Source organism: Janthinobacterium sp. CG_23.4 (genome assembly GCF_029892305.1).
Lineage (GTDB): Bacteria > Pseudomonadota > Gammaproteobacteria > Burkholderiales > Burkholderiaceae_D > Janthinobacterium > Janthinobacterium lividum_D.
The window spans coordinates 4081414-4312099 of record NZ_JARXUX010000001.1; the positions used below are offsets into that span (position 1 = coordinate 4081414).

General features: G+C 61.1%; 202 protein-coding genes, 1 tRNA gene and 7 pseudogenes (2 of these 210 running past the window's edge). 75 read left to right on the plus strand and 135 right to left on the minus strand.

Annotation, left to right across the window (positions count from 1 at the left end; genetic code table 11):
- The 5 genes from H4V96_RS18315 to H4V96_RS18335 all read right to left on the minus strand — a co-directional run.
- A protein-coding gene (locus H4V96_RS18315; RefSeq protein ID WP_196855006.1) for a methyl-accepting chemotaxis protein crosses the window boundary here: on the minus strand, nucleotides 1-1642 show its 5' portion. 596 nt of this gene lie to the left of the window's left edge; 1642 of the gene's 2238 nt are visible here — the first part of the coding sequence; the start codon lies at nucleotides 1640-1642; the stop codon falls past the left edge of the window.
- Nucleotides 1642-2283, minus strand: a complete 642-nt coding sequence (locus tag H4V96_RS18320) for a chemotaxis protein CheW (RefSeq protein WP_196855005.1) — start codon at nucleotides 2281-2283, stop codon at nucleotides 1642-1644. Before H4V96_RS18320 ends, H4V96_RS18315 begins: the two co-directional genes overlap by 1 nt.
- Nucleotides 2284-2285: 2 nt before the next feature.
- Entirely contained in the window at nucleotides 2286-2651 is a 366-nt protein-coding gene (locus H4V96_RS18325; RefSeq protein WP_010401305.1) for a response regulator, read from the minus strand.
- Between the two features lie 35 nt (nucleotides 2652-2686).
- The gene (locus tag H4V96_RS18330; protein ID WP_010401307.1) at nucleotides 2687-3109 is read right to left on the minus strand and encodes a response regulator; all 423 of its coding nucleotides are present in this window, start codon (nucleotides 3107-3109) and stop codon (nucleotides 2687-2689) included.
- 85 nt (nucleotides 3110-3194) lie between these two features.
- Nucleotides 3195-3347: a rubredoxin gene (locus H4V96_RS18335; RefSeq protein ID WP_010401308.1), complete on the minus strand. Its 153-nt coding sequence runs from the start codon at nucleotides 3345-3347 to the stop codon at nucleotides 3195-3197.
- A gap of 96 nt (nucleotides 3348-3443) precedes the next feature.
- Between H4V96_RS18335 and H4V96_RS18340 the strand changes: the two genes are divergently transcribed.
- Together H4V96_RS18340 and hemL are read left to right on the plus strand one after the other, a co-directional pair.
- Nucleotides 3444-4301, plus strand: coding sequence for a hydroxymethylpyrimidine/phosphomethylpyrimidine kinase (locus H4V96_RS18340; protein WP_029496667.1), 858 nt, complete (start codon nucleotides 3444-3446; stop codon nucleotides 4299-4301).
- Nucleotides 4302-4363: 62 nt separating this feature from the next.
- Nucleotides 4364-5653 (plus strand): glutamate-1-semialdehyde 2,1-aminomutase, encoded by a 1290-nt coding sequence (gene hemL, locus H4V96_RS18345; protein WP_196855004.1) that lies wholly within the window; start codon nucleotides 4364-4366, stop codon nucleotides 5651-5653.
- 142 nt (nucleotides 5654-5795) lie between these two features.
- On the opposite strand, the gene corA is transcribed toward hemL, so the two are convergent.
- From corA to mpl, 8 genes are all read right to left on the minus strand, one after another.
- Nucleotides 5796-6761 carry a magnesium/cobalt transporter CorA gene (gene corA / locus H4V96_RS18350; protein ID WP_010401315.1) on the minus strand — a complete coding sequence of 322 codons (966 nt, stop codon included), beginning with the start codon at nucleotides 6759-6761 and terminating at the stop codon, nucleotides 5796-5798.
- 222 nt (nucleotides 6762-6983) lie between these two features.
- Entirely contained in the window at nucleotides 6984-7715 is a 732-nt protein-coding gene (gene mtgA, locus H4V96_RS18355; RefSeq protein WP_280721101.1) for a monofunctional biosynthetic peptidoglycan transglycosylase, read from the minus strand.
- The gene (gene aroE, locus H4V96_RS18360; protein WP_070346226.1) at nucleotides 7712-8554 is read right to left on the minus strand and encodes a shikimate dehydrogenase; all 843 of its coding nucleotides are present in this window, start codon (nucleotides 8552-8554) and stop codon (nucleotides 7712-7714) included. Before aroE ends, mtgA begins: the two co-directional genes overlap by 4 nt.
- The gene (locus H4V96_RS18365; protein ID WP_196855082.1) at nucleotides 8551-9408 is read right to left on the minus strand and encodes an energy transducer TonB; all 858 of its coding nucleotides are present in this window, start codon (nucleotides 9406-9408) and stop codon (nucleotides 8551-8553) included. Before H4V96_RS18365 ends, aroE begins: the two co-directional genes overlap by 4 nt.
- Nucleotides 9409-9539: 131 nt before the next feature.
- Nucleotides 9540-11636 (minus strand): RNB domain-containing ribonuclease, encoded by a 2097-nt coding sequence (locus tag H4V96_RS18370; protein WP_196855003.1) that lies wholly within the window; start codon nucleotides 11634-11636, stop codon nucleotides 9540-9542.
- A 2-nt stretch (nucleotides 11637-11638) separates the two neighbouring features.
- Nucleotides 11639-12253 (minus strand): chorismate lyase, encoded by a 615-nt coding sequence (locus H4V96_RS18375; RefSeq protein WP_010401323.1) that lies wholly within the window; start codon nucleotides 12251-12253, stop codon nucleotides 11639-11641.
- On the minus strand, nucleotides 12250-12834 hold the full coding sequence (locus H4V96_RS18380; RefSeq protein WP_010401325.1) for a YqiA/YcfP family alpha/beta fold hydrolase: 585 nt from the start codon (nucleotides 12832-12834) through the stop codon (nucleotides 12250-12252). The genes H4V96_RS18375 and H4V96_RS18380 overlap by 4 nt, the downstream gene beginning before the upstream one ends.
- Nucleotides 12831-14219, minus strand: a complete 1389-nt coding sequence (gene mpl, locus H4V96_RS18385) for a UDP-N-acetylmuramate:L-alanyl-gamma-D-glutamyl-meso-diaminopimelate ligase (RefSeq protein WP_196855002.1) — start codon at nucleotides 14217-14219, stop codon at nucleotides 12831-12833. The genes H4V96_RS18380 and mpl overlap by 4 nt, the downstream gene beginning before the upstream one ends.
- 113 nt (nucleotides 14220-14332) lie before the next feature.
- Between mpl and H4V96_RS18390 the strand changes: the two genes are divergently transcribed.
- The 8 genes from H4V96_RS18390 (at nucleotide 14333) to H4V96_RS18425 (ending at nucleotide 21311) form a co-directional block, all read left to right on the plus strand.
- Nucleotides 14333-14971, plus strand: coding sequence for a hypothetical protein (locus tag H4V96_RS18390; RefSeq protein WP_196855081.1), 639 nt, complete (start codon nucleotides 14333-14335; stop codon nucleotides 14969-14971).
- A 19-nt stretch (nucleotides 14972-14990) separates the two neighbouring features.
- Nucleotides 14991-15545: a TlpA disulfide reductase family protein gene (locus tag H4V96_RS18395; RefSeq protein WP_196855001.1), complete on the plus strand. Its 555-nt coding sequence runs from the start codon at nucleotides 14991-14993 to the stop codon at nucleotides 15543-15545.
- Nucleotides 15546-15627: 82 nt separating this feature from the next.
- Nucleotides 15628-16065: a type II 3-dehydroquinate dehydratase gene (aroQ, locus tag H4V96_RS18400; protein ID WP_010401332.1), complete on the plus strand. Its 438-nt coding sequence runs from the start codon at nucleotides 15628-15630 to the stop codon at nucleotides 16063-16065.
- Between the two features lie 90 nt (nucleotides 16066-16155).
- The gene (gene accB / locus H4V96_RS18405) at nucleotides 16156-16611 is read left to right on the plus strand and encodes an acetyl-CoA carboxylase biotin carboxyl carrier protein (protein WP_010401333.1); all 456 of its coding nucleotides are present in this window, start codon (nucleotides 16156-16158) and stop codon (nucleotides 16609-16611) included.
- A gap of 101 nt (nucleotides 16612-16712) precedes the next feature.
- On the plus strand, nucleotides 16713-18128 hold the full coding sequence (accC, locus tag H4V96_RS18410; protein WP_010401334.1) for an acetyl-CoA carboxylase biotin carboxylase subunit: 1416 nt from the start codon (nucleotides 16713-16715) through the stop codon (nucleotides 18126-18128).
- Nucleotides 18125-19069, plus strand: a complete 945-nt coding sequence (gene prmA / locus H4V96_RS18415) for a 50S ribosomal protein L11 methyltransferase (RefSeq protein WP_070346224.1) — start codon at nucleotides 18125-18127, stop codon at nucleotides 19067-19069. The genes accC and prmA overlap by 4 nt, the downstream gene beginning before the upstream one ends.
- 8 nt (nucleotides 19070-19077) lie before the next feature.
- Nucleotides 19078-20361: a DUF3426 domain-containing protein gene (locus tag H4V96_RS18420; protein ID WP_196855000.1), complete on the plus strand. Its 1284-nt coding sequence runs from the start codon at nucleotides 19078-19080 to the stop codon at nucleotides 20359-20361.
- A gap of 11 nt (nucleotides 20362-20372) precedes the next feature.
- Nucleotides 20373-21311 carry a carbohydrate kinase family protein gene (locus H4V96_RS18425; RefSeq protein ID WP_070346222.1) on the plus strand — a complete coding sequence of 313 codons (939 nt, stop codon included), beginning with the start codon at nucleotides 20373-20375 and terminating at the stop codon, nucleotides 21309-21311.
- A 164-nt stretch (nucleotides 21312-21475) separates the two neighbouring features.
- Here H4V96_RS18425 and H4V96_RS18430 read toward each other — a convergent pair whose 3' ends face one another.
- The 14 genes from H4V96_RS18430 to H4V96_RS18495 all read right to left on the minus strand — a co-directional run bounded on the left by H4V96_RS18430 (nucleotide 21476) and on the right by H4V96_RS18495 (nucleotide 35968).
- Nucleotides 21476-22006 carry a YggT family protein gene (locus H4V96_RS18430; protein ID WP_280721196.1) on the minus strand — a complete coding sequence of 177 codons (531 nt, stop codon included), beginning with the start codon at nucleotides 22004-22006 and terminating at the stop codon, nucleotides 21476-21478.
- 86 nt (nucleotides 22007-22092) lie between these two features.
- The gene (locus H4V96_RS18435) at nucleotides 22093-22863 is read right to left on the minus strand and encodes a histone (RefSeq protein WP_196855080.1); all 771 of its coding nucleotides are present in this window, start codon (nucleotides 22861-22863) and stop codon (nucleotides 22093-22095) included.
- Nucleotides 22864-23504: 641 nt separating this feature from the next.
- Nucleotides 23505-23924: a hypothetical protein gene (locus H4V96_RS18440; protein ID WP_196854999.1), complete on the minus strand. Its 420-nt coding sequence runs from the start codon at nucleotides 23922-23924 to the stop codon at nucleotides 23505-23507.
- 113 nt (nucleotides 23925-24037) lie between these two features.
- A complete protein-coding gene (locus H4V96_RS18445; RefSeq protein WP_010401344.1) occupies nucleotides 24038-25189 on the minus strand; it encodes a ribonucleotide-diphosphate reductase subunit beta in 1152 nt (383 codons plus the stop codon).
- Between the two features lie 174 nt (nucleotides 25190-25363).
- Nucleotides 25364-28318: a ribonucleoside-diphosphate reductase subunit alpha gene (locus H4V96_RS18450; RefSeq protein ID WP_196854998.1), complete on the minus strand. Its 2955-nt coding sequence runs from the start codon at nucleotides 28316-28318 to the stop codon at nucleotides 25364-25366.
- A gap of 382 nt (nucleotides 28319-28700) precedes the next feature.
- A complete protein-coding gene (gene ampD / locus H4V96_RS18455; protein ID WP_196855079.1) occupies nucleotides 28701-29312 on the minus strand; it encodes a 1,6-anhydro-N-acetylmuramyl-L-alanine amidase AmpD in 612 nt (203 codons plus the stop codon).
- Nucleotides 29312-30385 carry a sigma-54 dependent transcriptional regulator gene (locus H4V96_RS22510; protein ID WP_343029336.1) on the minus strand — a complete coding sequence of 358 codons (1074 nt, stop codon included), beginning with the start codon at nucleotides 30383-30385 and terminating at the stop codon, nucleotides 29312-29314. Before H4V96_RS22510 ends, ampD begins: the two co-directional genes overlap by 1 nt.
- A 112-nt stretch (nucleotides 30386-30497) precedes the next feature.
- Nucleotides 30498-30767, minus strand: coding sequence for a PP0621 family protein (locus H4V96_RS18465; RefSeq protein ID WP_196854996.1), 270 nt, complete (start codon nucleotides 30765-30767; stop codon nucleotides 30498-30500).
- Entirely contained in the window at nucleotides 30764-31567 is an 804-nt protein-coding gene (gene ccsA / locus H4V96_RS18470) for a cytochrome c biogenesis protein CcsA (protein ID WP_196854995.1), read from the minus strand. Before ccsA ends, H4V96_RS18465 begins: the two co-directional genes overlap by 4 nt.
- Before the next feature lie 408 nt (nucleotides 31568-31975).
- On the minus strand, nucleotides 31976-32920 hold the full coding sequence (locus tag H4V96_RS18475) for an ABC transporter substrate-binding protein (protein WP_280721197.1): 945 nt from the start codon (nucleotides 32918-32920) through the stop codon (nucleotides 31976-31978).
- A gap of 430 nt (nucleotides 32921-33350) precedes the next feature.
- Nucleotides 33351-33692: a DUF3325 domain-containing protein gene (locus H4V96_RS18480; RefSeq protein ID WP_010401362.1), complete on the minus strand. Its 342-nt coding sequence runs from the start codon at nucleotides 33690-33692 to the stop codon at nucleotides 33351-33353.
- Nucleotides 33689-35323 carry a PepSY-associated TM helix domain-containing protein gene (locus H4V96_RS18485; RefSeq protein ID WP_280721198.1) on the minus strand — a complete coding sequence of 545 codons (1635 nt, stop codon included), beginning with the start codon at nucleotides 35321-35323 and terminating at the stop codon, nucleotides 33689-33691. Before H4V96_RS18485 ends, H4V96_RS18480 begins: the two co-directional genes overlap by 4 nt.
- A 59-nt stretch (nucleotides 35324-35382) precedes the next feature.
- Entirely contained in the window at nucleotides 35383-35664 is a 282-nt protein-coding gene (locus H4V96_RS18490) for a hypothetical protein (RefSeq protein ID WP_010401367.1), read from the minus strand.
- 136 nt (nucleotides 35665-35800) lie between these two features.
- Nucleotides 35801-35968, minus strand: coding sequence for a hypothetical protein (locus H4V96_RS18495; RefSeq protein ID WP_157998769.1), 168 nt, complete (start codon nucleotides 35966-35968; stop codon nucleotides 35801-35803).
- Nucleotides 35969-36275: 307 nt separating this feature from the next.
- Here H4V96_RS18495 and ffh point away from each other — a divergent pair, with 307 nt between their 5' ends.
- Together ffh and H4V96_RS18505 are read left to right on the plus strand one after the other, a co-directional pair.
- On the plus strand, nucleotides 36276-37643 hold the full coding sequence (gene ffh / locus H4V96_RS18500) for a signal recognition particle protein (protein WP_010401368.1): 1368 nt from the start codon (nucleotides 36276-36278) through the stop codon (nucleotides 37641-37643).
- A gap of 355 nt (nucleotides 37644-37998) precedes the next feature.
- Nucleotides 37999-38397: an SWIB/MDM2 domain-containing protein gene (locus tag H4V96_RS18505; RefSeq protein ID WP_010401369.1), complete on the plus strand. Its 399-nt coding sequence runs from the start codon at nucleotides 37999-38001 to the stop codon at nucleotides 38395-38397.
- A gap of 164 nt (nucleotides 38398-38561) precedes the next feature.
- Here H4V96_RS18505 and H4V96_RS18510 read toward each other — a convergent pair whose 3' ends face one another.
- Nucleotides 38562-39179, minus strand: a complete 618-nt coding sequence (locus H4V96_RS18510; RefSeq protein ID WP_010401370.1) for a lytic transglycosylase domain-containing protein — start codon at nucleotides 39177-39179, stop codon at nucleotides 38562-38564.
- Nucleotides 39176-40915 carry a proline--tRNA ligase gene (locus H4V96_RS18515; protein ID WP_196854992.1) on the minus strand — a complete coding sequence of 580 codons (1740 nt, stop codon included), beginning with the start codon at nucleotides 40913-40915 and terminating at the stop codon, nucleotides 39176-39178. Before H4V96_RS18515 ends, H4V96_RS18510 begins: the two co-directional genes overlap by 4 nt.
- Before the next feature lie 204 nt (nucleotides 40916-41119).
- On the opposite strand from H4V96_RS18515, the gene H4V96_RS18520 reads away from it, so the two are divergent.
- On the plus strand, nucleotides 41120-41752 hold the full coding sequence (locus H4V96_RS18520; protein WP_196854991.1) for an RNA pyrophosphohydrolase: 633 nt from the start codon (nucleotides 41120-41122) through the stop codon (nucleotides 41750-41752).
- Between the two features lie 101 nt (nucleotides 41753-41853).
- On the opposite strand, the gene mqo is transcribed toward H4V96_RS18520, so the two are convergent.
- Complete coding sequence (mqo, locus tag H4V96_RS18525; protein WP_280721102.1) at nucleotides 41854-43452, minus strand: malate dehydrogenase (quinone); 1599 nt, start codon at nucleotides 43450-43452, stop codon at nucleotides 41854-41856.
- Nucleotides 43445-43711, minus strand: a complete 267-nt coding sequence (locus tag H4V96_RS18530; protein WP_029496672.1) for a hypothetical protein — start codon at nucleotides 43709-43711, stop codon at nucleotides 43445-43447. The genes mqo and H4V96_RS18530 overlap by 8 nt, the downstream gene beginning before the upstream one ends.
- A 209-nt stretch (nucleotides 43712-43920) precedes the next feature.
- On the opposite strand from H4V96_RS18530, the gene H4V96_RS18535 reads away from it, so the two are divergent.
- The gene (locus H4V96_RS18535) at nucleotides 43921-44343 is read left to right on the plus strand and encodes a DUF1841 family protein (protein WP_010401378.1); all 423 of its coding nucleotides are present in this window, start codon (nucleotides 43921-43923) and stop codon (nucleotides 44341-44343) included.
- A 157-nt stretch (nucleotides 44344-44500) separates the two neighbouring features.
- Here H4V96_RS18535 and H4V96_RS18540 read toward each other — a convergent pair whose 3' ends face one another.
- Together H4V96_RS18540 and H4V96_RS18545 are read right to left on the minus strand one after the other, a co-directional pair.
- Complete coding sequence (locus tag H4V96_RS18540) at nucleotides 44501-44842, minus strand: cytochrome c (protein WP_010401380.1); 342 nt, start codon at nucleotides 44840-44842, stop codon at nucleotides 44501-44503.
- Between the two features lie 11 nt (nucleotides 44843-44853).
- Nucleotides 44854-45183, minus strand: coding sequence for a cytochrome c (locus H4V96_RS18545; RefSeq protein WP_010401382.1), 330 nt, complete (start codon nucleotides 45181-45183; stop codon nucleotides 44854-44856).
- Between the two features lie 251 nt (nucleotides 45184-45434).
- Between H4V96_RS18545 and H4V96_RS18550 the strand changes: the two genes are divergently transcribed.
- The 5 genes from H4V96_RS18550 (at nucleotide 45435) to H4V96_RS18570 (ending at nucleotide 50752) form a co-directional block, all read left to right on the plus strand.
- Nucleotides 45435-46304, plus strand: a complete 870-nt coding sequence (locus H4V96_RS18550) for a MoxR family ATPase (RefSeq protein ID WP_070346218.1) — start codon at nucleotides 45435-45437, stop codon at nucleotides 46302-46304.
- A gap of 9 nt (nucleotides 46305-46313) precedes the next feature.
- The gene (locus tag H4V96_RS18555) at nucleotides 46314-46952 is read left to right on the plus strand and encodes a GNAT family protein (RefSeq protein ID WP_196854990.1); all 639 of its coding nucleotides are present in this window, start codon (nucleotides 46314-46316) and stop codon (nucleotides 46950-46952) included.
- A complete protein-coding gene (locus H4V96_RS18560) occupies nucleotides 46946-48115 on the plus strand; it encodes a VWA domain-containing protein (protein ID WP_196854989.1) in 1170 nt (389 codons plus the stop codon). Before H4V96_RS18555 ends, H4V96_RS18560 begins: the two co-directional genes overlap by 7 nt.
- A gap of 318 nt (nucleotides 48116-48433) precedes the next feature.
- A complete protein-coding gene (locus H4V96_RS18565; RefSeq protein ID WP_029496673.1) occupies nucleotides 48434-49621 on the plus strand; it encodes a cation:proton antiporter in 1188 nt (395 codons plus the stop codon).
- A complete protein-coding gene (locus H4V96_RS18570) occupies nucleotides 49622-50752 on the plus strand; it encodes a YbdK family carboxylate-amine ligase (RefSeq protein WP_196854988.1) in 1131 nt (376 codons plus the stop codon). It begins immediately after the preceding gene.
- Nucleotides 50753-50781: 29 nt separating this feature from the next.
- Here the strand turns inward: H4V96_RS18570 and H4V96_RS18575 are convergent, their stop codons facing one another.
- Nucleotides 50782-51774 (minus strand): type 1 glutamine amidotransferase, encoded by a 993-nt coding sequence (locus H4V96_RS18575; protein ID WP_280721103.1) that lies wholly within the window; start codon nucleotides 51772-51774, stop codon nucleotides 50782-50784.
- Nucleotides 51775-52104: 330 nt separating this feature from the next.
- On the opposite strand from H4V96_RS18575, the gene H4V96_RS18580 reads away from it, so the two are divergent.
- The 3 genes from H4V96_RS18580 to H4V96_RS18590 are packed head-to-tail and all read left to right on the plus strand — an operon-like array spanning nucleotide 52105 to nucleotide 53880.
- Nucleotides 52105-52332, plus strand: a complete 228-nt coding sequence (locus H4V96_RS18580) for a hypothetical protein (RefSeq protein ID WP_010401395.1) — start codon at nucleotides 52105-52107, stop codon at nucleotides 52330-52332.
- Nucleotides 52329-53360 carry a 4-hydroxy-tetrahydrodipicolinate synthase gene (gene dapA, locus H4V96_RS18585; protein WP_196854986.1) on the plus strand — a complete coding sequence of 344 codons (1032 nt, stop codon included), beginning with the start codon at nucleotides 52329-52331 and terminating at the stop codon, nucleotides 53358-53360. Before H4V96_RS18580 ends, dapA begins: the two co-directional genes overlap by 4 nt.
- Nucleotides 53338-53880, plus strand: coding sequence for a cobyrinic acid ac-diamide synthase (locus H4V96_RS18590; protein ID WP_196854985.1), 543 nt, complete (start codon nucleotides 53338-53340; stop codon nucleotides 53878-53880). Before dapA ends, H4V96_RS18590 begins: the two co-directional genes overlap by 23 nt.
- Before the next feature lie 55 nt (nucleotides 53881-53935).
- Here H4V96_RS18590 and H4V96_RS18595 read toward each other — a convergent pair whose 3' ends face one another.
- From H4V96_RS18595 to kdpF, 7 genes are all read right to left on the minus strand, one after another.
- Nucleotides 53936-54694 (minus strand): TorF family putative porin, encoded by a 759-nt coding sequence (locus H4V96_RS18595; RefSeq protein ID WP_196854984.1) that lies wholly within the window; start codon nucleotides 54692-54694, stop codon nucleotides 53936-53938.
- Between the two features lie 131 nt (nucleotides 54695-54825).
- Complete coding sequence (gene kdpE, locus H4V96_RS18600) at nucleotides 54826-55524, minus strand: two-component system response regulator KdpE (RefSeq protein WP_010401402.1); 699 nt, start codon at nucleotides 55522-55524, stop codon at nucleotides 54826-54828.
- Nucleotides 55521-58262 carry a DUF4118 domain-containing protein gene (locus tag H4V96_RS18605; protein ID WP_196854983.1) on the minus strand — a complete coding sequence of 914 codons (2742 nt, stop codon included), beginning with the start codon at nucleotides 58260-58262 and terminating at the stop codon, nucleotides 55521-55523. Before H4V96_RS18605 ends, kdpE begins: the two co-directional genes overlap by 4 nt.
- A gap of 217 nt (nucleotides 58263-58479) precedes the next feature.
- Nucleotides 58480-59055 carry a potassium-transporting ATPase subunit KdpC gene (kdpC, locus tag H4V96_RS18610; protein ID WP_010401406.1) on the minus strand — a complete coding sequence of 192 codons (576 nt, stop codon included), beginning with the start codon at nucleotides 59053-59055 and terminating at the stop codon, nucleotides 58480-58482.
- 10 nt (nucleotides 59056-59065) lie between these two features.
- Complete coding sequence (gene kdpB / locus H4V96_RS18615) at nucleotides 59066-61144, minus strand: potassium-transporting ATPase subunit KdpB (protein ID WP_010401407.1); 2079 nt, start codon at nucleotides 61142-61144, stop codon at nucleotides 59066-59068.
- A 9-nt stretch (nucleotides 61145-61153) separates the two neighbouring features.
- Complete coding sequence (gene kdpA / locus H4V96_RS18620) at nucleotides 61154-62959, minus strand: potassium-transporting ATPase subunit KdpA (RefSeq protein WP_196854982.1); 1806 nt, start codon at nucleotides 62957-62959, stop codon at nucleotides 61154-61156.
- Nucleotides 62959-63048 carry a K(+)-transporting ATPase subunit F gene (gene kdpF, locus H4V96_RS18625; protein WP_034746483.1) on the minus strand — a complete coding sequence of 30 codons (90 nt, stop codon included), beginning with the start codon at nucleotides 63046-63048 and terminating at the stop codon, nucleotides 62959-62961. The genes kdpA and kdpF overlap by 1 nt, the downstream gene beginning before the upstream one ends.
- Nucleotides 63049-63511: 463 nt before the next feature.
- Here kdpF and H4V96_RS18630 point away from each other — a divergent pair, with 463 nt between their 5' ends.
- The 4 genes and pseudogenes from H4V96_RS18630 to parC all read left to right on the plus strand — a co-directional run bounded on the left by H4V96_RS18630 (nucleotide 63512) and on the right by parC (nucleotide 68276).
- Complete coding sequence (locus H4V96_RS18630; RefSeq protein ID WP_196854981.1) at nucleotides 63512-65509, plus strand: DNA topoisomerase IV subunit B; 1998 nt, start codon at nucleotides 63512-63514, stop codon at nucleotides 65507-65509.
- Nucleotides 65509-65688 (plus strand): annotated as a pseudogene (locus H4V96_RS18635) (Hsp70 family protein); the annotation flags it as partial. The gene H4V96_RS18630 and the pseudogene H4V96_RS18635, both read left to right, overlap by 1 nt.
- Before the next feature lie 14 nt (nucleotides 65689-65702).
- Nucleotides 65703-65873, plus strand: coding sequence for a hypothetical protein (locus tag H4V96_RS18640; RefSeq protein WP_196854979.1), 171 nt, complete (start codon nucleotides 65703-65705; stop codon nucleotides 65871-65873).
- A gap of 48 nt (nucleotides 65874-65921) precedes the next feature.
- Nucleotides 65922-68276, plus strand: coding sequence for a DNA topoisomerase IV subunit A (gene parC, locus H4V96_RS18645; protein ID WP_010401411.1), 2355 nt, complete (start codon nucleotides 65922-65924; stop codon nucleotides 68274-68276).
- 591 nt (nucleotides 68277-68867) lie between these two features.
- Here the strand turns inward: parC and H4V96_RS18650 are convergent.
- The 12 genes from H4V96_RS18650 to H4V96_RS18705 all read right to left on the minus strand — a co-directional run bounded on the left by H4V96_RS18650 (nucleotide 68868) and on the right by H4V96_RS18705 (nucleotide 86651).
- Complete coding sequence (locus H4V96_RS18650) at nucleotides 68868-69215, minus strand: hypothetical protein (RefSeq protein WP_196854978.1); 348 nt, start codon at nucleotides 69213-69215, stop codon at nucleotides 68868-68870.
- 25 nt (nucleotides 69216-69240) lie between these two features.
- A complete protein-coding gene (locus tag H4V96_RS18655) occupies nucleotides 69241-71601 on the minus strand; it encodes a M43 family zinc metalloprotease (protein WP_280721104.1) in 2361 nt (786 codons plus the stop codon).
- A 165-nt stretch (nucleotides 71602-71766) separates the two neighbouring features.
- On the minus strand, nucleotides 71767-72243 hold the full coding sequence (locus H4V96_RS18660) for a hypothetical protein (protein ID WP_196854977.1): 477 nt from the start codon (nucleotides 72241-72243) through the stop codon (nucleotides 71767-71769).
- A gap of 213 nt (nucleotides 72244-72456) precedes the next feature.
- Nucleotides 72457-73686 (minus strand): acetate/propionate family kinase, encoded by a 1230-nt coding sequence (locus H4V96_RS18665; protein WP_196854976.1) that lies wholly within the window; start codon nucleotides 73684-73686, stop codon nucleotides 72457-72459.
- The gene (locus H4V96_RS18670) at nucleotides 73683-75098 is read right to left on the minus strand and encodes a bifunctional enoyl-CoA hydratase/phosphate acetyltransferase (protein WP_010401419.1); all 1416 of its coding nucleotides are present in this window, start codon (nucleotides 75096-75098) and stop codon (nucleotides 73683-73685) included. Before H4V96_RS18670 ends, H4V96_RS18665 begins: the two co-directional genes overlap by 4 nt.
- A 9-nt stretch (nucleotides 75099-75107) precedes the next feature.
- The gene (locus H4V96_RS18675; protein WP_280721199.1) at nucleotides 75108-77306 is read right to left on the minus strand and encodes a DUF3141 domain-containing protein; all 2199 of its coding nucleotides are present in this window, start codon (nucleotides 77304-77306) and stop codon (nucleotides 75108-75110) included.
- Between the two features lie 96 nt (nucleotides 77307-77402).
- Nucleotides 77403-78527: an ABC transporter permease gene (locus tag H4V96_RS18680; RefSeq protein WP_010401423.1), complete on the minus strand. Its 1125-nt coding sequence runs from the start codon at nucleotides 78525-78527 to the stop codon at nucleotides 77403-77405.
- A gap of 4 nt (nucleotides 78528-78531) precedes the next feature.
- Nucleotides 78532-81291, minus strand: a complete 2760-nt coding sequence (gene rbbA / locus H4V96_RS18685) for a ribosome-associated ATPase/putative transporter RbbA (RefSeq protein ID WP_280721200.1) — start codon at nucleotides 81289-81291, stop codon at nucleotides 78532-78534.
- Between the two features lie 2 nt (nucleotides 81292-81293).
- Nucleotides 81294-82367 (minus strand): HlyD family efflux transporter periplasmic adaptor subunit, encoded by a 1074-nt coding sequence (locus H4V96_RS18690; protein ID WP_196854972.1) that lies wholly within the window; start codon nucleotides 82365-82367, stop codon nucleotides 81294-81296.
- 31 nt (nucleotides 82368-82398) lie between these two features.
- On the minus strand, nucleotides 82399-83853 hold the full coding sequence (locus H4V96_RS18695) for an efflux transporter outer membrane subunit (protein WP_196854971.1): 1455 nt from the start codon (nucleotides 83851-83853) through the stop codon (nucleotides 82399-82401).
- 10 nt (nucleotides 83854-83863) lie between these two features.
- Nucleotides 83864-84649 (minus strand): enoyl-ACP reductase FabI, encoded by a 786-nt coding sequence (gene fabI / locus H4V96_RS18700; protein WP_196854970.1) that lies wholly within the window; start codon nucleotides 84647-84649, stop codon nucleotides 83864-83866.
- A gap of 559 nt (nucleotides 84650-85208) precedes the next feature.
- Complete coding sequence (locus H4V96_RS18705) at nucleotides 85209-86651, minus strand: IgA Peptidase M64 (RefSeq protein WP_196854969.1); 1443 nt, start codon at nucleotides 86649-86651, stop codon at nucleotides 85209-85211.
- 223 nt (nucleotides 86652-86874) lie between these two features.
- Between H4V96_RS18705 and H4V96_RS18710 the strand changes: the two genes are divergently transcribed.
- Nucleotides 86875-88140, plus strand: coding sequence for a DUF418 domain-containing protein (locus H4V96_RS18710; protein ID WP_196854968.1), 1266 nt, complete (start codon nucleotides 86875-86877; stop codon nucleotides 88138-88140).
- On the opposite strand, the gene H4V96_RS18715 is transcribed toward H4V96_RS18710, so the two are convergent.
- The 3 genes from H4V96_RS18715 to H4V96_RS18725 form a co-directional block, all read right to left on the minus strand.
- Nucleotides 88131-89384, minus strand: coding sequence for a cyanophycinase (locus H4V96_RS18715; protein ID WP_196854967.1), 1254 nt, complete (start codon nucleotides 89382-89384; stop codon nucleotides 88131-88133). The genes H4V96_RS18710 and H4V96_RS18715 overlap by 10 nt on opposite strands.
- Before the next feature lie 150 nt (nucleotides 89385-89534).
- Complete coding sequence (locus H4V96_RS18720; protein WP_196854966.1) at nucleotides 89535-92324, minus strand: TonB-dependent receptor; 2790 nt, start codon at nucleotides 92322-92324, stop codon at nucleotides 89535-89537.
- A 35-nt stretch (nucleotides 92325-92359) separates the two neighbouring features.
- On the minus strand, nucleotides 92360-93319 hold the full coding sequence (locus H4V96_RS18725) for a MurR/RpiR family transcriptional regulator (protein ID WP_196854965.1): 960 nt from the start codon (nucleotides 93317-93319) through the stop codon (nucleotides 92360-92362).
- Between the two features lie 241 nt (nucleotides 93320-93560).
- Here H4V96_RS18725 and H4V96_RS18730 point away from each other — a divergent pair, with 241 nt between their 5' ends.
- Together H4V96_RS18730 and H4V96_RS18735 are read left to right on the plus strand one after the other, a co-directional pair.
- Nucleotides 93561-94697, plus strand: coding sequence for a succinylglutamate desuccinylase/aspartoacylase family protein (locus H4V96_RS18730; RefSeq protein ID WP_196854964.1), 1137 nt, complete (start codon nucleotides 93561-93563; stop codon nucleotides 94695-94697).
- A 9-nt stretch (nucleotides 94698-94706) separates the two neighbouring features.
- Entirely contained in the window at nucleotides 94707-96095 is a 1389-nt protein-coding gene (locus tag H4V96_RS18735; protein WP_128089141.1) for a YfcC family protein, read from the plus strand.
- A gap of 115 nt (nucleotides 96096-96210) precedes the next feature.
- Here H4V96_RS18735 and H4V96_RS18740 read toward each other — a convergent pair whose 3' ends face one another.
- Nucleotides 96211-96408, minus strand: coding sequence for a hypothetical protein (locus H4V96_RS18740; protein ID WP_010401442.1), 198 nt, complete (start codon nucleotides 96406-96408; stop codon nucleotides 96211-96213).
- Between the two features lie 274 nt (nucleotides 96409-96682).
- Between H4V96_RS18740 and argH the strand changes: the two genes are divergently transcribed.
- The gene (gene argH, locus H4V96_RS18745) at nucleotides 96683-98080 is read left to right on the plus strand and encodes an argininosuccinate lyase (RefSeq protein ID WP_196854963.1); all 1398 of its coding nucleotides are present in this window, start codon (nucleotides 96683-96685) and stop codon (nucleotides 98078-98080) included.
- Nucleotides 98081-98132: 52 nt separating this feature from the next.
- Here the strand turns inward: argH and H4V96_RS18750 are convergent, their stop codons facing one another.
- Nucleotides 98133-98357 (minus strand): hypothetical protein, encoded by a 225-nt coding sequence (locus H4V96_RS18750; RefSeq protein ID WP_196855087.1) that lies wholly within the window; start codon nucleotides 98355-98357, stop codon nucleotides 98133-98135.
- A 39-nt stretch (nucleotides 98358-98396) separates the two neighbouring features.
- Between H4V96_RS18750 and H4V96_RS18755 the strand changes: the two genes are divergently transcribed.
- The gene (locus H4V96_RS18755; protein ID WP_196854962.1) at nucleotides 98397-99620 is read left to right on the plus strand and encodes a Xaa-Pro peptidase family protein; all 1224 of its coding nucleotides are present in this window, start codon (nucleotides 98397-98399) and stop codon (nucleotides 99618-99620) included.
- Here the strand turns inward: H4V96_RS18755 and H4V96_RS18760 are convergent.
- From H4V96_RS18760 to paaA, 20 genes are all read right to left on the minus strand, one after another.
- Nucleotides 99617-101197: a methyl-accepting chemotaxis protein gene (locus H4V96_RS18760; protein ID WP_196854961.1), complete on the minus strand. Its 1581-nt coding sequence runs from the start codon at nucleotides 101195-101197 to the stop codon at nucleotides 99617-99619. The two genes, H4V96_RS18755 and H4V96_RS18760, sit on opposite strands and share 4 nt — an antisense overlap.
- A 65-nt stretch (nucleotides 101198-101262) precedes the next feature.
- Entirely contained in the window at nucleotides 101263-101670 is a 408-nt protein-coding gene (locus H4V96_RS18765; protein WP_010401447.1) for a hypothetical protein, read from the minus strand.
- A gap of 10 nt (nucleotides 101671-101680) precedes the next feature.
- Nucleotides 101681-102946 (minus strand): hypothetical protein, encoded by a 1266-nt coding sequence (locus H4V96_RS18770; RefSeq protein WP_196854960.1) that lies wholly within the window; start codon nucleotides 102944-102946, stop codon nucleotides 101681-101683.
- Nucleotides 102947-103499: 553 nt separating this feature from the next.
- Nucleotides 103500-105551 (minus strand): phenylacetic acid degradation bifunctional protein PaaZ, encoded by a 2052-nt coding sequence (gene paaZ, locus H4V96_RS18775; protein ID WP_196854959.1) that lies wholly within the window; start codon nucleotides 105549-105551, stop codon nucleotides 103500-103502.
- A 95-nt stretch (nucleotides 105552-105646) separates the two neighbouring features.
- The gene (locus tag H4V96_RS18780) at nucleotides 105647-106261 is read right to left on the minus strand and encodes a phenylacetic acid degradation protein PaaY (RefSeq protein ID WP_010401454.1); all 615 of its coding nucleotides are present in this window, start codon (nucleotides 106259-106261) and stop codon (nucleotides 105647-105649) included.
- 77 nt (nucleotides 106262-106338) lie between these two features.
- On the minus strand, nucleotides 106339-107082 hold the full coding sequence (locus H4V96_RS18785) for an ABC transporter ATP-binding protein (protein ID WP_196854958.1): 744 nt from the start codon (nucleotides 107080-107082) through the stop codon (nucleotides 106339-106341).
- Nucleotides 107079-107834, minus strand: a complete 756-nt coding sequence (locus tag H4V96_RS18790) for an ABC transporter ATP-binding protein (RefSeq protein ID WP_196854957.1) — start codon at nucleotides 107832-107834, stop codon at nucleotides 107079-107081. Before H4V96_RS18790 ends, H4V96_RS18785 begins: the two co-directional genes overlap by 4 nt.
- A 1-nt stretch (nucleotide 107835) precedes the next feature.
- Nucleotides 107836-108852 (minus strand): branched-chain amino acid ABC transporter permease, encoded by a 1017-nt coding sequence (locus H4V96_RS18795; RefSeq protein ID WP_196854956.1) that lies wholly within the window; start codon nucleotides 108850-108852, stop codon nucleotides 107836-107838.
- Nucleotides 108849-109727: a branched-chain amino acid ABC transporter permease gene (locus H4V96_RS18800; protein ID WP_196854955.1), complete on the minus strand. Its 879-nt coding sequence runs from the start codon at nucleotides 109725-109727 to the stop codon at nucleotides 108849-108851. Before H4V96_RS18800 ends, H4V96_RS18795 begins: the two co-directional genes overlap by 4 nt.
- A gap of 84 nt (nucleotides 109728-109811) precedes the next feature.
- Nucleotides 109812-110963: an ABC transporter substrate-binding protein gene (locus H4V96_RS18805; RefSeq protein ID WP_010401460.1), complete on the minus strand. Its 1152-nt coding sequence runs from the start codon at nucleotides 110961-110963 to the stop codon at nucleotides 109812-109814.
- A 94-nt stretch (nucleotides 110964-111057) separates the two neighbouring features.
- Nucleotides 111058-112263 carry a 3-oxoadipyl-CoA thiolase gene (gene pcaF / locus H4V96_RS18810; protein ID WP_010401461.1) on the minus strand — a complete coding sequence of 402 codons (1206 nt, stop codon included), beginning with the start codon at nucleotides 112261-112263 and terminating at the stop codon, nucleotides 111058-111060.
- A gap of 31 nt (nucleotides 112264-112294) precedes the next feature.
- The gene (gene paaK, locus H4V96_RS18815; RefSeq protein ID WP_196855076.1) at nucleotides 112295-113623 is read right to left on the minus strand and encodes a phenylacetate--CoA ligase PaaK; all 1329 of its coding nucleotides are present in this window, start codon (nucleotides 113621-113623) and stop codon (nucleotides 112295-112297) included.
- A gap of 108 nt (nucleotides 113624-113731) precedes the next feature.
- The gene (gene paaI, locus H4V96_RS18820) at nucleotides 113732-114184 is read right to left on the minus strand and encodes a hydroxyphenylacetyl-CoA thioesterase PaaI (protein WP_196854953.1); all 453 of its coding nucleotides are present in this window, start codon (nucleotides 114182-114184) and stop codon (nucleotides 113732-113734) included.
- Nucleotides 114174-115742, minus strand: coding sequence for a 3-hydroxyacyl-CoA dehydrogenase PaaH (gene paaH / locus H4V96_RS18825; protein WP_196854952.1), 1569 nt, complete (start codon nucleotides 115740-115742; stop codon nucleotides 114174-114176). Before paaH ends, paaI begins: the two co-directional genes overlap by 11 nt.
- Nucleotide 115743: 1 nt before the next feature.
- A complete protein-coding gene (gene paaG / locus H4V96_RS18830) occupies nucleotides 115744-116535 on the minus strand; it encodes a 2-(1,2-epoxy-1,2-dihydrophenyl)acetyl-CoA isomerase PaaG (RefSeq protein ID WP_010401471.1) in 792 nt (263 codons plus the stop codon).
- Nucleotides 116536-116658: 123 nt separating this feature from the next.
- The gene (gene paaE, locus H4V96_RS18835; RefSeq protein WP_010401473.1) at nucleotides 116659-117738 is read right to left on the minus strand and encodes a 1,2-phenylacetyl-CoA epoxidase subunit PaaE; all 1080 of its coding nucleotides are present in this window, start codon (nucleotides 117736-117738) and stop codon (nucleotides 116659-116661) included.
- Nucleotides 117739-117778: 40 nt separating this feature from the next.
- Entirely contained in the window at nucleotides 117779-118318 is a 540-nt protein-coding gene (gene paaD, locus H4V96_RS18840; protein ID WP_196854951.1) for a 1,2-phenylacetyl-CoA epoxidase subunit PaaD, read from the minus strand.
- On the minus strand, nucleotides 118318-119085 hold the full coding sequence (paaC, locus tag H4V96_RS18845) for a 1,2-phenylacetyl-CoA epoxidase subunit PaaC (RefSeq protein WP_196854950.1): 768 nt from the start codon (nucleotides 119083-119085) through the stop codon (nucleotides 118318-118320). The genes paaD and paaC overlap by 1 nt, the downstream gene beginning before the upstream one ends.
- Before the next feature lie 14 nt (nucleotides 119086-119099).
- Entirely contained in the window at nucleotides 119100-119384 is a 285-nt protein-coding gene (paaB, locus tag H4V96_RS18850) for a 1,2-phenylacetyl-CoA epoxidase subunit PaaB (protein WP_010401476.1), read from the minus strand.
- Between the two features lie 30 nt (nucleotides 119385-119414).
- A complete protein-coding gene (gene paaA, locus H4V96_RS18855; protein ID WP_010401477.1) occupies nucleotides 119415-120404 on the minus strand; it encodes a 1,2-phenylacetyl-CoA epoxidase subunit PaaA in 990 nt (329 codons plus the stop codon).
- Between the two features lie 267 nt (nucleotides 120405-120671).
- Between paaA and paaX the strand changes: the two genes are divergently transcribed.
- On the plus strand, nucleotides 120672-121601 hold the full coding sequence (gene paaX / locus H4V96_RS18860; RefSeq protein WP_196854949.1) for a phenylacetic acid degradation operon negative regulatory protein PaaX: 930 nt from the start codon (nucleotides 120672-120674) through the stop codon (nucleotides 121599-121601).
- A 97-nt stretch (nucleotides 121602-121698) separates the two neighbouring features.
- Here paaX and H4V96_RS18865 read toward each other — a convergent pair whose 3' ends face one another.
- Entirely contained in the window at nucleotides 121699-121953 is a 255-nt protein-coding gene (locus H4V96_RS18865) for a hypothetical protein (RefSeq protein ID WP_196854948.1), read from the minus strand.
- 141 nt (nucleotides 121954-122094) lie between these two features.
- Between H4V96_RS18865 and H4V96_RS18870 the strand changes: the two genes are divergently transcribed.
- Nucleotides 122095-123219: a M14-type cytosolic carboxypeptidase gene (locus H4V96_RS18870; protein ID WP_010401483.1), complete on the plus strand. Its 1125-nt coding sequence runs from the start codon at nucleotides 122095-122097 to the stop codon at nucleotides 123217-123219.
- 103 nt (nucleotides 123220-123322) lie between these two features.
- On the opposite strand, the gene pmbA is transcribed toward H4V96_RS18870, so the two are convergent.
- Nucleotides 123323-124675, minus strand: a complete 1353-nt coding sequence (pmbA, locus tag H4V96_RS18875) for a metalloprotease PmbA (RefSeq protein ID WP_196854947.1) — start codon at nucleotides 124673-124675, stop codon at nucleotides 123323-123325.
- Between the two features lie 92 nt (nucleotides 124676-124767).
- Between pmbA and yjgA the strand changes: the two genes are divergently transcribed.
- The 3 genes from yjgA (at nucleotide 124768) to H4V96_RS18890 (ending at nucleotide 126784) form a co-directional block, all read left to right on the plus strand.
- The gene (yjgA, locus tag H4V96_RS18880; RefSeq protein WP_029496682.1) at nucleotides 124768-125367 is read left to right on the plus strand and encodes a ribosome biogenesis factor YjgA; all 600 of its coding nucleotides are present in this window, start codon (nucleotides 124768-124770) and stop codon (nucleotides 125365-125367) included.
- 122 nt (nucleotides 125368-125489) lie between these two features.
- Nucleotides 125490-126119, plus strand: coding sequence for a molybdopterin adenylyltransferase (mog, locus tag H4V96_RS18885; RefSeq protein ID WP_010401488.1), 630 nt, complete (start codon nucleotides 125490-125492; stop codon nucleotides 126117-126119).
- Nucleotides 126116-126784 carry an alpha/beta hydrolase gene (locus H4V96_RS18890; protein ID WP_010401489.1) on the plus strand — a complete coding sequence of 223 codons (669 nt, stop codon included), beginning with the start codon at nucleotides 126116-126118 and terminating at the stop codon, nucleotides 126782-126784. The genes mog and H4V96_RS18890 overlap by 4 nt, the downstream gene beginning before the upstream one ends.
- Nucleotides 126785-126865: 81 nt before the next feature.
- Here the strand turns inward: H4V96_RS18890 and H4V96_RS18895 are convergent, their stop codons facing one another.
- The 5 genes from H4V96_RS18895 to H4V96_RS18915 form a co-directional block, all read right to left on the minus strand.
- Nucleotides 126866-128383 carry a S1C family serine protease gene (locus tag H4V96_RS18895; protein WP_280721105.1) on the minus strand — a complete coding sequence of 506 codons (1518 nt, stop codon included), beginning with the start codon at nucleotides 128381-128383 and terminating at the stop codon, nucleotides 126866-126868.
- 94 nt (nucleotides 128384-128477) lie between these two features.
- The gene (locus H4V96_RS18900; protein ID WP_010401492.1) at nucleotides 128478-129044 is read right to left on the minus strand and encodes a hypothetical protein; all 567 of its coding nucleotides are present in this window, start codon (nucleotides 129042-129044) and stop codon (nucleotides 128478-128480) included.
- Nucleotides 129044-129892, minus strand: a complete 849-nt coding sequence (locus H4V96_RS18905) for a fumarylacetoacetate hydrolase family protein (RefSeq protein ID WP_280721106.1) — start codon at nucleotides 129890-129892, stop codon at nucleotides 129044-129046. Before H4V96_RS18905 ends, H4V96_RS18900 begins: the two co-directional genes overlap by 1 nt.
- Nucleotides 129837-131183 carry an MFS transporter gene (locus tag H4V96_RS18910; protein ID WP_280721107.1) on the minus strand — a complete coding sequence of 449 codons (1347 nt, stop codon included), beginning with the start codon at nucleotides 131181-131183 and terminating at the stop codon, nucleotides 129837-129839. The genes H4V96_RS18905 and H4V96_RS18910 overlap by 56 nt, the downstream gene beginning before the upstream one ends.
- 2 nt (nucleotides 131184-131185) lie before the next feature.
- On the minus strand, nucleotides 131186-132550 hold the full coding sequence (locus H4V96_RS18915) for a lysine 2,3-aminomutase (protein WP_280721108.1): 1365 nt from the start codon (nucleotides 132548-132550) through the stop codon (nucleotides 131186-131188).
- 283 nt (nucleotides 132551-132833) lie between these two features.
- On the opposite strand from H4V96_RS18915, the gene H4V96_RS18920 reads away from it, so the two are divergent.
- The 4 genes from H4V96_RS18920 to H4V96_RS18935 all read left to right on the plus strand — a co-directional run bounded on the left by H4V96_RS18920 (nucleotide 132834) and on the right by H4V96_RS18935 (nucleotide 137861).
- Nucleotides 132834-133292 (plus strand): cache domain-containing protein, encoded by a 459-nt coding sequence (locus H4V96_RS18920; protein WP_010401500.1) that lies wholly within the window; start codon nucleotides 132834-132836, stop codon nucleotides 133290-133292.
- A 68-nt stretch (nucleotides 133293-133360) separates the two neighbouring features.
- Entirely contained in the window at nucleotides 133361-135079 is a 1719-nt protein-coding gene (locus H4V96_RS18925) for a methyl-accepting chemotaxis protein (RefSeq protein ID WP_196854944.1), read from the plus strand.
- A gap of 605 nt (nucleotides 135080-135684) precedes the next feature.
- Entirely contained in the window at nucleotides 135685-136551 is an 867-nt protein-coding gene (locus H4V96_RS18930; protein ID WP_010401505.1) for an HDOD domain-containing protein, read from the plus strand.
- Nucleotides 136552-136652: 101 nt separating this feature from the next.
- Complete coding sequence (locus tag H4V96_RS18935; RefSeq protein WP_280721109.1) at nucleotides 136653-137861, plus strand: hypothetical protein; 1209 nt, start codon at nucleotides 136653-136655, stop codon at nucleotides 137859-137861.
- A 26-nt stretch (nucleotides 137862-137887) separates the two neighbouring features.
- Here the strand turns inward: H4V96_RS18935 and H4V96_RS18940 are convergent, their stop codons facing one another.
- The gene (locus H4V96_RS18940) at nucleotides 137888-138412 is read right to left on the minus strand and encodes a DNA-deoxyinosine glycosylase (protein ID WP_010401510.1); all 525 of its coding nucleotides are present in this window, start codon (nucleotides 138410-138412) and stop codon (nucleotides 137888-137890) included.
- A 95-nt stretch (nucleotides 138413-138507) separates the two neighbouring features.
- On the opposite strand from H4V96_RS18940, the gene H4V96_RS18945 reads away from it, so the two are divergent.
- From H4V96_RS18945 to H4V96_RS18965, 5 genes are all read left to right on the plus strand, one after another.
- On the plus strand, nucleotides 138508-138936 hold the full coding sequence (locus tag H4V96_RS18945) for an Mpo1-like protein (RefSeq protein WP_196854943.1): 429 nt from the start codon (nucleotides 138508-138510) through the stop codon (nucleotides 138934-138936).
- 150 nt (nucleotides 138937-139086) lie between these two features.
- On the plus strand, nucleotides 139087-139536 hold the full coding sequence (locus H4V96_RS18950; RefSeq protein WP_196854942.1) for a glycine zipper 2TM domain-containing protein: 450 nt from the start codon (nucleotides 139087-139089) through the stop codon (nucleotides 139534-139536).
- Nucleotides 139537-139862: 326 nt separating this feature from the next.
- Nucleotides 139863-140816 carry an EamA family transporter gene (locus H4V96_RS18955; RefSeq protein ID WP_196854941.1) on the plus strand — a complete coding sequence of 318 codons (954 nt, stop codon included), beginning with the start codon at nucleotides 139863-139865 and terminating at the stop codon, nucleotides 140814-140816.
- Entirely contained in the window at nucleotides 140813-141322 is a 510-nt protein-coding gene (locus tag H4V96_RS18960; RefSeq protein WP_010401518.1) for a GNAT family N-acetyltransferase, read from the plus strand. The genes H4V96_RS18955 and H4V96_RS18960 overlap by 4 nt, the downstream gene beginning before the upstream one ends.
- A gap of 573 nt (nucleotides 141323-141895) precedes the next feature.
- On the plus strand, nucleotides 141896-142075 hold the full coding sequence (locus H4V96_RS18965; RefSeq protein ID WP_029496687.1) for a hypothetical protein: 180 nt from the start codon (nucleotides 141896-141898) through the stop codon (nucleotides 142073-142075).
- A gap of 11 nt (nucleotides 142076-142086) precedes the next feature.
- Here the strand turns inward: H4V96_RS18965 and H4V96_RS18970 are convergent, their stop codons facing one another.
- The 8 genes from H4V96_RS18970 to H4V96_RS19005 all read right to left on the minus strand — a co-directional run bounded on the left by H4V96_RS18970 (nucleotide 142087) and on the right by H4V96_RS19005 (nucleotide 152684).
- Nucleotides 142087-143553 carry a glycine betaine ABC transporter substrate-binding protein gene (locus H4V96_RS18970; RefSeq protein WP_196855072.1) on the minus strand — a complete coding sequence of 489 codons (1467 nt, stop codon included), beginning with the start codon at nucleotides 143551-143553 and terminating at the stop codon, nucleotides 142087-142089.
- Nucleotides 143554-143598: 45 nt separating this feature from the next.
- Nucleotides 143599-144825 (minus strand): imidazolonepropionase, encoded by a 1227-nt coding sequence (gene hutI, locus H4V96_RS18975; protein ID WP_280721110.1) that lies wholly within the window; start codon nucleotides 144823-144825, stop codon nucleotides 143599-143601.
- A 12-nt stretch (nucleotides 144826-144837) separates the two neighbouring features.
- The gene (locus H4V96_RS18980) at nucleotides 144838-145413 is read right to left on the minus strand and encodes a HutD family protein (RefSeq protein WP_196854939.1); all 576 of its coding nucleotides are present in this window, start codon (nucleotides 145411-145413) and stop codon (nucleotides 144838-144840) included.
- Nucleotides 145413-146810, minus strand: coding sequence for a formimidoylglutamate deiminase (locus tag H4V96_RS18985; protein WP_196854938.1), 1398 nt, complete (start codon nucleotides 146808-146810; stop codon nucleotides 145413-145415). Before H4V96_RS18985 ends, H4V96_RS18980 begins: the two co-directional genes overlap by 1 nt.
- Nucleotides 146795-147583, minus strand: a complete 789-nt coding sequence (gene hutG, locus H4V96_RS18990) for an N-formylglutamate deformylase (protein ID WP_010401526.1) — start codon at nucleotides 147581-147583, stop codon at nucleotides 146795-146797. The genes H4V96_RS18985 and hutG overlap by 16 nt, the downstream gene beginning before the upstream one ends.
- A gap of 20 nt (nucleotides 147584-147603) precedes the next feature.
- Entirely contained in the window at nucleotides 147604-149163 is a 1560-nt protein-coding gene (gene hutH / locus H4V96_RS18995; RefSeq protein WP_196854937.1) for a histidine ammonia-lyase, read from the minus strand.
- Between the two features lie 19 nt (nucleotides 149164-149182).
- On the minus strand, nucleotides 149183-150886 hold the full coding sequence (hutU, locus tag H4V96_RS19000) for a urocanate hydratase (RefSeq protein ID WP_196854936.1): 1704 nt from the start codon (nucleotides 150884-150886) through the stop codon (nucleotides 149183-149185).
- A 124-nt stretch (nucleotides 150887-151010) separates the two neighbouring features.
- A complete protein-coding gene (locus H4V96_RS19005) occupies nucleotides 151011-152684 on the minus strand; it encodes an amidohydrolase (protein WP_196854935.1) in 1674 nt (557 codons plus the stop codon).
- 160 nt (nucleotides 152685-152844) lie between these two features.
- Here H4V96_RS19005 and H4V96_RS19010 point away from each other — a divergent pair, with 160 nt between their 5' ends.
- Entirely contained in the window at nucleotides 152845-153174 is a 330-nt protein-coding gene (locus H4V96_RS19010; RefSeq protein ID WP_196854934.1) for a hypothetical protein, read from the plus strand.
- A 69-nt stretch (nucleotides 153175-153243) separates the two neighbouring features.
- Here the strand turns inward: H4V96_RS19010 and H4V96_RS19015 are convergent, their stop codons facing one another.
- The 3 genes from H4V96_RS19015 to ada form a co-directional block, all read right to left on the minus strand.
- On the minus strand, nucleotides 153244-154929 hold the full coding sequence (locus H4V96_RS19015) for a mechanosensitive ion channel domain-containing protein (RefSeq protein WP_196854933.1): 1686 nt from the start codon (nucleotides 154927-154929) through the stop codon (nucleotides 153244-153246).
- A gap of 74 nt (nucleotides 154930-155003) precedes the next feature.
- The gene (locus tag H4V96_RS19020) at nucleotides 155004-155693 is read right to left on the minus strand and encodes a 2OG-Fe(II) oxygenase (protein WP_082260960.1); all 690 of its coding nucleotides are present in this window, start codon (nucleotides 155691-155693) and stop codon (nucleotides 155004-155006) included.
- A complete protein-coding gene (gene ada, locus H4V96_RS19025; RefSeq protein WP_196854931.1) occupies nucleotides 155690-156745 on the minus strand; it encodes a bifunctional DNA-binding transcriptional regulator/O6-methylguanine-DNA methyltransferase Ada in 1056 nt (351 codons plus the stop codon). The genes H4V96_RS19020 and ada overlap by 4 nt, the downstream gene beginning before the upstream one ends.
- Nucleotides 156746-156927: 182 nt before the next feature.
- On the opposite strand from ada, the gene hutC reads away from it, so the two are divergent.
- The 8 genes from hutC to H4V96_RS19065 all read left to right on the plus strand — a co-directional run bounded on the left by hutC (nucleotide 156928) and on the right by H4V96_RS19065 (nucleotide 167507).
- Entirely contained in the window at nucleotides 156928-157647 is a 720-nt protein-coding gene (hutC, locus tag H4V96_RS19030) for a histidine utilization repressor (RefSeq protein WP_196854930.1), read from the plus strand.
- 331 nt (nucleotides 157648-157978) lie between these two features.
- On the plus strand, nucleotides 157979-161299 hold the full coding sequence (locus H4V96_RS19035; RefSeq protein WP_196854929.1) for a PAS domain-containing hybrid sensor histidine kinase/response regulator: 3321 nt from the start codon (nucleotides 157979-157981) through the stop codon (nucleotides 161297-161299).
- A gap of 71 nt (nucleotides 161300-161370) precedes the next feature.
- Nucleotides 161371-161829, plus strand: coding sequence for a response regulator (locus H4V96_RS19040; protein WP_010401541.1), 459 nt, complete (start codon nucleotides 161371-161373; stop codon nucleotides 161827-161829).
- A gap of 303 nt (nucleotides 161830-162132) precedes the next feature.
- On the plus strand, nucleotides 162133-162459 hold the full coding sequence (gene trxA / locus H4V96_RS19045) for a thioredoxin TrxA (RefSeq protein WP_010401542.1): 327 nt from the start codon (nucleotides 162133-162135) through the stop codon (nucleotides 162457-162459).
- A 156-nt stretch (nucleotides 162460-162615) separates the two neighbouring features.
- A complete protein-coding gene (gene rho, locus H4V96_RS19050; protein WP_010401543.1) occupies nucleotides 162616-163878 on the plus strand; it encodes a transcription termination factor Rho in 1263 nt (420 codons plus the stop codon).
- Nucleotides 163879-164156: 278 nt separating this feature from the next.
- Nucleotides 164157-164426, plus strand: a complete 270-nt coding sequence (locus H4V96_RS19055; RefSeq protein WP_010401544.1) for a type B 50S ribosomal protein L31 — start codon at nucleotides 164157-164159, stop codon at nucleotides 164424-164426.
- 152 nt (nucleotides 164427-164578) lie between these two features.
- Nucleotides 164579-166303 (plus strand): glycosyl transferase, encoded by a 1725-nt coding sequence (locus H4V96_RS19060; RefSeq protein ID WP_010401546.1) that lies wholly within the window; start codon nucleotides 164579-164581, stop codon nucleotides 166301-166303.
- 193 nt (nucleotides 166304-166496) lie between these two features.
- A complete protein-coding gene (locus H4V96_RS19065) occupies nucleotides 166497-167507 on the plus strand; it encodes a choice-of-anchor A family protein (protein ID WP_196854928.1) in 1011 nt (336 codons plus the stop codon).
- A gap of 78 nt (nucleotides 167508-167585) precedes the next feature.
- Here H4V96_RS19065 and H4V96_RS19070 read toward each other — a convergent pair whose 3' ends face one another.
- The gene (locus H4V96_RS19070) at nucleotides 167586-169265 is read right to left on the minus strand and encodes an AMP-binding protein (RefSeq protein WP_010401550.1); all 1680 of its coding nucleotides are present in this window, start codon (nucleotides 169263-169265) and stop codon (nucleotides 167586-167588) included.
- Between the two features lie 145 nt (nucleotides 169266-169410).
- Between H4V96_RS19070 and H4V96_RS19075 the strand changes: the two are divergent.
- Nucleotides 169411-169947 (plus strand): annotated as a pseudogene (locus H4V96_RS19075) (DNA polymerase II); the annotation flags it as partial.
- Nucleotides 169948-169979: 32 nt separating this feature from the next.
- Here the strand turns inward: H4V96_RS19075 and H4V96_RS19080 are convergent.
- Both H4V96_RS19080 and H4V96_RS19085 read right to left on the minus strand, forming a co-directional pair.
- Nucleotides 169980-170351, minus strand: a pseudogene (locus tag H4V96_RS19080) (recombinase family protein); the annotation flags it as partial.
- Nucleotides 170352-170731: 380 nt separating this feature from the next.
- Nucleotides 170732-171715, minus strand: a pseudogene (locus H4V96_RS19085) (IS5 family transposase).
- Nucleotides 171716-171802: 87 nt separating this feature from the next.
- Between H4V96_RS19085 and H4V96_RS19090 the strand changes: the two are divergent.
- A pseudogene (locus tag H4V96_RS19090) lies at nucleotides 171803-173821 on the plus strand (Tn3 family transposase); the annotation flags it as partial.
- Nucleotides 173822-174266: 445 nt separating this feature from the next.
- Here the strand turns inward: H4V96_RS19090 and H4V96_RS19095 are convergent.
- The 5 genes from H4V96_RS19095 to H4V96_RS19115 are packed head-to-tail and all read right to left on the minus strand — an operon-like array spanning nucleotide 174267 to nucleotide 179490.
- Complete coding sequence (locus H4V96_RS19095) at nucleotides 174267-175742, minus strand: efflux transporter outer membrane subunit (protein ID WP_196854927.1); 1476 nt, start codon at nucleotides 175740-175742, stop codon at nucleotides 174267-174269.
- Nucleotides 175739-176764, minus strand: coding sequence for an HlyD family secretion protein (locus H4V96_RS19100; RefSeq protein WP_196854926.1), 1026 nt, complete (start codon nucleotides 176762-176764; stop codon nucleotides 175739-175741). The genes H4V96_RS19095 and H4V96_RS19100 overlap by 4 nt, the downstream gene beginning before the upstream one ends.
- Nucleotides 176761-177462 (minus strand): ABC transporter ATP-binding protein, encoded by a 702-nt coding sequence (locus tag H4V96_RS19105; protein ID WP_196854925.1) that lies wholly within the window; start codon nucleotides 177460-177462, stop codon nucleotides 176761-176763. The genes H4V96_RS19100 and H4V96_RS19105 overlap by 4 nt, the downstream gene beginning before the upstream one ends.
- A 46-nt stretch (nucleotides 177463-177508) precedes the next feature.
- Nucleotides 177509-178666, minus strand: coding sequence for an ABC transporter permease (locus H4V96_RS19110; protein WP_196854924.1), 1158 nt, complete (start codon nucleotides 178664-178666; stop codon nucleotides 177509-177511).
- 26 nt (nucleotides 178667-178692) lie between these two features.
- The gene (locus H4V96_RS19115) at nucleotides 178693-179490 is read right to left on the minus strand and encodes a MipA/OmpV family protein (protein ID WP_196854923.1); all 798 of its coding nucleotides are present in this window, start codon (nucleotides 179488-179490) and stop codon (nucleotides 178693-178695) included.
- A gap of 217 nt (nucleotides 179491-179707) precedes the next feature.
- Between H4V96_RS19115 and H4V96_RS19120 the strand changes: the two genes are divergently transcribed.
- The 5 genes and pseudogenes from H4V96_RS19120 to H4V96_RS19140 all read left to right on the plus strand — a co-directional run bounded on the left by H4V96_RS19120 (nucleotide 179708) and on the right by H4V96_RS19140 (nucleotide 185753).
- Entirely contained in the window at nucleotides 179708-180364 is a 657-nt protein-coding gene (locus tag H4V96_RS19120; protein WP_196854922.1) for a response regulator transcription factor, read from the plus strand.
- Nucleotides 180361-181779, plus strand: a complete 1419-nt coding sequence (locus H4V96_RS19125; protein WP_196854921.1) for an ATP-binding protein — start codon at nucleotides 180361-180363, stop codon at nucleotides 181777-181779. Before H4V96_RS19120 ends, H4V96_RS19125 begins: the two co-directional genes overlap by 4 nt.
- 202 nt (nucleotides 181780-181981) lie before the next feature.
- Nucleotides 181982-182263, plus strand: a complete 282-nt coding sequence (locus H4V96_RS19130; protein ID WP_196854920.1) for a hypothetical protein — start codon at nucleotides 181982-181984, stop codon at nucleotides 182261-182263.
- An 80-nt stretch (nucleotides 182264-182343) separates the two neighbouring features.
- Nucleotides 182344-184173 (plus strand): annotated as a pseudogene (locus H4V96_RS19135) (DNA polymerase II); the annotation flags it as partial.
- Between the two features lie 263 nt (nucleotides 184174-184436).
- Entirely contained in the window at nucleotides 184437-185753 is a 1317-nt protein-coding gene (locus H4V96_RS19140) for a hypothetical protein (protein WP_196854918.1), read from the plus strand.
- A 170-nt stretch (nucleotides 185754-185923) separates the two neighbouring features.
- Here H4V96_RS19140 and H4V96_RS19145 read toward each other — a convergent pair whose 3' ends face one another.
- Nucleotides 185924-186106 carry a hypothetical protein gene (locus tag H4V96_RS19145; RefSeq protein WP_196854917.1) on the minus strand — a complete coding sequence of 61 codons (183 nt, stop codon included), beginning with the start codon at nucleotides 186104-186106 and terminating at the stop codon, nucleotides 185924-185926.
- 46 nt (nucleotides 186107-186152) lie between these two features.
- On the opposite strand from H4V96_RS19145, the gene H4V96_RS19150 reads away from it, so the two are divergent.
- A tRNA-Leu gene (locus H4V96_RS19150) sits at nucleotides 186153-186239 on the plus strand.
- 217 nt (nucleotides 186240-186456) lie between these two features.
- On the opposite strand, the pseudogene H4V96_RS19155 reads toward H4V96_RS19150, so the two are convergent.
- Nucleotides 186457-186741, minus strand: a pseudogene (locus H4V96_RS19155) (hypothetical protein); the annotation flags it as partial.
- Between the two features lie 289 nt (nucleotides 186742-187030).
- Here H4V96_RS19155 and msuE point away from each other — a divergent pair.
- The 3 genes from msuE (at nucleotide 187031) to H4V96_RS19170 (ending at nucleotide 189858) form a co-directional block, all read left to right on the plus strand.
- Nucleotides 187031-187612: an FMN reductase gene (msuE, locus tag H4V96_RS19160; RefSeq protein ID WP_010401558.1), complete on the plus strand. Its 582-nt coding sequence runs from the start codon at nucleotides 187031-187033 to the stop codon at nucleotides 187610-187612.
- Nucleotides 187613-187819: 207 nt separating this feature from the next.
- Nucleotides 187820-188806, plus strand: a complete 987-nt coding sequence (locus tag H4V96_RS19165; protein ID WP_070346180.1) for a DUF1852 domain-containing protein — start codon at nucleotides 187820-187822, stop codon at nucleotides 188804-188806.
- A gap of 23 nt (nucleotides 188807-188829) precedes the next feature.
- Nucleotides 188830-189858 (plus strand): methionine synthase, encoded by a 1029-nt coding sequence (locus H4V96_RS19170; protein ID WP_010401562.1) that lies wholly within the window; start codon nucleotides 188830-188832, stop codon nucleotides 189856-189858.
- A gap of 164 nt (nucleotides 189859-190022) precedes the next feature.
- Here the strand turns inward: H4V96_RS19170 and H4V96_RS19175 are convergent, their stop codons facing one another.
- Complete coding sequence (locus H4V96_RS19175) at nucleotides 190023-190415, minus strand: Imm10 family immunity protein (RefSeq protein ID WP_070346179.1); 393 nt, start codon at nucleotides 190413-190415, stop codon at nucleotides 190023-190025.
- A gap of 147 nt (nucleotides 190416-190562) precedes the next feature.
- On the opposite strand from H4V96_RS19175, the gene H4V96_RS19180 reads away from it, so the two are divergent.
- Both H4V96_RS19180 and H4V96_RS19185 read left to right on the plus strand, forming a co-directional pair.
- A complete protein-coding gene (locus H4V96_RS19180; RefSeq protein WP_280721111.1) occupies nucleotides 190563-190835 on the plus strand; it encodes a hypothetical protein in 273 nt (90 codons plus the stop codon).
- A 214-nt stretch (nucleotides 190836-191049) separates the two neighbouring features.
- Nucleotides 191050-191550: a hypothetical protein gene (locus tag H4V96_RS19185; protein WP_196854916.1), complete on the plus strand. Its 501-nt coding sequence runs from the start codon at nucleotides 191050-191052 to the stop codon at nucleotides 191548-191550.
- 358 nt (nucleotides 191551-191908) lie between these two features.
- Here the strand turns inward: H4V96_RS19185 and H4V96_RS19190 are convergent, their stop codons facing one another.
- From H4V96_RS19190 to H4V96_RS19230, 9 genes are all read right to left on the minus strand, one after another.
- The gene (locus H4V96_RS19190; protein WP_029496694.1) at nucleotides 191909-194227 is read right to left on the minus strand and encodes an NADP-dependent malic enzyme; all 2319 of its coding nucleotides are present in this window, start codon (nucleotides 194225-194227) and stop codon (nucleotides 191909-191911) included.
- 244 nt (nucleotides 194228-194471) lie between these two features.
- The gene (locus tag H4V96_RS19195; RefSeq protein WP_196854915.1) at nucleotides 194472-195392 is read right to left on the minus strand and encodes a Brp/Blh family beta-carotene 15,15'-dioxygenase; all 921 of its coding nucleotides are present in this window, start codon (nucleotides 195390-195392) and stop codon (nucleotides 194472-194474) included.
- Nucleotides 195389-196600 carry a lycopene cyclase family protein gene (locus tag H4V96_RS19200; protein ID WP_196854914.1) on the minus strand — a complete coding sequence of 404 codons (1212 nt, stop codon included), beginning with the start codon at nucleotides 196598-196600 and terminating at the stop codon, nucleotides 195389-195391. The genes H4V96_RS19195 and H4V96_RS19200 overlap by 4 nt, the downstream gene beginning before the upstream one ends.
- Nucleotides 196590-197552, minus strand: a complete 963-nt coding sequence (locus tag H4V96_RS19205; RefSeq protein ID WP_196854913.1) for a phytoene/squalene synthase family protein — start codon at nucleotides 197550-197552, stop codon at nucleotides 196590-196592. Before H4V96_RS19205 ends, H4V96_RS19200 begins: the two co-directional genes overlap by 11 nt.
- The gene (gene crtI, locus H4V96_RS19210; protein ID WP_010401579.1) at nucleotides 197549-199048 is read right to left on the minus strand and encodes a phytoene desaturase family protein; all 1500 of its coding nucleotides are present in this window, start codon (nucleotides 199046-199048) and stop codon (nucleotides 197549-197551) included. The genes H4V96_RS19205 and crtI overlap by 4 nt, the downstream gene beginning before the upstream one ends.
- Before the next feature lie 11 nt (nucleotides 199049-199059).
- Complete coding sequence (locus tag H4V96_RS19215) at nucleotides 199060-199971, minus strand: polyprenyl synthetase family protein (protein WP_196854912.1); 912 nt, start codon at nucleotides 199969-199971, stop codon at nucleotides 199060-199062.
- Nucleotides 199972-200045: 74 nt separating this feature from the next.
- Nucleotides 200046-200834 carry a bacteriorhodopsin-like gene (locus tag H4V96_RS19220; protein WP_196854911.1) on the minus strand — a complete coding sequence of 263 codons (789 nt, stop codon included), beginning with the start codon at nucleotides 200832-200834 and terminating at the stop codon, nucleotides 200046-200048.
- A gap of 93 nt (nucleotides 200835-200927) precedes the next feature.
- The gene (locus H4V96_RS19225; protein WP_010401584.1) at nucleotides 200928-201170 is read right to left on the minus strand and encodes a hypothetical protein; all 243 of its coding nucleotides are present in this window, start codon (nucleotides 201168-201170) and stop codon (nucleotides 200928-200930) included.
- Between the two features lie 23 nt (nucleotides 201171-201193).
- On the minus strand, nucleotides 201194-201844 hold the full coding sequence (locus H4V96_RS19230; RefSeq protein ID WP_280721112.1) for a sigma-70 family RNA polymerase sigma factor: 651 nt from the start codon (nucleotides 201842-201844) through the stop codon (nucleotides 201194-201196).
- A 249-nt stretch (nucleotides 201845-202093) separates the two neighbouring features.
- Here H4V96_RS19230 and thiL point away from each other — a divergent pair, with 249 nt between their 5' ends.
- Nucleotides 202094-203074, plus strand: a complete 981-nt coding sequence (gene thiL, locus H4V96_RS19235; RefSeq protein WP_196854910.1) for a thiamine-phosphate kinase — start codon at nucleotides 202094-202096, stop codon at nucleotides 203072-203074.
- 42 nt (nucleotides 203075-203116) lie between these two features.
- Here thiL and H4V96_RS19240 read toward each other — a convergent pair whose 3' ends face one another.
- From H4V96_RS19240 to H4V96_RS19250, 3 genes are read right to left on the minus strand one after another with little or no spacing between them, the layout of a single operon-like run.
- Entirely contained in the window at nucleotides 203117-205693 is a 2577-nt protein-coding gene (locus H4V96_RS19240; protein ID WP_196855069.1) for an EAL domain-containing protein, read from the minus strand.
- Nucleotides 205690-207720, minus strand: a complete 2031-nt coding sequence (locus H4V96_RS19245) for an ATP-binding protein (protein ID WP_196854909.1) — start codon at nucleotides 207718-207720, stop codon at nucleotides 205690-205692. The genes H4V96_RS19240 and H4V96_RS19245 overlap by 4 nt, the downstream gene beginning before the upstream one ends.
- 2 nt (nucleotides 207721-207722) lie before the next feature.
- On the minus strand, nucleotides 207723-208340 hold the full coding sequence (locus tag H4V96_RS19250) for a YfiR family protein (protein WP_157998773.1): 618 nt from the start codon (nucleotides 208338-208340) through the stop codon (nucleotides 207723-207725).
- Nucleotides 208341-208564: 224 nt separating this feature from the next.
- Here H4V96_RS19250 and H4V96_RS19255 point away from each other — a divergent pair, with 224 nt between their 5' ends.
- The 4 genes from H4V96_RS19255 to H4V96_RS19270 all read left to right on the plus strand — a co-directional run bounded on the left by H4V96_RS19255 (nucleotide 208565) and on the right by H4V96_RS19270 (nucleotide 213290).
- Complete coding sequence (locus tag H4V96_RS19255; RefSeq protein ID WP_010401591.1) at nucleotides 208565-209047, plus strand: CinA family protein; 483 nt, start codon at nucleotides 208565-208567, stop codon at nucleotides 209045-209047.
- A gap of 245 nt (nucleotides 209048-209292) precedes the next feature.
- Nucleotides 209293-210021 (plus strand): hypothetical protein, encoded by a 729-nt coding sequence (locus H4V96_RS19260; protein ID WP_196854908.1) that lies wholly within the window; start codon nucleotides 209293-209295, stop codon nucleotides 210019-210021.
- Complete coding sequence (locus H4V96_RS19265) at nucleotides 210022-210411, plus strand: hypothetical protein (RefSeq protein ID WP_196854907.1); 390 nt, start codon at nucleotides 210022-210024, stop codon at nucleotides 210409-210411.
- Nucleotides 210412-210476: 65 nt separating this feature from the next.
- A complete protein-coding gene (locus H4V96_RS19270) occupies nucleotides 210477-213290 on the plus strand; it encodes a pitrilysin family protein (protein ID WP_196854906.1) in 2814 nt (937 codons plus the stop codon).
- Nucleotides 213291-213375: 85 nt separating this feature from the next.
- On the opposite strand, the gene H4V96_RS19275 is transcribed toward H4V96_RS19270, so the two are convergent.
- The 4 genes from H4V96_RS19275 to tcdA form a co-directional block, all read right to left on the minus strand.
- Nucleotides 213376-213777 (minus strand): DUF2809 domain-containing protein, encoded by a 402-nt coding sequence (locus tag H4V96_RS19275; protein ID WP_196854905.1) that lies wholly within the window; start codon nucleotides 213775-213777, stop codon nucleotides 213376-213378.
- A 175-nt stretch (nucleotides 213778-213952) separates the two neighbouring features.
- On the minus strand, nucleotides 213953-214885 hold the full coding sequence (cysK, locus tag H4V96_RS19280) for a cysteine synthase A (RefSeq protein ID WP_196854904.1): 933 nt from the start codon (nucleotides 214883-214885) through the stop codon (nucleotides 213953-213955).
- 96 nt (nucleotides 214886-214981) lie between these two features.
- Nucleotides 214982-215446, minus strand: coding sequence for an FKBP-type peptidyl-prolyl cis-trans isomerase (locus tag H4V96_RS19285; protein WP_010401609.1), 465 nt, complete (start codon nucleotides 215444-215446; stop codon nucleotides 214982-214984).
- A gap of 204 nt (nucleotides 215447-215650) precedes the next feature.
- Nucleotides 215651-216481, minus strand: a complete 831-nt coding sequence (gene tcdA / locus H4V96_RS19290) for a tRNA cyclic N6-threonylcarbamoyladenosine(37) synthase TcdA (protein ID WP_196854903.1) — start codon at nucleotides 216479-216481, stop codon at nucleotides 215651-215653.
- Nucleotides 216482-216622: 141 nt separating this feature from the next.
- Here tcdA and pdxH point away from each other — a divergent pair, with 141 nt between their 5' ends.
- The 3 genes from pdxH (at nucleotide 216623) to H4V96_RS19305 (ending at nucleotide 219794) form a co-directional block, all read left to right on the plus strand.
- Entirely contained in the window at nucleotides 216623-217828 is a 1206-nt protein-coding gene (pdxH, locus tag H4V96_RS19295; protein ID WP_196854902.1) for a pyridoxamine 5'-phosphate oxidase, read from the plus strand.
- Between the two features lie 125 nt (nucleotides 217829-217953).
- Nucleotides 217954-219189 carry a cyclopropane-fatty-acyl-phospholipid synthase family protein gene (locus H4V96_RS19300; protein WP_196854901.1) on the plus strand — a complete coding sequence of 412 codons (1236 nt, stop codon included), beginning with the start codon at nucleotides 217954-217956 and terminating at the stop codon, nucleotides 219187-219189.
- Nucleotides 219190-219287: 98 nt separating this feature from the next.
- Complete coding sequence (locus H4V96_RS19305) at nucleotides 219288-219794, plus strand: flavin reductase family protein (RefSeq protein ID WP_010401613.1); 507 nt, start codon at nucleotides 219288-219290, stop codon at nucleotides 219792-219794.
- Nucleotides 219795-219835: 41 nt separating this feature from the next.
- Here the strand turns inward: H4V96_RS19305 and H4V96_RS19310 are convergent, their stop codons facing one another.
- From H4V96_RS19310 to H4V96_RS19360, 11 genes are all read right to left on the minus strand, one after another.
- Nucleotides 219836-220522 carry an OmpW family outer membrane protein gene (locus H4V96_RS19310; protein ID WP_010401614.1) on the minus strand — a complete coding sequence of 229 codons (687 nt, stop codon included), beginning with the start codon at nucleotides 220520-220522 and terminating at the stop codon, nucleotides 219836-219838.
- A gap of 106 nt (nucleotides 220523-220628) precedes the next feature.
- On the minus strand, nucleotides 220629-222011 hold the full coding sequence (locus H4V96_RS19315; RefSeq protein WP_280721113.1) for an SGNH/GDSL hydrolase family protein: 1383 nt from the start codon (nucleotides 222009-222011) through the stop codon (nucleotides 220629-220631).
- Between the two features lie 242 nt (nucleotides 222012-222253).
- Nucleotides 222254-223282 (minus strand): L-threonylcarbamoyladenylate synthase, encoded by a 1029-nt coding sequence (locus H4V96_RS19320; protein ID WP_196855068.1) that lies wholly within the window; start codon nucleotides 223280-223282, stop codon nucleotides 222254-222256.
- A 2-nt stretch (nucleotides 223283-223284) separates the two neighbouring features.
- Nucleotides 223285-224481: a 5-(carboxyamino)imidazole ribonucleotide synthase gene (locus H4V96_RS19325; RefSeq protein ID WP_029496697.1), complete on the minus strand. Its 1197-nt coding sequence runs from the start codon at nucleotides 224479-224481 to the stop codon at nucleotides 223285-223287.
- A gap of 15 nt (nucleotides 224482-224496) precedes the next feature.
- A complete protein-coding gene (gene purE, locus H4V96_RS19330; protein ID WP_196854898.1) occupies nucleotides 224497-225003 on the minus strand; it encodes a 5-(carboxyamino)imidazole ribonucleotide mutase in 507 nt (168 codons plus the stop codon).
- A gap of 1 nt (nucleotide 225004) precedes the next feature.
- Nucleotides 225005-225898, minus strand: coding sequence for a phosphoribosylaminoimidazolesuccinocarboxamide synthase (locus H4V96_RS19335; protein ID WP_070346165.1), 894 nt, complete (start codon nucleotides 225896-225898; stop codon nucleotides 225005-225007).
- A 117-nt stretch (nucleotides 225899-226015) separates the two neighbouring features.
- Nucleotides 226016-227080, minus strand: coding sequence for a class II fructose-bisphosphate aldolase (gene fba, locus H4V96_RS19340; RefSeq protein ID WP_010401625.1), 1065 nt, complete (start codon nucleotides 227078-227080; stop codon nucleotides 226016-226018).
- Between the two features lie 79 nt (nucleotides 227081-227159).
- Nucleotides 227160-228608 carry a pyruvate kinase gene (pyk, locus tag H4V96_RS19345; RefSeq protein WP_196854897.1) on the minus strand — a complete coding sequence of 483 codons (1449 nt, stop codon included), beginning with the start codon at nucleotides 228606-228608 and terminating at the stop codon, nucleotides 227160-227162.
- A gap of 122 nt (nucleotides 228609-228730) precedes the next feature.
- Nucleotides 228731-229942 carry a phosphoglycerate kinase gene (locus tag H4V96_RS19350; protein ID WP_196854896.1) on the minus strand — a complete coding sequence of 404 codons (1212 nt, stop codon included), beginning with the start codon at nucleotides 229940-229942 and terminating at the stop codon, nucleotides 228731-228733.
- 77 nt (nucleotides 229943-230019) lie between these two features.
- A complete protein-coding gene (locus tag H4V96_RS19355; protein ID WP_070346163.1) occupies nucleotides 230020-230370 on the minus strand; it encodes an AzlD domain-containing protein in 351 nt (116 codons plus the stop codon).
- A protein-coding gene (locus H4V96_RS19360) for an AzlC family ABC transporter permease (protein WP_010401629.1) crosses the window boundary here: on the minus strand, nucleotides 230363-230686 show its 3' portion. It continues 411 nt past the right edge of the window; only the last 324 of its 735 coding nucleotides appear in the window; its start codon lies off the right edge, out of view; its stop codon occupies nucleotides 230363-230365. The genes H4V96_RS19355 and H4V96_RS19360 overlap by 8 nt, the downstream gene beginning before the upstream one ends.

The following is a 230686-nucleotide window of genomic DNA, read 5'->3' on the forward strand; positions in this document are numbered from 1 at the left end:
CCTTGATGGCATTTTCCACCGCCGTCGCCCCCTGCTGCGCCGCCGCCACTGACTGGCGCGCCACGTCGGCCGAGACACTGGCCGACTTCGACACGTCGGTAATCGCATTGGCCATATTGACCACCGTGGCGCTGACGCCCTGAATTTCGCGCGACTGCTGCTGCGAAGCGATCAGCAGCTTGCTGGAAATGCTTTGCGCCTGCGTCGAGGCGCGGTTGACCTGCTCGGCCGTCGCCGTCACGCGCCCCACCAGGCCACGCAATTCCTCGACCGTATAGTTGACGGAATCGGCAATGGCGCCAGTGATATCCTCCGACACGGTGGCCTGCACCGTCAGGTCGCCGTCGGCGACCTTCTGCAATTCGTTCATCAGACGCAGGATGGCTGCCTGGTTTTGCTCATTCTTGGCCTTGGCCTGTTCTTCCTTTTCCTGCGACAGCAGGCGCAAGATTTCCGCTTCCTGGCGTCGCCGCTCGGCGTCGCGGGTGCGGTTGACGGAGTCCTGCAGCAGCACGCGGCCGATGCCGGCTGCCGCGACCAGGGTCAGCAGCACGCCGCCGACCATCATCCAGAAGGCCATGTCCAGCGTTTCCTGGTTCACGTGATACATCTTCTGCAACAGCGTCAAGCGCTGGCGCAAGTCTTCGTTCTCGTTGAAGATCAGCTGTTCGGCGCTTTTGGCAGAACTGAATTTATCCAGACGGTCGAGTATCGCCGAAACCAGTTGCTGGTAAGTGTAGAAACTGGCTTTCAGCGCCAGCAGCCGGTCGCGCAATTCGGTGTCGCGCGTGGGCGCCAATTGCAGCACCACGCTGCCGTTGAGCAAGCCTTCGACGGCGCTACGGAAATAGGTCGTGTCGCGTCCCAGCGAAAATGCCGTTTCCGAGCTGATGCTGCCCGACGACAGGAACTCGCCGGCACTGCGGCTCATGCGCTGGCTCAGCATCATCAAACGGCCGACGACGGCCAGGTCACGCGCATTGCCGCCGCGCTGCACCTTGAGCGCCGCGATTTCCTCGGTCTGGGCCAGCAACGCCGGCGATAGCGCGTTCAATTGCTGCAAGGTCTTGTCAAATTCGCCGAGCTCGGTTTTCAGGCGCAAGATGGTGCTGGCCGCGCGGTCGCTGCTGGCCCACTTCTTGCGCGCGTCGGCCACTGCCGCCAACAGGGCGGCACGCGACTCGCCGATATCGCGGCCGTGATACGTCCCGCCGCGCAGCATCAGGCGGAAATCCTGGTTCAATTCATTGCGGCTTTCCTCGAGCTGGCGGAAGGCTTCAGGATTGCCTTGCACGGCATTGGGCGCAGCCTTGCCGATGCGCTGCGAATGCATCAGCGCATCGCTGGCCAGCTGCGTCTGCGCCGAGGCAATATTGCCGCTGCGCGTATTGAGGCCGACAAACAGCAAGCTGGCGGCCAGGCTCAGGGCCATCAGCGTCGACAGGATGCGCAATTGCTTTTGCAGCGGCAAACGGCCGATCAGCGGCAGCTTCAAGTCGCTGACCGGTGCCGTGGCCAGCGACTTGCGCCGTCCCAGCGCGTCGCGCAGGCGCAGCGGCAGGTCAGCGGCCGATGCCGGCGCCCCAGGCACGTGCCCGGCTTCGGGCATGCCAGCGGCCAGGATAGGAGAATTGGCGCCCATCAGCAAACATCCTTGTGGGCCGCAAGGCCAGCAAAGCCGGCATCGAGGAAGCGTTCCGCTTGCGCCAGTTGCACCAGATCCAGGCGCAGCCAATGCTGCCCTTCGCTGTCGCGCAGTGCTTGCGCCGCCCACGATGGCGCCGCGCGCGGCAGCGTGGCGGGCAAGGGCACCGATTGCATCGTGCGCAACTGGCGCAAGCCCAGTACGCGCTCGACCAGCAGTGCGCAGTTCAGGCCAAGACGGGGAGAAAACGTGATGATGCGGCAGTGATTGCCTGGCGCGCAAGCTGGTTCGCCCATGTAGCGGGCCAGGTCGACGACCCCCGTCAGGCGTCCGCGCATGGCCGCCAAGCCGAGGTACCAGTCCTGCGCCAGCGGCACGCCCTGAATCTGCACGCCGCTAGCGATGACGATTTCACCGAGCTGCGTCAAATCGAGCAGGCACGGCCGGCCACCGAGCATCACGCCCAGTTCCTTGCGCGCTGCCAGCGCACCGCTGCGCGCGGCCTGTATCCGCTCGATCAATTGCAGCTGATACTGGCGCAAGCGCCCCTGCCGCGCACCCGTCTCGCAGGATGACATGACGATAGCGGCGGCCGGCAAGGCCGTTATGGAAGCGCCATGACCTGGCATCGTTTGCATACTCAGGAAATCGCAGCGATCTTGGCCAGCAGCTCGGCTTCGACCACCGGCTTGACCAGGTAATCGCGGGCGCCTTGGCGCAAGCCCCAGATGCGGTCCGTTTCCTGGCTCTTGCTGGAACAGATAAACACCGGCACGTCCTGCAGTTCGGGATCGCGGGCAATCGCGCGCGTGATCTGGAAGCCATTCGCACCGGGCATCACCACGTCCATCAGGATCAGGTCAGGCCTGGCCTGTTTCAGTTGCGCCAACGCGTCGGCACCGTCCTGCGCCGTGACGACGGCATAACCGGCACGCACCAGCATCTCGCTCAGGTAATAGCGTTCTGTCGGCGAGTCATCGACGATCAGAATTGTGTGTATGGCCATCTGCTTCCTTGCTGCGTTGTCAATCAATAAACTACTTACTCAAAATGCCTGGCCAGGTGCAGCCGCACGGCTTCCAGCAGCGCCTCGCGCGTCAGCGGCTTGACCAGGCAAGCGCTGGCGCCTGCCATGGCGCCGCGCGCACGGTCGAACAATCCCTGCTTGGACGACAGCATCAGCACCGGCGTGGCATGAAAAGCCGCACTGGACTTGATCAGCGCACACGTGCGGTAGCCGTCCAGGCGCGGCATCACGATGTCGCACACGATCAACGCCGGCTGGCAGTCGGCGATCTTGGCCAGAGCCACGAAGCCGTCTTCCGCCACCACCACGCGATATCCTGCCTCGCGCAAGACCCTTTCGGCCGCGCTGCGGCTCGTAGCGCTGTCGTCGATCAGCAGTATTGTGACGCTGGCGCACGCGGCATCGGACGGCGCCTCGGGCAGGAAGGGACGCGTCATGTGATTATTCGACAATCTTTCATACGATAGCACAAGCGGCCGCGATACCAGCATGCGGCAGCACCATCCCCGGGGTCTGGATTAATTAAAGCGCCACCATCTCGAAATCATCCTTGCGCGCACCGCATTCGGGACAGGTCCAGTTCATCGGAACATCGGCCCAACGCGTGCCGGGCGCGATGTCTTCGTCGGGTAGGCCGGCCGCCTCGTCATAAACCCAGCCGCAAATAAGACACATCCACGTTTGGAATTGCTGCGTTGTTTCGTTGCTACTCACGTTCTGCCACCCTTCAATCAAGTAAAATGCTGAATTAGGTATCTTAATCTACCCGCCGTGCAAAACCAAACTTCTCCCCTCATATTAAGCTTCGGCGTGTCCGATCCGGTCGGCGCGATCGGCATACAGGCCGACCTGGCCACGTTTTCAGCCTTCGGCTGCCATGGCCTGTCGGTCACCACGGGCCTGTTGATCAGCGATACGGCGCGCGTGGAAGACGTGCAGGCAGTCGACCCGGACTGGGTTTCCGACCAGGCACGCGTGCTGCTGGAAGACATGTCCGTCTCGGCCATCAAGATCGGCGCGCTGGGCAGCGTGGAAAACGTCACGGCCATCGCCGAAATCGTCTCCGACTATCCGAACGTGCCGCTGATCCTCGATCCCTTCATTTCAGCCTTGCCGGAACAGGGCATGGACGACGAAGACATCCTCACTGCGGTGCGCCAGTTGTTGATCCCGCAAACGACCTTGCTGGTGCTCTCGCCGGTAGAACTGGAGCGCCTGGCCGAAACCTGGCGCGATGCCGACCCGGACGATACTTTACAGAACGATGTCGACTACTTGGTCGCCCTGGGCTGCGAATACGTGCTCGTCACCGGCATGCCGGCCAATGCCAGCAAGTCCGGCACGGCCGAAGGCAAGTTGCGCGCCAATACCCTGTTCGGCGAGGACGGCGTGGTGCGCCACGATGAATGGCAACACCTGCCGGGCATCTTCAACGGCGCCGGCAGCACCCTGTCGGCGGCGGCCACCGCCCTCTTGGCGCTGGCTGAAAACGAAGATGATGTGCCGCAGGTGATCGTGGCGGCGCAGGAATTTACTACCGGCGCGCTGGCCCACGCGCAGCGCCACGGCATGGGCAAGCTGGTGCCGAACCGGCAGTTCCAGCAGCAGCGCCAGCGCGCCAGCCAATAAATACAGCAATCAGCACAGATCAGACGACACAGACAACGATCCACTTTCAAGGCACGATTATCATGACGACGACTTCACAGAACGACATCCTGTTTGCCCGCGCACAAAAAACCACGCCAGGCGGCGTCAACTCGCCCGTGCGCGCCTTCCGCTCCGTCGGTGGCACGCCGCGCTTCATCACACGCGCCGAAGGCCCCTACTTCTGGGATGCAGACGGCAAGCGCTATATCGACTACATCGGTTCGTGGGGCCCGGCCATCGTCGGCCACGCCCATCCGGAAGTGGTCAAGGCGGTGCAAGATGCAGCCGCGCTGGGCCTGTCGTTCGGCGCACCGACCGAAGGCGAAGTACTGATGGCCGAGGAAATCACGCGCCTGGTGCCCTCCATCGAGCAAGTGCGCCTGGTATCGTCGGGCACGGAAGCGACCATGAGCGCCCTGCGCCTGGCGCGCGGCGCCACCGGACGCGACAAGATCGTCAAATTCGAAGGCTGCTACCACGGCCACGCCGATTCACTGCTGGTCAAGGCAGGCAGCGGCCTGCTCACCTTCGGCAACCCGACCTCGGCCGGCGTGCCGGAAGATTTCGTCAAGCATACGCTGGTACTCGACTATAACAACGTGGAGCAGCTGAAAGACGCCTTCGACAGCTACGGCGCGCAAATCGCCTGCGTCATCGTCGAACCCGTGGCCGGCAACATGAACCTGGTGAAAGCCACGCCGCAATTTCTGCAGGCGATGCGCGATCTGTGCACGCAGCACGGCGCCCTGCTCATTTTCGATGAGGTCATGTGCGGCTTGCGCGTGGCCCTGGGCGGCGCGCAGGAACTGTACGGCATCAAACCTGATCTCACCGCACTGGGCAAGGTGATAGGCGGCGGCCTGCCGGTGGCGGCCTTCGGTGGCAGCGCGGCGCTGATGCAGCATATGGCACCTCTGGGCGCCGTCTACCAGGCAGGTACCCTGTCGGGCAACCCGGTCGCCGTGGCGGCCGGCATGACGACCTTGAAACTGATCCAGCAGCCAGGCTTTTACGAGCGGCTGGGCGCCACCGCCAAGCGCCTGGCCGAAGGCTTGACTGCCGCCGCAAAAGACGCTGGCGTAGTCTTCTGCGCCGACTACATCGGTGGCATGTTCGGCATTTATTTCAGCGCCACGCCACCGACCAGCTATGCAGAAATGATGGCAGGCGACCGCAGCAAGTTCAATGCCTTCTTCCACGCCATGCTGGACGAAGGCGTGTACTTTGCGCCAGCCGCCTTCGAGGCCGGCTTCGTCTCGGCGCAGCATGACGATGCCGTCATCGACGCCACCATCGCCGCCGCGCGCAAGGTGTTTGCTCAATTAGCGTAAGCGCAATCAGACGGCGGCGGTGTCCGGCACCGCGGCCGTCACGCCCGTGACGCTATCTTGCAGCACCAGGCATCGGCCTGGCGCCATACCGGAGGCGCAAGCTGGCGACGCCAGGACGCAGACGCGTCGCGGCGCAGAAGACTTATTTTAGCCAGCCGCGATGGCGGAAGTACAGGAAGGGCGCGATGGCGCTGGTAATCATCAGACTCCAGGCCCATGGATAGCCGAACGACCATTCCAGTTCCGGCATCAGCTTGAAGTTCATGCCGTACACGCTGGCGATCAAGGTAGGCGGCAAGAAAGCCACGCTGGCCACCGAGAAGATCTTGATGATCTTGTTCTGGTTGATGTTGATGAAACCGACGGTGGCATCCATCAGGAAGTTGATCTTGTCAAACAGGAACGAGGTATGGCCGTCCAGCGATTCGATGTCGCGCAAAATCTGCCGCGCTTCCTCGAACTGCTCGGAATTGAGCAAGCGGCCGCGCATCAGGAAACTCACGGCGCGGCGCGTATCCATCATGTTGCGGCGGATACGCCCATTCAAGTCTTCCTCGTGCGCAATCGCGTTCAACGCTTCGGCGGCGTGCGCATCGGTAAATTCCTTTTGCAGCACACGCGTGCTGACTTCTTCCAGGTTCTGGTAGATGCCTTCGAGCACGTCAGCCGAATATTCGGCGTCGGTGGCGTACAGGTCGAGCAGCACATCCATATAGTCGGCAATCGAGCCTGGCCGCGAACGGGCGCGCATGCGCACCAGGCGGAACACGGGCAAGTCGTCCGTATGCATGGAAAACAGAATCTTGCGGGCCAGAATGAACGCCACGGTAATGACGCGCGACGGACCGTCGTCTTCTTCACGCAAGAAGTCTGTGCGCAGATGCAAGTCGCCGTTTTCCGCTTCGTAATAGCGGGCCGACGCTTCAATATCCTTGACTTCGTCTTCGCCCGGCAGGGTGACGTTGTAGATAGCCTTGACCCAGGCCCGTTCATCATCGGTGGGGTCGGTCAGGTCGACCCACACCGGTTCGGCATTTTCGAGGTCTGCGCGGCTGTCGATCGGCACCTGGTTGAGCCGGCCATTCTGTAATACAAAGACATTGATCATGCGCGCTCTCAGCCGGATGTTGGGTTATCGTGATGTGCTGGCGCTGGCGCCAAAAATGAAAACAGCGCAAGTGTACCCGCAAAGGCCTTTTCACGACCACCCCCCAGCACCGCTTTTTCACGGAAAAAGTGCGGCCTTGCAGCAAGCGTGCCGATTAAGATGCTGCGCCACAATAGTTCTAAAAATACATCATTGATTTTATGAGCACAAATCAGACCGCCATCAAGGCAGTTCGGCCGCCCCCATGCGGCGCAGGATCACGCCCGTGCGCCGGTTCAGGTAGCCCGTATCACGGTGACGGTCATAAAAGCGGGGGTTCGGCAGCATCACGGCCAGCTTCGCTCCCTGCGCCGCACTCAGACCCGCGGCACTGACGTGGTAATAGTGGCGCGCAGCCGCTTCGGCGCCGAAGATGCCGGTGCCAAATTCCACCACGTTCAAATAAATCTCGAAAATGCGCTGCTTCTCCATCAGGCTTTCCAGCATGTAGGTGATGATCAGCTCCTGGCCCTTGCGCACATAGCTGCGCGAACCGGAGAGGAACAGATTCTTCGCCAACTGTTGTGTGATAGTCGAGCCGCCCGCCACAACCTTTTGCTTTTTATTATTCTTTTCGTAGGCCTTTTGCAAAGCCTCCCAGTCTACCCCTTCATGCTCGGAGAAATTCGCATCTTCCGAAGCGATGATGGCCCGTTTCAAGTTGTTCGAGATGCGCTTGTATGGCACCCACGTCTGCTCGATCGCGGCATTCGGATTCTTGTCCTGCAAGACAGACAACTGTTCGCGCATGAAGGCCGTGCTGGACGGATTGTGGTCGACCCACCACCAGATTTGCAGGAAAAAATACAGTTGCACGACGATGAAGGCCAGCACCGGCACGATGAACAGCCACTTGATCCAGCCATAGCGGCTGCCGCTACCACCTTTGCGCGCGCCCTTCTTGCCGACGTTCACAGGCTGCCCCGCAATTGCGCCAGCAAGTGCTGCGTCTGCGGCTGCACGCCGCGCCACACGTAAAACGCTGCCGCCGCCTGCTCGACCAGCATGCCCAAACCATCGCGCACGTGCGCGCCATGCTGTGCGGCAAAGTCCATGAAGACGGTGGGCTGGGCGCCATACATCATGTCCAGCGCCAGCGTGTGGCTGCCGAAGACGTGCGCGGGCACGGGCGGCAAATCGCCCGCCAGGCTGGCCGAGGTGGCATTGATGACGATATCGAAAACACCTTCGGGCAACGCGAAGCCACCGGCACGCAGCTGCTCAGGATGACTCGCCGCATCGGCAAACTGCGCCACCAGCGCCTCGGCCGTGGCCACGCTGCGGTTGGCAATGACCAGTTCCAGCGGCGCCTGCTCCAGCAGCGGCAACACAACGCCGCGCGCCGCACCGCCCGCACCGAGCAACAGTACGCGCTTGCCGGCGATGGCCACGCCCGCATTGCGCACGATGTCGGCCACCAGGCCAGCGCCATCGGTATTGTCGCCAAGAATGGTGTCGCCATCGAAACGCAGGGTGTTGACAGCGCCTGCCGCCCTGGCGCGCGGCGTCAGTTCGCTTGCAAATGCACACGCATCGAGCTTGAATGGCACCGTCACGTTCGCGCCCTTGCCCCCTTCTTCTGCGAAGCTGCGGGCCGCCAGGGCAAAGCCATCGAGCGGCGCCAGCCGGCGTTCATAGGCCATCGCCTGGCCTGTCTGCAGGGCAAAGGCGGCGTGAATCAGCGGGGACTTGCTGTGGGCGATAGGGTTGCCAAATACACAATACTGATCAGGATGAGTCGTTTGCTTGTTCAATTGCTGCCGCCAGTCAGGTTAGCTTCCATTTTTTCTTCGCGGGTAAATTTGAAACGGGTGATGACAACCCACAGGTCATCTTTATCACTCGACAACATATTCGGGGGGAAACGGCCGAACGGCGCCGCGCGGCGCACGATGGCCAGGGCGGCAGCGTCCAGCGCGGGGTTGCCCGAGCTTTTCTCCACGCGGGCGCCACCTTCCACCTGGTAAATCGTGCCGTCCTGGAAGACGGGAATGTATACGACCAGTTCGCCATACATCTTGCGGCCATTCTTTTGCGGGAAATTCAGGGTACCGATTTCCTCGATACGCTTTTGCAAGGTCTTGTAATACATGGCATAACCAACCTCCTGCGTGCTGGGCGTAATGAAGGTCTTGCGGGGACGCTTGTTCTGGTCTTCCACGGTCTGGCTGATCTCGGCAGCCATGCGCGCGATGGCCTTGCTGCTTTCCATCAAATCCGCACCGCTGGCCAAGGGATTGGGCTTGTCCTTTTCCGTGACGGGCGCGGCGCTGTAAGGGGTAGCCTTGGCCGTCTGCGTCAGCAGTTCCTGCTGCTTCTGCTCCAACTCGGCGATGCGCCGGGCGCTGGCCTTGACGCTGTCGCCCTCATCGACCTTGCGCATGTCGGGCAAGGGCGACTTGGCGCGGCCCTTGTCGGCCTGGCCACCGCCATCGAGATTGGCTTGCGCCAGGGCCTCGGCCTGCAGCGGTTTATTGGCATGCTTGGCATTGACCAGTATCACTTCCAGGCCGGGATCCGTGGCCACCGCACGCTGCGGGGCAGGCGCGACAAAATGCATCGCCAGCAAGACGCCGTGCGCCAGCAGCGATACCGCCACGGCGATCATCAAGAAACGATACTCTCGGAAAGACTTCACGCGCAACCCAGTTCGCAACAAGCACAAAATGTGCTCAATTCTACGTCAAAGGGCGGTGCCGGCAACAGTTTTCAGCACCGCCTTGTGGCCTGACGGCGGCTTTACTTGAGCTCAGGCTCGCTGACCACGTCTTCGCTGAGCAGTTGCGCCACTTGCGCATCGGCGTCGCTGACCTGGTTCGCCGCTTCCGGCGAGGCTACGGCCGCCACGTCAGCGTCTTCGGCGTCTTCGGCGTCTTGATCACCCGCCTCTTCCTCGTAGTCGAGTGCGGCATCGGTCGCCGCATCGGGCGCGGCGGCGATTTCCAGCAGGCGCGCTTCGATGCTCAGGTCGACCTCATCCCAGCGCAGCAAGTCCAGCTTCACCTGGGCGCCGCGCGCCACCGCTGGCATGCCCGGCAGCTTGATGACCAGCGGAATGTCGACCAGACGCAGGATTTCATCTTTCAGCACGACAGCATCGACCTGACGCGCATTTTCCTGGTGCAGCCAGCGCAAGCACCAGTAGCGTTCCATGTTCGACTGGAAATCGCCATACGCCGCATACGCTGCGTCAAACGCCGAGACGATGGCGAACAGGTTGGCGTCACGCGGCTTGAACGGCGCCACCAGGGGTGCCGTCACGCCATGCTCGGCGCAGGCAATGATTTGCCATTGGTTCACCAAGTCCGTATAGCGGCGCAAGGGCGAGGTGCTCCACGCATATTGATCGACGCCCAGGCCCTGGTGCGGCGCCGCATGGGTGACCATGCGCACCTGCATCTTTGCCGCCCAGCTATTGCCGCTGCCGCCACCCTGGCTGCGATAGATGCCAGGCACGCCGTGCTCGTGCAGCATCTTGCCCCAGCTGCTGTTAGCAAAAATCATCAGTTCAGCGACGATCTTGTCGAGCGGCGCACCACGCTTGCGGCGGGCCACGGTGACGACATCGTTTTCCACATAGAAGTTGAAATCGACGCGGTTATTCTGTTCCGGCTTCAGGCCAAACGCTTCGCGTTTCTTCATGCGGCCCTGCTCCAATTGCTGCGCCCATTGCCACAGCACGGCAAAATCAGCCTTGTGCGGGTACTCGCCCTCGCCGCTGGCCAGGGTTTCTTCGTTGACCAGGTCGTCGAGCTGGTTATGCCGCAAATTGCTGGCAATCGGCACCAGCTCGGCGCGCGTCTGCGTGCTGACCACGGCCCAGTCGGCTTTCGGGTCCAGCGTCGCGTACAGCGACAGGGCCGGGCAGGTCGTGCCTTCCGCGAGCGTGAAAGCCTGCACGATTTCGTCGGGCAGCATGGTGATCTTGTCGCCCGGCATGTAGACGGTCGACATGCGCTGGCGCGCCATCTTGTCGATCACATCATCCGGGCGTATGCCCAGGCCCGGCGCGGCGATATGTATGCCCACTTTCACGGTACCATCGGGCAGCGTCTGCACGGAGAAGGCATCGTCGATCTCGGTAGTGGTCACGTCGTCGATCGAGAAGGCGGCCACGTCGGCCAGCGGCAGTTTGGCCGTCACGGCAGGCACAGGCACGCTCGGGAAGCCGGCACCCTTGGGGAAATTTTCGAAGAGGAATTTCGACAGGTGCAAGTCTTTCGGCGACGTCATGCCACCGACGGCCAGCATCAGGCGCGGCGGCGTGGTGTGCAACTCGGTGCAGGCCGCTTCCAGCGCCTTGTATTCGATGGTGTTCTTGTCGGGCTTGAACAACAGTTGCAGCACCATGGGCTGCATCGAGGCGGGCAAGCGGTTCTGTTTCAGTTCTTCCACATACGCCGCTTGCACCAGCGCCTGCTGCTTTTTCTTTTCGATGCCGGCCAATGCCGCCTTCAAGGACGCTTCCGGCGCCGCCTTGTAGCGGCCACGGCCCTTTTTGTAAAAATACACGGGTGCCGAATGCAGGGCCAGGATCAGGCCGGCCGCTTCCGGCGGCAAGGGAGCGTGGCCGAAATACTCGGTGCCCAGCTCGACAAAGCCGAACTCGTCTTCGCCCGCCACTTCCCACAGGAAATCGAGGTCGATATCCACAGCGAGGGCCTTGGCTTGCTCGAGCAGCTCGGCCGGGGCCGGCTTTTCATACTGCAGCAACACATCCTTGATCTTGACCTTGGTGCGCTTGCCGCTGGCCATTTCCACTTGATACGCCTCACCCGCTTGTGACAGGACCGTGCCGACCTTGAAATCGCCGGATTCTTCAAAAAATAGATTCATTATTATGCTTTGTTTATTAATGTGTCGGTTGCAACGGTGCGAGTGAACGATGTCAACTCTAGCACCGCCGGCAAAAATACTTCAGTTACCAGCAGCAATCCCTGGTGACGCTGATACAGGCAGCGGCGGGCAAAAAACAGCGCCTTCTCGTCGACGCCCTGCCCGTCCCGTGCCAGCGCTGCCTGCACCCGCTGCACCAGCGGGTGGCTGGCGCGCAAGCGGGCAAATTCCAGCCTGCCACGGCGCACCATGCGGTCACCGAACAGCGTCGTGCCCAGCGAGCGCTCGCCCAGCGCGGAAAACAAAGGCCAGTCCGTGGCCGTCGCCTGCATGGGCACGACGGTATGGCCAAACACGGCCGGCCTGTTATCACAACGCAACAACACTTCGCGCTCCCATACGCGGCCCGCGCGGTGTAGACCGATGATGGCGGCCTCGTCATTCAGGCAACGCGCCGTTTCCTGATGCAAACATTGCACGCGAAATGCCTGGCTGTGCGCTTTCAACTTGGCCGTCAGCGAGCCGCCAGCCGTGAGCCAGTGGCGCAAGGCGGCCGGCGCATGGACGGCGTTGACGTGCGCATGCCATTGCGCCTGGCGCAGCGAACCGGGCCTCACCGGGCGGCGTCCGCAGTGATACCGCAAAATGCCAGCACGGGTGCCAGGTAATCAGAAAATTCGCTGATGCCATGGTCGCTGCCATCGATGACGCACTGCTGCGCCCCCGGATAATGCGCCACCATGTCGCGGTAGTCGAGCACTTCATCGCCGCTGGCGGCAATCAGGAAGTAGCGTTGTGGTTGAGTAATTTCCGCTACGGCAAACGCACGCAGTTCGTCGATATACTCGCGCTTGAACTCGAATGGCTGGTCCGAATGGAACTCGGTCGTCACGCCCACATGCTGCTCCAGGTCGATCAGGGGCACGATGGCAGGATTCAGCAGCACGGCGCGGCAGCCGAGTTGCTCGGCCAGCCAGGTGGCGTAATAGCCACCCAGCGAGGAGCCGATGATCGTCAACTCGCCCGGCGCCACGTCCTTGACCAGCATCAAGGCCAGCTCGATGGCCAGCTTGGGCGAGGCCGGCAATTGCGGACATAGCCACTCTGCCTCGCGGCCCAGCGCCTGCATCTGCGCGGCCAGCAGGCGCGACTTCATCGACAGGGGCGACGAACGAAATCCGTGCAGGTACAGAATCATCGGCCCAGGGCTTCCAGCAATTTCTGGTGCACGCCGCCAAAGCCGCCGTTGCTCATGACGACGATCTGGTCGCCCGGACGGGCGCTCGCTGCCACGGCGGCGACCAGGGTATCGATATCTTCATAGACGCTGGCAATCTTGCCCAGCGGCGCCAGCGCGTCGCCCAGGCTCCAGCCCAGCGCAGCATGGCTGCCGAAACCGAAGACCAGGTCGGCATCGTTCAGGCTGCCCGGCAGCGCATCTTTCATGGCGCCCAGCTTCATGGTGTTCGAACGTGGCTCCAGCACGGCCAGGATGCGGCCGCTTTTGCCGGCGATTTGGCGTATTTTTTGACGCAGCCCGCCCACCGTGGTGGCGATGGCCGTCGGATGATGGGCGAAATCGTCATATACGGTAATGTTGTTGACCACGCCGCGCACTTCCATGCGGCGCTTGACGCTATCGAACCTGGCCAGCGCGGCGCACGCCTGGGCAATAGGCACGCCCACGTGGCGCGCGGCGGCGATGGCCGCCAGCGCATTGCTGCGGTTGTGCTTGCCCGTGAGCGCCCACGCCACATGGCCTGCCTGCTGGCCATTGAAATAGACGTCGAAACTGCCATCGCTCTGTTCTTGCAATTGCCAGTTGGCATCCTGGCCAAAACTTTCCGTTTCACTCCAGCAACCACGCGCCAGCACACGCTGCAGCGACGCTTCGTCGCCGTTGAAGACCAGGCGGCCGATGCCGGGCACGGTGCGTGCCAGATGGTGGAATTGCGTCTCGATCGCGTGCAGATCGGGGAAGATGTCGGCGTGATCATATTCCAGGTTATTCATGATGGCCGTCTTCGCGTGGTAATGCACGAACTTGCTGCGCTTGTCGAAGAAGGCCGTATCGTATTCATCGGCTTCGATGACGAAGAAGTCCGAATCGACGCTCTTGCCGTCGATCTTGCCGCTGAGGCGGGCGGAAATGCCAAAGTTCATCGGCACGCCACCGATCAGGAAACCGGGCGCGTAGCCGGCGTCTTCGAGGATCCAGGCCAGCATGGCAGACGTGGTCGTCTTGCCATGCGTGCCGGCCACGGCCAGCACCCACCGATTGCGCAAGATATGTTCGCCTATCCACTGCGGGCCGGAGACATAGGGCAAGCTGCGGTTGAGGATTTCTTCCACCAGCGCGTTGCCGCGCGAAACCACATTGCCAATCACATACAAATCCGGATTGAGCTTGGTTTGTTGCGGATCAAAACCCTGGATCAGTTCGATTCCCTGCGATTCCAGCTGGGTGCTCATCGGCGGATAGACGTTGGCATCGCAACCGGTAACTTTGTGACCAGCCTCCTTGGCCAGCACGGCCAGGCCGCCCATGAAGGTACCGCAAATGCCGAGAATATGAATATGCATGTGATCAGTGCGAAGGTGCACGCTTAGTAAGTAAGACGGTGAAATAAAAAACAGCAAGTACGCGATTTTACCTGACGCCATGACTTTTCCCGCTTCGGAGTATCATCATGCGCATGACGAACGATGCATTTGACGATAGCGCCCAGTTGCGCCTGGAAATCGCTGCCGCTGCCGCGCGCCTCGTGGCGCACGATGGCGCCGACTATGGCAGTGCCAAGCGCAAGGCGGCGCGGCAGATACTCGGCGATGCGCCGAACTTGGCCAATGTACTACCTGACAACGATATGATCGAGGCACAGGTGCGGCAATACAATGCCCTGTTCCTGGCCGACAGCCAGCCGGCGCGCCTGTTCCAGTTGCGCACGATCGCGCTGCAGGTCATGCAAGCGTTGCAACAATTTCATCCCCTGCTCAGCGGGCCCGTGCTGAACGGTACGGCTGGCCCCCACGACGAGATCTACTTGCAGCTGTTTGCCGAGAGCGCCAAAGAAATCCACATCTTCCTGTTGAATAAAAATGTCGTGCTCGACATGTCGGAAAGCCCGCATTTCAAAGGAGCGCGTTATGATGCGGTCGAGACGGCCAGTTTCTTATGGAAAAATGAGGGCGTGCACGCAGCCATGTATGAACTCGACGACATGCGCGGCGCCCTGAAAGCGAAAGCCGATGGAAAAGTGCTGCGCACCGATATCACCGGGCTGCGCAGCCTGCTGGCCGCCAGCCTCGCCGATGGCGTGCCGGCTGCCGACTAATATTGATATAGATAAAGTTATGACAAAAAAGAATTGGATCGCCTGCGCCATCGTGGCGCTGATGTTCGGCGGCATGGGTGCCTACGTCGGCTTGAGCAAGGAAAAAAAGAAAGACACGGGACCGCAGACGACAACCATCGCGCCAGGCGCGACGGGCCCCGTCAAGGAACTGTATGCGCTGTCACTGCCGGACGCGACTGGCGCCACGCAAGCCTTGTCGCAATGGAAAGGCAAGAATTTGCTGGTCAATTTTTGGGCGCCGTGGTGCCCTCCTTGCGTGGAAGAAATGCCGGAGTTATCCGAAGTACAAGGGCACTATGCGGCGAAAAACCTGCAAATCATCGGCATTGGTGTCGATTCAGCAAGTAACATTGCCACTTTTTCCAACAAAGTCAAGATCGCCTATCCGGTGTATGTTGCCGGCCTGAGCGGTACCGACTTGTCGCGTCATTTCGGCAATGCCACGGGCGGTTTGCCCTTTACGGTGCTGATCGGCGCCGATGGCGAAGTCAAAAAGACCTATCTGGGCCGCTTGAAATTTGATCAGTTACGTGCCGATCTGGATAAATTGTAAATTCGGAGCGTGCTTTTTTCTCTTGCCAATGCGTATCTTTGGCGGCAAAATGCGGAACTTTCGCTAAAACGGTCTTCCATACATGGCAAAAAACCTCCTTCTGCTCAACGGTCCCAACCTCAATTTGCTGGGAACGCGCGAGCCTGAGGTCTACGGCGCCAGCACCTTGGCCGATATCGAGCAGGCAGCAATGGCGCAAGCCATGGCCGCTGGTGCCGACCTGGTCTGCTTTCAAAGCAACCATGAAGGCGCACTGATCGACCGCATCCACGCTGCGCGAGCCGAAGGGATCGATGCCATCGTCATCAATCCGGGCGGCCTGACCCATACCAGCGTTGCCTTGCGCGATGCGCTGGCCGGGGTCGCCATACCGTTCGTGGAAGTCCATATCTCGAATATTTATCAACGCGAAACGTTTCGACATCACTCATTTCTCAGCGCGATCGCGCAGGGAACGATCTGCGGCCTGGGATTCGATGGATATCGGTTTGCCATCGACTTTGCGCTTAAAAAACGTTAATCTACGCGATCTGCACGCATTTAGCGCGGCGATAGGTTCTGGACATCACCGCATCACTCATAAAACAAACTACATTCCTAGGGGTTTTACATGGATCTACGAAAACTCAAGACCTTGATCGACCTGGTCGCCGAATCGGATATCGCAGAGCTGGAAGTGACCGAAGGCGAAAGCAAGGTTCGCATCGTCAAATCGTCGGCCATGCCGCAAAACCAGATGGTCATGATGCAGCCGCAAGGCATGCAAGCCCACTACCAGCCAGCCGCACCAGCTGCCGCGCCCGCTGCCGTCGTGGTGGCCGCCGAGCCAACGGGCTATGTGGTCAAGTCGCCCATGGTCGGCACCTTCTACCGCTCCTCCGCTCCTGGCAGCGCCGCCTATGTTGAAGTGGGCGCTACCGTCAAGGAAGGTGATACCCTGTGCATCATCGAAGCGATGAAGCTGCTCAATGAAATCGACTCCGATAAAGCCGGTGTCGTGACCCAGATCCTGGTCGAAAACGGCCAACCGGTCGAATTCGGTCAACCCTTGTTTGTGATCGGCTAAAACCCAGTCCACACGGCCGGCAACGGCCGTTTGCAGTTTTAGCCCCTCACACTTGTTGTTTCGCCGGCTCGCCGGCTCTCACAGACATACGCGAACCTACCATGTTTGAAAAAATCCTGATTGCCAACCGTGGTGAAATTGCCCTCCGTATTCAGCGCGCCTGCCGCGAAATGGGCATCAAAACGGTTGTAGTCCACTCCGAAGCCGACAAGGACGCAAAATACGTCAAGCTGGCCGACGAATCCGTTTGTATCGGCCCGGCACAGTCGTCCCTGAGCTATCTGAACATGCCCGCCATCATCAGCGCCGCTGAAGTGACGGATGCGCAAGCGATTCACCCAGGCTATGGCTTCCTGTCGGAAAATGCCGACTTTGCCGAACGCGTCGAGAAATCGGGCTTCGTCTTCATCGGCCCGCGCTCCGAATCGATCCGTTTGATGGGCGACAAAGTGTCGGCCAAGCAAACCATGATCAAGGCTGGCGTACCCTGCGTTCCCGGCTCGGAAGGCGCGTTGCCGGATGATCCAAAAGCGATCGTGCAAATTGCCCGCAAGGTCGGCTACCCGGTCATCATCAAGGCTGCCGGTGGCGGTGGCGGACGCGGCATGCGCGTGGTGCACACGGAAGCGGCCCTGATCAACGCCGTGGCGATGACCAAGACGGAAGCCGGCACGGCTTTCGGCAACCCTGAAGTGTATATGGAGAAGTACCTGGAAAATCCGCGCCACGTGGAAATCCAGATCCTTGCCGACGAACACAAGAACGCCGTCTGGCTGGGCGAGCGCGACTGCTCCATGCAGCGCCGCCACCAGAAAGTGATCGAAGAAGCGCCGGCACCGGGCATCCCACGCAAGCTGATCGAAAAAATTGGCGACCGTTGCGCCGAAGCTTGCCGCAAGATCGGCTATCGCGGCGCCGGCACGTTTGAATTCCTGTACGAAAACGGCGAGTTCTATTTCATTGAAATGAATACCCGTGTGCAAGTGGAGCATCCGGTCACCGAAATGATCACCGGCATCGATATCGTGCAAGAGCAGATCCGCATCGCCGCTGGCGAAAAACTGCGTTTCCGCCAGCGTGACGTCTTGCTGTCAGGCCACGCCATCGAGTGCCGCATCAATGCCGAAGATCCATTCAAGTTCACGCCATCGCCAGGCAAGATCGTCTCTTGGCACGCGCCGGGCGGCCCCGGCATCCGCGTCGACTCGCACGCCTATGCCGGCTACTACGTGCCACCCCACTACGACTCGATGATCGGCAAAGTGATCGCTTACGGCGCCACGCGCGAGCAAGCAATCCGCCGCATGCAGATCGCCCTGTCCGAAATGGTGGTCGAAGGCATCAGCACGAATATTGCCCTGCACCGCGAACTGATGATCGATGCGCGCTTTATCGAAGGCGGCACCAACATTCACTATCTGGAACAGAAACTGGCCGACATGCCGGACCTGGGCAAGAACCTCAATGGTGGCAGCCCCAGCATCGCCAAGAAATCTGAAATCAAGGCGGGCGCATGAGCTGGACAGAAATCGTCATAGAAATCGCGCGTGACAATGCCGAAGCCATGTCTGACGCGTTGATGGAAGCCGGCGCCCTGTCGGTCTCGGTGGAAGACGCCGATGAAGGCACGGATGCCGAGCAGCCCCTGTTTGGCGAGCCCGGCATGGAACCGAAGGAAGCGGCGTGGGAACGCAGCCGCGTGGTGGCGCTGACCGACGTCGACGCCGACCAGGCCGCAATCGTGGCTGCCGCAGCCGAAGCTATCGGCATGGCAACGGCACCAGCGTTCACCATGCGCCCCGTGGAAGAGCAGGACTGGGTGCGTCTGACCCAGTCGCAATTCGCGCCGATTCACATCGGCAAGAATATCTGGGTTGTGCCCAGCTGGCACGAGGCACCGGATCCTGCCGGCCTGATCCTGGAACTGGACCCGGGCCTGGCCTTCGGCACGGGTAGCCATCCGACCACGCGCCTGTGCATGGAGTGGCTGGAAGCGCATCCTGCCCCGGGCAAGAGCGTGCTTGACTACGGCTGCGGCTCCGGCATCCTGGCCATGGTGGCCAAGAAGCTGGGCGCGCAAACAGTGGCGGGCGTCGATATCGACCCGCAAGCGATCGAATCGGCGCGCGACAATGCCGAACGCAACCAGTGCGAGATCGAATATTTCTTGCCAGACACGTTTGCCACGTCGGCACACGCCACGGCAAAATTTGACATCGTCGTCGCCAATATTCTGTCGAGTCCATTGCAGCTGATGGCACCGATGCTCTCTGGCAGAGTTGCCGACGGTGGCGCTCTGATCCTGTCCGGCGTGCTGGCACGCCAGGTGGAAGAAGTGACGGCTGCCTACGCACCGTTCATCGCGCTGGGTGTCTGGGCCGAGCAAGATGGCTGGGTGGCCCTGCATGGCAGCCTGGGTAGCACGCAAGCGCCTGCGCCCCGCGCGGAAGGTGCATAAGCACAGCAATGGCCCTCGCCACCAAATGCCCCCATTGCAACACGATATTTCGGGTCGCCGCTGACCAATTGAAGTTGCGTGGGGGTATCGTACGCTGTGGCACGTGCAGGGAAGTCTTTGACGGCAATGCCGCGCTGGTCGATCCAGCTGCAGCATCGCCGTTCTTGACATCGGGCCCTGGCACTGCCGCCACGTTATCGGGCATAGCCCCGACCGACAACAGCTTGCCGTCCACCATGGACGACGAACCCATTTATTCTCTCGACTTCGACACCTCGTTCGACCCGTTCGGCATCTTGCCGGAAGCGGCGCAGCGCAAGGACGACGAAGACGACGACGTACACCTCGAACTGGACTTTGACATCGCTGCGCCAGACGCCGCTTTGGCTGCCGCCCCTGTCGTTGTCCCTGCTGCCGCCCCTGTCATGGACGCTGCCCCTGTCGTTGCAGCAGCCGAGCCACCCGAAGCGCCGCTGCCCCAGCCGATGGCGCCCTTCAAGCGCCGCCAGGTCGATGACGCGCCCGCCTTCGCCACCTATTTGCGCGACAGCCGCCGCGAGCCGAATCTGGAAGCGGCGCCAGCCCCGCTGGCCCAAGCATTGCCGGTGGCCGACAAAGTGAGCCTGCACAGGCCTATGCGCGTCGCGCCCGCGCCCACGCGTTTGGAACCGACCTTGGCCGAGCACGCCTTTGAACCATTGCCCGCCCCTGTTGCGCCCGAGCCAGCGATACAGGCCACAGCCACAGAAACGACCATGGCCGCAGTCGGCGACGAACCAGCCTTTGTGATCCAGGGACGGCGCCGCGAACAGAGCGGCAAGGCCTTGCGCGTGAGCATGGCCATCGCTTCGGTGCTGCTGCTGTTGCTGTTATTACTACAAATGATGAGCACCTTCCGCAATCGACTGGCGGCGCAATTCCCACAGTACAAGCCAGCTCTGGTCGCGCTGTGCAAGCTCAATGGCTGCCAAGTCGACTTGCCAGCGCAGATCGAGGCGCTGGCCATCGAACAAGGTGAATTGCAAACCATCAAGGAACAAACCTTTTCCTACGTCTCGCTGCTGCGCAACCAGGGCCGCAGCGTGCAAGCGTGGCCCCACATCGAGCTGATACTCAACGACGCCAACGACAAGCCGCTGTTGCGCCGCGTGATCGCGCCGCGCGACTATCTGCCGGCCGAGATCGACATCAGCCTGGGTTTTGCAGCGCGCTCGGAACAAACTATCAAACTGTACTTTGCATTAGACCAGCTCACGGCGTCTGGTTACCGTATCGCCATCTTTTACCCTTAAGTGACACTATCATGACAAAAACCTCGTTGATCTGCGGCTCGCTTGCCACCGACACCATCATGCAATTCCACGGCCGCTTCGGCGAATCGCTGCTGGCCGACCAATTGCACAAGGTGAACGTGTCCTTCCTCGTACCGACCATGCGCACGGAGTTCGGCGGCTGCTCGGGCAACATCGCCTACAGCCTGAAAATGCTGGGCGGCGACCCGCGCATCGTCGGCGTCATGGGCCAGGATAGCGCCGCCTACCTGGAACGTCTGCAAAAGCTGGGCATTTCCACCGCCAACATCCTGATCAAGGCCGACAGCTACAACGCGCAATGCTTCGTCACGGCCGATGCGGACAATAACCAGATCAATGCCTTCCACCCCGGTGCCATGTCGTTTGCACATGAAAACCCGATCGCCAATGCGGGCCCGGCCAAGGTCGCCATCATTTCGCCCGACGGCGACCTTGGCATGCTCAAGCACGCCGCCGATCTGGCCGAACTGGGCATCCCCTTCATGTTCGACCCAGGCCAGCAGTTGCCACGTTTCAATGGCGAACAGTTGATCGACTTCATCAACAAAGCCACGTATGTGTCGGCCAACGACTATGAAATGGAAATGTTGATGGAACGCACGGGCTTGACCCTGCCGGACATCGCCAGCCGCCTGGAGGCGCTGATCGTCACGCGCGGCGAAAAAGGTTCGGAGATTTATACGGATGGCAAGCGCATCGACATTCCTGTCGTGGTCGCCAAGGAAGTGCTGGACCCGACCGGCTGCGGCGACGCCTACCGCGCTGGCTTGCTGTTCGGCATCACTAACGACCTGGGCTGGGAAACCAGCGGCCGCCTGGCCAGCCTGCTGGGCGCCATCAAGATCGCCACGCAAGGCGCGCAAAACCATGTGTTTACACCGGCCGGCATCGCCGACCAGTTTGAAGCGGCGTTCGGTTACCGCTATTAATCCAGCGAAGCCCGAGTAAGGCTGGGGTCGGTCGCTTCGCGATCGCAATACGTCCCATTGGGACGTATTGCCCCGCCGGGTCTGACCCCATATGCACGTCGGCTTGTGCCAAAGTGCTGACGTCGGGTTACGCTACGCTAACCCGACCTACTCCACCCTCACCATCATCGCAGCACGATAATCATCCCCACCAGCACTTGCGCGATCTGCAGCAGGATCAGCGCCACCAGCAGTGACAGATCCAGGCTGCCAACGAGCGGCACCACCTTGCGGATAGGACGCAGCAGCGGCTCGTTCAGGGCGCGTACAAACGGCGCCAGCGGCGCATGCGGGTTGACCCAGCTAAAGATGGCTTCGACGATCAGCAAAGCCATGAAACCGTAGAGTATCCATTGCAGGAAGCGTTGCAGCGACTTGAGCAGTACCACGTCGACGGGAGCGCCGGAAACAAACAGGATCGAGCTGGCCAGCAGCACGATCAGGAAGGCGCCGATCAGGCTGGCCCAGTCATATCCGCCCACGCCCGGTACCACGCGGCGCAGGGGACGCACCAGCCAGTCGGACAATTGAAACGTGAATTGCGCCACCGATGAAGGGGGCCGCACGCGCACCGCCTGCATCCAGAAGCGCAGCAGCAACACGCCGCCCAGCAAGGTGGCAATGGTATCAACGATCAAGGTAAGAATAACGATCAGCACGACTAATTCTCCAAAAAAAAACCGCTGTGTGATTGAGTCACACAGCGGCGTGTTGCCTCATCCAGGCACCCGTATCGTAGCAATTACGATGGGCGAGTGCTGGTTGGGAATGGCCAGGCAGCAGCCGGTGACAATACGGTTTTTGCTACAGGTGCGATCGGTGCCGATGGCTTGGCGACAGCAACTGCCTTCTTCGGCACGGCCTTTTTAGGCGCGGCCTTCTTCGCTGCTGGCTTGGCGGGCACGGCGGCTGGTACCGCTGCGGCCGCTACTGGCGCTGCTGCTTTCGCGGCCGGCTTGACCGCTGGCTTGGCGGCGGCTTTGGCTACTGGCTTGGCCGCTACCTTGGCCGCTGGCTTGGCTGCTGCTGCGACCTTGACGGCAGGCTTCGCTGCTGCTTTGGCGACCGGCTTGGCGGCTACCTTGGCGGCGGGCTTGGCGGCAACTTTCGCTGCCGGCTTCGCTGCTACCTTGGCCGCTGGCTTGGCTGCCGCCTTTGCTGCTGGTTTAGCTGCTGGCTTCGCTGCTGCCTTGGCTGCCGGTTTGGCAGCTGGTTTCTTCGCTGCAGGCTTGGCCGCTGGCTTGGCTTTGGCTACAGGCTTGGCGACGGCTTTCTTCGCTGCAGGCTTGGCGGCCACTTTTGCTGCTGGCTTGGCTGCGACCTTCGCTGCTGGCTTGGCTGCCGCTTTCGCTACTGGCTTCGCTGCTGCCTTGACGGCCGGCTTGGCGGCTGCCTTGGCTACCACCTTGGCTACCGCCTTGGCGACGACTTTTTTCACTGCAGGCTTGGCTGCTGCCTTGGCGACCGGTTTGGCCGCTGCCTTGACTGCCGGTTTTGCTGCAGCTTTTTTCACTGCTGGCTTGGCAGCAGGTTTCGCTGCAGCTTTTGCTGCTGGCTTGGCTGCCGGCTTGGCAACGGCTTTTTTCGCCGCTGGCTTGGCCGCTGCCTTGGCAACAGGTTTCGCTGCTGGCTTGGCGGCCGGTTTTGCTGTTGCCTTGGCCGCTGGTTTCGCCGCAGCTTTTGCTACTGGCTTGGCTGCCACTTTTGCTGCAGGCTTGGCTGCAGCTTTGGCGGCTGGCTTGACTGCGGCTTTGGCAGCCGGTTTAGCGGCAACCGTCTTGGCTGCGGCTGCCGGCTTCTTCGCGGCAGGAGCAGCCTTGGCGGCTGGTTTCTTTACTTCTGATTTCTTAGCGGCTGTTGCCATTTGTCTCTCCTTCATCTGAGATGAGAAATTTAAGCTACAAGATTTAAACCCGTCCGACCCACCACAGGGATGGACCAGGCGAATTATTCATCGGCACAAACGGTCGTTTGCGCTAATGAATTCGGCACCAGCTGAACTGCTGCAACTCCTCACGTTTGCAGCACTTCAGCCATCGTCGGTGCCACCCTGCTTAATCTCGCAGCTGGTGGCAAAGTCTGAATTCGGTCATTCGTTTTCGATGCCGTGCGTTTTTTCGCTCCTCGCATCGCGCTCGCCACAACACCCATGCGTCAAATAAAAAACCGCCATGCCTGAAAAAATTCGGGCACGGCGGCAGACGAAAACGGTGTGGTTTTGTGCATATCCGTGTAAATCTGTATCCCTGTTTTGCGAGGTTTTTTCGTTACCGCGCCGGTTAAAAAACCCCGCTTCTTAACACTCGCATTTGCAATCTCATAAAGTACACGAAAACCTTGTCCATGCGCAACCGGCACGACACATTTTCGCCCGCTTTTTTGCACGATACGCGTGCTATCGCACAATCGCGCGGCAAATGCCGCCGCCAGCGTCTGCGGAAACGATTTTTCGGGGCCGATATTACGCTCATTGGCGGCATCCGAAAACCAGGCGCGAGCCTCTTCGCATCGCTGAGGCAAGCACGCATTTTTGCATCCCGTTGGAGGGGCTTTTAGCTGCCACAGCGGACGCATTTTTCGCCGCCTGCCGGTCCGAATCGGCAACCCACAAGAGTGCGCCCATGCTGGGTGCACAAAAAAAAAGCGCCGTCACGAAGACGGCGCTTTGAGCATAGACGGAAAGACGCTTATTCCCAGTTCAGCGCGCCACCGGTCTGGTACTCGGTCACGCGCGTTTCGAAGAAGTTGCGTTCCTTCTTCATGTCGATCATTTCGCTCATCCACGGGAATGGATTTTCTTCCTGCGCGAACAACTGCTCGAGGCCGATCTGTTGCGCGCGGCGGTTGGCGATGAAGCGCAAATAGCCCTTGAACATCGGTGCATTCAGACCCAGCACACCGCGCGGCATGGTGTCTTCCGCGTAAGCGTATTCCAGTTCCACAGCCTGCATGAACAGCGCTTTGATCTCTTCGCGGAAGGCGGCCGTCCACAGCAAGGGGTTTTCCATCTTGATCGTGTTGATCAAGTCGATACCGAAGTTGCAATGCATCGATTCGTCGCGCAAGATGTACTGGTACTGCTCGGCAGCACCCATCATCTTGTTTTGGCGACCCAGCGCCAGGATTTGCGTGAAGCCGACGTAGAAGAACAGGCCTTCCATCAGGCAGGCAAACACGATCAGCGATTTCAACAGCTTCTGGTCGTTTTCCACCGTGCCGGTGACAAACGCAGGGTCGGTCAGCGTATTGATAAACGGGATCAGGAATTCATCCTTGTCGCGAATCGACTTGACTTCGTTGTAGGCGTTGAAGATCTCGCTTTCATCGAGGCCCAGCGATTCGACGATGTACTGGTAGGCGTGCGTATGGATCGCTTCCTCGAACGCCTGGCGCAGCAGGTACTGGCGGCATTCCGGCGCCGTGATGTGGCGGTAGGTGCCCAGCACGATGTTGTTGGCGGCCAGCGAGTCGGCGGTAACGAAGAAGCCCAGGTTGCGCTTGACCAGGCGGCGCTCATCGTCCGTCAGGCCGTTCGGGTTTTTCCACAGCTCGATATCGCGCTGCATGTTCACTTCCTGCGGCATCCAGTGGTTAGCGCAGCCGGCCAGATATTTGTCCCATGCCCATTTATACTTGAACGGCACCAACTGGTTGACATCGGTCTTGCCGTTGATGATGCGCTTGTCATCGGCATTCACGCGAAGCGCCACTTGCTCGGCGTTCGCTTCGGACGGTTCGGCACTGGCCGACAGGTTCAATTCGGTATTTCCCAATGGCGCTTGCTGCGCCGGACGCGGCACAGCTACCGACGTGGTTTCATCATCCCAGGACAACGACATAATATGATTCCTTTCGATGCCGGCGAGCCGGCGCTCCGCAACAGGTCCGTTGAATCGGACAATACGGACATTAACAACATTGAATCAGCCCAGCAGCGCTGGGCTGACAACTTTACATTTTTTAAAAACCGTCGCTAGCGAGCACAATATCGGGTCGACTAGCGCAGCAGGTTTTTACTGGCAAGCTTCGCATTCCTCAAAGCCGTCATCACCGGGGCGCAGGTAGCAGGCTTCGCCATCGGCGTCGTCCGCTGCCGCCACGGGCGCCGCCACGGCGGCAGCAGCAGCGGCAGCCGCCACAACCGCAGCCTGGGCGCTCTGTGCGCTGGCCGACATGCCGCCATCGACTGCCACGGCATTCAGGGCACCAGTCTTGGAGGTCGATTTCTCCATGTGGGTCGCGGCGATGGTACGCAGGTAGTAAGTGGTTTTCAGGCCACGCAACCATGCCAGCTTGTAGGTTTCATCGAGTTTCTTGCCCGATGCGCCAGCCATGTAAATATTCAGCGACTGGGCCTGGTCGATCCACTTCTGGCGACGCGAAGCCGCTTCCACCAGCCAGCTTGGCGACACTTCAAAGGCAGTGGCGTAGATGTCACGCAGGTCTTGCGGGATGCGGTCGATCTTCACCAGCGAACCGTCGAAGTACTTCAGGTCGGAGATCATGACTTCATCCCACAGGTCGCGCGCCTTCAGGTCGCGCACCAGGTAGCCGTTGATCTCGGTGAATTCACCGGACAGGTTCGATTTTACATACAGGTTCTGGAACGTCGGCTCGATGCAGGCCGACACGCCAATGATGTTCGAAATTGTCGCCGTCGGGGCGATCGCCACGCAGTTCGAGTTGCGCATGCCGAACTTGGCGATGCGTTCACGCACCGGCGTCCAGTCCATGGCCGACGAGGAATCGACTTCCAGGTAGCCGCCGCGCTCTTCGGCCAGCAGTTTCACCGAGTCTTGCGGCAAGATGCCGCGGTCCCACAGCGAACCGGCATACGATTCATAGCGGCCGCGTTCTTCGGCCAGTTCTGTCGACGCCAGGTAGGCGTAGTAGCAGACTGTCTCCATCGAGGTGTCGGCGAAGCTGACGGCTGCGTCGGAGGCAAACGGGATGCGCATCATGTGCAGGCAGTCCTGGAAGCCCATGACACCCATGCCGACCGGACGATGGCGCATGTTCGAATTGCGCGCCTTCTCGACGGCGTAGTAATTGATGTCGATGACGTTGTCGAGCATGCGCATGGCGGTGCGGATGGTCTTGGCCAGCTTGACGTGATCGAGCTTGCCTTCCTTCATGTGCGCCGGCATGTTGACGGAACCGAGGTTGCAAACGGCGATTTCATCCGGACCCGTGTTAAGCGTGATTTCCGTGCACAGATTCGAGCTGTGGACGACGCCGACGTGCGACTGCGGGCTGCGGATGTTGCAAGGATCCTTGAACGTGATCCATGGGTGGCCCGTTTCAAACAGCATCGACAGCATCTTGCGCCACAGGTCCAGCGCCTGAATCTTCTTGAACGAGCGGATTTCGCCGGCGGCTGCCTTGGCTTCGTAGCCGAGATAAGCCTTTTCAAAGGCTTTGCCGACCAGGTCGTGCAAGTCTGGCGTTTCGCTTGGCGAGAACAGGGTCCACTCGCCTTTTTCCATGACGCGCTTCATGAACATGTCGGGAATCCAGTTCGACGTGTTCATGTCGTGCGTGCGGCGGCGGTCGTCGCCCGTGTTCTTGCGCAGGTCGAGGAATTCCTCGATGTCCATGTGCCAGGTTTCCAGGTAGGCGCAGACTGCGCCCTTGCGCTTGCCGCCCTGGTTGACTGCCACGGCCGTGTCGTTGACTACTTTCAGGAACGGCACCACGCCTTGCGACTTGCCGTTGGTGCCCTTGATATGGGCACCCAGGGCGCGCACTGGCGTCCAGTCGTTACCCAGGCCGCCGGCATACTTGGCCAGCAGCGCATTGTCCTTGATGGCGTCATAGATGCCTTCCAGGTCATCCGAGACGGTGCTCAGGTAACACGACGACAGCTGCGAACGCAGGGTGCCCGAGTTGAACAGGGTCGGGGTCGAGCTCATGAAGTCGAACGAGGACAGCAGGCTGTAGAACTCGATGGCGCGCGCTTCGCGGTCCGCTTCGTTCAGCGCCAGGCCCATCGCCACGCGCATGTAGAACGCTTGCGGCATTTCGATGCGCACGTCATGGATGTGCAGGAAGTAGCGGTCATACAGCGTTTGCAGGCCGATGTAGCCGAATTGCAAGTCGCGGTCGGCAACGATGGCCTTGGCCAGGCGTTCCAGGTCGAAGCTGGCGAGTACCGGGTTCAGCAGATCGTTGGCGATGCCCTTGGCGATATATTGCGGGAAGTACGTCAGGTACTCGGCAGCAGCGGCCGCTTGCGGCACTTCCTTGCCAAACACTTCCTTGCGCACCGTATGGAGCAAGATGCGGGCCGTGACCTGGCTGTAGGCCGGGTCTTTTTCCATCAGCGCGCGCGCTGCCAGGATGGCCGACTTGTGCAGCTCTTCGACAGGTACGCCGTCATACAAGTTCTTCACCGTTTCAGCCAGGATGGCGTCGGCATCGACGTGCTTTTCCAGGCCGACGCAGGCGGCGTTGATCAGGTCGCGCACTTCCTGCATGTCCAGCAGGCGACGCACGCCATTGTCTGTGACATTCAATTGCGGTGCGGAAACTTGCGCGGAAGCACCCAGCGCCTCCTTCTGCAAACGACGCTCTTCCATGTGCTTGGCACGGTACAGCACGTAGGCACGCGCCACGTCGTGCTCGCCCGAACGCATCAGCGACAGTTCTACCTGGTCTTGCACGTCTTCGATATGGAAGGTGCCGCCACCCGGATGGCGGCGCACCAGCGCGGCGACGACGCTGTCGGTCAGTTGTTCCACCAGTTCGCGGATGCGTGCCGAAGCGGCGCCCTGGCCACCGTTGACGGCAAGAAACGCCTTGGTCATGGCGATGGCGATCTTCGAAGGCTCAAATGCCACCACCGCGCCGTTGCGGCGGATGATGCGATAGTCGCCCAAGGCCGCGCCCGTACTCGCCACGCTATTGGCCGCGCCTGGCGCTGGCGATACTGGCGTTGGATGGATGGAAATATCTTGTGGTGATTGCATTAAAGCTCCCGTTGTCAGCTAAAGTCAGCCTGCAGTTTTGCTGCCGCGTATGTTGTTGAGTAGAACGCCCGATGGTCAGGCTTTCCTCAAATAATTGTTGCTAAATAGTAAATAATTCACAGCCAGAAATCATGCGCCCAACCTGTACAGCTCGGCTGGCGCTCAACATGATCAAGGGTGGTGAAACGCCAGTTCCCGCTGCCGTATCAACAAGCAGGATAGCTTTGGTAATAATTCCGGAAACGTCTGTGATGGCACTAGATATAGTCTTTAAATCCAATTTATACACTAATTGTAGTACCCATCGACAGGCGATGCAATAGTTTTCCGGCATCTGTCGGCGTAATTTTTTGTATTTCCAAACACGATTTCGGTTGACTTTTCAGGGCACGGATGGAAAGCCCAATCCCCGCGTAGTAAGCGCTAACGCAGGCTCGCCGCGCGCAGTTTCCAGCCAGCATTCTTGATAAAAATGCCAGTCGAAAAATGGTCCCGGGTCCGTCTTCCTCCCCGCTGCAATATGCTCGTGGCCACGCACCTGGGACAAGCCGTAGCGCGCCACCAGCGCCGCCGTCAGCGCTGCCAGGACATGGTATTGCCGCCGCTGGAAAGGTACATCGTCCGCACCTTCCATTTCGATACCGATGGAATAGCCATTGCACTGCGCGCGTCCTTCGAATGTGGACGCGCCAGCATGCCAGGCACGTTGATCAGCAGAAACATATTGCAACAGCGCACCATCACGCCGCACAAAAAAGTGCGCCGAGACCTGCAAGCCACGCAGGTCGGCGAAAGAAGGATGGGCATTATAATCTAGCCGGCCGGTAAACAAGTCGGACACATGCGGTCCGCCAAACTGGCCGCCCGGCAAGCTGATGTTATGGATCACCAGCAAGTCGACTTGCACGCCGTCCGGGCGCGCATCCTGGTGCGGCGAGTCATAGCGCAGTGCGCCGTCGCACCAGCCGTTTTCATCTATCGTCCATGCTGTCATCAAGCTAGCAATTCCTGTATCGTCAATTTCTGCATCCGGTAACGCAGTTGGCGCACGCTTAGCCCCAGCTGGCGCGCCGCCTGTTCGCGGTGGTAGCGCGCCTGTACCAGCGCCTGCAAGATCATGTCGCGCTCGGCCTGGCGCAAATACATGTCAAGCGGCAAGACCGGGACAACGCTGGAGAGCGCCATGCCGGGCAAGCACAGTTGCCGCTCAGACACTACCGGCGGCAATGCCGTCCGCAGCGCGGTGATGCCCGCCGAGGACGGCAAGTCCAACCCGTCGAGCGCGATCACGCCGCCATCGGCAAAGGCCGGCGCCCGTTCCAGCATATTTTCCAGTTCGCGCACATTGCCGGGAAACGCATACGCGGCCAGGGCCGCCAGTACCGGCGGCGTCAGGCTCACACCCTGGCCTGGTGCCAGACGCGCCAGAATGGCTTCACATAATACCTGCAGATCGCCGCGCCGCTCACGCAGCGATGGCAGCGCCAGTTCGATGACATTCAGGCGGTAAAACAGATCCTGGCGGAACGTGCCGGCGGCCACGCCGCGCGCCAGGCCGTGCTGGCTGGCGCACAGGATACGCACATCAATGGCTTCGTCGCTACTGCCGCCGAGCTTGCGCACGCGGCGCTCCTGCAGCACGCGCAACAGCTTCACTTGCATGGCCAGCGGCAAGTCATCGACTTCATCGAGCAGCAAACTGCCGCCGTTGGCAGCCTGGAACAATCCTTCACGCTCGTGCAGCGCGCCCGTATAGGCACCCGGCCGGCAGCCGAAGAATTCAGCTTCCATCAGCGCTTCGGGAATGGCACCACAGTTGACGGCGATAAACGGCAAGCTGGCGCGCGCTCCCTGCGCGTGGATGGCGCGTGCCGCCAGTTCCTTGCCCGTGCCCGATTCACCGCGGATGGCCACCGGCGCGCCGCAGCGTGCGATACGCCCGATCTGCGCGCGCAGCGCCTGCATGGGCAGCGAATTGCCACATAGTTGCGGCACCGATGGCAAGGCGCCAGCGGCCACCTTGCCGGCGGCGGTCGCGGACTGCGCACTGGGGCTGGGGCTGGGCATGGAAGAGCGCACCTTTCTGCAATGGCGATGGGGAACCGCTTGCTGCAGATGCTACGCCGGACAGCTGCCGGAGGACGTCACGATACCCATGCGCAATGCAGCGCGCTTGCCCTTACAGCGTGGCGTGCGCGTGGCTGCAGTAATCGTGGCCCTTGGCCTGCACATTTTCGGATGCTGGATAGTACACGCCGCAATGGGCGCAACACAGCATCAGCTCGGCATCCGGCAATTGCTGTGGCCGACCCGGCGGCGTAAATGGATTCGATTGCGGTTGCGGTTGCGGTTGCTGCGCGCGGGCGCGCTGCTGCATGCCGCGCAGCTTGCTGCGGATAGCAAACAGCACCAGAAACACCAGCGCCAGCCAGAATAAAACTCGTGTCATGCGTATCCTCGGTGTAAAACCACTTCCAGTACAAAACGGCTACCGACATAGGCCAGCAGCAAGGTGGCGAAACCGGCCAAAGTGAAGCTCAAGGCCGTCTTGCCGCGCCAGCCGCGAAAGCGGCGCCCTGCCAGCAGGGCGGCAAACAGCAGCCACGACAGCATGGTAAACACGGACTTGTGATCCCAGTTGAGCGCCTTGCCAAATAATTGTTCGGAAAACACGATGCCCGACAGCACGGTCAGGCTGAGCAGGATGAAGCCCAGGCCGATCATGCGGAACAGCAACTTTTCCATCGTCAGCAGCGCTGGCAGCTGATCCAGCGCGCTGCCGATGAAGCCACGGCTTTCGCTGCGCGTATGCAGGCGCGATTCCTGCAGCGCCATGAGCACGGCGTGAAAGGCCGCTATCGTCAAGGTGCTATAGGCCAGCACCGCCACGGCAATATGCCAACCGAAGACGGCGGACTTGCCTTCCATGCTGACCTGGCTGCCAGGAAAGACCCAGGCCAGGCCGAGGGCGATGACGGCGCTGGGCATGACCATGCGGCGCAGTCCGTCCAGGCTGAAATTACGGTTCTCTAACCAGTAGGTGCCCACCGAAACCCATAGAGCGGCCGACAGCATGGCCGAAAAGCCAAAACGCAAGGTGCCGGGCGCCATCAGGTCGAACCACAGAGTGATGGCGTGCGCCAGCCAGGCGAGCCCGGTCAGACCGGCAATGAGCCGGGCACGGGATGAGGGAAGCACCGCGCACGCCGCGTACAACAGGGCGGCGATGAAAAAGAAATAGATCTGCATAGTTTAAGTTTACACCATAGCCGACAAGCGCGATTCAAGCGACAGCCCGGATGACAGGCATTGCGCCGCCAGCCCATGCTGCAAGCCTGCCATGATATCGCGCCTGAGGCGCAACGGGGTAACACCCCTCAAGATTTCGGCAATCTTTCTTCTGATACACTTTTCCACAGTGCAGCAACGTTGCCATGATGATCAGCCTATCCTCTATGCACAAGCAGATCGTGCAAGACAATGACGGCGCATCATCACGCATCGGCACAAGAACGGCGATGCACTGACGCGTATCGATACGCTGAGCTTCAGGCAGTCCCAAAAAAGCTCGATGGGCTTTCACGCGCCAAGGGCGCTGGCCGATCAAAACACCGCCGCAACATGGCTGGCACGGCGGTGTTTGGATGGCTTCCTGATTTACTTGACATTCAGGCTCTTTTTCGCTTGCTCCAGCAAGTCCGTCTTGACCCAGTCCTTGGCCACGGGCGGCTTCGTCATGCGGCCCACGCCCGTTTTTACCATCACATCGGTGGTCACCTGGATATGTTCGGGCGAAATATCATACGAATACGGCGAATTGCTGATCGCATCGTCGAAATCATCTTTCGTGATTTGACCGCGGAACACGACTTCGCGCACATACTTTTCCGCCGTCGCCTTATTGTCAATAAAGGTCTTGGTGGCTTCGACGAAGCAGCGCATGAATTTTTCCGCCACGGGACGGCGTTCCTTGTAAAACTTTTCCGTCATCACCATGGTACGCACGGGTTCGCCGATCGGCGTGTCGTACGGTTTGATGACTTCGCTGCCAAAGCCCTTGTTGATCGCCTGCGACGATTGCGGCTCCGACTGCATCATGGCATCGATATTGCTGCCCATCAGCGCCTGGTTCAAATCAGCGTAGGCGAGGAACACCAGTTGCACATCCTTGCCCTTGGTTTCGGAATACGTCAGGCCCGCTTGCGACAGCTCGGCCAACAGCAGCACTTCCTGAATGCCGCCGCGCGTCACGCCGACGCGCTTACCCTTCAGATCCTTCACGCTGGCGATCTTTTGCCCCGTGCCCCCGACCAGGCGCGCGCCGCCCTTGGCAAAACCGGCCACCACATAGATGGGCGCACCGCTGGCGCGCCCGGAGATGGCCGCCTCGGACGCCGTCGCCCCCACGTCCAGCTCGCCCGCAATGATGGCCTGCATCACATCGAGTCCCTTGGCAAAGATATGCTCTTCGACCTTGATGCCGCACTTGGGTGCGATTTCCTTGATATACGACACGGCACCGTAATGGGCGAATTTCAAATTACCCAGGCGCACGACTTCCTGCGCCTGGGCCTGGGTAGCAACTGCGCTGAACGCCAGCATGAGGGCGGCGGCGATACCGGTCTTCAAGGTCAATTTCTTTTGCATCGAATTCTCCTGTGGTGGTTGGTGTGTGCCCGCATGGACAAACCAGCGCGTAACACTTAATGCCGTTCAGTTAGTGTGTTAGTGATGCTATTTTTAGCCCAAGAACCAGCACAGGGGTCGGACCCGGCGGGGGAATGTGCTTCAATGGAGCACATTCCGATCACGAAGTGACCGACCCCTGCTCTTTGCCTCTGGGGTTAGCGAATTTACTGGCGCTCATCAATCACGCCAAAATCCTTAACTGAACGGCATTAGCGCGTAACACTGCATTTTTATTCTGCCTAGATAGTACCGTGTGTTAGAGACAGGATAATATTTTTTACGCTGGCCAACCCGGCGCCAGGCAAGACCCAGGCCATCGTCGCGCATGCGGTGGCGCTGAACATCACGGTAGCAACGTCACCAGAGCTGCCAGCGCGGCGACGGCTGCCAGCAAGGAACTACGTAACAGCAAGCGGGGCGCATATGGCAGCAGCAGGGCCACCAGCAGCGCCCCGGCACCGATGCATCCGAGCCAGGCGACCAGGCCGACGGTGGCGCTCCAGCCGGCCACGCATGGCCAGATGGCCAGTGCCAGCAACAGTGCGCCGGTCAATTGCAGCACGCGCCGCACCTTGGGCGCCGCGTCGCGGCCCCATACCTGACCGTGATGGCGATCCATCGCCAGCGCAAGGCTGGCCATGCCCGCATACGACAGGCCCAGTGCACACAGGATAGTGTTGTTCATGACTGCCCTTGCGTAGTCACTTGCAGGCTGGACGATGGCGCAGCGCTTTCCTTGGCTGCGCTCTTGCTGACCGCCTTGCGCTTGTGGACTTTCCACGCGCCCCAGGCGGCCAGCAGGCCGAAGGCCATGCTGCCCAGTTCCACGCCGGCGCTTTCCCAGTCGCCGCGCGCCACCTGCGCCGTCAGATTGTCGCCCGTGCTCAGTACATTCAGCACCGGCAGCAGCAGGCATAGCACCGCCAGCAAGCACAACTGCTCGATCCAGGCGCGCTTTTCGGCGCGCAGACAGGCGTGCACCAACATCAGGAGCCACACGCCGAAGAAGGCGCGCACCTCCCAGCCGGCGCGCTGTTCGAGGCCGATGGGGATCAAACGGTTGGCCCACAGGAAGCCCACACAGGCAATGGCCAGGCCGGCAATCGCCGCCACGTTGAGGCACTCAATCACGCGGTACACGCGCTGCGTGCAGGCGCCGAACTCGGCGCCTGCCTTCTGGCGCCGCTTGACCAGGAACAGGATGGCACCCGTGCCCATCATGGCCGTGCCGGCCAAGCCGCAGAAAAAATACAGCCAGCGCATCGGCGTACCGCCGAAACCGACCATATGCAGGTTAGACATGACGGAGCGCGTCAAGCCCGCGCCGCCCGTGTCCGACTCGCCCGGCAAGCGCACGGCAACTTGCTCGCCCGTAGCCAGCGCATAGCAGGCACGGCCCGTATTGGCGCTCAGGCGCGTCAGCAGTTCAACGTCTTCATTCCAGCCATACATGCATACGCGCATGGAGGCGTCATTTGGATTGTCCAGCACCACGGCGCGGATTTCCTGGCCGATGGCTTGCTCGGCGCGCAGCGCGAACGATTCCAGCGCGGGAATGGCCAGCGGCTGCCCTGTCTTGACGGGTTTTCCCGCATCGTTCCAGTCGGCCAGGAAGGCTTTCTTGGCATTGTCCATGCCATATTGCACCACCACGGGGGCCGGCACATGGTCATCGCTGAAAAATGCCAGGCCCGTATAGGCGATCATGCACTGGAACGGTAACGTCAGCACCGCCACCGCATTGTGTGCGTCGAGCCAGGAACGCTGGCCCTTGGCCGGGCGAAAGGTGAAGAAATCCTTGAAGATGCGCTTGTGCGTGATGACGCCGCTTACCAGCGCCACCAGCATGATCATGCTGGTGATGCCGACGATCCACACGCCGATGCGTCCCGCGTGCAGCGCGTAGTGGAAATCGACGAAATGGTGGCCGCCGATGGTATCGCGCTGCGTTGCCGTGCGCGCCTGTTTGACGATGGCGCCCGTCAAGGGATCGAGGTCGGCCGAGCCATAGCCGCCGCTGGGCTGGAACCAGTAGGCGGACAGGCCGTGGCCCGGGCGCTGCACGGGCCAGATTTCCCACATATCCGCCTTCGGGTGCTGCTTCGCCATGAAATCGAGCGCCAGTTCCAGGCGGTGCGCGCGGTCCGTGACCTTGGGCAGCGCTGGGTCGTGCGCGTGCGATGCCTCTTCCAATGCGTGTTCAGGCGTCATCCAGTGGCCGATCGGGTCGTCGAAAACGGCCAGGGTGCCGGTCAGAAAAATGGCGAACAACAGCCAGGAAATCCACAGGCCGCTCCAGCTATGCAGCCAGGCCATGGCCTGGCGCAAACCGCCCTGCTGTGGCGTTTTGACCACCTTATCGACCTTGACGGCGCTCAAGCGGCACCTCGCGACAGCAGCAGGCCAATGCCGCCGCAGACGATGGCCGGCAGCAGCATGCCGAGCCAGGCGCGGCGCAGGTCCGGCACGGCAAAGACCCAGATCACGGCGCAGGTGTAGACGACGAAGGCGCTCAGAGTCGCTGTCAGCACAGCTTCGGCGCGCGACAGCGGCAGCACGGCCGACAGCAGCACAGCCACGCCGGACGTGAGCGCATAGCCGCCAAAGACGGCGGCAAGCACGCGCGAGAACAACAATATGTGGGCCGCTTTCATCATCGCGGTGCGACCGGTGCCATACGCCCGCTGCCGCCATCGCCGGCCAGATTGAACTGCACATCCATAAACCATGCATCCTTCATCAAGATAGGTCATTCAACAGTCAATATTGACAGTTGGTAGTTCAAGCTCAGCATCAGGTTGCGCGGCGTGCCAGCAGATTGCCGAAGACAGTCGAGCAAATGCTCTGGCCATCATGCTTGTCGAGCGCATTGCTGACGTTCAGGCGCAGTGCGGCGCCGCTGTTGAACTCCTTGCCGAGATTGGAAGGACCGCTGTCGCGCGACAGCGTGCGGCGACACATCGGTATCGGCGGCCGACATGGCATCGCTTTCCGGTCAAGCGCGGCATACATTTAAATGCAAATGAGAATTATTACTATTCTAACCGCGTCTTTGGCTTTCGTGCAATCGTGACATTGACAGAAATACCAACTAATTCAAAAGCAGACCAGGCGCCAGGCAGTGCAGCGCAGGACCGCCAGGGCCCCGCGATGGAGTAAAATGGCGCCCATCGTCCGGTTCAGAACCTCCCCCAGCAGATGCATCCATCTCCTGCCGGGTCAGGCTCTTAGCACCGCCCACTCCCAAGCTTTTCATTGCAGGTTCATGATGCTAGATAATCTCACCCAACGGCTTGCCAAAGTCGTCAAGACCATGCGCGGCGAGGCGCGCCTGACCGAAGCGAACACCGCCGACATGCTGCGCGAAGTGCGCCTGGCGCTGCTCGAAGCCGACGTCGCCCTGCCCGCCGTGCGCGAATTCATCGCCAAAGTCAAAGAAAAAGCCATGGGCGAGGATGTTATTTCCTCGCTCACGCCAGGCCAGGCCCTGGTCGGCGTGGTGCAGCGCGAGCTGGCCGCCCTGATGGGCGCCGACCTGGGACCGGAAGCGTCGCAGATCAGCTTTGCGCAGCAACCGCCCGCCATCATCCTGATGGCCGGTCTGCAAGGTGTGGGTAAAACCACCACCGTCGGCAAGCTGGCAAAATATCTGAAGGAAGAAAAGAAGAAGAAAGTGCTGACCGTTTCTGCCGACGTGTATCGTCCTGCCGCGATCGCCCAGCTGCAATCGGTCACCGCCCAGGTGGGCGCCGACTTCTTCCCCTCTTCCAGCACCGACAAGCCGGTCGATATCGCGCTCGCTGCGCTGGACTGGGCGAAAAAGCATTACCACGACGTCCTGATCATCGATACGGCAGGCCGTCTGGGTATCGACGAAGAAATGATGCGCGAAATCGCTGCCGTCCACAGCGCCGTGAAACCGATCGAAACCCTGTTTGTCGTCGACGCCATGCTGGGCCAGGACGCGATCAATACGGCGAAAGCGTTCAACGATGCACTGCCGCTGACCGGCATCGTGCTGACCAAGCTCGATGGCGATGCACGCGGCGGTGCCGCCCTGTCGGTACGCCACATTACGGGTAAGCCGATCAAGTTTGCCGGTGTCTCGGAAAAACTCGACGGCCTGGAAGCATTTGACCCGACCCGCATGGCCAACCGCATCCTGGGCATGGGCGACATCCTCGCCCTGGTGGAAGAAGCGCGCAAGGGCGTCGACAGCAAGGCTGCGGCCGACCTGGCGCAAAAGATCAAGGTCGGCGGCAAGTTCGACATGAACGACTTCAAGGCGCAACTGGGGCAAATGAAGAAAATGGGCGGCATGGCCAACCTGATGGATAAGCTGCCAGCGCAGTTCCAGCAGGCGGCAGGCGGCAAGAACATGGATCAAGCCGATAAACAGGTGCGCCGCATGTGCGGCATCATCGATTCGATGACGCCGCAGGAGCGCGCCAAGCCTGAACTGATCAAGGCTACGCGCAAGCGCCGCATCGCCGCCGGCGCCGGCGTGCAAGTGCAGGAAGTGAACCGCATGCTGACGCAATTCGAGCAAATGCAGACGATGATGAAGAAATTGTCCGGCGGCGGCATGATGAAGATGATGCGTTCCATGAAGGGCATGATGCCCGGCATGAGGTAAGGCATCAACACCCGCGTTCGCGCGGATGTTGATGGCCTTCGCGACGCCGCACCAGCATCGCTTGAGACTCAAAAAACACCGTTTCAAATAATGCCGGTTTGCATTCTCCTGCGACCGGCATCCGTTCTTCCCTCCCCCTCAATACCCCTCGCTGTAGAGTCAGCAAGCATGCCGTTTACGGGCAAAAACACGCTTCTGTGCTCCTGCGCGGTGCGCCCGGGCGACAGCATCGCCATTTAGCTGCTTTTTCCTCGTAAAAACGTGAAAAACACTTGCGTACAAGGTCAATCCACACCAATATTAGCCGTGCGATTAATTGCGCAATTTCCCATGTGTTTGTTAAGGAGGCTCGAAGATGGCAACAGCCAAAAAAACCCCAGTAGCAGCGCCAGCCAAAGCGGCCGCAGCAGCCAAGCCTGCCGCCGCCAAAAAAGCAGCACCCGCAGCCAAAGCAGCAGCTAAACCAGCAGCGGCAAAGAAAGCGGCAGCACCGGCAACACCACGCAAGCCAAACGCAGCATTCATGAAAGCAATGACGCCATCGAAAGAGCTGGCCGCCGTTGTTGGCGCAGCACCACTGCCGCGCACGGAAGTGACCAAAAAGGTATGGGATTACATCAAAAAACTCGATCTGCAAGATCCGGCCAACCGCCGCATGATCAATGCGGACGACAAGCTGAAAGCTGTTTTCAGCGGCAAAGCCCAAGTCTCCATGTTTGAAATGACGAAACTGATTTCCGATCATTTGAAATAATCAGATACCCGCCGGCCCTATCCCGAGCGAGTGCCCCGTAGCTGATTCAGCGAGCGGGGCATTTTTTTGGGGTCAGACTCTCAACACCGTTTGCTGGGGTCAGACCCTCAACACCGATAACACCGAGCTTTGCGCCAACGCTGCGGGCGGTCTGACCCCAGCCTTCATCTGAACTCCCACTGTTTCCACGCCGCCAGCACGGCATTCGGATACTCTGCCCGCCCCCGGCTGCCGTTATACCGCCCCAGCGCCAGGTACAAATCCCCGCGTTCCATATCCAGGTACATGCGCAAGATCGCGCAGCCATAGCGCAAATTCGTTTGCATGTGGAATAGCTTGCTGCGGTCACTGTCGCCGATGACGCCCGTCCAGAATGGCATGACCTGCATGTAGCCGCGTGCGCCAGCCAGCGAGACAGCATATTTGCGGTAGGCCGATTCCACCTGGATCAGGCCCAGCACCAGGGCCGGTTCCAGGCCCGCGCGGCGCGCTTCATACCATACCGTTTCCAAAAATTCCGTGCGCAGCTGCGCGTCCGGCAGCTTGCGTTGCAGGCGTTGCGACATCTGCGCCAGCCATTGCTGGTAGCGCTGCAGTTCGATGGGTGTGGCAAATTTGGGTTGCGGCGGGCGTTCGTCGCGGATCGCGTGCGACAAGGCCAGGCGGACAGAGTCGGCCAGCGCCTCCTCTTTCTGCTTGCCGGCCTGCGCCGGGAAAGCGCAGGCCAGGCCGGCGGCCAGCGCGAGCGCGCCAGCCACCTTGCTTACTGATGGACGCTTCACTGCGCCATTTTGCCCTGGATGAAGGCGACGATCTCGTCCGGTGCCACGCCCGATGCTTCGGTGTCGCGGCGGCCCTGGTATTCCAGCTTGCCTTCTTTCAAGCCACGTTCGCCGATGACGATGCGGTGTGGCACGCCGATCAATTCCCAGTCTGCAAACATGGCGCCAGGACGCAAGCCGCGATCATCAACGATAACGTCCACGCCAGCGTCTTGCAGGGCCGCGTACAGCTTCTCTGTCTCTTCCTTGACCATCTCGCTGCGGTCCATGCCCATCGGGCACAGCACCACCTCGAATGGGGCGATCGATGCCGGCCAAATGATGCCCTTGTCATCGAAGTTCTGTTCGATGGCAGCGCCCAGGATGCGCGTCACGCCGATGCCGTAGCAACCCATCTGCAGTGGCGCAGGCTTGCCATTCTCGTCGAGGAAAGTGGCTTTCATGCTTTCCGAGTACGCCGTGCCCAGCTGGAACACGTGACCCACTTCGATGCCGCGCTCAATGGCCAGCACACCCTGGCCGTCCGGAGAGGCGTCGCCGGCGACGACATTGCGCAAGTCGGCCACGATGGCTGGCTCGGCTACATCGCGACCCCAATTGGCACCCGTGTAATGGAAACCGGCGTCATTCGCACCGCAAACGAAGTCGCTCATGTGGGCGACCGTGCGGTCCGCCACCACGGTGACCGGTGCTTTGGTGCCGATCGGGCCCAGGTAGCCAGGAATGGTGCCGTACACTTCCAGGATTTCCGCTTCCGTCGAGAAACGGTGACCGGCCAGGCCGGCAACCTTGCTCACCTTGATCTCGTTCAATTCATGGTCGCCGCGCAGCAGCAGCATGAAATGCTGTTTCGTCACTTTCTCGTCCTTGCCCGTGGTTTCCACCGTCAGAGCGATGGTTTTCACGGTCTGCGACAAAGCCATGCCCAGCAGGGCCGCTACGCTTTCGCACTTGACGGTATCGGGCGTGGCCGTTTTGCTCAGTGCCTGGGTAGCGGCAGGACGCTCGCCCGCTGGCGCCAGCGCTTCAGCCGCTTCCATATTGGCGGCGAAATCGGAGGTCGGGCAATACACGAGCGCGTCTTCACCCGTGTGGGCAATAACGTGGAATTCGTGCGAACCGGAACCGCCGATGGCGCCATTGTCGGCCGCCACGGCGCGAAATTTCAGGCCGAAACGGGTGAAGATGCGCGTGTAGGCATCAAACATGACCTTGTATGACGCTTGCATGCCGGCCAGGTCGCGGTCGAAGGAATAGGCGTCCTTCATGGTGAATTCGCGGCCACGCATCAGGCCAAAACGTGGACGACGCTCGTCGCGGAACTTGGTCTGGATATGATAAAAGTTCAGCGGCAACTGGCGGTAGGACTTGATTTCCGTGCGCACGACGTCGGTGATGACTTCTTCTGATGTCGGCTGGATCGCGTATTCGCGGCCGTGGCGGTCTTTCACGCGCATCAGTTCATCGCCCATCTTGGTCCAGCGGCCCGTCTCCTGCCACAGTTCGGCTGGCTGTACCAGCGGCATCAGCAATTCGATGCCGGCGGCTTTGTTCATCTCGTCACGGATGATGGCTTCCACCTTGCGAATCACGCGCAAGCCCATCGGCATGTAAGTGTAGATGCCGGAACCGAGGCGTTTGATCATGCCTGCACGCATCATCAATTGGTGGCTGACGATTTCCGCGTCGGAAGGTGCATCTTTAAGTGTGGAAATAAAAAAACGGGAGGCGCGCATAACGGTGAATTCTTTTTAAAAAGAGAGGGTTATAATCAACCTAATTTTAAAGGATTAGCTGGCTGATGCGTCCATACTTTACACAAATGCGCTCAATTGGTGCGATTCCGGCGCTTTTCTCACCCCGAAAAGGTCACCGGCTTGCGAAGTTGTGGGTAATTACGTAAATAAGGACGCTCTGTCGCAGAAAGTTTGAGGTGCATTATGCTCGACCGTGAAGGGTTTCGGCCCAACGTCGGCATCATCCTGCTAAACGCCCAGAACGAGGTGTGGTGGGGCAAGCGGGTGCGCGAGCACTCATGGCAGTTTCCGCAAGGCGGTATCAAATATGGCGAAACACCGGAACAAGCCATGTTTCGCGAACTTGAAGAGGAAATCGGACTCAGACAGGAACACGTCAAAATTGTCGGCCGCACCCGCGACTGGCTGCGCTATGAAGTGCCAGACCACTTCATCAAGCGCGAGATTCGCGGCCACTACCGTGGCCAAAAGCAGATTTGGTTTCTGCTGAGAATGTGCGCGCGCGATAACGACGTCAATCTGCGCCTGACCGACCATCCCGAGTTCGACGCCTGGCGCTGGCATGAATACTGGGTCCCGCTCGATGTCGTCATTGAATTTAAACGCGATGTGTACCAGCGCGCCTTGCAGGAGCTGTCGCGCTTCCTGACCTGGCCCGCGCATGGCAACGCACAGCAAGCGCAGCGCCACACCTCGCGCTACCTGCGCCAGCCCCATGCACCACGGGCGCAGGATGCTGTGGCACTGGTCAAGCCTTGCGACGGCATTGCCGCCGACGGGTGCATGCCGGAGCTGCTCTTGCCGGGCAAGGCCTAGCCCAGCGCGATGAACGCACTTTCCCACGCAAAAGGGGCAGCCTGAACAGGCTGCCCCTTTTTACATTCCGGCAAAGAACTTTTTTTGCCGGTCAGACTGACTTAGTTTGCCGCCGGCGCTGGCGCAGCAGCGGGAACATCGAGCGTAATCGCTTTCAAGCCCAGGATGTCGCTGCTGTAGTGGCGGATCTTGTTGGCCAGAGCCGGGTCACTATTCAACTTTTGGCCATACGACGGCACCATTTCCACCATCTTGGCTTGCCATTCCGGTGTCGCCAGGCGGCTCTTGAATGCCGTTTGCAGCACCTTGATCATGATAGGCGGCGCGGTCGAGGCACCGGGCGAGGCACCCAGCAAGGCGACGATGCTGCCATCGGCAGCGCCGACGACTTCCGTGCCGAACTGCAGCAAACCGCCTTTGACAGGATCATCTTTGACGATCTGCACGCGCTGGCCCGCGTTTTGCAAGGTCCAGTCTTCCATCTTGGCATTCGGCAGATATTCACGCAGGGTCTTCAAACGGTCTTCCGGCGTGTTCATGACTTGCTCGACCAGATATTTCGTCAACGGAATATTGTCATAGCCGGCTTGCAGCATGGGTTTCACATTGCCCGCGCCGATAGAGGCAGGCAAGTCGATCCACGAGCCGTTCTTCAGGAACTTGGTCGAGAAAGTGGCAAACGGGCCAAACAACAGCGCTTTCTTGCCATCGATAATGCGCGTATCGAGATGCGGCACGGACATCGGTGGCGAACCGACGGATGCCTTGCCGTAGACCTTGGCCGCATGCGCCGCCACCAGTTCCGGGTTGGTCGTGACCAGCCATTGGCCACCCACCGGCACGCCACCGTAGCCCTTGGCTTCAGCAATGCCCGATTTTTCCAGCAGCGGCAGCGAACCGCCACCGGCGCCGATGAAGACGAATTTGGCGCGCATGGTCTTTTCCTTGCCGGCAGCGAGGTCTTTCACCGTCACGTTCCACACGCCATCGGCGCCGCGCTCGATGTCTTCCACCTGGTGGCGCAGATGCAGGGCCATGCCATGACTGTCCGTCAGGTATTTCACCAAGCCGCGCGTGAGGTTGCCGAAATTGACGTCGGTACCGATTTCCATGCGCGTCGCCGCCACTTTCTGGCCCTTGTCGCGCCCTTGCATGATCAACGGCGCCCATTGCTCGATCTGTGCCTGGTCTTCCGAGTACAGCATGCCCTTGAACAGGTTTTCCTTTTGCAGCGCGGCGTAGCGCTTCTTCAAAAAGGCGATATTGTCATCGCCCCAGACAAAGGCCATGTGCGGCACATTGTTGATGAAGGTCTGCGGTGCGCCCAGGTGCTTGTTGGCTACCTGATAGGCCCAGAATTGCTTGGAAATTTCAAATTGCTCGTTGATGGCAACGGCTTTTTTCGTCTCGATGCTGCCGTCGGCCGCTTCTGGCGTGTAATTGAGTTCGGCAAATGCCGAGTGGCCAGTGCCCGCGTTGTTCATCGCGTCCGAGCTTTCGGCGGCCACGGAATCGAGGCGCTCGACCATTTCCATCGTCAGCGATGGATCGAGTTCCTTGAGCATGCTGCCCAGGGTGGCGCTCATGGTGCCGGCGCCGATCAGCAGCACGTCGACCGGTTTTTCGGACGAGGCAGGAGGGGTCTTGTTACATGCCGCCAGGATCAGGCACGACATCAAAAGTAATAGCGATTTACGCATACGTAACTCCGTTTATGAATACTGAAGGATGATTCTTGCGCGCCACCGTGGCGACACCATCGCAGCTACCGGCTGATCTGACGAAAAACAGTCTGGCCTGCGGCGCGCCATGGCGGCCGAACAGCTCAATGTCGATGGTGATAGGCATGCTGCCGCGCTCCGGAATATCCCAAGAGCAATATCTGGTGGCAAAGGTGCGGGCAATGGATAGCGCGGACTGCGTTGCCGGCTGAAAAGCCGGCAATGAAATCGCCGTCATGTCCAGTGCGAATATCAAGAGTGGCGATTTTATCACCGTTATTTGGCGCCGCCAGGCCCACACGATAGTGGATAACACTTACTGCAGGGTAATAAATTGCCCCAACTATCGGGGCATGCAAGCAGGCGCCAGACGGCAAGCATCCCCGATGCCCTTTGTTTATGTACGCGGTACAATGCCGGCTACCCCTTAGCCAGACTCCTTGAGCCATGTTCAACCCCTCTTCCGACGATGTGCGACGCTTCTTTTGCGAAACATTGCGCAAGCACCGCGCCCATGAAATCCTCACGCCGATGGAAGCCATCGCGCTCGACTGGATCCTCGAACACCCCGAATATGAAGACGCCTTGAGCGACGTCGAGGCGGCACTGGCGCGCGATTACTCCGTCGAAGGCGGACAGGCTAATCCTTTCCTGCACCTGTCCATGCATCTGTCGATCACGGAGCAAGTCCAGGTCGACCAGCCGCGCGGCATTCGCCCGGCCGTGCAGCAACTCACGCAACGCCTCGATTCAGCCCATGCAGCGCAGCACGAAGTGATGGAATGCCTGGGTCAGATGATCTGGGCATCACAGCGCTCGGGCTTGCCGCCCGATACCGACGCCTACATCGACTGCGTGCGCCGCCGCTAAACCAGGCCAGCGTTGACACCCTTGCCGGTATCGCTGGCCGAGAGCAAGCGGCTCGGCCGCGCGCCAAGCGCAAGGACAGCATGCGCTTGAACACGGCTATGTTCGATCTCGGCGCGCGCGACGCCGGCTGGCTAAAAACCTGGCGCGGCGCTACAGCTCAGCGGCGCACCACCAGGGTGGTCGGCAGGCTGTGCAGGTAGGCGGCCAGGTCCTTGATGTCTTGGTTGCTCAACGGTTTCACCTGGCCCGTCATGATGGCGTTGTTGCGGCCATTGGCCTTGTCGCCGCGTTTATACGCCGTCAAAGCATGTTCCAGGTAATCCTTGTGCTGGCCCGCCAGTTTTGGATACGATGGATCGATGGGCGAGCCGTAATCCTTGCCGTGGCAGGTCGCGCAGCTGTATTTTTCAGCCAGGGCCTTGCCAGTGTTGATATTGCCGGCGGCGCCGGCGCCGAACGACACCGTGGCGCAAACGAGGGCGGCGAGTAATGTTTTCATCGGGCTAGTCCTCAGTTCGGCTTGGCTTGTTGCGCATAATATGCGGCGACATCGGCGATATCCTGCTCGGACAGGCTGCTGGCGATACCCTTCATGCTGGGATGCTTGCGCTCGCCCTTCTTGTAGGCTAACAGGGCATTTTCGATATATTTTGCCGTCTGGCCGCCGATCATCGGTACCTGGAACACCTCGGGAAAGGTCGCCTTGTAACCGGGAATGCCGTGGCAACCAATACACATCTCCACCTTGGCAGTGGCTGCCTTGGCGTTTCCTACAATGTCAGCCGCTGTGACGGCATTTGCTGTGCCGGCAAGCACGAGAAGTGCAAATATTTTTTTCATAGTGGCAATGTGAACAAAGCTAATCGGAGAAACGCCAGAGCTGGTTTTTATTGATCTTCTCTATTGTATTGACAATTAAGATTGACAATTAAGGTTAACAATTAATCTGCTGCTTGCCGATTCTAGCCAAGATATTCTTGCAAGTCCACCTATAAAACCCGCATTGTCGGCCGGCAAGCACAGGCCATCCGCGTGGCGGTGCGCCACAGTTCTGTTTATACTCAGCATTTCCCTATTTTGGCAGACCGCTCATGCAAGCAAAGCACCCCCAGCAAGGCCAACGCTTCGAAGGTTCCGACAGCTATGTCGCCACCGCCGACCTGAAACTGGCCGTGAATGCGGCGCTGACCCTGCAGCGTCCGCTGCTGATCAAGGGCGAGCCGGGCACCGGCAAGACCATGCTGGCCGAAGAAGTGGCCGCCGCGCTGAACATGCCGCTGATGCAATGGCATATCAAATCGACCACCAAGGCGCAGCAGGGCTTGTACGAATACGATGCCGTGTCGCGCCTGCGCGATTCGCAGCTGGGCGACGAGCGCGTGCGCGACATCCAGAACTATATCGTCAAGGGCGTGCTATGGCAGGCATTCACAGCGCCCGAGCCGGTGGTGCTGCTGATCGATGAAATCGACAAGGCCGACATCGAATTCCCGAACGACCTGCTGCGTGAACTGGACCGCATGGAATTCTATGTCTATGAAACGCGCGAAATGGTCACGGCGCGCCATCGCCCGCTGGTCATCATCACCTCGAACAACGAGAAGGAATTGCCGGATGCGTTTTTGCGCCGCTGCTTCTTCCATTACATCAAATTCCCGGACAAGGACACGATGGAGCAGATCGTCGCCGTCCACTACCCGCACCTGAAACAGCAATTGCTGGCGCAGGCGCTCGACACCTTCTATGCAGTGCGCGACGTGCCGGGCCTGAAGAAAAAACCGTCGACCTCGGAATTTCTCGACTGGCTCAAACTGCTGCTGGCCGAAGACATCCCCTTTGACGCGCTGCGCAGCAACGATAACAAGGCTGTCGTGCCACCGCTGCACGGTGCGCTGCTGAAAAACGAACAGGACGTGCACCTGTTCGAGCGCCTGATGTTCATGTCGCGCACCAACCGCTAAGGAGCGCCGGTGAACGACATCAGCCCGGACAAGGTCTTCGTACCGCTGGAACTGCACGGCATCGCCCTCGAAGCGCTGGCGCCGCACCACGCGCCCGGCTTGCGCGCGGCGGCCATGGATGGCGAACTGTGGAATCTGCGCGTCACCTCGGTGCCGGAACCGGAACAGGTCGACCAGTACATTTTCAAGAGCATCGAAATGCGCCCGGCGCGCTTCGCCTTTGCCGTCATCGACGTGGCCAGCGGCGAAGTGCTCGGCAGCACCAGCTACCACGACGTAGTACCCGCCATAGGCCGCCTGGAAATCGGCTACACCTGGTACGCGAAACGCTGCCAGCGCAGCCACGTCAACACCACCTGCAAATTGCTGCTGCTGGCGCACGCCTTCGACACGCTCGGCTGCGCTCTGGTGGGTTTTCGCACCGATAATTTCAACCATGCCTCGCAGGCGGCCATCGAGCGCCTGGGCGCAAAAAAAGATGGCGTGCTGCGCCACCATGCGCTGCGCCGCGACGGCACCGTGCGCGATACCGTCATGTACAGCATCACGCGCGGCGATTGGCCGGAAATAGCCGCCCATCTGCGCGACAAGCTGGCGCAGCGCCGCATCGCCGCACTACCCCGCGCGCAAGGGCAGACGCCATGCTGATCGATTTCTTCTTCACGCTCAAGGACGCGAAGATTCCTGTCTCGATCAAGGAATTTCTGACCCTGCTCGAAGCATTGCAAAAGAATATCATCGACGCCTCGATGGACGATTTCTACTATCTGTCGCGCCTGACGCTGGTCAAGGACGAAGCGCATTTCGACAAGTTCGACCGCGCATTTGCCCAATACTTCAAGGGCGTCAACGCAAGCTTCGAGACCAACGCGGCGATTCCCCTCGACTGGCTGCTCAAGCGCATGCAGCGCGAACTGTCCGAAGAGCAGAAGGCGCAGCTGGAAAAATTCGGCTACGACAAGCTGATGGACCGCCTGAACGAACTGCTGAAGGAACAGAAGGAGCGCCACGAGGGCGGCAGCAAGTGGATAGGCACGGGCGGCACGTCGCCGTTCGGCAATGGCGGCACGAATCCGGAAGGCATCCGCATCGGTGGCAAGGGCGGTAACCGCACGGCAGTGAAAGTATGGGAAGCGCGCAGCTACAAGGATTACGACAGCGAGCGCGAACTAGGCACGCGCAACATCAAGGTGGCCCTGCGCCGCCTGCGCAAATTCGCGCGCGAAGGTGCGCAAGACGAACTGGCGCTCGATGCCACCATTGCCGCCACGGCCAACAACGCGGGCTATCTGGACATCAAGATGCGGCCAGAGCGCAAGAACCGCATCAAGGTACTGATGCTGTTCGATGTGGGCGGCAGCATGGACGACCATATCGAGCGCACCGAAGAACTGTTTTCGGCGGCGAAGACGGAATTTAAGAACATGGAGTTCTTTTACTTCCATAACTGCGTCTACGACACCCTGTGGAAGAACAACCGGCGCCGCAACGCCGAGCGTTTTTCCACCTGGGACGTACTGCGCAAGTATGCGCCAGATACCAAGCTGATTTTTGTCGGCGACGCCACCATGAGTCCCTATGAAATCCTGCAGCCGGGTGGTTCGGTCGAATACAACAACGAGGAAGCGGGATCGACATGGCTGGCGCGCTTTACCCAGGCATTCCCCAAATTCATCTGGCTCAATCCCGAGTCGGAGGGCTTGTGGCAGTACCGCCAGTCGATAGGCGTGATACGCCAATTAATGAACAACCGCATGTTTCCGCTCTCGATCGACGGGCTGGAACGGGGCATGCGCCTGCTCAGCAAATAAAGAAATACGCCAAAAAATCCATGGCGGCGGACGGGCCGCCATGGCGCACACTGCAACACTGACCTACCGTGCAGGGCCTGTGCGCCGCGCTCGAGTACTATACGCTGATACCAGCCCTGCCATACCCTAACCTGCTGCATCCTGTGCGCGGCCGCCATGGCCGCGACACTGTTCGATTGCGCACATCGTGCACGCCTTCTGCTCCGGTAGAATCGGCGCATCGCTGTGCGCAAACTATGCACCATCGCTGCACCACGACATGATCGCGCCAGCCTCCATGCTGGCGCTCGGTGCCAGCGCTATTTCAAAGGAATGAGCATGCAAAGTCTGATCTCGATCGCCGCCGACCTGTCCTGGCCATTCGCCATCACCGTGGCCTGGGTGGTGGGCGAATTCGGCCACCGCTGGACTGGCCTGCCGCGCATCAGTTTTTATGGCGTCATCGGCTTCGTCCTGGCGCAAACGCAGGTCGGCATCTTGCCGCAAACGGACGCCGGTCCCATGCTGGTGCTGGCCGACGTGGCCTTCGGCCTGATCCTGTTCGAAGTCGGCTACCGCATCAACCTGCGCTGGCTAAAGAACAACCCGTGGATTGCCGTCACGGGCCTGGCAGAATCCTTGCTGACCTTTGCCGTCGTCTACTTCATCGGTATTGAATTTGGCAGCACCTCGATGACAGCGCTGCTGCTGGCGTCCTTGGCCATGTCCACCTCGCCAGCCACCATCATGCGCGTCATCAACGAAGAACGCAGCTCGGGCCAGGTGACGGAACGCATCGTCCACCTGACGGCGCTGAACTGCGTGTTGGCCGTCTTCACGTTCAACATCATCGTCGGCTTCTGGATGTTCCAGAGCGCCACCGACCTGGTCCAAGCCACTAGCAGCAGCGCCGCCGTGCTGGCCGCCTCGGTCGCCGCCGGCACCGTCTTTGGCATCGTCGTACCGGCCATGCTGCGCCGTCTGGGCAATATGGCGCAGGACGCCACCGTCGCCTTTGCACTGTCGGTGATGCTGCTCGTCGCCCTGACCTATTCCACCAGCCTGTCGCCGCTACTGGCCACCCTCACATTCGGCCTGGTAGCGCGCCACCGTCGCGTCGCCTTCAGCCAGGCGCAGCGCAATTTCGGCGCGCTGGGCGAACTGCTGACGGTGCTGCTATTCGTGTATGCCGCCTCGACCCTGGAATGGGCCAGCGTGACGGCCGGCGCGGCCCTGGCCCTGGCCGTCGTCGGCGGTCGCTTGCTGACGAAAGTCGTCGGCGTGGCTGCGTTTTCGCACGTCAGCGGCATTTCCTGGCGCAAGGGCGTGCTGACGGGAATGGCACTCACGCCCGTCTCCGTCTTCATCATCCTGCTGCTCGAACACGCGCGCCAGCAAGGCGTGAACTTCGGCGACGAATTGAACGCCCTGGCCGCCGTCACGCTGGGCCTGGAACTGGTCGGCCCGGTGCTGGTGCAGCGCGTGCTGATGCTGGCCAAAGAAACCCACGAAATCAAGGAGCGCTAAATGCCACTGGAACCCTTTGGCCAATCGGCCGCGCTGACCTTCGGCGTCGAACTCGAACTGCAACTGGTGAATCTGTCAGACTATGATTTGACGGCAGCGAGCCCCGATCTGCTGCATCTGCTGAACAAAAAACCGTTTCCCGGCAACGTTACGCCGGAAATCACCGAGAGCATGATCGAGATTAACTCTAGCGTGCACACGCATCACGGCCCCCTGCTGGCGCAGTTGCAGGAAATCCGCGACACGCTGGTCACGGCCGGCGACAAGCTCAATATCGGCATCGCGGGCGGCGGCACGCACCCGTTCCAGCAATGGTCGTCACAAAAGATCTTCTCCAAGCCGCGTTTCCAGGAAATCTCGGAACTGTACGGCTACCTGGCCAAGCAGTTCACCATCTTCGGCCAGCACGTGCACATCGGCTGCGCCTCGGGCGACGACGCCATGTTCCTGCTGCATTCACTGAACCGCTACATCCCCCACTTCATCGCCCTGTCGGCTTCCTCGCCCTACGTGCAAGGACGCGATACGCTGTTCGACTCGGCCCGCCTGAACTCCGTATTCGCCTTTCCCATGAGCGGGCGCGCACCGTTCACCCTCAGCTGGGAACAATTCTCCAACGAATATTTCGCCAAGATGGAGAACACGGGCATCATCAAGAGCATGAAGGACTTTTACTGGGATATCCGTCCCAAGCCGGAATTTGGCACTATCGAACTGCGCGTGTGCGACACGCCCCTGACGGTGGAGCGGGCCGCCGCGCTGGCCGCCTACCTGCAAGCCCTGTGCCGCTACCTGCTCGAACGCCGCGAAACCCAGCCGGTGGAAGACGATTACCTCGTGTATAACTACAACCGCTTCCAGGCTTGCCGCTTTGGCCTCGATGGTGCCATCACGCATCCGAAAACCTACGAGACGATGTCACTACGCGAAGACATCATGACCACCCTGCGCAAAATGGAACCGCACGCCGAGGCACTGGGCAGTACGCCAGCTCTGAAACACCTGTCTGAGGTGGCCAAGCAATGGAGCGACGCACAATACCTGCGCAAGCAGCACAGCCTGCAGGGCAGCGCCGAGGGCATGGTCGATGCCGCCATTCGATGTTTTCGCGGTGAGCCCATGAATTACTGACGCTGCCCAGCCTGGAAACATCGGTCGGCTCAAAACCGCGTCTCGCGCGCCGCGCGCAAAAAGTTATCGAGGATGGGCGTGCAATCGAGCAGTTCGACCCCGCCTGCCGAATGAAATTCCGGGTGCCACTGCAAGCCCATGACGAAGCGCGCCCGCTGGTAGCGGATGGCTTCGACGATATTATCGCCTTGCGAATACGCTTCCACGCTGATGTCGCGCCCCAGGTCCTTGACCGACTGGTGGTGGATGGAATTGACGAGCGCCTCGCCCGCCTTCGGGAACATGCCCGCCAGCGACGAGCCTTTCGGGAAGACGATGCTGTGGCGATGGCGGTCGTACAGGTCGTTGACGTGCGAGGTGGCGCCTTCCACGTCCGAAGCGATGTCCTGGTACAAAGTGCCGCCAAAGCCCACGTTGATGAGTTGGCAGCCGCGGCATATGCCCAGCACGGGTTTGCCCGCGTCGACAAATTCATGCAGCAATTCCAGTTCGTACAGGTCGCGCGCGCGGTCGCCGCTCCATTCGGGGCGCGTAGCCGCCTCGGAATACGTCTGCGGGGAAACGTCGGCGCCCCCCTGCAGCACCAGGCCGTCCAGGTGGCGCGCGTAGTGGCGCAAGGTGATATTGCTCGGGTGTAGCAAGCCGCTGGTATTGACCGTCGGGATCATGAACACCAGCACGTCACGCGACATGACCCACTGCGCAATCGACTCCTCCAGGTATTGGAGGTTCTTGCTGCGCAGTCCGGTGGCGCCCGGCTCGGGATGGAAAATGCGCGCCGAGATGCCAATGCGCAGGGTGCGCCGCATGAAATCGCGGCTGGCCTTGTCGCGCATGGAACGGTAGCGCGACGAGATCACCCTCCACGCCAGCGCCAGCGGCGTGTCGTTATCCTTCAGATAACGGGGCACAGCATCGTGCGCACGCTGCTCATCATCGGGCACCCTGCCGACCCGCTCGGGCCGGGCCGGCGTTGCAGGATCGGTGGCCGGAGGGTGCTGGAGATCTTTTTCGTCTGACATGGCAAGGCTGACTGAAAGCGGAGACGTTTTCAATATAAACCCCTGCCTGCCAAAGCACGATTCAAATTTGTAACAAAAGCACAGACGCGCCGCATCCACGCAACACGCGGGCAGAAAAATGCGGCCAGCGCTGCATACGGCGCGTTTACGCGCGCGGCCCCGCTTTTTAGAGAATCTTTACGCCCCCGCTGCTAATCTTGAACGTACCTCAACCACCGCTGCAAAGCTACCATGGAACCCCATTCACGCCTGCCTACGCATCAAGTCCATCAAGCCCATCAAACCCATCAAGCACTGCCCCACCGCCATCCGCGCCTGCCCACATTCCTCATGCATATCACGGTCGACAAGTCTTGCCTGGCCGAGCTGCGCCAACTGGTCGTCAAGACGTGCGGCGGCATGCTGTCATTCATGCGCATCGAGGCGATCGAGCATGCCGAACGCATGAAGGTTTGGCTGTGCGTGACGGAGCCGGCCCTGCGCCTGACCATGGATGCCGTCATGCGCCTGCTGCCGGCGGCGGAATTTGGCCGTATCAGCCAGGGGAAATCGCTATGAACCAGTATTGCTGCGAGCAGGCGATGTCTTCATCGCGCATCACCGCGCACTTCCAGGGCATCTGGGTACCGATGGTCACGCCGTTTTGCGAAGGCGAACTCGATCTAGCCGCAGCACAGCAGTTGGCCAGCGAGCTCGCTAGCAGCGGCGTCGATGGCCTGGTGGTGTGCGGCACCACGGGCGAAGCGGCCATGCTGAGCGCCGCCGAGCAGAGCATGCTGCTCGATAGCGTACTCGAAGCCGTCGGCCCCCGCTTCCCCGTCGTGATGGGTATCGGCGGCAGCGATACGCGCAGCGTCGTCGCCGCGGTGCAGCGCTATCACGACCATCCGCTGGCCGCTCTGCTGATCTCGGCACCGTCGTATGTACGCCCTTCGCAGGACGGCATCGTGCGCCACTTCCAGGCCATCGCCGACGCCACCGACCATTCCATCGTGCTATACAACGTGCCGGCCCGCACGGGGGTCAATATCGAAGCGCAGACGGCGGCACTGCTGGCGCGCGACTCGCACTTCGTCGCCATCAAGGAAGCGGGCGGCAAGCTGCAGCAATTGGCGGAACTGCTGCTTGAGACACGCCTGGACGTGCTGTGCGGCGACGACACTGTGCTGCTGGCCAGCCTTTCCATGGGCGGCCACGGCGCCATGTCGGCCGCCGCCCAGATAAGGCCGGATCTGTATGCGCAGCTGTACCACCTGGTCAAGCAGGGCCGCCACGGCGCCGCAGGCGCCCTGTTCAAGACCATGCTGCCCCTTATCCGCCTGCTGTTTTCCGAACCCAATCCTGGGCCATTGAAGGCGGCGCTGGCCATGCAAGGCAAGGTGCGCGACGAGCTGCGCCTGCCGATGACGCCGATGTCCCGCGCCGGCCAGGACAGTCTGGCCGAAGCACTCGATGCATTGATGGAACTGCCCACATGGACAGCCAGCGACAGGGACGCGCCACGCGAAGGCTGTGTGCTGCAACTGGTCTGCGCCGCCAACCTCATGCCAGCCGTGCGCCAAGATGATCATCGCCATCACGGATGAAAGCGGGGGCATCGAGAAATCCATCCTGGCCGGGCGACTAGCCGCCTCGCGCGCGCTGGCCGGACGCAAGGTATTGCTGCTCGATGCCGATCCGCGCCAGGGAGCCATGGCGCAGGCGAAAAATATGCACGACATGGCCATGCACGGCAGCCCGACGCGGCCACGCCTGATGGCGCGCGCCATCAGCGCCAAGGGCTTGCAGCCGGAGCTGGAGCACCTGGTGATCTGCTACCACGACATCGTCATCGACAGCGAAGGGCGCGACTCCATGGGTAGCCGTTCAGCCCTGATCGCCGCGCGCGTGCTGGTGGTGCCGCCGAACGGCGTCGTGGATGGTGCCGCGCAGGCTGGCCTGGCGCGCCGCATCGCGCACGCGCGCAGCGTCAATCCGGACCTGCGCGTCTTGCTGGCAACGGATACGCAAGCGGCACCCGCCCACGCCCTGGCCGCACAGATTCCACTGGCCCGCGTGGTCAGCCTGGGACAATTGTATTGCGCCGTTTTCAACCTGCCCCGCTAGCACGGCTCGAAAAAAAAGGCGGCGCATGCGCCGCCTCTCCTTTTATCTCCGTCAATTAGAACGTTTTGCCAACTGTCAGTTGCAGCGCCGTCTTGCCCATGAATTTACCATTCACCGGCGAAGCATAGGCCGACTTGTCAGCGTTCGTGCCGATCACGGCCAGCGCGCCCGTCACCACGCCGAAATCGCGCGTGATGCCCACTTTCCAGTCCGTGTAGCTGGCCGCATCATTGTTTTTGACCTTCTGGTGGCCCGCGTGCAGGTTAGCGGTCCAGCCGTTGCTCAGGTCGATATTCGCGCCGATGTCCAGATAGCCACTGTTTTTGCTGTTGACGAGGCCGAACAGATTGGAAACGGTGTGCGAATACTTGATATAGGCGGGGCCATACGACAACTGGCCGTAGACTTCCTGCGTATCGGCGTCGGCCAGGCCGGCGATGTACTTCAAGCCATTGTCCGCATAGACATACGCCAGCACGCCTACGTCATAAGTGACATCGGCCGTCAACTGGCCGCGCTTGCCCGCATACAGATCCACTTCAACGTCGCCGCTGCCGCCCGCATCCTTGGTCCATTTGATGGTGGAGGCCCAGGCGCCCGCGTACAGGCCGGTAGGATTGTTGACGTAGTCGACGCCACCCTGCAGCGCCGGCTTCAAGCGCGTCTGCGAAATGCCACGAAAACGGTAGTCGGACACGCCGGCCACGTTGAAGCTGATTTCATTGTCAGGCTTGGCTTCTTCTGCGTGAGCCAGGCTGGCCGTAAAGGCGCTGAAGGGGGTGGCTAGGGCGAGTGCAAGGAATAATTTATTCATGGTTTCTTCTTCTTCATGGGTAGTATGGGCCTTTGCCAATATGGCGCAGCTGGCCCGCCGCTGCAAAATTGTAGGTAAAGCGTCCCCCCGGCGCGCGCAGCGCCCGTTTTCCAACAGGGGAATAAAGCTGTTTAGAGAGGCAGCAGCAAGCGGTAGCCGACCGCCGTTTCCGTCAGCAGGTACTGCGGCTGGGCCGGATCGGCTTCCAACTTCTGGCGCAGATGGCCCATGTAGATGCGCAGATAGTGGCCGTTTTCACTGTTCGACGGCCCCCATACTTCGCGCAGCAGTTGCGGATTGGTGACCACCCTGCCAGCGTTCTTCACAAGCACCGACAGCAAGCGAAATTCAGTCGGCGTCATGTGCACCAGTTGCTTGTTGCGCGTCACCAGGCGGTCCTTCAGGTCAACGCGCACGTCGCCGAACTGCACCACGCCATCATCGCTGGCGGCAGGTTGACGCTGGCGGCGCAAGGTGGCGCGCACGCGGGCCAGCAACTCGCCAACGCCGAACGGCTTGGTCAGGTAATCGTCGGCACCGGCGTCCAGCGCGCGTATCTTGTCCTCTTCATCGACGCGTGCCGACAGCACGATGATGGGCACGGCCGACCATTTACGGATGTCGGCGATGAAGTCGATGCCGTCGCCGTCAGGCAGGCCCAGGTCCAGCACGATCATGTCGGGCCGGCGCGTGCCGGCATCGATCAGACCGCGCTGCATGGTGGCGGACTCGAAAATCTGCCAGCCCTCGTCTTCCAGCGCGGCGCGCACGAAGCGGCGGATTTGCGGTTCATCCTCGACCAGCAAGGCGGTGGCGGAAGGTTCGTTCATGATGGTTTTCCTGTTTCATAATCGTTGGCGTCATCGAGTTCGATCTCCGGCGGCGCAGGGGGCGTGCCCAATGGCAGGCTAAAGGCAATGGCAGCGCCCTGTCCCGGCACATGCGGCTGCGCGTGTATGCTGCCGCCGTGGGCTTCGACGATGGCACGGCAAATGGCCAGTCCCAGCCCCACGCCCGGCTTGTTCGATTCGCGCTCGCCGCGCGTGAATTTTTCAAAGATGGCCTCTTCGCGACCGGGCGGCAGGCCCGGACCATCGTCAAACACCCTCACCTGCAAGAACTGGCCGTGCAACCCGGCCGCGACAGTAATGGTGCTGCCGGGCGGCGTGTACTTGGCCGCGTTTTCCAGCAGGTTGCACAGCACGCGCTCGATCAGCACTGCGTCGTAGCGTACCAGCGGCAAATCTGGCGCCAACTGCGTCTGCACGGCATGCTGCTGTAATTGCGGGCCGCTGGCGCGCAGCGCGCTGCCCACCACCTCTTCCAACGCCTGCCATTGCAAGTTCAGGCGTACCTGCCCGCTTTCGATGCGCGCCATGTCCAGCAAGTTCGCCACCAGGGCGCTCATGCGCACGGTTTCAAACTGCAGCGAGCGCGCCATGTCCAGCTGCGCAGGCGACAACGCTGGCCTGGACAGCGCCAGCGATTCGGCCAGCCCCACCAGCGACGTCAATGGCGTACGCAAGTCGTGCGAAAGGGCCGCCAGCAGCGAATTACGCAGCCGCTCGGACTCCATCTGCAGCAGCGCGCCCTGGGCGACGTCGATATAGTGCACGCGCTCGAGCGCGATAGCGGCCAGTGCGGCAAAGGTATCGAGGTGCTGCCGCTGTTCCGGCACCAGCAGCCAGCGCCCGTGCTGGGCAGCCTCCAGCGGCAACAGCGCCAGCACGCCCCGCGTACGCATCGGCGCGATCAGCGGCAGGTAGAAAATGGGCGAAGCGGGCAAGGTATCGGTGCCCGTACCGGCTGCCTGCGCATGGTCGAAGGCCCACTGCGCGATACCCATATCGAGCGGCTCGCCGCCGTTCGGCGGCAGCAAGCTGCCCTCGTCATTGGGCAGGAGCAAGGTAGCGCGCGCACGGAAAGCGCGTTCGATGGCGCTTTTCGTGATATCGAAAATCTGCTCTGTCTGCAGCACGCCGGACAGCTCCCGCGAAAACTCGTACAGGGCACGGGCGCGTGCTTCGCGGTGCGATGCCACGCGCGCCTGGAAGCGCAGGCCGGCCGTCAGGTGGCCCGTGATCAGGCCCACGGCCAGCATCACGCCAAAAGTAATTATGTACTGAAAATCGCCCACGGCAAACGAGAAGCGCGGTGGCACGAAGATAAAATCGAAGCAAGCCACGCCCACCAGGCTGGCCAGCGCCGCCGGTCCGCGCCCCAGGCGCACAGCCACCAGCACCACCGTCAGCAGCGACAGCATGGCGATATTGGCCAGGTCCAGATAGGGTTGCAGGGGGACCGAGGCGAGGGCCGTGCCCAAGCTGACGCCGGCGGCCAATAGGTAACGCCAATGGCGCGATGACCTGCGCGGCACCTGCGCATCGTCGCCCGCCGCGCGCCGCAGCGCCGTATCGGCAGGTGGCAAGCCGACCTCGATCAAGTCAATATCGGGCGCCAGACTGGCCATGCGCACGGACGGAGGCGTATGCCACAGGCGCAGCAGCGCACCGCAGTTGGCACGGCCGACGATGACTTTCGAGATATTCGCGCTGCGCGCATACTCGACCACGGCACCGGCAATGTCAGCGGACGGCACAATAGCCGTGCGCGCCCCCAGGTCCTGCGCCAGTTTCAGCGTTTTCAGGATGCGTTCGCGCTCACGCGCCGGCAGGCGCTGCAGGCGCGGCGTTTCCACGTACAGCGCGTGCCATTCGGCATTGAGCTGGCTGGCCAGGCGCGCCGTGCTGCGGATCACGTGTTCGCCACCCACGTACGGGCCCACGCATGCGAGCAGCGCGGCGCCCGTCTTCCACACTGGATTGATGGATTTCTCGACGCGGTAAGCCTGCACGTCGTCCTGCACCCGGTCCGCCGTGCGGCGCAAAGCCAGTTCACGCAGGGCGATCAGATTACCCTTGCGGAAAAAATGCTGGGATGCCCGCTCGGCCTGCTGCGGCTGGTATACCTTGCCCTGATTCAGGCGGCGCAACAGTTCATCGGCGGGGATATCGACCAGCACCACTTCATCGGCGCGGTCGAACACCGTGTCGGGCAGGGTTTCAGCCACGCGCACGCCGGTGATGCCACCCACCACATCGTTCAGGCTTTCCAGATGCTGCACATTGACGGTCGACAGCACGTCGATACCGGCCGCCAGCAATTCCTCGACGTCCTGCCAGCGCTTCGGATGGCGCGAACCGGCCACGTTCGAATGGGCCAGTTCATCCATCAGTATCAGCGGCGGCGCGCGCAACAAGGCCGCGTCCAGGTCGAACTCGAACAGGGTCTTGCCACGGTATTCGATGGCCTTCAGGGGCAGCAGCGGCAAACCGTCCAGCTGGGCCATCGTATCCTGGCGCCCATGCGTCTCCACCACGCCCACCAGCAGATCCTGGCCATCGGCCAGCATCTTGCGGGCGGCGGCCAGCATCGCATAGGTCTTGCCGACGCCTGCCGAGGCGCCGAAGTAAATGCGCAGGCGGCCGCGCGCGGCTTTCTTTTCCTGCGCCTGCACTTGCGCCAGCAGGGCATCAGGGTCGGGGCGTTGGCTGTCGTTGGGGAGCATGTTGTATTTTAATCTTCTTGCGTAATGCTATCTTGTTATTTTGCCGTTGCGTCAAGCGGCGACGTCACCACGTAGGTCGGATTAGCGCGCAAGCGCGTAATCCGACAACATCGTTGGCTTGGCTGGTGGTGGTGTCGGCTTACGCTGCGCTAAGCCGAGCTACGCCGACCTACGCCGATCCAGGCCAACGTTTGCTGGCCTGCGTACCGTTGCCAGCTTACTTTGCCAGGGCATCAAGCGCCAGATTGAGTTCCAGCACATTCACCCGTGGCTCGCCGAAAAAGCCGATATACGCGGTTTTCTGCACCTTGGCGATGGCGTTTTCCACCTGCGCCAGCGGCACGGCGCGGACGCGGGCCACGCGCGGCGCCTGGTACAACGCTGCTGCCAGACTGATTTCCGGGTCCAGGCCGCTGCTCGACGCCGTTACCAGGTCGACCGGAATGGCGCGCGTATTGCCGGGATCTGCTTCCTTCAGGGCGGCGATGCGCGCCTTCACGGCGTCCACCAGGGCCGGATTGCTCGGTCCCAGATTCGAGCCGCCCGAACCGGCACCGTTATTTGCCATCGGCGCGGTGGCCGATGGCCGGCCCCAAAAATACTTGGGCGAGGTGAAGGACTGGCCGATCAGCATCGAGCCGACGGGGCGGCCAGCGCGCTCGACGATGCTGCCGTTGACTTCATCGTTGAAGGCCAGCTGCCCGATGCCGGCCGTGGCAAACGGATAGACGACGCCGCAGATCACGGTCAGCGCGGCAAACAGGACCAGGGCGGGACGTACGATAGTGCTCATGATGGTTCCTTTAAACTAAATTGAGAGCGGACAGCAGCATGTCGATCAGCTTGATCCCGATAAACGGCAAGATGATGCCGCCCAGGCCGTAGATCAGCAGATTGCGACGCAACAGGCTGGCCGCGCCGATGGCCCGGTATTGCACGCCCTTCAGGGCCAGCGGAATCAGCACGACGATGATCAGGGCATTGAAGATCACCGCCGACATGATGGCCGAGGCGGGGCTGGACAGGTGCATGATGTCGAGCGCCTTCAACTGCGGATAAGTGCCCACGAAGGCAGCCGGGATGATGGCGAAGTACTTGGCGATGTCGTTCGAAATCGAGAACGTCGTCAGCGAACCGCGCGTCATCAGCATCTGCTTGCCGATTTCAACGATTTCCAGCAGCTTGGTCGGATTCGAATCCAGGTCGACCATATTGCCCGCCTCTTTCGCCGCCTGCGTACCGGAATTCATGGCCACGGCGACATCGGCCTGCGCCAGCGCAGGAGCATCGTTGGTACCGTCGCCCGTCATTGCCACCAGGCGGCCTTCGGACTGGTAGCTGCGAATCAGCTTGAGCTTGTCTTCCGGCGTCGCTTCGGCCAGGAAGTCATCGACGCCCGCCTCGGCTGCAATGGCCGCTGCCGTCAGCTTGTTGTCGCCCGTGATCATGACGGTCTTGATGCCCATGCGGCGCAATTCCGCAAAACGCTCCTTGATGCCGCCCTTGACGATATCCTTCAGTTCCACGACACCCATCACGCGGCCATCGTCGACCACCACCAGCGGCGTGCTGCCACGGCGCGCAATATCATCGACAGCGCGCGATACCTCGGCCGGATACGGCTGGCCCAGCGCTTCCACATACTTTTTCATGGAGTCGGCTGCACCCTTGCGCAGCTGGCGCACTTGCTGTTCGCCAGGAATATCCACGCCACTCATGCGCGTTTGCGCCGTGAAGGGCACGAAGGTGGCGTTCAAGCTGGCCATCTCGCGTTCGCGGATGTTGAATTTCTGCTTGGCCAGCACGACGATGCTGCGTCCTTCCGGTGTTTCATCGGCCAAGGAAGCGAGTTGCGCCGCATCGGCCAACTGCTGCTCTGTCACGCCGGGAGCGGGCACAAAACTCGACGCCTGGCGGTTGCCCAGGGTGATGGTGCCCGTTTTATCGAGCAGCAGCACGTCCACGTCACCCGCCGCTTCCACCGCGCGGCCCGAGGTGGCGATCACATTGGCTTGCATCATGCGGCTCATGCCGGCCACGCCGATGGCCGACAGCAGGCCGCCGATGGTAGTCGGGATCAGGCACACCAGCAGCGCGATCAGCACGGTAATGCTGACGGGCGTGCCGCTGCCGGCTGCCGCTACGGAAAACAGCGAGTACGGCAGCAAGGTCACGGTGACGATCAGGAAGACAATCGACAGGGCGACGAGCAAAATCGTCAGGGCGATTTCATTCGGTGTCTTCTGGCGCTTGGCGCCTTCCACCATGGCGATCATGCGGTCGATGAAGGCTTCACCCGGATTGACCGAGACGCGTACCAGCAGCCAGTCCGACAGCACGCGGGTGCCGCCCGTCACGGCGGAAAAGTCGCCGCCCGATTCGCGGATCACGGGCGCCGATTCGCCCGTGATGGCACTCTCGTCGACCGAGGCCACGCCGGCCGTGACTTCGCCGTCGGCGGGAATCACGTCACCCGCCTCGACCAGCACCGTCATGCCCTTGCGCAGATCGGTTGCCGGCGTAGGCAGCCAGGAGGTGCCGTACTTCGGTGTTTGCATTTTCTTTGCCATCACCGTCTGCTTCAGGGCGCGCAAGGAGGCCGCCTGGGCCTTGCTGCGCCCTTCGGCCAGCGCTTCGGCAAAGTTTGCGAACAGCACCGTAAACCACAGCCACACGGCGACGGCGGCGATGAAACCGAACGGCGCTTCACCCTGGCCGTTGATGGCCTGGATAGCCAGCAGGGTCGTGATGATGCTGCCCACGTAGACGACAAACATCACGGGGCTGCGCCACTGCGTGCGGGGGTCGAGTTTTTTGAACGCATCGACGATGGCGGGGCCGATCAATGCGGAATCGAACAAGGTCAGGCTTGTGCGTGACATGGTAGCCTCTTATTGTGTAAAAAGTTGCAGGTGTTCGACGATCGGGCCGAGGGCCAGCGCGGGAACGTAATTGAGCACGCCAACGAGCACGACCACGCCGATCAGCAAGCCGATGAACATGGGGCCGTGGGTGGGCATGGTGCCGGCGTTGGCCGACAAGCGCTGCTTGGCTGCCAGCGAACCGGCCACTGCCAGCACGGGCACGATCACGCCGAAACGGCCGAACCACATGGCAATGGCCAGCATCACGTTGTAGAACGGTGTGTTGGCGGACAGGCCGGCAAACGCGCTGCCGTTGTTATTGGCCGCCGAGGTGAAGGCGTACAGGATTTCCGAGAAGCCATGCGCGCCTGGATTGGCGACGCCGATCTTGCCAGGTTCGACCATCACGGCGATCGCCGTACCCGTCAATACCAGGGCTGGCGTAATCAGAATGGCCAGCGAGACCATCTTCATTTCATAGGCCTGGATTTTCTTGCCCAGGTATTCAGGCGTGCGCCCTATCATCAGACCGGCGATGAAGACGGCCAGGATGGCGAACATCAGCATGCCGTACAGGCCCGTGCCCACGCCACCGAAAATCACTTCGCCAAATTGCATCAGCAGCAGTGGCACCATGCCGCCCAGCGGCATGTAAGAGTCGTGCATGGAATTGACGGCGCCGCAGGATGCCGCTGTCGTCACCGCAGCGAACAGGGTCGAGGAGCTGATGCCGAAGCGCGTTTCCTTGCCTTCCATATTGCCGCCCGATTGCAGGCTGCTCACTTGCTGGTCCACGCCCAGCGCTTGCAAGGCGGGATTGGCTTGCTGCTCGGCGCTCATCACGCCAGCCGTCATGACGACGAAGATCAAGGTCATCGCGGCCAGCACGGCCCAGCCCTGCCGCAGGTCACCCACCATGCTGCCGAATGTAAAGCACAGACCGGCGGGAATGATGAAAATGGCCAGCATCTGCAGGAAATTCGACAGCACGGTGGGATTCTCGTACGGATGCGAGGAATTGGCGTTGAAGAAGCCACCGCCATTCGTGCCCAGCAACTTGATCGATTCCTGCGACGCGACGGGGCCCATGGCGATCGTCTGCATGCTCGCTACTTGGGCTTCCATGACGGGTTTGCCGGCAGCGTCCAGCACCGGCTGGCCATCGGCAGTCATTTTCGGCGTTTCATACGCCACTTGGTCGAGCAGGGTCACTTCCTTGTAGGCGGAAAAATTCTGGATCATGCCTTCGCCCATGAAGACGACAGACAGGGCCAGCGACAGCGGCAGCAGGATGTACAGCGTGGAGCGCACCAGGTCGACCCAGAAATTGCCGATCGATTTACCCGAGCGCGAGGCAAAGCCGCGCACCAGCGCGAAGATCACGGCGATGCCGGTCGCTGCCGAAAAGAAGTTCTGGCATGCCATGCCCAGCATCTGGGTCAGGTAGCTCATGGTCTGTTCGCCGCCGTAGCCCTGCCAGTTGGTATTGGCGACGAAGCTGACGGTGGTATTGAACGAGGAATCGGGGCTGACGGCGCCCAGGCCCTGTGGATTGAGGGGCAAGAAGCCCTGCAGGCGCTGCAGGCCGTAGACGAAGACGGCGCCCACGGTGTTGAAGACGATCAGGGCGATGGCATAGCTTTTCCAGCCCATGCCCTTGTCGGCGGGCAGGCCGGACCAGCGGTACAGCAGGTTTTCCAGCTTTTGCAACCAGCCCAGGCCGCGCACGGGGCCATCGCCGGCCACCCTGGCCATGTACAAGCCGAGCGGATAGCCGGCGGCCAGCAATACGGCCAGGAAGGCCACCAGCAGCAATATCGATTGCGTCGTCATCACAGTTCCTCCGCCTTCAGCAGCGCCACCAGCAGGTACACCAACAGGCCAGCCGAGACCACGGCGCCCAGCACATAAAACGCGTTCATTTGACGCTCCCTAATTTTTCGCAGGCGACGGCAAAGCCGGCCGCTACGACGAAAAAAACGGCAATCAAGCCGAGATACACGATATCCATTCCCACCCTCATTCAGGTTTGTTTTGATGCTGTGCAGATTAGCCAAAAGGGTCTAAAAAATTTGTAAAGACTGGAGAGGTGCTTGTAAACAAGATGTAAAAACGACGGCTTTGCCGCATAAAATCCTCCACAATGGGCGTCAAACCACGCGTACGGCGCACTCTTGTTGCCCTGGAGTAGCGCTATTGCTCGCTGGACAAGATAGAATGCGCGAGCGTCCGCACAAGGACGCCATGCCTGCCGCACTGCCCTGTGCCAGTGACGCTGGACGGGATATACTGTATATTCATACAGTTATCATCGCCGCTGTCATTGCGCCCCGCAGTGCACTGGCCTGGCGTTCCAACCACTGTCTTTACTTAGCTTGAACACGTATGGCCACTAAAAAATCAGCATCCGACTACAGCGAATCATCCATCCGTGTCCTGAAAGGACTGGAACCCGTCAAGCAGCGCCCGGGGATGTACACCCGCACTGAGAATCCGCTGCACATCATTCAGGAAGTGATCGACAATGCCTCCGACGAGGCGCTGGGCGGTCATTGCACACATATCGCCGTGACGCAAAACACGGATGGCAGCATCACCGTTGAAGACAATGGCCGCGGCATTCCCGTCGGCATCCACCCGGAAGAAGGCGTGCCGACGGTGGAAATCGTGTTTACACGGCTGCACGCGGGCGGCAAGTTCGACAAGGGTTCGGGCGGCGCCTATGCGTTCTCGGGCGGCTTGCACGGCGTCGGCGTGTCCGTTACCAATGCGCTGTCGACGCGCCTGGAAATCACCGTCTGGCGCAAGGAAAGCGACGGCAACGGCCTGCATCACATGGTGTTTGCGAATGGCGACGTGATCGAACCCCTGAGTTCCCGCCCCGCCCCGCGCGACGGCAAGAAGTCGGGCACGCGCGTCACCGCCTGGCCCGACGCGAAATATTTTGATTCCCCCAATATCTCGCAAACCGAGCTGCAGCGCCTGCTGCGTTCGAAAGCCGTGCTGCTGCCCGGCGTGACCGTCACGCTCACCAACGCCAAGACGGGCGATACGCAAACCTGGCTTTACGCGGAAGGCTTGCGCGGCTACCTGACCGAATCGCTGGCGCAGGTATCGAATGGCGAAACCCTGATTCCCCTGTTTGAAGGCGCGCAGTACGCAGGCCCGGATTCGGAAGGCTTTGCCGAAGGCGAAGGCGCGGCCTGGGTCGTGGCGTGGACAGAAGAAGGCGCCATCGTGCGCGAATCGTATGTCAACCTGATTCCCACCTCGAATGGCGGCACGCACGAATCGGGCTTGCGCGACGGCCTGTTCGGCGCCGTGAAAAACTTCGTCGAAATGCACTCGCTGCTGCCAAAAGGCGTGAAGCTGCTGCCGGAAGACGTGTTTGCGCGCGCTTCCTTCGTGCTGTCGGCCAAGGTGCTGGACCCGCAATTCCAGGGCCAGATCAAGGAACGCCTGAATTCGCGCGACGCCGTACGCCTGGTCTCGACCTTCACCAAGCCGCCGCTGGAACTGTGGCTGAACCAGCACGTCGATTACGGCAAGAAGCTGGCCGATCTCGTGATCAAGCAGGCGCAGTCGCGCCAGCGTTCGCTGCAAAAGGTAGAAAAGAAAAAATCCTCGGGCGTCGCCGTCCTTCCCGGCAAGCTGACCGACTGCGAATCGTCGGACATCACGCGCAATGAACTGTTCCTCGTCGAGGGTGATTCGGCGGGCGGCTCGGCCAAGATGGGGCGCGACAAGGAATTCCAGGCCATCCTGCCGCTGCGCGGCAAGGTCTTGAACTCGTGGGAGACAGACCGCGACCGCCTGTTTGCCAATAACGAGATCCACGATATTGCAGTCGCCATCGGCGTCGATCCGCATAGCGTGGGCAGCTCGCCCGACCTGTCCGGCCTGCGCTATGGCAAGATCTGCATCCTCTCGGATGCGGACGTGGATGGCTCGCACATCCAGGTACTGCTGCTGACCCTGTTCTTCAAGCACTTCCCGGCCCTGATCAACAAAGGCCATATCTGCATCGCCCGCCCGCCCCTGTACCGGGTCGATGCACCGGCGCGCGGCAAGAAGCCAATGCAGAAAATCTATGCGCTCGACGACGGCGAACTGGTCGCCATCGAGGACAAGCTGCGCAAGGAAGGCGTAAAGCAGGGCGCCTGGTCGATCTCGCGCTTCAAGGGCCTGGGCGAAATGAACGCAGAACAGCTGTGGGAAACGACGATGAACCCGGACACGCGCCGTTTGCTGCCCGTGACGCTGGGCGAAATCGATCATATGGCTTGCGCCGCCCGCTTCAATATGTTGATGGGCAAAGGCGAAGCGGCTGGGCGCCGTGCCTGGATCGAGGAACACGGCAATGAGGCGGAGGCCGATATCTGATGATCATCGGTATCGACCTGGGCACCACCAACGGCCTGGTCGCCATCTGGCGCGACGGCAAGGCTAGCATCATCCCGAATGCGCTGGGCGAACACCTGACGCCATCGTGCGTCAGCATCGACGCTGACGGCAGCGTGCTGGTGGGCCGCGCCGCGCGCGGGCGCCTGCAGACGCACCCGCCACCTGGCCACTGGTGATCACGCCCGCGGCCACCACCTTCCTGCTCGCCAGTAAGCCCGATGGTCCGCCGCAGCTGGCCATCGTCAAGCTGAGTGTCGTACTGGCGCTGTCCGTCCTGTATTTCACCGTGCGCCATCTGTGTCTGCGGCAGCGCAGGTCCGCACAAGCGTCCGGGCTGTCATAATCAGCTCAATGAATTTAACCGCAACAACCTAACACCGAAACAAGCGCCATGTCCACACAAACCAATTTATTTGACGATACCAAGCCAGAGCCGACCCTGCCGGATGAACCGGTATTCGACGGCGAAGCGCTGACTCTCTCTACCTTCGCCGAGCGCGCCTATCTCGATTACGCCATCTCGGTGGTCAAGGGCCGCGCCCTGCCCGACGTGTGCGACGGCCAGAAACCGGTGCAGCGCCGCATCCTGTATGCGATGAATGAGCTGGGCTTGAATTCCACGGCCAAACCGCGCAAATCGGCGGCCGTGGTCGGCGACGTGCTGGGTAAATTGCATCCACACGGCGACCAGTCCGTATATGACGCGCTGGTGCGCATGGCGCAGGATTTCTCGCTGCGCTACCCGCTGATTGATGGCCAAGGCAACTTCGGCTCGCGCGATGGCGATGGCGCGGCGGCGATGCGCTACACGGAAGCGCGTTTGACGCCGATCGCCAAGCTGCTGATGGATGAAATCGGCATGGGCACGGTGGACTTCCAGCCCAACTACGACGGCTCGACGGAAGAACCGAAGCTGCTGCCAGCGCGCCTGCCGATGGTGCTGCTGAACGGCGCCTCCGGCATCGCCGTAGGCCTGGCGACGGAAATCCCGTCGCACAACCTGGCGGAAGTGGCAAAAGCGGCTGTCGCCATGATTCGCGATCCGAAGATGACGCACGCCGAGCTGATGGCCATCATTCCCGGCCCCGACTTCCCCGGCGGCGGCCAAATCATCACGCCGCCATCGCAGATCGCCGACATGTATGCGAGCGGGCGTGGCAGCATGAAAGTACGCGCGCGCTGGAAGATCGAAGAGCTGGCGCGCGGCCAGTGGCAAGCCGTCGTGACGGAACTGCCGCCCGGTACTTCGTCGCAAAAGGTGCTCGAAGAAATCGAAGAACTGACCAATCCAAAGATCAAGCTGGGCAAGAAGGCGCTGTCGCCGGACCAGGTGGCCCTGAAGGCGCTGATCCTCAATTCGCTCGACACCATCCGCGACGAATCGGGCCGCGCCGCCCCCGTGCGCCTGGTGTTCGAGCCGAAGTCGAAGAACCAGGACCAGACAGAATTCATGCTGATGCTGCTGGCACACACCTCGCTGGAATCGTCGACTTCGATCAACCTGGTGATGATAGGCGGCGATGGCCGTCCGCGCCAGAAAGGCCTGGGCGACATCCTGCGCGAGTGGATCGATTTCCGCTTCGAAACCGTCACGCGCCGCACCGGCTACAAACTGGGCAAGGTCAAGGACCGCATCCATATCCTGGAAGGACGCGAAGCGATCCTGCTCAATATCGACAAGGTGATCCAGATCATCCGCAATTCGGATGAACCGAAAGCGGCCCTGATCGACGCCTTCAAACTGTCCGAGCGCCAGGCCGACGACATCCTGGAAATCCGCTTGCGCCAACTGGCGCGCCTGGAAACGATCAAAATTCAGCAAGAGCTGGCCGAACTGCGCAAGGAAGAAAAATCCTTGCAAGACCTGCTCGACAACCCGGGCTCGATGAAACGCGCCGTCATCCGCGAAATCGAAGCGGACGCCAAACAGTTCGGCGACGCGCGCCGTACCCTGATCGAGGAAGCGCAAAAAGCAGTAGCGGAACAAAAAGTAGTCGATGAACCGGTCACCGTCATCATTTCGGAAAAAGGCTGGGTGCGCGCACGCACCGGCATCGGCCACGATGCGGCGCAGTTCACCTTCAAGGCGGGCGACACACTGCATGGCGCCTTCGAATGCCGCACGGTCGATACCTTGCTGGGCTTTGGCAACAACGGCAAGATTTACTCGGTTCCCGTCTCGGCGCTACCCAACGCGCGCGGCGATGGTGTGCCGATCACGACACTGTGCGACCTGAGCGGCGGCACGCCCGGCAATGCCGTGCGCATCCTGCATTACTTTGCGGGCAATGGCGCCACTAATTTGCTGCTGGCCTCGAGCGCCGGCTATGGCTTCATCGCCAAGGCAGGCGACATGAGCAGCCGCCTGAAAACCGGCAAGGCCTTCATCACCCTCGATGAGGGTGACCTGCCATTGGCGCCGAAAGTCATCGCTGAAGCGGCCAGCGCCCTGGCCTGTCTGACGGAAGGCGCGCGCCTGCTGGTGTTCGGCCTCGATGAAATGAAAATCCTGACCAAGGGCGGTACCGGCGTCAAGCTGATCGACCTGGACGCCAAGGACAAACTGCTGGCCGTGCAGCCTATCACCCAGCGCGGCGTGGTAGTGTCGGGCATCGGCCGGGCATCGAAACCGCAGGATGCGTCGCTCGGTGCGACCGCCCTGGCCGAGCATTTCGGCAAGCGCGCAAAGAAGGGAAAGTCGCTGGCGGCCAAGCTGAAACCGGTCTCGATGGCAGCCATCGGCTAAGCGCCATACGCCCGGTCAAAAAGACAGGTTCGCCTGCAATGCCGTTCAGTTAAGGGTTTTGGCGTGATTTATGAGCGTCAGTAAATTCGCTAACCCCAGAGGCAAGGAGCTGGGGTCGGACCCGCCGGGGGAATGTGCTTCAATGGAGCACATTCCGATCACGAAGTGACCGACCCCTGTCCTAGTTCTTGGGCTAAAAATAGCATCACTAACACACTAACTGAACGGCATTACAGGTTCGCCTGTCTTTCGTCCATCGGCGCGTAGCGGCAACAGGTAAAAGTAATTTGCAGATAGTTTTATGGATATTTTATAGACGCTGCCGCACTTTCGTTATCCCTGCAGGCATGCCATCGGCATGCCGCCTTAGACAAGAAAGCAGGCATGAACAATACAGGCGAGCTGCCATGCAGCGCTTGATCCCGGCCGAGCGGCTGGTAGCGAGTATGGCGGCCCGCGGCTTGCCGCATAAGGCATCGCCAGGGAACTGGACAAGTCGCCGGCCAACGGACGCAAGCGCTTGCATGCGATTGACGAGAAACTCGGCGTGGGCAAGCGCAGCGCGCTCGCGTACACGCTGCGCGCCTAAGCTTAACGCCGCGACAGACGCAGCACCTCAGGCGTTGCTTCGACGATGTCGATCACGTCCTGTGTCCCGACGCCATCGCCCAAGATATAACGCCCCATGCCCAGGGGCCGCAGCCGGGTAGCCGGACTGGCGCGGGGGCGGTCATCGGGGCCGGGCGACATGCTGGTCATGCTCGCCTCACCGCCTGCCATGGCCCCGGTTGCACCGCCGAATTCCAGCACCTTGCGTCCCTTGCGGCTGGGAGGAAAGACGAACGTCGCCGAGGGCCGGTACACCTCGATGCCGCCTGCATCCTCCTCGAAGGAATGCGTCCAGCTGCCGCTGGGCGAAGCCATCGTCATGCCGTGCATGATGCCCCCTGTTTAAATAATCGCATCAAAAGCACGATACTACGCCGCCCAGGTTTTCGTAGCCGCTCACGGAGGGCGACCAGGTCGTACCATGCCATGCCTTGTGCAACAGAGCGCCATTCGTGCCTGTGACAAACACGTCGAGCCGATTTGCGCCCCAGGCCGTGGCGCGCGGCCGCGAGGTGCACACGCCGCCCAGGTTTTCAAAACCCGTCAAGGATGGTGTCCAGGCAGAGCCATTCCAAGCCTTGTGGTACAGGGCGCTATCGGTGCCGATGACAAACAGGTCGAGCCGGTTGGCCGCCCACGATACGGCTTCCACCTCGCCCACGCAGATGCCGCCCAGACGCTCGTAGCCGTCGATGGAAGGTCCCCATTTCGCGCCGTCCCACCATTTATGGTACAGCGCGCCATCGGTGCCCGTGACAAACACGTCGAGCCGGTTCGATCCCCACGCCACCGCCTTCGGCGACGAGGTGCAGACGCCCCCCAGGCGCTCATAGCCCGTCAGCGACGGTCCCCAAGACGTGCCGTTCCACCACTTGTGGTACAGCGCATGGTCGGAACCGATGAGGAAAACGTCGAGGCGGTTCGGTCCCCAGGCAACCGCTTCCGGCTGTCCCAGGCAGATGCCGCCCATGGCTTCGTAGCCCGTCAAAGATGGTCCCCAGGCGGCGCCATTCCACCACTTGTGATACAGGCCGCGGTCCGTACCGACGACAAACACGTCGAGGCGGTTCGGCCCCCAGGCGACGACACGCGGGTCGCCCACGCACATGCCGCCCATGGCTTCATAGCCTGTCAGAGACGGTGCCCAGGCAGTGCCATTCCACCACTTGTGGAACAGGCCGCTGTCAGTGCCCGTGACAAACACATCGAGCCGGTTCGGCGCCCACGATACCACCTGCGGCGCACTGGCACAGATGCCGCCCTGCCCTTCGTAATCAGTCAGCGGTGGCACCCAGGCCGTGCCATTCCAGGCCTTGTGGCACAGTGCACGGTCCGTGCCTAGCACGAAGACGTCGAGGCGGTTCGCCCCCCAGGCCACGACAGGGGAGGAACTCTGGCGCGGCAGCGCGCCAGTGCCGCCCGTCCCGCTGCCGATGCTGGCACGCGGACCGTCGAGACAAGCCTGCATGCGCGCCACCTGGCCCGCCGTGAACATCAACATGGCCGTATCGTCGACATAATCCATGTAATTCATGAACATGTCGCCATTTGGTCCATTGCTACAAGAAACATGCGGGAACGAAGGCTGGCCGGTGTTCGGCCCGCCCTGGTTAGGCGTGTCGGCCACATTGTCCGTGCCCGAGCACCCCGTGCCGTCATCACCCCAGATATGGTTCAGGTTCAGCCAGTGTCCAATTTCATGCGTGGCCGTGCGTCCCAGGTGGAACGGTGGCGCTGCCGTCCCGGTCGTGCCGAAAGCCGATTGCAGTATCACCACGCCGTCGGTGGCGGCCGGGCCACCGGGGAACTGCGCGTAGCCCAGCAAGCCGCCACCCAGCTGGCACACCCAGATATTGAGGTAGGTATCGGCCGGCCAGGCATCCATGCCGCCCGCCGCCTGCGATTTGACGCCATCGTCCGCGCCAAACGATGGCAGCGTCGTCTGGCGCCGCTCGATGCCGCTGGTAGCTGCGCCCTGCGGATCGGTCGTGGCCAGCGCAAACTCCACGCGCGCGTCGGACGTCAGCGGCAGGAATGGCGCCGGCGTACCGTTGACATCCGGGTTGACGCGCCGGAAGTCACGATTGAGCACGTCGATCTGGCTGGCGATCTGCGCATCCGAAATATTCTGCGCTGCGGTATGCCACACCACGTGCACGACTACCGGTATCTGCGTCACGCCGGCACGACCGGCAATGCTGCTGTCGCCCGCATAGAGTCCGGCCTGATTTTCAATGTCGGCGCGGACATGCGCATAGGACGGATCTTCGCTCAGCAGGCGCCGGTGCACATCCATGGTGGCGCAGGTACGCACTTGCGGCGTGCCGCCGCCCTCGCCCTGTTCACCTCCCCCACCTCGACCACCTCCCCCGCCTCCCATACCTTCCATGCCACCTGCACCGCCCGCGCCATCGCCGCCGCCCCCCATGCCGCCGCCATCGCTCACGTGCATGCAACTGGCGCCGGCCATGCTCTGTGATGCCTGCTGCATGCCGCCGCCGGGCATGCTGGCGTCGGTGGCCGTGGCGCCAGCATGGACAGCGGCCTGGTCCGCATACGAGACGCCAAGGCGCGGTCCCGGCATGACATCGTCGCCGGCCGCATCAGCGTCGGCCTGAATATCACCTTCGACCGGCATGGCCTGCATGAGAGGCGCGGCGGCGCTGCCGACAGCCATGCCGGGAGTTGGTGAATTTTTCGTTTTAGCGGTACTCATGATGTCCCCCTTCGTCTATTTGCCAGTTCACTATGGCACGGCAGAAGGACGAGCATTTGCGCCAGATCAAGGCTGGCAAGCCACGCCAGAGAAAAAACGAGGACGAAAAAAAAGACAGCCGAAGCTGTCTTTGCGGTTTGCGGGACGTCACCCGCAAACAGGGAATTACTTGGCCGCGGCGGCCTTGACTTCAGCGTCGGCCTTGGCTTTGGCTTCTGCCGTCTTGGTGGCGGCGAGGGCCTTGTCGGCGTTCGCTTCGACTTTTTCCTTGGCGACCTTGACGTCGGCTTTCACGGCAGTCTTGGTGGCTTTCGCATCAGCCTTGGCGTCGGTTTTATCTGCCTTGGCTTCCATTTTCAGTTTATCTTCCGCATCGGCATTGACGACTTTATCGTGGGCCTTGGCCTTGGTTTTATTCGCCTTATGATGGGCGTCGGCTTTCTTTTCGTCGGCTTTCATTTCTGCCTTGGCGACGTTGGCATCAGCCTTGGCGTCGACTTTGGCTTGCGCAGCGGCAGCCTTGTTGACGTCTTTTTGTGCGCCAGCCTGGGCTTTCACGACGGCTTCCGTAGCCGGTGCGGTTTGAGCGAAGGCTGCGGTAGCAAACAGGGTGGCGATCAGGGCGGCGAGTAATTTGTTCATGATGAGACCTTTCAATATGGATTCGAGTTATTTTTACTAAAGGCGGGCAAGATGTGCCAAATTTGCCAGGCATCGGGCTGTTGCTGTCAGCAACCCGATGGCATGACTTCATCCTAAAGAAAAAACTAAAACCAGACTGTACGCTATCGCACTCAATACGAAATAGGTGCAATTCGGCAAATTCCCATGGGGTGCGATGGCATCGTCAGATCCTCATGCGCTGACGGCCAATATCGCATGGCGGGCGGCCACCCATTCCTCGTTAGCCGGTTCCACGCCCACCACGATGCGGCTGGCATCGGTGGAAATACGGCTGGCGTTGCGCGCATTGGCCTGCGCCTCAAGCACGGGGCCGATGAAACCGAGTTCGGCGCAGATGCGTTGGCGCAGTTCAGCGCTGTGTTCGCCGATACCGGCCGTAAACACCAGCATATCGAGCCCACCCAATACGGCCGTCAGGGCGCCGATTTCGCGCACGATGCGACGGATATACAGCGCCAGCGCGGCGCGGATGCGCTCGCCCGTAGCATCCTGCCGGTCCTGCTGCGCCAACAACACCGGCGGATCGGCCGACACGCCCGACACGCCCAGCAAGCCCGACTCGTGGTACAGCACATGCGCCACCTTTTCCAGCGACAGCTTCTCGATTTCCATCAGATAGATCACGGCACCCGGATCGAGCGAACCGCAGCGCGTGCCCATCATCAGGCCGTCGAGCGCGGAAAAGCCCATGGTCGTGGCCACGCTGTGTAAATTATCCATGGCGCACAGGCTGGCGCCGCTGCCCAGATGGGCAACGATGACCTTGCCGCGCGCGACGGGGCCGTAGCGCTGCTCCAGCACCAGCGACTGATATTCGTACGACAGGCCGTGGAAGCCATAGCGGCGCAAGCCCCGCTCCCACGCATCATAAGGCAGGGCCAGCATCTGCTCGACCTGCGGCACCGTGTGGTGGAAAGCGGTGTCGAAGCACGCCACCTGGGCAATATCGGGATGCGATTCGAGCAACACCTCGATCGCCTCCAATGCAAAAGGCTGGTGCAGCGGCGCCAGCGGAACAAAACTTTTCAGGTCCGCCAGCACGCTCAAATCGATGCGCACAGGGGCGAAATACTTGCTGCCGCCATGCACCACGCGGTGCGCCACGGCGCGCAGCGGGCGTCCCGCCAGTTGCGCCACGACTTGCGCGCGGATGGTTTCGAGGGCCGCGTGGTGCGGCTGCTCTGCATCGAGCTGCAAGGCGACTGGGGGCAGGCCAGCGGCGCGGTAAGTGGCATTTTCGCGGCCGATACCTTCGACCTTGCCGCTCCATTGCGCCTGCTGCGGCAGTACACCGCCGGCTTGCTCGAACAGGGCGAACTTGATGCTCGATGAGCCGCAATTGAGCACCAGGATCAGGGGGCCATCGGTCTGTTCTTCTACGTGCAGGACTGGCGCGTTCATGGCGGCGTACTGCGGTAATGATTAGCCAGCATCACGGCGATGGCACACGAGGCGATACGGCTGGCGCGCGAGTCGGCGCGGCTGGTGAGTATCACGGGAACCTTCGCGCCCAGCACGATGCCGGCGCTGTCCGCGTCACCCATGTATTCAAGCTGCTTGGCCAGCATATTGCCGCTTTCCAGGTCGGGCACCAGCAAGATATCGGCGCGGCCCGCCACCTCCGAGACGATGCCCTTGACGGTGGCGGCGGCAATCGACACGGCATTATCGAAGGCCAGCGGACCGTCGAGGATGGCCCCGGTGATCTGGCCACGATCAGCCATCTTGCACAGGGCGGCCGCGTCCAGGGTGGCCGGCATGTCCGCATTGACCGTTTCCACGGCGGCCAGGATGGCCACGCGTGGTCTGGCCACGCCGATCACGTGCGCCAGGTCGATGGCGTTGCGCACGATGTCGGCCTTCATGGCCAGGTTCGGCGCGATATTGATGGCCGCGTCCGTGATGATGAAAGGACGCGGATACGCAGGCGTCTGCATCAGAAAGCAGTGGCTGATGCGGCGCTTGGTGCGCAGGCCGGCGCTGGCAGCGAGCACCGCCGACATCAATTCATCCGTGTGCAGGCTGCCCTTCATCAGCGCCTCCACTTCTCCCTTGCCCGCCAGTTCGGCACCGCGCGCCGCTGCCGCATGGCTATGTTCGACGTCCTCGATGGCGATGCCGGCCAGGCTCAGGCCAGCCTCCAGCGCTACCGCTTCCAGGCGCGCGCGCGGCGCCACCAGCACGGGCGTGATCAGACCGGCCGCATAGGCGTCCAGCGCGCCCGACAAGCTCAATTCGTCGCAAGGGTGGATCACGGCCACCTTGATCGGACCCAGCGTGCGCGCATGCTCGAGCAGGCGCCGCGTGCCGTCGCCGTTATGCAGGCGCACTTCCGGCAAAGTGGCGCGCACTCTTTCGATCTGCTCGGCGGGCGCGATCACCTGCGCTTCGCCGTCGAGCACTACGGCACCATGCTGGTTGACGCAGCGGCAGGCCAGGGTCACGTGGCGGTTGCGCGGATCGAGCGTGGTGACGGTAACGCTGATGGCCAGCGTATCGCCTACGCGCACGGGCTGCAGGAATCGCAGGGTCTGGCCCGTGTAGACCGTGCCGGCGCCGGGCAGGCGCGTGCCCAGCACGGCAGAAATGAGGGCTGCGCCCCACATGCCGTGGGCGATGACGCCCTGATAGCGGCTGGAGGCGGCAAATTCGGCATCCAGATGCTGCGGGTTGTCATCGCCCGACATCACCGCGAACAGGGAGATATCGTCCATGCTCAGGGTGCGCGTGATGCTGGCAGTGTCGCCGATGGCGATCTGGTCGAAGGTGCGGTTACGCACGATATGCAAATCATCGTCTGGGGGAGTAGTCATCTTGGTCTTTTAGGCAGGGGTAGTGTTTTTGGCAGGTTTGCTTGCGGGCCTGGCCTGCGGCAAGGCCTTCGCCTGCGCCTTGGTCGCGCGCTCGAAGCGCGCCAGCATCTGCTGCAGGCTCGCTTCCTCGTCCGGCGTCGGCGCTACGGGCACTTGCAGCACTTGCTGCAGCCAGTCGGCCAGCGCGCCGATGTCGTCCGGGTCAGCGCGCGATAGCAAGACCGGCAAGGCGGCGATGGCGGCATCGAAATCGTGCAGCATCAAACGCGCCTGCTGGCGCACGATGCCGCGGAATTGCTCCATGCTAAATTCCTGCCGGTATTGCGGCTCAATCAGCTTCAAGGCCAGGTTGAAACGGCGCTCGTCGGCGATCATGCGGAAGCGGTAAATGTAGAACAGCGCGCGCACGGCTGCTTCCACCAGCCCCCCGCACTGCATGTCCTCATCCATCTTGCGCGTTTCGCAGCGCACGTATTCGCAATGCTCGGGCGAGATGCCAGGATGGGGGCGCGGCGGCGCGGCGGCGCCCATGGTTTGTCCCGTCAGCGCTTGCACCAGGGGCGAGCCATAGATCATGTCGAAAGTCGTTTCCTGCAGCGTGTCGCGCCAGTTGCTCCAACTGTTCAAGCCAGCGTTCATGGCGCCGGAGAAGGCTTCCTGCATGGCCAGCAGCGGGTTATCCGGTGCCACGGGGTGGCGATGGGAACGCACTTTTTCCGCCTCTCTGGCCACCAGCTTGGCCAGCGGATTGTGGTCCGTCCAGCGCTCGTACGAGACGCGCAGCGGGTGCGTGAGCTGCAGCAAGCGTGCCGACTGCGGCGTAACCATGGCACGCACCCACGGTTGCGCGAAGCTGCGGTACAAAGCCAGATTCACCTCGGATACGCGCGCAGCGGCGGCGAACTTGCGGTCGTTTTCCACATCCGGCTGGACGATGGCGCGCACATCCTCGATGCCGCGATGCTCGACCTGCAGCACATAGTCGCCGCTGGCCAGGTCGGCGTTCGGCGTCTCGGGCGTCTTGTCGACGATCCTGGCTTCGTAAATGCCGGCCGGCAGCAGGTTGATCAAATCGATATTACTGGCGAATTTCTGGTGCTCCTTGTGCCCCACCTTGGCCGATACGAAAATACCCAGGTGACCGATACTGTCATGCACCGCATAGACGATGGTCTGGTCGTGCATCAGCACATCGTTATCGTCGCGGTACAGGTCCGTGATCCAGCCCAGCGCCTGCGGCGGCGGCGTAATGTTGTCGCCGTTCGAGCAAAACACGACGATGGGCGAACGGATATTGCGCAAGTCCAGGCGCACGCCGTCGGAAGTGATCAGTTCCGCCGTGGCCAGGCGGTTGCCGATGAACAGATTGTCGACGATGTACTGCATCTCGACGTCATTGAGGAACACGTGGCCGCCCCAGTATTTTTCAAATTCCAGGTAACGCGGCGCTTCCGTATCGATATTTGCGTACAAGTTGTACTGCTTGCTCCACAGCGTGTTGGCCGGATTGAGCTTCTCGAAATTTTGCACCAGGCTGGCGCCGTCGAAGCGCCCATTGCCCAGGTCGCCCGCCAGCGCCGTAGCCCAGCTACCGCCCATCAGTCCGCCCGCGTAGCGCATCGGATTGCGTCCGTGCCAGCCGGCCCAGTACGACACGGGCGCGCCGGCCACGATAATGGGACCGAATAGTTCCGGACGCATGGCCGCCGTCATGAGGATTTGCCAGCCTGCCTGGCAATTGCCGATGACGACGGGCTTGCCCTCGCTGAGCGGATGCAGGGCGATGACTTGCTCCAGGAAGGCAGCCTCGGCGTGCATCACGTCTTCCACCGTCTGTCCCGGCACGGGATCGGGCAGGAAACCGATGAAGTAGCACGGATGGCCGGCGCGCAAGGCCACGCCGATTTCACTCTCGGCCTTGAAGCCGCCAATGCCGGGACCATGGCCAGCGCGCGGGTCGACGACTACAAAAGGACGCTTGCCCGGATCGGGCGGCGGCGCATCTGGCGTCAATATGCGCGCCAGGCCGTAATTGACGGGGCGCGCCAGGTCCAGCCCGGACAGCACCAGTTCGGCGGGGAAGTCCAGTACGTTCGGCACTTCCTCGGCCAGATGCTCCTGGTACTGATTGCCGCGCCGGCGCATCACGTCCGCGTACAGCACGATGCGCTGCCAAGAGTCGCGCGCATAGTCGCCCAGCATGCCCATGGATGGCAAGCCGCCGGTGGAGAAAAATGGAGCAGATTCGATCTTCATGGCTATCCTTTTCATGCAAACAGGCGACGGAACATTCCGGCGCAGGGCCTACGCCATTTGGCTGATGGTCTTGCGAAAGCGCGCCAGCGCAAAGGTAAACAAGGCCGTGCCGATTGCCAGCAGGGCCAGGAACGGCTTCCACACCACGTCGATGCCCGCACCACGGTACAGAATCGCCTGGCTTAACTCGACGAAATGCGTGGTCGGTGCAATCAGCATGATGTTCTGTACCAGCTCGGGCATGCTTTCGCGCGGCGTGCTGCCGCCCGAGAGCATCTGCAGCGGCAGCAGCACGAGGATCAGCAGCATGCCGAACTGCGGCATGCTGCGCGCCACGGTGGCCAGGAAAATACCCATCGAGGTGGTGGCGAACAGGTGCAGGGCAGCGCCGCACAGGAACAGTGCGATGGAGCCTTCGATGGGCACGTGCAGCATGCCACGCACCACCAGGTTCAGCGACAGGGCGGCGGCCAGCAGCACCACCAGGCCCATCGACCAGACTTTGCCCAGCATGATCTCGGCCGGTGTCACGGGCATCACCAGCAGATGCTCGATGGTGCCGTGTTCACGCTCGCGTATCAGGGCCGCGCCCGTGAGGATGATCGACAGCATCGTCACCTGGTTGATGAGTTCCATCAGCGAGCCAAACCAGGCCTGGCTCAGCGAAGGATTGAAGCGCGCGCGCATCACCAGCTCCACCGGCGAGATCGTCGCGCCACGATAGCGTTTGACGAATTCTGCCACTTCGCCGGCGACGATCTGCTGAATGTAGCCGCTGCCGCTGAAAGCCTGGCTCATGCGCGTGGCGTCCACGTTCATCTGCAGTTCCGCATGGCGCCCGCCCAGCACGTCGGACTGCAGCTTGGGCGGGATCGTCAGCACGAAGGTGTACTGGCCCGCATCGAGGCCTGCATCGATCTGACTCTGGCTGATCATGGCCGGCGGCGTGAACTGCGGCGGGAAGAACGCAGAGGCGATGCGCGCGGACAGGGGCGAGCCATCCTCGTCGACGATGGCGATCGAGGCCATGTGCAGGGTTTCCGGCTTGGCCGTGGCAGCCACGTAAATGGCTAAGGTGAAGGTATAAAGAATCAGGATCAGCATCATCGGATCGCGAATCAGGCTCCAGATTTCCTTCACGCCCAGGCGGTAGATATTTTCAAGGTGACGCATACGCTTATGACTCCTGTTTCTTCAGCAGCGCCACCGTCACGCCGAGGATCACGGGAATGGCGACGATCAAAGGCCAGAACGAGGCCTGCAAGTCGCCCAATCCCAGTGCCTTGTTAAATACGCCGCGGCTGATATTGAGCATGTGCGTGGCCGGGTACATCAGGCCAATCGCCTTGCCCACGCCTTCCATCGACGAGACGGGATTGAGCAAGCCGGAAAACTGGATGGCCGGGATCATGGTGCCGATCATGGTCACGAACAGGGCCGCGATCTGGCTGCGGGTAAATGTCGAGGCGAACAAGCCGATACCGGTGGCGCAGATGTTGAAGATGAAGGTGGCGCCGATCAGGGTCGGCAAGCTGCCCTTGATCGGCACGCCAAAGGCGGTGACCGCCAGCAGCGCCATGAGCACGAAGTTGAGCATGGCCAGCAGCACGTACGGCACCTGCTTGCCGAGCAAAAATTCCAGGCGTGTGACAGGCGTCACGTACAGATTGATGATGGAACCGAGTTCCTTTTCGCGCACCACAGAAAGCGCTGCCAGCATGGCCGGCAGCATCAGCAGCAACAAGGGAATCACGGCCGGCACCATGGCTGGCAAGCTTTTCACGTCAGGGTTGTAGCGATAGCGCGTCTGGATGGCGACGGGGTTAGCCATCTTGATGCCATAGCGGTGCAGGGCCTGGTCGGCCAGCCACAACTGATGCATGCCCTGCACGTATCCCTGTACGGTTTCGGCGCGCATCGGCATGGCGCCGTCGATCCACGCCCCCACTTGCGCTGGTGCGCCGCGCTGCACGTCGCGCGCAAAGCCGGGCGGAATCTCGATGGCCAGCGACAACTCGCCGCTGCGCATGCGCTTGTCGATATCGGCATAGTCGCGTAGCGGCGCTCGCTCGACGAAGTAGCGCGAGCCCGCCAGATTGTTCGTGTAATTCTGGCTCAGGCTAGTCTGGTCATGGTCGAGCACTGCGTAACTGAGGTCTTCGACGTCCAGGCTGATGCCAAAACCAATGACGAACAACAGCAGCACGGAGCCACCCAGCGCCAGCGTCAGGCGCACGGGGTCGCGGCGCAATTCCAGCGTTTCGCGCCACATGTAGCTGAGCATGCGCCCCAGGCTGAAGCGACTGCGCCGCTGCTGCTGCGGTAGTGGCGCCTGCGCTGGTGCTGCCTGCACGGGTGCCGCCGCTTCCTGCGTTTCCTCCACGGTCGCCGCTGCCGTGCCGCCACCGGCTTCTTCCAGGTAGGCGATGAAGGCCGCTTCCAGCGATACTGCGCCCTTCTTGCGTACCAGTTCGGCCGGCGCATCGCTGACCAGCACTTTACCCGCATGCATCAACGAAATGCGGTCGCAGCGCTCGGCCTCGTTCATGAAATGGGTCGAGATGAAGATGGTCACGCGGTCACGCCGCGCCAGCTCGATCATCAGGCGCCAGAAGTTGTCGCGCGCGATCGGATCGACGCCGGACGTCGGCTCGTCGAGGATCAACATCTCCGGCTTATGCACCATGGCGACGGCCAGCGACAAACGCTGGCGTATGCCCAGTGGCAGGCTATCGGGCAAGTCGTCCATTACGGCGTGCAAGTCGAAGCGCTGCGCCATTTCATCGATGCGGGCAGCGATTTGCGCTTCCGGCACGTGGAACAGGCGCGCATGGAGCACCAAATTCTGGCGCACCGTCAGTTCGCTATACAGGGAAAATGCCTGCGACATATAGCCAACCCTGCGGCGCGTGTCGATATCGTTGGAATCGACTTCCTTGCCGAATAGCCAGGCCTTGCCCTCGGTGGCCGGCAGCAGGCCAGTGAGCATCTTCATGGTGGTCGACTTGCCGCAGCCGTTTGAACCGAGAAAGCCGAAAATCTCACCGCGACCGATGCGGAAATTCACATGGTCGACGGCAGTGAAATCGCCGAAGCGCATGGTCAGGTCTTGCGCCTCGATGGCTACATCCTGCGCGCTGGCGGCATCGAGCGGCGTGATGACCACGGGCTGGTGCCCGGCGCGCTTGGCTTCCGGCAGCAGCTTGATGAAAGCCGCTTCCAGGGTATCGCTTTGCGTGCGCTCCAGCAGTTCGGCCGGCGTACCGGTACCGCGCACCTTGCCGTCATCCATGGCCACTAACCAGTCGAAGCGCTGCGCCTCGTCCATGTAGGCGGTGGCCACCATCACGCTCATCTGCGGGCGCTGCACGCGGATACTGGCGATGAGGTCCCAGAACTGGGCCCGCGCCAGCGGATCGACGCCGGTGGTCGGCTCGTCGAGAATGAGCAGGTCGGGATCGTGGATCAGCGCGCAGCACAGGCCCAGTTTCTGCTTCATGCCGCCCGACAGCTTGCCCGCCGGGCGCGCCAGGAAGGTATGCAAGCCCGTGCTGCGAGTGAGCTGGTCGATGCGGCGGCGGCGCTCGGCGGCATCATGGCCGAACAGGCGCGCAAAAAACTGCAGGTTTTCCTCGACCGACAGGGTTGGATACAGGTTTTTTCCCAAGCCTTGCGGCATGTAGGCGATGCGCGGACAGACATCGTCGCGATGGCGCGCATCGCGCATGTCGCCGCCCAGCGCCATGACGCTGCCTTGCTGCACGACGCGCGCACCGGCCACCAGCGACAGCAGGCTCGATTTGCCCACGCCATCGGGCCCGATCAAGCCCACCATGCGGCCGGCCGGCACGTCGAGGTCAATGCCGTCGAGCGCCACCGTCTTGCCGTAATGCTGGCTGACGCCCTGGATGCTGACGACAAACGGGTTCACGTCCATGCTCACTGCGCTACCTTGGCAGTCAGTTCAGCCGGCCATGGCTGCTTTGCATCGAGACGCACCCACGCCACGCCGGGCAAGCCCACTTTCACCAGCGCCAGGTGCTTTTGCAGCAGCTCGCGGCTGATCTGCGCCTTGACGCGGAACATCAACTTCTGGCGCTCGCTGGCCGTCTCTACCGTCTTCGGCGTGAACTGCGCACTGGCAGCGACAAAGGAAATCTTCGCCGGAATCACATAATTGGGCGCGGCGTCGAGGATGATGCGCACTTCGCTGCCCATCGCCACCTTGCCGGCCGCCGTTTCGGGCAGGAAGAAGGTCATGTAGACATCCGACAGGTCGACCAGGTTGAGCACCTTGCCGCCACCGGCCAGCACTTCGCCCTGCTGCGCCACCAGGTACTGCACGCGACCATCGCGCGGCGCCGCCAGTTGGCCATCGGCCAGGTCGGCGGCTATGCGCGCAGTAGTTGCTTCGGCGGCCGTCACGGCGGAACGCGAACCGACCACTTGCGCCTTGGCCGCGTCGATGGCCGCCTGCGCCGCCGTGACCTGCGCCTTGGCCGCATTCAGGGCGGCAGCCACGCTGCGCACGCGAGCGCGGTCATCGTCGAGTTCCTGCACCGAGGAAGCGCCTTCTTTCGACAGAGTTTCGGAACGCGCCAGACGGCGCCTGGCCGCATCGAGTTCGCTTTCACGCTGCGCCACCAGGGCCTGCGTGGCCGCCTTGTCGCTCATGCGCACGGCCACCTGTGCCTGCGCCCCGACCACCGCGTCGGACGCCTGCTGCTGGCGCGCGCGCGCCTCGTCGCGCTGCGCCGTCAGCGAGTCCACCTGCATGCTCGCCAGCGGCTGGCCAGCCTTGACAAAGTCACCCTCGCGCACGAGGATATCCTTGACGCGGCCAGCGAGCTTGGTGGCGACATCGATCTCGGTCGCTTCGATGCGGCCATTACCACTGACGAAACCTTCACCGGGGCCGGTGGGGCGCATTTTTTGCCAGGCCACAAAGCCCAGCACGAGCATTGCCGCGACGAGCGCAGCAGGAATAAGTTTTTTCTTCAGTTGTGGAGTCATGGTGTCGGCAATCGCAATCAATCGGGGAACGTCAATAGGTGAACGTGGCGGCAGCGGGTGCGCCGCCACCCAGGGCGGCGTACAGGCTGACCTGGCTGGCGAGCAGCGCGCGGCGCGTCTGCACCAGTTGCTGCTCGACCGTCAGCAAATCGCGCTGCGCATCGAGTACTTCCAGGTAGGGCGCGGCGCCATTGTCGTAGCGCAGCTTGGCCAGGCGCGCCCGCTCGCTCTGCGCGGCCAAAGTGGTCTTGCCGATGTCGACCTGCAGCGCCAGCCAGCGCCGGTTCGACAACGCGTCGGCCACTTCGCGAAACGCGCCCTGCACGCTCTTTTCATAATTGGCCACGGCCACATCGCGGCGCACCTCGGCCAGATCCATATTGGCGCGGATGCGGCCGGCGTCAAAGATCGGCAGCACCAGGCGCGGCGCGAAATTCCACGCGCCACTGCCCGAGTCGAACAGGCCACTTAATTGCGCGCTGGCAGTGCCGTAGCCAGCCGTCAGCGAAATACTCGGGAAGAAGGCAGCGCGCGCCGCGCCAATATTGGCTTGCGCTGCGCGCAGCTGATGCTCGGCCGCCACCAGGTCGGGGCGCTGCGCCAGCAAGGCCGACGGCAAGCCCGCATGCAGCGGCTGCAGCACGCTGGCATCGTCGAAGCGGGGCACCTCACCAGCCACCGGCGTCAGGTCGAGCACGCCACCGACCAATTGGGCCAGCGCATGCGCCTGCACGGCGCGCGCCTGCTCCAACTGCGCCGATAGCGACAAGGCCTGGCTAAGCAGGGTTTCCACCTGCGTCAGGTCCAGCTTGGAAATCGAACCGACCTCGAAGCGGCGCGTAAAGATGCGCAGCGACTCGGCGCGGCTATCGACCGTGGCGCGCGCCAGCGCCACCCGTTCATCGAGTTCGCGCAAGCCCAGGTAGCCATTGGCCACCTGGGCCACCAGGGCAACACCGACGGCGCGGCGCGCCTCGTCGCTGGCCAGCAGGGTTTGCAGCGCGCTATCGTTCAGACTGCGCACGCGGCCCCAGAAATCGAGCTCCCATGCACTCACGTTCAAACCCGTTTGGTACTGCGTGCTCGTCATGGGGCGCCGCGTCAGGCTAAGATCAGCAGGCACGTGCGCGCGACTGCCGGAGGCTCCCAGCGCAATGGTGGGGAATTGCTCGGCGCGTTGCATGCCGTATGCGGCGCGCGCCTCTTTCACCCGCAGGGCGGCGATGCGAATATCGCGGTTGCTGGCCAAGGCCTGCGCAATGAGCGCCTGCAAGCGCGCATCGGTAAAGTAGGCTTGCCAGCCAATATCGGCAGCATGCGCGCCGGCAGGATCGGCTTCCGGATACTGCGCCGCCACCGGTAGCGGCGGTGGCGCATACGGCGGCGCCATCGAGGCGCAACCGGCCAGGGCCAGCGTGGTGGCCAGAGCGGTGGCCAGCGCAGCGCCCCTGGCGCACGCTGGTAAAGCGGGAACAGGCATGATCATCTTCTTCCAGTCAATTCAGAATGTTGTAGCCACCGTCGACATACAAGGTGCCGCCCGTGATGGCGCGCGCGCCGTCGCCGGCGAGGAAGGCGCACAGCGCGCCCACGTCTTCGATGGTGGCCAAGCGCCGCATGGGCGAGCGTGCGATGGCGTCAGCCATCAAGCGGTCGAAATGGGCAATGCCGGAAGCGGCCCGCGTCTCCAGGGGCCCGGGCGAGATGGCATTGACGCGGATGCCTTGCGGGCCAAGCTCTGCTGCCAGGTAGCGCACCGATGCTTCCAGTGCGGCCTTCACGGGCCCCATCAGGCCATAGTCGGCGATGACTTCCTCGGCCCCCAGATACGTCATGGTCATCAGGCTGCCGCCGTCCGGCATCAGGGGTTCGGCCAGCTTCGCCATGCGCATGAAGGAGTGGCACGAAACATCCATCGCTTGCGCGAAACCATCGGCGGAACTGTCCGTGACGCGGCCATGCAAGTCCTGTCTGGGCGCGTAGGCAATGGAATGCACAACGAAATCGAGCCGCCCCCACTGCTGCTCGATCTGCGCAAACAACGTTTCAAGCTGGCCTGCCACGGCCACATCGAGGGGCGCCATGATGGCCGCCTGTAATTGCAGCGCCAATGGCTCCACATGCGGGCGGGCCTTGTCATTGAGCCAGGTCACGGCCAATTCGGCGCCGGCCGCGCGCAGCGCGCTGGCGCAGCCCCAGGCGATGCTTTGCGCGTTGGCGATACCCACCACCAGCCCGCGCTTTCCCTGCAATGTCAGGAACGGCGGCATGGACGTCGTCATGCTTTATTCGGCCGCAGGACAGGCCAGGGCGTGGCCGCGTCCAGGCATTGCAGCGCAGCGGTGAGCGCGCATGGCAAGGCGATGCAAGTGGGGGGAGGTAAGCTACTGCACGCGTCAGGCGCGGGGATCTGCATCTTCATGTATCGGGCTTCCGTCACTGAAATTCGAGGCCGGCACCAGCGCATTCTCGGGGAACTGGTACGGGGCAAAATTACTCTACAGCATTTAGACGCGTGCCTCATAATGAGTCCAATCCGCATTCGATGACGCTTTGAGTTAGGTCAACTATAAGCGCGATTGCGGCAATGCAACATTGATATAGATCAAATTCTACCCCAATATTATTTAAATGAATTATTTTTTATGCAATCGCGCGGACGTGCCTATCAGACAACTCTGCCGGGCTGAGGGAAAGAAAAGAACGTTTTCCAGCTTGCATGAAAAACAAACAGCGCTGGGCGATGGCGGACGGCAGACGGCGCGGTAGAGACAAAATGGGGGCCATGCTATTGCATTGCAACATGCCCCACCATCCCTTGCACAATTGAGCTGACCGGCCTTATTTGCGAGGCGTCGCAGCGGGACGCGAATACAGGTCGATGCTGCTGCTGATACCATCCTGGCATACGGAGCAGAACGCCTCGCTACGGTCGAACATGATGCACTGCAGTTCGGGCCGGTAGTAGCCGGACGACTCGTAGTTGGCACCTTCGAAGGCGCCAACGGCATGGCGCTGCGGCGCCTTGGAAAACAGTTGCTGCGTGTATGCCAGGTCGGCCTTGAACAAGTCGCTCATCTCGCTTTCCGGGCGGTTGGCTGCGCGCAGCGCGGCGCGCTGCTTCTGATACTCGCGCGCATGACTGTCGTACGCTTGCTTCGGCCACGGGGTAGGCAGCGGCGTGCCGGCCTTGACGTGGTGCTTCCATTTCAGCCTGGCCGGATCGCGTAGCGCCGTGGCGTTCGGCTCCCACGGTTCCTGCCGCTCGCCATTCGACTGATAGGCCACGGGCGAGGTGTAGTACTCGTCGGCCAGGCCGGCGAAATGGTGGCCAAATTCATGCACAAACAGATATTTTGCCCAATCGCTGTTCGCTGCCGCAGTGCTGAACTGGCCGAAGATACCGCCGCCACCGTAGGTGTCGTTGTTGACCAGGATTTCAATGAATTCATACGGCGCATACTGCGCCAGGTCGCGCAGGGCGCGGTTATCCGTCGTCAGCACATAGCGATCGCTGCCAAAGATATCGTAGCGCGTGCCCAGCGGCGACGCGTGGTGCACGCCGGTCGATGGGCGCGATACGCCCGATTCCTGCGTCGGCACGGCCATGGCCCATACATTGAAATCATTGGCCCGTTCGCGAAATGGCGACACCGTAAACAGGTGCTCGGCCAATTTGCGCGCCGTCGCTTCGAACTTGCCCATGTCGGCGGCCGTGTAGCCGTCGCCCATGATCAGCAGGTCGACCTTTTCGGACGATGGGCCACTGATGCGGATCGGGATCGGCTTGACGGGTGCCGGTGGCTGCTTGCGAATCACGTCCTGCGCGGCCGGGTCGACGTCGGTGCTCCATACAATGGAAAACAGGCCGCGCTCGTCGCGCTTCAAGATGCGCACGCGCACGGGCTGCTCCGGCTGCGGGAAGCGCACCGATTCCTGGAAGGCGCGTGTGGTGGTTTTCGCTTCATCGGTGCTGGCCCATTCGCCAAAGATGGTGGAAAAACCGCGCGAGTACAGTAGCTTGCCCGACTTGATATCGACCACTTCCAGCAGGTTGTTGCCGCGATTGCTATCGTCGATGGGACGCGCCGGATTGCCCGGCCATGGCAGGGGCTCGACCAGCACGCGCTCGATCGCATAATGTTCGCCCAGCGCATTGCCGCTGTGCTGGTAATCGAGGCGCATGGTCGCTGGCAGCGGCGCAGTGTCGGCCTGCGCGATAGGCAGCAGGCCGGTGGCCAGCGTCAGAGCGCAGAGGAGGGAGCGAATCGGGGTCTGCTGCATGTGATTCCTAAAACGATAGAAAAACAGGTGAAGGGTACGGTTTCCCAAACAATCCGCATGCCTGCCGGCAGGCACGGGAACAAGCGCTGCGGCACATTGTAGCGACAGGAAGCGAGCGCGCAAAGCGCCCATTTCACCCGCTGCACTTGACCATGCCATCCAATCGCTGCATATTAAATCGACTAGTCAATTCATTGTATATTTAAAAGGACCGCAAGCCGCCATGCGCACCATCGATCCCGAGAAACACACGGCCCGCCGTGACGCCATGAGCAATGTACCCAGCACGCCATGCCCACGCATCGCCGACATCGACGCCCTGCGCGGCTGCGCCCTGTTCGGCATCCTGGTGGTCAATATCGGCGCCTTTGCCACGCCCTGGTTTGGCCTTGGCTTGAGCGATCCGGCATTTCACGGCAGCGTGGACCGCGCCACGCACTTCCTCGTCGCACTGCTGTTCGAGACCAAGTTCTATCTCTTGTTTTCCTTCCTGTTCGGCTACAGCATCACCTTGCAGATGCAGGCTGCCGCGCGCGCCAATGCGCCGTTCGTGCCGCGCATGCTGCGCCGGCAAGCGGGCCTGTGGCTGATCGGTGCCCTGCATGCGGTGTTTCTGTTTCATGGCGACATACTCACCACCTATGCCGTGCTGGGCATGGTGCTGCTGGTACTGCACCGCTGCGGCGAACGCCAGGCACTATCGCTGGCCTTGATGCTCGTCACCGTCTGCGTCGGGTTCTGGGGGGCCATGGCCTGGCTGCAAAGCCTGCAGCCAGCGCACGCCGCCGCCCAGCAGGCCGTGTCCATGGCGCAGAAGGCGGCGAGCGCGCTAGCCGCCTACCGTGCCACGCCGGCCACCGTCATCGCCCAGCATGTGCGCGAACTGAATGACATCTGGATCGTCTTGCTGCTGGTGCAGGCGCCCTGTGCGCTGGCCATGTTCCTGTGCGGCATGGCCGCCGGCAAGCGCGAGATGCTGCTGCACGCCAGCGATTATCTGCCGCTGCGCCGCCGCCTGCTATGGGCCGGCGCGCTGGCAGGATTGCCCTGCGCCGCATTCTATGCATGGACCTCGGTGTATGCAGACAGCCAGGCATGGCAAGTGGCGGGACTGGCCGTGGGACTGGCGAGCGCACCGCTGCTGGCGGGCGCCTACCTGGCGCTGGCGCTGGCCCTGTTCGGGCGCCTGCGTAATGGCACGCTGTTCGCCCTGCTAGCCGAGGCGGGCCGCATGGCACTGTCGAACTACCTGCTGCAGTCAGCCGTCTGCGCCTGGCTATTTCTCGCGTATGGCCTGCGGCTGATGGGCAGTGTCTCACCGCTAGGCGCCCTGGCGCTGGCTGTCATCATCTTCAGCCTGCAACTGCCACTGAGCCACTGGTGGCTGCGCGGCCATGCGTATGGCCCTGTCGAGTGGCTGCTCCGGGCCTTGACGAACGCCGCGTGGCCACGCTGGCGCCGCGCCAGCGCCAGCACTGGCTATTTGTAGCGGTACAGCGGCTGGCGCAGCTGGATCGGCCGGATATCGAGGCGCAGTTTCAACACCGAATACGCTTCCGCCTCGGTCGAGCTGTAACCGACGCTGTTGACCGTTTTACTGAAGCGGAACTCGAAGCCCAGGTCCGGATATGGATCGCGCGGGTTGCCGAAAGCGATGCCGATGGCTTCCTGCTGCGCGTTGTCAATCAGGTTGCCCATCAGGTCGAGCACGGCGTTATTGCCGAGAATATCGTTGGTAAACACCGGCTCGCGCATGTCGGGCTGGTTCGGATCGAGCTTGTTGTCAGCCTTGTCCGGCGAGGGCGTGAACGCACGCGTAACGAGATTGAATTTGTCGCCCCGGTCCAGATAACTGATGGCAGCGTTGCTGATATTGAAGTTTTTCACGCCACGGTCGCTGATGGCGCCCGACAGGTCGATCAGCAAGGCACCGCTATAGCCGATGACTTCCACGTCGCGCATGGCGTCAACCACCATGGCGCTGTTTTCATCGATGCCCAGTCCCAGGTGATAGCCTTTTTTCAGCATCACGGGAATCATGCGCGCAAAGCGTCCGCGCACCAGCAGATGCTGGTCCACAAAAACATCGCTGCCGATGAAGCCCAGTCCAGGTGCGATCTCGCGGCCATCTGTCACGCCCATCTTGAGCATGTCCAGCACGGGCTTGGCGTCATAAAACATGGTGGTGCTCATGATGGCGGCGCCGGCGCTGGAACCGGCGATCACGCCGCCGTTGCGATAGACCGACCAAATGGCTTCCAGCGCGGCCGTCCGGCTGCCGTCCGCGCGCAGCAGCGCTTGCGTGATGCGCCCCTGGTCGCCGCCCGCAAAATAGATGCCGGTGGCCGACTTGATCTGCGTGACGATGGCCGGATCTTCGGCTGCCTTGCGGTAATCGCGATTGGGCAGCTTGACGGCAAGCGGTACGAAAAAGGCATCGGCACCATATTGATTGAGTTTTTTAATGATGCTTTCACCCGATTTTTCCGGGTTCATCGCGGCCGAGGCCAGCACGGCGATGCGCGCGCCTGGCCCGCCCGACAACTTGACGATGCGCTGCCAGACTTCGGCATTGTCGGCGCGCAGGCCGCCGCCGATGATGACGAGGGTGCCCTGCGGAGCGCTGCCGATGGCACTGGCGCCAGGCGCCGCCACGGCATGGATGCTGCACAATGCCAGCGCAAACAGCAGCGCGGCGAGGAAGGTCTGATACAGGCTTAAAGATGATTTCATGATGCCTCTCGAATACAAGAAAAGTGGCGCACGCTTGTTGATACGGGCGCGCGCCCTTGCTGCCTATGCTGCTTGCAACCCAACTCCATCGAAAACGATATTACCGTCTGCATGTGACAGCGGTATTGCGGTATCTCCTGCTCTTCGGCCCTATTTGAAGCTGTAATTGGCACTGGCATAGAAACGCCGGCCACGCGGGTCAGAATAGCTGGGGTCATAGCCAGACAGGAAAAAGTACGCCTGGTTCGAGTAGGGAGGGCTGGTATTGAACAAGTTCTGTATGCCCGCGCGCAGCTTGAACTGCTGGCTGAGTGCATACGCGCCCGACATATCCCACAGCGTGTAGGCCTTCACCCGGTTCGGCTTGACCACGCTGCCGTCATCGGTGTTGATGGCCGAATTCTGATCACGATAAGCGCTCGAATAGGTGTTCGACAGGCTGGCCGAATACGCGCCGTTATCCCAGTCCAGCGTGATCGTATGGCGCCAGCGCTGTACCACGCCATCCGTGACGAAGGCATTCAGATTGCTGATGAAATCGTCTCCCGGGCTGGTCTGGATTTTCGAGTCGAGCACATAGGTGCCGCTCAGGTGTCCGCCGAAACGTCCCCATGCCGTTTTCACGCCATGCAGATCGGCCGTAATATCGAGGCCCGCAGCCTTTTGCGCGCCGCGGTTTTCCTTGCGCAGCTCGATATAGTCGATTTCATTGTCAGCGTTGCGGTGGACAAGGTCGCCGTATTTGGCCAGCTTGCCCAGAATGATATCGTCGCCGATTTCGCTGATCAGGTCCGTGCGCTTGATGTTCCAGTAATCAAAGCTGAAGGTCCAGTGCTGGCTCGGCTCCAGCACCATGCCGGCCGAGAACTGGCGGCTGCGCTCCGGTTTCAGCTTATCGTTGCTGTAGCGGCGCGTGTCCCAGTTTTGCGCGCATCGCGTGTAATCGTAATCGATAGACGCACAATACACCGGATCAGGCAGGGTTCCCGTGCTGCTGTAAACGGTGGGACGGTGCAACTCGGACATTGAAGGCGCACGGAAACCCTTGCCGGCCGACGCGCGCAGCAGCACTTGCTTGCTGGGCAGATAGGTCAGGCCCACCTTGGGGCTGAGGGCGCCACCGACCTGCTGGTAATGGTCATAGCGACCAGACAACTGCGCCTGCCATTGCTTGGTAAACGGCAGCAGCAATTCGCCGTAGAGGGCTTGCACGTTGCGGCTGTCGCTGGTGGGCTTGCCTCCTTCCGGGGCATCATCGTTGTTGATGTTATCACTCATCAGCAGTTCGGAAGGACGGAAGTCCGTACGCTCGCGGCGCACTTCGCCACCCATAGCCACCGCCATATCGCCACCACCCATGGCCATCAAGGAGCGCGACACCTTGAAATCCAGGGCATCCATAGTGCCACGAGCATGACGCACTTCATCATTGACCTGAAGACTGTCGATCAGCGCCTTGCCTTCGGCTCCCGAGGGACCAAAAGGATTAATAAGGCCATCGGCAATACCCTTCTTGAGCTCTTTGTACAGCAGGTATCCATGCGTATCTCTGTCGCGAACTGTATTCACGCTATGATTGACACCTATATCGTAATCCCATCCCGCCGCCGTACCTGTCGCTCCCACCACGATGCGCTGGCTGTCGCTGGTCAGCTCGCTGGTACGCATTCCACCTTCGCTCAATCGAATACGCAATTCCAGTTCGGTGTCGATCGGCTCACCATCTTTACCGATAGTAGTGAAGAGGCCAGAACCTGCTAATTGCGGAATCCGGCTCGCATCGACATAGGCTCTCACGCGCGCGGAGGAACCTACATAGTGGGTACGCGCACGACTCAAGGCGACCTCCGCATATAGCTGATGGTCGGAGTTCAGTTTCAGCACTCCACGCGTAAGGAAATTCTGCTTGTCGGATTTCGGATAAAGCTCCGTATCTCCCATGTAATCATAGGTACAGCCGTCAACGCCGCCTGTACCATTCGGCAAGTTCAGGTTGGCCGGTGGATGACAGCCGGGAGTGCCAGTATTTATCGTTCCCTTTGAAATTGGCCGACCGTTTAGCGGAAATCCCTTGAGCGCGTCAAACTGTTCATCCGTCAACATGATGTTCGCAGGGCTTGTATAGCCGGACAGCAAATGCCCCAGGCGTTCCGGCACATGCAGGTTCGGAATGAACTTGCGCTGCGAGGTGTTCAGGCGGTCGGTTTTTTGCAGGTCGAGCACGGCAAATATATTGTAGCCATCCACAGCCAGGTCGCCCGTGCCGGCCGTGATGCTGGCCGTGCGCTTGCCGGCACCGCCCTCCTGCGTGCCGCTGCCGTAAGCGTTCAGTTCCACGCCCTGGTAATCCTTGCGCGTTATAAAATTGATGACGCCGCCGATGGCGTCCGTGCCATACAGGGCCGAAGCGCCGTCGAGCAGCACTTCCACGCGCTGCAGGGCAGCGGCCGGGATGTTATTCAAGTCCACGCCCGCATCGTCGCCGGGCGAGGCGAAGTTCGCCATGCGCCGGCCATTGAGCAGCACCAGCGTGGACGAGGTGCCCACGCCGCGCAGATTGGCGCTGTTGAAGCCGCGCTGGTCGCCGCCCACGTTGATGCTGGCGCCATCGGTCAAGCCCCCAACGTTGGCCGAGACGCGCGCCATCAGTTCGGCTGCCGTCGTCACGCCCGCCTTTTCGATATCGGCGCGCGTGATGACTTGCACCGGCAGCGCCGTCTCCGATTCCAGCCGCTTGATGGCTGAGCCCGTGATCTCCACGCGCTGCATCTTTTTCTGCGCCGGCTCCCCAGCCTGCTCCTGCTCCTGAGCCTGTGCGCCGCTGGCCAGCATGCCCAGCGCCGCCGATACGCTCAAGGCGCCCAGCGCCAGGCGCACGCCTTGCGCCAGCGCAGATTCGCGTGGCAATACGCAAGCGCCATCTTGTCTTTTAATGTGCATGGAAACTCTCCCCAATCGTCTATATTTAATTTTTGTCATAATTTTTGTACTGCCTTGCGTTGCCTCGATACTGCTTTCCGGGGCCCCGGCACGCCATGCTCGCCGCCGTATAGATAGGCGGCGATGACTTCGCTCAGGCGGGCCGCTTTTTCAACGTTCTTCTTGTTCGACACCATCAGCGCCACGGCCAGCGCCTCGATCATGGCCAGCGCCGTGCTGGCACTGCTGGGCAGGACAGGGTGCGTGCTTTGCGCATACAGCGCGTGATCGGCCAGTTCGGCCAGCGGCGACGCGGGAGAGTCGGTCAGCGCGACGATGCAGGCGCCGCGGTCGCGCGCGAAGCTGGCCAGGCCGATGCAGTCGAGCGTGTAACGGGGAAAGGAGATCACCGCCAGCACGTCTTGTGACGTCAGGTTGAGCAGATGCCCGGCCGCCACTTCCGAACCACCTGTGCCCACCACTTCGACCACATGCGGGCAAAACGGCTGCAGATGCTGCACCAGCATGCCCGCCAGGTTGGCCGACAGGCCAAAACCCATCACGTACACTACCCTGGCGCGCGTCAGGCGCCGCACCACGGCCTGCATGGCGAGCGGCGACAGGGCATCGGATGTGGCGGCGATGTTCGCAGCCGCATACTCCAGACTTTCCGTGATGGGTGATGTGGCGCGCACGCGCCGTTCTATCGTGCGGCGCAATTTGTCGACTGGCTGCAATAGCGATTGCAGCGTTTCAGCCATGGCGCCACGCATGGCCGAATAATTCTTCTGGCCGATGTCACGCGCGAAGCGGCTGATGGTGGCCGTCGATACCTGGCAACTATCGGCCAGTTCCTCGATGCCCAGCGCCGTCACGCGCATCTGGTTGCGCAGCAGGTAATCGGCGATCTGGCGCTGCGAAGTCGAGCCGCTGGTCAGCACGTGCATCAGCGTTTGCCCCAGCGACGATTGCGCGAAGGCAGCATCGGGCGACGACAGGGTGGAGGCCACTGGCATGCGGGAGCTGTTACGGGCAGCACTGGCGGATGATTTCATGTCACTGGCGGCCTGTGTTCTTGTGCATCGAGAAAAAGGGATGAAAAGGCGAAAACGCGTCGCTGCGACTCACTCTACGCATATCAAAAAGAAAACTCAACAATTATTTGTAACAGGATTTTCATTGATTTACTTCGTGAAAATAATGCTACATAATCGACCGAAATCCATCAACCGCGCTCCGTTTTGGGGCGAATTCACCATGCAAGTACGACAGCACCCCATCTCCACCGCGCACGCCAGCGTATCCTGCCAGTTGAGCAGCTTTCACTTTGGCACGGCGGCGGCTGACAGCCGCAGCGGCAAAAAGGTCTATATTCAGGCGGCGCTGCACGCGGACGAAGTGCCGGGCATGCTGGTAGCGCAATTTTTGCGCCGCGAACTGCTGGCGCTGGAGGCGGCGGGCAAGATCCACGGCGAAGTGATACTGGTACCGGCTGCCAATCCCATCGGCCTGGCGCAAGCCATCCATGGCGCGCCGTTCGGTCGCTTCGACCTGACCACTGGCATCAACTTCAACCGCGCCTACCGCCACGTGGCAGATGAACTGAAAACCAGGCTCGATGGCCAGCTGGGGCAGGATGCAAAGGCCAACGTGGCGCTGATACGCCAGCACGCACGCGGCGCTGTCGCTGCCTGGCGGCCGGGCACGGATGCGGAGACGCTGAAAAAGACCTTGCTGGGCATGGCTATCGATGCCGACATTGTGCTTGACCTGCATTGCGACAACGAAGCGGCGCTGCATATCTATACAGGCACGCCGCTGGCGGCGCAGATCGCGCCCCTGTCCGCACTGCTAGGCGCGCGCGCCGTGCTGCTCGAACTGGCAGCCGGCGAAGAACCGTTCGACGAAGCCTGCAGCCGCCTGTGGTGGGACCTCGACGCACATTTCAAGGGACGCTATCCGATTCCCGCCGCCTGCCTGTCGAGTACCATTGAATTGCGCGGCGAAGTGGAAGTGAGCTATGCGCTGGCAGAACGCGATGCCACCGCCCTGCTGCGCTTCCTCGCCATCGAGGGCGTGCTGGAGCTAGCCGGCGCCGGCGACGACCTGCCCGCGCCGCAATGCCAGCCGACGCCGCTGGCCGGGGTGGAGCCTATCCTCGCGCCACATCACGGCGTACTGGTGTATCTGCGCGAAATGGGCGAAGTGCTGGCCGCCGGCGATGCGCTGGCCGACCTGATCGATCCCGTCAGCGGCACGACGACGACCTTGCGCTGCAGCGTCGCCGGTGTCTTCTTTGCGCGCAGTGCCCACCGCCACGTCTTGCGTGGCATGAACGTCGGCAAGGTCGCCGGCGCCGTCGCCTTCCGTGGCGGTAGCCTGCTGAGCCAATAAATGACACCCATGAAAAAATTCAAGCTCCCCAACACCTTCGTCCTGCTATGCGCCATCCTGGCCATGATCGCCGTAGCGACATGGCTGGTGCCAGGCGGGAAATTCGACACGCAACTGGTCAACGGCAAGCAGCTGATCATTCCCGGCACGTTTCACTATGTGGATAACAAGCCGCAAGGTCTGGCCGCGCTGATGATGGCGCCCATCAAGGGCTTCGTCGACGCCAGCCTGATTATCGGCTTCGTGCTGATCGTCGGCGGCGCCTTCGCCGTGCTGCAAAAGACGGAAGCGTTCGATTCGCTGATCAAGGCCATCGCCAAGGCGCATACCAGTTCGCGCTTCGTGCGGGCCGCCATCATTCCCGTCTTCTTCACCATGTTTTCCCTCGGCGGCGCTACCTTCGGCATGAACGAAGAAGCGATCCCCTTCATCCTGATCTTCGTGCCGCTGGCGCTGGCGCTGGGCTATGACACCATCACGGGCGTGTCGATCCCCTTCATCGGCTCGCAGGTGGGGTTTTCAGCCGCCTTCCTGAACCCGTTCAACGTCGGTATCGCGCAGGGTATCGCCGGCGTGCCTATCTTTTCCGGTATCGGCTACCGCTTGATCGTGTGGGCCATCGCCACCGCTGTCAGCATCGTGTTCCTGATGTGGTACGCGGCGCGCATCAAGCGCCATCCGGAAAAAAGCCCGACCTATCTGCTCGATATCGAAAAACGCAGCGAACACTCGATGGACCTGGACAGCTTTGCCGGCATGACCCGCACGCACCGCGCAGTGCTGTGGATTTTCATGGCGACCTTGCTGACGATGGTCGTCGGCGTCGTCAAGTACGACTGGTTCATCGATGAAATCGCCGCGCTGTTTCTGGTCATGGCCATCGTCGTCGGCCTGGTGGGGCGGCTCGACATGGACAGCCTGGTGGCCTCTTTCGTGCAGGGCGCGCGCGACATGGTCAGCGTGGCGCTGGTCATTGCGCTGGCGCGCGGCACCATGATACTGGCGCGCGACGCGCAGATCATCGACACCATGCTGCATGCGCTCACGCCCCTGGTGGCCTCGTCGAGCCCTGTCTTTGCCGCGCAAAAGATGTTCTTCATGCAGTCGGTGATCAACTTCTTCATCCATTCCGGCAGCGGCCAGGCTGCGCTGACCATGCCCATCATGGCGCCGCTGGCGGACCTGGTGGGCGTGACGCGCCAGACCGCCATTCTGGCTTTCCAGTTCGGCGAATTCACCACACCGATGATCCCGACCTCCGGCATCACTGTCGGCGTGCTGGCGCTGGCGCGCGTGCCGTGGATTACCTGGGCCAAGTGGATGATTCCGCTGCAACTGATTTACCTGGCGCTCGCACTGCTACTCCTGATTCCCCCCTGCCTGATGCACTGGCAGTAAAAATCCCGGCCATGACGACACCCAGTGCGCATGGCCTTTTTACGCCCGACCAGGCGTTGCTGTGTAGCACTACTGCTGCCGCCCTGCCCGTACTACCTGCATTTCCTGGCCGTGCTTACAGTGCGGCTTTTTCTTGCGCAGTCAGTCGCTTGGCGCTGACATGGACGGTGTGCATGGTAGCTTGATCGGCGCTGGCAGCGATCGGTGACGGCGCAGCACGGAACTTCGGCACGGCGGCAGTGGCCAGGCTGGTGGCAGCGGCGATGGCGATGATGGCAACGAAGATGGCTTCCATGTTTTTCATGATGTTCATGTTATTTTCCTTCAGATTAAGGGGCGTTGCCGTTTGTCCTGCAATGATTGAACTGTAGGCCGATGCTCCTGGAATCACCATCGGCTTGCGACAAAACGCGCACTTCGCGGGACAGAATACAAAAAGAAGGGATGAAACGCGCAATAGCGCCCGCAGCGTGACATTTGAGGCTTGCCAGCCCCATTGCTGACCATTTCAGCGCCCTGCAAGCCCCTAAAAGCCCTACCGCCGGCCAACCTTGTTTATAATCGCCCCACACTAAAGGACTTCTTTCATGACTGATCAATTCTCCAAAAAGGGCGAAGCCTGGTCGGCCCGGTTTTCCGAACCGGTCTCGGACCTCGTCAAGCGTTACACAGCTTCTGTATTTTTTGACAAGCGCCTGGCGCTGTTTGACATCGAAGGTTCGCTGGCCCATGCGGAAATGCTGCATGCGCAAGCCATCATCAGCCCGGTCGACTACGCGGAAATCGAGCGCGGCATGGCGCAAATCTCGCAGGAAATCGCCACCGGCCAGTTCGAATGGCTGCTCGATCTGGAAGATGTCCACCTCAATATCGAAAAGCGCCTGACCGAACTGGTAGGCGATGCGGGCAAGCGATTGCACACGGGCCGTTCGCGCAACGACCAGGTGGCCACCGACATCCGCCTGTACGTGCGTTCCGCCATCGACGACATCACCGCTCTGCTGGCGACGTTGCGCAGCGCGCTGACGGATCTGGCCGAGCAACATGCCGACACCATCATGCCGGGCTTTACCCACATGCAGGTGGCCCAGCCGATCACCTTCGGTCATCACATGCTGGCCTACGTGGAAATGTTCGGCCGCGATGCCGAACGCATGGCCGATTGCCGCAAGCGCGTCAATCGCTTGCCGCTGGGCGCCGCAGCCCTGGCCGGCACCACCTTCCCTATCGACCGCCTGCGCGTGGCCAAGACGCTGGGCTTCGACGATGTCTGCCACAACTCGCTCGATGCCGTTTCGGACCGTGATTTCGCCATCGAATTTTGCGCCGCTGCCGCCGTGCTGATGATGCACGTGTCGCGCATGGCAGAAGAACTGGTGATCTGGATGAGCCCGCGCATCGGCTTCATCGACATCGCCGACCGCTTCTGCACCGGCTCGTCGATCATGCCGCAAAAGAAAAACCCGGACGTGCCGGAACTGGCGCGTGGCAAGACGGGCCGCGTGTATGGCCACCTGATCGGCCTGCTGACTCTGATGAAAGGCCAGCCACTGGCCTACAATAAGGATAACCAGGAAGACAAGGAACCGCTGTTCGATACCGTCGACACCGTCATCGACACGCTGCGCATCTTCGCCGACATGGCCGGTGGCATCACGGTGAAACCGGAAGCGATGCGCGCGGCGGCCCTGCAAGGCTACGCCACGGCGACCGACCTGGCCGACTACCTGGTCAAGAAGGGCTTGCCGTTCCGCGACGCGCATGAAGCGGTGGCCCTGGCCGTGCGCGCCTGCGTCGATGCCGGTTGCGACCTGGCCGACCTGACCTTGGAGCAGCTGCGCGCGTTTTCCCCGCTGACCGGTGAAGACGTATTCGAAGTGCTGACCCTGGAAGGCTCCGTCGCCGCGCGCGACCACGTGGGCGGCACCGCGCCGCGCCAGGTGCGCGCCGCGATCGCCCGCGTGCGCACCCAGCTGGAAAAATAATCCGCGCTTGCACGCGCAAGCGCCCCGCTGCATCGCGCAAGCGGGGCGTTTTTCATTGCGCGACGATTTTCGACAATACGGAATAAGCGGCACCCGTCTGCGACGCTTCCAGCAGCAGGGTCAGCTCCGTGTAAGTACAGATAATGTTGATCAGCTTGATGCGATCCCACGCCAGGGCTAGAGCAAGGCTCGGATGCAAGGTGCCAGGCGCAAGCTCACGGCCGTCAGCCAGCTTCAAGCCGAAAGGCGCGAACTGCGAACTGCGAGCTGATATCATGCCCGCATTCCAAATTCAGCATCGAGCAAAGGAGCTTGCATGAGCATAGGTGGCACTTCCATAGAACAGGCATTGGCATCGCTGTCAGACATGACGGGCGGTATGCTTGCCATCGGCAAGGACGAACATGCGCAGCGCATCGCCAAGGCGCAAGCCTTCATGCGCGAAAAGGGCATCGCCGCGATCTACCTGAACGCGGGCGCCAACCTCACCTATTTCACGGGCACCAAATGGTATGCCAGCGAACGCATGGTCGGTGCCATCGTGCCGGCCAGCGGAGAGATCGAATACATTGCCCCCGCCTTCGAGGAAACTACCTTGCAAGGCTTCATGCTGGTCGAAGGCCGTGTCAACTGCTGGGAAGAGCATGAAAGTCCCTACCAGCTGTTCGTCGATGTGCTGGCGCGCATGGGAGTGGCGCAGGACGCGCACCAGCGGCCACGCGTGGGCATCTGCGAAAGCGCCGCCTTCTTCATCTACGATGGCATCGCGCCACTGGCCGCCGGCTACGCGCTGGAAAATGCACGCGCCGTCACCGCGTACTGCCGCAGCCGCAAGTCACAGGCGGAAATCGCCCTGATGCAGCGCGTGATGGACATGACCCTGGCCGTGCACGTAGCTACGGCCAGCATGCTGCATGAAGGCATCACGACGCTGGAAGTGGAAGAATTCATCCAGCGAGCGCACCGCAAAGTGGGAGCGCCGCGCTCGTATTTTTGCATCGTGCTGTTCGGCGAAGCGACCGCCTACCCGCATGGCGTGAACTATGTGCAAACGTTGAAAGCGGGCGACACGGTGTTGATCGACACGGGTTGCCAGGTGATGAACTACATCTCCGACATCACGCGCACCTATGTGTTTGGCGCCATCAGCGAGCGCCAGCGCAGCGTATGGAATAGCGAAAAGGCCGCGCAGGCAGCCGCCTTCGCCGCTGCCCAGCTGGGCGTGCCCTGCGGCGACGTGGACCGCGCCGCGCGCGCGTCGCTGGAAGCGGACGGCTTTGGCCCGGGCTACAAGCTGCCGGGACTGCCGCACCGCACGGGCCACGGCATCGGCCTCGATATCCACGAATGGCCTTACCTGGTGGGAAATGACACCACGCCGCTCGACGTCGGCATGTGTTTCTCGAACGAACCGATGATCTGCATCCCTGGGCAATTCGGCATACGTCACGAAGACCATTTCTACATGACGCAAAACGGTCCACGCTGGTTCACCGAACCGGCGCGCAGCATCGACGATCCGTTCGGGCTGCAGGCCTAAGCCGCCCTAGACAACCCAAGCCGCCGTGCCACCGGCACGCTGGCGATCGGTTCCAGGCTACCTTGCGCCAGCTTGAACACGGCCAGCGCCGTGCCCAGTTGCACGGCCTGATCCTGCAGTGATTCGGCCGCTGCCGACGCCTCTTCCACCAGTGCGGAATTTTGCTGCGTCATTTGATCCATATTGCCGATGGCCACGCCGATATCGCCAATGCCTGCACTTTGCGCCTGGCTCGCTGCGCTGATCTCGGCCATGATGTCGGCCACTTTTTTCACGGAATCGACGATCTGGCCCATGGTCAGCCCCGCCTCGTCGACCAGCTTCGAGCCCACATTTACTTTCGCCACCGAATCGCCGATCAATTGTTTGATCTCGCGCGCCGCGGCCGCGCTGCGCTGCGCCAGGTTGCGCACTTCGGAGGCCACCACGGCAAAGCCGCGCCCCTGCTCGCCAGCGCGCGCCGCTTCCACGGCCGCATTCAGAGCCAGGATATTGGTCTGGAAGGCGATGCCATCGATGACGCCGATGATGTCGACGATGCGTCTGGATGAATCGTTGATCTCGCCCATGGTGCTCACTACCTGGCTGACCACTTGCCCACCTTTGACCGCCACTGCGGATGCCGACACCACCAATTCATGCGCCTGTCCTGCGTTGGCGGCGTTGTCGCGCACGGTCGTCGTCAGACTGTCCATGCTGCGCGCCGTCTGGTCCAGGCTACCCGCCTGCGATTCCGTGCGCGCGGCCAGGTCTGCATTGCCCTGTGCGATTTCGGCGCTGGCCACCTGGATGGTTTCGGCCGACGCCTTGATGTCGGACACCATGCCACCCAATTTGGCGCGCATGTCCTTGAGTGCCGCCAGCAGGCTGCCATGGTCACCCGCTTCGGTGACGATCTGCATGGACAAGTCGCCGTCGGCAACAGCGCGCGCGATCTGGCGCGCATATTCGGGTTCACCACCCAGTTGCTGCCAGATGGCGCGCACGACGAAATGCGACACAGCCACCAGACAGACGATCACGGCCAGCGCCACGGCGATGCTGGTATTGAGCGCATGGCGCACATTGGCCGCGCTGCGTTCTATGCCCTCTTTGAACTGCAATTGCGCCTCTTCGTTAGTCTTCGCCAGATCTTTATTGAGCACCGCCAGCGCGACTTGCATGCGCGCCACGGTCGCCTGCGGATCGCCCTCTTCCATTTCCAGCATGATGCGCGCTGCGCTCAGCGCTGGCGCATAGTAGGCATCGAATTCCTTGGCAAGGCGCTGGCCATGCTCGCGCTGGCCGGCAATCGCCGCAAAGTCACCCAGCTTGGCGCGCAGCTTGACTGCCTGGCCGCCGACTTGGCCGATACGCTCTTTGTCGCCTTCACTGACAGCATCGCGCAGGGCGTCACCGACGGCGACCACATCCAGGGTCAGAGACTTGGCCATGTCAAGCACGGGATAGTCGGCGCTTTCGGTGGCGTGGATGGAATTGAGCGCGGCCGTCGACAGATAAGCGCTGACGGCCAGACCCAGCCCAAAAATTACCGCCGAGACGACAGGCAGCGCCCATATCTTGCGTTTGATGCTCATTGCTGTCTCCTGATGTTATCTGGTGCAAAAGACGACATGCGCCAGGGCATGCCGTCGCTACTGCTTTATGGCGTGGTCAGCACCGCTTTCACCGTGCCATCGAGTGCGCTCTTCTCGATGTAGCCGATGGCTTTCGGATCGGCAGCCACGGCCTTTTTCACCTCTGCGCTATTGGCCACTTCCTTCGGCAAGGTCGCCTTGCCCGTGAAAACCAACTTGGACCACAGGGCTTTCGCTTGCGACGGTTCCTTGTCCGTCACCTTCTTGTAGAACTCTGCGCGCACGGGAGCGCCTTCCGGCTGGTCGATCGGCGTCATGGCCGTCGATTTGCCGAGAAAGAATTGGGCTATCTGATCATTCGTCATGGCGCCAGCGGCGCTCTTGGCATTGACCACCACGACCACTTCGGCCATGGCGGGAACGGTAATCGACAAGGCCAGCAAGGTAGCTACATGCAAGATAAATGGTTTCATGCTGCGCTCCTTAAAAAACGAAATCGATGGCGGCGGCAACCACCGTCACGGGGCCGCTGAAACCTGGCTTGGCTTGTACAAACAAGCCCTGGCCATTCTTAGGTTTGATGCGGTCGATCTGTACCTTCAACGCCGCCGAGCGGTGGAAGTCCCAGCGCACGCCAATGCTGTCCGTCGATTGCTCCAGCTGATTGCGTGTGTAAGCCATGGTGTTGACGCCGGCCGACAGCGCGCGCAAGGTCGGCGTGCAAGCGGCAGGATAGCCGGGCGGGCAAGCTGCCGGTACGGTGTTGTTCACGCGATCATCAGCCTTCAGGCTGGCATGGCTGTAATACGGCAAAAAGGCGCCGATCCGGTAAGCCGCCATCACATACCACGAGGTGCTGTCGTTGACGTAACTATCCGTCTTGCGCTTGGCGTACTCGGACTGCACCAGGATATCGTTCCAGTCCAGGCCCAGGCCGATGGAAGTAAACGAAGCTTTCTTATTCTTCACCTCCAGCACATCGGCCAGTACGCCCAACTGGGCAAACTTGTAGCCGGCACCGGCGGCGCGCAAGCCCTCCATCAGCGCATTCTGGCTGGCGGAATCATTGATGGTCAGCTTGGTTTCGGCGCGACCGAAACGCAGGGTCACGGGGCCATGTTCTGCCACCAGATTGAGTGCGACGATGGACTTTCCTTCCACATGCACGGTGGAGTTGGGGCCGGTGGCCAGGGTAGCCTTGGTACGGCCCAGCGCCAGTTGGCTGCTGATGTTGGTGTCACCGAGGCTGAACTGGTAAGTGCCGTCGATGCCGTCGATGCTGTTGAGCGGCACCTGCGAATACATTTCGCCCGGTGGACGCAGCATGGTGTTGGCATAGCCCACGTTACGGTAATCGGAAATCATGAACACGGGCAGGCCCATGCGGCCGACGCGCACACTGAAGCTGTCCGACACCTTGGCCTTGGCGAAAGCCCATGCCAGTTCGGCGCCGAAATCATCCTCGCCATCCTTGCGCACCAAGCCTTGCACGGTGGCCGACAGCCATGGATTGACTGTGACGTTGGCCTGCAAGCCCAGATTGGAATCGACGCCGGTGCGGGCAGTGCGGCCCGCGCCAGCAGCCTGATTCGGACGCGCGAACTGTGCGTTGTCAGTATCGGCCACGGTCAGCGCGGCGGTACCAAAACCGCTGATCTTGACGGTCGGGCCGCTGGCAGCATCTTCGGCATAGGCATGGCTGATGGCCAGAGGCATGGCCAGCAGAAAAATCAGGACGTGTTTATTCATAGTAATTAAATACCCGTAGCAAAGAATGTTAATCGTGGAATTAGGCTCGTGGCCGATGGCTTGCCGGCCATCACGGACCGGGTCCTTTTTTGCACCACCGTCGCTGAGCATGGCGTGACTGGCGATGTGACCTTTTAGCCAGCCCATGCTACAGAGAAAATCGCTACTTTGAAAAGTTTTCCTAAGGCAATTACCGATTTTGCCATTTTTTACCGAAAAAACATGCTTTCTAGAGGATTTTGTCTAAAGAGCAGGCCGGAAAAACCACACTTTCATTGTAATTTCCCATTTTTCAATATATATTTTAATAACTAAATAAACAATTAGCTGTATGCCCGACATCGACCTGTTCGACAGCCATTTGCCTCGTCATGTCAGCGGCGCGGGCACATTTGCCCAGCGCGCATAACGTCCATAACGCATCTAACGCGACAGGCTGCCAGTGCTCGTCCCTGCCGGCAGCAAGCATGCCTGAAGAGCGCCTTGCCGGCCGAATCCGTATACTGGCTCAAGGTGAAAAACTCGGACGGCGCAGGTTCGGGCTTGCTAACGTTTACTCACGCTTCGATACCAGGGTCAAAATGTCGTAGCTGGCGACCAGTTCCTCATTCTGGTTGCTCACCTGCACGTCCCAGGCCACCACGCCCTGGCCCACGCCAAACACGTCCTTGCGGTTGCGGTCAACCTTGCGTTTGCAGGTCAGGCGGGCGCGAATGGTGTCGCCAATGGCGACGGGCGCGACGAAGCGCAGGTTATCGAGGCCATAGTTGGCCAGCACCGGGCCGACACCGGGCGAGACGAACAGGCCGGCAGCGGCCGACAGCACGAAGTAGCCGTGGGCGATGCGCTTGCCGAACTGCGATTGCTTGGCCGCGATTTCGTCGAAATGCATATAGAAGAAATCGCCCGAGATACCGCCGAAGGCGACGATGTCCGCTTCGCTGACGGTGCGCCGGTGCGTGAGCAGCGAGTCGCCCGTCTTCAAGTCTTCGAAGTGCTTGCGGAACGGATGTATCGGGCTTTCATTGACATCCGCGCCGCGCACGTATTCGCCCGTGATCGCCGCCAGCATGGTCGGCGAACCTTGTACCGCAGCCCGCTGCAGATAGTGGCGCACGGCGCGCACGCCGCCCAACTCTTCACCGCCGCCTGCGCGGCCAGGGCCACCGTGCTTCAATTGCGGCAATGGCGAACCATGGCCGGTCGAATCGACGCAAGCCACGCGCTCGAGCACGTGCACGCGGCCATGCGTGGCCGCCACTTGCGGCACCACACGCGCAGCGATCCTCGGATCGCGCGTCACCAGGGTGCTCACCAGGCTACCCTTGCCGCGCGCGGCGAGAGCCAGCGCTGCGTCGATATCGTGGTAGCCCATCATGGTGCTGACGGGACCAAACGCTTCCACGTCATGTACGGCGTCGTTAGCGAAGGCATCGCGGCACAGCAGCAAGGTCGGCGAGAAGAAGCTGCCGTCAAGGGCATCATCGCCAAGCGGATTGAAGCCGTCGGCCGCGCCGAACACCACCTCATTATCCTGCGACAGCGTGGCGACACGCTCCGCCACATCGCTTTGCTGTTCCTTCGAGGCCAGCGCGCCCATGCGTACGCCTTCGATGGACGGGTCGCCCACCACCACCTTGGCCAGGCGTTCGCGCAAGCGCGTGCCGACGGCGTCCAGCAGGTGCTCAGGCACGATGATGCGGCGGATGGCCGTGCATTTTTGGCCCGACTTGCCCGTCATTTCTCGCACGACTTCCTTGACGAACAGGTCAAATTCCATGTCCTCGGGCGTGACGTCCGGCGCCAAGATGGCACAATTGAGCGAATCGGCTTCGCCGTTAAAGGGTACGGACTGGGCGATCAGGTTCGGATTGGTGCGCAGCTTGGCGGCCGTAGCGGCCGATCCTGTAAACGTGACGAAGTCCTGGCCATTCAAGCGGTCCAGCAGGTCGCCTGTGGAGCCGATCACCAGTTGAATACTGCCGGCCGGTAGCAGGCCTGATTCATGCATCATGCGCACGACGGCCTGCGTCAGGTAACTGGTCGCCGTGGCCGGCTTGGCGATACAGGGCATGGCAGCGAGAAAACTCGGCGCGAATTTTTCCAGCAAACCCCATATGGGAAAATTGAAGGCGTTGATATGCACGGCCAGGCCGCCGCGCGGCACCAGAATGTGCGTGCCGGCAAAGCCGCCTTTTTTACCCAGCGCAATGGCCGGGCCTTCATGCAGCACATTCGACGACGGCAGCTCGTTGCTGCCCATGCTGGCGTAGGCAAACAGGGTGCCCGTGCCGCCTTCGATATCGACCCAGCTATCGGCGCGCGTGGCGCCTGACAGATGCGAAATCGCATACAGCTCTTCCTTGCGCTCGACCAGATATAAGGCCAAGGCCTTCAGGCGCGCGGCGCGCTGCTGGAAGTCCAGCGCCATGAGCCCCGGCACACCCGTCTTGCGGGCATAGGTGACGGCTTCGTCGAAGTCGATCTTCTCGGCATGCGTGTGATAAATGACGCGGTTATTCAAAGCGTTGTGCAGCGGCACCGCCGCACTTTCGCCCAGCCAGCGGCCGGCGATCAGGCTTTGCAAGGTGGATATTTGAGCCATGTGGTTTCTCCGTAAAACGAGGGTGTTGGTGACGTTGGTGTGGTGTCGGATTACGCGGGGCGCTGCCCCGCTAATCCGACCTACGCCCATATTGTTTATTGCGCTGCGGCGTTCTTGTGCAGGTGTAGCGGCAGTGCGGATTCAAAATTGAGGCGTTGGCGGTTCGCCTCGACTTGCGTCAGGGCGTCCACCTCGCGCATCGTCTGCATCGAGCGTACGGCAAGTTCGTGGTACTGGCCCGTGCCCGAACTTTTCCATTTGATTTCATCGTCTGTCAGCGCGCGGATGATCTTGGCCGGCGTGCCCACCACCATGCTGCGCGGCGCAACGATCATGCCCGCGCGGACGAAACTCATGGCCGCGACGATGGATTCCGCGCCGATGATGGCGTTGTCCATGACGACGGCGTTCATGCCCACCAGCGCATTGCGGCCGATGCGGCAGCCGTGCAGTACGGCGCCATGGCCGATATGGCCATCGACTTCGACCACCGTGTCGCAGCCAGGGAAGCCGTGCATGACGCAGGTATCCTGCAAGTTCGCGCCCTCTTCCAGGATCAATCGACCGAAGTCGCCACGGATCGAGGCCAGCGGGCCGATATAGCAGCGCGGGCCAACGATGACGTCGCCGATCAGCACGGCCGACGGGTGCACATAAGCGCTGGGGTGGACGACGGGGGTGACGCCATTGATTTCGTAGACTTTGACCATGTTGCTCTCCAAAACATTATTGCCAGCCGTAGCGGCTGATGTCGGATTACGCGCAAGCGCTAATCCGACCTACGTCTTCACATACCCAGGTAGGCGCTTTGTACTTGCTCGTTGTGCAGCAACTCGGGACCGGGACCGGACAAGGTGATGGCGCCCGTCTCGATCACATAGCCCACGTCGGCGATCGACAGGGCGGCGTGCGCGTTCTGCTCGACGAGGAAGATGGTGATGCCCTGGTCGCGCAGTTCGGCCACGATGCGGAAGATTTCCGCGATCAGGAGCGGCGCCAGGCCCATGCTCGGTTCATCGAGCAGCAGCAGTTGTGGACGGCCCATCAGTGCGCGCGCCATGGCCAGCATCTGCTGCTGCCCGCCCGATAAGGTCCCGGCCAGCAGCAGCCGCTTTTCCTTCAAAATCGGGAACAGGCCATACATGCGCTCCATGTCGCCCGCCACGTCCTGCGCAGGGCGTGTAAAGGCACCCAGGCGCAGATTGTCTTCCACCGTCATGGGGCCGAACACTTGCCGCCCTTCCGGCACCTGGCAAATGCCGGCGCGCACGCGCCTGTCGGCGCTCATGCGGCTGACGTCCTCGCCGGAAAAGACAATACTGCCGGCGCTGATCGGCTGCACGCCAGAGATGGCACGCAGCAAGGTCGTCTTGCCGGCACCATTGGCACCCACCAGCGCCACGAGTTGCCCCTGGCGCACCTGCAGGTCGATGCCGTGCAGGGCCTGGATACGGCCATAATGACTGGTCAGCCCTTTGATATCGAGTAGCAGCGGTGTTTGAGGTTTTTCCTGATTTTTTTCGTGCTTCATGCAGCCACTCCCAAATACGCCGCCACCACGTCGGGATTGGCGCGCACTTCGGCGGCGGTCCCTTCGGCCAGCTTCTTGCCATAGTCGAGCACCAGGATATGGTCCGACAGGTTCATCACCAGTTTCATGTCATGCTCGACCAGCACCACCGTCACGCCCGATTGCGCCACCTTGCGTATCAAGGCTTCGATCTCGCCCGTCTCCGTGTGGTTCAGGCCAGCGGCCGGTTCATCGAGCAGCAGCACCTTCGGCTTGGCCGCCAGCGCGCGGGCGATTTCCAGACGTTTCAGCGCACCATACGACATCTGGCCCGCCTCGTCATCGATATGCCGACCTACGCCGACAAACTCCATCAGGCCCGCCGCCTCGTCGCGGCAAACTGCGTCGGCGCGACGCACGGACGGCAAACGCAGCATGCAGGCGAACAGGTTCTGGTTCAGGCGCAAATGCGCGCCCACCATCACATTGTCGATGGCCGTCATATTCATGCATACCTGCAGATTCTGGAAGGTGCGGCTCATGCCGCGCCGCGCCAGCGCATCGGGCGACATGGCGGCCACGTTCTCTCCATTGAGCAAGATCTCGCCTTTGCTCGGCGTATACACACCCGTGATCAAATTGAACAAGGTCGTCTTGCCGGCGCCATTGGGACCGATCACGGAGTGGATATTGCCCTGCTTGACGGTGAAGCTCACATCCTGCACCGCGTGCACACCGCCAAAACTCTTGCTCAGATTATTAATCGTCAGCATTTCATGCCTCCTGCACCGGTAGTTTTTCCGCGCCGTCGGGGGCTTTGGGTGCCTGCGGCACTCCTGCCCGTTTGCGCGAACGGTTGGCCAGGCTAGGTACGAGCCCCTTGGGCATGAAGATCATGGTGGCCATCAGGATCACGCCGAAGACCACCGTTTCCCAGCCTTCAAAACTGGACAGCAGCTGCGGCAAAATCGTCAGCAGGGCCGCCCCGATGATGGAGCCGAAGATCGACGCCATGCCACCGACCACCACCATCGTCACCAGCTCGATCGAGTGGAAGAAGCCGGACAGGTTGGGGGTGATAAAACCGATGTAATGAGCGCTGATGCTGCCTGCGATGCTGGCAATGACGGCCGACAGCACGAACACGCGCACCTTGAAGCGCGTAGTATCGACGCCCACCACGCGGGCCGCCACTTCCGAGCCGTGGATGGCCTGCAGTGCGCGCCCGACGGGCGAATCGATCAGGTTCAGGGCCAGCCAAGTGACCAGTAACAGCAGTACGGCGCAGACCAGGTACCACGCTTTCTCACCGGCGATTTCCAGGCCGACCAGCGTGAAGGCGGACACACCTATCCCATCGGGGCCGCCCGTCCATTGCGTCTCGTTGTTGATGACGATGGAAATGATGATGCCCAGGCCCAGAGTCGCCATGGCCAGGGTGTGGCCCTTGAGCTTCAATACGGGGCGCGCCAGCAGCAGCGCCAGCAAGCCTGTGGCGACGGCACCTGCCGCCAGGGCAGCTAGCGGTGGCCAGCTGTAGTGCGTGGTCAGCACGGCCGAGGCATACGCGCCCAGACCGTAGAAACCCGCGTGACCCAGGCTGATCTGGCCCGTATAGCCCATCAGGAGATTCAGGCCGATAACGACGATGGCGTTAAGCGCAATGCGGATCGCAACGTCATAGTAGAACGCATTCGTGAAGAACAGCGGCAGGATGGCCAGCACCAGCGCCAGCAACAGCAAGCCGCCGTGGCGCGAGCGGGTAAAGAATGTGCGCAACTGCGTCTTCATACACGCTCCGAGTTTTTGGCGCCAAACAAGCCTTGCGGCAGGAAGAACAGGATCAGCAGGATCAGCACGAAAGGCACGGCGTCCTTGTAGGCCGAGGAGATGTAGCCGGCCGTCATGGCTTCGGCAATGCCGAGAATGAGGCCACCGGCAATCGCACCGGCACCGCCGCCGAGGCCACCGAGTACGGCGGCGACAAAGCCTTTCAGGCCCAGCATGATGCCGGCGTCATACGAGGTGTAGGTGATCGGTGCGACCAGGATGCCGCCCGCCGCGCCCAGCAAGGCTGACAAGCCGAAGGAAAATAGCAGCACCTTGCGCGTGTTGATGCCCACCAGTTGCGCAGCGAGCTTGTTGTGCGAGGTGGCCAGCATGGCCTTGCCCATCAAGGTACGGCCGAAGAACCAGCCCAGCACCAGCACGATGACGACCGTCACGCCCAGCACCCACAGGCTTTGCGGCAGCAGGCTGGCGCCCAAAAATTCGATCGGCGCATCGCCGGAAAAGGCAAGCAGCGTATGCGTATCCTTGCCCAGCCAGATTTGCACCAGGCCTCGCAGCACCAGCGAGGCGCCGATGGTGATGATCAACAGGGTGATGACCTGCGCATTTTGCGCCGGTTCGATCACGGTTTTTTCCATCAACAGGCCTACCAAGCCCGTAGCGATGACGGCCAGGATGATGGCCAGCGGCAGCGGCACGCCGGCGGCCGACATCACGGCGGCCAGCATCCCGCCCAGCATGATGAATTCGCCCTGGGCGAAGTTGATCACGCCGCTGGTGTTGTAGATGATGGTAAAGCCCAGCGCCGCCAGCGCGTAGGCGGAACCGACCGTCATCCCCGAATACAAAAATTGCAGAAATTGAGCGACTTCCATGGTGTCTCCATTATGTTCGGCTGTGCGCGGACGGCCTTCGAGGGCAGCCCGCGCGGGTACTTCTGGCTTACATTATTTCGAACATCACTTCGACAATTGCCATTCGCCGTTCTTCACTTCCACCATGCGGAACGCCGACAGGTCCAGGCCCATGTGGTCCTTGGCCGACATGTTGAAGACACCGGTCGTGCCGACAAAACCCTTGGTCTGCTCCAGTGCCGTGCGCACTTTTTCGCGCTCCGTTCCCCCGGCGCGCTTGATCGCATCCACAGACAGGTTCAGGGCATCGAGCGCATAGCCGCCGAAGGTCGACGGATCGATCTTGTAGCGCTCTTTATACGTCTTGTCGTAGCCGACCACGATGGCCTTTTGCGCGTCGCTATCGGGCAGCATGGCACCGATCAGCAGCGCTGGCGTCGGCAGGCGCACGCCTTCGGCGGCCTTGCCCGACAATTTCAGATACTCGTCTGACGCCACGCCATGCGACTGGTACAGCGGCAGCGCGGACATGCCCAGTTGGCCGTAGTTCTTGGTCACCACCGCCGGCCCCTGGCCCAGGCCGAAGACGAATACGGCTTGCACGCCGGCGGTATTTTTGATGCGCGTGAGCTGCGCCGTGATGTCCGTGTCTTTCGGCCCGTAGGTTTCATCGGCCACCAGGGTAATGCCATATTTCGAGGCGACGATCTGCGATTCCTTGCGGCCCGAGGCGCCGAAGCCACTCGTTTCCGACAGCAGGCCGACCTTGCTGATGCCGCGCTTCTTCATGTCCTCGAACACCTTCTCGGCCGCCATACGGTCCGTATGCGGCGTCTTGAAGACCCATTTTTTTACCGGATCGATGATGACCACAGCGCCCGCCAGCGAAATGAACGGTATGCTGGCGCGCTCCACCAGCGGTGCCATCGCCATCGTCGCGCCGGTGGTGGTGCCGCCGATCAGCACATCGACCTTGTCGGACTCGATCAGGCGCTTGGTAAAACCGTTGGCCTTGGCGGCGTCGCTGCCATCATCGTAGTGCACCAGTTCCAGCTTGCGCCCCAGCACGCCGCCAGCGGCATTGATTTTCTCAATATACAGTTGCAGGGTTTTCAGCTCCGGATCGCCCAAAAAAGCGGCTGGTCCCGTGACCGACAGCACGGAACCGATCTTGATATTATCGGCCGCATACGCGCCTGCGGCGGACATGGCCAGCACGCCGGCGATCAGGGTTTTCTTGAAAATATTGGCAATCATTGTGGTCTCCACCAGGTTGGCACTACGGTCAATGTAGGGTTGGCGCTTTTTTATGAGCCTGCGCCTTTTGTATTTTTACTTTGTTTTTACTCGTTTATACGCGTTCAATGACGACAGCAATACCCTGCCCCACGCCGATGCACATGGTGCACAGCGCATAGCGCCCGCCCGTTCGTTCCAGCTGGTTCAGGGCCGCCATCACCAGGCGCGCACCGGATGCGCCCAGCGGATGGCCGATGGCAATCGCGCCGCCATTCGGGTTCACGTGGGCCGCGTCGTCAGCCAGGCCCAAGTCGCGCGTGACGGCCAGCGCCTGCGCCGCAAACGCTTCATTCAATTCGATCACATCCATCTGCTCGATGCTGAGACCCGTCTGTGCCAGCACCTTGCGCGAGGCTGGAGAAGGACCAAAGCCCATGATGCGCGGCGCCAGGCCAGCGGTGGCCATGCCCAGCACTTTTGCGCGTGGCGTCAATTTGTATTTATCCACGGCGGCGGCCGAGGCCAGCAAAATTGCGCAAGCGCCATCGTTCAAGCCCGAGGCATTGCCAGCGGTGACCGTGCCATCCACCTTGACCACGCCCTTGAGTTTCGCCAGCATGTCCAGCGAAGTATCGGGACGCGGATGTTCATCCATCGTCACCATCTTCGGCTCGCCTTTTTTCTGCGGCACGGCGACAGGCACGATTTCGCGATCGAAGACGCCAGCGGCGTTCGCTGCAGCCCAGCGCTGCTGGCTGCGCTGCGCCAGGGCATCCTGATCGGCGCGGCTGATGCCAAATTCCATGGCCACGTTTTCCGCCGTTTCCGGCATGGTGTCGATGCCGTACTGCGCCTTCATCTTGCCGTTGACGAAACGCCAGCCAAGGGTCGTGTCTTCGATTTTCGCCGCGCGCGAGAAGGCGCTGTCAGCCTTGCCCATCACGAAAGGCGCGCGCGTCATGCTTTCCACGCCGCCGGCGATGATCAGTTGCGCCTCACCGGCCTTGATGGAGCGCGCAGCGAGACCCACGGCGTCCAGGCTGGAGCCGCACAGACGGTTGATGGTATTGGCGGGCACCTCGGCGGGCAAGCCGGCCAGCAGCGCGGCCATGCGGCCCACGTTGCGGTTGTCTTCACCCGCCTGGTTGGCGCAGCCGTAGAACACGTCGTCGATGGCGGACCAGTCGACGGATGGATTGCGGGCGATCAGCGCGGCAATCGGCAGCGCGCCCAGGTCGTCCGCGCGCACGCTGGAAAGTGCCCCGCCATAGCGGCCAAAGGGAGTGCGTACTGCGTCACAGATAAAGGCTTCGTTCATGGTCTATCCTGCTTGATCGATGTAGAGAAAATTAGGAGAACATCTTTTGGCGCTGGTCGAGCACGCGGCGGGCCTTGCCCGTCAAGGTGCGTTCGATGCCGGCAGCAGCTACCAGGCGCACGCGCGTACTTACACCCACGTGCGTCTTGATGCGATGCTCCAGCTCGCGCGCCAAGGCGTCCGTTTCGCTCACCGAGATGCTGGCAGTGAGGTCGAGACGCAGCTCGGCGATCACTTCGAGCTTGTCGAGGTGGCCGTCGCGCGTGAGCACCAGCTGGTATTGCGGCGCCAGCTTTGGCATCTTCAAAATCAGCTCTTCGATCTGCGTAGGGAAGACGTTCACGCCGCGGATGATCAGCATGTCGTCCGAGCGGCCAGTGATCTTGCCGATGCGGCGCATGGAGCGCGAGGTTGGCGGCAGCAAGCGGGTCAGGTCACGCGTGCGGTAGCGGATGACAGGCAGCGCTTCCTTGGACAGCGAGGTGAAGACCAGTTCGCCCTCTTCGCCGTCCGGCAGCACTTCGCCCGTTTCCGGATCGATGATCTCGGGGTAGAAATGATCTTCCCAGATGACGGGACCGTCCTTGCTTTCGATGCATTCGGAAGCCACGCCAGGCCCCATTACTTCGGACAGGCCGTAGATGTCGACGGCGTCTATGCCGGCGCGCGCTTCGATTTCCAAACGCATGGCATCCGTCCACGGCTCGGCACCGAAGATACCCACCTTCAGCGACGATTCGGCAGGATCGAGGCCCTGGCGCGTGAATTCCTCGATGATGTTGAGCATGTACGAGGGCGTGACCATGATGATGGCAGGCTTGAAATCCTGGATCAACTGCACCTGCTTTTCCGTCTGGCCGCCCGACATCGGAATGACCGTGCAGCCCAGGCGTTCGGCGCCATAGTGCGCGCCCAGGCCGCCCGTAAACAAGCCGTAGCCGTAGGAGATATGCACCATGTCGCCCGCGCGGCCACCACCGGCGCGGATCGAGCGCGCCACCACATTGGCCCAGGTATCGATATCGTTCTGCGTGTAGCCGACCACCGTCGCCTTGCCGGTGGTGCCGCTCGATGCGTGGATGCGCACCACTTGCTCGCGCGGCACGGCAAACAGGCCAAACGGGTAATTGTCGCGCAAGACTTTTTTATCGGTGAATGGAAATTTCGACAGATCAGACAACGCCTTCAGGTCGTCCGGATGTACGCCCGCTGCGTCAAAAGCGGCGCGGTAATGGGGCACGTTATCGTACGCGTGCTTGAGCGTCCATTTCATGCGTTCGAGCTGCAGCGCCTGCAGTTCATCCTTGCTGGCGCGCTCGATCGGCTCAAGGTCATTTGGGGAAGGCGTACGTTGCACCATCATTGTCTCCTTTAGTAAGGCCTGACCAAACCTGCTGCGCGTCGTGATTTGCGACGGTTTTGTCGAGGCATTTTCAATCTTAAAAAAATATCAAACCATTCCGGCAGTTCAAGCCTGCTCTTGTATGACTGCACCCGCCACGCGGATCGACTTGCCGCGAAAGAGCGCGATGGTGCGCCCTTCCTGGTTGCTGACCTTGACGTCGTATACGCCGCTCTTGCCGGCCAGCGCCTGCTCGACGGCGTCGGCCGTGAGCACGTCGCCCTCGCGGCCCGGTGCAAGGTAATCGATGCTGCAGCCGGCGCCCACGGTATTGAAGTTATAGCTGTTGCAGGCAAATGCAAAAGCGCTGTCGGCCAGGGCAAAGATAAAGCCGCCATGGCAGCTCTGGTGGCCGTTGAGCATGTTCGGGCGCACCGTCATCGTCATGCGCGCATGGCCAGGGCCGACCTCGGCCAGCGCGATGCCCATGGCAGCGGTGGCGTTATCGCGCGACAGCATGCAGGCAGCAGCTGCCTGCGCCAACGCTTGTGCAGTCATATTCTGATCTTCATTCGGCATAAAAGCGGGCTCCAGTGGCAAGTTTGCGGCGCAGCAGGGGCGAGACACGGTAGCGATCTTCGCCATAACCCAGCGCCAGGTGCTGCAGCACGGTCACGATGTGATGCACGCCCACCGCATCGGCCCAGGCCAGCGGTCCGCGCGGATAGTTGACGCCTTTCTGCATGGCGATATCGACGGCAGCGACCGTGCACACGCCCTGGTTGACGGCGTCGGCGGCCTCGTTGGCCAGCATGGCGACCGTGCGCATGACGACCAGTCCAGGCACGTCGTCCAGGCGCGTGACGCTAAAGCCGGCTGCCTGGAACAGGCCCACGACAGCGGCGTAGGCGGCATCGCTGCACTGGTCGGCGCGCGCCACGGCGATGCGCTTGGCACTCGCGTAGTCAAGCGCCAGATCGAATAAGACCGTGTCCGGATGCTGATTGTCGTGCGCGCGCTGGGTAGCGCTACGGCCGTCGCTGAGATAAATCGCGGCACCATGGCAATGCAGGGCCGGCGCTTCGTCGTGCACCTGGCCTTCCTGTGTGACGCGGCGGCTAACACTGATGCCAGTGTGCTCCAGGCGCTGTACCAGGCTGCGAATGACGCCGCTGTGGCCACGGCCATCACCGCCTATGGCTGCTGACAAGGCGACAAATTCGGGCTTGGGCTGCGGGCCTTCCGCTTGCACGACCGGTGCAGAGGCACCTTCGCCATAGGCATACAAGCCACGCCCCGACTTGCGGCCCAGGAACCCGGCGTTGACCATTTCCTGCTGCAGCACGGACGGCGTGAAACGGGGATCATTAAAGTAGGCACCGAACACCGATTGCGTGACGGAGAAATTGACATCATGGCCGATCAGGTCCATCAACTCGAATGGCCCCATGCGAAAACCGCCGGCGTCGCGCAGCACCGCGTCGATGGTGGCGGGATCACCCGCCTGTTCGCTGAGCAAACGCCAGGCTTCCGCGTAAAACGGACGCGCAACACGGTTGACGATGAAGCCGGGCGTCGATTTGGCATGCACGGGGTTCTTGCCCCAGACAATCGACGTGTCATACACGGTGGCGGCCACTTGCGCGCTGGTGGCCAGGCCACTGATTACTTCAACCAGCGCCATCAAGGGCACGGGATTAAAGAAGTGCATGCCGACCAGGCGTTCAGGGCGGCGCAGCTTGGCCGCGATGGCCGTGACGGAAATCGACGACGTGTTCGTCGCCAGGATGCAGTCGTCGCTGACAACAGCCTCCAGTTCGGCGAACAGGCCGCGCTTGACATCAAGGTTTTCCACGATGGCTTCCACCACCAGCGCGGCATCTGCCACGTCGGCCAGGCTGTCGACAGCCTGCAGGCGTGTCGTGGCGGCCGCGGCTTCATCAGCCGTCATGCGGCCCTTTTCGGCCAGCTTTGCGTACATCTTGCCGATATCGGCCAAGGCCTTGCTCACCGCTTGCGCGCGCGTGTCGTACAACTTGACACGGTAACCGGCAGCGGCAGCGACTTGTGCGATACCGGCGCCCATGGCGCCGCTGCCGATGACGGCGATGATACTGTTGTTTGCCAATGCGCTCATATCAGTGCCCCTTGAATTGCGGTGCGCGCTTTTCCATGAAGGCGGCCACGCCTTCGCGGTAATCGTCGCTGTTACCGAGTTCGCGCATCATGCGTGCCTCCAGCGCCAGTTGCTGCGGCAGAGTATTGGCGCCACTTAGAGCCAACGCCTGCTTGGTGTAGGCCAGGCCCTTGGTCGGCGCCGCGGAAAAGTGCACGGCCAGCTTGCGCGTTTCTTGCGCCAGCTGCGCATCGTCCACGCATTTCCAGATCAGGCCCCAATCCTCGGCCTTTTCAGCCGTCAGCTTTTCACCGAGCATGGCCAGGCCCATGGCGCGCGCCGATCCGATCAGGCGCGGCAAGAAGAAAGTGCCGCCCGTATCCGGAATCAGGCCCAGCTTGCAAAACACTTCGACGAAACTGGCCGACTTGCCGGCGATGACGATGTCGCATGCCAGCGCCAGGTTGGCGCCTGCGCCAGCGGCCACGCCATTGACGGCGCAAATGACGGGCATCGGCAAGGCTTTCAGGGCCAGCACCAGCGGCGCATAGTTTTTTTCCACCGACTCGCCCAGGTCCACGCCCTTAGCGCCAGGTTCAACGGCGCGGTCGGACAAATCCTGGCCCGCGCAAAAGCCGCGGCCAGCACCCGTCAACACGAACACGCGCACGCAGCTGTCGGCGTTCACTTGCGCGATCGCGTCACGCACTTCCTCGTGCATGGCCTGGGTAAAACTATTGAGCTTGTCGGGACGGTTCAGGGTGAGCGTGGCGATGCCCTGCTCGATGGTGAAGAGGATGTTTTGGTAGCTCATGGCGTCTCGCTTTTTTAGTTTTCAACCCGCAGCGGAAATCTGGGGTCAGTTCCTTCGGAATCGTCATTCGCCCCACTGGGGCGAATGACCCCGACGGGTCTGACCCCGGCAGTCGCAGTTGGGTTATTCTGCCTGATCGAAGTCGACCACGACCTTGTCGGTGAGCGGAAAACTCTGGCAACTGAGGACGAAGCCACGCGCCACTTCATAGTCTTCCAACGCGTAGTTGACGTCCATTTCAACCTTGCCATCGAGGATCTTGCAGCGGCAGGTCGAGCATACGCCGCCCTTGCACGAATAGCGCATGTCGATGCCTTGACGCAGACCCGCGTCGAGGATGGATTCCTTATCCTTGTCCATCGTGAAGGTGGTGTGGTTGCCATCGAGGATGACGGTCACTTCGGCTTCCTGCACCGCGCCGGTGGCTAACGGCGCGCGCGGCTTATGAAAGTTTTTAGGGATGCTGGCGGCGAACAGTTCGATCTTGATATGCTGCTTGGGCATGCCGGCCGCCTGCAGGGCTGCGGAAACGCCGAGCATCATGTCTTCCGGGCCGCAGATGAAGGCGTTGTCGTAGTCTTCGACCTTGATCCAGTGCTGCAGGAACTGCTCGCATTTTTCCTGCGTGATGCGGCCGTTGAACAATTCGATATCCTGCTGCTCGCGACTCATCACGTAGATCAGGTTCAATCGTTCCAGGTACACGTCCTTCAAGTCCGTCAATTCTTCCTTGAAGATCACGGACGAGGAAGCGCGGTTACCGTAGAACAGGGTAAATCGGCTCAATGGCTCGGCCAGCAGGGTCGTCTTGATGATGGACAGGATGGGCGTGATGCCGCTGCCGGCCGCGAACGCCAGGTAGTGCTTGCGGTTGACGCAGTCGAGCGGCACGTTGAAGTGGCCCATGGGCGGCATCACTTCGATGATGGTGCCGGCTTTCAAGGTATCGTTGGCCCAGGTGGAAAACGCGCCACCGGGCGTGCGCTTGATGGCCACGCGCAAGGTGCCGTCTTGCACCGCCGAACAGATCGAATACGAGCGGCGCACGTCTTCGGCGTTGATATTGGCGCGCAAGGTCAGGTGCTGGCCCTGCTGGAAGCGGAACTGCTGCTGCAACTCCAATGGCACGTCGAACGTCACGGCGATGGTGTCACGCGTTTCATTGCGCACCTTCGCCACGCACAGCGGATAAAATTTACTCATGCTTCATCTCCAGTTTCTTCGGAACGTGTGCCTGATTTTTTTAGTGGCACTTGAAGTAGTCAAACGGTTCGCGGCAATCGATGCATTTGTACAGCGCCTTGCATGGCGTGGAGCCGAACTGGCTGGTCAGTTGCGTATGCGTGGAAGCGCAGTTAGGGCAAATCACCTCCAGCTGCGGCAAGGGCAGGCGCTTGACGCCACCCGCTGTGCCTCTATGCAGGCCGCTGATATCGATCACCTGCTGCTGCGGCGGGGCGATGCCATAGCCTTTCAGCTTGGCCTTGCCGGCCTCGCTCATCCAGTCTGTGGTCCAGGCGGGCGCCAACTGGTTCACCAGCGTCACCTTGGCCACGCCATGGCTGCGCAAGGCATCCGTGACGGCATCGGCGATCACCTGCATGGCGGGGCAACCTGAATACGTGGGCGTGATCGTCACGATGCACTCCTTGCTGCTGACCACATCGACGGCGCGCACGATGCCCAGGTCCACCACCGAAATGACGGGAATTTCCGGGTCCGGCACGTCGCCCAGCCAGGCCCAGACCTGGGCCGCGTCCAGCGCCGCCGTGGGCGTGTCCATTACCACTGCACCCCGGGATAGGCGCGCTGCAGGAACTGCATCTCGGCCAGGATGAATCCCAGGTGTTCCGTGTGCGTGCCCTGCTTGCCGCCCTTTTGCATCCAGGCGTCGGGCGCCGGCATGCTCAAGGTGGCTTCGGCGAAAATCTCGGCCACGTGTTCGAGGAAGACCTGGCGCAACACCTCCGATGGCGGCGCGATGCCGGCGGCGAGCATGGCTTGGTCGACGGCGTCGTACTTGAACATCTCGCCCGTGTACATCCACAACTTGTCGGCAGCGGCCTGTGTTTTCGCGTGACTGTCCGCAGTGCCGTCACCGAGGCGCACGATCAGGTCACTGCTGCGGCGCAGGTGATACGTCACTTCCTTGAGCGATTTTTGCGCCACTTCGACGATGCGTACGTCGCTGGCCTTGGCCAGTTCCAGCAGCTGGAAGTAGTGCCAGGTATCGAAAAAGAACTGGCGCATCATGGTGTCGGCGTAATTGCCGTTCGGCTGTTCCAGCAGCAGACAATTCTTGAAGTCGTGGGCGTCGCGCAAAAAGGCGATGTCGTCCTCGTCACGGCCCGCGTTTTCCAGTTCGGCCGCATAGCTGAACCACAACCGCGTTTGGCCCAGGAGGTCGAGTGCCACATTGGTCAGCGCCATGTCCTCTTCCAGCGCCGGCCCCTTGCCGCACAGCTGCGACAGCTGCTGGCTGAGGATCAGGGCATTGTCACCCAGGCGCAGCAGGTAATCGAACTTTTGTTGCGTGAGCTTGTCATCCATTACAGGCGCTCCCATCACAGGTTCTTGACTTCTTCCGGCATCGGGAAGAAGGTGGGATGGCGATACACCTTGCTGTTCGACGGCTCGAACAGGGCGCCCTTGTCGCCAGGGCTGCTGGCGACGATATCGGCCGCGCGCACCACCCAGATGCTCACGCCTTCATTGCGGCGTGTATAGACATCACGCGCATGGTTGACCGCCATGCTGGCGTCGGAAGCATGCAGGCTGCCTACATGTTTGTGCGCCAGGCCGTGCTGGCTGCGGATGAAAACTTCCCACAATGGCCATTCTTTGCTCATATTGTTCTCCCCTATCTGTCTTATTTCTATTCAGGCTGCCGCTTTGTTAGCGGCTTGCTTGTCGGCGTAGGCGAGCAAGGCATCGCGGAACCACGCGCCGTCTTCATACGCCTTGACCCGCGTTTGCAGGCGCTCGCGGTTGCACGGGCCATTGCCCTTCAATACATTGTTAAATTCGGACCAGTCGATTTCACCGAACTCATAGTGGCCTGTTTCGGCATTCAATTTCAGGTCGGGATCGGGCACGGTCAGGCCCAGGTACTCGATTTGCGGCACGGTCTGGTCGACCATGCGCTGGCGCAATTCGTCATTCGAAAACAGCTTGATGCGCCATTGCGCCGATTGGGCGCTGTTGACGGAGGCGGCGTCGGAGGGGCCGAACATCATCAACGATGGCCACCACCAGCGGTTCAGCGCATCTTGCGCCATGGCTTTCTGTTCCGGCGTGCCCTTGCACAACGACATCATGATGTCGTAGCCCTGGCGCGCATGAAATGATTCTTCCTTGCAGACGCGGATCATGGCGCGCGCATATGGGCCATATGAGCAGCGGCACAGCGGGATTTGATTGATGATGGCGGAGCCGTCGACCAGCCAGCCGATGGCGCCCATGTCGGCCCACGACAGCGTAGGATAGTTAAAGATGCTCGAATACTTGGCTTTGCCAGAATGCAAGGCGGCGAGCAGATCATCGCGCGACACGCCCAGGGTTTCCGCGGCGCTGTACAGGTACAGCCCGTGACCGGCTTCGTCCTGGATCTTCGCCAGCAGGATGGACTTGCGTTTCAAGGTCGGCGCGCGCGTGACCCAGTTACCTTCGGGCAATTGACCGACGATTTCCGAATGGGCATGCTGCGAAATCTGGCGGATCAAGGTCTTGCGGTAAGCGTCCGGCATCCAGTCCTTGGCCTCGATCTTGATGCCTTCGTCGATGCGCGCCTGAAAAGCGCGCTCTTCCTGGCCCATGTCGTCGATGGAACGGACGTTCTTGAGGCCAGTTTCAACCATTTGTGCGTACATGATATGTCTCCCATGTCTTTGATTTTGCACAGCAACGCGGTGCCTTGGATGAATAATACGATACAAAAAACTATTTGCATACACTTGATGTGAGTCATTTTAAAAATTCGTATCTTGTTGGGATTTTTTGTGCGTATGATCTTGCTTATGAGAAAACACTGTGTAGCGCCATCAGCGCTTGCGGCAAATTATTGACGCGCTACCCGCGCAGCCAAGTAAACTGCTGCCTTTATTGAATCGACCGCAACACGGCCAGACCGGAACCACATGAAGAACACCCGCTGCACGGCATGGATAGCCGATTTCCTGGAAAGCGACCCACCGCGCTCGAAGTCCCTGGTGATGACCATCTTTGGCGACGCCATCGTGCCGCGCGGCGGCGCCATCTGGCTCGGTAGCCTGATCGAACTGCTGGCACCGCTTGGCGTCAATGATCGCCTGCTGCGTACCAGCGTATTCCGCCTGGCGCAGGAGGGCTGGCTCAGCTCGCAGCGCGATGGCCGCCGCAGCGCCTATACGATACGCCCGGAGGCGCTGGCCCGCTTCGAGCGCGCCTATCGCCGCATCTATGCGCCGCTGGTGGTGCACTGGGATGGCAGCTGGACCCTGGTGATCGGGCCGGCCGGCAGCATCGGCGCCGCTGAACGGGGCGCGCTGCGCAAGGAATTATTATGGGCTGGCTATGGCTTGATATCCCCTGGCATCTTTGGCCATCCGGCTAGCAACGCGGAGGCGCTGGAAGATATCCTCGTGCGCAATGAAGTACAGGGCAAACTGTATGTGTGCCACACCACGGAGTTGCCCGATGTCAGCACCCGGCCCTTGCGCGACATGCTGGGAGAATGCTGGGACTTGTCGGAAGTCATCGCCGGCTATGAAAAATTCATCGCCCGCTTCCAACCGCTGCTGGCCCTGCTGCAAGAAGAGCCCGTGTTCGATACCGAGCAAGCCTTTGTCATCCGCTCACTGCTGACGCACGCCTACCGTCGCGTGCAATTGCACGATCCGCAACTGCCCGTCGAACTGCTACCAGAACCGTGGCCAGGCACGCAAGCATATGCACTGGCGCGCGACCTGTACCGCATCACCCATGCGCCAGCCGAAGAACATATCCTGGCCACTTTGCGGCGCGAGGATGAGCAGGCGCCGGACGTTGCACCGTGGTTTTTTGAACGTTTTGGGGGACTGACGACGTGAACGCCTGAAAAATGTTCAGGGCCAGGCGCGTAGCCGCAGGCAGTACGACTAGTACGCCAAGGCAACGCAACGCCGCCATGGGCATTTTCTCAGGTGTTCACTGCTTTGCCACCACCTGCTTCGCCCCAGCCAACAAATCCTGCCCCAGCTTTTCCAGCGCATTCGCTTGCACCAGCATGGTATCGAGGATGGCGGCATTGAAGGTGAATTCGGCCGGTGTGGTGTAGCCGGGGAAACGCAGGATGCGCAACAATTCCTGCAAGGTGGTGCCCTTGCCCAGGTGCGCCAGGGCGTCGCTGAGGGCGCTGACTTTCTTTTCCAGTTCGCGTATGTGTTTGCCGTTGTCATCCATGATGATCTCCCGTTGTTGGAACTTCCACGTTAGCAAAGTACATTCGCCATCGTTTGCGCCAGCACAAAGACATTCGCAAAACAGGTATCATCGCGCCATTGCACACGATGCAAAACCCATACGTTTTTATCAGGAACACTCATGACCATTAAAATCAGCCAGCAATTCGACGCCGGCGCGATCGAGGTGCTGCGCGCCGACGATGCCCACTCCATCGAGCTGAACATCCGCAAGGATTCCCACGCCGACATCACGCAGTGGTTTTATTTCCGCCTGCAAGGCGCGCAAGGCGAAGCGTGCACGATCCGCTTCATGAATGCAGGCAAGTCGGCCTATCCGGACGGCTGGAAAGACTATCAAGCCGTGGCCAGCTATGACCGCGAAACCTGGTTCCGCGTGCCAACCAGCTTCGATGGCAGCGTGATGACCATCGAACACACGCCGGAAGAAGAGAGCGTGTATTACGCCTACTTCGAACCGTATCCGTGGGATCGCCACCTGGCCCTGATCGACAGCGCGCAAGCGTCGCCGCTGGTACGCTTGATCGACCTGGGCAGCACCGTGGAAGGGCGCGACATGAATCTGCTGGTGGTCGGCGACGCCGATGCCGAGAAGAAGGTCTGGGTCATCGCACGCCAGCATCCGGGCGAAACAATGGCGGAATGGTTTGTCGAAGGCATGCTCGAAGCATTGCTGGACCAGGCCAATCCATTCGCCCGCCAGTGCCTGCAAGACGCCGTCTTCTACGTGGTGCCGAACATGAACCCGGACGGTTCCGTGCATGGCAACCTGCGCACCAACGCGGCCGGCGCCAACCTGAACCGTGAATGGATGACGCCGACGATGGAGCGCAGCCCGGAAGTATTCCTGGTGAAACAGAAAATGCATGAAATTGGCTGCGACCTGTTCCTCGACGTGCATGGCGACGAAGGTCTGCCATACGTATTCGTCGCCGGCAGCGATGCGCTGGAAAATTTCACGCCTGCACAAAAGGCCGAGCAAGACCGCTTCATCGCCGACTTCAAGGTGGCCAGCCCCGACTTCCAGGATGAGCACGGCTATGAAGATGGCCCGTTCACGCCGGAAGTGCTGACCATGGGTTCGCCGCATATCACGCACGCCTTCGGCTGCCTGGCGCTGACCCTGGAACTGCCATTCAAGGATAATGCCAACGATCCTGACCCACAAACGGGCTGGAGCGGCGCCCGCAGCGCTGCCCTGGGCGCGGCCGTACTGCAAGCTATCCTGTCCACCTTGCGCGCCTGAGTAGCAGGGCCAAACCGGCCCGCGTGAGATGCATGCCACGCTGAACACGCAAGACTAGAAAAAAGGCGCCAACGGCGCCTTTTGACCAACAGGCATGCATCGCTCAGCCGCCCGCTACCACCATGCTCTCGATGAGGATGGAACCGGTCTCTTTGGTGCCACGGCGCAAGGCGTCGGCGCCCACGGCGACGATGTTGCGCAACATATCCTTCATGTTGCCGGCGATGGTGATTTCTTCCACCGGATACTGGATCACGCCATTTTCCACCCAGAAACCAGACGCGCCGCGCGAATAGTCGCCCGTCACATAGTTGGTTCCTTGTCCCATCAGTTCCGTCACCAGCAAGCCCGTGCCCAGCTTTTTCAGCATGGCATTAAAGTCGTCGCTCGCATGCGTCTGGGTCGAGGTCAAATACAGATTGTGCGAGCCACCCGCATTGCCCGTCGTCTGCATGCCCAGTTTGCGGGCCGTGTAGGTCGACAGGAAATAGCCTTGCACCACGCCATCCTTGACGACGTCGCGGCTGACGGTTTTCACGCCCTCCTCGTCGAACGGGGCCGAACCGACACCGCCGATGACGTGCGGATCTTCAAAGATCTGCACGTGCGACGGCAGCACTTGCGTGCCCAGGGCATCCATCAGAAAAGTGGATTTTCGGTACAGCGCGCCGCCCGAGGTCGCTTGCACATAAGTACCCAGCAAACCGGCTGCCAGCGGCGCCTCGAACAGCACGGGACAAGTGCGCGTGCCCAGCTTGCGCGCATTCAGGCGCGACAGGGCGCGCTCGGCGGCATAGCGGCCGATGGCTTCCGGACTGGCCATTTTGGCGGCATCGCGCACGGATGAATACCAGTCATCGCGCTGCATCTTGGCACCCTTGCCGGCAATTGGCGCCACGGACAGGGTATGGCGCGAAAACGGGTAGCCGCCCATGAAGCCGCGCGAATTGGCGGCAACAAAGTGCGATTGCTGCACGTACACGCCGGCGCCTTCGCTGTTCGTGATGCGCGGATCGACGGCAAACGCGGCCGCCTCGGCGCGCTTTGCCAGCACGACAGCTTCCTCGGCGGAAATCATCCACGGATAGAACAATTGCAAGTCGCGTGGAGACATTTCCAGCATGTCGGCATCGGCCAAGCCCGCGCAATCGTCCTCGGCCGTGAAGCGGGCGATGTTATAGGCGGCATCCACCGTGGCGCGCAGGGCGGAAGGCGAGAAATCGGCAGTGCTGGCATTGCCGCGCTTCTTGCCGACAAACACGGTTACGCCCATGCCCTTGTCCTGGTTTTTTTCTATCGTCTCGATCTTGCCTTTTCGTACAGAAACGGACAAGCCGCCGCCTTCACTGACTTCGACGGCTGCATCGGTGCCGCCCGCTTCCCGCGCAAAAGACAACACATCACGGGCTAGTTGCTGCAATTGCTCTTGACTATGGGTAAATACGGAGTCGTTCATGCGCTGTTTTCTTCGGAAAGCCGCTAAAAAGGTTATCATAGCAGTCGTTTACAGTTTACAGGTGCGGCCTACGCGGCCAATCCCGCCTTATCATGCCAAATCCAAACCGGGGAGCTTGCGGCTTCCAATCCACCGAATTCGAACAGGAATATGAACGTCCATCGAAGTCGGAACTCAAACGTCAAATGACCGTCCTGCAAAAGCTGGGCGAAGAACTCGTCAACGAGGCACGTGACCGCGTCAAGCGCGTCCCGATGCCGGAAGACGTGCGCGACGCCATTCTCGAATGCCAGCAAATCCGGGATCACGAAGGCCGCCGCCGCCAGCTGCAATTCGTGGGCAAGAAGATGCGCACCCTGGATGAGGAAGAAGTTGCCGCCATCCAACGTACCATCGATAGCTGGAAAGGCTTGTCGAAAGCCGACACGGCCAATATGCACGCGATGGAACGCCGCCGCGACAAGCTGTTGACGGATGACAAGGCGCTGACCGTCTTGCTGTCGGAAAACCCGGAACTGGACGTGCAGCACCTGCGCACCCTGATCCGCAATGCCCGCAAGGAGCAAGCCGAGAACAAGCCGCCAAAAGCCTACCGTGAAATCTTCCAGATCTTGAAAGAGATCGCCAAGAAGAAAAACGGCGGCAAGAAAGATGCCGACGAAGATGACGTTGAAGGCGACGAAGACGAATAAACCCCACATGCAAAAGCCGGGGTCGGACCCTCAGGGTCCGACCCCAGTCTTTGCTTAGGGTTGGGAAAAAACCGGGAGCCAACCCGGTTTTTTTTGGTTTTTACGACATAGACAGGTGCCCCATGACCACGATAGAAGACGAATTGATTATCGGCCTCGTGTCGATCTCGGACCGCGCCAGCGGCGGCGTGTATGAAGACCAGGGCATCCCGGCCCTGGAAAGCTGGCTCACCGCCGCCATCCGCACGCCGTTTCGCCTGGAAAAACGGCTGATCCCGGACGAGCGCTCGCAGATAGAAAACACCCTGATCGACCTGGTCGACCTGAGCCATTGCCACCTGATCCTGACGACGGGCGGCACGGGCCCGGCACGGCGCGATGTGACGCCGGACGCCACGCTCAGCGTCGGGACCAAGGAAATGCCCGGTTTCGGCGAACAGATGCGCCAGATCAGCCTGCAATTCGTGCCGACGGCGATTTTGTCGCGCCAGGTAGCCGTGATCCGCGAAACGCCCGAGCGCGCCGCCCTGATCCTGAACTTGCCAGGCCAGCCGAAAGCCATCAAGGAAACATTGGAAGGTCTGAAAGACGTGGACGGAAATCAATTGGTGGACGGCATCTTTGCCGCCGTGCCGTATTGCATCGACCTGATCAAAGGGCCTTACATGGAAACCGACCCGGCCATCTGCAAGGCCTTCCGCCCCAAATCGGCGCTGCGTCCGGCGCAACCTTTACCTGAGGAAAATACATGAGCACCTTGTTGGAAACCATAGAACTCGACAGCGCCGCCAACCCCACCGTTTCCATCATCTGGATGCATGGCCTGGGCGCCGACGGCAATGACTTCGTGCCGCTGGTCAAGGAACTCGATTTGCGCGGCTGCCCCGCCATCCGCTTCATCTTCCCCAGCGCCGGCACCATGCCTGTCACCATCAACAACGGCTATGTGATGCGCGCCTGGTACGACATCCTCGTGAGCGACCTCGTGCGCCGCGAAGATGAAGGCGGCTTGCGCGCCTCGCAGGCACAGATCGAAGCGCTGATTGCGCGCGAAAAGGCGCGCGGCATTCCCGCCAGCCGCATCATCCTGGCCGGCTTTTCGCAAGGCTGCGCCATGACCTTGCAAACGGGCTTGCGCCATGCCGAGCCACTCGCTGGCCTGATGTGTTTATCCGGCTATCTGCCGCTGGCCGACAAGACCGCGTTTGAACGCACGCCAGCAAGCCTGGAAACACCGGTCTTCATGGCGCACGGCACGGCCGACCCCGTGGTGCCGATGGCCCGCGCCCAGCAGTCGCGCGACATGCTCACCGGCATGGGATACAAAGTGGAATGGCACGAGTACATGATGCAACACTCGCTGTGCCAGGAAGAAATCGACGCCATCGGCGCCTGGCTGAAAAAAGTATTGGCTTAAACAATAACAGGCGCAGTGTGCGCTGCGCCTGTTGTTGTTCGGAACGCCGGGAGCCTAGTTGCTCGCCGGCGTTTTTTCATTTCATATCGTCAACATATCGGGCGATGCTTCCGAGCGGATGCCGTTATCCGTCAGCACCGATTCCGTCGCTGCCAGCATTTCCTTGCGGGGCACGACAAGCATTTCCGCATCACGCTGCTGGAAGCGGAACGTCAACAATTCATCCGTCTGGTCGCGCAGCAGGGCCACCAGGTGTGCCAGGCTGCGCACGCGCACGCCATTGACGGAGTCGACAACCGAAAAGAAACGCGTGCTGTAGCCATTCATCAGCTTGTGCGGAAAGAACGGTGCGGCGATCACCACCAGTTCTTCGCGCTCGCCGTCGGGCGCATCGCCGCGCCGCGTGGCAAGGGGATTGCCAGCAAACGCCATGCCGCCCAACATCGCCGGGTTGCCATTCGGCGCGGCCATGAATTCCGTGCTGGCGCGCGAAAACACCATCGGCCCGAAAATGAAATAGGATGGGTAATTGCCCTGCAGGCTGCTAATCAGCATCGGGTGCGCAGCCGAGACGGGCACCTTGATTTTCAGGGACACGCCCTGGCGTACCACCGTCAGCGGCAACTGCTCGTCCTTCGCCAGTTGCTGCACCCGGTACTGAAAGCGTACGCGGCTGTTGGCATTCAGCTTGACCATGCCCTGGTTGTCGATAGGAAATTCACCGATATGCGTGATGACGTCCCACTCCTTGAGCGGATAGGCCGCATCCTTGCTGGCCGGCGTCATCACGACGGCGCCCTCGACACCCTTGGCCAGCTTCAGATATGTGCGCAGGGCGGGATTTTCCAGCGTTTGCGTCACGTCACGCAGGGCCGGCTTGCCCTTGGGCGCGCCACTTTCCTGGTCGCGCAGGAAGAGTTCGATTTCCTCGTTGGGAATGATATAGCCGATGTTTTGCGCATTGAGCATGCCGGCAAAGGCCAGGCCGATCATCTTGTCGCCGGCAATCACGGGGCCGCCGCTATTGCCCGGATTGATGGCCGCATCGATCTGGATGCGCAAACCGGAGACGGGGAAGTTATAGCGCACAAATTCGATGCGCGAGACGATGCCCTTGGTGATCGACAGCGAGGTGCCACCCGTCGGATAGCCATACGCCAGCACGGCATCACGCACGTCCGGCAAGACATTGGCGCGCGGCACCGCTTTGTGGCTGGCGAAAAAACTGTCATCGTCGATTTTCAGCAAGGCCAGGTCCATACCGCGCGAGATGGCCAGCACGGTGGCCGGTATCTTGTCGCCCGCGCCATTGGCCTGGATCTGCACCTGGCTGGCATAGCCGACCACGTGCGCATTGGTGAGGATGCGGCGCCCTTCGATGACGACGCCTGAGCCCGTCACCTCTTGCGGTGCGGCCTTGCTCCAGGGCTTGTACGGATCGGGGCCGCGCAGGGTGGAAAACACCTTGACGACGGAATTTTCCAGGATGGATGCGCTGGTGCTGGTCTCGGCGGCAAGCGCGTCCAGCGTCATCAAGGGGCAAAGGACCAACACCAGCAAGGCGCGGCACATCAGGGTGAAGCAAGAACGAGTTTTCATTGAACTTTTTGGCAATGGAAGAGAAAATTATTATATATAGAATAATTTCAACTGCATTACACTTTATCCATCTTTACCCGAAGAACTGCTCTAATTAAATGGGCAAGGGCGGCACGCCCAATGCCGGCACCGCCGTCTGCGCCCCATTCATCACCATGGCCAGGAAAGTGTAATAGCCATTGATGCCCATCAAGTCAACCACGCCATGTTCGCCAAACAGGGCCAGCGCGCGTGCATAGGTGGCATCGCTGACGCGCTTGTTTTGCTGCAGCTCGATGCAAAAGTCATGCACGGCTTGCTCGTCTTCTTTCAGGGCCGGCGGCGCGCGGCGCGCGGCAATGGCGTCCACGGCCGCTTGCGCGATGCCGTTTTGCACGGCCAGCGGTGCGTGGATGGCCCATTCGACTTGCTGATCCCACTGGCGCGCCGTCAGCACAATTGCCAGTTCCGACAGGCGCGTGCCGATGGCGCTGCGGTAGCGCAGGTACTCGCCCATGCGCTGCGCTGTTTCCATCAGCTCGGGGCTGCGGATCAGCGGCACGAAGGGACCGTACAGGGCACCGCGCGGGCCATCGATGATGGCTTGCGCGGCAGCGCGCTGCTGCGGGTCGAGCTGCGCCAAGGGCAGCGCTGGCAGACGGTCGATACTTGACCGCGCCATCAAGCCGTCCAGGCGAGCACGTCCTGCTGCTGTTCGCCGAGGCCGGCGATACCCAGACGCAGGCTGTCACCCTTTTTCAGGAAACGCTGCGGCTTGCGGCTCTGGCCCACGCCCGGCGGCGTGCCCGTGGCGATGACATCGCCCGGTTCCAGAGTCATGAATTGCGACAGGTAGCTGACGATCTGCGCCACCGTGAAAATCATGGTTCGCGTATTACCCGTCTGCATGCGCTTGCCGTTCACTTCCAGGTACAGGTCCAGGTCTTGCTCGTCGATGACTTCATCGCGCGTCACCAGCCACGGGCCGACGGGGCCGAAGGTGTCGCAGCCCTTGCCTTTATCCCATTGGCCGCCCCGCTCCAGCTGGAATGAGCGCTCGGAAATATCGTTGACGACGCAGTAGCCGGCCACGTATTTCAGCGCATCTTCTTCGCTCACGTACTGTGCGCGCGTGCCGATGACCACGCCCAGTTCCACTTCCCAGTCGGTCTTTTTCGAGCCTTTCGGCAGCACGATATTGTCGTCCGGGCCATTCAGGCAGGAAATTGCCTTCATGAACACAATCGGTTCGGCAGGAATCGGCATGCCGGACTCGGCCGCGTGATCCGCGTAATTGAGGCCGATGCCGATGAACTTGCCGACTTTCGCCAGCGGCACGCCGAAGCGGGGATTGCCGCGCACCAGGGGCAGCGTCTTTTCGTCGAGCTTGGCCAGCTTGCGCAGGGCCTTGTCGGACAGTTGCGCTCCTTCAATATCCGCGATCACGCCGGACAGGCCGCGCAATTTGCCTTCTTCATCGATCAGGCCCGGTTTTTCCTTGCCTGGACGTCCATAACGAACGAGTTTCATAGTCTTCCTTGGAGTTGATCATTGCCGCTGTGCAAGCTGCCATTTTACCGGATGGCCCGGCACGCCTGTAGCGGTAGATGAAAAACATCGCAAGTCCCGGCAGTTGCAAGGCCACCAGCACGCCAAACGCGACCTGGTACGCTTGCGGCGGATACTGCTGCAGACTATTTAGCGGCCAGCATCCGAGGATCAAGCCAAAGCCTGCCTGCACCAGGAAGGCGCCCGTAAAAATGAGCAGATTCAAGCAGGTCGACGCCCTGCCAGTCAAGCTGGGCGGCATGCTTTGCGCGAGGATCGCATAGTCGAGGCCCGTCACCGTGCCCAGCAAGGTAAACAACACCGACAGCAAAGGCAGGCTGGGCAGCACATTGCATGCCATCGCCACTTGCACGGCAATGAACAGGAGCAGGCCGACGCCCGCCACTTGCATGGGTTCGATCGCCCGCCGCCCGGCCCACTGCGTCAGCATGCCCATGCCGATGGCGCCAAAGATGACGGCTGCCATGCCCAGGTACAACAAATACGCCACGCTGTCATCGGACAAGCCACCGACGTCGGACAGCCAGCGCCCAAGCCACAAACCCTGCACGCCAAAGAACACCGTATGCGGCAGCAGGATCAGCGCGATGGTGCGCAGAAAGGCCCTGTCGCGATACACGCGCCAGACACTGGCCTGGCTCACCGTGTGGGCGACAACGGGCACGGGCAGGGCCGGCGACAGCAGGCGGATCAGCAGGCCGATGGCCAGCGCCGCCAGCGCCAGTCCCAGGAACACGCCACGCCAGTCCGTATAGTGCAGGGCCAGCTTGACGGGCATGGTGGCCGTGGCCGCGCCGAGTCCACCCACGGCGATCAGGTAGCCGTGCACGGATGGCAGGCGCGCGGGTGCGATGGTGCACGAGATCGCTTTCACGGCGGCCATGAAACAACCGCCCAAGCCTGCCCCCATGAGTGCCCGCGCCCACATCAACTCGGCAAAGCTGTGACCCCGGCTGAACAGCCACGCACCGATGGCCGCCAGCGCCAGCAGCCACAGTTGCAGCGTGCGGGGGGCGTAACGGTCGAGCGCCATGCCGATCGGCAGTTGCAGCAGCGCAAAGGCGAGAAAAAAGACGCTGGTCAGCAAGCCCAGTTGGGCCGGCGTCAGGGCGATGGAAGCCAGCAATTGCGTCGTCAGCACGGCATTCACGCCGCGCAGCAGACACGACAGGTAGTGACCGAGCGCAAACGGCAGAAACACCAGGTAAAACACGGCCACGCTGGAACGGGAGGAGGCGTCGGCGCCGTGCATGCTCAAGCGGCCTGTGCCAGGCGGATGATTTTCTGCGGCAACTGCGGCATAGGCTCATCGGTTTCAAAGAAAAACTTCTCGTGGCCAAACGCGGGCTGTAAATCGTCTATCCACGTCGCTTGCGCGTCGAACTTTGCGTAAAACGGCCGGCGCACCCAGTCCGGGTTGCGCGCCTGTAGAAATTGCAGCGCAAACAGTTTTTCGCCATTGATGGTAACGATGCCATCGATGACGATCTTGCCGGAAAAGGCGCTCATGGAGGGCCCGCGCACCGTGCGCGACAAGCCGGACACCTTCTGGTAGGCGGCCTGGAAAATCTCGTGCGCCTTCGCCAGCGGCAACTCGAAATAGCCGCGAGGGCCCGTATCGCGTTCGACAAACATGTAATACGGAATCGCTCCCAGGCGCGTACCGGTCTGCCACAACTCGGCCCAGCTAGCCGGGTCTTCATTGATGTGGCGGATCAGCGGCCCCTGCATGCGCAAGGTGGCGCCGGTCGACACGATGCGCTTGACGGCGTGCTGCGCGATGTCCTGGCGCAACTCCACGGCATGACTGTAATGGCCCATCACGGCCAGGTTCTTGCCGGCCTTGACGATGCGCTCGAACAGGCGCAGCAAATCGTCCGCGTCATGCTCGGAGACAAAGCGCTGCGGCCAATAGGCCACCGCCTTGGTGCCGATGCGGATGTTCTGCAGGTGTTCCAGGCCCGGCGCCAGCAGCGGCTCCAGGTAGGCGGCAAGTTGCCGCGTATTCATGATCATCGGGTCTCCCCCCGTGATCAGCACATCCGTCACTTCCGGATGCAGTTTCAGGTAGGTAACCAGCTCATGCGACTCGCGCGCGTCGAACTTCATGTCGTCCATGCCGACGAACTGGGGCCAGCGGAAGCAGAAGGTGCAATACGCGTGGCACGTCTGCCCGGCGCTGGGGAAAAACAGCACCGTTTGCGCATATTTATGCTGCAGGCCGCGCACCGGCTCAGCGTTGATCCGAGGCACGTTATGCGTCATCTGCCCGGCCGGATGGGGATTCATGCCCAGGCGGATAGTGCGCACATAGGCGTCGATGGCGGCCTTGTCGCGCTGCACCAGCACGAGGTCGCGCAAGTGCGCGTACTGCTCGGGCGCCAGCATGTCGCGGTGGGGGAAAACGAGGCGATAGATGGGATCGTCAGGGATATTATTCCAGTCGATCAACTGGTCGAGCACATAGACATTGGTGCGAAACGGCAAGACGTGCGAGACCACTTGCACAGCCTCGCGCTGCTCTTCCGGCAACCATTCCCACTGCCGCGCCTGATGAATGGTGTGCCGCGTATACGGCTTGAACTTGGGTGAAAACGGCTCGGTAATAAGTGCGGACACGATGAGCTCCTTGCGAATAAATAGCGATAACTTGCATGAAATTGAACCTACATCGCTCAATTCCAACCTTTTCTCCCACTGCCATGCCAGCTTGGCATGGCGGCAGAAGTCAGCATAATTCTTGCCGCAGAGAACCAAATTGCTTCACATCAACAGGCATTCCGATACCTTGTTCGCTGCCTACAAGCAACACCTTAGTTTGTTCTTGCGCAATTTGAGGCAACCTTCGACGACGTAAATTACGACTTGGCAAATCATCCCTCGATTCTCACAAGGAGCTGTCATGCAATACTTAATTACGCGTAGCCTGCTGTGCCTAGCCTTTGCTGGCGGCAGCGTCAGTGCCGCAGTCGAAGCAACGGAAAAAGACGCCATCGCCATGACCGAGCGGGGCGCCGCCTTCATGAAGGCGCATGGCAAGGAAGAGATGATGAAGAAAATCACGGCGAAAGATCCCGACTTCGTGCAGGGCTCGCTATACGTGGACATGCGCGACCTCAAGACGGGCATTGTGCTGGCTCACCCCATCAATCCCTCCATTGTGGGCAAGGACTTGACGGACGTGCCTGACGCGAGCGGCAAAAAATATCGCCGTGAAATCATTGAACTGGCGCAAAAACAGGGCAAGGGCTGGGTCGACTACCAGTACAAAAACCCCACCAGCGGCAAGATCGAACCCAAGACCACGTATATCCTGCGCGTCAACGATGTGGTGCTGGAAGCGGGCATCTACAAAAAATAAGGCCGCGATGGCGCACACCAACAGCGTGCGCCACCAGCGCTTGGAACAGCCATAGCCAGGAGTCAAGCATGCTCAATACATTACGCATCGGACCAAAATTATTGCTGGCGCCAGCGCTGGTCTTGCTGCTGCTGATACTCAGCTCGACCGGCGCCTGGTATGGCATGGTGCGGCAAAATACCTCGCTGGAAAACATGGTGCGCGTGCGCATCACGCATCTGAAGGCGGCCTGCGACGTGGCAGGCGACGCCAAGCACGTACACGGCAATATGTACCAGTTGCTGTCGTGGACCAATGGCAGCTTCGCCAAGGCCCGCATCGATGCACTGGAGCAACAGATCAAGGCGCGCCATGCGGCCATCGGCAGCCAACTGGCCACGCTGCGCGCCACGGCCACGGGCGCCGAGCGCAGCTTGGTCGATGCCGCCATCACGGCCCTGGCCGGCTACCGCAAGGCGGTGCTGGAAACCATGGAAATGGCGCAAATGGACCAGTCGATCGCCACCAATTCCATGCTCAAGGCGGAAACGCAATTCGGCCAATTCAATACCCAACTGGCACAACTGTCGGCCCTCGAGACGAAGCTCAGCAGCGAGGCCCATGCGACGGCCAGCGCCGAGTTTCGCCGCCTGGGCTGGAGCCTGCTGCTGGCCGTCCTGCTCTCCATCGTACTTTCCATCGTGGTGACCATGCTGGTGCGCCGCGCCATGCTGCTGGAAATCTGCGGCATTACTGAGGCCGTGCAAGACCTGGCGGCAGGCAAGCTGATGGCTGGCGCCCCCAAACACGGCAAGGACGAGATCGCCGCCACGTCGCGCGTGCTGGACCAAACCATCGCCCACCTGAACCAGACCTTGCGCACCATCATGGGCGCCGTGCAATCGATCGATACGGCGTCGCGCGAAATTGCCACTGGCAATCAGGATCTGTCGGCGCGCACGGAAATGCAAGCGAGCTCGCTGGAAGAAACGTCGAGTGCCATGGAAGCACTGACGCAGGCCGTCAATGACAACGCCGACAACGCCCAGCTGGCCTGCGACTTGGCGGGGCAAGCGTCGACCCTGGCGACGCAAGGGGGCGCTTCGATGCAGCAGGCGGTGGCGACGATGGCGACGATACGGGCCAATTCGCGCCAGATCGTGGATATTATCGGCGTGATCGATGGCATTTCCTTACAGACCAATATCCTGGCGCTAAATGCGGCGGTGGAAGCGGCGCGCGCGGGCGAGCAAGGGCGCGGCTTTGCCGTGGTCGCGTCCGAAGTGCGCACCCTGGCACAACGCTCGGCGCAGGCCGCCAGGGAAATCAAGACCCTGATCGCCACCTCGGTCACTACCATCGATGGCGGCAGTGTTGCAGTGCAGCAAGCCGGAGCCAGCATGGGCGCTATCGTCGCCTCGGTGCAGCAAGTCAACGAGATCATCGAGCGCGTGAAACAGGCCAGCGCCGAGCAAGCGTCGGGCATCACGGAAGTGAACCAGGCTGTCACGCAAATGGATGACGTCACCCAGCAAAATGCAGCCCTGGTGGAGCAGGCGGCAGCGGCGGCGGCCAGTTTGCAGAACCAGGCCGTCAAATTGTCGGCAGCCGTAGCCGTATTCACCCTGGACGAGCAACCCGCTACGCCGCTCGGCGACAGCAACGACGCGCTCTTCCAGCATCCGGCCAGTCGCGTCAAGGAAGAAGGCAAGGACAGGCGCGCGCAGCACAGCGCGCTGCGCAGCCTGCCCGACCTGCGCGCAAGCAAGGATACGCCGCCGCGCCGGCGTGGCCAGATGCGCAATTAAGCGACCAAGACCGGCGCGCGCATCGGCTGGCGAGGATGCGGCAGGTGGGGCGCAGCGTCCGGCATGCGGCGCCACGGCGCCCTGGCGATGCCTGTGTCCGGCCCCGAAAACAGTTGCTGCACATGCTAGACGCTAGACGCCGCGCCCTTCGCGCATGGCACCAAGACTTGCCGGCGGCGCGATGGCGCCCCTCATACGCTGGCGTTTCCATGCTACGCCCACCCACGCCGTCGAGCATTACGGTCAGACCGCTCAGTGGACGCGCCACGCTAATGGAATCGTCCGAAAAATTGATACCGGCAAGGCGTTTTTCATGCCAGAATTGTCCTGCCGCGCTTCCCTCCGCCCCCTTCGCCGCACCTTAAAAATAAATAAAAATTAATCTTCTTGCCATGGCGGCGGCGATGAACATCGTCGTAAAATGACGAAAATATCCGATGAACAAGGTCAAAACGGCGATTTTTTACAGAATATATTGTCGAGTTGAACTATTGCCACGCATAAACAGCGATAATCGTCGGGCATTGCGCCAAACGCTCATGAAGCAGACAGCGCCAGCGCACGACAGAATAAGCACCGGGCACGAAAATAATGATGAAAGCGTGATGATGAAAGCGGCAGCGCAAAAGCAGGCAGTGCAGGAAGATCCGGTTGACGCCTTGATGCGTTCCATCCGTATCCCGCCGCGCCCCAGCCTGCTGGTCGACTTGCAGCGCGAACTGGCCGAAGACGACCCGTCGCCACGCCGCATCGCGCGCATCATCGCCAACGATGTCGGCATGTCCGGCGCCCTGCTGAAACTGGCCAACTCGCCCTTCTATGGCGCGGCACGCAAGGCCAAATCTGTCGAGCAAGGCATCAACTTTCTCGGCGTCAACCAGTGCAGCGCCATGATGACGGGCTTGCTGGCGCGTCAGGCGCTGGAAGCGGAAGGCGTGGAACTGAACAACTTCTGGGATGTGTCGGCCAAGCGCGCGCGCGCCGTGGTATTTACCTCGCGCAAGCTGCGCATCGCCCCGCCCGACATCGCCCATACCTTCGGCCTGTTCTGCGATATCGGCGTGCCCCTGCTGATGAACCGCTTCCCCGACTACGTCAACACGTACGCGGCGGCGGCCAACGATGCGCACAATTGCTTTACCAGCCTGGAAGACGCGCGCCACCAGACCAACCACGCCGCCATCGGCTGCTTGCTGGCACGCAACTGGGGCCTGTCCTCCGATGTCTCCTGGGCGATTTTGCACCATCACGACTACTCGGTATTAACGGACACGTCCACGGACGAAGCCATCCGCTCGCTCGTCGCCCTGTCGCTGCTGGCCGAAAAAGGTATTCAACGCTACCATGGCAACAGTACCTCGCTGGAATGGGACAAGGGCGGTGAACTTGCCTGCCAGCATCTCGGCCTGTCGCAGGAAGAAGCCGCCGACCTGCTCGACGAATTGCACGAGATGTTCGATACCGACCATTAAGGTATCGGGCGGCCATATCCACCTGTATGATCTGTCCCGGCGCCTGGCCTGAGCCTTGGCGCCCGTTCGCCTGACCCGTCTTTCTTAACCTGTTGATCGCCATGCCCAAAAATAAGCGCCCTGTCCCCCGTAAATCCGCCAACACGCCTGAAGACAAGGATGAGTCCGTCACGCGCATGCTGTGCACGATGGCCCTGAACCTGGCGGAGCAGGAAGACAGCGAATCGCAAGGCACGGTACTGGCCGAGCAAGCCGTCGAATTCGGCCGCCTGATCCGCAAGGCCTTGAATCAAAAGAAGGATGAAATCCTGTATGACGCTATCGAGCGCGCCAAATACGAAGACGTGGGTGCCTACCAGTACCTGCGCAGCCATATCGAAGAAGCGGCCTCGATTTCCGTGATCCGCCGCGACAATGCCCCGGCCATGGAAATCAACGCCTTCGTCGTGCCCCTGCTGGTGCAAAGCACGGGCGGCCTGCAGGAAGCCGATAGCTTCCAGGACCAGGACGCGTTCGAAGCGCTGGTGAAAAGTTTCCAGCAGGCGCAGTTGGAAAGCGCCAAGGCCAAGGTGGTCTTGATGAGCCATGCCTACGACCTCGATGAAATCGACCGCATCACTTACAGCCACTTGCATGAGATGGTGCGCGATGCGTACTCGTCGATGACAGACAAGAAGATCATCGCCACGCCGGGCCTGGAAAACAGCATCGTGGGCTGGAGCGAGACAGCCTTCGGCCCGCAAGACACAGCCGTCGAACTGCGCTTTCTACTGGGCTTTGCCCTCAAGCGCGTGGACGATCCTTTCTATGCGGAACCGAAGGATGAAGCGGCGCTCGACGCCTGGTTCGACGCGCGCATGGCCCGCTACCAGCAGTGGACGACGGAAGTGGGCGAGCTGGTCAAGCGCTGCCTGGCGCCCGCCAGCAGTGCCCTGGAAGTCAGTTTTTTATACCAGGATCTGTTCCACGGTGGCAAGGAACAAGGCATGAGCGAATATGCGATGCTGCAAATGATGTCGGGCATCAACCACGCGCTGGCGGAAAACAGCGTCGATGCCGCAGATGTCTCGGTCGTCGTCGGTCCGGCCGATGAACACGGCGAAATGCTGTTGCGCGTCAACGTCAGCACGGCGGGCGGTGCGCTGCTGCACAGCGCCGACAAGCCGCTGGATCTGGCCGCCGACCTGCAGGACGAAGTCGACGATATCTGCGATGCACTGGCCACCATCGGTGTGACGCAATTGTCAGTGGCCTTGAAATTCGATGCCAAGGGACAGCCGCTGGAAGCGCAACCGTACGCACCGGCCTGAGGCGCTGGCGCGATCTATATTCTGGATTAAAACGGCTGTAATGTTCTCCATTGCGCCAACTTGGCGCCATAGCCGAGCGTATAGGCAGGGCTGCTCGATGGCAAGCTGACGATGCGGTAACGCTGCGCGTGCTGGCCCAGCACCTTGAGGCCCAGCTTCGCGGCCGTGCCACCGTTAAAGGCGATCGTGTGCAACTGCGGCAAGCTGGCGGCCAGGGCCACCAGGTCGTTGTCGTCGCGGGCGCGGATATTGCTATCCAGGCTGCCCGTGCGCTGCGCCTGCGCCACCACATCCCATAAGCCTACGCCGTGCGCCAGCAAGGTGCTCAAACGCGCTGCGTAAGGCAGGCTGCTCAATGCCACGCCCAGCACCTCGCCCAGCAACATCCAGAATTTGTTTTGCGGGTGCGCATAGTACTGACTGTGCGCCAGCGATTTTTCGCCTGGCAGGCTGCCCAGTATCAGCAGGCGCGTGCCGGCGTCGACGACGGGAGCGAAGCAGCGCTTGCGCGTGTCGACGGCAACGTCTGGCAAGAAGGCTGGGCTATTCAAACGAGAGCTCCGGAAGGGGAAACGAAGCACCATTTTACCCGGCCACGCGACGGTGTAGAATTGCTTGACAAGCTAGCCCACACAAGAGACCACCCATGCGCACCATCGACACCCTGCTGGCCCAGTATGGCGAAAGCCACCGCAACGACGTCAATGAATGGGTACATATCGTGTGCGTGCCCTTGATCGTTTTCAGCCTGCTGGGGCTGCTGTGGAGCGTGCACCCCAGCGTGGCGCTGCTCGCCAGTGTTCTGGCCTTATCCTATTATTTCAAGTTGTCGCGCCCGTTCGCGGCGGGCATGCTGGCGATGCTGGCCGTCATGCTGGGCCTGCTGCTGCTGATGCCGGCACTGACCATCGTGCCCGTGTCGGTGGCGCTATTCGTGCTGGCCTGGATCGGCCAATTCATCGGTCACCAGATCGAAGGCAAGAAACCGTCGTTCCTGGACGATGTACGCTTCTTGCTGGTGGGGCCGCTGTTCGTGCTGGGATTTTTGTACCGGCGCCTGCGGCTGGCGTATTGAGCTGCAAGCGCGCATGTGCTCATGCTGGGCCGGTAACAGATTTTTACTCTTCGTAACGAGCTATCTGCGCTAAGTTTCCTTATGATAAGTCAGCACCTTTACTGCTGGTCGACGCAATCGGCAACTAACTTTTGTCCAAGGGAGTCCCACATGAAAGCACCAATTATTGCAGTGGCATTGCTCGCCACCCTGGCCGGCTGCGCCGTACAACCGAACTCGGCAAACGTCTACCCTGCGCGCCAGGCGCAAAATGAACAGTCGGTTCGCATGGGCACGGTTGAATCCGTGCGTGAAGTGACCATCGCCAAAGGCGAAACAGGCACGGGCGTACTTGCTGGCGCGGCACTAGGCGGCGTGGCCGGCTCGGCAGTCGGTGGTGGCAAGGGCGCCATTGCGGCCAGCATCCTCGGCGCGGTCGCCGGCGGCATCGCCGGCCAAAGCATTGAAGCGAACGCTTCCAACAAGCGCGGTCTGGAAATCACCGTGCGCCTGGACAATGGCGACATGCGCGCCATCGTGCAAGAGGCGGACGAACTGTTCCGTCCGGGCGAGCGCGTGCGCCTGCTGTCGGACGGCCGCAAGACCCGCGTCACGCACTGATAGCACGGCCGGCGCGCAGGCATCAGGCGAAGGCGCAGGTCGCCAGCAACAAAACCGAGGGGTGCAGCCAGACGGCAACCGAGGTTGCCACGATAACGTAGACAAGCAAGCTCCAGACTTTGACATGCAGTGACGTTGGCATGGCGCCCCTCCTTTCAAGATGCAATTCAGAACATATTTAATTGATAATAATGTAAATATTTTTATAAATTTAATATTTTCCAGCAGCACTGCGCTGGCTCAATGCCTGAGGGTATCTGGCCGCGCATATGGCCCATCCATTTGCCAAGCTCGACCGGGACGCGCAATGCCCTTATACTCGGGCGATGTCCTCTCCTCTCCTGTTCATCATTGCCTGCTTAATCTGGGGCTCCACCTTCTGGGCCATCACCTTGCAGCTGGGCGATGTCGCCCCCGCCGTTTCCGTGGTCTACCGCTTCGGCCTCGCCTGCGCCACCCTGTTTGCCTGGTGCGCATTGCGCGGCGACACCTTGCGCCTTCCCTGGCGCGCACAAAAATGGATGCTGCTGCAAGGCCTGGCCTCGTTTGCCCTCAGCTATGTCTGCACCTATAGCTCGGAGCAATACCTCGTCTCTGCCCTCGTCAGCGTACTATTTGCGTTGATGGTGTTCTGGACACCATTACTCAACCGCATCGCCTTCGGCACACGCCTCACCTGGAGCACTTGCTGCGCGGCGTTTGTCGCCATCTGCGGCATCGTGCTGCTGTTTTACCAATCCATCGGCGCGGCGCTGCACGATATTGTCGGCGGCGGCAATGGCCGCAATGCACATTTCCTGCTCGGTTTCATGCTAGCCCTGGTGGCCACCGTTTCGAGCACGCTCGGCAATGCCCTGGTCATGAAGGTGCGCGAGCATTCCAGCAACGTGATGCTGAGCATGGCCTGGAGCATGCTGTGGGGCACGCTCATGGTGGCCGTCTGGGCCCTCGCCACGGGCCAGTCCTGGCAAGTACCCACACGCCCCAGTTACTGGATAGGCTTGCTGTATCTGGCCATCTTCGGCTCGGTGATCGCCTTCAGTGCCTATTTCACTTTAATCGCGCGCATCGGCACGCAAAAGACCGTCTATATCGGCGTAGTCACGCCCGTCATCTCGGTGCTGCTGTCGGTGCAATTCGAACACTACCGGCCCGCCGCCATCGAATGGGTGGGCATGCTGCTGTGCCTATCGAGCGTGGCTTGGGCCCTGACGTCAGGCGCGCGCAAGACGGCTGGCGTTTCCGCCATTTCCACCACTTCATCAGTAAAGGCAACATGAACACTTCCAACGCCACCCTCGCCATCCGTCCCGCCCTGGCAAGCGACGTGGCCGCCATCTTCGGCATGATCCATGAACTGGCCGTGTTTGAAAAACTTGAACACCTGATGATCGCCAAGGAATCCATGCTGCACGACAGCCTGTTTGGCCGCCATCCCGCCTGCGAAGCACTGGTCGGCGTGGAAAATGGCGAAGTGGTGACGTTCGCCCTGTTCTTCCACAACTTTTCCACCTTCCTCTGCCGCAAAGGGCTGTACCTGGAAGACCTGTACGTGAAGCAGTCGGTGCGCGGCAAGGGCTATGGCAAACAGATGCTGGTGGCGCTGGCGCAACTGGCCGTCGAACGCGATTGCGGCCGCTTCGAATGGTCGGTGCTGGACTGGAATGAAAACGCGATCAACTTCTACAAGGGCATGGGCGCGGACGTGATGCCGGACTGGCGCATCTGCCGCGTGGCTGGCGATGCCTTGACGCAATTGTCGGCTGGCACGCCCAAACCCGCATAAGCGATTGCCCAAAAAAATCCCCGCGGGCTAGCGGCACCGCGGGGTGAACCCATTGTCAAGTGGGAGGGGAGAATGCAATCAACGGTGATCACTATAAACGCTACAACTTGTCACCGCGCCGACCTTTACATTTGCTTACCGGGCCTTACATTTTCCTTAAAGCACTCACGTCACTGCCCATCGCTTGCCACAGTTTATTTCCGTGGTTCAATCAATATCCCATGCAAGCCTATCTGTTGTTGCGCAACGCGACTATCAGCGTGCGCATTCGTATAAAGTTGGTACACTGTCAGGCAGGCGATGCCAACAGCAAACACGGCAAAAATGACCATACGACGCTCCTTGAGTATGCTTGTCGGCATCAGCAATATCAGCGATATCAGAGCCTGCGGCCGCTGATGGCCAGGCAGGGAAGAATCAGTGTGACATCTTCTGCTGGTAGGGCCTTGCGCAAGATCAAATGCGCCAACGTGAGGACACGCTGGCGTTTGATGCGGCGCAAAATGGCAGCCATGTGCTCACACACAATAAACGCATTAATGAATGCACCGTCGTGCATACGGGAGCCGCATCATGAATGTCTTTGCCAAACCACTGGTCATGAAAATCTACCGCACCTACCTGCGTTTTCGCCTGGAACGCTACACACGCGACCTGCAAGCCATCGCTGAACAGCGCGAGAACGACTTCCAGGCTGAACGCATCCTGCACCAGGCGGTCGTCTCTGTGCGTTCGAAACTACACTCGCTGTAAGCAGGCGGACGTCAATGCTGCCGGCCGGCCACGGCCCAGCGCTCCAGCAGCTCGAACAGGCCTTGCGTCAACAGAGCCAACACGGCTGCGGGGATCGCACCGGCCAGCAACATGTCATTGTCGTTCAGCGCCAGGCCGATGGTAATGCGTTCGCCATAGCCGCCCGCGCCGATGAAAGCGGCGATGGTGGCCGTGCCCACGCTCATCACGGCCGCCGTTTTCACGCCGGCCAGCATGACGGGCAAGGCCAGCGGCAATTCCACGTGTAGCAGGCGGTCGCGCCAGTTCAAGCCCAGTGCCAGCGCCGCCATGCGCAAGCCTTGCGGCACTTGCATAATGCCGGTGCAAGTATTGCGCACGATGGGCAGCAAGGCATATACGAAGAGGGCTACCAGCGCAGGCACCGTACCGATCATGCCCAGCAGCGGAATCAATATCGCCAGCAGAGCCAGCGACGGTACCGTCTGCAGTACGCCCACCATGGCCAGTACCGTTTGCCTCAGGGGTGCCGAAAACGCCGCCAGCACACCCAGCGGAATGCCGATCAGGCAGGCCAGCGCCACCGACAGCAGCACCAGGGTCACGTGCTGGCGCGTCAGCGTCCATACATCGTCGCCGATGACTTTATCGAGCAGATTGCTGCGCGCAGCGCTGGCTGGCTGTGATACCTTCGCAGCGCTGGCCAGCCACTGCCGCGCCACGCCGGCAAAGCTCTTGCCATCAATTTCCACGGCCGCATTCATGGCGATCATATCGTCCTCGCTGATGCGCCCCTGCAGTCCTTGCAGTGCCTGCCAAGCGGCAGGAAAGCGCGGCGGCAAATCGAGCCGGAACAAGAGCATGGCGTCATAACGAGGGAAATACTGCTGCGTGTCGGCCAGCACGCGCAAGCCGTACTGGCGGATCTTCGCGTCCGTCGAATAGATATCGATCACGTCCACCTGGCGCTGCGCCAGCGCTTCATAGGCGATGCCGTGATCGAGCCCGCGCGGGCGCTGCGGCAAGCCATAGCGCGCGGCCAAGCCTGGCCAGCCATCGACGCGGCCGATGAATTCATGCGACAGGCCAAACTGCAAGGCGGGATGCTGCGCCAGTTGCCCCAGGCTGGCGATGCCCGTTTCATCACCACGCATGGCCAGCGCATAAGTGTTGTTAAAACCCAGCGGCACGGCCACGCCCAGGCCCAGCAGCGCCAGCTCGCGCCGCATCTGCTGCAGATCAATGGCTTTGTCGTGCTTGAGGATTTCGCTGCCGATCGTACCCATGTATTCGGCATATACGTCAATGCTGCCCGCCTGCAGCGCGGCGAGCACGATGGCCGTGCTACCCAGCCCCTGGCGGTGCTCCACCATGACGTGCGGCGCGGCGCTCTGCTTGAGAATTTCGCCGAGGATGTAGGATTCCGTAAAGCGCTTCGAGCCCACCTTCAAGGTGCCGCCCTCCATGGCGGGCGCGGGAGCGGCCGTAAAAACAAGCATTAACAACAGGTAGACAACACGCACGCGGCGCTCCAGGATGGCTGATCAATCCGTCAAGCTTACCACCGGCGCGCGCCAGACACCGCCGTGTACCGCGCCCACGCACGGGTTCAGGCCCAGCGCATACGCCAGGTCGGCCGGACGCGCAACGCGCCACAGGGCGAAATCGGCGCGCTTGCCGACCACCAGGCTACCGGTCTCATGCTGCAAGCCCAGTGCGCGCGCCGCGTGGAGCGTGCAGCCGGCCAACGCTTCCTGCGGCGTGAGGCGCCACAGGGTGCACGCCATATTCATCGCCAGCAGCAATGACGTCATGGGCGAGGTGCCCGGATTGCAATCGGTGGACACGGCCATCGGCACGCCCGCCGCGCGCAAAGCGGCCACTGGCGGTTGCTGCATTTCGCGCAAAAAGTAATACGCGCCCGGCAGCAGCACGGCCACCGTGCCATGCTCTGCCATGGCGGCGATGCCCTCTTCCGACAGAAATTCCAGATGGTCGGCCGACAAACCAGCATAACGGGCGACCAGGGCCGCGCCGCCCTGGTCCGACAATTGCTCCGCATGCAGCTTTACAGGCAAATTCAATGCCTGCGCGGCATCGAACATCCGCTGTGTTTGTGCTGGCGTAAAGCCGATGCGCTCGCAAAAAGCATCGACGGCGTCGACCAGGCCGTCGCCAGCCAGCTTGGGCAGCATCTGCGCGCACAGCAGATCGATATACGCGTCGGCGCGCCCCGTATACTCGGGCGGCAGTGCGTGCGCACCGAGGAAAGTGGTGCGCACGGTGAGCGGCAGCTTTTCAGCGATCCTGCGTGCCACGCGCAACATCTTCGCCTCGCTGTCCATCTCCAGGCCGTAGCCGGACTTGATCTCCAGCGTCGTCACGCCCTCGGCCAGCAGCGCCAACACGCGCGGCAAGCTTTGCCGCAGCAATTCGTCGTCGCTGGCCGCGCGCGTGGCGCGCACGGTGGACATGATGCCACCGCCGGCACGGCTGATATCTTCATAGCTGGCGCCATTGAGGCGCGCTTCGAATTCGTCGCTGCGATTGCCTGCGTGGACAATGTGCGTATGGCAGTCGATCAGGCCCGGCGTCAGCCAGCAGCCCTGGCCGTCCAACACGGTGGCTGCGCTGGCCGGCAGCTCCTTGCCGGGGCCGAGCCAGGCAATGCGGCCATCCTTGACGGCGATGGCCGCGTCCAGCAGTTCGCCATAGCCGTGCTGCATGGTGGCCAGGTGAACGTTGTGGATGACCAGGTCCCAATCTTGCATGCTTGTTCTCTCCTAGATGAACAGGTCGACGCGGAACACGGCCGAACGCTGCAAGGCGTCGAGCCGCCATTCCTGCGCATCGTCGGCATCGAGCAGCAGCGTGTCGTAACGGGCCAGCGCGAACTGCTGGTCGCCACCGCGCGCCAGCACGGCGCCCGCGCCGGCGACAAATAGCAGCGTCGTCGTACTGCGCCGCGACAGCTTGCCCGGCGCCTTGATTTTCTCCAGTTGGTGGCGGCAACGGTCGCGCCGCGTCATCACGTTGAAATCCGTCGTCATACCCTTGACTTGCGCAACGACGGCCGCTTCGCCAGGAAACCAAAGCATGGGCTGCGCCGCGTTCAAGACCACCTTGCGCGTGCCATCGAGCGTCAGCTGCACGCTGTCGCCATCGACCAGCATCAGGCTGCGATCGATGCCGGGAAAGCTGGAAAACGGCCCGCTGGCCGTGATCGTCGCCAGGCTGATACGCCAATCGAAATGATCGAAGCCGGCACCCTCGGGAGCGATGGCGATTTCCGTCGTGCTGCCGCCGCCGTTTTTCCACGGCGTGGCGCGCAAGCATTCATGCGGGATGAAGGTCGCCATCAGAGCGCCCTCAGTTGCGCCAGGGTGCGCTTGTAGGCAGCCGCGATGGCATCGTGCGCCACATGGCGCCCGCCGCGCACCTGCCACTGGCCGCCACACAGCACGTCGCGCACCAGGTTGTCGTTGCCGCAAAAGAGAAAACTGCCCAGCACATCGGCTATGGCCACGCCGCACAGGTTGACGTGCGCCTCGTCGAGCACCAGCAAATCGGCACGGCAACCCGGCGCCAGCGCGCCCAGCTTGCGCCCGGATGCCTGCGCGCCGCCGCGCAAGGCCGCCTGCCACAGGTAATCGCCCACATGGCGTTCATCGGAGGTGGCAGCGACATTGCGCTGCTGGCCCTGCAAGCGCTGGCCGTATTCGAGCCAGCGCAATTCCTCCACCGGCGACTGCGATACATGGCTGTCGCTGCCGACGCCGAAACGCCCGCCGGCGGCGATGAATTGAGCCAGCGGAAACAGGCCATCACCGAGGTTCGCCTCCGTCGTCAGGCACAGACCTGCCACGGCGCCGCTGGTGGCCATCAGCGCCACCTCGTCGGGCTGCACATGCGTGGCGTGCACCAGGCACCAGCGCGCGTCAACATGGACTTGATCGTACAGATACTGCACCGGGCGCCGGCCGCTGTAGTCAAAACATTGGCGCACTTCGCCCTGCTGCTCGGCGATGTGCATATGAATCGGGCGCTGCGCCGGCAGCGCTTGCAGCACTTCGTGGATCTGCGCCACGCTGGCGGCGCGCAGCGAATGCGGTGCAAAGCCCACTTCCACCTGCCCGCAGCGCTGCGGCGCCAGCGCCTCGATGATGCACAAGACATCGTCCGCATCCGTGCGAAAGCGTGCCTGCTCCGCTTTCAACGGCTGTTCGCCAAAGCCCGCATGGCTGTACAACACGGGCAGCATGGTCACGCCGATACCGCTGATGCGCGCAGCGGCCAGCACCCGTTCGGCCGTCTCCGCAGGACGTGCATACAATGCGCCTGCAACATCGCGCTGCAGATAGTGAAACTCGCACACGGACGTGTAGCCATGGCGCAGGCATTCGGCAAACAGCTGCGCGGCGATGGTTTGCATTTGCTCGGGCGTGATGTGGCGCGCGAAGCGGTACATCAGTCCGCGCCACGTCCAGAAGCTGTCCGGCGCATTGCCGACTCCTGCGCCGGCGATTTCGGTCATGCCACCCAGCGCGCGCTGAAAGGCATGCGAATGCAGGTTGACCATGCCGGGCAAGACATATTCCACCACCTCCACGCCAAGCACAGTTGCAGTTGCAGTTGCATCCTCCTGAATATGCGTCAAATCCCCATTTTCATTCCATTCCAGCAGCACGTCGCGGCGCCAGCCCTGCGGTAGCAGCGCGTGGCGGGCAAACAAACGGGAGCTCAAGGCGCCACCCATGCCACGGCCGCTTGCATCATCTGGCGCAGCAGCGGCTGCACCTGTGCGGCCAAGTCGGGACGGTAGCCGAACGGCATCGCTTCATCCATGTACAGGCACTGGCACATCTCCAGCTGGAGCGCATGCACGCGGCGTTGCGGCTGGCCGTAATGGCGCGTGATGTGGCCGCCCTTGAAGCGGCCGTTCAAGGCCACCGTAAACTGCTGCTGCGAACGCGCGATATCGACCACGGAGGACGTCAGGCCGGCATCGCAGCTGGCGCCATCTGCCGTGCCGAAATTGAGGTCTGGCAGCTTGCCGTCAAAGAAGCGCGGCACGTGCGAGGCGATGGAATGGGCATCCCACAACACCACGGCAGCGTGCACGCGCAGCAGCCGGTCCAGTTCCGCCCGCAGTTGCCGGTGGTACGGTGCCCAGTAACGCTGCAAGCGCTGCTGCACCTCGGCCGCATCGGGTTCGCACCCTGGCAGATACAGCGGCTCGCGGTGAAACGTATCGTTGGGCAGCAAACCCGTCGTATCCTGACCCGGATACAGATTCGTGTCTTCCTGCGGGCGGTTCAAGTCGATCGTGTAGCGCGACCAGCGTGCCGACAGCACGGACGCACCCATCTCCTGCAAAAAACCATACAGCTCGCGCAAATGCCAATCCGTGTCGGCCTTGATCAAGGCCTGCGGCGTCATGCGCGCGGCGATATCGTCCGGTATGTCGGTGCCCACGTGGGGCATCGACACCAGCAGTGCAATGCTGCCTTCATTGAAGCGGAAATCCATGCTTGTCTCCTTGCACCCGTTCAAGCGTACAGCGGGGCGAACAAATTCTTGCACGTGCTGCTCAATTCCCCGCGTATGACCATCTGCTTGGCCGCTTCGATATCGGGCGCAAAAAAGCGGTCGGCGTCGAAGAACGGCACCTTCTGGCGCAGTTGCTGATGTACATGTTCAAGCTGCGGCGAAGTTTTCAGGGGGCGATGGAAATCGATGCCCTGCGCAGCGGCCAGCAGCTCGATGCCGACAATCACGGCCGTGTTGTGCGCCATATCGTCCAGGCGGCGCCCGGCGAACGTGGCCATGCTCACGTGGTCTTCCTGGTTGGCGGAAGTGGGCAGGCTGTCGACGCTGGCCGGATGCGCGAGCGACTTGTTTTCCGACGCCAGCGCGGCAGCCGTCACGTGGGCGATCATGAAACCGGAATTGACGCCCGGATCACGCACCAGAAAGGGGGGCAAACCGGACAGCGTGGCGTCGATCAGCAGCGCGATGCGGCGCTCGGCCAACGCGCCGATTTCGGCGATCGCCAGCGCCAGGGTATCGGCGGCAAACGCCACCGGCTCGGCATGGAAGTTCCCGCCCGAGACGATTTGCACCTGTCCGTTGGGTCCATCCTGGAAGATCAGCGGGTTATCCGTAACGGCATTGGCTTCGATCAGCAAGGTGCGCCCCGCATTGCCAATCAAATCGAGACAGGCGCCCATGACTTGCGGCTGGCAGCGCAGGCTGTATGGGTCTTGCACGCGCTCGTCGCCCTCCAGGTGCGAGGCGCGAATAGCGCTGTTGGCCACCAGTTGGCGGTACATCTGCGCGGCCAGGATTTGCCCCGGTTGTCCCCGCACGGCATGCACGCGCGCGTCGAATGGCGAGTCGCTGCCCTTGGCCGCATCGAGCGACAGCGCACCCGTGACCATGGCCGCTTCCAGCAAACGCTCGGCCATGAACAAGCCATGCAGCGCCAGCGCATTCGACACTTGCGTGCCATTGATCAGTGCCAGGCCCTCTTTCGCCGCCAGCACGACGGGCGCGATGCCCGCCTGCGCCAGCGCTTCAGGGGCCGGCATCAATGCGCCGTTGACACGCACGTCGCCCACGCCCAACATGGCCAGGGTCATGTGCGACAGCGGCGCCAGGTCGCCCGAGGCGCCCACGGAACCCTTGGCGGGAATGGCCGGCATGATACCCGCGTTGTACAGGGCGATCAGGGTATCGATAATCAGCGGGCGCACGCCGGAAAAGCCGCGCGCCAGGCTGCCAATCTTCATCAGCATGACCAGGCGCACGACGGCGTCCGACAGCAGTTCGCCCGTGCCGACGGAATGCGACAGGATCAGGTTGCGCTGCAACTGCTCCAGCTTTTCATCGGGGATACGCGTCTTGGCGAGCAAGCCGAAGCCCGTGTTGATGCCGTAAGCCGCGTCGCCCTTGGCGACGATGGCTTGCACGGCTGCGGCCGAGTCCTCGATGACGCGATACGCCTCGGCGGCGAGGATCAGTTTGGCAGGCGCCGCCCAGACGGCGCGCAGGTCGCCCAAGGTCATCGCGCCCGGTTTCAGGGTCCAACTTTTGGCATGCTGTGTCATAGTCATTCGCATCAAGGTCTCAAGGAAGCATGGGAAGAATCAGGCCGTTGCGCTTGGCGCAGGCGGCCGCTGTTTCATAGCCGGCATCGGCATGGCGCATCACGCCCGAACCGCTGTCGTTGACCAGCACGCGCGCCAGGCGTTTCGCCGCGCCTTGCGTACCGTCAGCCACGATCACCATGCCCGCATGCTGAGAATAGCCCATGCCCACACCGCCGCCATGGTGCAGCGAGACCCAGGTGGCGCCGCCGGCCGTGTTCAGCATGGCGTTCAGCAAGGGCCAGTCGGAAACGGCGTCGGTGCCATCCTTCATGCTTTCGGTCTCGCGGTTCGGGCTGGCGACGGAACCCGTGTCCAGGTGGTCGCGGCCGATGACAATCGGTGCCTTCAGCTCGCCTGTGCGCACCATCTCGTTGAAGGCCAGGCCGGCGATGTGGCGCTCGCCCAGTCCCAGCCAGCAGATGCGCGCCGGCAAACCCTGAAAGGCGATGCGCTCGCGCGCCATGTCCAGCCAATGGTGCACCTGCTTATGGTGCGGGAACAGTGCCTTGATCTTCGCATCCGTCTTGTAGATATCTTCCGGGTCGCCCGACAAGGCCACCCAGCGGAACGGCCCGCGTCCTTCGCAAAACTGCGGGCGGATGTAGGCGGGCACGAAGCCGGGGAAGTCGAAGGCATTCTGCACGCCCTGGTCGAACGCCACCTGGCGGATATTGTTGCCGTAATCGACAGTGTGCACGCCCATCGCGTGGAAATCGAGCATGGCTTGCACGTGGGCGGCGCAGGAATCGGCCGCAGCCACCGTCAGGCGCGCGTGGCGCTGCGGGTCCTGTTGCGCCGCCTTCCAGTCCGACACGCTCCAGCCGCGTGGCAGGTAGCCGTTGACCAGGTCATGCGCGGATGTCTGGTCCGTCACCAGATCCGGCAGCATGCTGCCCGCTTTCGCGCGGCGCACCAGTTCCGGCAACACTTCGGCCGCGTTGCCCAAGAGGCCAATGGAAATGGCTTCCTTGCGTTCAGTGTGATATTTGACCAGTTCCAGGGCTTCGTCCAGGCTGGCCGCCTGCTTGTCCAGGTAGCGCGTGCGCAAGCGGAAGTCGATGCTGCTTTGCTGGCATTCGATATTGAGCGACACGGCGCCCGCCATGGTGGCAGCCAGCGGCTGCGCGCCGCCCATGCCGCCCAGGCCCGCCGTCAAAATCCAGCGCCCGCCCCAGTCACCGCCAAAATGCTGGCGCCCCGCCTCGGCGAAGGTTTCATACGTGCCTTGCACGATGCCCTGCGTGCCGATATAGATCCAGCTGCCGGCCGTCATCTGGCCGTACATGAACAGGCCTTGCCGATCGAGTTCGTTGAAGTGTTCCCAGTTAGCCCATTTCGGCACCAGGTTGGAGTTGGCGATCAGTACGCGCGGCGCGTCAGCGTGGGTCTGGAACACGCCCACCGGCTTGCCGGACTGGATCAGCAAGGTCTGGTCGTCTTCCAGTTCGCGCAGCGAGGCGAGGATCTGGTCGAAACAGGCCCAGTTGCGGGCGGCGCGGCCGATGCCGCCGTAGACCACCAGATGCTGCGGATTTTCCGCCACGTCCGGGTCCAGGTTGTTTTGCAACATGCGGTAGGCCGCTTCGGCCTGCCAACTCTTGCAAGCCATGACCGTGCCGCGCGGGGCGCGGATGGTACGGCTGGCATCAAAGCGTGGATCGGTGTCCATTGTGCTATTCATGCTGTCTCCTCGTAGGGTGCGAGCGGACATGCGTGGTCCGCTCTGGTGCTCCCAGCATAGGTTGTCTATACAACCAAGTCAACAGATTTTCTTTGAGGTCACCCGACGGGTCTGCCCCCAGCCCTCATTTTTTCTCGTACACGCGCTGGCCCGCCACCCACGTCTGCAGCACCTGCGTCTTGCCAATCGCCGTCGGCGCCACCTTGAACAGGTCCTGGTCGACGACGATGAAGTCCGCCCATTTGCCCGCTTCCAGCGTGCCGATGACCTTTTCCTGGTGCGCCGCCCAGGCCGCGTCGAGCGTGAAGCAGCGCAGCGCTTGCGTCACCGTCATCGCTTGCTGCCGATACCAGCCACCAGCCGGGAATCCTGCGCTGTTTTGCCGAGTGACGGCAGCGTGGATGCCCTCGAACGGATTCGGCGACTCGATGGGGAAGTCCGATCCGCAGGCGATGCGCGAACCTTGCGCAAGGAAGGTGCGCCACGCATACGCGCCCTTGATGCGCTCGTGGCCCACGCGCTGCTCCGCCATGTTCTGGTCGGACGTGGCGTGCGTGGGCTGCATCGACGGCACGATGCCCAGGGTTTTGAAACGGGGGATGTCGGATAATTGCACCACCTGCGCATGCTCCATGCGATGGCGCAGGCCCGCGCTGCGGTATTGCGCGGTCAAGGCCTGGTATGCGTCGAGGATTTGATGGTTGCCCGCGTCGCCGATGGCGTGCACGTTCACCTGGTAGCCGGCGCGCATGGCTTTTTCCATCTTCGCGCGCATGGCGGCGTCCGGGTAGAACAGCAGGCCGCGGGTAGACGGATCGTCGCTGTAGGGCGCCAGCAGAGCCGCGCCGCGGCTGCCCAGGGCGCCGTCGGACAGCAGTTTGACGGCGCGCAAGGCGTACATGTCGCGCGCGTAGCTGTTCAAGGGGCCGTTTTTCGCCAGCGCGTCGAAGTCTTCCGTGGTGTCGGCGATCATGCCGTACACGCGCACCGTCAGCTTGCCGTGGTCGGCGTAATCGCGGAACAATCGGTCCTGCAGTTGGCCGATGCCCGCATCGTGCACGCTGGTCAGGCCCACTTGCGACAGCTGCGCCAGCGCGCCATCGAGGGCGGCGCGGTTTTCCACGTCGCCGGGCTTGGGCAGCACGGCGTCCATCAAGTCCATGGCGTTATCGACCAGCACACCGGTGGCATTGCCGTCCGCATCGCGTTCGATCTTGCCGCCCGCCGGATCAGGCGTGGCGCGCGTGATGCCGGCCAGCGCCAGCGCGCGGCTGTTGGCCCAGCCAGCATGGCCATCGACGCGGCGTAGCCAGACGGGGCGCGCGCTTTCGGCCGCATCGAGCTCCAACGCCGTGGGAAAGCGCCCCAGCTTCCAGATTTCCTGGTTCCAGCCATTGCCGACGACCCAGTTGCGCTCCGGGTGCGCACGGGCGAAGTCGCCCACGGCCTGCACGGCGGCCGGCAGCGAGGTGGAACCGTACAACATCACGCCGCTGGCGATCGTCCCCAGGCCAAACACGTGGCCATGCGCGTCGATCAGGCCCGGCAACACGGTCTTGCCCTGCACGTCAACATGGGTGGCGCCCTTGGCCGCCTTGCGCTTCACCTGCGCGGCACTGCCGACGGCGAGCAGCTTGCCTGCGTCGTCAAAGGCCAGCGCCGTGAAACGCAGCACCCTGCCAGCCGCGTCGAGCGTATAGCCATTGGCATTGTCGATGACGGTGTCGGCATGCACGTGGCCGAGGGTGCCCAGGCAAGCGAGAACAAGCAGGGTGCGGCGCATTGGCAGGGTCGGCATTTCCATCTCCAGGTCGTGAATGAATAGACGAGTGTATAGAAATTGGCAAAATGGTCAATCAGGCAGACACAGGCGCGCATGCCTTGCGCCCCGTCAACAGTTCCCCACCGCCGCTGGCCTACGCTGGCGTTTTATCACGCAGGTTCCATGGCCAGGCACCATGTCATCAGTACCACCGCTTGCGACATGTTCTTCAAGCGCGTGGCCCACTAAAAGAAAAGCCAGGGCGCGCGCTTCGACAGCCATCAAGGTCGTCCAACTGGAAGGCATCAAGACGACCGACAAGGACGTCGATTCGTCCGTCAAGCAGGTCAAAGTGAAGGACACGGTTCGCCCGCTGACCAAGGGCGAGATCGACATGGCGTGGATGCTGTTCCAGGATGCAATCGACTACGGCAAGCTCAAGGTGCATGGGGAGCCGCCTCTATGGCTATCAAGGAAGATTCTGCGTAAGAACTACGGCTGTTGGCGGCCAGCAAGTCATTCCTAGCAAGTCATTCCCATTCACAGCGAACAGCGACATGCAAGCCTGGATTGATGAAGTCTGTCCATCCCCTCGCTAGCAACTTCCGGGCTTGGACGGCACCACTTGACCCGATTCTTCCCCCCGCTGCGCCGGCGCCCTGAACCATTCACCGGGCGGCACCACGTGCGACTCTTTCGGATCATCGATGTAGTGCGGCGAAGTAATCTGCACGTCGAATTCGTTGAAGACGTCGATGATATTCTGGTGCAAGCGGTTCGGCACTTCGGCGCGCTGGCGGGGGACTTCGGCACTGGCATAGGCGACCAGGCGATATTGCACGTAGTAATCCTGCAAGGCCAACTGCATCACGTAAGGTTTCGGCGTGGTGGACAGTTCCGTCGTGCGCGACGCGGCCAGCTCCAGCATGGCGTGCACCTGGCGCCATGGCGTGGCATAGCCGATGGTGACGGTGGAATCGAGCACGAAGCCGCCGCCGGGCTGGGCGCGCGAATAGTTTTTCGTCGTTTGCGACATCACCCAGGCGTTCGGCAAGGCCACTTCCTCGCCCAGGCCCGTGCGCAAGCGCGTCTCGAACATGCCCACGTCGACCACCGTGCCTTCACTGTCGCCCACACGCACATATTCTCCCTTGCGCAGGGCGCGCGTGTACATCAGGATCAGGCCGCTCGCGCCCTGGCCGACGATGCTCGACGCGCCGATCGACACCATCAGGCCCACCAGCACGGACAGGCCCTGGAAGGCAGCCGTGTGCGAACCGGGCAGATACGGATACGCCATGGCCAGCGCGAACAGCCAGATCACCACGCTGGCGATGCGGCGCGTGGGCAAGGCCGTGTCCTTGTCGAGCCAGCCGATTTGCAGTTCTCCGCTTTCCACGCGCTTGAACAGCGAGGCGGCCGTGGCGGCGATCAGGCGCGCGATGGCGAAGATCACGCACACCAGCACCAGCCCCGGCAAGGCACCGAGGATGGCGTGCAAGACGTCGGCGGCCACGGCGAACAGGTAGCCGCTCAGGCTTTCGCCCCAGGAACGCGTGTAGGGCAGGCGGCCCAACACGAACGCGGCCCACAAATACGTGGCCATCAGGCGCAAGCCCCACAGCACGACGCTGAGCAATTGGTAGGCAAAGGCGATGTAGTGCTCGGCGTCGAGCACACGCACGTTTTTCAGGCGCACGTCGCGCAAGCGCGAGGCCAGCAGGATGCCGCTGCGACGCTTGGCCCAGTGATACAGTCGCGTCAAGCCCATCCACACCAGCCAGAACACGAGGGTGGCGGCCGCGCACATGGCGGCGGCGATCGACAGATAGCGCCAGCTGCTCTGTTCGCGATAGTCGGTGAGGGCCTTGCTCAATTGCTCGGCGGCCACCTTGGCCACGCTTTCCGTCGTATCGCCGGCCAGCTGGTTGACATCGCCAGGCACGACGACGAACAGTTGCACGCCATCGAGCAGCACTTGCGTGCCTTCAGCAATCATGCGCGTGCTCGTCTGCATGCGTCCGTTTTTCGCCAGCACGCCTTCCAGGCGGCGCTGCGCGCCGATGGCGCGTTCATCGGGAGGATAGCCGGCCAGCGCGGCGCGGAAGACGAATACCTTGCGGTTGGCAAACATCAGCGGTGCCGTCCTGGCCGCAGCAAGCTGCGACGGCGCCATGACGGACGCGGCTTCCGTAACAAGCGCGGGCACGCCCTCGTCCGCATGGGCTGCGGGCAACAGGAAAATGGTCAACAGGCACAGCAGGCGGAGCAACGCGGACATGGCAGAAATGAAAGAGTGGCACGTAAAGCCATCATGCCATGTAATCCTGGAAACTCAAGCGCCGCAGCTACCGTTCAGCTCGCATCGTGAAAAATGATGCCCAGGGTGTGGCGCAAGCCAGAATGCAGGCGCGACACGCCGTGGCGCATGTTGACGCGGTAACTGCCGCGCGTGCCATTCACCGGGCGCTGCGCGACGGGAAAGATGACAGCGTCGCCCTGCGCCAACGGCACGACCTCCAGGCGCGACTGCATGCGCGGGCGCTGCTCCGTCAGCACGAAGTGACCACCCGTGAAATCGTCTTGCGGGCGCGACAACAGCACGGCCAGTTGCAGCGGTAACACGTGCTCGCCATACAGGTCCTGGTGCAGGCAGTTGTAATCGCCTTCGCGGTAGCGCAGCAACAGGGGCGTGGGCCGCGTCTGCCCGGCCGCATGGCAGCGCGCCAGGAAATCCCCGTGCGCCACAGGAAAGCGGCTATCGACGCCCATGCTGGCGTGCCAGCGGTTGGCAATCGCCGCCAGCGGCCCGTACAGTTGTTCGCGCAAGGCGGCCACGATGTCGGGCAGCGGATAGGCCCAATACTGGTACTCGCCCTGGCCAAAACCATGGCGCTGCATCACCACCTTGCTGCGAAAACGCGAGGCATCGTCATACTGCGCGGCCAGCGCCGTGCAGGCATGCTCACTCAGCAAGCCCGGCACGACGGCGCAACCGTATTGATTCAGCGCATCCTCGATCTGGCGCCAGTCCAGCGCCCTCACCGTTCGCCCTCGCGCTCGAGCAGCGCCTGCTTGCGCTCCACGCCCCAGCGGTAGCCGGACAAGGCACCATCGTTGCGCACCACCCTGTGGCAGGGGATGGCGACGGCCAGCGCATTGGCAGCGCAAGCGCCCGCCACGGCGCGCGCGCCGTGCGGGACGCCGATGCGCTGCGCCAGTTCGGCATAGCTGACGGTACTGCCGGCAGGGATCTCGCGCAAGGCTTGCCACACGCGCTGCTGGAACACCGTGCCGCGCACGTCGAGCGGCAAGTCCAGGCCGATAGCGGGCGCCTCGACCAGGCCCACCACCTGCGCCACCGTCTGCTCGTACGCGGCTTCGGCGCCGCGCAGTTCGGCCTGCGGAAAACGGTCCTGCAAATCGCGCAGCAGCACTTCCGGGTCGTCATCGATCAAAATCGCGCAGATGCCCTTGTCCGTGCTGGCCACCAGGATGGCGCCCAGCGTACAGGCGCCGATGGCGAAACGGATCACGGCGCCGCTGCCGCCAGCGCGAAACGCACCCGGCGTCATGCCCAGCAAGCCGGGCGTCGCGGCATACAGGCGGGCGCTGGAATTGAAGCCGGCAGCGTACAAGATCTCGGTGACACTCGCCGCGCCCTGCAAACCGGTCTTCAGCCGCGCGCCGCGCCGCGCCGCCGCATACGCTTTCGGCGTGATGCCTGTGTGCGCCTTGAAGACGCGGTGAAAGTGATAGCGGCTCATGCCGGCGGCCCTGGCCAGGCTGTCCAACTCCAGCAGCTCCTCGCTGGCATCGATCAGACGGCAGATATCTGCCACGATGGCCGCCTGGCGCTGGGCCAGCGGCGGCAGGTTCGGCTTGCAGCGCAGACAGGGACGAAAGCCAGCCGCCTCGGCTTGCTCGCAACTGGCGTGGAAGGCCACGTTGCGGCGCAAGGCCGGGCGCGCCGCGCAGGAAGGGCGACAATACACGCCCGTCGTGCGTACCGAGTAATAAAAAACGCCGTCGGCCTCGGGCGCGCGCCGCTGCAGGGCCTCCCAGCGTTCATCGTCGGTCGAGTAAGAGTGTTCCATGGCGAACTCCGTGCAGGTCAATAGTCAGTAGCCAGCATAGCCAGCGGCGGCCAGCGCCACACTCCGGTGCTTGCTTTTGAATTCAAAAAAAAGGCTGGCGGCAGGCCTGGTGCTCGGTGCTAAAATCGGCCATCGCGCCCCCAGCCGGCGGCGCATGCTGCCCGTGCCCCGGAGAAACCGCATTGGACGACCATACTACCCAGGAAAATACGCCTATTTTCCAGCGCATCAAGGATTTTCTGCTGGCCGGCATCGCCGCCGGACGCTGGAAGGAAGGCGACGTAATTCCCTCCGAGCAAGCATTGGTGAAACAATTCGGTGTCTCGCGCATGACCGTCAACCGCGCCGTGCGCGAACTGACCAGCGAACAGGTGCTGACGCGGCGCCAGGGTTCCGGCACCTATGTAGCACAGCAAAAATACCAGGCAACCTTGTTGGAAATCAAGAGTATCGCCGATGAAGTACGCGCACGCGGGCATATCCACCGCAGCAGCTTGCAATTGCTCGAACGCACCAAGGCCTCGGATTTGCTGGCAAAGCAATTCGACTTGCCATCGGAACATCCTTTGTTTCATTCGCTGATCGTGCATTTTGAAAACGGCGTGCCGATCCAGGTGGAAGACCGCTGGGTCAATCCCGAGTGCGCGCCCGACTACATGACGCAGGATTTTTCCAGCCTCACGCCGAACGAATACCTGATGGCTGCCGCTCCCCTGCAAGGCGCCACCTACAGCATCGAGGCACTGTCGGCGCCGCGCGACATCGCCGAAATGCTGGCCATCGACACGAAACAGGCTTGCCTGGTGCTGCGCCGCCAGACGCGCTCGGGCGGCAAGATCGCCTCGATCGCCACCATGTGGCATCCCGGACACCGCTATCAGTTCGCCGGCAGCTTTACCTAAGGCTATCGCCGCGATTGATTAGCACGATTTCGCGCCAACTTTCTCACCAATTCCCACCAAATCACAAAAAAAACAGGCAACCCGGGGCAAAAAAAAAAGCCATTTTGGCCGTTTCTGAACTTAAATACTGCGACTAAATATTCGATGCTATAGTTGCCGCCAGAAAGCGGCGCAGGCGCTTATTTGAGCGCGCATCATGCACTGCCAATCGAGTCCAATCACGCCCCAGAAAGGGATGCATTTGCCGTATTGCAGTCATACGAGTTTCAGCGCACCACGCCGACGGCGCCCTGCGCTGCATCGGCTTGCACGTACGCTGCTGGCGGCAGGCATGGCACTGGCGCTACCGGTGCAGGCGGCGGTACACGGCATGACGCCGACACTGCTGTGGCCGTACGCTGCCGCCAGCGCCACCGCCCTGGCGGGACTGGCTTGCTGGCAAGCCTGGCGACTGCGGCAACAGTTGCGGCGCCTGCTCCCGCCCGCGCAAGCACTGGTCGAGCAGGATGCCGGACAAGCCTTGCGCGGCGCCGCCCTGGCTGGCTGGACCTGGCGGCGGCAGTCCAACCTGCTGCAATTCGCGCCCCAATATCAAGAGATGCTGGGCGACAAGAGCGCCAGGCTCGAGCATGCACTATCCGACTGGCTGGCCGAAGCGCACCGCGACGATCGCGCGCGCCTGATGCTTGTATTTCGCCAGCATCTCGATGGCCAGGCGCAGGGCACCTTTCATTGCGAATTCCGTTTGCGCCATAGCGACGGCCACTGGCGCTGGCTGCTGGCGCGCGGCGCAGTACTGTCGCGCGCTGCGGATGGCGCCGCCACACAGGCCAGCGGTATCGTCTGCGATATCAGCGCACGCAAGCAAGACGAGCAAGAGCGCATGCATTCACTGCTGGAAGCGGCGCCCGAAGCCATGCTGGTGGCCGACACCGAGGGCAAGGTGCATTACGCCAACCAGATCGGCGCGCGCTGTTTCGGCTATCCCCTGGCCGAATTGACGGGCATATCGCTGGAGCAACTTGTGCCTGAAAGTACGGTCAACCATCCCTCGGGCGACCCGCAAGCGCGGCACAGCCTGCCAGGCCGGGTGATGCTGGCGCGCCGCCGCGACGGTACGCACTTCCCCGCCAAGGTCAGCCTGTCGCCGCTGCGCATAGCCGGGCAAGCGTTTTCCATCGTCTCGCTGCGCGACATGACGCAGCGCCAGCGCGCCGAAGAAGCCTTGCACGCCAGTTCGGAGCGCTACCGCCTGATCGTACAGACGGCCGCCGAAGGCATCTGGATGACGGATGCGGACGGCAAAACCACTTTCGTCAACCCGAAGATGGCGCATATGCTGGGCTACACGGTACAGGAAATGCTGAACCGTACCATGCTCGATTTCATGGACCGCGACAGCCAGTTGCTGATGCAGCGCCGCCTGGCCAGCCACGGCAGCTTCGCCAGCCAGCCCGAGCAGGTCGACTTGCACTTCTTGCGCAAGGACTTGTCCAGCCTGTGGGGCTTGCTGTCAAGCACCAGTATCGAATCGGAGAATGGCGAGCCGGGCGGCACGCTGGCGATGATTACCGACATTACGGAACGGCGACAGGCGTCGATCGCCCTGTCCAATTCCAGCCAGCGCATGGCGTCCGTATTTGGCGCCGTCACCAACGGCCTGGTGGTGCAAGACAGCCATGGACACATATTGGAAAGCAACGCAGCCGCCGAACGCATGCTGGCGGCCAGTCCGGCCAACCGCAGCCTGTGGCAAGCCATCCGCGAAGATGGTTCCGCCTTCGACCGGCACAGCCATCCCGTACACATCACCCTGTCGACGGGCAAGGCCATGCGCGACGTGCTGATGGGCGTCCAGCAGCACGACGGCAGCCTGTCGTGGCTATCCGTGAATACCGAGGCCATCCGCGACGAATACGGCAAGGTAGGCATGGTGGTGGCCAGCCTGACAGACATCACGTATCACAAGCGCAGCGAGAGCGCCTTGCGCGAACTCAATGAACATCTGGAAGAGCGCGTGGCGCAGCGTACCGAGCAGCTCGACCAGGCCAAGCAGATGGCCGAAGAAGCGAGCCTGGCGAAGGGACAATTCCTGGCCAATATGAGCCATGAAATCCGTACGCCGATGAATGGCGTGATCGGCATGGCCTATCTCGCACTAAAGACGGACCTGGAACCGCGCCAGCGCGATTACCTGGAAAAAATCCGCTTTGCAGGCGAACACCTGCTGGGCATCATCGACGATATCCTCGACATCTCGAAAATCGAAGCGGGCAAGCTGGAAATCGAGCACGTCAACTTCAGTTTCGACCACGTGGTGCAAACCCTGATGACGGTGGTGGCGCCGCGCGCCGCCAGCAAGAACCTGGAACTGCTGTTCGAGATCGACCCGCAATTGCCGGCCGTGCTGGTGGGCGACCCGCTGCGCCTGGGGCAAGTACTGATCAACTACGCCAATAACGCCATTAAGTTCAGCGAAAAGGGTAGCATTACCGTGCAAGTACGCAAAGTGGTGGCGGACGAAAAAAACTGTTTGGTACGCTTCGAAGTGTGCGACCACGGCATCGGCCTGTCGCACGATGAAATGAGTAAGCTGTTTCAGTCCTTCCAGCAGGCCGACACTTCCACCACGCGCGAATATGGCGGCACAGGCCTGGGCCTGTCCATCTGCAAGCAGCTGGCACAGCTGATGGGTGGCGACGTGGGCGTCGACAGCAGCCCAGGCGCCGGCAGCACCTTCTGGTTCACGGCCAACCTCGGCATTTCCGACCAGGCGGCGCCGGCCATGCTCGACAGCATGGCGCAGACGGCAGCGGCCATGCGCGCCAGCGCCGACGCCGCCCTGGTCATGCGCACGCTCAAGCATGCGCGTATCTTGCTGGTGGAAGACAACACTTTCAACCAGCAAGTGGCGCTGGAATTGCTGGAGGAAGCGGGCGCCTGCGTCTGCCTGGCCAACAATGGCGAAGAGGCGCTCGACCTGCTGCGCCAGACGCAGTTCGACTGCGTGCTGATGGACGTGCAGATGCCGTTGATGGATGGCTTGCAAGCGACGCGCGAGATCCGCGCCGACCCGCAGCTGGCGCATCTGCGCGTGCTGGCCATGACGGCCACGGCCACCAGCGAAGACCGGGTGCGCTGCCTGGAAGCGGGCATGGACGATTTCATTTCCAAACCGATCCAGCCAGCCATGATGTACCAGACCATCGCCAGCTGGCTGCCGGCGCGCGAGACACCGCCGCCTGCCCGCAGCCGCGCCGCGCCCGCCTTCAAGACCACGCTGGCGGGCGACCCGCAAGTGATCGACTTGTCCATCCTGGCCAAGTTACTGGGCTACAATCCGGAAAAAGTGCGCAAATTCGCCTTCAAGTTCCTGCAGACGACGCAGGATGGCTTTGACGATATCGACGCGGCCCTGGCGCGCGGCGACGTGCATCAGGTACGTGAACTGGGGCACCGCATCAAGTCGTCGGCGCGCACCGTGGGAGCCATGGGGCTGGCCGAACTGTGCCACAACCTGGAAACGCTGGCGCCCGGTGAGCCGGACGACGAGGCTGAGCGGGCCCAGCGCATCGTGGCGCACATGTGGCCCCTGCTGGAACAGATTACCGAGCAAATCATGCATAACACCAGCTTTGCCAATGACGATTAGTTACCGCTAGTTTTTTGAGGCGAGGTATCGGCATCAACAACGATGCAACATATCAATAGGAAGACAGGACGATGAATACTGTATCAAACCAAGCACGCCGTGAACAGGACGAAGCAGGCCTGGCGCCGTTGCGCGTGCTGCTGCTGGACGACGATGTCTTCATGCTTGACGTGCTCAGCGACATGCTCGAACAAATGGGGCCGTTCGACATCCGCTGCGAGTCGCACAGCGAACGGGCGCTGGCGGCCCTCAAGCAGCACCAGCCCGACCTGCTGATCTGCGACCTGTCCATGCCCGACGTCGACGGCATCGAATTCCTGCGCATGGCGGCCGACAATGGCTTCCGCGGCGGCGTGGTCCTGCTCTCAGGCCTGCATTCGGCCGTGCGTCTGGCGGCCGAGCGCCTGGCCGTGGCCAATGGCCTGCATATATTAGGCACCTTCCGCAAGCCGATGGAAAGTGCGGAATTGCAACTTATGGTGAACTTGCAACTGCAGCACACGGCCCGCCTGGCCAGCGTACACGCCTGAGCGCGGACGCTGGCCGGGAGGGTGGGCACGGCGCTGCAAGCGAGCAGGCATGCGGCTTTGCCGCATTGCCGGGACGCGCGCCGGCAATATGGCGCAAGTTTTTCTGCAATAATCGCCACGCTTTGAAAAAATGGGTTATTATTTCAGCCATCCCCGCCTGCATACCTCTGGCCGCACCCTCCAAGAACATTGAAGTTGTGCCCATTGTCCCCATCTGCTAGCTGCATTCCAGGAAGCATGGATGGCGAACCAGCGTATGGTTAATTCCAGGCATTATTGATCCCACCCTCATTTGAGGAAAATATGAGCGAAAATATCAAACACATTAGCGATGCATCTTTTGAAGCAGACGTCCTGAAATCCGAGTTGCCAGTACTGGTCGACTTCTGGGCAGAATGGTGCGGTCCCTGCAAGGCCATCGGTCCGATCCTGGAAGAAGTAGCCAAGGAATATGCTGGCCGCATCGTGATCGCCAAGATGGACGTGGACGCCAACCAGGCAGTGCCTGCCAAGTTCGGCATCCGTGGCATCCCAACCCTGATCCTGTTCAAGGATGGTGTCGCAGCCGCCCAAAAAGTGGGCGCCATGGCCAAGGGCCAGTTGACCGCTTTCGTCGACAGCAACATTTAATGTATGATAGGCAGCGCTGCGCCCGCAGCGCCGCCTGACTGGATAGACCGGGAAGCGGCTTTGCCATCATTCGTGCACAGCCTGCCCCAATAATTAATCAACGCCACGCAGTCCCCTCCCCTACCTTTACATCCCGTCTCGGGACACTCAACACATATGCATTTATCCGAACTAAAGGCCCTACACGTATCCGCCCTGCTTGAGATGGCGATCGGTCTTGACATTGACAACGCAGCCCGCTTGCGCAAACAGGAGCTGATGTTCGCCATCCTGAAAAAACGCGCCAAGTCCGGCGAACAGATTTTTGGCGACGGCGCCCTGGAAGTGCTGCCAGACGGCTTCGGCTTCCTGCGCTCGCCTGACGCCAGCTACATGGCGTCCACCGACGACATTTACATCTCCCCTTCGCAAATCCGCCGCTTCAATCTGCACACCGGCGATTCGATCGAGGGCGAGGTAAGGACCCCGAAAGATGGCGAACGCTATTTCGCACTGGTCAAAGTAGACAAGGTTAACGGCGAATCGCCGGAAGCGTCGAAGCACCGCATCCTGTTTGAAAACCTGACGCCGCTGCACCCGAACGAGCCGCTGCGCCTGGAACGTGAAATGAATGGCCAGGAAAACATCACCGGCCGCATCATCGACTTGATCGCCCCGATCGGCAAAGGCCAGCGCGGCTTGCTGGTGGCATCGCCGAAATCCGGTAAATCCGTGATCCTGCAGCATATCGCCCACGCGATCACGGCAAATCATCCCGATATCACGCTGATCGTGCTGCTGATCGACGAGCGTCCGGAAGAAGTTACCGAAATGCAACGTTCGGTGCGCGGCGAAGTCGTCGCCTCGACCTTCGACGAGCCAGCCACGCGCCATGTGCAAGTGGCCGAGATGGTGCTGGAAAAAGCCAAGCGCCTGGTCGAAATGAAAAAAGACGTGGTGATCCTGCTCGACTCGATCACCCGCCTGGCGCGCGCCTACAACACCGTCATCCCTGCCTCGGGCAAGGTATTGACCGGTGGTGTCGACGCGAACGCGCTGCAACGTCCAAAACGCTTCTTCGGCGCCGCGCGCAATATCGAAGAAGGCGGCTCGCTGACCATCATCGCCACGGCGCTGATCGAAACGGGTTCGCGCATGGATGACGTGATCTTTGAAGAATTCAAGGGTACCGGCAACATGGAAGTCCATCTGGAACGCCGCCTGGCCGAGAAACGTGTCTATCCGGCAATTAACCTGAACAAATCGGGTACCCGCCGCGAGGAACTGCTGATCAAGCCAAACGAGCTGCAAAAAATCTGGATCCTGCGCAAGTTGCTGTACTCGATGGACGAGATCGAGGCGATGGAGTTCATTCTGGACAAGATGAAGGCAACCAAAAACAACGCCGAATTCTTCGACATGATGCGTAGAGGCGGCTAAAACCTACTGCGCGGCCACATTTGCGATCTGCGTTGCTCACTGTACTAAAGTACAGTTCCGCTACTCAATCGCAACTGTGGCCTGCTCGCTACGGTTTTATCTCGCCTCTCACGTAGGTGCAAGCCGCTCATTGAGCGGCTTTTTTATTGCCTGCCGCCAGAAAGCGCTATATAATCTGCGGTTGCATTATTTTAAACCCTGGCAAGTGATCGGCAATCGGGTCAAGAAGCAAGACGACCGACGAAGTGCTGTTTGGCTACCAACCTAGAGAGAAGACCATGAAAGTCGATACCCATCCAGAATACCGCGAAGTTGTTTTCCACGATCTGTCGTGCGATTTCAAATTCGTTACCCGCTCGACCATCCAAACCCGCGAAAAAATCACCCACGACGGTAAAGAATACCCACTGGTGAAGATCGAGGTTTCGGCTGAATCGCACCCATTCTTCACGGGCAAGCACAAAATCGTCGATACCGCTGGTCGCGTCGAGAAGTTCCGTCAGAAGTTCGGTACCGTTGGTTCGAAAACCGCAGTCGCAGCAGGCTGATTTTTGCCGCTTTGCGGCAAAAAAGGGCAGCTTCGGCTGTCAGGAAAAAGGCAGCCACGGCTGCCTTTTTTGTCTTTGGCCGCTTTACCTTATACTCGCGCATACCCGATGCCATTCGTTGCATCTTGCCACCATTCTGATACCAACTATCGATGAAGCCAGTCCGCCTTCCTGCCGCTGCCACACTCGCGCTGCCACGATGGGCCTTGTTTGCGCTCGGCCTGCTGTACATTCTGCCTGGCCTGATCGGCCGCGAACCGTGGAAGAACGATGATGCCGCCAGTTTCGGCATCATGTGGACCATGGCGCATGGCGGCCTGAGCGACTGGCTATGGCCCAACGTGGCCGGCCTATCGATGCCCGAGGAAGGCCCGCTGGCCTTCTGGCTGGGTGCCATTTTCATCAAACTGTTCGGCTGGATCGACGGCGACGTCTTTGGCGCGCGCATGTCGACCATCGGCATCTTCATCGTCAGTACCGTGTCCGTCTGGTACACCGCCTTCAACCTCGGACGTCGCAATGATGCCCAGCCCCTGCGCCTGGCCTTCGGCGGCCAGCCTGAGCCGGATGATTTTGGCCGCACCCTGGCCGATGCCGCCGTGCTCATCTACCTGGGCTGCCTGGGCTTGCTGCAGCACAGCCACGACATCACGGCCGAAGCGCTCTATGTCTCCCTGATGGCCTACCTGCTGTACCGCGCCGTGCGCTATGTGGAAGGCCCGTCCGTGCGCAATGCTGCCCTGCTAGGCCTGGCGCTGGGCGGCCTGACCCTCACGCGCGGCTGGATCACGCCGGCGGCGCTGAGCATCGCCCTGCTGCTGTGCAGCGTCTTCCTGCGCCTGCCGCTACTGCGCAGCGTGCGCCACCTGGCGCTGGCCGTGCTCGCGGCCATCGCACTGGTCCTGGTCTGGCTGTTGCCTAGCGAACTGCTGATGCCCTACGGCCATTCGCCGCTGCAGGCATGGATGGAGTGGAACTGCCGCCAGTTCAGTCCACCCAGCCTGAAAAGCCTGCAATATTTCTTACGCGTCGGCATCTGGTTCTTCTGGCCCGCGTGGCCGTTCGCAGCCTGGGCCGTGTACGCCTGGCGCCGCCAGCGCCATGTGCTGCACATTGTCGTGCCGCTCACATTTGTCGCCATGCTGGCCATCCTGGGGCTATGCCACCCCGATCCCGAACCGAGCCAGCTGCTGCCGCTGCTGCCGCCGCTGGCAGTGATGGCCGCATTCGGCCTGCTGACCATGAAACGCGGTGCCATCAACGCCATCGACTGGTTCTCTGTGATGGTGCTGACCATCTGCGGCCTCATGCTGTGGCTATTCTGGTTCGCCACCCTGACAGGCTGGCCGCCGCGCCTGGCGTACAACGCATTGAAGCTGTTGCCAGGATTTAAGCCTGAACTGGAACTGGTGGCCTTCTTCGTCGCCGCCTGCGCCAGCGCAGGCTGGGTGGCGCTGGTGCACTGGCGTATCTCGCGCCAGCCCGCCGTGCTGTGGCGCGCCGTGGTGCTGTCGTCCGGCGGGCTGATCCTGATCTGGGTGCTGATCATGACGCTGTTCTTGCCCGAGCTGAACTACAGCAAGAGCTACGCCAGCGTGGCGCAGCAGATTTCCATCCACCTGCCGCCAGGCAGCACGTGCATCAACAGCAACGTCGGTGCCGCCCAGCGCGCCTCGTTCGCCTATTACGGCCACTTGCCATTTGCCAAGCTGGGCCAGCAGCAGTGCGATGTATTCTTGTTGCAAGATAGTCTCAAGGTTCCAGACAACAAGGAACAGCTGCCCGAGCATCACGGCGCGGACTGGATCAAGCTATGGGAGGGACGCCGCCCCACCGATAATGTGGAGCGTTTCCGCCTGTACCAGCGCGTCAGATAGCAACATAACCGGGCCAGTCCCGGTTTTTTTATGCCCACAAGCAGCTTATCAATAAAACACTATAAGTTGCAAAATAAAATATTTTATTGCTTTTAGTGAATGAAACTTGCTTTTTATGTATAATTCGTATCAGCGCGACGGCGGCCATCCTGCTCTCCCGCCCCATCCGTTCACTCCTTACCATGAGAAACCCATGAAATCCTTGTCGATTACCGCTCGCAGCCTGCCCGTCATCAGCGCCACCGTACTTGCCCTTTCCTGCAGCGCCTTCGCGCAGGCGGCAAGCACGAACATCAACCTGGGCGCAGCGAACGGTTATTCGGCATTCATTTTCGGCAACGTCGGCGGCAGCGGCATCACCGGTTTCCATGACGTCGAAGGCCGCCTGGCAGTCGGCGGCGACGCTTACCTGAGCAATTTTTCGGTCGGCCAAAAAAGCACGGCCGGCGCCGGCGCCCCAAGCATCGTCACGGGCGGCAATCTCAACATCGGCACGGGCGCCATCTACAACGGCGGCGCCTTGGGCAAGGCTGTGTATGGCGTTAGCCAGCAGAACGCCAAGGTATCGACGCAGCAATGGTTTGAACAAGGCACCTTCAGCAAAGGCAATGCCTCGACGCTGAACTTTGCAGCGGCCAAGCAGCAGTTGACCACCCTGTCGAAGGATGTTGCCAAGCTGAAACCGACGGGCACCGTCATCATGGAAAACGATGGCTACACCCTGCGTGGTGATATCCATGCGGATGTGAATATCTTCAACATCGATTCCGATGCACTGAAAAACCTGACCCTGGACCTGTCCACGATCAAAAGCACAGCCCACATCATCATCAATGATGGCGCCAGCAAGATCAACCTGTCGGGCGGCTACGCCAGCTTCAGCAATTTCGCTGACCGCACGCTGTTCAATTTCGCGAACGCCACCAGCACCAGCCTGACGACCTACAGCTGGGGCAGCATCCTGGCACCGAACAGCGACTTCTTCGGTACCGGCCACCTGGAAGGCACGCTGGTGGCCAATTCCGTCAGCGCCAAGAGCGCATGGGGTTCGCAGGTAGAGATCGGCGCCAAAGGCTTCAATGCCGTCACCGTCTCGGCCGTACCGGAGCCAGGCAACTACGCCATGCTGCTGGCCGGCCTGGGCTTGCTGGCATGCATGCGCCGCCGCACGCCAGCGCGCACAGCGCACGCACAACTGGCTTAAGCTGCGCGCCGAAGCAATACACCGGGACGCTCGCTGAGCGTCCCGGTGCTTTTTTATATACGCCAGAAAAGTGAACGCTTACGCGGCGCCCAGGCCCAGGTCGGTCGCCACCTGCTGGCGCAGCAGGTATTTCTGAATCTTGCCCGTCACCGTCATGGGGAATTGCTCGACGAAACGCACGTAGCGGGGGATCTTGTAATAGGCGATCTGGCCGTCGCAAAAGGCACGGATATCCTCGCTGCTGGCCTGCATGCCGGGACGCAAGATGATGCAGGCACACAACTCTTCGCCATACTTGGCATCAGGCACGCCCACGCATTGCACGTCGAGCACGCTCGGGTGGCGGTACAGGAATTCCTCGACCTCGCGCGGGTAGATGTTTTCGCCACCACGGATGACCATATCTTTCGAGCGGCCGACGATGCTGCAAAAGCCCTTGTCATCGATGACGGCCAGGTCGCCCGTGTGCATCCAGCGCGCCGTGTCGATGGCTTCCCTGGTTTTTTCAGGATCGCCCCAGTAACCCTGCATCACGGAATAGCCACGCGTGAGTAATTCGCCCTTCTCGCCGCGTGGCACGATGCGCCCTTGCGCATCGATGATTTTCACTTCCAGATGCGGATGGACGCGACCAATGGAGGCGACGCGCATGGCGCGCGGATCATCGATGGAGGTCTGGAAACTGACGGGCGAGGTTTCCGTCATGCCATACGCAATCGTGATTTCCGCCATGTGCATCAACTCGATGACGCGCGTCATGACTTCCATCGGACACGGCGAGCCAGCCATGATGCCGGTACGCAAGGTCGACAGGTCATATTGCTTGAAATCAGGGTGATCGAGGATGGCGATGAACATGGTGGGCACGCCATGCAAGCCGGTGCAACGCTCGGCCTGCACCGTGCCCAACACACTCTTCGGGTCGAAACCTTCGCCCGGGAACACCATGGCCGCGCCATGCGTGACGCAAGCCAGGTTGCCCAGCACCATGCCAAAGCAGTGGTATAGGGGGACGGGGATGCACAGGCGATCGTGTTCGGTAAGGCGCATGGCCTCGCCGATGAAAAAACCGTTATTGATAATATTGTGATGCGTCAGGGTCGCGCCCTTGGGCGCGCCCGTGGTGCCGGAAGTGAACTGAATATTGACGGCGTCGTCAAACTGCAAAGTGGCGCTGACTTCTTCCAGGTGCGCCAGGTCGGCGTCGGAGATGCCCTCCATCAAGGCATCGAAGTTGTGCATGCCCGGCGTGGCAGCCGCGCCCAGGCGTATCACATGGCGCAATTGGGGCAGGCGCGACGAGCGCAGCGCACCGGCACGCGAACCGGCGATTTCCGGCACCACGTCCTGCACGATGGCCAGGTAATCGCTGGACTTGAAGCTGGGCGAGACGATCAGCGCGCTGCACTGCACCTTGTCGAGTACATATTCGAGTTCCGAGCGGCGGTAGGCGGGATTGATATTGACCATGATCAAGCCGGCTTTCGCCGTAGCAAACTGCGTCAGCACCCATTCGGCACAGTTTTGCGACCAGATGCCGATTCTGTCGCCCGGCTGCAAGCCCAGCTTGAGCAAGCCGGCAGCCAGGCGGTGCACGCGCTGCTGGAATTGCAGATACGTCCAGCGCACGTTCTGGTGCGCCACGATCAGCGCATCATGCTGGCCGTAGCGGGCGGCGACGCCGTCCAGGTAAGCGCCTATCGTTGCGCCGATCAACGGCGTCTCGTGGGCGCCATGTACATAACTCAGTGCTTGCATGCTGTCTCCAGGGTAATGGCGCGATGCGCTCTTGTTATCGTCTTCGATACTAAAAATTATAGCCGCATCCCATCGCGCACGGCACCGGCTTGCTGTAATGTGCAGGCCGGTGCCACACTATCGGGCACGACACGGACACCAAGGCATGGACAGCACCGCACTCCCTCCCACACAGGGCTTTATCCTGACCCGCCACTGGCACGACACCAGCGCCGGTACGCAGGTCGATTTCTGGCTGGCAACAGATGCCGGTCCCCGCCACGTGCGCCTGCCCGTACAGACGGCGGTCGCCTTTCTTCCCATGGCGCAGCGCGAGCAGGCGCAACTGCTGCTGCGCGGCGAGCGCCACGCCGAGCTGCGAGCGCTGTCGCTGTGCGACTTCCAACATCGGCCCGTGCTGGGCTTGTACTGCAAGCAATACCGACATTTGCTGAAGCTGGAAAAGCAGCTGAGCGCCCACGGCATCGACGTGTATGAAGCCGATATCCGCCCGCCCGAGCGCTATCTGATGGAGCGCTTCATTACGGCGCCGGTGTCGTTCAGTGAAGAAACACCTCAGGCAGTACAGCTGAAGCCGGCGCCCGGCTACCGCCCGAACTTGAAACTGGTGTCGCTCGACATCGAAACAACGGCGTACGGCGAACTGTATTCGCTGGCCCTGGAAGGCTGCGGCCAGCGCCAGGGGTTTGAGGTGCAGTGGAACGGAAAACCGGGTTAAGCCACTGGCGCCACTTTCAGGTATTGATAAAGGGTCTCGCGACTGATGCCGAACTCGCGCGCAAGTGTGGCTTTTGGCTCGCCGGCACCAGCGCGGCGGCGCAGCTCGACAACCTGGTCGTTCACCAGCGTTTTCTTGCGACCTCGGTAGACGCCGCGCTGCTTGGCCAATGCGATCCCTTCGCGCTGTCGCTCGCCGATCAAGGCCCGCTCGAACTCCGCGAACGCCCCCATGACCGACAGCAGCAGGTTCGCCATTGGCGAGTCTTCGCCGGTGAAGCTCAGGCATTCTTTGACGAATTCGATTCGTATCCCACGCTTGGTCAGCGTCTGCACTAGCCGGCGCAGATCGTCCAAGTTGCGTGCCATGTCATTTTCAGAAGACAACTGCACGATTGTCAGAAGTAATCTGCACGGGAAATGACTGCATGGCCTTTGGTAGCAGACGACTATGGGGCCTGAGGAGCAAGCGAAAGTGGTTCAAGGCAAGAACCGCCGAAAATTTCGTCATCACGCTTTTGATCTCACCAATACCGTCAAGCTTATCGAGATGACAAAAGTGTCAACATCGCCGGAAACGGATGAAAAAAACCGGGCTGGATGGACCGGTTTCTGAATGTGAAACGATTCTAGGGAAGCGCTGATCAATTCGGTTTTCTGACGAGGCTGGCGCGCCAAATGCCCGACCGGCGAGCCGTTCAAGCCCGTTTTTCGTTCAATTTAACGTGATGCTGCGCGTCTTTCTGCAATCAAGACGGACTACGGGATTCGGTGATCGTAAAGCGCCGTCCAGCCAGCACCAGATTGGCAAAGGCGAACAAGGTAAAAAGCTGTGCAGTGTTCTTGGTCAAGCCGCGATAGCGCGTCTTACGATGACGGAACAGGTTCTTGATGACATGAAACGGATGCTCGACTTTCGCCCGCACGCTGGCCTTCAGATGCTCGAGCTTTTCCGTCAGGCGCCCCAGTTTATTGTTGGGCAGCGCCTTGCGTTTGGAGCGCTTCATGGCCACGTGCCATGTCACCTACTTGCCGATGTTTTCGGGTCGTTTTTCCACGCCCTGGTAGCCGGCGTCGCCGAGCGCGGAGCTCTCGTCACCATGCAGCAGCGCGTGCGCCTGCGTCACGTCGGCAACATTGCCGGCCGTGCCGATGACGGTATGCACCAGGCCAGACGCGGCGTCCACGCCGACGTGGGCCTTCATGCCAAAGTGCCAGTCATTGCCCTTTTTCGACTGGTGCATCTCCGGATCACGCTTGCCGTCCTTGTTTTTGGTGGACGGCGGCGCGGCGATCAGCGTGGCGTCGACGATGGTTCCTTCGCGCATCATCAGACCCTTCTCGGCCAAGTGCCCGTTGATCGTGTCGAAAATCTGGCGCGTCAGCGCGTTGGCTTCCAGCAGGTGGCGGAACTTCAGCAAGGTCGTCGCGTCCGGCGCCGACTCGCGGCCCAGATCAATGCCGACAAAGGCGCGAATCGATTGGCTGTCGTAGATTGCGTCTTCGATGCCTTCGTCAGACAATCCAAAGCATTGCTGGGCCACATACATGCGCAGCATGCGCGCCAGTCCGATCGGCGGGCGACCGGCGCCCTCGACCTTCGGATAGAACGGCTCGATCAGCTTGTGCAGCTTGCCCCACGGCGTCACGCTGTCGATTTCGGCCAGGAAGCGGTCGCGCCGCGTTAGTTTCTTCTTGGCGGCGTATTCGAGGTCGGAGAAGCTCTTTTGCATGGTCGATGGCGGACGGTGGCGATACCGTTATTGTCTCAGGTCGGAAAGCCGCAGGGAACGGTGCCAGATGAATAAATCAGTGCTTCCCTAGACGAAGCGGCGGCCACGCTCGCCAGCGCCTGCCAATTGCTGCTGGACGAAACGGTGCCGGATGCCGAACTGCGCAAACAGTTGTTCGCGCGGATTTCGCCGGACGCACTCGCGCTGGCCCTTTCCGGCGTCAATAAGCTGATCCGGCCAACCGACAATGTGTACTACCAGGAGCTGGATGCCAAGTACAAGACCGTGCGGCGCTTCCTGCCCGCGCTGGCCGAACACATTCAGTTTGGCGCGAATGCCGCAGGAGAGCCTTTCATCGCCGCATTCGCCTGGCTTCGCGCCAACATGACGATGAAGCGTCCCGGCAACGACGCGCCGCGCGACATCATCACCAGGCCGTGGCAACGCCATGTGCTGCGTGAGGATGACGCCATCGATTTCCACGCTTACACTTTCTGCGTTTTGTCCGAATTGCGTATCGCGCTGCGCCGGCGTGACGTGTTCGTGGCCCCGAGTTGGCGTTACGCCGATCCGCGCGCCGGCCTGCTCGATAGCGCCGAATGGGAATCCACTCGCCCGATAATTTGCCGCACGCTGGGGCTGTCGGCGGTGCCGGGGCCGACATTGACTGCCCTGGCCGATGAACTGAACCGCACGTACCGCGCTGTCGCCGCCAGGTTGCCCGACAACCCTGCCGTGCGGTTCGAGAAGGTGGGCGACAAACAAGAGCTGGTGCTCAGCCCACTGGACAAAATGGATGAACCGGCGTCGCTGATCGCGCTGCGCGCCAAGGTCACGGGCATGCTGCCGCGCGTCGATCTGCCGGAACTGATCCTGGAGATTGCAGCACGCACCCGCTTTACGGACGCCTTCACCCACATATCGGAGCGCACCGCGCGCGCTTCCGATCTGCATGTGAGCATCTGTGCCGTGTTGATGGCAGAGGCCTGCAACACGGTACCGGAGCCGTTGATTCGCGGCGACGTGCCGGCTCTCAGGCGTGACAGATTGTCCTGGGTGGACCAGAACTACCTGCGCGACGACACTATCACGGCGGCGAACACCATGCTGGTCGCCGCGCAGGGCCGTTCGGCGCTGGCCAGTGTGTGGGGCGGTGGCGAGGTCGCGTCGGCCGACGGCATGCGGTTCGTGGTGCCGGTGCGGTCAGTGCATTCCGGGCCGAACCCGAAATACTTCGGCGTCGGGCGCGGCATGACCTGGTACAACCTGATATCGAACCAGTTTTCCGGTCTGAACGACATTACTGTGCCTGGCACGCTGCGCGACAGCTTGGTCCTGCTGGCCGTCGTCCTGGAACAGCAGACCGACCTTCAGCCGACGCAAATCATGACGGACACGGGCGCGTACAGCGACGTGGTTTTCGGACTATTCCGCCTGCTTGGCTACCGATTCAGTCCGCGCCTGGCGGATGTCGGCGGCACGCGTTTCTGGCGGATCGATACCAAAGCCGACTACGGGTTGCTGAATTCTGTATCCGGACACAATATTAGCCTACAAAAGATCGAGCCGCATTGGGACGACATGCTGCGCCTGGCCGGCTCTCTCAAGCTCGGCCGGTTACCAGCTGCGGGAATCATGCGCACGCTCCAGGCTGGCGAGCGCCCGACCAGACTAGCCCAGGCCATCGCCGAGTTCGGGCGCATCGATAAAACCTTGCATACGCTGACGTACATTGATGACGAAGCCAAGCGCCGTGGCACGCTGACCCAGCTTAACCGGGGCGAGGGACGGCATAGCGTCGCACGCGCTGTCTTTCACGGAAAGCGCGGCGAACTGCGCCAGCACTACCGCGAGGGCCAGGAAGACCAGCTCGGTGCGCTTGGCTTGGTGCTCAACATGATCGTGCTGTGGAACACCAGCTACATGGAGGCCGCATTAAACCAGTTGCGTGCGGATGGCTTCGAGGTCCAGGATGAAGACGTGGCCAGGCTGTCGCCGTTGCTGCATGAGCACATCAACATGCTGGGCCGGTATTCGTTCTCGGTGCCGGACGCAGTGACCAAGGGGGAGTTGCGGCCGTTGCGCAACCCGGCCAGCGATGAGTAGAGCGAGCGGCTAGCCGGGATACGGGCGGAAATGATGCATAGACACGAAAGTAGTGACGGTCGGTTTTTTTATGCAATGCCGGCGTGGCCGTGTCGCGTCCGGATCAAGGATTTACCTTAATCCGGTTTCCGTTCCACTGCGCCTCTGACCCCTGTTCCGGTACGATATGCGCACCAAAAAATGTTCGCAATACGTTGCGCGTGAGCGAGCCTTAACCTCTTCCGGATGCTCTTGGCGTCGAAATGTTGACATTTCGCTCAAAAAAATTAAGTTTTGCGGGCACAAAACACTTGGAGCCTAAGATTGTAGGTAAGCGATCCTTGGTTTGATATAAGCGCAAATATCGCCCCATCTGGAAGCACTTCTGTTTTTGCCACACCTTAGCGGCTGCATAGTTGAACGGCAGCAGGGGGTATGTCGACGGCGTGGCAAGTATCCACTGATATTAGGTATCTCCACCCAACGATGCGAAAACGGTAACCCATGCGATGGCTAGCGCAAGCTTAGCCTGCGCGCTGCGGTCCAGTGCGCGTTGTTGCGTGCGTTGGGCCTCCAGCCAACCACCCGCATCGCTAAGGCCTGCCCGGTACTGCGCTTCGACTACTGTCGTGGCCTCTGTCTGCAACTTTGCCGCGGAATCCATCGTCGTTGCATACCTAATTGCATCCCCTAAATCGGCGAGAGCCGTATCGGCTTCGACAAAGGAACGGTGTACAACCTGTCGATACCTGGCTGCCGCTCCTGTCTGAGCTGCCGTAGCGCGCTCTCGGTCAGCCGCCAAGCGACCACCGTCAAAGAGGTTCCACGCCACAACGCCAGCCACAGTACGAGCCGCTGCCGCTGGGCCGCTCAAGCTGCTGAAGGTTGCACCCGCCAGAGCGGCTGAGGAATCAAATGTAAGGCTTGGCCAACGTGAAGCATTGATCGCGTCGATATCGAACCCAGCCGCGCGCAGTAAGGACTCGGCCTGTCGGACATCGGGTCGACGTCGCAGCAACTCGCCAGGTAGCACGGTGTTCAAGGTCAGGTTCCGTAATCTTACGTCGGGCGATGCTGCAAGTTGATCGGCAATTGCTGTTGGGGTGTCATGTAACAGCAAGGCAAGCGCAGCCATTGTTTGATGCAGAGTCGAGCTAAGAGCCGCCGCATCCGCCTGCGCCTCTTGCAGCTGTGCTTGCGCACGCAAGACATCCAACGGCATCGCCAATCCTGCATCGGTCCTTGCTTGGGCGACATTGGTTATTGCCTGCGCTGCAGCGACGGTATCGTGTGCGATCTGCAACCGGGCTTGTCGTGCCCTTGCATCCAACGCTTGCCGAACCACCTCGGCGCTAACGAGCAGTCGAACGCCCGCTTGATCCGCTTCGGAGGCGGTGGCGCGTTCCCCGGCTGCGCGTCCGCTTGCACCGAGGCGATCGAATAAGTCGATCTCCCAACCAACGCTCACCTGGGCAACCAGCGCGTTGACTGTGCGTAAAGCTGGGGGAAATACTTCATTCTGAGACAATTTGCGTCGTGAGGCCGATGTGTCGAACTGTAGGCTTGGTGCGGTGGCGGCGCGAGCTCGTTCAACCAAGGCACGTGCCTCCATCAAGCGCGCTTGTGCAACCTGGATGTCCCCGTTTTTATGCAATGCATCATTAACCCAACGGTCAATCAAGGGATCTGCAAAACGCGACCACCAGCAGTCAAGCGGATCATTAGCGGCACTGACAGGCTGCGATGTACTCGACGGCGCTGCAATAGAGAAAACAGGCGGCAGATTCGCGCGCGCTTGTTCTATCGCTCTGGCCGCTACGTTCGATGGCAGGGACGTACAAGCGCTGTTCGCCAATGCCAAGACCAGCCCGATACTGACGGTACACAACCGTTGCAATGGGCGCGTTGCTCCGCCGCTCACATCGTGCTTGGTTGACTTCATTGGGCAGTCCCAGGGGCAGATCCAGTCACGTAGGCGTCGACTTGCTGGCCCACAAACAAGCCGGTAGTGCCCTGTGGCAGCTTGAAAATCAACTGTAGTACCCGCGTATCGACGCGCTCATCAGCGGCATTGTTGAGCGATTGCTTTGGCTTGACGAGCGGCTCGACGCGCACAAAGACGCCCTTGACTGAAGATCCCGCTGCGCCGCGAGGCGAAACCATGACCGTCAGCCCAGATACGCTCGTTGCAGCCGTGACATCGATTGGACCCAGACGCGATATATCGGCCTCGTCAATATCCACCCGCACATGCAGCTGGGCAATCCTTCCTATTGTCAATAGGGATTGATTAGTCTGACCTAACGCTCCAGTTGCAGCATACTGCCCGGGCCGGGCCCGTACCTGCAAGACGGTCGCGTCGCTGGGGGAACGCAATGCAAACTGGCTGATACGCACTCGCGCTACGTTTAACGACGCCGCCGCCTCATCCTGCTGTGCCTCAGCAAGGCGTGCACGCGCCTCAGCCTGCGTCGCTGCGCCCTGACGCCGCAGTAGCTCTTCGCGGGACCTGGCCCGCGGGTCGCTTATTGCTTCGTAGAGTGTCAGCAGAGTTTGCTTGTCCTTCAAGTCGGATACGGATAATTCCGTGTTACGCGTCGCCGTGATCAACGCAGCCTCGCGAAATGCAAGGTCAGCTACCGCATCACGATCGTCAAGCTGTACCAATAGTTGTCCGGCGCTCACCTGCGAGCCGGGCACCACAGCAACACTGCGCACGATGCCGCCTAAAGCAGGTGCCAGTTCAACAGCTTCACTCGAAGGCTCGATCAAGCCCGTACCGGCCACCGTACCTGCACTGGCCATGGCGAACCGGCCCGCGTTGGGCGCAGCCGTTGGCGCGATGGCTGGAGCCACAACCACTTCATTCGGTCTCCTGGATAGCGCTTGCCAGGCGGCATAGCCGATCAGCAGCACAGCGATCGCTGGCAGCAACCACTTCAATGCCCATTCGCTGCGTCTCATTTTGTATCGTCCTTTGTGCTCATATGCTCTGTAGGCAGCTGATTTACAAGCGTTGTCACCAGGCGCCCATCCTCCATTTCAATAATCCGGTCAGCGAATTCATGTACCCGGCTGTCGTGCGTGACCACGATCACGGCGCGCCCGGGCCGCACTGCCAATGCGCGCAGCAGTTTCATCACCGCATGGCCTGACGCGGCGTCCAGCGCTGATGTCGGCTCATCGCAGACAACGAGCCGCGGGCCGGGGGCCAGTGCGCGAGCGATGGCGACGCGCTGCTGTTCGCCACCCGACAGTTGTGCTGGCAGCAGGTTCACCTTGGTTGCCATTCCCAACTGGGCCAACATGGCAGCGCCGGCGGCCGTGGCAGCTTTGCGAGACGCCCCCGCAGCTGCAATTGCCAGTCCCGCGTTCTCGGCTGCTGTTAGGGTCGGTAGCAGGTTGAACTGTTGGAAAATGAAGCCGACTTCACGCAGGCGGAAGTCCACTAGTGCATTTCTTGATAAGGATGTCAGGCGCGTGCCGAAGAGCTCAACGTTGCCCTCCGAGGGCGACAAGATGCCCGCAATGATGGACACCAGTGTGGTCTTTCCGCAGCCTGAAGGGCCAACAAGCAGTGTCAACTCACCGGCCGCCAAGGTTAGATCAATATCCTGCAAGACGCGGTTCCGTTCGTTACCATCGCCAAAATCTTTAATCACGCCGTTGCACCGGACTGCCGGCGGGATCGACCCAGTCGGTATGCGTTTATCCACGGAACACCACCGCCGCATCAGTCGAGACCACCTTGCGCACCGATGCCAGCGACGCAACCAGCGTCATCACAATCACGGCTGCGCCCACGCCCACCATCACCTGCCAGGGTAAGTAAAAGGTGGAAAAGTCGGCTGAAGCACCGGCTAATGCTTGCAGTACCCAAGCAGCAGCGCCGATGCCAAGGCCGAAACCCACCAGTGCTGCCAGAAACGCCTGCAGCAAGACCATACGTACCAAAACGCTGCTGCGCACGCCGATGGCCTTCAAGGCCCCTAGCTGGCGCAAGTTGTCGCGTACGAATAGGCTAAGCGTCAGGGCCACGATCACCGCGCCCACGATAGCGCCGAGAATTACGACCACCGCAAAGGAGTACACGATGCCGCTCGTGGCAATCGTGTAGTCGATGCTCTGGCGCACAAAGACGGAGCGGGAAGTTGCTTTGAGACCAGTGCTGGCGTCAATGCGTTGCGCCAACACTGCCATATCCTGACCCTCGGCTGCCTTCACGAGTACGAAGGACAGGGCGTTGCGGCCGCTGGGGGCGTAGCGTAAGGCATTGGCGTAACGGGTGAAGACGATGGCACGACTGACGCCGAAAACTGGCAGAGTGTCCACAATGCCGGCCACCACCGCGCGGCGATCATTCAATTCGAAGCTTCGGCCCAGTACTTCGGGTTCGCCTGGAAACAACAGCTTGTAGCCGCTGCGGTTAAGAAAGACGGCGTCTGGCCCACGAAGGTCGGCGAAACGGCCAAGGAAAAATTTCTGCGGCGCGCCAAGCAGGGTCGCATCATCGACACCCACTAGTCCGACTGGTTGACTTGATCCATTTGCGATCCGCACCGCGCCCGCACCGCGAAACAGGGGCACGGCCCAGGCGACGCCGGACACACTCTTGACGCGTGACACCTCAGACAAGGGTATGGGAACAGGTGTGTTGACGCTTTGCGTTCCGCGCCGCATGACCCATAAGTCGACTTCGGGCACGTCAAGCACGGGATTGCCTGAAAGCGAGATAAGCCCGATACAGAATGACACTTGTTGTGCCATCAACAGGGTTGCGAACGCCATGCCAAAAATCAACGAAAAGAATTTGACGCGGTCTCCCACGAGCATGCTGATCGCAACCCACCCTAGCTTTGCTTTCATGCCGTTTTCGAAGGGACGCACTGCCCTCAAAACTTGTAGATCATTGTCGCCAGCAAGGAAGACTGGTCGCGATCCACCGTGATTGGACTGATGGCTGCAGCATTACGCAGCTTGTTGTTCGCGGCGCGACCAAAGAATGTCCAACGGTCAGTCAGTGGCACAATCGCCTGCACGAAAGCACCGGCGCTTGCAACGCCACTGTTTGCCTTGAAAACTGCCATCCCTGAAGCGTTAGATTGACTGGCGGACACGCCGAAGAAATTGCCTGCATAGGTATTGTCCATGGCCTTGACTTGCAGGCCTAGCCCGAGCACTCCAGCGCGGGAGGCTAGAACGTTATAACCGACCTCTGTTTCCAACAGCGTGCCCTGCTTATTGCTACTGCCGAGGCGCGAAATTAATTTGCTCTTAACAAAAGCATTGCCAAGTCTGTATTCCAGGCCCAGATTAATCGCTGGCGTAAAGCCGATGTCCCCCAGGCCTCTCAGACGAACATCATCCTTGGCCTCGCGCTTGTCGAACGAAACGCCGATCGATGCAGTGCCCTTGAGGCCGTCAAGTAAATCCGCCGATACACCAACTCCAGCAATCGGGTTGATAAAGAACCAGTCGCGGTACCGGAGGTCGAATGTCGGTATCGCCATCGTTTTATTCTTGGAAGATCCTGCGTATCTCGGTCCCGTAGCGATGGCTGCGCCGGCACTGACCGACCAGTCACTCTTCGTCGTCGTGGTTGGAACGGATTGTGTTTGCGCATGAGCATTCACCGTTGAAAAAGCGAAAAAAAGTGCGACCAAAGGGTGAAAGTTGGTGTTTGCAGTCATGAAGTCCACTCGTTGGCTAGGGTGTTGGTTTAATTGAAAGACGCTCAGCTTAGCTTTTGCAAGATGAAGCCTGGATGAAGATGAATAAATAGTGATACCTAAACGGACTAAGCAAGTTTATTATTCCATCGTGCCGATCCATCTTCGGATATGAATTGGAACGGTGATTCTCCCTTTGTCCGAACTTTCGAACGACTCAGCCACGATATTAGCCCGTATGAAAATTTTGCTTGTTGAAGATGATTTGCCGTTGGGCCGATCGCTGCGTCGGGTGCTGGTCGAGCAAGGCCACGTGGTCATCTGGCTGCGCTTGGTTACCGAGGCCAAGAATCACTTGCAGATCGAAACCTTTGACATTGTGCTTCTGGATATCGTGTTGCCGGATGGGTCGGGCCTAGACCTGCTGTTCTTGATTCGCGCGCGGGGCGACACAGTTCCCGTGATGATGTTGACGGCGCGCGATGCCGTCACCGACCGCGTGATGGGCCTGGATGGCGGTGCCGATGACTACCTGCCCAAGCCATTTGCAATGGAGGAGTTGCTATCTCGAATTCGGGTGTTGCAGCGGCGCAGCCGTGGACAGTTAAGTGCCGCCTGGAGGGTGGGCACCCTTAGCATTGACACATCGAAGCGACAGGTGCGAATTGAGGGTGACGAGGTAACGCTATCGGCGCGCGAGTACAACATCCTAGTTATCTTGGCGGCCGACCCTGGCAAAGTAATGACACGCGCGCAAATTGAACGATCATTGATGCTCTCTGACGGTATCGAGAGCAATGCCGTCGATGTTCACATCTACAACTTGCGAAAGAAACTGGGTACGGCCCGTATTGCCACTGTGCGCGGTGTTGGTTACGCGCTGGAGACAATGTGATCAAGCATCCTTCCCTTTTACGTCGACTGGTGTTGTGGCAAGCCGGTGCAATGGTAGTGGCATGGCTTGTGCTAAGCATCTGGATAATTGCCGGAATGATGACATTTGGTAAGGGCGATCTTGACCAACGTATGAAGACTTTTGCAAGCATTTTAGCTGAAACCGCTAGTGCTAGTGGCGGTGCCAAGGCAGGGGATGACGCCGAGTTGCGCCGACGCCTTGCAGCCGCTGAGCGCATCTTCATCGAAGGTTTAATGAACGGAATGAATGCAATGGACGGCCCGGCGCCGCTCTACCAGGTCTGGTCAAGCGACATGAAGTTGCTTCATGCAAGTGCGGGTGCCGCCGCGATCGCAATGCCGACCCGGGGAGCACAATTTTCTGAAATTGAATTCGCCGGACATAGATATCGCGCGGTACAAGTGACGAGCAGCGACGCAAGTACCTTGGTAACGATGACCGAAAGGGCTGGTCGCCGCTTCAGCGCCCCGCTGATTAAAGTGGTCAAAGTCATTGGGCTAAGCCAATTGCTGATCTTACTTTGGTGTCTGTTGGTAACCAGCCTAGCAGGCTGGCGTGGATTCAAGCCCATCAAGGCATTGGCTCAGCAACTCGCCGATCGAAGCGTCGGTGATCTGTCGCCTCTGCATGCCGAGCGGCTTTATTCGGAGACCGCGCCTGTAGTGCAAGAGGTCAATGCTCTGTTAGCGCGCGAAGCACTTCGACTGGAAAGTGAACGCGGCTTCCTTTCCGACGCCGCGCATGAGTTGCGTACGCCGCTGGCAGCGATCAATGCGCAAGCACACCTGCTCGCGAACACCGCAGACCCCGCTACGCGCGCCGTGGCTGTTGATGAACTGGAGCAGGGAATGGACCGTGTGTCCCACCTGCTGGAGCAACTGTTGACGGTCGCCCGGCTCGAGGCTACAACAATTCCATCGCCACGCGAAACGCTGGACTTGGCAGAGCTTTGCCGTCAGCGGTTGGCACCACTGTCGCGGTTGGCTCGTTTGCGAGCCATAGAGCTGACGCTGGACTCACCCGGGCACTTGATTGCTTCAGTCCAACGCGCAGGCTTTATCTCTATTCTTGAAAACTTGGTCGATAACGCGATTCGCTATACACCGTCCGGTGGCGATGTAAAGGTTTGCTTAATTTCGCACGGACGTGAGCTCGAGCTACAGGTTAGGGATGATGGCCCTGGCATTGCCCCCGAAGATCGAGAACGCGTATTTGAACGCTTTGTGCGGTTGCCCGGTCAAGTTGAACGCGGCAGCGGACTAGGCCTGTCGATTGTGCGGCGCATAGTAAAGGCAGAAGGATCTACTTTGCAATTTATTGAAGGATTATCAGGTCGCGGGATTGGATTTGCCGTTTGTATTCGACAGCCGACTGAACCGCCACGAGTTATGTAGACATTTCTGAGCCATAATTCTAGGCTAAAGGAGTGAATATGCCCGATGAAGCCGTTCTCAGGTTCGCAGCAACACCGCTGAGTGTCATCTGGTTGTAGCTTCACCCAACCACCCGGCCCGATAGGCACGGTACTGGGATTCGCTCTGGCCGGAAAAATCTGGGGTTCCGGCTTAGACCCCCTACACGCCCGAATTCCTTGATGTGCTCAAGCTGAAGGCGGCGCCGGCCGCGCAAGCGGCACTGGACCCGATCGACGTGCTGCGCGAGATGAACATGACGGGTTCTCGCAAGGTGCCCGACGATGCGCCTGTTTCCTTCGCAAGGCGCGCTGGAAGCCGCTCGTTATCACCGATGAAGGGGTGGATCGTCACTTTTACAAAATCTGCGTGCTGTCGGAGCCGAAGAATTCGCTGCGATCCGGCGCAGAGCAGGAAAGTGGATGAGAGAAAATATCGGCCGTTGCGGGACTTCAAAGATCGTTAAGAGTGCTTAGCGCCCAATTTTTTCCGTTTTCCCTATTCGCTCCTTAACCCGGTTTTCCGTTCCACTGCACCTCAAACCCCCGCCAGGTCTATATGTTGGGGCCGCCAAACGGCGGTGACGAGGCACTCGATTTCGACCTCGAATACTGCGACAGCCGCGCCCAGATCCTTGAACGCCTGAACACGTGGATGGAAGAGCATGATCCAGACGCCATCATCGGCTGGAACCTGGTGCAATTCGACTTGCGCGTGCTGCGCCAGCACGCCGAGCGCTACCGTGTGCCCTTGCGACTGGGACGCGGTGGCGCCGTCATGGAATGGCGCGAGCATGGCGACAAGCAAGAACACTATTTTGCCGCCGCCGCAGGCCGGCTGATCATCGACGGCATCGAAGCGTTGAAGTCGGCGACGTGGAACTTTTCCTCGTTCAGCCTGGAAAACGTGGCGCAAACGCTGTTGGGCGAAGGCAAGTCCATCGACAATCCCTACCAGCGCATGGCCGAGATCGACCGGCGTTTCCGTGAGGATAAACCGGCACTGGCGCGCTACAACCTCAAGGATTGCGAACTGGTCACGCGCATCTTCGCCAAGACCGAGTTGCTGACGTTTTTGCTGGAGCGGGCCAGCGTCACAGGGCTGGCGGCCGACCGCAGCGGCGGCTCCGTAGCCGCCTTCGAGCACCTGTACTTGCCGCTGATGCACCGGCAAGGTTACGTGGCGCCCAACCTGGGCGATGTCACCGGCGAAAACAGTCCGGGCGGCTTCGTCATGGATTCCCAGTCGGGCTTGTACGATTCCGTGCTGGTGCTCGACTATAAAAGCCTGTACCCATCCATCATCCGCACTTTCCTGATCGACCCCGTGGGCCTGGTGGTGGGTACGCGTGGCGACGAGGCACAAACCGTGCCCGGCTACCGGGGCGCGCAATTTTCACGCCTGAAACACTGCCTGCCCGCCATCGTGCAACAAGTATGGCAGGGGCGCGAGGCGGCCAAGCGCTAGCGCAACGCGCCGCTGTCGCAAGCGTTAAAGATCATCATGAACGCGTTCTATGGCGTGCTGGGCTCGAGCGGCTGCCGCTTTTTCGACCCGCGCCTGGCCTCGTCGATCACCCTGCGCGGCCACGACATCATGCACCGCACGCGCGAGCTGATCACCGAACAGGGCTACCAGGTCATCTATGGCGACACGGATTCGACGTTTGTGTGGCTGAAAACGGCGCATAGCGATGCAGAAGCGGGCAAGATCGGGCGCGCCCTGGTGACGCACGTGAATGCCTGGTGGGAGCGGCATTTACGCGATGAGTTCGGCCTGGACAATGCGCTGGAACTGGAATTCGAGACGCATTACCGGCGTTTCCTGATGCCCACCATCCGTGGCTCGGAAGAAGGCAGCAAGAAGCGCTACGCCGGCCTGGTGGGCAAGCCCGACGGCAGCGAGACGATGGTCTACAAGGGACTGGAAACGGTGCGCAGCGACTGGACGCCGCTGGCACAGCAATTCCAGCAAGAGTTGTACCGGCGCATCTTCCAGCGCGCCGCCTACCAAGACTATGTGCGCCACTACGTGGCGCGCACGCTGCGCGGCGAATGCGACGCCTTATTGGTCTACCGCAAGCGATTGCGCCGTCCGCTCGACGATTACCAGCGCAACGTGCCGCCCCATGTGCGCGCGGCGCGCACGGCCGACGCCTACAATCTGGCGCAGGGCCGGCCACTGCAGTACCAAAATGGCGGCTGGATCAGCTATGTGATCACGGTGGCAGGGCCGGAACCGCTGGAAACGCAGCGCTCGCCCATCGATTACCAGCACTACCTGACGCGCCAGTTGCAGCCGGTGGCCGACGCGATACTGCCTTTCCTGGGCGACGATTTTTCGCGCCTGGTGTCGGGGCAGCAGGATTTGTTTTAGATCAATTTTGCTGACCGGCAAGGCCAAGCTGAGGTAATATCGGCGCCTGCCAGGCCAGTCTGCGGGTGCTGTGCGCCGGAGCAGCGTAAAATACGCCATGGCGAAAGAATAAGAGCTGCACGAAAAAGACGATGCCATTCCAGACGAGAATCGTTTGCAACAGGATTTTCGCCGCTGAAATGGCGCATCATTTGACATTATGTTGAACCAGCAGGCAGCGCATGTAACCGTCTGTCCTGCTAATTTTTGAATGAATTGACACCATGACCGAGATTACGTCCTTAAGAGACATCCCGCAAAAAAATATCTTCCGCAAGGGCGACACCTTTGTGCTGTTCGGCGAGCTGTTCGGCCGCGGCTATGTGAATGGCTTGCTGGACGAAGCGCGCAAGGCGGGCATGAATATCGTCGGCATGACGGTCGGGCGCCGCGATGAAAACCTGGCGCTGCGCCCACTGAACGCGGAAGAGCTGGCAGAAGCCGAAGCCAACCTGGGCGGGCGCATCATCAATGTGCCGCTGATGGCCGGTTTCGACCTCGACGCGCCAGCCGGCGAACCGACGCCGACGGCCCTGCTGGCCGGCATGACCCTGAAGAGCTGGCAGGAAGACAAGCTGGACTGCGCGCAAATCGAACGCTGCCGCGAAGCCGGCATCGCCCGCTTCAGCGCTTCCGTGGCGAAAGCCATGGCCGAACTGGACAGCCTGATTCCCGATGGCAGCAATGCGTATTTCGCCCACACCATGGCCGGTGGCATTCCAAAAGTCAAAGTCTTCCTGGCCATTGCCAACCGCATCTACAAAGGCCGCGGCGAGCGCTTCATGTCCTCGCGCGCCCTGCTCGACAGCGACCTGGGCAAGCTGATCCTGATGAACTTCGACGAAGTCACGGCCAACACCCTGCAGCACCTGATCGACGGCAGTGCCGCCATCCGCGCACGCCTCGAGCAAACGGGTGGCCAGGTGCGCTACAGCGCCTACGGCTACCACGGCACCGAAATCCTGATCGACGGTACATACCAGTGGCAAACATATAGCAACTACACGCAAGGCCTGGCCAAGATGCGCCTGGAAAACGTGGCCAAGGCTGCGTGGGAAAAAGGCATCAAGGCCACCGTCTTCAATTGCCCGGAAATCCGCACCAATTCGTCCGACATTTTTGCGGGCGTGGAACTGTCGCTGTTCCCCCTGCTCGATGCGCTGAAAAAAGAAGGCGGCGCAGCCTGGGCCGAAGAGCAATGGAAAATCTGCCAGGGCTTGCTGGAAGACGGCGTCTCGCTGCAAGACTTGCTCGACCGTATCGCCGCCTACAATGGCGACGCCACCAGCGTGCAGTTCCGTAACTTCGCTGCCTGGCCGATGGACAACACGCCGGAACTGGCCGAGGTCATGATCGGCACCTCGGACGACATCACCAAGCTGCACAAAGAGCGCAAGGAACTGATCACCGATCAGCTGAGCTCGCTGGTGCTGGAAGGCACGGGCCCGCTGATGTTCCACGCCATGTCGGAGCCGCAAGCGCCCGTTGTCTGGCTAAACCACGACATCATCGCGCGTCAGCTGAACTCGGCTCACAACTGAACTTGATGTAACGCAAGCGGCAAGACACCGACGGCCCGGCTCATCCCCGGGCCGTCGGCGTTTTGATGGCGGCTTTGCGTGACGCACGCCTTACGCGCGCACGCTGGACACGCCACCATCGGCGAGCAGCGCCGTGCCGCTGCAGACACTGCAGGCATCGGCAGCGAGGGTCAGCGCCGAGCGATCTCGTCCGGCATGGCCAGGCGTTTCGATACTTGCCAGCCCGCCACACAGGCCACGGCTTGCGCGCCGCCGTGCACCAGCACAGTTACGCGCCATGGCGCGCGAACAGTTGCGCTGGAATTGACGTCGTCAAAGAGCACCAATGCCTGAGTAAAATACTTTTCAAGCATAAAACTTGCCAGATTGTGACAGATCAGCCATAATGCGTCTCGCGTTGCCGGGATGGCGGAATAGGTAGACGCACGGGACTCAAAATCCCGCGCTGGAAACAGCGTGCCGGTTCGATTCCGGCTCCCGGCACCACCAGACAAATCGAAGAAGTACCGATGAAGCCACTAAATCCAATAAAATCAAGGATTTAGTGGCTTTTTTCTTGTCTGTTCAATCCCCACATTGCCGATCAAGCCCGAAAAACTGCTGACGTTCTTGGTCAAGTTTTGTGTAACCTTGGCGCCACCTCGGATGCAACCCTCCAAACATTTTGGAGAAAAACGTGACATCGGCAATTACTAGCGCGACAAAAGATCTGCTTGGCGACGCCGCCCACACCCAGCCGTGCCAGGTGCCGGCACCACGTCCATCTTGCTCGCATATTGCTCGACCAGCCAACGCGGCAGGGCCGACACGCCGCGTCCACTGGCCACCACTGCAGCATGATGTCGATGGTTTCGATGGTTTCAATGGCTTTGTGGCGCTTGGGCGTGACACCGAGCGGTAACAGGATGCTTGTCGATGTCCAGGCGTTGAGCGCGCCTAGCGCGCCAAACTGGCACTTCTGCTTGACGCTCACATCAGCGTCGGGCCAAGTTTCTCGACCTGCTGGACGATGTTGAGGTGGATGCGCTCAAGCATCTGGATGAATCATTTTCATGTATACATGAAATATGACCATTATACTTCATGGATACTCAGCGCTATCATGTAACCCGTGGTGCTCGCATCTTGCGCAGCGCTCATGGCCAGCATGCATCAGCTCGGATGAGCGGCCGTGATGCGCAGCGTCGATCTGGCCGACACGCTGGAGCAGGAGAAACCCAGGGCCAGGCCGTGCGGATTTTCCGGCGCCGCACAGATCCATCTACATGAAAGCAAACATGACACGTCCACTGCGCTTAGTCGCCGTTTCCGGCGGGATGCAACGCCCTTCCAAGGCTACCGCCCTGGCCGAGCACCTGCTGGACCTGATCGCCGACGAAGTCGCCTGCGAACTACGCCTGGTTGAACTGGGTCAGTTGGCACCACAGCTTGCGGGCGCGCTCTGGCGCTCCCAACTGCCCGACAACGTGGAGCGCGAACTTGCAGCGGTCGAGCAAGCTGACATCCTGGTGGTGACAACACCGGTCTTCCGCGGCGCCTACACGGGACTGTTCAAGCACTTCTTCGACTTCATTCATCAAGATGCCTTGATCGACAAACCCGTCCTGTTGGCAGCCACCGGCGGCAGCGAGCGCCATGCCCTGGTGATCGAGCACCAGTTGCGACCACTGTTCAGCTTCTTCCAGGCACGCACCTTGCCGCTGGGCGTGTACGCGACCGATAAGGATTTCCTCGACTACCGTCTACAGGACGCGGCCCTGATCGGGCGGGCCGCACTGGCAGTCCAACGGGCATTGCCATTGATCGAGTTGACGCGCCGTGCAAGATCTGCCGCCGCCGAGGAGTTGATTGCGGCCTGAAGCGAAGGAGCATCGGATTGCCGCCTGGCGGGTGATAAAGAACGCTGGTCACTCGCAGCAGACAGCGGCACGTCTCGATTAGCACGCACAGGAGCAAGAATGGCACGCGAGAAGAATTGCAAATAAGATTGTAAAACTATCAATAAAAACAGACATCTCAATACTCAAATTCATATTTTTCCGCAGAAATTAGGACACCAGATCACAATGAGCAAAGATTTCACATTTAACATCAAGAGCATTTCTTTCGATGAAAACTATCATCCATCGGAAAATACGCGCCTGACGACCAACTTCGCCAATTTAGCCAGAGGAAAGAGTCGCCAAGAAAACTTGCGCAATACCCTGAGGATGATTGAAAATCGCTTCAATAACTTGGCGCACTGGGATAACCCGAAGGGAGATCGCTACTCGGTAGAACTGGAAATAATTTCCGTCGAGATGAATATTGATGTTGAAGGCGGCAATGACGTACTGCCATTGATTGAGATATTGAAACCGAACATCATAGACAAAAAAACCAAGGAACGCATTGATGGCATCGCCGGGAATAATTTTTCCTCTTACGTGCGCGATTACGACTTCAGTGTGCTGCTGCCAGAGCATAACAATAATAAATCAGCATTTGGCACGCCGGAGAATTTCGGCGATTTTCATGGAAAGCTATTCAAACACTTCGTCAAATCAAATGCTTACCAGGAGCGTTTCAACAAGCCACCTGTTATCTGTATCAGCGCATCGAGCAGCAAGACTTATCATCGAACTGAAAATCAGCACCCGATACTGGGCATTGAGTATCAGCAAAATGAATTTTCCCCGACGGATGAGTATTTTGAAAAAATGGGTATGCAAGTTCGCTATTTTATGCCGCCTAATAGTTCTGCCCCTTTGGCTTTCTATTTTATCGGCGACCTGCTTGCTGACTACACCAATCTTGAGCTTATCGGCACCATCAGCACGATGGAAACGTTTCAAAAGATTTACCGGCCTGAAATTTACAATGCCAATTCTGCGGCGGGAAAGCATTACCAGCCTAGCTTAAAGAATCAGGATTATTCATTGACGCAAATTGTCTATGATAGAGAAGAGCGCAGCCAACTCGCTGTCAAGCAGGGAAAATATACGGAGGAGCACTTCATCAAGCCCTACAAAAATATTCTCGAACAATGGGCTGCCAGCACGCTCTCGCATTAAGCAAAATACACGAAAAATTTATCATGAAAAAATTATTACCTACTTCAACTGCCGGCAGCTTGCCCAAACCTTCTTGGCTTGCACAACCTGAAAAACTGTGGTCGCCTTGGAAATTACAAGACGAGGAATTAATTGAGGGCAAACAAGATGCTTTACGTTTGTCACTGCAGGAACAGCAGCAAGCAGGCATTGATATCGTCAGTGATGGCGAGCAGACGCGCCAGCATTTTGTCACCACGTTTATTGAGCACCTGAATGGCGTTGATTTCGAAAAACGCGAGACTGTCAGAATTCGTGATCGCTATGACGCGGTTGTGCCGACAGTCGTTGGCGCAGTGAGTCGCCAGAAGCCGGTTTTTGTGGAAGACGCCAAATTTTTACGACAGCAAACCAAGCAAGCGATTAAATGGGCCCTGCCAGGTCCGATGACGATGATTGATACGCTATATGACAGCCACTATAAGAGCCGCGAAAAACTGGCCTGGGAATTTGCTAAAATCCTCAATCAAGAAGCCAAAGAATTAGAGGCTGCTGGCGTCGACATCATCCAGTTTGACGAACCCGCATTCAATGTCTTCTTTGACGAAGTCAATGACTGGGGGATTGCTACCTTGGAAAGGGCGATTGAAGGGCTCAAATGCGAAACTGCCGTACATATTTGCTATGGTTACGGCATCAAAGCCAATACTGATTGGAAAAATACGCTGGGGTCCGAATGGCGCCAATATGAAGAATCGTTTCCCAAGCTGCAGAAATCGAACATCGATATCATCTCGCTGGAATGCCACAACTCGCGTGTCCCCATTGACCTGATTGAACTCATTCGCGGAAAAAAAGTGATGGTAGGGGCGATTGACGTGGCAAGCAATACCATAGAAACACCGGAGGAAGTAGCCAACACCCTGCGCAAAGCGCTACGCTTTGTCGATGCCGACAAGCTCTACCCTAGCACCAACTGTGGCATGGCACCGTTGTCGCGCCAAGTAGCAAGAGGCAAATTAAATGCGCTGAGTGCAGGCGCAGCAATCATCCGCGGAGAACTCTCAGCCTAACTGGCTGCTGCAATACCGTCCCGGTCCGTCGCCCATGGCGACGGACCGATGCCATGTCGAAAGGGAAATGACATGGCCCGATGCATCAGCTTTTTCCCGCTGCTGCCAACGGCCTTCATGTCAGCCGGCCTGCACGGCGCCCAGGCGCACGATGGCGACGTAAATCAACGTTCCTCGCGATAGTAATCGCAGCCCTCGAACGTGGTGCGCAGCGCCTGTTGCAGCTGCGCGTAGCGCTCCGGCGTCAAATTAAAACGCACGTCGATCTGGCCATCGTCATCCATCTGCATGGCCGCCTCGGCATCCATCTGCACCGACAAGCGATTCGGATGCAAGATCACGGCATGCATGTGGCCATACCAGGCAAATTGCTGGCCGCAGTATTCGATGTACGGCTCGTCCATACCCATGGCCACGTCCTGCGCGTCGTATTCTTCGGCGCGCTGCAGCATCAGGTAGACGGGCTCGCCTTTGCCGGGCGCCGCGGCAAGGGTGGTGATCAGGGCGCGGTCTTGATTGACAACAGATAACTCGGTGGCGGTAAATCCTGCGGACATGGCGTGCTTTCAACAAATAGAAGAATCACGCCACCATAGCGCAAAAGTGCCCCGGACGACATAGGGTGCGACGAATATAGCGTGCTGCCCTGGAGCCGCTTGGCCGCCTATCATTGCCGCTCCAATCCATTTTTGCAGGAGAGCGCCTTGATCGCAGCATCTCCCTACACCATTCGCCTGGCCATTCCCGCGCTCGCCACCTATCGGCAGTTGCGCGTTGCCGCCGGCCTGAGCGCGAAAACTACCGAAGCGGCGGCCAAGGGCTTGCCGAACTCCCTGTTTGCCGTGCAAGTACTCTACGGCGACGCCGTAGTGGACATGGGCACGGTCATCGGCGATGGCCAGGCGCAAGCGCTGTACGCGCAGTTCGGTTTCAAGCACACGGTGCCCGCCTCGGTGGGGATGGCGCTGAAACGCTAGGCGCTGACGCTGACGCTGACGCTGATTGTGGATGATGGTTGATGGTTGATGGTTGATGGTTGATGGTTGATGGTTGATGGCTGATGGCCATCGGCGACGGCGCATCATGGCGAGGATTATTCTGGGCGGCACGACGAACTTGCTATAGTAGCGGCAGCGACGCGCTGCGCGTTTGCGCCCCCGGCTCACCCCCTTCAGAAATCAGAGAGATACCATGCTTTACCTGCTTGCCATCGTGATCGTCATCGCCCTGCTGTACTACGTCTTCAGCGGTCGCACGTCCGTCAAACCGCTGCACCAGCCGCTGCTCTCGATGCGCCAGTACCTGCCAGCGATTCCTCCTGGCGCCCCGGCGCAGCACTGGAACGACGCGGGGCGCTTTGCTTCGGAAGTGGAAAACGAATCGATGTACCAGCCCGCTATCGCCAAGCTCGCAGGTGAGCATGGCCCAGGCAATGCGGAAAAAAAATGCCTGGCCCTGCTCGTCTGCGACGATGCCCATCCGTTCCAGGACAAGGCCATCGCCGTCTTCATCGATGGCGAGCTGGTCGGCTACCTGGCGCAGAACGACGCCCTGCGCCTGCACCGCAACCTGGGCCGCCAGGAGCTGGCCGGCCAGCTGACCTCGTGCGACGCCGTCATCCGCGGCGGTGGACTGTGGCACGGCAAGCGCCTGTCGTATGCCGTGTGGCTCGATCTGCAGCCCCATAATTAAGTGAACTCCCGCCACGGCCAACGTTGTTGCGTCACACAAAGGGACGCCGGCACGATGCTGCCGACGCCGATGCAGACCACTGGAAGGGCAAGGAGTTCAAGACCATTATCGGTCGCTGCAGGGCGAGCATATTGATACAGATCAAATAGCTCGCCATTTCCTGGAAATGGCCTTGCAGATAGCCATCGCCAGTATTTTGTTGACGCGTATCACACTGCGCTTAAGGACGTCGCCGCCCGGCACGGCAATGTGCGCGCGACCCACACAGTACTGATGACGCCCCTTGCTGATACCGCACAGATGTAAAAAAGCCGCACCACCGTGACGGATGGCGCGGCTTTTGTCGAGCAGCTGGCGCTTAGGCCTTGCGTTGCGCCACGGCGTCGACGACGCACAGGGCCGTCATGTTGACGATGCGGCGCACGGTAGCCGATGGCGTCAGAATGTGCACGGGCTTGGCGCAGCCGAGCAGGATCGGACCCACGGCGATGCCGTTGCCGGCTGCCGTCTTCACCAGGTTGTAGGCGATGTTGGCCGACTCGATATTCGGCATGACGAGCAGGTTGGCATCGTTCTTCAGTGCCGAGTTTGGCATGATTTTCTGACGCAGCTTGCTGTCGAGGGCCGTATCGCCGTGCATTTCGCCGTCGATTTCCAGGTCCGGGGCGCGTTCCTTGATGATCGCCAGCGCGGCGCGCATTTTTTGCGCCGAGGCGCTGTCGCTGGAACCGAAGTTCGAATGCGACAGCAGAGCCGCGCGCGGCGACAGGCCGAAACGGGTCATCTCTTCGGCCGCCATGATGGTGATCTCTGCCAATTGCTCGGCGTCCGGATTCTCGTTGACGTGCGTGTCCACCATCACCAATTGACGCTCCGGCATGATCAGCACGTTCATGGCCGCATAGACATTGCTGCCGGCGCGCTTGCCCAGCACCTGGTCGATGTACTTCAGGTGCAGCTGGGTGGTGCCGAAGGTACCGCAGATCATGCCGTCGGCGTCGCCCTTGTGGATCATCATCGATCCGATCAGGGTATGGCGGCGACGCATTTCCAGTTTCGCGTATTCCTCGGTGACGCCCTTGCGGCTGGTCATGGCGTAATACGTATTCCAGTAATCGCGATAGCGCTCGTCGAAGTCCGGGTTGATGACGTCGAAGTCGACGCCTTGCTTGAGGCGCAGGCCGAATTTCTCGATGCGCGCTTCGAGTACCGGTGGACGGCCCACCAAGATAGGCCGCGCCAGCTTTTCATCGACCACCACTTGCACGGCGCGCAGCACGCGCTCTTCTTCGCCTTCAGCGTAGACGATGCGTTTGAGTTCGGCCGGCGTCGATTTGGCTTTCAGGAACAATGGCTTCATGAAGGTGCCGCTGCGGTAGACGAATTGCTGCAGGCTATCCGCATACGCTTGCAAGTCCTTGATCGGACGCGTGGCGACGCCCGATTCCTCGGCCGCCTTGGCGACAGCCGGGGCGATCTTGATCAGCAAGCGCGGATCGAACGGCATCGGGATCAGGTATTCAGGGCCGAACGACAGGTTGCTGATGCCGTAGGTAGTGGCCACGATGTCCGACTGCTCGGCATGCGCCAGGTCGGCGATCGCGTGCACCACGGCGATTTCCATCTCGCGCGTAATCGTCGTCGCGCCGCAATCGAGGGCGCCGCGGAAGATGTACGGGAAGCACAGCACATTGTTAACCTGGTTCGGATAGTCCGAACGGCCCGTGGCGATGATGGCGTCGCTGCGCACGGCCTTGACTTCTTCCGGCAGGATTTCCGGATTCGGGTTGGCCAGCGCCAAGATCAAGGGATTCGGCGCCATATTGCGCACCATGTCTTGTTTCAGCACGCCGCCAGCGGAAACGCCGAGGAAAATGTCGGCGTCCGGGATGACCTCGGCCAGGGTGCGCAGCGGCGTGTCTTGCGCGAAGCGTTCCTTGTCCGGGTCCATCAGTTCCGTGCGGCCCTTGTAGACCACGCCGGCCAGGTCGGTGACGTAGATATTTTTCAGCGGGAAGCCCAGGTCGACGATCAGGTCCAGACAGGCCAGCGCAGCGGCGCCTGCGCCCGACACGACCAGCTTGCATTCCTCAATTTTCTTGCCGACGGCTTTCAAGCCATTCAGGATGGCCGCGCCGACGATGATGGCGGTGCCGTGCTGATCGTCATGGAAGACGGGAATCTTCATACGGTCGCGCAGTTGGCGCTCGATGTAAAAGCACTCGGGCGCCTTGATATCTTCCAGGTTCACGCCACCGAAGGTCGGTTCCAGCGAAGCGATGATGTCGACCAGCTTGTCCGGGTCCATCTCGTTGATTTCGATGTCGAAGACGTCGATGCCGGCGAATTTCTTGAACAGTACGCCCTTGCCTTCCATCACCGGCTTCGCGGCCAGCGGGCCGATATTGCCCAGTCCCAGCACGGCCGTGCCGTTGGTGATCACGGCCACCAGGTTGCCGCGCGCCGTATATTTATACACATTCGCCGGATCGATGACGATCTCTTCGCACGGTGCCGCCACGCCTGGCGAGTAAGCGAGCGCCAAGTCGCGCTGGTTGGTCAGTTGTTTGGTGGGCGTCACGCTGATTTTACCGGGGCGCGGACACTCGTGATATTCAAGTGCAGCCAAGCGCAATTGTTGACGCAATTCTTCTTTTTTATCAGATGACGAATCCATGCTGTGCAGCCTTCCTGTTTGGTCGATCGGGTATTCGGGATTTTATCAGACCAATTCTTTCAATCAGCTAGGTATTTTCCGCTAGCCACAGTCTGATATCACGAAAACGTATAACTTACCATTGTAAAGCCATCTGGTGGCATACATAGGATAAGCAATAAAAACTATCAATTATTATACTTCGATTTGTTTTTTAAATGAAAGACCAATAGCACGCTACAGCGGCAGGGCCATACGCATCTCTTCACCGATTGAGCGGGGACGGCGCGTCCCGTCTGGCCCAGCCAGACCAGCGCACTTGCTCCACCAGGGCCATATGCGGCACTGTCAGCGCCGCCAGTCCGACAAACACCAATTGCATCAGGCCCGCTTCCAGTGGAGCGGCGCGCAAACCGTATGCGGCGCCCCCCCCCAGGATGAGCGTGCCCAGCATGGGAAGCAGAGCGGCACGGCCCAGCCTTGTCGTCGATTCAGCGCCAGCGCCAGCATAGTGCCAGGTGCGCACGATGTGGCGCGCGCCATGCATGGCACAAAAAAACACGGTAAATGCCAACAGCGGCGGCGCCAGCAGCGCCAGCGCCGCCGCCGCCGCCATTTCGAGGCCGGTCAGCCAATGCGTGCGGCTTTGCCAGGCTGCTGCCAGCGCCGTTGCCAGCAGCCAAGGCCAGCTGATCTCGTGTAAAAAGCCGGCCAGTAGCATCGCCGCTTGCGGTAACACCAGAAAGGCAAACAGGCGCGCCATCTCGTTTTCATGCAGCAGGGCGGGCAGCACGATCATGGCGCCGCCGTAGAGCAGGCGCGCGACCAAGCTGGTGCCTGGCGCCGGGTCGCCCGAAAAATGCAGCGCCGACAATAGCAGGAAACCGAGCAGGAATAATTGTGGCATCGTGTGCCATATCAGTACCACCAGCAGCCCCGCACTCAAATACGCCAGCGTGAAGCCGCACCAGTGGCGCAATCCGTGCACGCCGTACAGTTCCTGGGCGAACACAATGTCGAGCGCACCGTGTGGCACGCCAAGCAGCAAGATGAGTGCGGCCAGCACCAGCAGACCTGTCGTGCCGCCCAATGCGAGCGCCAGCGCATCAGCAACGACGACGCCCGCAGCCGCGACGCCGGCGGCAATGGCGCAAAACAGCAATCCCTGGATGCGTAGTGCCGTCATGCCGGCAGCACGGCACTGCGGCGCGTCGCCAATCGCTTGAGCGCGATCGGAAGATGGCGCAGGAATGGGCGCGCAGGCAACGCGGCAACGATCTTTGCGCAGTCGGCCAGACTGCCTTGCTCGCTCAGGAAGCGCGTCAGGCAGCCGCTGTCGACCGTGTCGAACAAGCGCAGAAACAGCGCGGGCGCGATGTCCGGCCGGGCCCGCAGCAGTGACAGGAACAGGCCGTCCAGCGCGCGCAGCAGCGGCGGGTCAGCCACATGAGCAAGCGGCAATGCACCTTCGCCGAGCCGGTTGGCGCACAGTTCGGCCCAGCGCTGTATGCGCTGGAATGCGTAACCGGTGGCCGGACGCGCCGCCCCTTGCAGTATGCCGGCCCTGACATAGGTCGGATCGCACTGTGCAGCCGACTGTGCCGCCGACTTTGCCGCCGATAGCTGCAAGCCCATCGGCAGCATGCCATGCTCGTAACGCAGCACCTCGAACCTGGTTGCACCAGTGCAGGCGGCAACGGCCAGTGCGAGTTCGTCCGATAATTGTTTTGGCCTCAGCGGCGTCGGCCCGAATTGCGTCACTTCGATCAGCGCGCGGTGCGCTGACAGAGGCAGCACATAGGTAAACAAGATGCGCTCTAGGCCGGTGCCGCGAAAATCCATCAGCGTCACGCAAGCGGGATCGAATATCGGCGCGCTGCAGACAATTTCCTGACCGTAAAATGACTGCCAGAGCGTGGCCTCTGCGCTGGGCTGCTCACCGATGCCGGCGCCAGCGCGGGTGTCGATGAGCATCGCAGCGCGATAAGCGTTCTGGCGGCAAGTGACATGCCAGGCTTGCTCAGCCTTGCGTGGCGTACCATCGACAGACTCGCCCAGCAGCAGCGTGATGGCCTGATTGCTGGCGACCTTGGCCAGCGCTTCGGTGTAAAACGCATCGGCGCTGATGCGCTGGTAAGGCGTGGCAGAGCAGTCGACCCTGACCTGGCCCGCGTCCGTATGCACGGTCAGCGCATTCCAGCGTTGCTGCACCAGATGGCGCAGCGGCGCTGCCGGCTCGCCCCAGAAACACCAGGTCCGGTCGTTGGTGTAAGCATGGCGCGCTTCGATGATCAGCGTGCGCGGACAGCGCTCGCCAAGCGCGGCCAGGCGCAGCGCCAGGCTCAGGCCGGCGCAACCGCCACCCAATATGATCAGGTCGAATTCAGTGCTCATGTGCCCGTTCGCTGCGCGGCAGCGCATGCTGCAAGTCGGCAAAAGCGTTGTGCAATGCATGATCGTGCCCACGGCTGCTGCGCCAGAAGCGCGGCGTCAGCGCCGCCGTCAGCAAGGCGTGCAGTGTCAGCGCCGCCTTGCTCCTGCCTGGCACCACCGCGCGTCCTTCCCAGAATGCATGGTCACTGCGCCGCAGACGCACACCGATGGCCTGGTACAGGCGCGCTGCGACGAGAATGGCGCCACGCGCGCGCAGCGGCAAGTAGGGCAAACCCTGTTGGCCACTCTGGTAATAGATGTCGGCCTGATCGAGCAAGTCAGCTACGCAGCGGCGCAGCAACGGTTGCAAGGATAGGGCCGGCGCAATCAATTGCTGCGGCGCGAGCGCGCCGATGCGCGACGCCGGCAGGTAGCGTCGTCCGGCGCCTGCATCTTCGCTCACATCGCGGCAAATATTGGTCAGCTGCATGGCAATGCCCAGATCGAGCGCATGGCGCAGCGCCGCCTCGTCGCGTACGCCCAGTACCTGGCACATCATCAGTCCGACCGTGCCGGCTACCCGATAGCAGTAGCGCAGCAAGGCAGCATCGTCTTCGACACGCACCGGCTCCAGATCCGAAGCCACGCCGCGTATCAATTCGAGCATCAGCACCGGTTCGATAGCGCATTCGGCCATCAGACCCAGCACGTCGCGCGTAGCCGGATCATCGGAGATGCCGGCAGCGATCTCGGTGCTCAGCAGCGCCAGCGCACGCTGCGCATCCTCGACCGACGTTGCTTCATCGGCCAGATCGTCGACATGGCGGCAAAAACCGTACAGGCGCGTCGCGCGCGCGGCATGCACCCTGCCCAGCAGGTGGCCGGCCCAGTAGAAGCTGCGTCCTTTCGAGCGCAGCGCGGCGCCGGCGTTCGCTAGCGCGCGCTGTTGTGCTGGCGTGCGCGCCGGCGTCATGTTGCCCGCGTCACTGCGGTCGCGGCTGGAATCAGCGCGTCGACGACCTTGGCCGAGCAGAGCACGCCCGGCAAGCCGGCGCCGGGATGGGTGCCGGCGCCGGTCAGATACAAATTTTTGATGCCTTCGGCGCGGTTGTGGAAGCGAAACCAGGCCGATTGCCGGAACAGCGGCGCCACTGAAAAGCCGGAACCGTGCACGCTCAGGTAATCGTGCTGGAAGTCTTCGGGCGTCTTGAAGAAATCGGCGGTAATGCTTTCCTGTAAGCCTGGCAGCAAGGTCGCATCGAGCGCGGCGACGATGCGGTCGCGCAGCAGCGGCCCTTGCTCTTGCCAGTTGATGCCGCCTTGCAGATTCGGTACCGGGCACAGCACGTAAAAACTGTCGCAGCCGGCCGGCGCAAAACTGGGGTCGGTGGCGGTAGGCCGGTGCAGGTACAGCGAGAAGTCATCGGCCAGCACCTTGCGCTCAAAAATATCCTTCAGCAACTCGCGGTAGCGTTCGCCCATCGAAATGGTATGGTGTGCAACATCGGGATAGGTGCGTGTAGTGCCAAAATAGAGCACAAACAATCCCATCGAATAATGCGCTGCGGCCAGTTTCAGACGCGCCGACAGCGCCTGCTGACGCGGTTTAAGCATGGCACCATACAAATGCGCCGCATCGGCATTCGATACCACCAGATCGGCGTTCAGCAGTGTGCCGTTTTCCAGTTGTACGCCGGTAGCCTTGCCTTGTTCGACGCGGATCGAACTGACGGTCGTGTTGAGCTGGACCAAAATACCATGGCGCTGCATCAGTTGGCCCAGCGCAGCCGTGATCGCGCCGGTACCGCCCATCGCAAAATGGACGCCGTAGGCGCGCTCCAGAAAATGGATCAGGCCATAAATGCTGGTGGTATTGAATGGATTGCCGCCCACCAGTAGCGGCTGGATTGAAAACGCCTGGCGCAGTTTCGGGCTCGTCAGATAGCGCGACACCAGGCCCCACACGGTCTGGTAACTACCGAGCCCGATCAGGCGCGGGATCTGGCGTAGCATCGTGACCAGCCGGTCGAATGGCTGGGCAGACAATTCGGTGAAGCCGACCGCAAAGATACGTTTTGAATGGGCCAGCAAGGCGAGGTAACCGTCGCAGTCGCGCGGCTCGATGCGGGCGATTTCGGCCATGGTCTGTTCGAGCGTGCCGCCGTAATCGAAGGTGTCGCCATCGGCGAAACGGAAGCGATACCAGGGCGTGAGCGGCACCAGCGTCAGATGGTCGGCCATGCGTTCGCCGAACAATTCGAACAGTTCTTCGAACAGGAATGGGGCGGTAATGACGGTCGGCCCGGCGTCATGCCGGAAGCCGTCGCGCTCGAACACCTGAGCGCGTCCGCCGAGCGCACCGCTGCGATCGAGCAGCGTGACCCGGTAACCCTTGGCGCGCAGCCTGAGCGCTGCCGCAATACCGCCAAAGCCGGCCCCGATGACGATGCCGTGCGCTTGTTCGTGCATGTCGGTGTCTCTCATAAGCGCTGCGCCAGACGCTGTATCAGCGTCGTGAGCAAATCGCCGGTGCCACCAGGCAGTTCGGCGGCGGCAGCGGCGGCGCACCCGAAATGGTGCTGTGCCAGCTTCACTGCGGCGGCGCGGGCAGACGCTTGTCCGCCTGCTTGCAGCATCAGCACGATGTTGAATGAGCGCGCTATCTTCAGCGGGTCCGAATCGATGTCGATATCGTCGATGTCATCAACGATCTGATAGCCGATGGCAAAGCTTTCGGCAGCGTATCTGGCGTTCGGCATGGCCTCGGCGCGCCCGGCAGCAAGCAGCGCGAGTTCCGTCGGCAAGCTCAGCAGGGCGCCCGATTTTGCCCTCGCCATCGATTCATAGCTGGCGACGTCGTCATGCTGCGGGCCGGCCAGATCTAGGCATTGGCCGTGGATCGCTTTGCTCGTATGCGCCAGCGTCAGGTTCAGCAGCGCCGGCAGGAGGCTCGTTTGGGTGACTGCACCAAGTGCGCCGTAGGCCATTGCCAGCATCAAATCGCCGGCGCAAATGGCCGTGTTGTCGCCAAACGCCGACCAGACAGTGGCTACGCCGTGGCGCAGCAGGTCACGGTCTTGCAAGTCGTCGTGTATCAGCGAAGCGTTGTGCAGAAGTTCTACTGTGGTGGCGATGGCGACGATATCGCCAGGCGCCAGTTGCAGACTCAGCCCGGCATGGATGGCCAGGCGGGCGCGCACACGCTGGCCGCCACTGCGCAGATGGCAGGCAGCGGCAGTGGCCGCGTCCGATGGCGGCATGTGCGAGGCGACGCTATGGAATAAGTCAAGTTCGACCGCATCGAGCAAACTCCCGAAGGTGGCCACCGCAGTGGCGGGGGCGGGCCTTGGAATGAGCACCTGATGAGGTGATGGTATGGCTTGCGCGTACATGGTTTCGCTCCAGCGACGAGGAAAATTGCGCCGGGACCGACGGCCCCGGCGCATCAACATCCTACTTGTGAAGCTTACGCGTTACCGCCTTGCTTGTGTCCAGAGGCGGGGGCGACGGCATGCTCGTCGGCGGCCGACTTGCGGACCGCGATCATGTAGATCAGTACGCCGAATGCCGCTTTGGCTACGATATCAGCGACCGTGTATCCCACCTGAACGGCGGTGGTGGCAGCGCCGCCAGTAAAGCCTATCATCGGGAAAATGAAGACGACCGGATAAAAGCACCACGACAACACGGTCACCCAGCGTGCGGCACTGACCAGGCCGCGTGCCGATTCCGGCTGCGATGCGATCGATTTTTTCAGGCCGAAGAACAGGTCATAGACAATGATCAGGAACGGGATCATGGCCAGCGTCCACCAGAGCCAGCGCGTGCCAGGAACACCGGAAATTTCACCGGGGTAACCGAGCACAACCATCAGTGCGGCCAGCAAGCCCAGCTTGGTGCTTTTTGCCACGGTTTCCGTTGGCGATAAACGCATTACCAGGATCAGTTCGATCAGCAGCAGCGGCACCGTCAGCAGCCAGTCGACGTAACGATAGGCATCGTTAAATTTGATGCCCGTCGCCGTTACCTGTCCTGCCACCACGGTGTACGACTCTTCCCACGAGGCGAAAATACGGATGTAGTGGTAGGCGGCGATCAGTGTCACCAAACCGGTGATGGTGAGGGCCGTCTTGTAGGGCGCCGCCACCTGTGAGCGTCCGAGGAAAAAGAAGATCGTTGCCGCTCCCATGACGGCAATGGCGAATGAAAACGCGTTATATACCAGTTCGAATTGTCCTACTGTGATTAGATCCACGGTTACTCCGATGATGGTGATGTTGCTAGTTGGTTGCTTTCTTCCCGATGCAAAACGGATCTGTTGCCGATCCGCCTGCCTGTATCAAAGCCATCATTCGGGAACTCTTTCGGTACCACACTCGGCAGTGCGCGTGGCTTCGGCCGCGGCGATGAAACGCATGATCCCCGCAGTGTAATGCCGGTCGGGACAACAGTTGCCCCGGAGCGCGTCTTTCACAAACTGCACTGCCACCAGGGACTCAAATAGTGCCGGTGATGCATCGAGTTCCTCAATGGCAGCCTGAAATGCGGTATCGCTAATGTCTTCTTCGAGCAGTTGCAGTACATATTCCATGCTGTCGCTGTTTGCTATCGAATTCAAAAAGACCTCACTGAAATGGCTTTGCTTAATATTGGACGTATATCCGAACTAATAGTTGCACGTGCGCGGAAAATAAGTGAACGCACCGTATTGAGTGGCATGCATAGTTGCGTCGCAATTGCTTGATAGCTCAAGTCATCGCGCTCGCGCAAAAGGAAGGCGCTGCGCATGCTCGGCGTCAGGTTTTCGATGGACTGTTCAATGCCGGCCGCCAGTTGCGCGCCGCACAAGTGCTCGTCGGGACCGGGTGCGTGACCTTTCCAGCTCGCATTATCCTGCAGCACCATCGTTTCTGTCAGCAGATCCATCGGGATCGAATTTTCGTCTTGCTCCTGGCCATCCCTGAAATAAGACATTGTCAGGTTGCGGGCGATCGCATACAGCCAGGTCGAAAACGCACTTTCGAAACGAAACTCGGGCAAACTGCGGTATGCGCGCAGAAACGCTTCCTGTGTCAGTTCTTCTGCCACTGCGTTATTGCGCACCGAAGCGTTGATCAGCGCGGCAACCCGGCGCTGGTATTTTGTTACCAGCACTTCGAATGCGCGCAAGTCACCACTGCAAAAGCGCCGGATCAACAAGTTGTCAACTTTACCGATCTCTGAAAGTTCAGGTTGCGAGTGCGTCTGCAACGATCTCGACATCATGTTGGCCTCGTTATATTTACAACATTGGATTTGGACGTAGCGCGTTCTCATTTGCCAAATATTGAAGACATAGTAACAATATTTCCAATAAGTCGTCGGGCGTAGCTTATTTAGTTATGTATAAGGTATTTCAAATTTACTGCCCTATCGAGGATGGGCATGGTCAGCTGCTTGCAGTGACAAAGACCTGTATTCCGGGCCAGCCTATAATAGCCAGGCCCCACCATCACTCAACGAACAGACTACGCCATGGCCCTACAAGACGCGCTTTCCGAATTCGACCTGATCAAACAATATTTTGTACGCCAGCGCCCCAGCCGGGCCACTCTGGGCATCGGCGACGATTGCGCCCTGCTCACCCCCGGCGCCGGCAAGCAGATCGCCATCTCCTCGGACATGCTGGTCGAGGACCGGCACTTCTTTGCCGGTGCCGACGCCCGCATGCTGGGCCACAAAAGCCTGGCCGTGAACCTGTCTGACCTGGCCGCCATGGGCGCGCGTCCCGTGGCATTTACCCTGGCCCTGGCCCTGCCGCAAGCCGAGCGCGCCTGGCTGGCAGGCTTTGCCGAAGGTCTGTTTGCGCTGGCCGATGAATTCGGCTGCGAACTCATCGGCGGTGACACCACCAAGGGTGCCTTGAATATCTGCATCACCGTGTTCGGCGAACTGACACCGGGCCAGGCGCTGCGCCGCAGCGCGGCCGTGGCGGGCGACGATATCTGGGTCAGCGGGACTGTCGGCGATGCGCGCCTGGCGCTGGCCGGCTACCGCATGGAGCAGGCGCTGACACCAAACGAGCTGCTGACGGCAGCGGCGCGCATGCACACGCCCACGCCGCGCGTGACACTAGGCTGCGCTTTGGCCGAGCATGGTCTGGCGCATGCGGCCATTGATATTTCCGACGGCCTGGTGGGAGATCTGGGTCATATCCTGAAAGCGTCGCAAGTCGGTGCCACAATCGATGTCGATGCGCTGCCAGCCGGCCCCGTGCTGGCGCAGCAAGAAACCGGCCTGCGCCGCCGCTACACGGCCGCCGGCGGCGACGATTATGAGCTGTGTTTCACGGCACCGGCAGCGTCGCGCGAGGCCATCGCCGCCCTGGCGACCAGCTGTGGCACGCCCGTCACCCGGGTCGGCTGCATTCAGGCGCAAAGCGGCTTGCGCCTGGTCGATGCGGCCGGCTTGCCACTCGACCTGCAACTATCGTCCTTCGACCATTTCAGCGACTAACGACGGCAATGCAGACGACAATGCAGACGACAATTAAACCGGCTACCGCAGCGCCGCGCGCGCCAGCCCAGGCTGGTTCACCATCCAGTAGTGCTGGAAGGCCAGGCGGATGTTGTCGCGCAGCTCGGTGTCATCCCAGGGCTTGGTATAAAAACGGTAAATCGCACCACGGTTGATCGAGTCGAGCACCGCTTCGAAGCCCGTGTAGCTCGACAAGATGATGCGTATGGTTTCCGGATACAGTTCCTTGACCTTGCTCAAAAATTCCGTGCCGCTCATGCTGGGCATGCGCTGCTCGCAGACGATGACGTGCACGCGGTGCAGCGCCAGCATCTCGAAGCCCTCGCCTGGCGTGCTGGCCGTGAGGATCTGATATCCCTCAGGGCGGAGCAGGCGGTGCAGCGACGACAGCACGTTGACGTCATCGTCGACGATGAGCAGAGTTTGCGCCGGCTGCGCGGTGGGATCAAGACCGGGCGGCAGGCCGGCGCCGACAACAATCATCTGCCCCAGTTCCAGCGCGGGCAAGGCGCGGCTGAAATACAAGCCCTGGATCTCGTCGCAGCGGTTACGCCGCAGATATTCGAGCTGCGGGCGCGACTCAACGCCCTCGGCCACCACCCTCAGTTTCAGGCTATGCGCCATACTGACGATGGCCAGCGCGATGGCAGCGTCGTTCGGATTGCTGGTGATGTTGCGTACGAAGGCGATATCGATTTTCAGCTTGTCGATGGGGAAGCGCTGCAAGTACGCCAGGCTCGAGTAGCCGGTGCCGAAATCGTCGATCGCCACCTTGACGCCGATTTTCTTCAATTTCCCCAGTACGACGATGGTGTGTTCGGCACTCGACATCAGCGCCGTTTCCGTCAGTTCCAGCTCCAGCAGTTCAGGCGCCACGCCATACTGCGCCAACGCGCACGTCACCTCGCCTTCCAGGTCGCCTTCGGCAAACTGGCGGCTCGACACATTCACGGCCACGTGCACGGGCCCCACTTCGCTGTCGCGCCACTCGGCGATCTGGCGGCAGGCGGCCTGGATCACCCAGGCGCCCACGCGTACGATCAAGCCCGTATCTTCCAGCACCGGCACGAATTCGGCCGGCGCCACCAAGCCGTAGCCAGGGCGACGCCAGCGCAGCAGCGCTTCGACACCGCTGATGCCGCCCGTGCGCAAGTCCACCTTGGGCTGGTAGTACAGGATGAATTGTTCGTGTTCGATGGCATGGCGCAGCGCCAGTTCCAGGTCAAGGCGCACCAGCACCTGCACGTTCATGCCGGCCGTGAAAAAGCGGTAGCCGTCGCGCCCCGCCTGCTTGGCGCCGTCCATGGCCGTATTCGCGTATTTAATCAGCGTTTCCGGGTCGGTGGCGTCGGCCGGATACATGGCGATGCCGATGCTGGCCGTCAGGGTGGCTGCATGGCCGCGCAAGTCGAATGGTGCGCGCAAGGCTACACGCACCTGATTGGCCACGACCACGGCGTCCTGCTGGTTACGGCTCATGCTCAGGATCAACGCGAATTCGTCGTTGCCCAGGCGCCCCACCGTGTCGCGCAGGCGCACGCATTGAACCAGGCGGTTGCTGAACTGGCGCAGCAATTCGTCGCCCAGCGCCGCGCCCAGGGTATCGTTGATGCTCTTGAAACGGTCGAGTCCGATGCACAGCACCACGATGCGCCATCTTTTTTCCTGTGCCAGTTCGACGGCCTGGGCCAGCGCCTGGTAAAACAGGCTGCGGTTAGGCAACCCAGTCAAGCCATCGTAATGGGCCAGGTGCTTCAATCGCTCCTGCGCCTGGCGCCGCTCGCTGATGTCGCGCGCCACGGCAATCAGCAGCAGGCCACCGGGGCCCTGTCCGCCTGCCACGGGCGCTTGTACATACCAGTGCCAGCCCAGTTCCACGGGCACCAGGCTCAGGTCGCACCGCAGCAATTCGCACTCCGTCACTTCCATGGCCAGCTGGACCGGGCCGTCCGGCAGCGCGGTCAGGGGCGCCGATGGCGGCGACGGCAACAAGGTGCCGGGCGCCAGCGCCAGCAGCTCGCCGCGCGCATAGCCGAGCAGGCGGCACGCGCCGTCGTTGACGTCGACCAGGGTCATGCACAGCACATCGACCAGGAAGATGGCGTCGCTGGTGGCATCCATGGCGCCGCGAAAGCGCTGCAGCTCGGCAGTGCGCTGGCCCACCGTACGTTCGAGCAGCGTGTTGTAGTGATGCGCGGCGCGGTGCAGCAGCCGCACTTCGAGCATGTTGCGGATGCGCGTGAGCACTTCGAGCGCGTCGAACGGCTTGCTGATGAAGTCACGCGCGCCCGCTTCCAGCGCGGCCAGCTTGGCCTCAGGGTCGGCGGCGATCACCAGCACGGGCAGATAGCCTTCCAGCTCCAGCGGGCGCAGCGCATCCATCACGGCATAGCCGCTCATGGCAGGCATGACCAGGTCGAGAATGATCAGGTCAAACTGGTGGCGCTGGTGCAGGCCGACTACGGTGCGCGCATCGAGGGTGCTGGTAATGGCCGTATAACCACCGCTGCCGAGTAGATGCTCGAGCAGGCGTACATTGACTTCATGGTCGTCGACGATGAGAATTTTAGCCGCGTAAATATCGGCCTGGCTGATCATGGCGCCCACTTGCCTTGCCGCTGGCGCTGCTGCGCCACATAGGCCAGGGTACTGTTAATCGCCTCGGTAAATTCATCGAGGTTGATCGGCTTGGTAAGATAGCGGTAAAAGCCCAGCGCCATGCTGCGCTCCACATCGCCGGGCATGGCGTTGGCCGTCAAAGCGATGACAGGAATATGCGCCGTGCGCGGATCGGCGCGCAGTAGTTTCAACGCATCCGTGCCGTTCACATGCGGCAGGTTGATGTCCATTAAGATCAGCTGCGGCAAGTGACTGCGTGCCATCTCCACGCCCAGGCGGCCATCCCTGGCCGTCAGCAACTGCAATCGGGGGCAGTAGCGCACGATTTCCTCGACCAGGGTCAGGTTGGCGGGGTTGTCTTCCACATACAGCAAGGTGACGGGCGCGCTGTTCTCAAGCAAGGCGCCGGCCAGGTCAGGTCGCGACAAGGCCGGGGCCACGGGAATGGGCACGGCATCGACTATGCACAGCTCGATCCAGAAAGTGCTGCCATCGCCAAGCGTGCTCGACACGCCGATGCTGCCATCCATCAATTCCACCAGGCGCTTCGTCACTACCAGGCCAATGCCACTACCTTCTTCGGTGCCGCCCTCCTGCCCCAGCCGGTTGAAGGGCTGGAACAGCAGCGCCACCTGTTCTGCATTCAAGCCCAAGCCCGTGTCACGCACGCTGATGCGTACCCGTCCGCCGACCTGCGGCGCGCAATCGATGGTCACCTGCCCCTGCTCGCGGTTGTACTTGAGCGCATTCGACAGCAGGTTCAACAAAATCTGCTTGAGGCGGGTGCGGTCGGCCAGCACGTTGCAGGTGCAGGCATCGGGGAAGACCATGCCGATGCGGCGCTGGGTGGCCAGCGGCGCGATCATGTCGTGGCATTCCTGCAAGATGGCGTCCAGGCCCACAGGTTCGAGCGACAGGCTGAGCGTGCCCGACTCCACCTTCGCCAGGTCGAGGATTTCATTGATCAATGTCAACAAATGGCGTCCCGATTTAAGGATATGGCCGGCAAACTCCTTCTTTTGCTGCAGGGTCGACGGCAGGCGGTCGGAACTGAGGATTTGCGCGAAGCCCAGGATAGCGTTCAGCGGCGTGCGCAATTCATGGCTCATCGACGACAGGAACGCCGACTTGGCATAGTTGGCGCTGCGCGCCTCCTCCATCGCCATGGCCAGTTCCGCATTCGTCATTTCAAGCTGCATCGTGCGCTCGTGCACGCGCACTTCGAGCTCCTGATTCAGGCGCATGACTTCCCGCTGCGCCTGGGTGCGCTGCTCGCCTTCGCGCGCCAGTTCGCCGTTCGAGCGCTCCAGCGCATGCGTGCGCAGCTCGATCTCGGCCAGCATCTTGTTGAAGGAATCGACCAGCTGCGCCACTTCGTCGACGCTGAGCTTGCGCGCGCGGCGCGAGTAGTCGCCCGTCTCGATCACGACACGCGCCACATCAGCGATATCGAGGATGGGCTGCGTGATGACAAAATCGAGGCGACGCAGCAGCAACAAGGCCACCAGCAGCGCCAGCACCGTCACGCCCAGCGCCATGGCCAGATAGTCGGCCGTGCGGCCGGCAAGCTCATAATCGGCACGCAGATAGACGGTGCCCAGCAGTTCGCCATTGTCAACGATGGCCCTGAACAGTTCCAGCGAGCTGCCCTGAATGGTTTCGCCTTCCTTGCCCGCCTTGTCTGGCAGCTCGCCCACGCGCTCATTCGCGCGGTAGCTGGCAAACAGACTGCCATCGGCCTTGTAGAGGGCGCCGGCCGTCACGCGCGGACGGATGCGCATCAGGTTGAGGTTTTCCAGCGCCAAGCGCTCGTCATCGAAGGTCAGCGCGGCCGAACTCATGTGCCCCAGCAACTCGGCCTGGGTACTGATATCGGTCACCAGGTTGCGGTGGTAGGCGCGCAAGTCATAGACGACGATGGTGGCCAGCGAAATGACGAGCGCCACCAGGGTCGTCAGCAAGACTACCGACATCAGTTTGTGACGAATGGAACGCAGCCTGATCATGCTTATGCGCCCCCCGTCTGCACGCGGTACGCAGCGAGCAGCATGCGCGCACTGATGCGGATATGCGCCTGCGCCACCGGTTTCAGGGCCACGTCGAAGCGCACCTTGTCTTCGGCCATCACGAAATTGATCATGCTGCCCATCGCATAGACCTCTTCCGAATCGGAGACCGTCAGTAACGCCAGGCCACGGCTAGCGGCCAGCATCTCGTGCAGTATCGCCTTGTCGAGCACGCCCAGGTACAGCACGTGCAGCCCGGCCAGCGTTTCGCCGCGGCGTACCTTTTTTACCTGCACGGCGCGACCATTGACGCTGTGCCCGGCCACGCTCTGTTCGAGCTGCTCGGCCAGCGCATCGGCGCCCGCCACGCCAATCACCAACGCAGAGTCTGGCCGCAAAAAACTGCCGTCCGGCCACTCGACATAACCGGCAAACCTATACAGGTACGCGGCCTTGACTTGGCGTTCCAGTTCGCCCTGCATCTGCGCCAGCGCATCGGCGCATAGCAGGCTAAGGAGCAGCAATAGCCAGCCCCAGCGCAGAGGGTGGCGCTCTGCGCCGCGCAAGGGGCGACGCAGGGCGCCAGAATGACGCCACCAGGAACAGTTCAGAATTGCCATGACAACCGAGTAAAGATAATGCGTACGAAGGCGCGGCACCATGCCGCGTACCTATTCGGGCGATGCGCACCAGGGTGGCGCAGCGACAGAGCGCCCGTCATCCCGAAGTGGTAGCAAATGTATAAAAGAGTGTACGCATTTTCGCTGTTAAAGGGGAAACTTTCTTTTACCGGCGGTCATGCTACAGTCTTGCCACCCTTCCACATCGCATGCAGGAGTCCTCCATGAGCAACGCACTCGTTCCCCTCTCTAACGCAGTCGGCCTGGCCTTGCAGGCCAAGGGCCTGCTGCTGGCCACGGCCGAATCGTGCACGGGCGGCGGCGTGGCGCAGGCCGTCACCGACATCGCCGGTTCGAGCGCCTGGTTCGAACGGGGCTTCGTCACCTATTCCAATGCGGCCAAGAGCAGCATGCTGGGCGTGCCCGCCGAGCTGATCGCCGTACACGGTGCCGTCAGCGAGGAAGTGGCCGCCGCCATGGCACAAGGCAGCTTGGCCCACAGCAATGCCCAGGTCGCCATCTCGACCACGGGCATTGCTGGACCCACGGGCGGCGTGCCGGGCAAGCCTGTCGGCACCGTCTGCTTTGGCTGGGCCGTGGACGGGCGCGTACAGACGCAGCGCAAGGTGTTTGCAGGCGACCGCCAGGCCGTGCGCGAGCAGGCGGTAGCGCACGCCCTGCAAGAACTGCTACGCTTTCTTGACTGAGCTCGGCGCTGCAGGCTTTCTCGAGACAGGACAATGGCACTGCATCCTGGTTCATACTATCGGGGGAGATTTTTCACACAAAACTTGCTCTATATCAATGGTATCCTGACTGGCATCATCAGCAGATCGCTGTTGCGCGTGGCATCGTTGCAAACGATGGCGCGCAACATGCCAGTGGTGGCCTGACGCGCGCCGCTGTCACGGATCTTTGATAGTCACTGACGCAACAACTTGGAGTAGTCGCAATGCAAAACACGGTACATTTCATCCTGCAGGGCAAGGGCGGCATTGGCAAGACCCTGGTATCGACCCTGCTGGCCCAGTGGCTAAACGGCAAGGACGACCTGCCTTTGCGCTGCTATGACACCGATCAGGAAAACGCCACGTTCTCGCGCTACAAGGCGATGCAGGTCAAGCATGTGCCGGTGATGACGGATGCGCGCAACATCGACCCGAAACGCTTTGACGCGCTGATGATCGACATCCTCGAAACAGACGGCAACTGCGTGATCGACAATGGCGCAAATACCTTTTCACCGCTGATGGGCTATCTGCTGGAAAACGACTGCTTCTCGCTGCTCGAAGAATCGGGCCGCAAGGTCTACATCCACACCATCGTCGGTGGTGGCGATACCCTGCACGACACGGCCACGGGCTTTGTTGCCACGGCGCAAGCGACGAAAGTGCCACTGGTGCTGTGGCAAAACGAACACTTCGGCCTGCTGCAATCGGCATCCGGCAAGCAGTTTGTCGAATCGCAGTCGTATGCCGACAACCGCGCGCGCGTCAGGGGCAGCATTACCTTGAGCCAGCGCAATCCCGACACCTTTGGCGCGGATATCAAGAAAATGAACACGGCCCGCCTGACGATGCAGGAAGTGCTGCAAAACGATAAGTTCAACATCATGGAAAAGCAGCGCATCAAGGTGGTCTACCGCGACATCTTCGAACAACTCGACAAGGTGCAATGGTAGATGGACCAGCATAAACTGCGCAGCCACGTGTTCGACAAGACGGGCATCAAGATCGACGTTGACGACCCGATATTCGCCCTGGTGGCGCTGAACGAAGCGGTGCTGGCGGAAACCGTCGAGCGCCAGCTGGCCCTGCTGGACGCTGCCACGCAAGCGCTGGCGGCGCAGGCACGCGCGGCGGGCGGCTTGCCGCCCTTGCCAGCGGCGGCCATGGCCCAGCCGACAGCCGAATTGGAATTGCCCGTGTCCGCGCCCGTGTCTGCGCCATCGCCAGCCGGGCCGGCCGGCTTCACGCCGCGCGAATGGCGCCTGCTGGGCGCGGCCGCCATCGTCTCCCTCGCCTGTGCGCTGCTGGTACTGGGCGGCGCGGCCCTGCTGTATAAACCCTAGCACCATCACTGCGCCAGCGACGCGCATGCCGCAGCGTCTCCCCTCACCTTCGCCTGGAAACATGCATGAAACCGATCAAACTGTTGGCCATTCCCGCCCTGATGCTGTCGCTGTACGGCACCCCGCTCAGCCTCGCCCAGGCCGCCGCTGCGGCCGTCGCGACGCCAGCGACGACCGTGCCAAATGTTGCCTACGAAAAATACACGCTGCCGAATGGCCTCGATGTGATCCTCGTGGAAGAGCATAAATTGCCCGTCACGGCTGTCAATATCTGGTACCACGTGGGGCCGGCCAATGAAGCGCCCGGCCTGACGGGCTTTGCGCATTTGTTTGAACACATGATGTTTGCCGCCACCAAGCATGTGCCACGCGGCATGGCCGATCAGTTGCTCGAAGGGGCAGGCGCCACCGATTCGAACGGCAGCACCGATTTCGACCGCACCAATTATTTCGACACGGTACCGTCGAACCAGCTGGAACTGGCCCTGTGGGCCCATTCCGACCGCATGGGCTATCTGCTGGACGTGCTCGACCAGACGGCGCTGACCAACCAGCAAGACGTGGTGCGCAACGAGCGCCGCCAGAGCGTGGAAAACGCGCCCTACGGCATCGTGCAGGAAGCCCTGTACCACCAGCTGTTCCCCAAGACCCACCCGTATTACGCCAGCGTCATCGGTACGCATGCGGACATCCAAAACGCCAAACTGGCCGACATCAAGGAATTCTTTAGCAACTACTATGGCCCCAACAACGCCAGCCTGGTGATCGCCGGCAACATCGACAAAGCGAAAACCAAGGAACTGGTCAACAAATACTTTGGCAGCTTCAAGAGCGGCCCGGCCGTGGCCAAGCCCGCTGTGGTGACGCCGCCCATCACGCAGGAACGCCGCCTCGTGGTGCAAGACCGGGTCGAGCTAGCGCGCGTCTTCATGGCCTGGCTGACGCCGTCCGCCTACGCCAAGGATGATGCGGAACTGTCGATGGCGGCGCACATCCTGGCCGGCGGCAAGTCCAGCCGCCTGTACAAGTCCTTGGTGTACGACAAGCAGATCGCGCAGGACGTGGGCGCCAACCAAAGCTCGAACGCCCTCACCTCCGTGTTTAGCATCGACGTGACGGCCCGCCCCGGCCACCTGCCCGAGGAAATCGAGCAAGCCATGCAAACGGAACTGGAGCAATTGCGCACCCAAGGGCCTGACGAGAAGGAAATCGAGCGGGCCCGCAACAGCATCGAGACCGCCATGCTGAGCCAGGTGGAAAAAGTGGGCGGCCGCGCCAACATGATGAATCAGTACAACCAGTACCTGGGCGACCCGGGCTACTTGGCCAAGGATATCGAACGCTACCGCCAGGTGACGGCGGCCGGCGTGCAGCGCGCCGTCGACACCTATCTGAAAAACCAGTCGCGCGTGGTCGTGTATGGCGTGCCCGGCACGCCGGACCTGGGCGCGGAAGTGCCGACGCCGGCACCGGGCAAGGTCAAGGCGGCGCCAGGCACGGCCATCAATGCGGACCAAGCATGGCGCCGAGCCGTGCCGAAGGCGGGTCCGGCGCCGAAGATTGTGCTGCCGCAAGCGACGTCCTTCACCCTGAGCAATGGCTTGACGGTGATCCACCATTACAACCCGGCCGTGCCGCTGGTGGCGAGCCAGTTGGTCATCAAAAGCGGCTCGGGTGCCAACCCGCTGGCGCAGCCGGGCTTGTCTGGCTTTACAGCGCAATTGCTGCAGGAAGGCACGGCCACGCGCAGCGCGCCGCAGATCGCCGATGATGTGGCGCAACTGGGCGCTTTCCTGGGCACCGGTTCCGACGCAGATGCCTCGTTCGCCCAGCTGACGTCGCTGAAGACCACCTTCCCGCAAGCGCTAGACGTGCTGGCCGACGTGGTACTGCACCCGCAATTCCCCTCAGCCGAAGTGGAGCGCCAGCGCGCCAGCCGCATCGGCGAACTGGCACAGCAGCGCGAAAACGCGGCGGCCGTGGCGGCCCGCGTGGAAGCGGCAGCCCTGTATGGCCCGCAACATCCGTACGGCACCACCGAGCTGGGCACGGAAGCGGCCCTGACAGCGACCAGCGGCGCCGACTTGCAAGCGTTCTGGCAGCAGCATTACGTGCCCAATAATGCGGCCCTGATCGTCTCGGGCGATATCGGCGCTGCCGAATTGAAGGCGCTGGCCGAAGCCAAGTTCGGCAGCTGGAAGGCGGGCCCGGTGGCGCCGTCCGTGACGGCGGCGCCGGTCACGACGAAAGCCCGCCTGATCCTGGTCGACAAGCCGGGCGCGCCGCAAACGGCCATGCGCATATCGAGCATCGGCGTGGCCCGCACGACGCCCGACTATGCGCCGCTGCAAGTGATGAACGCGGCGCTGGGCGGCTTGTTTACCAGCCGGCTCAGTAATAAGCTGCGCGAAGAGAAGGGCTACACCTATGGCGTGCATTCGCAATTCGAGTACCGCAGCGAGCCGGGGCCGTTCTCGATTGCCGCCGGCGTACGCACCGACGTGACGGGCCCGGCCGTGTCGGAAACCTTCAAGGAAATCCGCGCCATGATCGCCCAGCCCCTGACGGCCAAGGAATTGTCGAATGCGCGCAATTCGCAGGTGCTGTCGCTGCCGGGCCAGTTCGAGACGAATGCCAGCATCAGCGCCAGCCTGGCCAACGCGTATATCTACGGCCTCGGCCTCGACTACTATGCGACCTTGCCGCAGCGCTTTGCGGGGGTGACGGGCAAGCAGGTGCAGCAGGTGGCGAAGAAATACCTGCAGCCGGAAAAGCTGATCGTCATCGGCGTGGGCGACAAGGCGAAGATCGCGCCGCAATTGTCCAAGCTGAAACTGGCGCCGGTGCAATTGCGCGATGCTGAAGGTAACGTCAAATGATATTTATGGGGCTAGTCCTGTCAGGGGAATGTGTCCCAATGGGACGCATGCCGATTCCGAAGGAACTGGCCCCACATATCAAAGCTTAGCGGCGCTTGAACAGCGCCGCTTTATCGACCAGTGCAGCAATCGCCACACCGGCCGTGTAGGCGATCAGGTCGACCCAGCCAAAGGTGGAGCCCAGCACCAGGTGGCCCAGCGGATGCGCGCGCAGCTCGACGATCCAAGGCGCCTGGACCAACTGGCCAAATTCGACGCCAAAGCAGATCAGCAGACAATACAGCGCCAGCTGCCACGTGCGCATGCGCGTGGCGATGGCGCCGAGCGCAAAGACGATCATCATGGCCCACAGGGCGTCGCCCGGATACTTGCCGAGGGCGGCAGGAAGCAATTGGGGATAGGCGCGCGAGGCCAGGCCCAGCGCAATGACAGCCACGGTTGCGCCCACCTGCAGCAGGCGGCGGCGTTCAGGTTTTACCAGGAACATATTTCCATTCAAAGGCACAATACAGGCCGAACCATTACGGCCCAGTATGGCGGTATTGTACTGCGCCTGCCGCGTCTGCCTCGCGCATATTTCGCCGGGGTAAATTCAAGCGCTCCCCTGCGGCAGCGCCGGTGAGGCGCGACCACCTGCGCAGCCGCGCCCGACAGGCCGACACTCAGTCGCCCAAGCCCGCATACAGCGCCGTACTCAGGTAACGCTCGCCAAACGACGCGATGATGGTGACGATGGTCTTGCCCGCGTTTTCCGGACGGCGCGCCACTTGCAGCGCGGCCCATAGGGCGGCGCCCGACGAGATGCCGACCAGCAAGCCTTCATCGCTGGCGGCCAGGCGCGCGGTGGCGAACGCGTCGTCGCTCTTGACGCAAATGATTTCATCGTAGATGGCGGTGTTCAACACATGCGGCACGAAACCGGCGCCGATGCCCTGGATCGGGTGCGGCCCTTTCGTGCCTTTCGACAGCATCGGCGACGCTTCCGGTTCCACGGCAATCACTTGCAGGCCAGGCTTGCGTTCCTTGAGCGCTTCGCCGATACCGGTAATCGTGCCGCCCGTGCCGACGCCGGCGATAACGATGTCGACTTGTCCATCCGTATCGCGCCAGATTTCCTCGGCTGTCGTGACGCGGTGGATGGCGGGATTGGCGGGATTGTTAAATTGCTGCAGCATCAGGTAGCGCGGATCGGCTGCCACCATCTCTTCGGCCGTACGGATGGCGCCCAGCATGCCTTCGCTGCCGGGTGTGAGCACCAGCTCGGCGCCATAGGCGCGCAGCAAGATGCGCCGTTCGCGGCTCATGGTATCGGGCATGACGAGGGTGCAGCGGTAGCCGCGCGCGGCGCAGACCATGGCCAGCGCAATGCCCGTGTTGCCGCTCGTGGGTTCGACGATGATGGTATCGGGATGGATCTTGCCGGCCGCTTCTGCCGCGACGATCATGGCCAGGCCGATGCGGTCCTTGACGCTGTGCGCGGGATTATAGAATTCGAGTTTGGCCAGGATGGTGGCAACGCTGCCGGCGGCGATGCGATTGATGCGCACCAGAGGGGTGTTGCCGATCAGTTCAGTGACGTCATTGGCGATGTTCATGGAAGCAGTCTCCGCTATTTCAAGATACTGCAGTCTACCGCGTTTCAAAGCGCTGATGGCGGCAGCGCGTGCATGCGCCGCCGCCAAACTGCATAATTACTTAACGTCCAGTAATTCCACATCGAAGATCAGTGCCGAGTTCGGCGGAATGTCGCCATTGCCGGCGCCACGCGGACCATAGGCCATGTCGCCTGGAATGATCAAGGTGCGCTTGCCGCCTACTTTCATGCCAGCCACGCCCTGGTCCCAGCCCTTGATGACCATGCCCTTGCCGAGCGGAAAATCAAACGGGCCACGGCCCACGGAGCTGTCGAACTTCTTGCCGCGCGAATCTTTCGCCAGGGGACGGTACAGCCAGCCCGTATAGTGCACGGTGACGTTACTGCCAGCGGAGGCTTCCTTGCCCGTGCCGACTTTATTGTCGATCAGAATCAATTTATCGGCGACGGGGCCGGGGCTCAGCGATACGGCGGCGGCGGGAACAGGCGCTGGCGCCTGTGCCTGCGCCAGCGACGCGGCGACGGAGCAGATCAGGGCAAACAAAACGGAGCTACGCGTCATGATGTCTTCTTTCAGTGAGTTTCAGTGGTATCCCTGCGCCAGCCAACCGGCAGGGAAAGCCAATCATAGCAAACCGTTGCAGCGATAGGAAAAACTTGTCGCCCGCTACACACTGTCCCCGCCTGTGTTGCGCGCTCTGGCCCGATGCGGGTGGACTCGCTGAACAGCAGCGACGACTCGCCCATCCTGGCCCGCCGAACTGACTTAGGCAGCCTCTGGCACTGACACTGGCATGGGCAGCGCGGCAGGCTTGTCCTGGCGCAAGCTTTTCAGCGCATGTGCAGCGGCCACCATGCCGAAGCTGGCCGTCACCACCACGCTGGAGCCGAAGCCGGCGCAATTGAGGCCCGTCACGCCGACGGGCGTGCCATCGATGGCGCACGCTTCGGCGCTCTCGGGCGTGCTCAACGGTTCCATGGAAAACACGGCGTCGACATTGAATTTGTTTTTCAGGCCACGCGGAAAACCATATTCGGTGCGCAACAGTTTTCGTACACGCTTGAGTAGCGGTTCCTGCTCAGTTTTCGCCAGGTCGCGCACGGCGATCAGGGTCGGGTCCGTCTGCCCGCCCGCGCTGCCGATGGTCAGCATGGGCAACTGGCGCGCGCGGCAATAGGCGATCACGGCCGCCTTCGCCTTGGCATTGTCGATGGCGTCGACCAGGTAGTCGAAATCGCGCCCGCCCAGCAACTGTTGCAAATTATCGGGGGTAATAAAATCTTCGATCTGCGTGACTTGGCAAAATGGGTTGATCAGTTCGATGCGTTCGGCCAGGGCCGTGATCTTGGCCTTGCCGATGGTGTCGCTCATGGCCTGGATCTGGCGATTGATATTTGATTCGGCAACATTATCGAGGTCGATCAGGGTCAGGCGGCCGATGGCGCTGCGCGCCAGCGCTTCGACGATCCAGGAACCGACGCCGCCCACGCCGATCACACACACATGGGCGGCGCGAAAGCGTGCCAACGCCGGGGCGCCATACAGGCGGGCAATGCCGCCGAAACGCCGTTCAAAATCGATTTCGGTCAAGTCCATGGAAGTTAGTTCATTGGTGGAAGTATGCATGGCACCATTTTAACGGACACTGCGCCTGCAGATATTCTAAAATAGCCCAATAGATACAGCGACCAGGCATTTGTCGTCGCGTCCCCACACCGCCCACCACGAGAACACGCCATGACCTCTCCCCTGTTCGACTCCGTTCCCGGCTTTGACCAGCCCATCGCCGTGCTCAAGCATTGCCACGACAAGATCCGCAAGCAGTTGACGACCCTGCAAAACCTGCTGGGCCACCTGGCGCAGCACGGCAACACGACAGAGGCGCAGCAGGCTGCCAAGGCGGTGTTGCAATATTTCAATAAAGCCGCACATGTGCACCACGACGACGAAGAGCAAGACTTGATGCCCATGCTGCAGGCGACGGCTAGCGGCGACGACGCAGCGCTGCTGGCGACCCTGGTGCCGGAAATCCTCGCCGACCACCAGCGCATGGACCAGTCCTGGCTGACCCTGCGCCCGGAACTGGACGCCATCGCGACCGGCATGGGCACGCAACTGTCCACCGATGCAGTACGCGATTTCGATGCCGCCTACCAGGCCCACATGGTCAAGGAAGAGAGCCAGCTGGCGCCCATGGCCAAGCGCCTGTTCAGCGCGCAACAGATGGCGCAGCTGGGCACGGCGATGCAGCGCCGCCGCGGCATCGCGCCCGATGCGCCCGCAGCAGTCGAGCCAGACGCAGCAGCGGTGCTGGCGGCCATGCGCACCGATTACGCCCAGTCCAGTCTGAACGAGACGGATGTGCTGGCAGATCCCATCGCCATGTTCCAGAAATGGTTTGCCGAGGCCGTCAAGGCCCAGGTGATGGAACCGAACGCCATGAGCCTGGCAACCGTCAGTGCTGACGGCAAGCCCAGCTCGCGCATCGTGCTGATCAAGCAGTTCGACGCACGCGGCTTTACCTGGTACACGAATTACGACAGCGACAAGGGCCAGCATCTGGCACACAAGCCGCATGCCGCGCTGCTGTTCTTTTGGGGCGAGCTGGAGCGGCAAGTACGCATCGAAGGCACGGTGGTGAAAACCACGGCGGCCGAGAGCGACGAATATTTCAATGTGCGTCCCCTGCAAAGCCGCTTGTCGGCCATTGCCTCGCAGCAAAGCGCCCCCATCGCCGACCGTGCCGCGCTGGAAAGCAATTACGAGGCTGTCGCCGCTGCTGTCGGCGACGCCCAGCCGCCACGCCCGGCCCACTGGGGTGGCTACCGTTTGCAGCCGGAACGCATCGAATTCTGGCAGGGACGCCGTTCGCGCTTCCACGACCGCATCGTGTTTACGCGTGGTGCTTACGGCCAATGGAGCATGCAGCGTTTGCAACCGTAAGCGCGCATCTAGGCAGCGCAAAGCAAGCGACTACTTATCGGTGTAGGGTAGGAGGCTGGAAGTGACTAAATAACATAGTTTCTCAATTTGCGGCCCCAACTGGGGCCGCCTCATTGGAGGCGATCTTGTTTATACAAAACCAACTCAAGTCCTGGATCGCCAGCATCGGCAGCAAGACCGCCTTGCCGCTGCGCATAGAATTGTGGAATGGCCAGCATGTTGATCTGTCCAGCGAAACGCCGCGCGTCACGATTCGGCTGCCGACCGTCGCCTCGGCCCGCTATCTGCTGAACCCGTCGCTGGCCAATCTGGGCTCGGCCTATGTGGAAGGCAATATCGAAGTCATGGGCAAGGCGCAGGACATGATTTCCATCTGCAATGCGCTGGCGCGCCATACCCTGAAAGCGCAAGGCAAGCTGGCGCGCATTGTGCGCAGCTTCAGGCACGACAAGCGCCAAGATGCCGAGGCCATCCGCTACCACTACGATGTATCGAATGGCTTCTACCAGCAATTCCTCGACCCCGCCCTCGTGTATTCCTGCGCCTATTTCGAACACGGCGATGAAACCCTGGCGCAGGCGCAAGTCAAGAAGATCGAGCATATCCTGAAGAAAATCCAGCTGCAGCCGGGCCAGAGCCTGCTCGACATCGGCTGCGGCTGGGGCGCGCTGGTGATTCGCGCTGCGCAGCAATATGGCGCCCGCTGCGTGGGCGTGACGCTGTCGGAAAACCAGTACGCGCTGGCGCGCGAGCGCGTGGCGGCGGCGGGCCTGGCGCACCTGATAGACATCCGCCTGCAAGACTACCGCGACGTCACGGGTCAGTTCGACCGCATCAGCAGCGTGGGCATGTTCGAGCACGTGGGCCTCAAACACTTAGCCGACTACTTTGCCATCATCAACAAGCTGCTGGCGCCCGATGGCATGGCGATGAATCACGGCATCACTTCCACCGACCCGGAAAATGGGGAAACGCCATACGGCGGTGGCGAATTCATCGAAAAGTATGTGTTTCCACACGGTGAGCTGGCGCACATCGGCAATGTGCTCAACACCATGCAGCAGGGAGGGCTGGAAGTGCTGGACGTGGAAAACCTGCGCCGCCACTATGCGCGTACCTGCGCCCTGTGGACGGAGAATTTCGAAGCCAACGCCGAACAGATCCGCCTGTTGGCGGGCGAGCGGCGCTTCCGCATCTGGCATGTCTACCTGGCTGGCTGCGCCTATGCCTTCGAGCAAGATTTGATCAGCCTGTACCAGATCGTTTGCGTGAAGGCGGGACGGCATTCCTCCAGCCTGCCCTGGTCGCGCCACTACATGTATGCGCAGGATGCCAGGCTGGCACGCGTGTTCACGCCCTGACAGGCGCACCACTTGCGCCGCAAATGAGGGCATACTGGCCACGCTTGCACTGGCATCGCCGATCTTTGGCATAATGTCAGCAAACAGACAGGTCAACCATGAACACTAGCTTTCCCCGCGCACCAGCGCAAGAATTCGATACGGCACATTTCCGCCAGGCGCTGTCACAGTTTGCCACCGGCGTGACGGTCATTACGACGCGTCTGGCCGATGGCAGTTTTCGCGGCTTGACGGCCAGCTCCTTCAATTCCGTCTCGCTGTCGCCGCCCCTGGTGCTGTGGAGCCTGGGCTGCGAGGCGAACAGCATGCCCATCTTCAGCGGCAACTCGCATTACGTCATCAATGTGCTGAGCGCCGACCAGGCGGAACTGGCTATGCGCTTTTCACGGCGCACGCCGAATCCCTTCGACGACGTCGAATATGAACTGTCGCGCACGGGCCTGCCCATCCTGAAAGGTGTGTCGGCCTGGTTCGAATGCCACAACCGCAGCCGTTATCCGGAAGGCGACCACGTCATTTTCGTGGGCGAAGTGGAACAATGCGCATTTGCCGCGCAGTCGCCCTTGATCTATCACAATGGAAAGTTCAATACACCGCCAGCCTGAGCAGCGGAACAAAAAAAATCCGCCGAGGCGGATTTTTTGTCTTACAGGGTAAAGTTGTACCCGATGCTGATACTCACGGCAACCGGGTCAAGCTTGATGTCCTGCGTCTGCCCCGTCGAGAATTTCGCCTTGGTTTTGAGGTAAGTCTTGACCACGGCCACGTCGGCAAACCAGCGCTCGTTGAAAGCGAGCGTGCTGCCGATCACCAGGCTGCCAGTCAACTTGTTGTCCATGCGATAGGTCACTGGTTTTCCACCCGGATCGAGCAAGGCCGTCATCTGGCCCGAGCCTGTTTCTTTTTGGAAATATGCATACGTCAAGCCCGCGCCCACGTAGGGGCGGATCATCGCATTGGGCTGGAAGAAACGGTACTGGATGAAGGCCGTCGGCGGCAACACTTCCGACGTCCCCAGCTTGCCCGTACCTTTGATCGAACCATCGCCCATCAGGTCATGCTTGTAGGGCACGCCCAGGATCATTTCAGCGGAAATATTGTCCGTGAGCATGTAGGCAAAGGTCAGGATAGGCTTGGTATCGGCCTTGACGTCGGCCTTGGTGCCCGGCAGTGCCGGTGCAGAAATGTCACCACTATCGACATGTGGCGTGATCTTGTTGATGCCAGCCTTGGCCATCCAGGTGCCTGCACTTTGCGCCGAAGCACCCGTCGCCATGGCCATCGCGGCGGCGGCGGCCAGCACGCGTACAGCGGTATTGAAACGATTGTTCATCTTGTCTCCTGATCATTATGTGCGGATAGCTGAGCATCTCAGCTATCCAGTCTTGTCACTGGCAGCGCCAGCCACGCCGCGCGGACGCAGCCGACGCCGCCATTCTTTACAGCCAGCCCCGCACGACCATGTCCTTGGCCACATAACGCGCCAGCAACAGGTTATTGAACGGCGTAGGGTGCACATCGTCGGCATACGAGTAATGGCTGACGTCGCCCGCTTTCAGGTTCGTGCCATTGCAGGCCAGCGAGCTTTCCAGGAAATTCTTCGCCGGCGTCAGGTCGCACGCCGTCTCGCGGACGTTGGTCAAGCCATACGGGCCGGGATTGGTGCCCTGGTCATTGCTGACTTTAAACACGTCGACCAGCAAGACTTTCGCATTGCCGCCCAGACCGGTGCTAAGTTCGCCATTGAAGGCGCTGACCATGGCATTGATGAGCGCCTTGGTATTGGCATCCTTGCTCAAGCCCGATGGCGTGCCAGCCACGTCAGGCAGGTTGTTGAGCACCACATAGTTGGCGCCCTTGGCGATGATCTGCTCTTTCACCAGCACCACCAGATCGCTGCCCGCTTGTTTCAATGCAGCAATCAGCAACGGCCCCTGGGCGGCAGCGTAATCGGCACCGGCCTTGGCGCCGGCAGCATTGCCCGTCACCGTCGCATCGGCTTGTGCCTTGGCGGCGGCAGCGGCGGCCAGCGATGGGGCATTCGTATTGCCGGCCACAACGGCCGCTTGCACGGCGGCACCGACGATGGTCGTCGATGTCGCACCAGGCGCAGCGCTGGCCGCTTTGATGGCGGCACCGATGTCAACAGCGGCCGTGGCAGGATTGGTGGCGCCGGCCGCCAGGGCCAGTGCCAGGTTGGTGGCGAAGGCTTGTGCGCCCGCAGCCGCGCCTGCAGCCGCACCAGCGGCCTTCGCCCCTGCCTGCAATACGCCGAGCTGGTACAGCACGTCGTTACCACCGGCCATCACGAAAACGGCTTCCGTGCCGCTGAACTTGCCACCGGAAATAGCCAGGTGATTCTCGATCTGCTTCACCACGGGCACGGTCAGGGCACCCAGCGTGCTGCCTGTCAACTTATTGTTCGGGCCAACCGGGTTCGTCACGCGCGAACCGCCCATCGCATAGCCAAAGCAGCCGGCATGCTTGACGCGCGGGGCAGCCAGTGTCGGTATGCTGCTTTCCAGCCCCGTTTCGGCAGCGCATGGTGCAGGCAAGCCCAATTGCGCGGCCAGGTGCTCGGTCCAGTTCTTGCCCGTCAATTCAGGATTGATCTTGGTATTGTCACCATTGATGGTGAATTTGCCGCCACCGGCGGCGGCCACGCCTGCAACGGCATACGAACCGACGTCGGACAGGCTGTCGCCGAACGACACCTGCGCCGTGTATTTGACTTTCAAGGTTTGATCACCGCCGGTGGCGCCACCGCAACCTGCCAGGATAGCCGCAGCCAGCACGGCCAACGCGAATTTTGTTTGATGCATTTTGTCTCCTCGGTCTTTTTTCTGGTTTCTAAACGAACGGGCGTGCTATTCGCTACCCAGCTAATATGCCATCGTTCTTCAGGCTTGTATAGAAAATATGTTATAAAAATCAACGAAATAACAACACTGCCAGCGCCCTGGCACGACAGGGCACGCGCCTGAATTATGGAGGATTTAAGATGTTTTGTGGCAAGCATCTCTATTGCGCTGCATCAAGAAAAAGCCCCTTGCGGGGCTTTTCATTATGCGCACAGAAACTGCTGCAAGATACCGCTTGAGCCGAACGCGGCACGCCGCAATCGGTCATTCACGCCCAACCACTCGGGGCCGGTGGGCGGTGCTTCGACGAGTATCAGCTCGGCGCCGACCTGGTCCATCGTGCGCAACGAGGCATACAGCGCATGTGCGTAATTTTCCGGGGTCGCGGCCAACAGCACGCTGGCGCTGGCCGGCGGCAGATCCGAGTAATGAATCAGGGCTACACGGCGCCCATCATTGAGCAAGCGGTTCAAGGTGGCGCGCACAGCGTCGCTATGCTGCATCGCAACAGGAGTGTGTGGCGCGTAGTGCGATTCCAGGGTACCCGAGGCACGCGGTGCGGCCGCATCGGCGATGGCCGGTGCGCGGCCTATGACGGCGGCGATCTGCGCGCTGCTGATATGGCCGGGACGCAACAGCACGGGACCGTGCGTGCGCAGGCGCGACAGGTCGATGATGGTCGACTCAATGCCGACCTCGCTCTGGCCACCATCGAGGACCAGGCCCAGCAAGCCGCTGCCCAGTTCCGCCGGGAATTCATCGCGCACGTGCTGCGCCGTGGTGGGACTGACATTGCCAAATTTGTTTGCCGACGGTGCCGCCAGGCCACCCTTGCCGCCCTTGAAGCTGCGTAGCAGGGCGATCGCCACCGGATGCGACGGGCAGCGCAGGCCTACCGTATCCTGGCCGCCAGAGACGGCATCGGGAATATGTGCGGCGCGCTTGACAATCAGGGTCAGCGGACCGGGCCAGAAGGCGGCCACCAGCTGTTCTGCTTCGACTGGGATGTCATCGGACCAGTGCCCCAAGTCGGCGCCAGGCGCCACGTGCACGATCACCGGGTGGTCCGATGGACGGCCCTTGGCTTCGTAAATGCGCGCCACGGCGACCGGGTTTTGCGCATCGGCGCCCAGACCGTACACGGTTTCCGTCGGGAACGCGACAAGGCCGCCCGCTTCCAGCACGTCAGCGGCCGTCGCGATGGCGGTCATATCGAAGTCTTGTGCAGGCATGCTCACGGTACGATTCCCAGGATCAGGCAAGCGTCGTGCAGGCGCTGCTGCGCCTGCGGCAAGCTGGCGGCGATGAAGGTCAGGTGCCCCATCTTGCGCCCAGGGCGCGGATCATCCTTGCCATACAGGTGCAAACAGGCACCCGGCAACGCCAGTACCTGATCCCACGCCGGTTCGCAGGCGACATCGCTGCCGGCAGCAAACCAGGCGTCACCGAGAATATTGAGCATCACGGCCGGCGAATGCTGGCGCACGTCGCCCAGCGGCAAGCGCGCCATGGCGCGCACCTGCTGGGCGAACTGGCTGGTGGCACAGGCATCCATCGTGTAATGGCCACTGTTATGCGGGCGTGGCGCCATTTCATTGACGACCAGGCTGCCATCGTCGAGCACGAAAAATTCGATGCACAGCACGCCGACGTAGCCAAGTTCGGCAACCATGGCTTGCGCCGCCCGCTGCGCTTTGGCGGCGCAATCGTCCGATACGTTCGGGCCCGGCACGGTGGTAGTAAACAGCACGCCGTCGCGGTGCACGTTTTCGGCGATCGGATACACGACTGACTGCCCGTCCACGCCGCGCGCCGTGAGTACCGACACTTCATAGGCCAGCGGCAGCATCTTTTCCAACAAGCAAGTTACCTCGCCCATTTCGGCAAACGCGGCGCGCACCTCGTCGCGCGTGCGCACGCGGAACTGGCCCTTGCCGTCATAGCCCATGCGCACGGTTTTCAGTATGCCCGGCAGCAAATCGTCGACTATGCGGTCGATATCGTGCTGCGTGGCAATCACCATGTGCGGCGCTGGCAGCACGCCCGATTTGGCTGCGCAGTCGACAAAGAAACGTTTTTCCGCGATACGGTCTTGCGCCACCGACACGCCATGCGCATTCGGCGCCACGAAGACGTGGCCAGCCAGGCGCGACAGGCTGTCGGCCGGCACGTTTTCGAATTCGGTGGTCACGGCCAGGCATTGCGCAGCGAGGGCGTCGAGACCGGCCGCATCGCTGTAACCGGCATTGATCAGGCGCTGCGCCACCTGCCCCGCAGGGCAAGCTTCAGACGGTTCCAGCACGGCAACCTGATAACCCATGCCTTGTGCGGCCTGGGCAAACATGCGGCCGAGCTGGCCGCCGCCCATCACGCCCAGCCACGCCGGTGGATTGGCGGCGGGCAACAATGGGGAAGTCGATTTACTATTCATTATTTTTCAAACACATTAATCAGGCAAGACCATGGCCTTGGCGGCGGCCGTTTGCGTGGCACGGAAGGCTTCCAGCTGGTCGGCCAGGGCGTCGTCATTGGCGGCAAGCATGGCCACCGCTGTCAGTGCCGCATTTGCCGCGCCCGCTTCGCCGATGGCGAAAGTGGCCACCGGCACGCCCTTGGGCATTTGCAGGATGGATAGCATGGAATCTTCGCCGCGCAAGTATTTCGATGGCACGGGCACGCCCAGCACGGGCACGATGGTCATCGCCGCCACCATGCCAGGCAGGTGGGCGGCGCCGCCGGCGCCGGCGACGATGGCACGCAAGCCGCGTGCGCGCGCGCTTTTCGCGTACGCATACATTTCGTCGGGCATGCGGTGCGCGGAAATGACTTGCGCTTCGTATGGCACGCCAAACTGTTTCAGGATGGCAACCGCATTTTGCATCACGTCCCAGTCCGAGGACGAGCCCATGATGACGCCGACCAGCGGCTTGGCGTTCAACTTTTGCTCACTCATCTCAGGCCTTCAGCTTCTCGCCCGTCAGGCGTTCGATAGCTTCGAAATACTTGGCCTGGGTTTTTTCGATGACGTCGGCCGGCAGCGCAGGCGCCGGCGCGGTCTTGCCCCATGTCAACGTTTCCAGGTAGTCGCGCACGAACTGCTTGTCGAACGACGGCGGCGAGATGCCAGGCTGATAAGAATCGGCGGGCCAGAAGCGCGACGAATCGGCCGTCAGCACTTCATCCATCAAATGCATGACGCCATTATCGTCGAGGCCGAATTCGAATTTGGTGTCGGCGATGATGATGCCGCGCGTGGCAGCGTACTCGGCGGCAGCCTGGTACAGGGCGATGGCCACGTCACGCATCTTGGCGGCCAGGTCAGCGCCGATGCGCTGTTCCATGTCCGCAAAGCTGATATTTTCGTCATGCTCGCCCAGTTCGGCCTTGGCCGCCGGGGTGAAGATCGGCTGCGGCAGTTTTTCCGCCTGTTGCAGGCCCGCTGGCAGCGCGATACCGCAAATGCTGCCCGTGTCCTGGTAATCTTTCCAGCCCGAGCCGATGATGTAGCCGCGCACGACGGCCTCGACCATGATGGGTTTCAAGCGCTTGGCCACCACGGCGCGGCCCCTGACTTGCTCCACTTCCTCGGGCGCCACCACGGATTCAGGCGCCACGCCAGTGAGGTGGTTCGGCACGATGTGGCCCAGTTTTTCGAACCAGAAGTCGCTCATTTGGTTGAGCACCTTGCCCTTGCCGGGGATAGGCTCGTTCATGACGACATCGAAGGCCGACAGACGGTCCGTGGTGACGATCAGGATCTTGTCGTCGCCAACGGCGTAGTTGTCGCGGACCTTGCCGTGGCCCAGCAATGGCAGGGAATGGATGGAAGTCTGATAGAGGCTGTTCATAGCGGGGGAATAGTTGGATGATACAAAACCGGCAAGCAGGGGATGCCTGCCGGTCGAGAAAATCGGGCACCAGGACGCGCTGTATGCGCATGCCTGCTGCCCGTTCCAGACAGAATTTTACTTCACAATTTGCGACAGCTCGCCGGCCTTGTAGCGCTCGGCCATTTTTTCCATCGTGATGACCTTGATTTTCGAGGCCTGGCCTTCGCAGCCGAATGCCTGCATGCGCGCGCGCACGATCTGCTCGGCAGCAGTGCGGGCTGGCTTGAGGAAGTCGCGCGGATCGAATTTCGACGGATTTTCAAACAAATACTTGCGGATTGCGGCCGTCATCGCCAGGCGGATATCGGTGTCGATGTTGATCTTGCGCACGCCGTGACGGATGCCTTCCTGGATTTCTTCGACTGGCACGCCGTAGGTTTCCTTCATGTCGCCGCCGAATTCGCGGATGATGGCCAGCAATTCCTGCGGTACCGACGAGGAGCCATGCATCACCAGATGGGTGTTCGGGATACGCGCGTGGATTTCCTTGATGCGGTCGATGGCCAGGATATCGCCAGTCGGCTTGCGCGTGAATTTATACGCGCCGTGCGAGGTGCCGATGGCGATCGCCAAGGCGTCGCACTGGGTGCGCTGCACGAAATCGGCTGCTTGCGCCACGTCCGTCAGCAATTGCTCGCGCGTCATGGTGCCGTCGGCGCCGTGACCGTCTTCCTTGTCGCCCTTCATGGTTTCCAGCGAACCGAGCACGCCCAGTTCCGCTTCCACCGTCACGCCGATGGCGTGCGAGAATTTCACCACTTCACGCGATACTTCCACGTTGTACTCGTACGAGGCGACCGACTTGCCGTCCGCTTCCAGCGAGCCGTCCATCATCACGGAGGTGAAGCCCGAACGGATGGCAGCCATGCAGACGGCCGGCGACTGGCCGTGGTCCTGGTGCATGACGACAGGAATGTGCGGATACGCTTCGACGGCGGCGTCGATCAGGTGACGCAGGAAGGCTTCACCGGCGTACTTGCGCGCGCCAGCAGACGCTTGCATGATCACCGGGCTGTTGAGCGCATCGGCGGCAGCCATGATGGCTTGCACTTGCTCCAGGTTATTGACGTTGAAAGCAGGAATGCCATAACCGTTTTCGGCGGCATGGTCCAGCAGTTGACGCATGGATACGAGAGACATGGTAATACTCCAGAGAACAATAGAAACTGTTGCGGCGCTTCGCAGTCCATGACCGCGCCGGCGCCTGAATTCGGGGGCCTTATTCCAATTCGCCGACTGTGACGATTTTCAGGGCATTCGTACCGCCCACCTGCCCCATCGGCTCGCCCCAGGTGACGACGATCATGTCGCCCTTCTTGACGATACCCTGCGCTACCAGCAGCTCTTCGGCTTGCTTCAGCACTTGCGCGCTGGGGGCATTTTGCATCAGATGATACGCGCGCACATTGCGGTACAGCGCCGCTTTACGCAGGGTTGTCACACTCGGCGTCAGCGCATAGATCGGCGTGTCGATGCTGTGACGGCTCATCCACAGGGCGGTGGAACCCGATTCCGTCAGCGCCACGATGGCTTTCACGCGCAAGTGATGCGCCGTAAACAGGGCGCCATACGCGATCGACTGGTCGATGCGGGTAAACGTGACGTTGAGGAAATCGGCATCGAGCTTGTTGTATTCGGACTGTTCCGCCTCGACGCAGATGGCGGCCATCATTTCCACCGTTTCGATCGGGTACTTGCCCGAGGCCGTCTCGGCCGACGTCATGACGGCATCCGTGCCGTCGAGCACGGCATTGGCCACGTCGGACACTTCGGCCCGCGTGGGCACGGCGTTGACGATCATCGATTCCATCATCTGCGTGGCAGTAATGGCCAGCTTGTTCGACGCGCGCGCCATCTTGATCATGCGTTTTTGCAGGGCCGGCACGGCCGCATTGCCCACCTCGACCGCCAGGTCGCCACGCGCCACCATGATGCCGTCCGAGGCATCGAGGATTTCCTGCAAGGCTGGAATGGCTTCCGCCCGCTCGATCTTGGCGATCATCATCGGCTTGTGGTGGTACGCTTCGCCCGCGATATTGGCCAGCTGGCGCGCCATTTCCATGTCGGTCGCGCATTTCGGGAAGGAAATGGCCAAGTAGTCGGCCTGGAAACTCATGGCCGTCTTGATGTCTTCCATATCCTTCGCCGTCAGTGCGGGCGCGGACAGGCCACCACCCTGGCGGTTGATGCCCTTGTTGTTCGACAATTCGCCACCGATCTTGACGGTGGTATGGATTTCACTGCCCTGAATGCGCTCGACGATCAGCACGATGAGGCCATCGTTGAGCAGCAGCACATCGCCCTTGTGCAGGTCACGCGGCAGGGCCTTGTAATCGAGGCCCACGCGTTCCTGGTTGCCTAGTTCGCCATTCTCGCCCCACTTGGCGTCGAGGATGAAGCGCTGGCCCGCTTCGAGCTCGATGCGGGTATTTTCAAACTTGCCGACGCGAATCTTCGGCCCTTGCGTGTCGGCCATGATGGCCACTTCGCGGCCGCATTCAAGCGCCGCCTGACGCACCAGCGCGGCGCGGTCGATATGGTCTTGCGCCTTGCCGTGGGAAAAATTCAAACGCACCACGTCGACACCCGCACGTATCATCTTCACCAAAATAGCGAAGTCGGTGGAGGCAGGGCCGATGGTTGCTACGATTTTTGTACCACGTGGCATAGGAGTCCTTTTGCGCCAACAAGACGCTAGCTGAGCAAGACCTGGCAGCGACGCCGCCCGGCAAGGTAAAAGCGCAGCGATCAGGCTGCGCTTGCTACTGAACTGCTGACGACGGCTAAAAATTAAGCAGCGCGCTGCAGGAGAATGTCCACGGCGGGCAAAGTCTTGCCTTCCAGGAACTCCAGGAAAGCACCGCCGCCCGTCGAGATATAGCTGATTTTATCGGTGATGTCATACTTGGCAATCGCCGCCAGGGTGTCGCCACCGCCAGCGATCGAGAATGCTTTCGATTCGGCAATCGCCAGCGCCAAGGTCTTGGTGCCGTTGCCGAACTGGTCAAATTCGAACACGCCCACGGGGCCGTTCCACACGATGGTGCCGGCAGCGGCAATCTGCTGTGCCAGCAGGGCCGCCGTTTTCGGGCCGATATCGAGGATCATGTCGTCGTCAGCCACATCGGCCACGTCCTTGACGGTCGCGCCAGCGGTTGGCGAAAATTCCTTGGCGCACACGACGTCGACAGGAATCGGCACTTGCGCGCCGCGCTTGGCCATGATCTCGATGATGGCTTTGGCTTCTTCCACGAGTTCCGCTTCCACCAGCGACTTGCCGACATTCAAGCCAACGGCCTTCATGAAGGTGTTGGCGATGCCGCCGCCGACGATCAGATTATCGACCTTGTCGGACAAGGCTTTCAGGATGGTCAGCTTGCTCGATACTTTCGAACCGGCAACAATGGCCAGCAAAGGGCGGGCCGGCGCGTGCAAGGCTTTCCCCAGCGCATCGAGTTCGGCGGCCAGCAGCGGACCGGCGCAGGCGACAGGCGCGAACTTGGCGATGCCGTGCGTGGATGCTTCGGCGCGGTGGGCCGTGCCGAACGCGTCATTGACATAAATATCGCACAGCTTGGCCATTTTTTGCGCCAGCACATCGCTGTTTTTCTTTTCGCCCTGGTTGACGCGCACGTTTTCCAGCATGACCACTTGGCCATTGGACAGGTTTTCCAGGCCGGCGCCATCGGTCCAGTTTTGCTTCAGTACAACTTCTTGACCCAGCAGCTCGGACAGGCGGGCCGCCACCGGCGCCAGGCTGTCGGCCGGCTTGAACTCGCCTTCCGTCGGACGGCCCAGGTGCGACGTCACCATGACGGCTGCGCCAGCGTCGAGCGCAGCGCGGATGGCCGGCACCGAGGCGCGGATGCGCGTATCTTCGGTGATCTTGCCACTCTCATCTTGCGGGACGTTCAGGTCGGCGCGGATAAACACGCGCTTGCCTTGCAGTGCATTTTGGGCGATCAAATCTTGCAGACGGATGAAGTTGAGAACAGCTGACATGGCGATCCAGATGACGAGTGGAAGGAAGTGCGCTATTTTACCGCAATGCCCAAGGCAAATCGCCGATTTGTCCGGCTTTACTGAAAAACATGCAACAGTCGCAAGCCCGTGAAAACCAGCATGCCAAACACAATGGTTTGCAGCATATTGCGGCGGAGCACAAAAAAGAGCGTCGCAGCAATACCCGACAAAAGTTTTAAATTCGACAATTCGAAATATACTTGCTGCCCGTCCATCAGCATATCGGGCGCGATGATGGCCGCCAGCGCGCAGGCCGGTGCAAAGCGCAGCATCTCATTGATCCTGCGCGGAATGCTGATGTGATGGCCGACCAGCCAGAAGGTGCTGCGCGTGGCAGCTGTGGCCACCACCAGCACGGCGATGGCGATCCACACGTCGCCCCTACCCCAGTCTATACCGTCAAACATGGCGTTTTTTCCATTTTTCCGTCAATTCTTCCACGGCCATGGCACTGACCATACCCACCAGCACGGCCACCAGCAAGCCCAGCTTATACGGCAGGCCGTAGGCCAGCACGGCTACCGTGCCCGCCACCAGCACGCCGCACAGGGCGGCGCGGCTGAGAATCAGGGGTACGGTGACGCACAGGATCGCCAGAGTCCCGGCAAACCCCAGCCCCCATTCAGCCGGTACGACGGCGCCCAGCACGATGCCGATGAGGGAACCGGTTTGCCAGGCCAGCCAGTTAGGGTAGATCAAGCCCTTGAGGAAGGGCAGCTTGGC

What these genes read in the sequence shown, in the direction of transcription:
- H4V96_RS19250 (WP_157998773.1), bottom strand. Translation starts at nt 208,340, where the DNA reads ATGGCAATTCTGAACTGTTCCTGGTGGCGTCATTCTGGCGCCCTGCGT.
- H4V96_RS19275 (WP_196854905.1), bottom strand. Translation starts at nt 213,777, where the DNA reads ATGTTCCTGGTAAAACCTGAACGCCGCCGCCTGCTGCAGGTGGGCGCA.
- pyk (WP_196854897.1), bottom strand. Translation starts at nt 228,608, where the DNA reads ATGCCACGTGGTACAAAAATCGTAGCAACCATCGGCCCTGCCTCCACC.
- mqo (WP_280721102.1), bottom strand. Translation starts at nt 43,452, where the DNA reads ATGCGTAAATCGCTATTACTTTTGATGTCGTGCCTGATCCTGGCGGCA.
- fabI (WP_196854970.1), bottom strand. Translation starts at nt 84,649, where the DNA reads ATGACGACGTCCATGCCGCCGTTCCTGACATTGCAGGGAAAGCGCGGG.
- H4V96_RS18750 (WP_196855087.1), bottom strand. Translation starts at nt 98,357, where the DNA reads ATGATATCAGCTCGCAGTTCGCAGTTCGCGCCTTTCGGCTTGAAGCTG.
- H4V96_RS19070 (WP_010401550.1), bottom strand. Translation starts at nt 169,265, where the DNA reads ATGCAAGCACTGAGTTATGTACATGGCGCCCACGAGACGCCGTTGATC.
- H4V96_RS18445 (WP_010401344.1), bottom strand. Translation starts at nt 25,189, where the DNA reads ATGTCGTTGTCCTGGGATGATGAAACCACGTCGGTAGCTGTGCCGCGT.
- H4V96_RS19175 (WP_070346179.1), bottom strand. Translation starts at nt 190,415, where the DNA reads ATGTCCGCAGGATTTACCGCCACCGAGTTATCTGTTGTCAATCAAGAC.
- H4V96_RS18725 (WP_196854965.1), bottom strand. Translation starts at nt 93,319, where the DNA reads ATGCCAGTGGCCTCCACCCTGTCGTCGCCCGATGCTGCCTTCGCGCAA.
- H4V96_RS18780 (WP_010401454.1), bottom strand. Translation starts at nt 106,261, where the DNA reads ATGGTCAAAGTCTACGAAATCAATGGCGTCACCCCCGTCGTCCACCCC.
- H4V96_RS18800 (WP_196854955.1), bottom strand. Translation starts at nt 109,727, where the DNA reads ATGGAAGTCGCTCAATTTCTGCAATTTTTGTATTCGGGGATGACGGTC.
- H4V96_RS18740 (WP_010401442.1), bottom strand. Translation starts at nt 96,408, where the DNA reads ATGAACATCATGAAAAACATGGAAGCCATCTTCGTTGCCATCATCGCC.
- hutG (WP_010401526.1), bottom strand. Translation starts at nt 147,583, where the DNA reads ATGGATTTCCGCTTCAATGAAGGCAGCATTGCACTGCTGGTGTCGATG.
- H4V96_RS19165 (WP_070346180.1), top strand. Translation starts at nt 187,820, where the DNA reads ATGAGCAAAGATTTCACATTTAACATCAAGAGCATTTCTTTCGATGAA.
- hemL (WP_196855004.1), top strand. Translation starts at nt 4,364, where the DNA reads ATGACGACGACTTCACAGAACGACATCCTGTTTGCCCGCGCACAAAAA.
- H4V96_RS18960 (WP_010401518.1), top strand. Translation starts at nt 140,813, where the DNA reads ATGAACACTTCCAACGCCACCCTCGCCATCCGTCCCGCCCTGGCAAGC.
- H4V96_RS18450 (WP_196854998.1), bottom strand. Translation starts at nt 28,318, where the DNA reads ATGCAATCACCACAAGATATTTCCATCCATCCAACGCCAGTATCGCCA.
- H4V96_RS18490 (WP_010401367.1), bottom strand. Translation starts at nt 35,664, where the DNA reads ATGATGAAAGCGGCCCACATATTGTTGTTCTCGCGCGTGCTTGCCGCC.
- paaI (WP_196854953.1), bottom strand. Translation starts at nt 114,184, where the DNA reads ATGCCGAATGAAGATCAGAATATGACTGCACAAGCGTTGGCGCAGGCA.
- H4V96_RS18705 (WP_196854969.1), bottom strand. Translation starts at nt 86,651, where the DNA reads ATGCAGCAGACCCCGATTCGCTCCCTCCTCTGCGCTCTGACGCTGGCC.
- H4V96_RS18595 (WP_196854984.1), bottom strand. Translation starts at nt 54,694, where the DNA reads ATGAATAAATTATTCCTTGCACTCGCCCTAGCCACCCCCTTCAGCGCC.
- H4V96_RS19015 (WP_196854933.1), bottom strand. Translation starts at nt 154,929, where the DNA reads ATGTCCGCGTTGCTCCGCCTGCTGTGCCTGTTGACCATTTTCCTGTTG.
- H4V96_RS18520 (WP_196854991.1), top strand. Translation starts at nt 41,120, where the DNA reads ATGCTCGACCGTGAAGGGTTTCGGCCCAACGTCGGCATCATCCTGCTA.
- H4V96_RS18675 (WP_280721199.1), bottom strand. Translation starts at nt 77,306, where the DNA reads ATGGGCATGCTGGGCGACTATGCGCGCGACTCTTGGCAGCGCATCGTG.
- H4V96_RS18770 (WP_196854960.1), bottom strand. Translation starts at nt 102,946, where the DNA reads ATGAATAAACACGTCCTGATTTTTCTGCTGGCCATGCCTCTGGCCATC.
- pdxH (WP_196854902.1), top strand. Translation starts at nt 216,623, where the DNA reads ATGACCTCTCCCCTGTTCGACTCCGTTCCCGGCTTTGACCAGCCCATC.
- H4V96_RS18660 (WP_196854977.1), bottom strand. Translation starts at nt 72,243, where the DNA reads ATGAACAAATTACTCGCCGCCCTGATCGCCACCCTGTTTGCTACCGCA.
- ada (WP_196854931.1), bottom strand. Translation starts at nt 156,745, where the DNA reads ATGGAACACTCTTACTCGACCGACGATGAACGCTGGGAGGCCCTGCAG.
- H4V96_RS18955 (WP_196854941.1), top strand. Translation starts at nt 139,863, where the DNA reads ATGTCCTCTCCTCTCCTGTTCATCATTGCCTGCTTAATCTGGGGCTCC.
- paaH (WP_196854952.1), bottom strand. Translation starts at nt 115,742, where the DNA reads ATGAGCGCATTGGCAAACAACAGTATCATCGCCGTCATCGGCAGCGGC.
- H4V96_RS18440 (WP_196854999.1), bottom strand. Translation starts at nt 23,924, where the DNA reads ATGCGTCCGCTGTGGCAGCTAAAAGCCCCTCCAACGGGATGCAAAAAT.
- H4V96_RS18790 (WP_196854957.1), bottom strand. Translation starts at nt 107,834, where the DNA reads ATGCTGACGATTAATAATCTGAGCAAGAGTTTTGGCGGTGTGCACGCG.
- H4V96_RS18425 (WP_070346222.1), top strand. Translation starts at nt 20,373, where the DNA reads ATGACAAAAACCTCGTTGATCTGCGGCTCGCTTGCCACCGACACCATC.
- H4V96_RS18650 (WP_196854978.1), bottom strand. Translation starts at nt 69,215, where the DNA reads ATGCACGGCATGACGATGGCTTCGCCCAGCGGCAGCTGGACGCATTCC.
- H4V96_RS18730 (WP_196854964.1), top strand. Translation starts at nt 93,561, where the DNA reads ATGCAAGTACGACAGCACCCCATCTCCACCGCGCACGCCAGCGTATCC.
- mpl (WP_196855002.1), bottom strand. Translation starts at nt 14,219, where the DNA reads ATGCATATTCATATTCTCGGCATTTGCGGTACCTTCATGGGCGGCCTG.
- H4V96_RS18330 (WP_010401307.1), bottom strand. Translation starts at nt 3,109, where the DNA reads ATGACGCGTCCCTTCCTGCCCGAGGCGCCGTCCGATGCCGCGTGCGCC.
- H4V96_RS19115 (WP_196854923.1), bottom strand. Translation starts at nt 179,490, where the DNA reads ATGACTGCAAACACCAACTTTCACCCTTTGGTCGCACTTTTTTTCGCT.
- H4V96_RS19120 (WP_196854922.1), top strand. Translation starts at nt 179,708, where the DNA reads ATGAAAATTTTGCTTGTTGAAGATGATTTGCCGTTGGGCCGATCGCTG.
- H4V96_RS18895 (WP_280721105.1), bottom strand. Translation starts at nt 128,383, where the DNA reads ATGAAAACTCGTTCTTGCTTCACCCTGATGTGCCGCGCCTTGCTGGTG.
- H4V96_RS19110 (WP_196854924.1), bottom strand. Translation starts at nt 178,666, where the DNA reads ATGAAAGCAAAGCTAGGGTGGGTTGCGATCAGCATGCTCGTGGGAGAC.
- H4V96_RS18965 (WP_029496687.1), top strand. Translation starts at nt 141,896, where the DNA reads ATGAATGTCTTTGCCAAACCACTGGTCATGAAAATCTACCGCACCTAC.
- H4V96_RS19325 (WP_029496697.1), bottom strand. Translation starts at nt 224,481, where the DNA reads ATGAATAGTAAATCGACTTCCCCATTGTTGCCCGCCGCCAATCCACCG.
- accC (WP_010401334.1), top strand. Translation starts at nt 16,713, where the DNA reads ATGTTTGAAAAAATCCTGATTGCCAACCGTGGTGAAATTGCCCTCCGT.
- H4V96_RS18735 (WP_128089141.1), top strand. Translation starts at nt 94,707, where the DNA reads ATGAAAAAATTCAAGCTCCCCAACACCTTCGTCCTGCTATGCGCCATC.
- H4V96_RS19320 (WP_196855068.1), bottom strand. Translation starts at nt 223,282, where the DNA reads ATGCCTGCACAAGACTTCGATATGACCGCCATCGCGACGGCCGCTGAC.
- H4V96_RS18580 (WP_010401395.1), top strand. Translation starts at nt 52,105, where the DNA reads ATGCATATCACGGTCGACAAGTCTTGCCTGGCCGAGCTGCGCCAACTG.
- H4V96_RS22510 (WP_343029336.1), bottom strand. Translation starts at nt 30,385, where the DNA reads ATGCCCAGCCCCAGCCCCAGTGCGCAGTCCGCGACCGCCGCCGGCAAG.
- H4V96_RS18545 (WP_010401382.1), bottom strand. Translation starts at nt 45,183, where the DNA reads ATGAAAAAAATATTTGCACTTCTCGTGCTTGCCGGCACAGCAAATGCC.
- trxA (WP_010401542.1), top strand. Translation starts at nt 162,133, where the DNA reads ATGAGCGAAAATATCAAACACATTAGCGATGCATCTTTTGAAGCAGAC.
- H4V96_RS19205 (WP_196854913.1), bottom strand. Translation starts at nt 197,552, where the DNA reads ATGACGCCGGCGCGCACGCCAGCACAACAGCGCGCGCTAGCGAACGCC.
- H4V96_RS18550 (WP_070346218.1), top strand. Translation starts at nt 45,435, where the DNA reads ATGCAAGCAAAGCACCCCCAGCAAGGCCAACGCTTCGAAGGTTCCGAC.
- H4V96_RS18755 (WP_196854962.1), top strand. Translation starts at nt 98,397, where the DNA reads ATGAGCATAGGTGGCACTTCCATAGAACAGGCATTGGCATCGCTGTCA.
- H4V96_RS19170 (WP_010401562.1), top strand. Translation starts at nt 188,830, where the DNA reads ATGAAAAAATTATTACCTACTTCAACTGCCGGCAGCTTGCCCAAACCT.
- H4V96_RS18420 (WP_196855000.1), top strand. Translation starts at nt 19,078, where the DNA reads ATGGCCCTCGCCACCAAATGCCCCCATTGCAACACGATATTTCGGGTC.
- H4V96_RS19310 (WP_010401614.1), bottom strand. Translation starts at nt 220,522, where the DNA reads ATGAACAATCGTTTCAATACCGCTGTACGCGTGCTGGCCGCCGCCGCC.
- H4V96_RS18475 (WP_280721197.1), bottom strand. Translation starts at nt 32,920, where the DNA reads ATGCTGGCGTTCAGCGCAGTTGCTACCCAGGCCCAGGCGCAGGAAGTC.
- prmA (WP_070346224.1), top strand. Translation starts at nt 18,125, where the DNA reads ATGAGCTGGACAGAAATCGTCATAGAAATCGCGCGTGACAATGCCGAA.
- kdpE (WP_010401402.1), bottom strand. Translation starts at nt 55,524, where the DNA reads ATGAACGAACCTTCCGCCACCGCCTTGCTGGTCGAGGATGAACCGCAA.
- hutU (WP_196854936.1), bottom strand. Translation starts at nt 150,886, where the DNA reads ATGAATAGCACAATGGACACCGATCCACGCTTTGATGCCAGCCGTACC.
- H4V96_RS18335 (WP_010401308.1), bottom strand. Translation starts at nt 3,347, where the DNA reads ATGTGTCTTATTTGCGGCTGGGTTTATGACGAGGCGGCCGGCCTACCC.
- hutI (WP_280721110.1), bottom strand. Translation starts at nt 144,825, where the DNA reads ATGCAAGATTGGGACCTGGTCATCCACAACGTTCACCTGGCCACCATG.
- ampD (WP_196855079.1), bottom strand. Translation starts at nt 29,312, where the DNA reads ATGACAGCATGGACGATAGATGAAAACGGCTGGTGCGACGGCGCACTG.
- H4V96_RS19245 (WP_196854909.1), bottom strand. Translation starts at nt 207,720, where the DNA reads ATGATCAGGCTGCGTTCCATTCGTCACAAACTGATGTCGGTAGTCTTG.
- H4V96_RS18495 (WP_157998769.1), bottom strand. Translation starts at nt 35,968, where the DNA reads ATGTGTCGCCGCACGCTGTCGCGCGACAGCGGTCCTTCCAATCTCGGC.
- H4V96_RS18680 (WP_010401423.1), bottom strand. Translation starts at nt 78,527, where the DNA reads ATGCGTCACCTTGAAAATATCTACCGCCTGGGCGTGAAGGAAATCTGG.
- accB (WP_010401333.1), top strand. Translation starts at nt 16,156, where the DNA reads ATGGATCTACGAAAACTCAAGACCTTGATCGACCTGGTCGCCGAATCG.
- H4V96_RS18540 (WP_010401380.1), bottom strand. Translation starts at nt 44,842, where the DNA reads ATGAAAACATTACTCGCCGCCCTCGTTTGCGCCACGGTGTCGTTCGGC.
- H4V96_RS18980 (WP_196854939.1), bottom strand. Translation starts at nt 145,413, where the DNA reads ATGGCGACCTTCATCCCGCATGAATGCTTGCGCGCCACGCCGTGGAAA.
- H4V96_RS18530 (WP_029496672.1), bottom strand. Translation starts at nt 43,711, where the DNA reads ATGACGGCGATTTCATTGCCGGCTTTTCAGCCGGCAACGCAGTCCGCG.
- H4V96_RS19005 (WP_196854935.1), bottom strand. Translation starts at nt 152,684, where the DNA reads ATGCCGACCCTGCCAATGCGCCGCACCCTGCTTGTTCTCGCTTGCCTG.
- rbbA (WP_280721200.1), bottom strand. Translation starts at nt 81,291, where the DNA reads ATGGACGTGAACCCGTTTGTCGTCAGCATCCAGGGCGTCAGCCAGCAT.
- H4V96_RS18570 (WP_196854988.1), top strand. Translation starts at nt 49,622, where the DNA reads ATGCCACTGGAACCCTTTGGCCAATCGGCCGCGCTGACCTTCGGCGTC.
- H4V96_RS18930 (WP_010401505.1), top strand. Translation starts at nt 135,685, where the DNA reads ATGATGAAAGCGGCAGCGCAAAAGCAGGCAGTGCAGGAAGATCCGGTT.
- H4V96_RS19225 (WP_010401584.1), bottom strand. Translation starts at nt 201,170, where the DNA reads ATGGAATATGTACTGCAACTGCTCGAAGAAGACATTAGCGATACCGCA.
- crtI (WP_010401579.1), bottom strand. Translation starts at nt 199,048, where the DNA reads ATGCACGAACAAGCGCACGGCATCGTCATCGGGGCCGGCTTTGGCGGT.
- H4V96_RS19195 (WP_196854915.1), bottom strand. Translation starts at nt 195,392, where the DNA reads ATGACGGCACTACGCATCCAGGGATTGCTGTTTTGCGCCATTGCCGCC.
- H4V96_RS19040 (WP_010401541.1), top strand. Translation starts at nt 161,371, where the DNA reads ATGAATACTGTATCAAACCAAGCACGCCGTGAACAGGACGAAGCAGGC.
- H4V96_RS19010 (WP_196854934.1), top strand. Translation starts at nt 152,845, where the DNA reads ATGTCATCAGTACCACCGCTTGCGACATGTTCTTCAAGCGCGTGGCCC.
- H4V96_RS18985 (WP_196854938.1), bottom strand. Translation starts at nt 146,810, where the DNA reads ATGGGTGGCGCCTTGAGCTCCCGTTTGTTTGCCCGCCACGCGCTGCTA.
- H4V96_RS19230 (WP_280721112.1), bottom strand. Translation starts at nt 201,844, where the DNA reads ATGATGTCGAGATCGTTGCAGACGCACTCGCAACCTGAACTTTCAGAG.
- H4V96_RS18970 (WP_196855072.1), bottom strand. Translation starts at nt 143,553, where the DNA reads ATGCTTGTTTTTACGGCCGCTCCCGCGCCCGCCATGGAGGGCGGCACC.
- H4V96_RS18590 (WP_196854985.1), top strand. Translation starts at nt 53,338, where the DNA reads ATGATCATCGCCATCACGGATGAAAGCGGGGGCATCGAGAAATCCATC.
- H4V96_RS19355 (WP_070346163.1), bottom strand. Translation starts at nt 230,370, where the DNA reads ATGTTTGACGGTATAGACTGGGGTAGGGGCGACGTGTGGATCGCCATC.
- paaX (WP_196854949.1), top strand. Translation starts at nt 120,672, where the DNA reads ATGAAGAACACCCGCTGCACGGCATGGATAGCCGATTTCCTGGAAAGC.
- argH (WP_196854963.1), top strand. Translation starts at nt 96,683, where the DNA reads ATGACTGATCAATTCTCCAAAAAGGGCGAAGCCTGGTCGGCCCGGTTT.
- kdpA (WP_196854982.1), bottom strand. Translation starts at nt 62,959, where the DNA reads ATGACGACGCAATCGATATTGCTGCTGGTGGCCTTCCTGGCCGTATTG.
- H4V96_RS18365 (WP_196855082.1), bottom strand. Translation starts at nt 9,408, where the DNA reads ATGATCGCCGTGGCGGTATCGCTGCTGGCGCACGGCGTCTTGCTGGCG.
- dapA (WP_196854986.1), top strand. Translation starts at nt 52,329, where the DNA reads ATGAACCAGTATTGCTGCGAGCAGGCGATGTCTTCATCGCGCATCACC.
- H4V96_RS18900 (WP_010401492.1), bottom strand. Translation starts at nt 129,044, where the DNA reads ATGGCGCGGTCAAGTATCGACCGTCTGCCAGCGCTGCCCTTGGCGCAG.
- H4V96_RS19055 (WP_010401544.1), top strand. Translation starts at nt 164,157, where the DNA reads ATGAAAGTCGATACCCATCCAGAATACCGCGAAGTTGTTTTCCACGAT.
- H4V96_RS19255 (WP_010401591.1), top strand. Translation starts at nt 208,565, where the DNA reads ATGAGCAACGCACTCGTTCCCCTCTCTAACGCAGTCGGCCTGGCCTTG.
- H4V96_RS19240 (WP_196855069.1), bottom strand. Translation starts at nt 205,693, where the DNA reads ATGATCAGCCAGGCCGATATTTACGCGGCTAAAATTCTCATCGTCGAC.
- paaC (WP_196854950.1), bottom strand. Translation starts at nt 119,085, where the DNA reads ATGGATGACAAGCTCACGCAACAAAAGTTCGATTACCTGCTGCGCCTG.
- H4V96_RS19100 (WP_196854926.1), bottom strand. Translation starts at nt 176,764, where the DNA reads ATGAGACGCAGCGAATGGGCATTGAAGTGGTTGCTGCCAGCGATCGCT.
- kdpB (WP_010401407.1), bottom strand. Translation starts at nt 61,144, where the DNA reads ATGTCACGCACAAGCCTGACCTTGTTCGATTCCGCATTGATCGGCCCC.
- H4V96_RS18945 (WP_196854943.1), top strand. Translation starts at nt 138,508, where the DNA reads ATGCGCACCATCGACACCCTGCTGGCCCAGTATGGCGAAAGCCACCGC.
- pmbA (WP_196854947.1), bottom strand. Translation starts at nt 124,675, where the DNA reads ATGAACGACTCCGTATTTACCCATAGTCAAGAGCAATTGCAGCAACTA.
- H4V96_RS18665 (WP_196854976.1), bottom strand. Translation starts at nt 73,686, where the DNA reads ATGAACGCGCCAGTCCTGCACGTAGAAGAACAGACCGATGGCCCCCTG.
- H4V96_RS18480 (WP_010401362.1), bottom strand. Translation starts at nt 33,692, where the DNA reads ATGAACAACACTATCCTGTGTGCACTGGGCCTGTCGTATGCGGGCATG.
- H4V96_RS18485 (WP_280721198.1), bottom strand. Translation starts at nt 35,323, where the DNA reads ATGGCCTGGCTGCATAGCTGGAGCGGCCTGTGGATTTCCTGGCTGTTG.
- H4V96_RS19265 (WP_196854907.1), top strand. Translation starts at nt 210,022, where the DNA reads ATGGACCAGCATAAACTGCGCAGCCACGTGTTCGACAAGACGGGCATC.
- kdpF (WP_034746483.1), bottom strand. Translation starts at nt 63,048, where the DNA reads ATGAACGCGTTTTATGTGCTGGGCGCCGTGGTCTCGGCTGGCCTGTTG.
- H4V96_RS18325 (WP_010401305.1), bottom strand. Translation starts at nt 2,651, where the DNA reads ATGGCCATACACACAATTCTGATCGTCGATGACTCGCCGACAGAACGC.
- H4V96_RS19350 (WP_196854896.1), bottom strand. Translation starts at nt 229,942, where the DNA reads ATGTCAGCTGTTCTCAACTTCATCCGTCTGCAAGATTTGATCGCCCAA.
- H4V96_RS18695 (WP_196854971.1), bottom strand. Translation starts at nt 83,853, where the DNA reads ATGATCATGCCTGTTCCCGCTTTACCAGCGTGCGCCAGGGGCGCTGCG.
- paaD (WP_196854951.1), bottom strand. Translation starts at nt 118,318, where the DNA reads ATGGACACGCCCACGGCGGCGCTGGACGCGGCCCAGGTCTGGGCCTGG.
- tcdA (WP_196854903.1), bottom strand. Translation starts at nt 216,481, where the DNA reads ATGGACTTGACCGAAATCGATTTTGAACGGCGTTTCGGCGGCATTGCC.
- H4V96_RS18380 (WP_010401325.1), bottom strand. Translation starts at nt 12,834, where the DNA reads ATGATTCTGTACCTGCACGGATTTCGTTCGTCGCCCCTGTCGATGAAG.
- H4V96_RS18505 (WP_010401369.1), top strand. Translation starts at nt 37,999, where the DNA reads ATGGCAACAGCCAAAAAAACCCCAGTAGCAGCGCCAGCCAAAGCGGCC.
- fba (WP_010401625.1), bottom strand. Translation starts at nt 227,080, where the DNA reads ATGTCTCTCGTATCCATGCGTCAACTGCTGGACCATGCCGCCGAAAAC.
- H4V96_RS19260 (WP_196854908.1), top strand. Translation starts at nt 209,293, where the DNA reads ATGCAAAACACGGTACATTTCATCCTGCAGGGCAAGGGCGGCATTGGC.
- H4V96_RS18605 (WP_196854983.1), bottom strand. Translation starts at nt 58,262, where the DNA reads ATGCTCCCCAACGACAGCCAACGCCCCGACCCTGATGCCCTGCTGGCG.
- H4V96_RS18655 (WP_280721104.1), bottom strand. Translation starts at nt 71,601, where the DNA reads ATGAGTACCGCTAAAACGAAAAATTCACCAACTCCCGGCATGGCTGTC.
- H4V96_RS19315 (WP_280721113.1), bottom strand. Translation starts at nt 222,011, where the DNA reads ATGCATCAAACAAAATTCGCGTTGGCCGTGCTGGCTGCGGCTATCCTG.
- H4V96_RS18720 (WP_196854966.1), bottom strand. Translation starts at nt 92,324, where the DNA reads ATGCACATTAAAAGACAAGATGGCGCTTGCGTATTGCCACGCGAATCT.
- H4V96_RS18710 (WP_196854968.1), top strand. Translation starts at nt 86,875, where the DNA reads ATGCGCACCATCGATCCCGAGAAACACACGGCCCGCCGTGACGCCATG.
- H4V96_RS18670 (WP_010401419.1), bottom strand. Translation starts at nt 75,098, where the DNA reads ATGACTACTCCCCCAGACGATGATTTGCATATCGTGCGTAACCGCACC.
- paaG (WP_010401471.1), bottom strand. Translation starts at nt 116,535, where the DNA reads ATGAGCTACCAAAACATCCTCTTCACCATCGAGCAGGGCATCGCCACG.
- H4V96_RS18390 (WP_196855081.1), top strand. Translation starts at nt 14,333, where the DNA reads ATGACGAACGATGCATTTGACGATAGCGCCCAGTTGCGCCTGGAAATC.
- paaA (WP_010401477.1), bottom strand. Translation starts at nt 120,404, where the DNA reads ATGTACGCACAAATGGTTGAAACTGGCCTCAAGAACGTCCGTTCCATC.
- H4V96_RS18690 (WP_196854972.1), bottom strand. Translation starts at nt 82,367, where the DNA reads ATGACTCCACAACTGAAGAAAAAACTTATTCCTGCTGCGCTCGTCGCG.
- H4V96_RS19200 (WP_196854914.1), bottom strand. Translation starts at nt 196,600, where the DNA reads ATGAGCACTGAATTCGACCTGATCATATTGGGTGGCGGTTGCGCCGGC.
- H4V96_RS19095 (WP_196854927.1), bottom strand. Translation starts at nt 175,742, where the DNA reads ATGAAGTCAACCAAGCACGATGTGAGCGGCGGAGCAACGCGCCCATTG.
- H4V96_RS19335 (WP_070346165.1), bottom strand. Translation starts at nt 225,898, where the DNA reads ATGAACAGCCTCTATCAGACTTCCATCCATTCCCTGCCATTGCTGGGC.
- H4V96_RS18920 (WP_010401500.1), top strand. Translation starts at nt 132,834, where the DNA reads ATGCAATACTTAATTACGCGTAGCCTGCTGTGCCTAGCCTTTGCTGGC.
- H4V96_RS18760 (WP_196854961.1), bottom strand. Translation starts at nt 101,197, where the DNA reads ATGAGCATCAAACGCAAGATATGGGCGCTGCCTGTCGTCTCGGCGGTA.
- hutH (WP_196854937.1), bottom strand. Translation starts at nt 149,163, where the DNA reads ATGACACAGCATGCCAAAAGTTGGACCCTGAAACCGGGCGCGATGACC.
- cysK (WP_196854904.1), bottom strand. Translation starts at nt 214,885, where the DNA reads ATGAACATCGCCAATGACGTCACTGAACTGATCGGCAACACCCCTCTG.
- H4V96_RS18395 (WP_196855001.1), top strand. Translation starts at nt 14,991, where the DNA reads ATGACAAAAAAGAATTGGATCGCCTGCGCCATCGTGGCGCTGATGTTC.
- thiL (WP_196854910.1), top strand. Translation starts at nt 202,094, where the DNA reads ATGGCCCTACAAGACGCGCTTTCCGAATTCGACCTGATCAAACAATAT.
- ccsA (WP_196854995.1), bottom strand. Translation starts at nt 31,567, where the DNA reads ATGCAGATCTATTTCTTTTTCATCGCCGCCCTGTTGTACGCGGCGTGC.
- paaE (WP_010401473.1), bottom strand. Translation starts at nt 117,738, where the DNA reads ATGAGTAAATTTTATCCGCTGTGCGTGGCGAAGGTGCGCAATGAAACG.
- H4V96_RS18515 (WP_196854992.1), bottom strand. Translation starts at nt 40,915, where the DNA reads ATGCGCGCCTCCCGTTTTTTTATTTCCACACTTAAAGATGCACCTTCC.
- H4V96_RS18715 (WP_196854967.1), bottom strand. Translation starts at nt 89,384, where the DNA reads ATGAAATCATCTTTAAGCCTGTATCAGACCTTCCTCGCCGCGCTGCTG.
- H4V96_RS18575 (WP_280721103.1), bottom strand. Translation starts at nt 51,774, where the DNA reads ATGTCAGACGAAAAAGATCTCCAGCACCCTCCGGCCACCGATCCTGCA.
- H4V96_RS18370 (WP_196855003.1), bottom strand. Translation starts at nt 11,636, where the DNA reads ATGAATCTATTTTTTGAAGAATCCGGCGATTTCAAGGTCGGCACGGTC.
- paaK (WP_196855076.1), bottom strand. Translation starts at nt 113,623, where the DNA reads ATGGTGCAACGTACGCCTTCCCCAAATGACCTTGAGCCGATCGAGCGC.
- H4V96_RS19270 (WP_196854906.1), top strand. Translation starts at nt 210,477, where the DNA reads ATGAAACCGATCAAACTGTTGGCCATTCCCGCCCTGATGCTGTCGCTG.
- H4V96_RS18905 (WP_280721106.1), bottom strand. Translation starts at nt 129,892, where the DNA reads ATGAAACTCGTTCGTTATGGACGTCCAGGCAAGGAAAAACCGGGCCTG.
- aroQ (WP_010401332.1), top strand. Translation starts at nt 15,628, where the DNA reads ATGGCAAAAAACCTCCTTCTGCTCAACGGTCCCAACCTCAATTTGCTG.
- rho (WP_010401543.1), top strand. Translation starts at nt 162,616, where the DNA reads ATGCATTTATCCGAACTAAAGGCCCTACACGTATCCGCCCTGCTTGAG.
- H4V96_RS18565 (WP_029496673.1), top strand. Translation starts at nt 48,434, where the DNA reads ATGCAAAGTCTGATCTCGATCGCCGCCGACCTGTCCTGGCCATTCGCC.
- H4V96_RS18950 (WP_196854942.1), top strand. Translation starts at nt 139,087, where the DNA reads ATGAAAGCACCAATTATTGCAGTGGCATTGCTCGCCACCCTGGCCGGC.
- H4V96_RS18765 (WP_010401447.1), bottom strand. Translation starts at nt 101,670, where the DNA reads ATGAAACCATTTATCTTGCATGTAGCTACCTTGCTGGCCTTGTCGATT.
- H4V96_RS18535 (WP_010401378.1), top strand. Translation starts at nt 43,921, where the DNA reads ATGTTCAACCCCTCTTCCGACGATGTGCGACGCTTCTTTTGCGAAACA.
- kdpC (WP_010401406.1), bottom strand. Translation starts at nt 59,055, where the DNA reads ATGAGCACTATCGTACGTCCCGCCCTGGTCCTGTTTGCCGCGCTGACC.
- mog (WP_010401488.1), top strand. Translation starts at nt 125,490, where the DNA reads ATGACCACGATAGAAGACGAATTGATTATCGGCCTCGTGTCGATCTCG.
- purE (WP_196854898.1), bottom strand. Translation starts at nt 225,003, where the DNA reads ATGAGTGAGCAAAAGTTGAACGCCAAGCCGCTGGTCGGCGTCATCATG.
- H4V96_RS19305 (WP_010401613.1), top strand. Translation starts at nt 219,288, where the DNA reads ATGAACACTAGCTTTCCCCGCGCACCAGCGCAAGAATTCGATACGGCA.
- parC (WP_010401411.1), top strand. Translation starts at nt 65,922, where the DNA reads ATGTCCACACAAACCAATTTATTTGACGATACCAAGCCAGAGCCGACC.
- paaB (WP_010401476.1), bottom strand. Translation starts at nt 119,384, where the DNA reads ATGAGCAAAGAATGGCCATTGTGGGAAGTTTTCATCCGCAGCCAGCAC.
- H4V96_RS18925 (WP_196854944.1), top strand. Translation starts at nt 133,361, where the DNA reads ATGCTCAATACATTACGCATCGGACCAAAATTATTGCTGGCGCCAGCG.
- H4V96_RS18805 (WP_010401460.1), bottom strand. Translation starts at nt 110,963, where the DNA reads ATGATTGCCAATATTTTCAAGAAAACCCTGATCGCCGGCGTGCTGGCC.
- paaZ (WP_196854959.1), bottom strand. Translation starts at nt 105,551, where the DNA reads ATGGCTCAAATATCCACCTTGCAAAGCCTGATCGCCGGCCGCTGGCTG.
- H4V96_RS19285 (WP_010401609.1), bottom strand. Translation starts at nt 215,446, where the DNA reads ATGACGCGTAGCTCCGTTTTGTTTGCCCTGATCTGCTCCGTCGCCGCG.
- H4V96_RS19215 (WP_196854912.1), bottom strand. Translation starts at nt 199,971, where the DNA reads ATGTACGCGCAAGCCATACCATCACCTCATCAGGTGCTCATTCCAAGG.
- H4V96_RS18785 (WP_196854958.1), bottom strand. Translation starts at nt 107,082, where the DNA reads ATGAAGCACGAAAAAAATCAGGAAAAACCTCAAACACCGCTGCTACTC.
- H4V96_RS18630 (WP_196854981.1), top strand. Translation starts at nt 63,512, where the DNA reads ATGGCCACTAAAAAATCAGCATCCGACTACAGCGAATCATCCATCCGT.
- H4V96_RS18935 (WP_280721109.1), top strand. Translation starts at nt 136,653, where the DNA reads ATGCCCAAAAATAAGCGCCCTGTCCCCCGTAAATCCGCCAACACGCCT.
- H4V96_RS18465 (WP_196854996.1), bottom strand. Translation starts at nt 30,767, where the DNA reads ATGACACGAGTTTTATTCTGGCTGGCGCTGGTGTTTCTGGTGCTGTTT.
- H4V96_RS18795 (WP_196854956.1), bottom strand. Translation starts at nt 108,852, where the DNA reads ATGAAGACGCAGTTGCGCACATTCTTTACCCGCTCGCGCCACGGCGGC.
- H4V96_RS18320 (WP_196855005.1), bottom strand. Translation starts at nt 2,283, where the DNA reads ATGCAAACGATGCCAGGTCATGGCGCTTCCATAACGGCCTTGCCGGCC.
- corA (WP_010401315.1), bottom strand. Translation starts at nt 6,761, where the DNA reads ATGATCAATGTCTTTGTATTACAGAATGGCCGGCTCAACCAGGTGCCG.
- H4V96_RS18560 (WP_196854989.1), top strand. Translation starts at nt 46,946, where the DNA reads ATGCTGATCGATTTCTTCTTCACGCTCAAGGACGCGAAGATTCCTGTC.
- ffh (WP_010401368.1), top strand. Translation starts at nt 36,276, where the DNA reads ATGCTAGATAATCTCACCCAACGGCTTGCCAAAGTCGTCAAGACCATG.
- H4V96_RS18910 (WP_280721107.1), bottom strand. Translation starts at nt 131,183, where the DNA reads ATGCACGGCGCCGACGCCTCCTCCCGTTCCAGCGTGGCCGTGTTTTAC.
- H4V96_RS19185 (WP_196854916.1), top strand. Translation starts at nt 191,050, where the DNA reads ATGCTTTACCTGCTTGCCATCGTGATCGTCATCGCCCTGCTGTACTAC.
- H4V96_RS18870 (WP_010401483.1), top strand. Translation starts at nt 122,095, where the DNA reads ATGACCATTAAAATCAGCCAGCAATTCGACGCCGGCGCGATCGAGGTG.
- H4V96_RS19140 (WP_196854918.1), top strand. Translation starts at nt 184,437, where the DNA reads ATGACCGAGATTACGTCCTTAAGAGACATCCCGCAAAAAAATATCTTC.
- H4V96_RS19035 (WP_196854929.1), top strand. Translation starts at nt 157,979, where the DNA reads ATGGCACTGGCGCTACCGGTGCAGGCGGCGGTACACGGCATGACGCCG.
- pcaF (WP_010401461.1), bottom strand. Translation starts at nt 112,263, where the DNA reads ATGAACGAAGCCTTTATCTGTGACGCAGTACGCACTCCCTTTGGCCGC.
- H4V96_RS18890 (WP_010401489.1), top strand. Translation starts at nt 126,116, where the DNA reads ATGAGCACCTTGTTGGAAACCATAGAACTCGACAGCGCCGCCAACCCC.
- H4V96_RS19060 (WP_010401546.1), top strand. Translation starts at nt 164,579, where the DNA reads ATGAAGCCAGTCCGCCTTCCTGCCGCTGCCACACTCGCGCTGCCACGA.
- yjgA (WP_029496682.1), top strand. Translation starts at nt 124,768, where the DNA reads ATGCCAAATCCAAACCGGGGAGCTTGCGGCTTCCAATCCACCGAATTC.
- H4V96_RS19190 (WP_029496694.1), bottom strand. Translation starts at nt 194,227, where the DNA reads ATGGATTCGTCATCTGATAAAAAAGAAGAATTGCGTCAACAATTGCGC.
- msuE (WP_010401558.1), top strand. Translation starts at nt 187,031, where the DNA reads ATGACACGTCCACTGCGCTTAGTCGCCGTTTCCGGCGGGATGCAACGC.
- H4V96_RS19145 (WP_196854917.1), bottom strand. Translation starts at nt 186,106, where the DNA reads ATGCTTGAAAAGTATTTTACTCAGGCATTGGTGCTCTTTGACGACGTC.
- H4V96_RS18865 (WP_196854948.1), bottom strand. Translation starts at nt 121,953, where the DNA reads ATGGATGACAACGGCAAACACATACGCGAACTGGAAAAGAAAGTCAGC.
- H4V96_RS19065 (WP_196854928.1), top strand. Translation starts at nt 166,497, where the DNA reads ATGAAATCCTTGTCGATTACCGCTCGCAGCCTGCCCGTCATCAGCGCC.